Source organism: Rhodoferax lacus, assembly GCF_003415675.1.
GTDB lineage: Bacteria > Pseudomonadota > Gammaproteobacteria > Burkholderiales > Burkholderiaceae_C > Allorhodoferax > Allorhodoferax lacus.
The window spans coordinates 1-226,393 of the sequence record NZ_QFZK01000005.1 but is presented as its reverse complement, the minus strand read 5'-3'; the positions used below and the strand labels follow the sequence as shown (position 1 = coordinate 226,393).

The 226,393-nt window shown below is 61.7% G+C and carries 214 protein-coding genes, 2 tRNA genes, 2 other RNA genes and 2 riboswitches (1 of these 220 cut by a window edge); of the genes, 103 read left to right on the top strand and 115 right to left on the bottom strand.

From position 1 onward, the window contains the following. The 5 genes in view from DIC66_RS10970 to DIC66_RS10950 are tightly spaced (at most 17 nt apart) and all read left to right on the top strand, a layout consistent with a single transcriptional unit that may run on beyond the window. Positions 1-57, top strand: partial view of a DUF3619 family protein gene (locus tag DIC66_RS10970; RefSeq protein WP_117177046.1) — the end only. 384 nt of this gene lie to the left of the window's left edge; the window shows 57 of its 441 coding nt (coding positions 385-441); its start codon lies off the left edge, out of view; the stop codon is at positions 55-57. Beyond that, positions 20-757: a DUF3106 domain-containing protein gene (locus DIC66_RS10965; protein ID WP_147321287.1), complete on the top strand. Its 738-nt coding sequence runs from the start codon at positions 20-22 to the stop codon at positions 755-757. Before DIC66_RS10970 ends, DIC66_RS10965 begins: the two co-directional genes overlap by 38 nt. Further along, positions 757-1,236, top strand: a complete 480-nt coding sequence (locus tag DIC66_RS10960) for an RDD family protein (protein ID WP_117177042.1) — start codon at positions 757-759, stop codon at positions 1,234-1,236. Before DIC66_RS10965 ends, DIC66_RS10960 begins: the two co-directional genes overlap by 1 nt. 17 nt (positions 1,237-1,253) lie before the next feature. Further along, positions 1,254-1,652: a diacylglycerol kinase gene (locus tag DIC66_RS10955; RefSeq protein ID WP_117177040.1), complete on the top strand. Its 399-nt coding sequence runs from the start codon at positions 1,254-1,256 to the stop codon at positions 1,650-1,652. Beyond that, the gene (locus DIC66_RS10950; protein ID WP_117177038.1) at positions 1,649-2,236 is read left to right on the top strand and encodes an LOG family protein; all 588 of its coding nucleotides are present in this window, start codon (positions 1,649-1,651) and stop codon (positions 2,234-2,236) included. The genes DIC66_RS10955 and DIC66_RS10950 overlap by 4 nt, the downstream gene beginning before the upstream one ends. A 29-nt stretch (positions 2,237-2,265) precedes the next feature. Here DIC66_RS10950 and DIC66_RS10945 read toward each other — a convergent pair whose 3' ends face one another. Both DIC66_RS10945 and DIC66_RS10940 read right to left on the bottom strand, forming a co-directional pair. Next, positions 2,266-2,604, bottom strand: a complete 339-nt coding sequence (locus tag DIC66_RS10945) for a P-II family nitrogen regulator (RefSeq protein ID WP_117177036.1) — start codon at positions 2,602-2,604, stop codon at positions 2,266-2,268. Positions 2,605-2,620: 16 nt separating this feature from the next. Then, the gene (locus DIC66_RS10940) at positions 2,621-4,297 is read right to left on the bottom strand and encodes an NAD+ synthase (protein WP_117177034.1); all 1,677 of its coding nucleotides are present in this window, start codon (positions 4,295-4,297) and stop codon (positions 2,621-2,623) included. 62 nt (positions 4,298-4,359) lie between these two features. Here DIC66_RS10940 and DIC66_RS10935 point away from each other — a divergent pair, with 62 nt between their 5' ends. Further along, complete coding sequence (locus DIC66_RS10935; RefSeq protein ID WP_117177032.1) at positions 4,360-5,556, top strand: GNAT family N-acetyltransferase; 1,197 nt, start codon at positions 4,360-4,362, stop codon at positions 5,554-5,556. 72 nt (positions 5,557-5,628) lie between these two features. Here DIC66_RS10935 and ppa read toward each other — a convergent pair whose 3' ends face one another. Further along, positions 5,629-6,159 carry an inorganic diphosphatase gene (gene ppa, locus DIC66_RS10930; RefSeq protein ID WP_117177030.1) on the bottom strand — a complete coding sequence of 177 codons (531 nt, stop codon included), beginning with the start codon at positions 6,157-6,159 and terminating at the stop codon, positions 5,629-5,631. Between the two features lie 220 nt (positions 6,160-6,379). Between ppa and DIC66_RS10925 the strand changes: the two genes are divergently transcribed. From DIC66_RS10925 to moeA, 5 genes are all read left to right on the top strand, one after another. Further along, complete coding sequence (locus tag DIC66_RS10925; protein WP_117177028.1) at positions 6,380-8,443, top strand: sodium-translocating pyrophosphatase; 2,064 nt, start codon at positions 6,380-6,382, stop codon at positions 8,441-8,443. Between the two features lie 133 nt (positions 8,444-8,576). Further along, positions 8,577-9,218, top strand: coding sequence for a response regulator (locus DIC66_RS10920; protein ID WP_117177219.1), 642 nt, complete (start codon positions 8,577-8,579; stop codon positions 9,216-9,218). A 66-nt stretch (positions 9,219-9,284) separates the two neighbouring features. Next, complete coding sequence (gene moaA / locus DIC66_RS10915; RefSeq protein ID WP_117177026.1) at positions 9,285-10,448, top strand: GTP 3',8-cyclase MoaA; 1,164 nt, start codon at positions 9,285-9,287, stop codon at positions 10,446-10,448. A gap of 2 nt (positions 10,449-10,450) precedes the next feature. Then, positions 10,451-11,104, top strand: coding sequence for a molybdenum cofactor guanylyltransferase MobA (gene mobA / locus DIC66_RS10910; RefSeq protein WP_117177024.1), 654 nt, complete (start codon positions 10,451-10,453; stop codon positions 11,102-11,104). Then, complete coding sequence (gene moeA / locus DIC66_RS10905; protein ID WP_117177023.1) at positions 11,101-12,378, top strand: molybdopterin molybdotransferase MoeA; 1,278 nt, start codon at positions 11,101-11,103, stop codon at positions 12,376-12,378. Before mobA ends, moeA begins: the two co-directional genes overlap by 4 nt. Before the next feature lie 95 nt (positions 12,379-12,473). Here the strand turns inward: moeA and rnhA are convergent, their stop codons facing one another. After that, complete coding sequence (rnhA, locus tag DIC66_RS10900) at positions 12,474-12,932, bottom strand: ribonuclease HI (protein ID WP_117177021.1); 459 nt, start codon at positions 12,930-12,932, stop codon at positions 12,474-12,476. Then, the gene (locus tag DIC66_RS10895) at positions 12,929-13,720 is read right to left on the bottom strand and encodes a class I SAM-dependent methyltransferase (protein ID WP_199534709.1); all 792 of its coding nucleotides are present in this window, start codon (positions 13,718-13,720) and stop codon (positions 12,929-12,931) included. Before DIC66_RS10895 ends, rnhA begins: the two co-directional genes overlap by 4 nt. Here DIC66_RS10895 and gloB point away from each other — a divergent pair. Next, entirely contained in the window at positions 13,719-14,489 is a 771-nt protein-coding gene (gloB, locus tag DIC66_RS10890; protein WP_117177019.1) for a hydroxyacylglutathione hydrolase, read from the top strand. The genes DIC66_RS10895 and gloB overlap by 2 nt on opposite strands. Next, positions 14,486-16,042, top strand: a complete 1,557-nt coding sequence (locus DIC66_RS10885) for a transglycosylase SLT domain-containing protein (protein WP_117177017.1) — start codon at positions 14,486-14,488, stop codon at positions 16,040-16,042. The genes gloB and DIC66_RS10885 overlap by 4 nt, the downstream gene beginning before the upstream one ends. Positions 16,043-16,046: 4 nt before the next feature. Here DIC66_RS10885 and DIC66_RS10880 read toward each other — a convergent pair whose 3' ends face one another. From DIC66_RS10880 to dnaX, 4 genes are read right to left on the bottom strand one after another with little or no spacing between them, the layout of a single operon-like run. After that, positions 16,047-16,460, bottom strand: coding sequence for an MAPEG family protein (locus tag DIC66_RS10880; protein ID WP_117177015.1), 414 nt, complete (start codon positions 16,458-16,460; stop codon positions 16,047-16,049). 41 nt (positions 16,461-16,501) lie between these two features. Beyond that, a complete protein-coding gene (recR, locus tag DIC66_RS10875) occupies positions 16,502-17,092 on the bottom strand; it encodes a recombination mediator RecR (protein ID WP_117177013.1) in 591 nt (196 codons plus the stop codon). Between the two features lie 19 nt (positions 17,093-17,111). After that, a complete protein-coding gene (locus tag DIC66_RS10870; RefSeq protein ID WP_117177011.1) occupies positions 17,112-17,444 on the bottom strand; it encodes a YbaB/EbfC family nucleoid-associated protein in 333 nt (110 codons plus the stop codon). Positions 17,445-17,474: 30 nt separating this feature from the next. Beyond that, on the bottom strand, positions 17,475-19,502 hold the full coding sequence (dnaX, locus tag DIC66_RS10865; RefSeq protein ID WP_117177009.1) for a DNA polymerase III subunit gamma/tau: 2,028 nt from the start codon (positions 19,500-19,502) through the stop codon (positions 17,475-17,477). 75 nt (positions 19,503-19,577) lie between these two features. On the opposite strand from dnaX, the gene ffs reads away from it, so the two are divergent. From ffs to DIC66_RS10845, 4 genes are all read left to right on the top strand, one after another. Further along, positions 19,578-19,673, top strand: an RNA gene (gene ffs / locus DIC66_RS10860) — signal recognition particle sRNA small type. Positions 19,674-19,704: 31 nt separating this feature from the next. Beyond that, complete coding sequence (locus DIC66_RS10855; protein ID WP_117177007.1) at positions 19,705-19,935, top strand: hypothetical protein; 231 nt, start codon at positions 19,705-19,707, stop codon at positions 19,933-19,935. A gap of 77 nt (positions 19,936-20,012) precedes the next feature. After that, on the top strand, positions 20,013-20,840 hold the full coding sequence (locus tag DIC66_RS10850; RefSeq protein ID WP_117177005.1) for a phosphate/phosphite/phosphonate ABC transporter substrate-binding protein: 828 nt from the start codon (positions 20,013-20,015) through the stop codon (positions 20,838-20,840). Next, positions 20,837-22,753, top strand: coding sequence for an ATP-binding protein (locus DIC66_RS10845; protein WP_117177003.1), 1,917 nt, complete (start codon positions 20,837-20,839; stop codon positions 22,751-22,753). Before DIC66_RS10850 ends, DIC66_RS10845 begins: the two co-directional genes overlap by 4 nt. A 4-nt stretch (positions 22,754-22,757) precedes the next feature. On the opposite strand, the gene DIC66_RS10840 is transcribed toward DIC66_RS10845, so the two are convergent. After that, a complete protein-coding gene (locus DIC66_RS10840) occupies positions 22,758-24,011 on the bottom strand; it encodes a TIGR03862 family flavoprotein (RefSeq protein ID WP_117177001.1) in 1,254 nt (417 codons plus the stop codon). A 188-nt stretch (positions 24,012-24,199) separates the two neighbouring features. On the opposite strand from DIC66_RS10840, the gene trxA reads away from it, so the two are divergent. The 4 genes from trxA (at position 24,200) to DIC66_RS10815 (ending at position 28,272) form a co-directional block, all read left to right on the top strand. Further along, positions 24,200-24,532, top strand: a complete 333-nt coding sequence (gene trxA, locus DIC66_RS10835; protein ID WP_117176999.1) for a thioredoxin TrxA — start codon at positions 24,200-24,202, stop codon at positions 24,530-24,532. A 223-nt stretch (positions 24,533-24,755) separates the two neighbouring features. Further along, positions 24,756-26,018 carry a transcription termination factor Rho gene (gene rho / locus DIC66_RS10830; RefSeq protein WP_117176997.1) on the top strand — a complete coding sequence of 421 codons (1,263 nt, stop codon included), beginning with the start codon at positions 24,756-24,758 and terminating at the stop codon, positions 26,016-26,018. 187 nt (positions 26,019-26,205) lie between these two features. Beyond that, positions 26,206-26,463 carry a type B 50S ribosomal protein L31 gene (locus tag DIC66_RS10820; protein WP_117176995.1) on the top strand — a complete coding sequence of 86 codons (258 nt, stop codon included), beginning with the start codon at positions 26,206-26,208 and terminating at the stop codon, positions 26,461-26,463. Positions 26,464-26,556: 93 nt separating this feature from the next. After that, entirely contained in the window at positions 26,557-28,272 is a 1,716-nt protein-coding gene (locus DIC66_RS10815; protein WP_117176993.1) for a hypothetical protein, read from the top strand. Here DIC66_RS10815 and phoR read toward each other — a convergent pair. Genes phoR through pstS form a run of 7 tightly spaced genes read right to left on the bottom strand, consistent with a single transcriptional unit; the run spans position 28,247 to position 34,839 of the window. After that, positions 28,247-29,608, bottom strand: coding sequence for a phosphate regulon sensor histidine kinase PhoR (gene phoR / locus DIC66_RS10810; RefSeq protein ID WP_117176991.1), 1,362 nt, complete (start codon positions 29,606-29,608; stop codon positions 28,247-28,249). The two genes, DIC66_RS10815 and phoR, sit on opposite strands and share 26 nt — an antisense overlap. A gap of 16 nt (positions 29,609-29,624) precedes the next feature. Continuing rightward, complete coding sequence (gene phoB / locus DIC66_RS10805) at positions 29,625-30,350, bottom strand: phosphate regulon transcriptional regulator PhoB (RefSeq protein ID WP_117176990.1); 726 nt, start codon at positions 30,348-30,350, stop codon at positions 29,625-29,627. Then, positions 30,347-31,048 (bottom strand): phosphate signaling complex protein PhoU, encoded by a 702-nt coding sequence (phoU, locus tag DIC66_RS10800; RefSeq protein ID WP_117176988.1) that lies wholly within the window; start codon positions 31,046-31,048, stop codon positions 30,347-30,349. The genes phoB and phoU overlap by 4 nt, the downstream gene beginning before the upstream one ends. Before the next feature lie 25 nt (positions 31,049-31,073). Further along, positions 31,074-31,853 (bottom strand): phosphate ABC transporter ATP-binding protein PstB, encoded by a 780-nt coding sequence (gene pstB / locus DIC66_RS10795; RefSeq protein WP_117176986.1) that lies wholly within the window; start codon positions 31,851-31,853, stop codon positions 31,074-31,076. Between the two features lie 24 nt (positions 31,854-31,877). Then, on the bottom strand, positions 31,878-32,738 hold the full coding sequence (gene pstA / locus DIC66_RS10790; protein WP_117176984.1) for a phosphate ABC transporter permease PstA: 861 nt from the start codon (positions 32,736-32,738) through the stop codon (positions 31,878-31,880). Further along, positions 32,738-33,769 carry a phosphate ABC transporter permease subunit PstC gene (gene pstC, locus DIC66_RS10785; RefSeq protein WP_117176982.1) on the bottom strand — a complete coding sequence of 344 codons (1,032 nt, stop codon included), beginning with the start codon at positions 33,767-33,769 and terminating at the stop codon, positions 32,738-32,740. Before pstC ends, pstA begins: the two co-directional genes overlap by 1 nt. A 26-nt stretch (positions 33,770-33,795) precedes the next feature. Next, entirely contained in the window at positions 33,796-34,839 is a 1,044-nt protein-coding gene (pstS, locus tag DIC66_RS10780) for a phosphate ABC transporter substrate-binding protein PstS (RefSeq protein WP_117176980.1), read from the bottom strand. Between the two features lie 188 nt (positions 34,840-35,027). Between pstS and DIC66_RS10775 the strand changes: the two genes are divergently transcribed. Both DIC66_RS10775 and DIC66_RS10770 read left to right on the top strand, forming a co-directional pair. Next, the gene (locus DIC66_RS10775) at positions 35,028-35,537 is read left to right on the top strand and encodes a fasciclin domain-containing protein (protein WP_117176978.1); all 510 of its coding nucleotides are present in this window, start codon (positions 35,028-35,030) and stop codon (positions 35,535-35,537) included. A 99-nt stretch (positions 35,538-35,636) separates the two neighbouring features. Next, positions 35,637-37,145 (top strand): Ppx/GppA phosphatase family protein, encoded by a 1,509-nt coding sequence (locus DIC66_RS10770; RefSeq protein WP_117176976.1) that lies wholly within the window; start codon positions 35,637-35,639, stop codon positions 37,143-37,145. A 31-nt stretch (positions 37,146-37,176) separates the two neighbouring features. Here the strand turns inward: DIC66_RS10770 and DIC66_RS23100 are convergent, their stop codons facing one another. The 5 genes from DIC66_RS23100 to ppk1 form a co-directional block, all read right to left on the bottom strand. After that, a complete protein-coding gene (locus DIC66_RS23100; RefSeq protein ID WP_158558889.1) occupies positions 37,177-37,413 on the bottom strand; it encodes a hypothetical protein in 237 nt (78 codons plus the stop codon). A 117-nt stretch (positions 37,414-37,530) separates the two neighbouring features. Then, positions 37,531-38,163 (bottom strand): response regulator, encoded by a 633-nt coding sequence (locus DIC66_RS10765; protein ID WP_117176974.1) that lies wholly within the window; start codon positions 38,161-38,163, stop codon positions 37,531-37,533. Beyond that, positions 38,160-39,626, bottom strand: a complete 1,467-nt coding sequence (locus DIC66_RS10760; RefSeq protein ID WP_117176972.1) for a response regulator — start codon at positions 39,624-39,626, stop codon at positions 38,160-38,162. Before DIC66_RS10760 ends, DIC66_RS10765 begins: the two co-directional genes overlap by 4 nt. Positions 39,627-39,711: 85 nt before the next feature. After that, the gene (locus DIC66_RS10755; RefSeq protein WP_117176970.1) at positions 39,712-40,173 is read right to left on the bottom strand and encodes a SixA phosphatase family protein; all 462 of its coding nucleotides are present in this window, start codon (positions 40,171-40,173) and stop codon (positions 39,712-39,714) included. Between the two features lie 22 nt (positions 40,174-40,195). After that, complete coding sequence (gene ppk1, locus DIC66_RS10750; RefSeq protein ID WP_117176968.1) at positions 40,196-42,292, bottom strand: polyphosphate kinase 1; 2,097 nt, start codon at positions 42,290-42,292, stop codon at positions 40,196-40,198. Between the two features lie 177 nt (positions 42,293-42,469). Here ppk1 and DIC66_RS10745 point away from each other — a divergent pair, with 177 nt between their 5' ends. Next, positions 42,470-42,871 carry a hypothetical protein gene (locus DIC66_RS10745; protein ID WP_117176966.1) on the top strand — a complete coding sequence of 134 codons (402 nt, stop codon included), beginning with the start codon at positions 42,470-42,472 and terminating at the stop codon, positions 42,869-42,871. Between the two features lie 19 nt (positions 42,872-42,890). Here the strand turns inward: DIC66_RS10745 and DIC66_RS10740 are convergent, their stop codons facing one another. From DIC66_RS10740 to DIC66_RS10720, 5 genes are all read right to left on the bottom strand, one after another. After that, complete coding sequence (locus DIC66_RS10740; RefSeq protein WP_117176964.1) at positions 42,891-43,400, bottom strand: GNAT family N-acetyltransferase; 510 nt, start codon at positions 43,398-43,400, stop codon at positions 42,891-42,893. A 2-nt stretch (positions 43,401-43,402) separates the two neighbouring features. Beyond that, positions 43,403-44,734, bottom strand: coding sequence for a phosphoglucosamine mutase (gene glmM / locus DIC66_RS10735; protein ID WP_117176945.1), 1,332 nt, complete (start codon positions 44,732-44,734; stop codon positions 43,403-43,405). Positions 44,735-44,768: 34 nt separating this feature from the next. After that, on the bottom strand, positions 44,769-45,644 hold the full coding sequence (gene folP, locus DIC66_RS10730; protein WP_117176943.1) for a dihydropteroate synthase: 876 nt from the start codon (positions 45,642-45,644) through the stop codon (positions 44,769-44,771). Positions 45,645-45,746: 102 nt separating this feature from the next. Next, the gene (gene ftsH, locus DIC66_RS10725) at positions 45,747-47,663 is read right to left on the bottom strand and encodes an ATP-dependent zinc metalloprotease FtsH (RefSeq protein ID WP_117176941.1); all 1,917 of its coding nucleotides are present in this window, start codon (positions 47,661-47,663) and stop codon (positions 45,747-45,749) included. Between the two features lie 163 nt (positions 47,664-47,826). Next, entirely contained in the window at positions 47,827-48,480 is a 654-nt protein-coding gene (locus tag DIC66_RS10720) for an RlmE family RNA methyltransferase (protein ID WP_117176939.1), read from the bottom strand. Between the two features lie 31 nt (positions 48,481-48,511). Here DIC66_RS10720 and DIC66_RS10715 point away from each other — a divergent pair, with 31 nt between their 5' ends. Then, positions 48,512-48,997 (top strand): YhbY family RNA-binding protein, encoded by a 486-nt coding sequence (locus DIC66_RS10715; RefSeq protein WP_117176937.1) that lies wholly within the window; start codon positions 48,512-48,514, stop codon positions 48,995-48,997. Here the strand turns inward: DIC66_RS10715 and DIC66_RS10710 are convergent. The 21 genes from DIC66_RS10710 to rpsB form a co-directional block, all read right to left on the bottom strand. Beyond that, positions 48,994-49,446 carry a DUF4149 domain-containing protein gene (locus DIC66_RS10710; protein WP_117176935.1) on the bottom strand — a complete coding sequence of 151 codons (453 nt, stop codon included), beginning with the start codon at positions 49,444-49,446 and terminating at the stop codon, positions 48,994-48,996. The two genes, DIC66_RS10715 and DIC66_RS10710, sit on opposite strands and share 4 nt — an antisense overlap. After that, entirely contained in the window at positions 49,446-49,922 is a 477-nt protein-coding gene (gene greA / locus DIC66_RS10705; protein ID WP_117176933.1) for a transcription elongation factor GreA, read from the bottom strand. The genes DIC66_RS10710 and greA overlap by 1 nt, the downstream gene beginning before the upstream one ends. A 47-nt stretch (positions 49,923-49,969) precedes the next feature. Further along, entirely contained in the window at positions 49,970-53,224 is a 3,255-nt protein-coding gene (gene carB / locus DIC66_RS10700) for a carbamoyl-phosphate synthase large subunit (protein WP_117176931.1), read from the bottom strand. Between the two features lie 31 nt (positions 53,225-53,255). Beyond that, the gene (leuE, locus tag DIC66_RS10695) at positions 53,256-53,912 is read right to left on the bottom strand and encodes a leucine efflux protein LeuE (RefSeq protein WP_117176929.1); all 657 of its coding nucleotides are present in this window, start codon (positions 53,910-53,912) and stop codon (positions 53,256-53,258) included. Continuing rightward, positions 53,909-55,075: a glutamine-hydrolyzing carbamoyl-phosphate synthase small subunit gene (gene carA, locus DIC66_RS10690; RefSeq protein WP_117176927.1), complete on the bottom strand. Its 1,167-nt coding sequence runs from the start codon at positions 55,073-55,075 to the stop codon at positions 53,909-53,911. Before carA ends, leuE begins: the two co-directional genes overlap by 4 nt. 512 nt (positions 55,076-55,587) lie before the next feature. Next, entirely contained in the window at positions 55,588-56,364 is a 777-nt protein-coding gene (locus DIC66_RS10685; protein ID WP_117176925.1) for a TrmH family RNA methyltransferase, read from the bottom strand. 9 nt (positions 56,365-56,373) lie between these two features. Continuing rightward, a complete protein-coding gene (rnhB, locus tag DIC66_RS10680; RefSeq protein WP_117176923.1) occupies positions 56,374-57,006 on the bottom strand; it encodes a ribonuclease HII in 633 nt (210 codons plus the stop codon). After that, on the bottom strand, positions 56,978-58,162 hold the full coding sequence (gene lpxB / locus DIC66_RS10675) for a lipid-A-disaccharide synthase (protein ID WP_233505871.1): 1,185 nt from the start codon (positions 58,160-58,162) through the stop codon (positions 56,978-56,980). Before lpxB ends, rnhB begins: the two co-directional genes overlap by 29 nt. 7 nt (positions 58,163-58,169) lie before the next feature. Beyond that, entirely contained in the window at positions 58,170-58,964 is a 795-nt protein-coding gene (lpxA, locus tag DIC66_RS10670) for an acyl-ACP--UDP-N-acetylglucosamine O-acyltransferase (RefSeq protein WP_117176921.1), read from the bottom strand. Positions 58,965-58,974: 10 nt separating this feature from the next. Then, a complete protein-coding gene (gene fabZ, locus DIC66_RS10665) occupies positions 58,975-59,415 on the bottom strand; it encodes a 3-hydroxyacyl-ACP dehydratase FabZ (RefSeq protein WP_117176919.1) in 441 nt (146 codons plus the stop codon). After that, on the bottom strand, positions 59,412-60,386 hold the full coding sequence (gene lpxD, locus DIC66_RS10660) for a UDP-3-O-(3-hydroxymyristoyl)glucosamine N-acyltransferase (RefSeq protein WP_117176917.1): 975 nt from the start codon (positions 60,384-60,386) through the stop codon (positions 59,412-59,414). Before lpxD ends, fabZ begins: the two co-directional genes overlap by 4 nt. A gap of 25 nt (positions 60,387-60,411) precedes the next feature. Then, on the bottom strand, positions 60,412-60,921 hold the full coding sequence (locus DIC66_RS10655) for an OmpH/Skp family outer membrane protein (protein WP_117176915.1): 510 nt from the start codon (positions 60,919-60,921) through the stop codon (positions 60,412-60,414). Beyond that, entirely contained in the window at positions 60,921-63,242 is a 2,322-nt protein-coding gene (gene bamA / locus DIC66_RS10650; RefSeq protein ID WP_117176913.1) for an outer membrane protein assembly factor BamA, read from the bottom strand. Before bamA ends, DIC66_RS10655 begins: the two co-directional genes overlap by 1 nt. 42 nt (positions 63,243-63,284) lie before the next feature. Next, on the bottom strand, positions 63,285-64,655 hold the full coding sequence (rseP, locus tag DIC66_RS10645) for an RIP metalloprotease RseP (protein WP_117176911.1): 1,371 nt from the start codon (positions 64,653-64,655) through the stop codon (positions 63,285-63,287). A gap of 13 nt (positions 64,656-64,668) precedes the next feature. Next, positions 64,669-65,856, bottom strand: a complete 1,188-nt coding sequence (dxr, locus tag DIC66_RS10640; protein WP_117176909.1) for a 1-deoxy-D-xylulose-5-phosphate reductoisomerase — start codon at positions 65,854-65,856, stop codon at positions 64,669-64,671. Next, on the bottom strand, positions 65,853-66,707 hold the full coding sequence (locus DIC66_RS10635) for a phosphatidate cytidylyltransferase (protein ID WP_117176907.1): 855 nt from the start codon (positions 66,705-66,707) through the stop codon (positions 65,853-65,855). Before DIC66_RS10635 ends, dxr begins: the two co-directional genes overlap by 4 nt. A gap of 8 nt (positions 66,708-66,715) precedes the next feature. Then, positions 66,716-67,444 (bottom strand): polyprenyl diphosphate synthase, encoded by a 729-nt coding sequence (uppS, locus tag DIC66_RS10630; protein ID WP_117176905.1) that lies wholly within the window; start codon positions 67,442-67,444, stop codon positions 66,716-66,718. A gap of 29 nt (positions 67,445-67,473) precedes the next feature. Further along, positions 67,474-68,034: a ribosome recycling factor gene (gene frr, locus DIC66_RS10625; RefSeq protein ID WP_117176903.1), complete on the bottom strand. Its 561-nt coding sequence runs from the start codon at positions 68,032-68,034 to the stop codon at positions 67,474-67,476. Positions 68,035-68,088: 54 nt separating this feature from the next. Then, on the bottom strand, positions 68,089-68,811 hold the full coding sequence (pyrH, locus tag DIC66_RS10620) for a UMP kinase (RefSeq protein ID WP_117176901.1): 723 nt from the start codon (positions 68,809-68,811) through the stop codon (positions 68,089-68,091). Between the two features lie 48 nt (positions 68,812-68,859). Continuing rightward, a complete protein-coding gene (tsf, locus tag DIC66_RS10615; RefSeq protein ID WP_117176899.1) occupies positions 68,860-69,783 on the bottom strand; it encodes a translation elongation factor Ts in 924 nt (307 codons plus the stop codon). A gap of 86 nt (positions 69,784-69,869) precedes the next feature. After that, on the bottom strand, positions 69,870-70,622 hold the full coding sequence (rpsB, locus tag DIC66_RS10610) for a 30S ribosomal protein S2 (RefSeq protein WP_117176897.1): 753 nt from the start codon (positions 70,620-70,622) through the stop codon (positions 69,870-69,872). Between the two features lie 224 nt (positions 70,623-70,846). On the opposite strand from rpsB, the gene DIC66_RS10605 reads away from it, so the two are divergent. The 4 genes from DIC66_RS10605 to DIC66_RS10590 are packed head-to-tail and all read left to right on the top strand — an operon-like array spanning position 70,847 to position 75,336. Beyond that, positions 70,847-72,091 (top strand): FAD-dependent oxidoreductase, encoded by a 1,245-nt coding sequence (locus tag DIC66_RS10605; RefSeq protein ID WP_117176895.1) that lies wholly within the window; start codon positions 70,847-70,849, stop codon positions 72,089-72,091. A 60-nt stretch (positions 72,092-72,151) separates the two neighbouring features. Further along, entirely contained in the window at positions 72,152-72,994 is an 843-nt protein-coding gene (locus DIC66_RS10600) for an HDOD domain-containing protein (protein ID WP_117176893.1), read from the top strand. A 10-nt stretch (positions 72,995-73,004) separates the two neighbouring features. Beyond that, positions 73,005-73,892, top strand: coding sequence for an MBL fold metallo-hydrolase (locus DIC66_RS10595; protein ID WP_117176891.1), 888 nt, complete (start codon positions 73,005-73,007; stop codon positions 73,890-73,892). Beyond that, positions 73,876-75,336: an NAD(P)H-hydrate dehydratase gene (locus DIC66_RS10590; RefSeq protein WP_117176889.1), complete on the top strand. Its 1,461-nt coding sequence runs from the start codon at positions 73,876-73,878 to the stop codon at positions 75,334-75,336. Before DIC66_RS10595 ends, DIC66_RS10590 begins: the two co-directional genes overlap by 17 nt. 4 nt (positions 75,337-75,340) lie before the next feature. On the opposite strand, the gene rnr is transcribed toward DIC66_RS10590, so the two are convergent. Continuing rightward, positions 75,341-77,671, bottom strand: coding sequence for a ribonuclease R (rnr, locus tag DIC66_RS10585; protein ID WP_117176887.1), 2,331 nt, complete (start codon positions 77,669-77,671; stop codon positions 75,341-75,343). On the opposite strand from rnr, the gene DIC66_RS23235 reads away from it, so the two are divergent. The 3 genes from DIC66_RS23235 to mgtA all read left to right on the top strand — a co-directional run bounded on the left by DIC66_RS23235 (position 77,579) and on the right by mgtA (position 80,594). Further along, complete coding sequence (locus tag DIC66_RS23235; RefSeq protein ID WP_233505883.1) at positions 77,579-77,905, top strand: hypothetical protein; 327 nt, start codon at positions 77,579-77,581, stop codon at positions 77,903-77,905. The two genes, rnr and DIC66_RS23235, sit on opposite strands and share 93 nt — an antisense overlap. A gap of 11 nt (positions 77,906-77,916) precedes the next feature. Further along, a tRNA-Leu gene (locus DIC66_RS10580) sits at positions 77,917-78,003 on the top strand. A 65-nt stretch (positions 78,004-78,068) separates the two neighbouring features. Further along, positions 78,069-80,594: a magnesium-translocating P-type ATPase gene (gene mgtA, locus DIC66_RS10575; protein WP_117176885.1), complete on the top strand. Its 2,526-nt coding sequence runs from the start codon at positions 78,069-78,071 to the stop codon at positions 80,592-80,594. Between the two features lie 41 nt (positions 80,595-80,635). Here the strand turns inward: mgtA and DIC66_RS10570 are convergent, their stop codons facing one another. Genes DIC66_RS10570 through DIC66_RS10560 form a run of 3 tightly spaced genes read right to left on the bottom strand, consistent with a single transcriptional unit; the run spans position 80,636 to position 83,836 of the window. Next, positions 80,636-81,319: an ABC transporter ATP-binding protein gene (locus tag DIC66_RS10570; RefSeq protein WP_117177213.1), complete on the bottom strand. Its 684-nt coding sequence runs from the start codon at positions 81,317-81,319 to the stop codon at positions 80,636-80,638. Positions 81,320-81,329: 10 nt separating this feature from the next. Beyond that, entirely contained in the window at positions 81,330-82,571 is a 1,242-nt protein-coding gene (locus tag DIC66_RS10565) for an FtsX-like permease family protein (RefSeq protein WP_117176883.1), read from the bottom strand. A 32-nt stretch (positions 82,572-82,603) separates the two neighbouring features. Next, entirely contained in the window at positions 82,604-83,836 is a 1,233-nt protein-coding gene (locus DIC66_RS10560) for an efflux RND transporter periplasmic adaptor subunit (RefSeq protein ID WP_117176881.1), read from the bottom strand. 169 nt (positions 83,837-84,005) lie between these two features. On the opposite strand from DIC66_RS10560, the gene DIC66_RS10555 reads away from it, so the two are divergent. Further along, positions 84,006-85,490, top strand: coding sequence for an RNB domain-containing ribonuclease (locus tag DIC66_RS10555; protein WP_117176879.1), 1,485 nt, complete (start codon positions 84,006-84,008; stop codon positions 85,488-85,490). A 369-nt stretch (positions 85,491-85,859) separates the two neighbouring features. Here the strand turns inward: DIC66_RS10555 and rimO are convergent, their stop codons facing one another. Continuing rightward, positions 85,860-87,275, bottom strand: a complete 1,416-nt coding sequence (gene rimO, locus DIC66_RS10550; RefSeq protein WP_117176877.1) for a 30S ribosomal protein S12 methylthiotransferase RimO — start codon at positions 87,273-87,275, stop codon at positions 85,860-85,862. A gap of 43 nt (positions 87,276-87,318) precedes the next feature. Then, positions 87,319-87,768 carry a polyhydroxyalkanoate synthesis repressor PhaR gene (gene phaR / locus DIC66_RS10545; RefSeq protein WP_117176875.1) on the bottom strand — a complete coding sequence of 150 codons (450 nt, stop codon included), beginning with the start codon at positions 87,766-87,768 and terminating at the stop codon, positions 87,319-87,321. 113 nt (positions 87,769-87,881) lie between these two features. On the opposite strand from phaR, the gene DIC66_RS10540 reads away from it, so the two are divergent. Continuing rightward, on the top strand, positions 87,882-88,298 hold the full coding sequence (locus tag DIC66_RS10540) for a GFA family protein (RefSeq protein WP_117176873.1): 417 nt from the start codon (positions 87,882-87,884) through the stop codon (positions 88,296-88,298). Between the two features lie 16 nt (positions 88,299-88,314). Here the strand turns inward: DIC66_RS10540 and chrA are convergent, their stop codons facing one another. Then, entirely contained in the window at positions 88,315-89,679 is a 1,365-nt protein-coding gene (gene chrA, locus DIC66_RS10535; RefSeq protein WP_117176871.1) for a chromate efflux transporter, read from the bottom strand. A 115-nt stretch (positions 89,680-89,794) separates the two neighbouring features. Here chrA and DIC66_RS10530 point away from each other — a divergent pair, with 115 nt between their 5' ends. The 3 genes from DIC66_RS10530 to DIC66_RS10520 all read left to right on the top strand — a co-directional run bounded on the left by DIC66_RS10530 (position 89,795) and on the right by DIC66_RS10520 (position 94,563). Continuing rightward, positions 89,795-90,631: a shikimate dehydrogenase gene (locus DIC66_RS10530; protein ID WP_117176869.1), complete on the top strand. Its 837-nt coding sequence runs from the start codon at positions 89,795-89,797 to the stop codon at positions 90,629-90,631. Between the two features lie 165 nt (positions 90,632-90,796). Beyond that, on the top strand, positions 90,797-93,028 hold the full coding sequence (locus DIC66_RS10525; protein ID WP_117176867.1) for an NADP-dependent isocitrate dehydrogenase: 2,232 nt from the start codon (positions 90,797-90,799) through the stop codon (positions 93,026-93,028). A 194-nt stretch (positions 93,029-93,222) separates the two neighbouring features. Next, on the top strand, positions 93,223-94,563 hold the full coding sequence (locus DIC66_RS10520; RefSeq protein WP_117176865.1) for an anaerobic C4-dicarboxylate transporter: 1,341 nt from the start codon (positions 93,223-93,225) through the stop codon (positions 94,561-94,563). Here DIC66_RS10520 and DIC66_RS10515 read toward each other — a convergent pair. The 3 genes from DIC66_RS10515 to DIC66_RS10505 all read right to left on the bottom strand — a co-directional run bounded on the left by DIC66_RS10515 (position 94,530) and on the right by DIC66_RS10505 (position 98,469). Next, positions 94,530-96,626 (bottom strand): putative bifunctional diguanylate cyclase/phosphodiesterase, encoded by a 2,097-nt coding sequence (locus tag DIC66_RS10515; protein ID WP_117176863.1) that lies wholly within the window; start codon positions 96,624-96,626, stop codon positions 94,530-94,532. The two genes, DIC66_RS10520 and DIC66_RS10515, sit on opposite strands and share 34 nt — an antisense overlap. Positions 96,627-97,130: 504 nt before the next feature. Further along, positions 97,131-97,457, bottom strand: coding sequence for a YnfA family protein (locus DIC66_RS10510; RefSeq protein ID WP_117177211.1), 327 nt, complete (start codon positions 97,455-97,457; stop codon positions 97,131-97,133). A gap of 40 nt (positions 97,458-97,497) precedes the next feature. After that, positions 97,498-98,469 carry an MYG1 family protein gene (locus tag DIC66_RS10505; protein ID WP_117176861.1) on the bottom strand — a complete coding sequence of 324 codons (972 nt, stop codon included), beginning with the start codon at positions 98,467-98,469 and terminating at the stop codon, positions 97,498-97,500. A gap of 75 nt (positions 98,470-98,544) precedes the next feature. On the opposite strand from DIC66_RS10505, the gene DIC66_RS10500 reads away from it, so the two are divergent. Then, a complete protein-coding gene (locus DIC66_RS10500) occupies positions 98,545-99,684 on the top strand; it encodes an HD-GYP domain-containing protein (protein ID WP_117176859.1) in 1,140 nt (379 codons plus the stop codon). 29 nt (positions 99,685-99,713) lie between these two features. On the opposite strand, the gene DIC66_RS10495 is transcribed toward DIC66_RS10500, so the two are convergent. From DIC66_RS10495 to DIC66_RS10460, 9 genes are all read right to left on the bottom strand, one after another. Then, positions 99,714-100,706, bottom strand: coding sequence for a zinc-dependent alcohol dehydrogenase family protein (locus DIC66_RS10495; RefSeq protein ID WP_117176857.1), 993 nt, complete (start codon positions 100,704-100,706; stop codon positions 99,714-99,716). An 18-nt stretch (positions 100,707-100,724) separates the two neighbouring features. Beyond that, entirely contained in the window at positions 100,725-102,107 is a 1,383-nt protein-coding gene (locus DIC66_RS10490) for an NAD-dependent succinate-semialdehyde dehydrogenase (RefSeq protein WP_117176855.1), read from the bottom strand. A gap of 107 nt (positions 102,108-102,214) precedes the next feature. Next, positions 102,215-102,934 carry a VIT1/CCC1 transporter family protein gene (locus DIC66_RS10485; RefSeq protein WP_233505870.1) on the bottom strand — a complete coding sequence of 240 codons (720 nt, stop codon included), beginning with the start codon at positions 102,932-102,934 and terminating at the stop codon, positions 102,215-102,217. A gap of 7 nt (positions 102,935-102,941) precedes the next feature. Continuing rightward, entirely contained in the window at positions 102,942-103,622 is a 681-nt protein-coding gene (locus DIC66_RS10480; RefSeq protein ID WP_117176853.1) for a PRC-barrel domain-containing protein, read from the bottom strand. A gap of 105 nt (positions 103,623-103,727) precedes the next feature. After that, the gene (locus DIC66_RS10475) at positions 103,728-104,228 is read right to left on the bottom strand and encodes a TPM domain-containing protein (protein WP_117176851.1); all 501 of its coding nucleotides are present in this window, start codon (positions 104,226-104,228) and stop codon (positions 103,728-103,730) included. Positions 104,229-104,230: 2 nt separating this feature from the next. After that, positions 104,231-105,103 (bottom strand): TPM domain-containing protein, encoded by an 873-nt coding sequence (locus DIC66_RS10470; protein WP_420820489.1) that lies wholly within the window; start codon positions 105,101-105,103, stop codon positions 104,231-104,233. Continuing rightward, positions 105,100-105,732 carry a LemA family protein gene (locus DIC66_RS10465; RefSeq protein ID WP_117176849.1) on the bottom strand — a complete coding sequence of 211 codons (633 nt, stop codon included), beginning with the start codon at positions 105,730-105,732 and terminating at the stop codon, positions 105,100-105,102. Before DIC66_RS10465 ends, DIC66_RS10470 begins: the two co-directional genes overlap by 4 nt. Positions 105,733-105,857: 125 nt before the next feature. Then, the gene (locus DIC66_RS23095; RefSeq protein WP_158558888.1) at positions 105,858-106,025 is read right to left on the bottom strand and encodes a hypothetical protein; all 168 of its coding nucleotides are present in this window, start codon (positions 106,023-106,025) and stop codon (positions 105,858-105,860) included. Between the two features lie 231 nt (positions 106,026-106,256). Next, positions 106,257-106,333: transfer RNA gene (locus DIC66_RS10460), tRNA-Val, on the bottom strand. A gap of 127 nt (positions 106,334-106,460) precedes the next feature. Here DIC66_RS10460 and DIC66_RS10455 point away from each other — a divergent pair. The 6 genes from DIC66_RS10455 (at position 106,461) to DIC66_RS10430 (ending at position 116,263) form a co-directional block, all read left to right on the top strand. Further along, positions 106,461-107,219 carry a 3-hydroxyacyl-CoA dehydrogenase gene (locus DIC66_RS10455; RefSeq protein ID WP_117176847.1) on the top strand — a complete coding sequence of 253 codons (759 nt, stop codon included), beginning with the start codon at positions 106,461-106,463 and terminating at the stop codon, positions 107,217-107,219. Positions 107,220-107,296: 77 nt separating this feature from the next. Next, complete coding sequence (locus DIC66_RS10450; protein WP_117176845.1) at positions 107,297-108,988, top strand: electron transfer flavoprotein-ubiquinone oxidoreductase; 1,692 nt, start codon at positions 107,297-107,299, stop codon at positions 108,986-108,988. A gap of 102 nt (positions 108,989-109,090) precedes the next feature. Continuing rightward, positions 109,091-109,194, top strand: a riboswitch (glycine riboswitch). A gap of 20 nt (positions 109,195-109,214) precedes the next feature. Further along, positions 109,215-109,330: riboswitch (glycine riboswitch) on the top strand. A gap of 70 nt (positions 109,331-109,400) precedes the next feature. Next, a complete protein-coding gene (gene gcvT / locus DIC66_RS10445) occupies positions 109,401-110,549 on the top strand; it encodes a glycine cleavage system aminomethyltransferase GcvT (RefSeq protein ID WP_117177205.1) in 1,149 nt (382 codons plus the stop codon). 79 nt (positions 110,550-110,628) lie between these two features. Then, the gene (gene gcvH, locus DIC66_RS10440) at positions 110,629-111,003 is read left to right on the top strand and encodes a glycine cleavage system protein GcvH (RefSeq protein WP_117176843.1); all 375 of its coding nucleotides are present in this window, start codon (positions 110,629-110,631) and stop codon (positions 111,001-111,003) included. An 11-nt stretch (positions 111,004-111,014) separates the two neighbouring features. Next, positions 111,015-113,936 carry an aminomethyl-transferring glycine dehydrogenase gene (gene gcvP / locus DIC66_RS10435; protein ID WP_117177203.1) on the top strand — a complete coding sequence of 974 codons (2,922 nt, stop codon included), beginning with the start codon at positions 111,015-111,017 and terminating at the stop codon, positions 113,934-113,936. Further along, positions 113,933-116,263, top strand: coding sequence for a patatin-like phospholipase family protein (locus DIC66_RS10430; protein ID WP_117176841.1), 2,331 nt, complete (start codon positions 113,933-113,935; stop codon positions 116,261-116,263). The genes gcvP and DIC66_RS10430 overlap by 4 nt, the downstream gene beginning before the upstream one ends. Here the strand turns inward: DIC66_RS10430 and DIC66_RS10425 are convergent. The 7 genes from DIC66_RS10425 to DIC66_RS10395 form a co-directional block, all read right to left on the bottom strand. Further along, on the bottom strand, positions 116,250-117,185 hold the full coding sequence (locus tag DIC66_RS10425) for an AraC family transcriptional regulator (RefSeq protein ID WP_117176839.1): 936 nt from the start codon (positions 117,183-117,185) through the stop codon (positions 116,250-116,252). The two genes, DIC66_RS10430 and DIC66_RS10425, sit on opposite strands and share 14 nt — an antisense overlap. A 17-nt stretch (positions 117,186-117,202) precedes the next feature. Further along, positions 117,203-117,988 (bottom strand): L-iditol 2-dehydrogenase, encoded by a 786-nt coding sequence (locus DIC66_RS10420; RefSeq protein ID WP_117176837.1) that lies wholly within the window; start codon positions 117,986-117,988, stop codon positions 117,203-117,205. Beyond that, a complete protein-coding gene (dalD, locus tag DIC66_RS10415; protein ID WP_233505869.1) occupies positions 117,985-119,400 on the bottom strand; it encodes a D-arabinitol 4-dehydrogenase in 1,416 nt (471 codons plus the stop codon). The genes DIC66_RS10420 and dalD overlap by 4 nt, the downstream gene beginning before the upstream one ends. Before the next feature lie 32 nt (positions 119,401-119,432). Next, a complete protein-coding gene (locus DIC66_RS10410; protein ID WP_117176835.1) occupies positions 119,433-120,494 on the bottom strand; it encodes an ABC transporter ATP-binding protein in 1,062 nt (353 codons plus the stop codon). A gap of 22 nt (positions 120,495-120,516) precedes the next feature. Next, positions 120,517-121,350, bottom strand: a complete 834-nt coding sequence (locus DIC66_RS10405) for a carbohydrate ABC transporter permease (RefSeq protein ID WP_117176833.1) — start codon at positions 121,348-121,350, stop codon at positions 120,517-120,519. A gap of 4 nt (positions 121,351-121,354) precedes the next feature. Next, positions 121,355-122,215, bottom strand: coding sequence for a carbohydrate ABC transporter permease (locus DIC66_RS10400; protein ID WP_117176831.1), 861 nt, complete (start codon positions 122,213-122,215; stop codon positions 121,355-121,357). Between the two features lie 183 nt (positions 122,216-122,398). Beyond that, the gene (locus DIC66_RS10395; RefSeq protein ID WP_117176829.1) at positions 122,399-123,712 is read right to left on the bottom strand and encodes an ABC transporter substrate-binding protein; all 1,314 of its coding nucleotides are present in this window, start codon (positions 123,710-123,712) and stop codon (positions 122,399-122,401) included. Positions 123,713-123,979: 267 nt separating this feature from the next. Between DIC66_RS10395 and DIC66_RS10390 the strand changes: the two genes are divergently transcribed. Further along, positions 123,980-124,183: a hypothetical protein gene (locus DIC66_RS10390; protein ID WP_117176827.1), complete on the top strand. Its 204-nt coding sequence runs from the start codon at positions 123,980-123,982 to the stop codon at positions 124,181-124,183. Positions 124,184-124,247: 64 nt separating this feature from the next. Here DIC66_RS10390 and aroC read toward each other — a convergent pair whose 3' ends face one another. Beyond that, complete coding sequence (gene aroC / locus DIC66_RS10385; protein ID WP_117176825.1) at positions 124,248-125,342, bottom strand: chorismate synthase; 1,095 nt, start codon at positions 125,340-125,342, stop codon at positions 124,248-124,250. A gap of 45 nt (positions 125,343-125,387) precedes the next feature. Further along, on the bottom strand, positions 125,388-125,852 hold the full coding sequence (locus tag DIC66_RS10380) for a CBS domain-containing protein (protein ID WP_117176823.1): 465 nt from the start codon (positions 125,850-125,852) through the stop codon (positions 125,388-125,390). Between the two features lie 113 nt (positions 125,853-125,965). Here DIC66_RS10380 and DIC66_RS10375 point away from each other — a divergent pair, with 113 nt between their 5' ends. The 3 genes from DIC66_RS10375 (at position 125,966) to DIC66_RS22895 (ending at position 129,459) form a co-directional block, all read left to right on the top strand. Beyond that, a complete protein-coding gene (locus DIC66_RS10375) occupies positions 125,966-127,264 on the top strand; it encodes an O-acetylhomoserine aminocarboxypropyltransferase (RefSeq protein WP_117176821.1) in 1,299 nt (432 codons plus the stop codon). A gap of 1 nt (position 127,265) precedes the next feature. Continuing rightward, positions 127,266-128,075: an alpha/beta fold hydrolase gene (locus DIC66_RS10370; RefSeq protein ID WP_117176819.1), complete on the top strand. Its 810-nt coding sequence runs from the start codon at positions 127,266-127,268 to the stop codon at positions 128,073-128,075. A 424-nt stretch (positions 128,076-128,499) separates the two neighbouring features. Then, a complete protein-coding gene (locus DIC66_RS22895) occupies positions 128,500-129,459 on the top strand; it encodes a hypothetical protein (RefSeq protein ID WP_147321285.1) in 960 nt (319 codons plus the stop codon). Between the two features lie 323 nt (positions 129,460-129,782). On the opposite strand, the gene DIC66_RS10360 is transcribed toward DIC66_RS22895, so the two are convergent. Further along, on the bottom strand, positions 129,783-131,012 hold the full coding sequence (locus tag DIC66_RS10360) for a YihY family inner membrane protein (RefSeq protein WP_117176815.1): 1,230 nt from the start codon (positions 131,010-131,012) through the stop codon (positions 129,783-129,785). Between the two features lie 20 nt (positions 131,013-131,032). On the opposite strand from DIC66_RS10360, the gene DIC66_RS10355 reads away from it, so the two are divergent. The 5 genes from DIC66_RS10355 to DIC66_RS10335 are packed head-to-tail and all read left to right on the top strand — an operon-like array spanning position 131,033 to position 134,840. After that, positions 131,033-131,461, top strand: coding sequence for a DUF2069 domain-containing protein (locus DIC66_RS10355; RefSeq protein WP_117176813.1), 429 nt, complete (start codon positions 131,033-131,035; stop codon positions 131,459-131,461). A 20-nt stretch (positions 131,462-131,481) separates the two neighbouring features. Continuing rightward, positions 131,482-132,903: an FAD-binding oxidoreductase gene (locus DIC66_RS10350; RefSeq protein WP_117177199.1), complete on the top strand. Its 1,422-nt coding sequence runs from the start codon at positions 131,482-131,484 to the stop codon at positions 132,901-132,903. Next, entirely contained in the window at positions 132,900-133,745 is an 846-nt protein-coding gene (locus DIC66_RS10345) for a thymidylate synthase (protein WP_117176811.1), read from the top strand. Before DIC66_RS10350 ends, DIC66_RS10345 begins: the two co-directional genes overlap by 4 nt. Before the next feature lie 8 nt (positions 133,746-133,753). Then, entirely contained in the window at positions 133,754-134,257 is a 504-nt protein-coding gene (locus DIC66_RS10340) for a dihydrofolate reductase (RefSeq protein WP_117176809.1), read from the top strand. Beyond that, entirely contained in the window at positions 134,250-134,840 is a 591-nt protein-coding gene (locus DIC66_RS10335; RefSeq protein ID WP_117176807.1) for a DUF4337 domain-containing protein, read from the top strand. The genes DIC66_RS10340 and DIC66_RS10335 overlap by 8 nt, the downstream gene beginning before the upstream one ends. Positions 134,841-134,857: 17 nt before the next feature. On the opposite strand, the gene DIC66_RS10330 is transcribed toward DIC66_RS10335, so the two are convergent. Continuing rightward, positions 134,858-136,645, bottom strand: a complete 1,788-nt coding sequence (locus DIC66_RS10330; protein WP_117176805.1) for a bifunctional metallophosphatase/5'-nucleotidase — start codon at positions 136,643-136,645, stop codon at positions 134,858-134,860. 87 nt (positions 136,646-136,732) lie between these two features. On the opposite strand from DIC66_RS10330, the gene xth reads away from it, so the two are divergent. Continuing rightward, the gene (gene xth / locus DIC66_RS10325) at positions 136,733-137,521 is read left to right on the top strand and encodes an exodeoxyribonuclease III (protein WP_117176803.1); all 789 of its coding nucleotides are present in this window, start codon (positions 136,733-136,735) and stop codon (positions 137,519-137,521) included. Positions 137,522-137,550: 29 nt separating this feature from the next. Here xth and ntrC read toward each other — a convergent pair whose 3' ends face one another. The 8 genes from ntrC to DIC66_RS10285 form a co-directional block, all read right to left on the bottom strand. Beyond that, positions 137,551-139,071: a nitrogen regulation protein NR(I) gene (ntrC, locus tag DIC66_RS10320; RefSeq protein ID WP_117177197.1), complete on the bottom strand. Its 1,521-nt coding sequence runs from the start codon at positions 139,069-139,071 to the stop codon at positions 137,551-137,553. A 26-nt stretch (positions 139,072-139,097) separates the two neighbouring features. After that, positions 139,098-140,147 (bottom strand): nitrogen regulation protein NR(II), encoded by a 1,050-nt coding sequence (gene glnL / locus DIC66_RS10315; RefSeq protein ID WP_117176801.1) that lies wholly within the window; start codon positions 140,145-140,147, stop codon positions 139,098-139,100. A 56-nt stretch (positions 140,148-140,203) separates the two neighbouring features. Then, the gene (locus tag DIC66_RS10310) at positions 140,204-140,707 is read right to left on the bottom strand and encodes a hypothetical protein (protein ID WP_117177195.1); all 504 of its coding nucleotides are present in this window, start codon (positions 140,705-140,707) and stop codon (positions 140,204-140,206) included. Between the two features lie 189 nt (positions 140,708-140,896). Beyond that, a complete protein-coding gene (gene glnA / locus DIC66_RS10305; protein WP_117176799.1) occupies positions 140,897-142,312 on the bottom strand; it encodes a type I glutamate--ammonia ligase in 1,416 nt (471 codons plus the stop codon). 209 nt (positions 142,313-142,521) lie between these two features. Beyond that, entirely contained in the window at positions 142,522-143,331 is an 810-nt protein-coding gene (locus DIC66_RS10300) for a competence/damage-inducible protein A (RefSeq protein ID WP_117176797.1), read from the bottom strand. Next, positions 143,328-144,170, bottom strand: coding sequence for an EI24 domain-containing protein (locus DIC66_RS10295; RefSeq protein ID WP_117176795.1), 843 nt, complete (start codon positions 144,168-144,170; stop codon positions 143,328-143,330). Before DIC66_RS10295 ends, DIC66_RS10300 begins: the two co-directional genes overlap by 4 nt. Positions 144,171-144,204: 34 nt before the next feature. After that, positions 144,205-144,996: a polysaccharide deacetylase family protein gene (locus tag DIC66_RS10290; protein ID WP_117176793.1), complete on the bottom strand. Its 792-nt coding sequence runs from the start codon at positions 144,994-144,996 to the stop codon at positions 144,205-144,207. Next, entirely contained in the window at positions 144,993-145,742 is a 750-nt protein-coding gene (locus tag DIC66_RS10285; protein WP_117176791.1) for a 16S rRNA pseudouridine(516) synthase, read from the bottom strand. Before DIC66_RS10285 ends, DIC66_RS10290 begins: the two co-directional genes overlap by 4 nt. A 132-nt stretch (positions 145,743-145,874) precedes the next feature. Here DIC66_RS10285 and DIC66_RS10280 point away from each other — a divergent pair, with 132 nt between their 5' ends. The 3 genes from DIC66_RS10280 to DIC66_RS10270 all read left to right on the top strand — a co-directional run bounded on the left by DIC66_RS10280 (position 145,875) and on the right by DIC66_RS10270 (position 147,691). Continuing rightward, positions 145,875-146,582, top strand: a complete 708-nt coding sequence (locus DIC66_RS10280) for a DUF2726 domain-containing protein (protein WP_117176789.1) — start codon at positions 145,875-145,877, stop codon at positions 146,580-146,582. A gap of 104 nt (positions 146,583-146,686) precedes the next feature. Beyond that, positions 146,687-147,178 (top strand): low molecular weight protein-tyrosine-phosphatase, encoded by a 492-nt coding sequence (locus DIC66_RS10275; RefSeq protein ID WP_117176787.1) that lies wholly within the window; start codon positions 146,687-146,689, stop codon positions 147,176-147,178. Positions 147,179-147,376: 198 nt separating this feature from the next. Next, positions 147,377-147,691, top strand: coding sequence for a hypothetical protein (locus DIC66_RS10270; RefSeq protein ID WP_147321284.1), 315 nt, complete (start codon positions 147,377-147,379; stop codon positions 147,689-147,691). A gap of 91 nt (positions 147,692-147,782) precedes the next feature. Here DIC66_RS10270 and DIC66_RS10265 read toward each other — a convergent pair whose 3' ends face one another. The 7 genes from DIC66_RS10265 to ompA all read right to left on the bottom strand — a co-directional run bounded on the left by DIC66_RS10265 (position 147,783) and on the right by ompA (position 153,041). Continuing rightward, the gene (locus tag DIC66_RS10265; protein WP_117176784.1) at positions 147,783-148,517 is read right to left on the bottom strand and encodes a hypothetical protein; all 735 of its coding nucleotides are present in this window, start codon (positions 148,515-148,517) and stop codon (positions 147,783-147,785) included. A gap of 2 nt (positions 148,518-148,519) precedes the next feature. Continuing rightward, positions 148,520-149,821, bottom strand: coding sequence for a Y-family DNA polymerase (locus DIC66_RS10260; RefSeq protein ID WP_117176782.1), 1,302 nt, complete (start codon positions 149,819-149,821; stop codon positions 148,520-148,522). A 22-nt stretch (positions 149,822-149,843) separates the two neighbouring features. Beyond that, entirely contained in the window at positions 149,844-150,308 is a 465-nt protein-coding gene (locus tag DIC66_RS10255) for a LexA family protein (protein ID WP_117176780.1), read from the bottom strand. A gap of 225 nt (positions 150,309-150,533) precedes the next feature. Beyond that, positions 150,534-150,910, bottom strand: a transfer-messenger RNA (tmRNA) gene (gene ssrA, locus DIC66_RS10250). Positions 150,911-150,922: 12 nt separating this feature from the next. Beyond that, positions 150,923-151,588, bottom strand: a complete 666-nt coding sequence (locus tag DIC66_RS10245; protein WP_117177193.1) for an HAD-IA family hydrolase — start codon at positions 151,586-151,588, stop codon at positions 150,923-150,925. 8 nt (positions 151,589-151,596) lie between these two features. Next, positions 151,597-152,310: a bifunctional 2-polyprenyl-6-hydroxyphenol methylase/3-demethylubiquinol 3-O-methyltransferase UbiG gene (ubiG, locus tag DIC66_RS10240; protein WP_117176778.1), complete on the bottom strand. Its 714-nt coding sequence runs from the start codon at positions 152,308-152,310 to the stop codon at positions 151,597-151,599. Between the two features lie 74 nt (positions 152,311-152,384). Beyond that, the gene (ompA, locus tag DIC66_RS10235) at positions 152,385-153,041 is read right to left on the bottom strand and encodes an outer membrane protein OmpA (protein ID WP_117176776.1); all 657 of its coding nucleotides are present in this window, start codon (positions 153,039-153,041) and stop codon (positions 152,385-152,387) included. A 241-nt stretch (positions 153,042-153,282) separates the two neighbouring features. Between ompA and gyrA the strand changes: the two genes are divergently transcribed. The 14 genes from gyrA to nhaD all read left to right on the top strand — a co-directional run bounded on the left by gyrA (position 153,283) and on the right by nhaD (position 168,798). Next, the gene (gene gyrA, locus DIC66_RS10230) at positions 153,283-155,934 is read left to right on the top strand and encodes a DNA gyrase subunit A (protein WP_117176774.1); all 2,652 of its coding nucleotides are present in this window, start codon (positions 153,283-153,285) and stop codon (positions 155,932-155,934) included. A 16-nt stretch (positions 155,935-155,950) separates the two neighbouring features. Further along, positions 155,951-157,078 (top strand): 3-phosphoserine/phosphohydroxythreonine transaminase, encoded by a 1,128-nt coding sequence (gene serC / locus DIC66_RS10225; protein WP_117176772.1) that lies wholly within the window; start codon positions 155,951-155,953, stop codon positions 157,076-157,078. Between the two features lie 7 nt (positions 157,079-157,085). After that, positions 157,086-158,168 carry a prephenate dehydratase gene (pheA, locus tag DIC66_RS10220; protein WP_117176770.1) on the top strand — a complete coding sequence of 361 codons (1,083 nt, stop codon included), beginning with the start codon at positions 157,086-157,088 and terminating at the stop codon, positions 158,166-158,168. Positions 158,169-158,191: 23 nt separating this feature from the next. Further along, positions 158,192-159,067, top strand: coding sequence for a prephenate dehydrogenase (locus tag DIC66_RS10215; protein ID WP_117176768.1), 876 nt, complete (start codon positions 158,192-158,194; stop codon positions 159,065-159,067). Continuing rightward, positions 159,067-161,073 (top strand): bifunctional 3-phosphoshikimate 1-carboxyvinyltransferase/cytidylate kinase, encoded by a 2,007-nt coding sequence (locus tag DIC66_RS10210; protein ID WP_117176766.1) that lies wholly within the window; start codon positions 159,067-159,069, stop codon positions 161,071-161,073. Before DIC66_RS10215 ends, DIC66_RS10210 begins: the two co-directional genes overlap by 1 nt. Positions 161,074-161,193: 120 nt before the next feature. Continuing rightward, complete coding sequence (gene rpsA / locus DIC66_RS10205) at positions 161,194-162,873, top strand: 30S ribosomal protein S1 (RefSeq protein ID WP_117176764.1); 1,680 nt, start codon at positions 161,194-161,196, stop codon at positions 162,871-162,873. 89 nt (positions 162,874-162,962) lie between these two features. Beyond that, the gene (locus DIC66_RS10200; protein WP_117176762.1) at positions 162,963-163,286 is read left to right on the top strand and encodes an integration host factor subunit beta; all 324 of its coding nucleotides are present in this window, start codon (positions 162,963-162,965) and stop codon (positions 163,284-163,286) included. 73 nt (positions 163,287-163,359) lie between these two features. Further along, positions 163,360-163,680 (top strand): LapA family protein, encoded by a 321-nt coding sequence (locus tag DIC66_RS10195; protein ID WP_117176760.1) that lies wholly within the window; start codon positions 163,360-163,362, stop codon positions 163,678-163,680. Further along, the gene (gene lapB / locus DIC66_RS10190; protein WP_117176758.1) at positions 163,670-164,827 is read left to right on the top strand and encodes a lipopolysaccharide assembly protein LapB; all 1,158 of its coding nucleotides are present in this window, start codon (positions 163,670-163,672) and stop codon (positions 164,825-164,827) included. Before DIC66_RS10195 ends, lapB begins: the two co-directional genes overlap by 11 nt. Beyond that, positions 164,824-165,753, top strand: coding sequence for a D-glycero-beta-D-manno-heptose-7-phosphate kinase (gene rfaE1, locus DIC66_RS10185; protein WP_117176756.1), 930 nt, complete (start codon positions 164,824-164,826; stop codon positions 165,751-165,753). Before lapB ends, rfaE1 begins: the two co-directional genes overlap by 4 nt. After that, positions 165,750-166,766, top strand: a complete 1,017-nt coding sequence (rfaD, locus tag DIC66_RS10180) for an ADP-glyceromanno-heptose 6-epimerase (RefSeq protein ID WP_117176754.1) — start codon at positions 165,750-165,752, stop codon at positions 166,764-166,766. Before rfaE1 ends, rfaD begins: the two co-directional genes overlap by 4 nt. Before the next feature lie 7 nt (positions 166,767-166,773). Continuing rightward, a complete protein-coding gene (locus DIC66_RS10175; protein WP_117176752.1) occupies positions 166,774-167,064 on the top strand; it encodes a ComEA family DNA-binding protein in 291 nt (96 codons plus the stop codon). Beyond that, on the top strand, positions 167,064-167,459 hold the full coding sequence (crcB, locus tag DIC66_RS10170; protein ID WP_117176750.1) for a fluoride efflux transporter CrcB: 396 nt from the start codon (positions 167,064-167,066) through the stop codon (positions 167,457-167,459). The genes DIC66_RS10175 and crcB overlap by 1 nt, the downstream gene beginning before the upstream one ends. Before the next feature lie 55 nt (positions 167,460-167,514). After that, entirely contained in the window at positions 167,515-168,798 is a 1,284-nt protein-coding gene (nhaD, locus tag DIC66_RS10165) for a sodium:proton antiporter NhaD (protein ID WP_117176748.1), read from the top strand. A gap of 7 nt (positions 168,799-168,805) precedes the next feature. Here the strand turns inward: nhaD and dxs are convergent, their stop codons facing one another. From dxs to DIC66_RS10145, 4 genes are all read right to left on the bottom strand, one after another. Then, positions 168,806-170,692: a 1-deoxy-D-xylulose-5-phosphate synthase gene (dxs, locus tag DIC66_RS10160; RefSeq protein WP_117177191.1), complete on the bottom strand. Its 1,887-nt coding sequence runs from the start codon at positions 170,690-170,692 to the stop codon at positions 168,806-168,808. 49 nt (positions 170,693-170,741) lie between these two features. Beyond that, a complete protein-coding gene (locus DIC66_RS10155; RefSeq protein WP_233505868.1) occupies positions 170,742-171,695 on the bottom strand; it encodes a polyprenyl synthetase family protein in 954 nt (317 codons plus the stop codon). Then, positions 171,692-171,964 (bottom strand): exodeoxyribonuclease VII small subunit, encoded by a 273-nt coding sequence (gene xseB / locus DIC66_RS10150; protein WP_117176746.1) that lies wholly within the window; start codon positions 171,962-171,964, stop codon positions 171,692-171,694. The genes DIC66_RS10155 and xseB overlap by 4 nt, the downstream gene beginning before the upstream one ends. A 149-nt stretch (positions 171,965-172,113) precedes the next feature. Beyond that, entirely contained in the window at positions 172,114-172,590 is a 477-nt protein-coding gene (locus DIC66_RS10145; RefSeq protein ID WP_117176744.1) for a hypothetical protein, read from the bottom strand. Between the two features lie 245 nt (positions 172,591-172,835). Here DIC66_RS10145 and DIC66_RS10140 point away from each other — a divergent pair, with 245 nt between their 5' ends. From DIC66_RS10140 to DIC66_RS10125, 4 genes are read left to right on the top strand one after another with little or no spacing between them, the layout of a single operon-like run. Then, the gene (locus tag DIC66_RS10140; RefSeq protein WP_420820490.1) at positions 172,836-173,978 is read left to right on the top strand and encodes an aromatic ring-hydroxylating oxygenase subunit alpha; all 1,143 of its coding nucleotides are present in this window, start codon (positions 172,836-172,838) and stop codon (positions 173,976-173,978) included. Then, positions 173,978-174,865, top strand: coding sequence for a DMT family transporter (locus tag DIC66_RS10135; RefSeq protein ID WP_117176742.1), 888 nt, complete (start codon positions 173,978-173,980; stop codon positions 174,863-174,865). The genes DIC66_RS10140 and DIC66_RS10135 overlap by 1 nt, the downstream gene beginning before the upstream one ends. A gap of 14 nt (positions 174,866-174,879) precedes the next feature. Further along, positions 174,880-175,776 (top strand): sulfurtransferase, encoded by an 897-nt coding sequence (locus DIC66_RS10130; RefSeq protein ID WP_117176740.1) that lies wholly within the window; start codon positions 174,880-174,882, stop codon positions 175,774-175,776. A 37-nt stretch (positions 175,777-175,813) separates the two neighbouring features. Then, complete coding sequence (locus DIC66_RS10125; protein WP_117176738.1) at positions 175,814-176,503, top strand: nucleotide-binding protein; 690 nt, start codon at positions 175,814-175,816, stop codon at positions 176,501-176,503. A gap of 77 nt (positions 176,504-176,580) precedes the next feature. Here DIC66_RS10125 and lysA read toward each other — a convergent pair whose 3' ends face one another. Further along, the gene (gene lysA, locus DIC66_RS10120) at positions 176,581-177,831 is read right to left on the bottom strand and encodes a diaminopimelate decarboxylase (RefSeq protein WP_117177185.1); all 1,251 of its coding nucleotides are present in this window, start codon (positions 177,829-177,831) and stop codon (positions 176,581-176,583) included. Between the two features lie 81 nt (positions 177,832-177,912). Here lysA and DIC66_RS10115 point away from each other — a divergent pair, with 81 nt between their 5' ends. Further along, positions 177,913-178,872, top strand: a complete 960-nt coding sequence (locus DIC66_RS10115) for a LysR family transcriptional regulator (protein WP_117176736.1) — start codon at positions 177,913-177,915, stop codon at positions 178,870-178,872. A gap of 19 nt (positions 178,873-178,891) precedes the next feature. Here DIC66_RS10115 and DIC66_RS10110 read toward each other — a convergent pair whose 3' ends face one another. After that, positions 178,892-179,740: a ZIP family metal transporter gene (locus DIC66_RS10110; protein ID WP_117176734.1), complete on the bottom strand. Its 849-nt coding sequence runs from the start codon at positions 179,738-179,740 to the stop codon at positions 178,892-178,894. A 56-nt stretch (positions 179,741-179,796) separates the two neighbouring features. Beyond that, entirely contained in the window at positions 179,797-182,670 is a 2,874-nt protein-coding gene (gene polA, locus DIC66_RS10105; protein WP_117176732.1) for a DNA polymerase I, read from the bottom strand. A 42-nt stretch (positions 182,671-182,712) separates the two neighbouring features. Between polA and DIC66_RS10100 the strand changes: the two genes are divergently transcribed. Next, positions 182,713-183,741, top strand: a complete 1,029-nt coding sequence (locus DIC66_RS10100; RefSeq protein ID WP_117176730.1) for a homoserine kinase — start codon at positions 182,713-182,715, stop codon at positions 183,739-183,741. Continuing rightward, the gene (locus DIC66_RS10095; RefSeq protein ID WP_117176729.1) at positions 183,738-184,532 is read left to right on the top strand and encodes a BPSS1780 family membrane protein; all 795 of its coding nucleotides are present in this window, start codon (positions 183,738-183,740) and stop codon (positions 184,530-184,532) included. The genes DIC66_RS10100 and DIC66_RS10095 overlap by 4 nt, the downstream gene beginning before the upstream one ends. An 11-nt stretch (positions 184,533-184,543) precedes the next feature. Here the strand turns inward: DIC66_RS10095 and DIC66_RS10090 are convergent, their stop codons facing one another. Beyond that, positions 184,544-186,979, bottom strand: a complete 2,436-nt coding sequence (locus DIC66_RS10090; RefSeq protein ID WP_117176727.1) for a UvrD-helicase domain-containing protein — start codon at positions 186,977-186,979, stop codon at positions 184,544-184,546. Positions 186,980-187,752: 773 nt separating this feature from the next. On the opposite strand from DIC66_RS10090, the gene DIC66_RS10085 reads away from it, so the two are divergent. Together DIC66_RS10085 and DIC66_RS10080 are read left to right on the top strand one after the other, a co-directional pair. After that, positions 187,753-188,730, top strand: a complete 978-nt coding sequence (locus DIC66_RS10085) for a GMP reductase (protein ID WP_117176725.1) — start codon at positions 187,753-187,755, stop codon at positions 188,728-188,730. Between the two features lie 2 nt (positions 188,731-188,732). Further along, positions 188,733-189,611, top strand: a complete 879-nt coding sequence (locus DIC66_RS10080) for an NAD(P)-dependent oxidoreductase (protein WP_117176723.1) — start codon at positions 188,733-188,735, stop codon at positions 189,609-189,611. Positions 189,612-189,743: 132 nt separating this feature from the next. On the opposite strand, the gene DIC66_RS10075 is transcribed toward DIC66_RS10080, so the two are convergent. Beyond that, on the bottom strand, positions 189,744-191,741 hold the full coding sequence (locus DIC66_RS10075) for a DEAD/DEAH box helicase (protein ID WP_117176721.1): 1,998 nt from the start codon (positions 191,739-191,741) through the stop codon (positions 189,744-189,746). 223 nt (positions 191,742-191,964) lie between these two features. Continuing rightward, positions 191,965-192,531 (bottom strand): oligoribonuclease, encoded by a 567-nt coding sequence (gene orn / locus DIC66_RS10070; RefSeq protein WP_117177183.1) that lies wholly within the window; start codon positions 192,529-192,531, stop codon positions 191,965-191,967. A gap of 36 nt (positions 192,532-192,567) precedes the next feature. On the opposite strand from orn, the gene DIC66_RS10065 reads away from it, so the two are divergent. Genes DIC66_RS10065 through rsgA form a run of 3 tightly spaced genes read left to right on the top strand, consistent with a single transcriptional unit; the run spans position 192,568 to position 195,164 of the window. Continuing rightward, positions 192,568-193,860 carry a M48 family metallopeptidase gene (locus tag DIC66_RS10065; protein WP_117176720.1) on the top strand — a complete coding sequence of 431 codons (1,293 nt, stop codon included), beginning with the start codon at positions 192,568-192,570 and terminating at the stop codon, positions 193,858-193,860. A gap of 20 nt (positions 193,861-193,880) precedes the next feature. Continuing rightward, positions 193,881-194,222, top strand: a complete 342-nt coding sequence (locus DIC66_RS10060; protein WP_117176718.1) for a 4a-hydroxytetrahydrobiopterin dehydratase — start codon at positions 193,881-193,883, stop codon at positions 194,220-194,222. A gap of 15 nt (positions 194,223-194,237) precedes the next feature. After that, positions 194,238-195,164, top strand: coding sequence for a ribosome small subunit-dependent GTPase A (rsgA, locus tag DIC66_RS10055; RefSeq protein WP_117176717.1), 927 nt, complete (start codon positions 194,238-194,240; stop codon positions 195,162-195,164). A 35-nt stretch (positions 195,165-195,199) separates the two neighbouring features. Here the strand turns inward: rsgA and DIC66_RS10050 are convergent, their stop codons facing one another. The 6 genes from DIC66_RS10050 to rpsP all read right to left on the bottom strand — a co-directional run bounded on the left by DIC66_RS10050 (position 195,200) and on the right by rpsP (position 199,091). After that, a complete protein-coding gene (locus DIC66_RS10050) occupies positions 195,200-196,120 on the bottom strand; it encodes a CobD/CbiB family protein (RefSeq protein WP_117176715.1) in 921 nt (306 codons plus the stop codon). Positions 196,121-196,169: 49 nt separating this feature from the next. Next, positions 196,170-196,805, bottom strand: a complete 636-nt coding sequence (locus tag DIC66_RS10045) for a CoA pyrophosphatase (protein WP_233505867.1) — start codon at positions 196,803-196,805, stop codon at positions 196,170-196,172. A gap of 132 nt (positions 196,806-196,937) precedes the next feature. Next, positions 196,938-197,318: a 50S ribosomal protein L19 gene (gene rplS / locus DIC66_RS10040; protein WP_117177181.1), complete on the bottom strand. Its 381-nt coding sequence runs from the start codon at positions 197,316-197,318 to the stop codon at positions 196,938-196,940. Between the two features lie 115 nt (positions 197,319-197,433). Next, positions 197,434-198,180 carry a tRNA (guanosine(37)-N1)-methyltransferase TrmD gene (trmD, locus tag DIC66_RS10035; protein WP_117177179.1) on the bottom strand — a complete coding sequence of 249 codons (747 nt, stop codon included), beginning with the start codon at positions 198,178-198,180 and terminating at the stop codon, positions 197,434-197,436. A gap of 11 nt (positions 198,181-198,191) precedes the next feature. Continuing rightward, a complete protein-coding gene (gene rimM / locus DIC66_RS10030; RefSeq protein WP_117176711.1) occupies positions 198,192-198,758 on the bottom strand; it encodes a ribosome maturation factor RimM in 567 nt (188 codons plus the stop codon). Positions 198,759-198,827: 69 nt separating this feature from the next. Next, entirely contained in the window at positions 198,828-199,091 is a 264-nt protein-coding gene (rpsP, locus tag DIC66_RS10025; RefSeq protein WP_117176709.1) for a 30S ribosomal protein S16, read from the bottom strand. Between the two features lie 126 nt (positions 199,092-199,217). Here rpsP and DIC66_RS10020 point away from each other — a divergent pair, with 126 nt between their 5' ends. Both DIC66_RS10020 and DIC66_RS10015 read left to right on the top strand, forming a co-directional pair. Continuing rightward, the gene (locus DIC66_RS10020) at positions 199,218-199,751 is read left to right on the top strand and encodes a GNAT family N-acetyltransferase (protein WP_117176708.1); all 534 of its coding nucleotides are present in this window, start codon (positions 199,218-199,220) and stop codon (positions 199,749-199,751) included. Next, positions 199,748-200,221 (top strand): hypothetical protein, encoded by a 474-nt coding sequence (locus DIC66_RS10015; RefSeq protein WP_117176706.1) that lies wholly within the window; start codon positions 199,748-199,750, stop codon positions 200,219-200,221. The genes DIC66_RS10020 and DIC66_RS10015 overlap by 4 nt, the downstream gene beginning before the upstream one ends. Here DIC66_RS10015 and DIC66_RS10010 read toward each other — a convergent pair. The 5 genes from DIC66_RS10010 to DIC66_RS09990 form a co-directional block, all read right to left on the bottom strand. Continuing rightward, positions 200,202-201,212 carry an inorganic phosphate transporter gene (locus DIC66_RS10010; RefSeq protein ID WP_117176704.1) on the bottom strand — a complete coding sequence of 337 codons (1,011 nt, stop codon included), beginning with the start codon at positions 201,210-201,212 and terminating at the stop codon, positions 200,202-200,204. The genes DIC66_RS10015 and DIC66_RS10010 overlap by 20 nt on opposite strands. 21 nt (positions 201,213-201,233) lie before the next feature. Further along, positions 201,234-201,881, bottom strand: a complete 648-nt coding sequence (locus DIC66_RS10005; RefSeq protein WP_117176702.1) for a DUF47 domain-containing protein — start codon at positions 201,879-201,881, stop codon at positions 201,234-201,236. 140 nt (positions 201,882-202,021) lie between these two features. Beyond that, on the bottom strand, positions 202,022-204,619 hold the full coding sequence (acnB, locus tag DIC66_RS10000) for a bifunctional aconitate hydratase 2/2-methylisocitrate dehydratase (protein WP_117176700.1): 2,598 nt from the start codon (positions 204,617-204,619) through the stop codon (positions 202,022-202,024). A 33-nt stretch (positions 204,620-204,652) separates the two neighbouring features. Continuing rightward, positions 204,653-205,762 carry an HpcH/HpaI aldolase/citrate lyase family protein gene (locus DIC66_RS09995; RefSeq protein WP_117176698.1) on the bottom strand — a complete coding sequence of 370 codons (1,110 nt, stop codon included), beginning with the start codon at positions 205,760-205,762 and terminating at the stop codon, positions 204,653-204,655. 8 nt (positions 205,763-205,770) lie between these two features. Beyond that, a complete protein-coding gene (locus tag DIC66_RS09990; protein ID WP_117176696.1) occupies positions 205,771-206,757 on the bottom strand; it encodes a malate dehydrogenase in 987 nt (328 codons plus the stop codon). A 202-nt stretch (positions 206,758-206,959) separates the two neighbouring features. Between DIC66_RS09990 and DIC66_RS09985 the strand changes: the two genes are divergently transcribed. The 7 genes from DIC66_RS09985 (at position 206,960) to gltA (ending at position 212,886) form a co-directional block, all read left to right on the top strand. Further along, on the top strand, positions 206,960-207,772 hold the full coding sequence (locus tag DIC66_RS09985; RefSeq protein WP_117176694.1) for a GntR family transcriptional regulator: 813 nt from the start codon (positions 206,960-206,962) through the stop codon (positions 207,770-207,772). Between the two features lie 104 nt (positions 207,773-207,876). Then, a complete protein-coding gene (gene sdhC / locus DIC66_RS09980; RefSeq protein ID WP_117176693.1) occupies positions 207,877-208,320 on the top strand; it encodes a succinate dehydrogenase, cytochrome b556 subunit in 444 nt (147 codons plus the stop codon). A 31-nt stretch (positions 208,321-208,351) separates the two neighbouring features. Further along, positions 208,352-208,717, top strand: a complete 366-nt coding sequence (gene sdhD / locus DIC66_RS09975) for a succinate dehydrogenase, hydrophobic membrane anchor protein (protein ID WP_117176691.1) — start codon at positions 208,352-208,354, stop codon at positions 208,715-208,717. 42 nt (positions 208,718-208,759) lie between these two features. After that, the gene (gene sdhA, locus DIC66_RS09970; RefSeq protein WP_117176689.1) at positions 208,760-210,550 is read left to right on the top strand and encodes a succinate dehydrogenase flavoprotein subunit; all 1,791 of its coding nucleotides are present in this window, start codon (positions 208,760-208,762) and stop codon (positions 210,548-210,550) included. 15 nt (positions 210,551-210,565) lie between these two features. After that, positions 210,566-211,270 (top strand): succinate dehydrogenase iron-sulfur subunit, encoded by a 705-nt coding sequence (locus DIC66_RS09965; protein ID WP_117176688.1) that lies wholly within the window; start codon positions 210,566-210,568, stop codon positions 211,268-211,270. Between the two features lie 16 nt (positions 211,271-211,286). Beyond that, positions 211,287-211,565, top strand: coding sequence for an FAD assembly factor SdhE (locus tag DIC66_RS09960; RefSeq protein WP_117176686.1), 279 nt, complete (start codon positions 211,287-211,289; stop codon positions 211,563-211,565). Between the two features lie 10 nt (positions 211,566-211,575). Beyond that, complete coding sequence (gltA, locus tag DIC66_RS09955; protein WP_117176684.1) at positions 211,576-212,886, top strand: citrate synthase; 1,311 nt, start codon at positions 211,576-211,578, stop codon at positions 212,884-212,886. A gap of 162 nt (positions 212,887-213,048) precedes the next feature. Here gltA and DIC66_RS09950 read toward each other — a convergent pair whose 3' ends face one another. Then, on the bottom strand, positions 213,049-213,822 hold the full coding sequence (locus DIC66_RS09950; RefSeq protein ID WP_117176682.1) for a helix-turn-helix transcriptional regulator: 774 nt from the start codon (positions 213,820-213,822) through the stop codon (positions 213,049-213,051). 90 nt (positions 213,823-213,912) lie between these two features. Here DIC66_RS09950 and leuC point away from each other — a divergent pair, with 90 nt between their 5' ends. From leuC to accD, 11 genes are all read left to right on the top strand, one after another. Continuing rightward, positions 213,913-215,361 carry a 3-isopropylmalate dehydratase large subunit gene (leuC, locus tag DIC66_RS09945; protein ID WP_117176680.1) on the top strand — a complete coding sequence of 483 codons (1,449 nt, stop codon included), beginning with the start codon at positions 213,913-213,915 and terminating at the stop codon, positions 215,359-215,361. Positions 215,362-215,372: 11 nt separating this feature from the next. Beyond that, positions 215,373-215,501 (top strand): entericidin A/B family lipoprotein, encoded by a 129-nt coding sequence (locus DIC66_RS09940; protein WP_117176678.1) that lies wholly within the window; start codon positions 215,373-215,375, stop codon positions 215,499-215,501. Beyond that, on the top strand, positions 215,498-216,148 hold the full coding sequence (gene leuD / locus DIC66_RS09935) for a 3-isopropylmalate dehydratase small subunit (protein WP_117176676.1): 651 nt from the start codon (positions 215,498-215,500) through the stop codon (positions 216,146-216,148). Before DIC66_RS09940 ends, leuD begins: the two co-directional genes overlap by 4 nt. A gap of 13 nt (positions 216,149-216,161) precedes the next feature. Next, complete coding sequence (gene leuB, locus DIC66_RS09930) at positions 216,162-217,229, top strand: 3-isopropylmalate dehydrogenase (protein WP_117176674.1); 1,068 nt, start codon at positions 216,162-216,164, stop codon at positions 217,227-217,229. A gap of 226 nt (positions 217,230-217,455) precedes the next feature. Then, the gene (gene asd / locus DIC66_RS09925; protein WP_199534711.1) at positions 217,456-218,586 is read left to right on the top strand and encodes an aspartate-semialdehyde dehydrogenase; all 1,131 of its coding nucleotides are present in this window, start codon (positions 217,456-217,458) and stop codon (positions 218,584-218,586) included. Positions 218,587-218,877: 291 nt separating this feature from the next. Next, positions 218,878-221,415: a motility hub landmark protein FimV gene (locus DIC66_RS09920; protein ID WP_233505866.1), complete on the top strand. Its 2,538-nt coding sequence runs from the start codon at positions 218,878-218,880 to the stop codon at positions 221,413-221,415. Between the two features lie 47 nt (positions 221,416-221,462). Continuing rightward, positions 221,463-222,245: a tRNA pseudouridine(38-40) synthase TruA gene (gene truA, locus DIC66_RS09915; RefSeq protein ID WP_199534710.1), complete on the top strand. Its 783-nt coding sequence runs from the start codon at positions 221,463-221,465 to the stop codon at positions 222,243-222,245. Beyond that, positions 222,242-222,952 carry a phosphoribosylanthranilate isomerase gene (locus DIC66_RS09910; protein WP_117176668.1) on the top strand — a complete coding sequence of 237 codons (711 nt, stop codon included), beginning with the start codon at positions 222,242-222,244 and terminating at the stop codon, positions 222,950-222,952. The genes truA and DIC66_RS09910 overlap by 4 nt, the downstream gene beginning before the upstream one ends. After that, on the top strand, positions 222,953-224,341 hold the full coding sequence (trpB, locus tag DIC66_RS09905; RefSeq protein ID WP_117176666.1) for a tryptophan synthase subunit beta: 1,389 nt from the start codon (positions 222,953-222,955) through the stop codon (positions 224,339-224,341). It begins immediately after the preceding gene. Further along, entirely contained in the window at positions 224,338-225,171 is an 834-nt protein-coding gene (trpA, locus tag DIC66_RS09900; RefSeq protein ID WP_117176664.1) for a tryptophan synthase subunit alpha, read from the top strand. The genes trpB and trpA overlap by 4 nt, the downstream gene beginning before the upstream one ends. Before the next feature lie 58 nt (positions 225,172-225,229). Continuing rightward, complete coding sequence (accD, locus tag DIC66_RS09895) at positions 225,230-226,102, top strand: acetyl-CoA carboxylase, carboxyltransferase subunit beta (RefSeq protein ID WP_117176662.1); 873 nt, start codon at positions 225,230-225,232, stop codon at positions 226,100-226,102. The last annotated feature ends 291 nt before the right edge of the window (positions 226,103-226,393 follow it).

Genomic DNA, 226,393 nt, shown 5'->3' with positions numbered 1-226,393 from the left:
GCCTTTACAGACCCAGGGTTTGCGCAGTACCTTCGCATTAATCAAGTTCATCAGTAATTCCTCGTTCATGCACTCAAGGGCAAGTTTGAAAAAAGTTAACAGCCTTCGCACCAATGGCTTAAGCCTTTGCGTGTCGGGTTTTGTGGTGACAGCTATTGCCTGTGGCGCTAGTGCGCAGACGGCACAAGTCCCAGCAGTTCCCAGCGCACCCAAGACAATTCCTTCTGTCGCCCCCAGTGACACCTGGCTGTCGCTCACGACAAAGCAAAAGGCCTCCTTGGCGCCTTTGGAAAAGTCCTGGAACAGTTTGAGCGAAGGTCAGCGGCGCAAATGGCTAGCACTGTCAGAGTCTTACCCCAATTTGGCGCAGCCCGAGCAGGAAAAACTGCATAGCCGAATGGTTGAATGGGCAGCACTGTCTCCCAAGGACCGTGAAGCGGCTCGCCTGAACTTTGCGCAGTCCAAAAGCATTGCCAAGTCGGACCGTGCTGCGAACTGGGAGTCTTATCAGGCACTTAGCCCTGAGGAGCGTGAAAAGCTGGCTCAGGGTGGCAAGTCCAAACTTGTCGGTGCAGCCGTTGCCGTGAAGCCCGTCCCACCTGACAAATTGACTGCAGTTCCCGTCACGCGGCACACGCCTGAGCAGGAGCGCGCCGCTGCTGTGCTGCAGAGGCCCATCAACCGAAGCACACTTCTGCCGCAGTTGCCCGCCAGTGCGCCTGGCCCGTCGTCTGCTTCAACGCCACCCAAACCCTGATGGCTCCTGGACTCTGGCGCCGTATGGCTTGTTGGGCATACGAAGGCATTTTGCTGTTCGGTGTGGTGTTTATTTCCGGCTACCTCTTCGGTACGCTGAGCCAGACTCGCAATGCCTTGGACAATCGCAATGCTCTGCAGGCGTTTCTATTTGTCATCTTCGGCATTTACTTCGTCTGGTTTTGGGCCAAGGGCCAGACATTGGCAATGAAAACCTGGAATATCCGTTTGGTGGACCGGCAAGGAAAAGCCATCAGCCAAGCCCGCGCACTGGGACGCTATGTTTTGAGCTGGGTCTGGTTTATTCCTCCGTTGCTGGCGGTCACGCCCTTTGGACTCAATGGTGCAGAAGTCGTAGTCATTGTTGTCGGCTGGATTGCGGTTTGGGCCGTGCTCAGCCGGTTTCAGCCGCAGGGCCAGTTCTGGCATGACGTTTGGGCGGGAACGCGGCTGGTAAGCTCGCAGCCACTCAGCCGTTAAACCAGTACACCGCGTCCATGCCTTCACCCAACAGCGCCGAACCGGTCAATCCCCAAAAAGAACGCAAAGGCCTGAGTAGGGTCTGGCACGCTACCGGTTACTCAATCGCTGGTCTGCGGGCAGGCTGGAGTGAAACAGCGTTCAGACAGGAAGCCATTGCGGCGCTGGTGCTGCTGCCCTTGGCATTCTGGTTGGGGCGCAACTGGACTGAAATTGCATTGCTCACGGGAAGCGTCATTGCATTGATGGTGGTTGAACTGCTGAACACGGCCATAGAAACCGCCATTGACCGGATAGGACCGGAATGGAACCACCTCTCCAAGCGAGCCAAGGACATGGGCAGCGCCGCCGTTTTGCTGAGCCTGGTTTTTTGCTCTGGGGTTTGGCTTGCAGCGCTCTACCAACGACTGATATGAACACCCCAGCCTTTTCCATTTGCGTGTATTGCGGCTCCAAGCCGGGTACCAATCCCTTGTTTGCCGAGGCTGCAGTAGCCGTTGGGCAGTGGATTGCGGCCCATGGTGGGCAGCTGGTGTACGGCGGCGGCAGCGGCGGCCTGATGGGAATCGTTGCCGACGCCACGCTGGCAGCAGGTGGCCGGGTTGTGGGCATTATTCCCAAGGCTTTGGTGGAAAAAGAGTGGGCCCACCATGGATGCACCGAGTTGCACATTGTGGACAACATGCACGAGCGCAAGCGCATGATGGCCGAACGCGCAGACGCCTTTTTGGCGTTGCCAGGTGGCATAGGCACCCTGGAAGAACTCTTTGAAGTGTGGACCTGGCGCCAACTGGGCTACCACGACAAACCCATCGGACTGCTCAACACTGCCGGTTACTACGACGGCATGCTGGCTTTTTTAGCTCAGGCAGTTGCCAGCGAGTTTATGGGTGACTGGCAAATGGGCTTGGTGCGTTCCGGCGCTTCCCCTGCCATATTGCTCAGTGAACTGGTGCAGGCAGGGGGCCTGTCACAGGCACCCCAAATGGATCAGATTTAGGCAGGGCTTTCAAGGGCCCTAAAAGCCCCTCAGACTGCCGATTCGTCCTGCTCACCGGTACGGATACGCACCACGCGCTCCACGCTGGTGACAAAAATCTTGCCGTCACCAATCTTGCCGGTTCGCGCGGCTTTGACGATGGCATCCACGCAGCGGTCCACGTCTTCGGTCTTGACCACCACCTCGACCTTCACCTTGGGCAGAAAATCCACGACATATTCGGCACCGCGGTACAGCTCAGTGTGGCCTTTTTGACGGCCAAAGCCCTTGACCTCGGTAACCGTCAAACCGGTCACGCCACAATCGGCCAGTGCCTCGCGCACCTCTTCGAGTTTGAATGGCTTTACAACGGCGGTTATTTGTTTCATCACGAATCCCTATTAATCAGGCCCGAAAGCGGTTGGTTATAGGATAACGCCAATCCTTGCCAAAGCTGCGGTGGGTTACCCGAATGCCGACCGGAGACTGGCGGCGTTTGTACTCGTTGATCTTGATGAGCCGGGTGACTTTCTCAACGTCTTCCTTGGCGAAACCGGCCGCAATCAAGGAGTCAATGCTTTCATCGTTCTCCATGTAGCGCTCCAGAATGGCATCAAGCACCTCGTAGGGCGGCAGGCTGTCCTGGTCGGTCTGGTCCGGGCGCAGTTCGGCGCTGGGCGGACGGGTGATGATGCGCTCCGGTATGGGCTCCAGGCCTGTGCCATACGGGTCATGGGCGTTGCGCCAGCGCGCCAGCTTGAAGACTTGGGTCTTGGCCAGGTCCTTGATCACTGCAAAGCCCCCGGCCATATCACCATACAGGGTGCAATAGCCGGTGGCCATTTCTGATTTGTTGCCGGTGGTCAGCACAATGCTGCCGAACTTGTTGCTCAAGGCCATGAGCAAGGTGCCGCGGATGCGTGCCTGGATGTTTTCTTCGGTAGCGTCCGGAGGCAATCCGGCAAACTCGGAAGCAAGCGAAGCATTGAAGGCCTCGAACTCTGGCAGGATGGATATCTCGTCGTAACGCACACCCATGCGCCTGGCCATTTCGCGAGCATCGATCCAGCTGATGTCGGCCGTGTAGGGCGAGGGCATCATCACCGTGCGAACCTTGGTAGCGCCCAGGGCGTCCACCGCAACGGCCAGTACCAAGGCCGAGTCAATGCCGCCGGAGAGGCCCAGCAGAACGCCCGGAAAACCATTCTTGCCAACGTAGTCACGCACCCCCAGCACCAGCGCATCCCACAAGTCAGCCTCAGGGCTGCGAACCGGCTCCACCGGGCCCTGGAGCTGCAAGCCTGTGGGCGCGCGCTGCAACTCCAGAGCAAACAAGTCTTCCCGAAAGCTGGGCGCCCGCCCGGCCAGCGTGGCATCGGCATTCAGCGCAAAGGAATGGCCCTCAAACACCACTTCATCCTGTCCACCCACCAGGTGGGCATACACCAGCGGCAAGCCGGTGGACTGCACCCGCTGGGCCATGACGGCTTCGCGTTCATAGCCCTTGCCAATGTGGAAGGGGGACGCATTGATGACTGCCAGCAACTCGGCTCCCGACTCTTTGGCCAAACGGGCCGGCTCTTCAAACCAGGCGTCTTCGCAAATCAGCAAGCCCACGCGCACGCAGTCTGCGCCCTCGCCCGCCTCGAACACGCACACGCCTTCGCCCGGACTGAAATAGCGCCGTTCGTCAAATACCTGGTAATTGGGCAGCTCGCGCTTGGCATAGCGGGCCACCACCTGGCCCTCACGCAGGACGCTGGCCGCGTTATGCCGCAATTGGGTCGATACCGAACGGGTGCGGGAGTCGCCGCCCGTGGGGTGGCCGACCACCACGGCCATGCCTTTTAACCCGGCCAACTGCGAGGCCAGCCTTAACAGGGCATCATCACAGGCCTGAATGAAGGCGGGGCGCAAAAAAAGGTCTTCGGCCGCGTAGCCGCACAGGGACAATTCAGGTGTCAGCAGCAGGCGTGCGCCCTCTGCGTAGGCCTGGTTGGCAGCGTCCACAATTTTGCGGACATTGCCCTCCAGATCACCGACGAAAAAGTTGAGTTGCGCTACGCACAGTTTAAGAGTCATGAACCAGCCAAACCTTGTAAAAAGCCACACCCAAAGCGCAGCCGCAGTGCCCCGGAGGGCCCATGGTTGATTATGTCATTCGGGTCCATGCATCCCCTCTGGAAATCGACCAAGAAGCCTGGGATGGTTTGCTGCAAACACAGTCCCATGCCACGCCCTTCATGCGCCATGCTTACCTGAGCGCCTTGCATGCCAGTGGCAGCGCCTGCGCTGACACCGGTTGGGAACCCCGCTTTGTCACCTTGCATGATGATGCGGGACTGGCCAGTGCCGCCGTGCTCTATGTGAAAGACCATTCCATGGGTGAGTACGTGTTTGACTGGGCGTGGGCCAACGCCTACCAGCAGCACCGCGTGCCCTACTACCCCAAGGCCGTCGTAGCGGTTCCCTTTACGCCCGTGCCGGGCAGCCGCTTGCTGGCCAGAGACGCAACGGCGCGGCTGACCTTGGTCCAAGCGATGGTAGAGGCCAGCCGCCAATGGAATCTGTCTTCGCTGCACCTGCTGTTCGGCGCAGAAGAGGATGTCGCCGCCTGTGAGCAGGCCGGGCTGATGCTGCGCCACACTGTGCAGTTCCACTGGAACAACAGCGCCGAAGGTTATGCGGACTTTGACAGCTTCCTGGCCTCCCTGTCACAGGAAAAGCGCAAGAAGATCCGCCAGGAACGCCGCAAGGTCAGCGATGCCGGCGTCACCTTTCGCCATGCCGAAGGCGCGGCCATCTCTCAGCGGGACTGGGACTTTTTCTACAGCTGCTATGAGCGTACCTATCTGGAACATGGCAATGCGCCCTATCTGAGCCCGGACTTCTTCCAGCGCATGGCCCACACCATGCCGGAGAACTGGTTGCTGTTTGTGGCCGAACGCGATGGCCGCCCGATTGCCAGCAGCCTGATTGCCATTGGCAGCTACCCGGCCATGGGCGGCGAACCGGCGTCAGCGACAGGTCTGGAAAACGTGGCCTATGGCCGCTACTGGGGTGCGCTGGAACGGGTGGACTGCCTGCACTTTGAGGCCTGCTACTACCAGCCGCTGGAGTGGTGTATTGCCAAGGGCTACCAGCGCTTTGAGGGCGGTGCGCAGGGCGAACACAAAATGGCGCGCGCCCTGCTGCCGGTCAAAACCACCAGCGCGCACTGGATAGCGCATCCCGAGTTCAGCGATGCGATTGCGCGGTTTCTGGAGCGCGAAGACACGGGCACCGCCAACTACATGGATGACCTGAACGCCCGCACCCCGTTTCGCAAAGAACAGGCGTAAAAAAACCCGGCGGACTGTGCGTCCGTCGGGCTATTGGCAGGAACGGGCCGCTCAAGCGGCCGCAGCCGCCACTCAGGCCTTGTTGTAGGCCGCAATACCGTCCATGATTTCCTTGCGGGCAGCCTCTGGGCCTTCCCAGCCCAGGATCTTCACCCACTTGCCTTCTTCCAGATCCTTGTAGTGCTCAAAGAAGTGGGCAATGGTTTTCAGGCGCAGGGGCTGCAGGTCTTCCGGCTTTTCCCAGCGGCTGTACAGCGACAGAATCTTGTTGGTGGGAACTGCCAGCACCTTGCCGTCCATGCCCGCTTCGTCTTCCATCATCAGAATGCCGATAGCGCGGCAGGTCACCACCACGCCGGGTATCAGGGGCACGGGGGTAATCACCAGCACATCCACAGGGTCACCATCACCGGATAGTGTCTTGGGGACATAGCCGTAGTTGGTGGGGTAGTGCATGGCCGTGCTCATGAAGCGGTCCACAAAAATGGCGCCGGAAGCCTTGTCCACCTCGTACTTGACGGGGTCTGCGTTCATCGGGATTTCGATGACTACATTGAAGGCATCGGGGCAGTTTTTTCCGGGGGTAACGTTGTCGAGGGACATAGGTGGTCTCTTTGCTGATTGAAATCAAAAACTGTAAGGATTAACCCTGATTTTACTGACTCGGCCCTTGCGATCCGGGCAGTCTGCCAATTTTTAACGCTACAGTGATCGCGTTGGCCAATCTTCTCCAAGTGCGTGTTGAGCAGGAGCAACGAGGAAGCAACGCAGCGGGCCAGCCCATGCGTTGGCCCTTTTTTGCGAATCAACAAGGAGATTTCATATGACGGGCAACTCGGCGCTGATACTGGCGCTCGTATGTGGCTTTATTGCCGTGGTCTACGGCGTTTGGGCACGCAGCTGGATTCTTTCGCAGGATGCGGGCAATGCCCGGATGCAGGAAATTGCAGCTGCCATCCAGACGGGCGCTGCAGCCTACCTCTCCCGGCAGTACCGCACCATTGCCATGGTCGGCGTGGTGCTGGCCATCCTGATTGCGGTATTCCTGGACACCATGAGCTCGGTGGGCTTCGTGCTGGGCGCGGTGCTCTCGGGCGCCTGCGGCTTTATCGGCATGAACGTGTCGGTGCGGGCCAATGTGCGTACGGCACAGGCAGCCACCCGCGGCATTGGCCCGGCGCTGGACGTGGCCTTTCGCGGCGGCGCCATCACCGGCATGCTGGTGGTGGGTCTGGGACTGCTGGGCGTCACGGCCTTCTACTGGTTTTTGGTGCCTGACGGCATGGTGACTGCGGCCAAGCTCAATCCGCTGATCGGCTTTGCGTTTGGCTCATCGCTGATTTCCATCTTCGCCCGACTGGGCGGCGGCATCTTCACCAAGGGCGCGGACGTGGGTGCCGACCTGGTGGGCAAGGTCGAAGCCGGCATTCCGGAAGACGACCCGCGCAACCCGGCCGTGATTGCCGACAACGTGGGCGACAACGTGGGCGACTGCGCCGGTATGGCCGCTGACCTGTTTGAGACCTATGCGGTTACGCTGATTGCCACCATGGTGCTGGGCGCCCTGATGCTGGGCGCAGGCGGGCCCAATGCCGTGCTGTATCCGCTGAGTCTGGGCGCGGTGTCCATCGTCGCCTCCATCATCGGCTGCTTTTTCGTCAAGGCCTCGCCCGGCATGAAGAACGTGATGCCGGCCCTGTACAAAGGTCTGGCAGTGGCCGGTGGGCTGTCGCTGCTTGCGTTTTACTTTGTGACCCAAAGCATGTTTCCCACGGCCGTGACCGCCGCGGACGGGCGCGTCATCTCCGCCAGCGCCCTGTTTGGTGCCTGCGCGGTAGGCCTGATCCTGACCGGTGCGCTGGTCTGGATTACCGAGTACTACACCGGCACCCAGTACGCACCGGTGCGCCACATCGCCGAGGCTTCCACCACAGGGCACGGCACCAACATCATTGCCGGCCTGGGTGTTTCCATGCGCTCCACTGCCTGGCCGGTGCTGTTTGTATGTGCCGCCATCTACAGCGCCTTTGCGCTGGCTGGCTTGTATGGCATTGCCATTGCGGCTACCTCCATGCTGAGCATGGCCGGTATTGTGGTGGCGCTGGACGCCTACGGCCCCATCACCGACAACGCCGGCGGCATTGCCGAGATGGCCGAACTGCCCGCCAGCGTGCGCGACATCACCGACCCGCTGGACGCCGTGGGCAACACCACCAAGGCCGTGACCAAGGGCTATGCCATCGGCTCGGCCGGTCTTGCCGCCCTGGTGCTGTTTGCCGACTACACCCACAAGCTCGAAGGCCTGGGCAGCCACGTGAAGTTCGACCTGAGTGACCCCATGGTCATCATCGGCCTCTTTATCGGCGGCCTGATTCCCTACCTGTTCGGAGCCATGGCCATGGAGGCCGTTGGCCGCGCCGCCGGTGCGGTGGTGGTGGAGGTGCGGCGGCAGTTCCGCGACATCAAGGGCATCATGGATGGCTCGGGCAAGCCCGAGTACGACACGGCCGTGGACATGCTCACCAGTGCAGCCATCAAGGAAATGATGATCCCCAGCCTGCTGCCGGTGGTGGCGCCCATCCTGGTGGGTCTGGTGCTGGGCCCTGCCGCCTTGGGGGGACTGCTGATGGGCACCATCGTGACCGGCCTGTTTGTGGCCATCTCCATGTGTACCGGTGGCGGCGCCTGGGACAACGCCAAGAAGTACATTGAAGACGGCAACTTTGGTGGCAAGGGGTCGGAAACCCACAAGGCCGCCGTCACCGGCGACACCGTGGGCGACCCCTACAAGGACACCGCCGGCCCGGCCATCAACCCGCTGATCAAGATCATCAACATCGTGGCCCTGCTCATCGTGCCGCTGATGATGAAGATTCATGGCGGCTGATTAGCCCCAAGCCAAGCCCGCCCATGTGCGGGCTTTCTTTTTTGTGCGCTGGCAACCCTATTGGGCCAAAATCACCCAAATAGTCTAGGATCAGCCCCTGCGTAGCATCTATCGCAACAAAAAAGAGCCGTTGGTGAAAATACTTGTAGTTGATGACCATGCACTGGTTCGCGAAGGGCTGCGCCAAGTGCTCAAAGGTTTGGAAGAAAACCTGGAAGTGCTGCAGGCCGGGACCTGCGAGCAGGCGTTTGCCATCGCACAGACCCATGGCGACCTCGATCTGGTATTGCTGGACTACCACCTGCCAGACATGAATGGCCTGGCAGCGCTGGCTGTATTTGGTGAACACCATCCGGAGCTTCCCATTGTCCTGCTCTCCGGCTCCGCCAGTATCCACATCATGCGCCAGGTGCTGCAAGCCGGTGCGGCTGGTTTTGTCACCAAGTCCTGTGTCAGTGACGAGTTGCTGCGCGCCGTGCGCAGCGTGCTCGGGGGAGACATCTACCTTCCACAGGAGCTCAATGCCGCCAGTACCCTGGAAGCCTCAGGCTCCGCGGGCAAGCCCGTGCTGACACAGCGCCAGGAATTGGTGCTGCGCTGCCTGCTGGACGGACTGGCCAACCGCGAAATTGCCGAACAGTTGCATGTGTCCGAAGAGACCGTCAAAACCCACGTCACCGCCATCCTGCGTCACTTTGATGTGCAGAACCGTACCCAGGCCGTCGTCGCTGCGGCACGCATTGGCTACCGGCCCTTGAGTGCAAGCGGCAACTGAACAGATGCCCCTACACGTGGCAGGCCCGCCAGTGCGAAGCCGGGATGCAAGAGGGACAATAGGCCCATGTCTGAAAAACCGCCACAGCGTATCGTTCCCCTGCTAGACCTGCGCCCCGGCGCCCTGCCCATACCAGGGGAAAGCCCGCAACAGCCCGGGCTGCAAACACCCGCGGGATGGCTGGCCGATACCCGGGGCCGCACCTTGCGCGATTTGCGCATCAGCGTCACCGACCGCTGCAACTTCCGTTGCAGCTACTGCATGCCCAAGGATGTCTTCACCAAAGACTATCCCTACCTGCCGCATGCCTCACTCCTGACCTTTGAAGAAATCACCCGCATTGCAGGCCAGTTTGTGGCGCAGGGAGTGCAAAAGATCCGGCTCACTGGCGGCGAGCCCTTGCTGCGCAAGAACATCGAAATTCTGGTTGAACAACTGGCCGCACTGCGCACGCCTGAAGGCGCAGCCTTGGACCTGACGCTCACCACCAACGGTTCTTTGCTCACACGCAAAGCCGCAGCACTCAAAGCGGCGGGGCTGAAGCGCCTGACCGTCAGCCTGGACGGCCTGGATGACACGGTGTTTCGTGCCATGAATGATGTGGATTTCCCGGTGCAGGACGTGCTGGACGGCATTGCCGCGGCACAGCAGGCAGGCTTGGGCCCTATCAAGGTGAATATGGTGGTCAAACGCGGCACCAATGACCAGCAGATCCTGCCTATGGCGCGGCACTTCAGGGGCACGGGCATTGTGCTGCGCTTCATCGAATACATGGACGTGGGCGCCACCAATGGCTGGCGCATGGATGATGTGCTGCCCTCGGCGGATGTGGTCCGCCTGCTGCAACAAGAGCTGCCCCTGATTGCACTGGAAGCCAGCCAACCCGGCGAGACCGCTCAGCGCTGGGGCTATGCAGACGCCCAAGGTCAACACGACCCGGCGGCCGGAGAAATCGGTGTCATCAGCAGCGTCACGCAGGCCTTTTGCTCCGACTGCAACCGTGCGCGCCTGTCCACCGAAGGCCAGCTCTACCTGTGCCTGTTTGCCTCCCAAGGCTACAACCTTCGCGATCTGGTGCGTGGCCAGCAAACCGATGCCGAGCTGGCGTCCGCCATTGCGCGTATCTGGTCTGCGCGCACGGACCGTTACTCCGAATTGCGCAGTGCCGAGGGTGCCGCGCCGCCCGGAGACGGCAAGCGCAGGGTCGAGATGAGTTACATCGGAGGCTAGCCATGGGCCTTCCCCGGATTCCTGCAGCAAAAATCTGCGCCGTGGTTCTGGCCGGGGGCCGCGCCACCCGCATGGGCGGCCTGGACAAGGGCCTGCAAATCTTTCGCGGCCAGACCCTGGCGGCTATTGCCTTGGATCGCCTGCGCCAGCAAACCACAGGCGCACCCGGACTGATCGCCATCAATGCCAACCGCAACCTGGCAACCTACGCCAGCCTGGGCGTGCCGGTATGGAGTGACAGCGTGCCCGACTTCGTGGGCCCGCTGGCCGGCTTTCTGGTGGCCATGGAGCAGTGCCAGGGCTACTACGACTATGTGCTCAGCGTGCCTTGCGATTCCCCCCTGTTCCCGCTGGACCTGCTGGAGCGGCTGGCCCAGGCACTGTGCACAGAACAAGCCGACATCGCCATGGCCATGGCACCCGATGCACAGGAAGATGGCAGCCAGGTGCTGCGTCCACAACCGGTGTTTTGCCTGGTGCGCAGCAGCCTGCTGGGCAGCCTGCAAGGTTTTATTGCCAGCGACGGTCGCAAGATTGGCGCCTGGACCGCCAGCCACCGTCAAACCAAGGTGCCGTTCAATGCACCGGGCGACGACCCGCGCGCTTTTGCCAATGCCAACACGCTGGACGAGCTACACGATTTGGAGAAGACATGAGAACCTTGGAAGAAGTTGCCGCCAGCTTGCAAGGCTATGACCCGCAAGCCTTGCGCGCAGACACCGCGCTGCAGTTTTTGCGCTCGTTGGTCACACCTGTTACCGGCACGGAGACTGTGGCACTGAAGGCGGCCCTGGGCCGGGTGCTGGCTCTGGACGTGGTGTCCCCCATCAACGTGCCAGCGCACGACAACTCGGCCATGGACGGCTATGCCTTTCGCGGCGCACTGCTGCAGGCCGATGCGCCACTAAGCCTGGAAATCGCCGGCACGGCCTTTGCCGGAAAGGCCTGGAGTGGCAGCCTGGGCGACACCCAATGCCTGAAGATCATGACGGGCGCTGTGATGCCGGAGGGACTCGACACCGTAGTGCCGCAAGAACTGGTGCAGGCAAGCGCCACGCACATCACCATTCCCGCGGGCGCCTTGCGGCAGGGTGACAACCGCCGCTTCAAGGGCGAAGACCTGTGCCAGGGCAAACCCGCCCTGCTGGCGGGCTGCACCCTGGGCCCCGCGGCTCTGGGCCTGTTGGCCAGCCTGAACATTGCGCAAGTCACGGTGCGGCGCCCACTGCGGGTGGCCTTCTTTTCCACGGGCGACGAAATCCTCAGTCTGGGTGAAGCCCCGCGAGAAGGCGCGGTCTACGACAGCAACCGCTACACCCTGTTTGGCCTGCTCACCCGCATGGGCGTGCAGGTGCTGGACATGGGTGTGGTGCGCGACGATCCGGCCGCACTGGAAGCCGCCTTCACACAGGCGGCAGCACAGGCCGATGCCATCATCACCAGCGGCGGCGTCAGCGTGGGCGAAGCCGACCACACCAAGGCCGTGATGCAACACGTGGCCGGGGGCGCAAGCGGGGTGGCCTTCTGGCGGATTGCCATGCGACCGGGCCGCCCCATGGCCGTGGGCCGCATTGGCCAGGCCCTGCTGTTTGGCCTGCCCGGTAACCCCGTGGCGGTGATGGTGACCTTCTTGGCCTTTGTGCGCCCTGCGCTATTGCAGATGATGGGCAAGACTGAGCAGGAAACCCCTTTGCTCAAAGCCCACAGCCTGGAAGCCCTGCGCAAAAAGCCCGGGCGCACCGAATACCAGCGCGCCATCGTCCAGACCGGCAGCAATGGGCAACTGCAGGTGCGCACCACCGGGCAACAGGGCTCTGGCGTGCTGAGTTCGATGGCTGCGGCCAATGGACTGCTGGTGCTGCACCACGACCAAGGCAACGTGGCCGCGGGTGAAGAGGTCGACGTGCTGATGTTTGACGGCGTCATATAAGAGCCCCCACGTTCGCTCGCTGCGCGTAGCTCTCTGCCCCCTCAAGGGGCTAACCCGGCTAGGGGCGGCCCGGCGCCGGGTTGCCATCCAATAAGCTATGCCCGTCGTTGGGCCAGCGCCTTTTCCACCCCCAGGTTCGCCAAGCCGTCAGCGCGCTCGTTGCCTGGGTCACCCGCATGGCCCTTGACCCAGCGCCAGTCGATGGTGTGGCCCGCATTGGCCACAAGCGCGTCCAGGCGCTGCCACAGGTCCACGTTTTTCACCGGCTGCTTGGCGGCCGTCTTCCAGCCCTTGGCCTTCCAGCCAGCCAACCACTCGGTAATGCCCTTGAGCACATATTGGCTGTCCACATGCAGCACCACCTTGCAGGGCCGCTTGAGCGCACTCAGCGCCTCGATCACCGCCAGCATCTCCATGCGGTTGTTGGTGGTACCCAACTCGCCGCCGCACAGCTCTTTTTCAGAGCCATCCACTGAGCGCAGCAAAGCACCCCAGCCACCCGGGCCCGGGTTGCCCTTGCAGGCGCCGTCCGTATAAATCACCACTTCATTCAATCTGCATTCTCCCGATTCGAATATTCAGTCAGTCGGTTGGCCACGGACACGGAACTGCCCGCACGCACCGGCTTGGCCTTCCAGGCCGGCTCCAACAGGCGCATGCCCCGCACACGCTTCACCGCCACCAAAAAATACGCTGCGCCGAGTATGGGCCACCAGCGCGCGCCAGCCCGGTCCATCCAGGCAAAACGCCGCAACCATTTCTCGCTGCGCATGGCAGGCCGGTAGCAACCGAACTCGGCGCTCTCCACCTCGAAACTCAGCAAACGCAACCAGTCGCGCAAGCGCCAATGGCCCAGAAAATCGCCGCCTTCGGGCAGGAACAGCGTGCCCTGCCCCAGGTGCTGGTACAGGCGTCCGCGCCCCTGCTTGAAGCCCCACAGGCTGGTGGGGTTCATGCCGCAAATTACCACCCGGCCCTCGGGCACCAGCACACGCTCCACTTCGCGCAGGGTGGCATGCGGATCGGCACTGAACTCCAGGGTATGGGGCAGCACCAGGAGGTCCAGGCTGCTGGACGCAAAGGGCAAGGCGCAAAAATCAGTCACCAGCGCTGGCGCACGCGCATGGCCTTGCGGGCTGGGGCTCCATTGACTCAGGGCCAACCAGCGGTGCGGCATGCGGTTAGTATGCAGGGCATCCATTTGCGGCAAGCCAAGTTGCAACGCGTGGTATCCAAAAATATCGGCCACGGCCGCGTCCAGACGGGCGCGCTCCCAGGCCAGCAGGTACTGTCCCGGGGGTGTCTGCAGCCAATCAACCAAACCTATAATTGTTTCGCTCATGAAGTTAATTCCGCTGCCCGCTTTCACTGACAACTACATCTGGATGCTGCACGATGGCCACCAGGCGTTGGTTGTGGATCCCGGTGACGCCCAGCCCGTGCTCGATGCCCTGCAACGTGAGGGCCTGCAACTCGAATCCATTCTAGTCACCCATCACCACGCAGACCACACCGGTGGCGTGGCGGAACTGCAAAAGACCACCGGCGCGCAAGTATGTGGGCCGGCCACAGAAAACATTCCCGGACCACTGCAGGGCCTGAGCGGCGGAGATCGCTACTCATCACTCGGGCTGGTGTTCCAGGTGCTGGATGTGCCAGGACACACCGCAGGCCATATTGCCTTTTACTGTGACGCCGTGGATGGGGTGCCCTTGCTGTTTTGTGGCGACACGCTTTTCAGCGGTGGCTGTGGGCGCCTGTTTGAGGGAACCCCGGCGCAAATGCTGGCCTCGCTGGACAGCCTGGCCGCCCTGCCCGACAACACCCGCGTGTGCTGCACCCATGAGTACACCCTGAGCAACCTGAAGTTTGCAACGGCGGTGGAGCCCGACAACACCGATCTGCAACAGTACCGTGCGCAGTGTGAAGCCCTGCGTGCCAAAGGCCTGCCCACACTGCCTTCCAACATGGCACTGGAGCGCAAGATCAATCCTTTTCTGCGCAGCCGTATGCCCGCTGTGGTGGCCTCTGCCACGGCCCACGACGCCGCGCTGACCCGCAACAGTGGCGCCTTCGCATGCTTGCGCCAATGGAAGAACGACTACCGATGAATGCTTTGAAATGGCTAGGCCTTTGTGCGCTGGTATGGCTCACGGGTTGCGCGGCAACGGCCGAACACAAACCGGACCCGGTAATGACCGACAGCGCCCCTGTGGTGCTGGCGCCCAGCACCACACTCAACAGCGCGGCCAAGACACCCGCAACTTCCGCTCCAAATGCCCGTGCAGCTGCGGCGAATGCCAAACCTGCGGCTCCAGGCGACACCAAGCTGCAGGCCAATCTGGACGCCGACTTGCGTGCCAGTTCGCGCGCCGTGGCATCTTTGTCGCCACCCAGGGATTTGTGGGAGCGCATTCGCAATGGCTATGCCATGCCCGACCTGGACAACGACCTGGTGCATGACCGTGAACAGTGGTATGCCAATCGCCCGGACTACATCTTCCGCATGACCGAGCGCTCCAAAAAATACCTGTTCTACATCGTCGAAGAGCTCGAACTGCGCAACATGCCCACCGAACTGGCCCTGCTGCCCTTTGTCGAAAGCGCCTTCAATCCGCAAGCGGTTTCAGGCGCAAAGGCTGCTGGCATGTGGCAATTCATGCCAGCCACCGGACGCGACTTTGAGCTCAAGCAAAACGTATTTCGCGATGACCGCCGCGACGTGCTGGCCTCCACCCGCGCCGCGCTGGACTATCTGCAAAAGCTCTACAACATGTTTGGTGACTGGCATCTGGCGCTGGCCGCCTATAACTGGGGGGAGGGCAGCGTTGGCAGAGCGATTGGCAAGAACCAGCGCGCGGGCCTGAAAGCCGGCTACACCGACCTGAGCATGCCCATGGAAACGCGCCTGTATGTGCCCAAGCTGCAGGCCATCAAGAACATCGTGGCGCAACCCGGCGGCTTCAATTCGCGCCTGCCCGATATCGGCAACCACCCTTACTTTGATACCGTCACGATACGGCGCGACATCGACGTCGTGCTGGCAGCCAAGCTCGCCGAAGTGCCCATGGAAGATTTCAAGGCGCTGAACCCTTCAGTCAACAAGCCCGTCATCATGGCAGCCGGCACACCCCAGATCCTGCTGCCCTGGGACAATGCCAAGGTGTTTCAAGCCAACCTGGATGCCTATAGCGGCGGTCGCCTGGCCAGTTGGACGGTGTGGGTAGCCCCCAGCACCATGCGCGCGGCCGATGCCGCCAAACGGGTGGGCATGGGCGAGGCCGAGTTTCGCAGCATCAACAACATACCGCCACGCATGATGATCCGCCCGGGCTCCGCCCTGCTGGTGCCACGCAGCGCGCACAGCGGGCAGGACGTGACCAGCCATGTTGCCGATACCGGCCAGATGACGCTGTCGCCGGAAATCGTGCTCAGGAAAACCAGTGTGCGTGTCGGCAAGGGCGCCACGGTTGCCAACGTGGCTTTGAAGTACAAGGTCAGTGCCGCCAGCGTGGCGCAGTGGAACGGTGTGGCGGTTTCAGCCGCCTTCAAGAACAAGCAGACAGTAATCTTGTATTTGCCGCCAGGCAAAGCCAGCAAGGCTGCTCCCGCGCGCGCAGCAGCAGCACCCGCAGCCAAAAAGGCTGTCAAAAAACGAGGTTAGCGCGTCAGCGGTAGCCGAGAAACAAGATTGCGATGTTGGCCGCAAAGGCGGCGGCCCAGACAGCGGTGCGCACGCTGGGCATATTGGCCAGGTACATCATCACGTAGACCAGACGCAGCACGATGTACAGAAAGGCCAGGATATCGAGCCGCCCCTGGTGCGCACCCAACTGGTGGGCGATGATGACGGCACCCATGAAAAACGGCAGCGCTTCAAAGCAGTTGGCCTGAGCTGCGTTGGCACGGGCGCGCCACTCAGTCAGCCCAGCCAGCCAGGTGCGCGGGTTGGCGTTGTCAAAGCCGCCCAGTTGGCGTGGCGTGGTGAACATGCCCCACTTGGCAATGCCGGCACACACAATGGGCAGCAAGGCGGCCACAAAAACACACCAGTAGGCCAGCGAAAAATGTGCGTAAGGCATTGGCTCTCAACTTTCGAAAAACAGAAGAGCTGGAGACTGCGTCAGCGCCGGTCCACCAGCGCGTGGGCTATGGTGCCCAAGTCTACATATTCCAGCTCGCTGCCCACTGGCACACCGCGCGCAAGGCGCGTAGGTTTGATGCCCCGGACCTTGAGCGCCTCGCTGATGACATGGGCCGTGGCCTCGCCCTCGGCGGTGAAGTTGGTGGCCAGAATGACCTCCTGCACCTCACCGTCGCAGGCCCGGTCAAAAAGCTTCTTCAGACCCAGCTCGTGCGGGCCTATGCCATCGAGCGGACTGAGCTTGCCCATCAGTACAAAGTACAGCCCATGGTAGGCACCGGTGCGCTCCATGGCCGACTGGTCGGCCGGGGTTTCCACCACACACAGCTTGGTGTGGTCGCGCTTCTCGTCCATGCAGGTGGCACACACCGAGTGCTCGGTGAAGGTGTGGCAGAGCTCGCAGTGCTTCACCAGCGTACAGGCGTCCTGCAAGGCGCGGGCCAGGTACTGCGCGGCCGCACGGTCATGCTGCAGCAAATGAAACGCCATGCGCTGCGCCGACTTGATGCCAACGCCGGGCAGGCGCTTCAAGGCCTGTATCAGCGCATCCAGCGAGTTGGCGTCGGACATGGGCGGTGTGGCTGTCGCGTCAGAACGGGAACTTCATGCCGCCGGGCAGGCCCGGCATACCGGCGCTGATCTTGCCCATTTTTTCGGCCGAGGTTTCTTCGGCTTTGCGCACAGCGGCGTTGAAGGCGGCAGCCACCAGGTCTTCAAGCATGTCTTTGTCGTCGGCCAGCAGGCTGGGGTCGATCTGCACGCGTTTGACGTCGTGCTTGCAGCTCATGGTGACCTTGACCAGACCGGCGCCGGACTCACCGGTGACGTCGATATGGCCGAGCTCGTCCTGGGCCTTCTTCATGTTGTCCTGCATGGCCTGGGCTTGCTTCATCAGGCCGGCGAGTTGTCCTTTGTTGAACATGGTTTTCCTTCAATGGGTTAAAAAATACAATCAGACGGGCTTGATGCTGCCGGGCACGATTTTCGCGCCAAAGTCCCGCACCATAGCCTGCACAAACGGGTCATCCAGAATGATCTTTTCGGCTGCGCGCTGCTTCTCCTCAGACGCGGCCGCATTGCGCCGGGCGGGGCAGTCGGTGATGCGGCCAATCTCCACTGCCAGCTTGATGTCAAAGCCGGCGTTGCGCAGGGCCGCAGTCAGGCGCTCGCGCGATCCGGGCTGGTTGAGTGTCTCGCGCTCCACGCGCAGCAGCCACTGGTCGGTGTCGCGTGCCACCAGTTGCGACTGCAAAGCCAGCTCGCGCACCATGGCAGTAATGGCTTCGGCGGCCACCAGTTGCTGCACGGTGGCATGCCAGAAATCGCCCTCCTCGGTCGGAATCAGTACCGGTGCCGCGGGACTCAGCGCCAGGTCTGCACGCGACTCGCTTTGCTGGCGCACGGGCATGGCCATCACCCGGGTAACAGGCTGTGCAAGCCGAATCTCAGGTGCTGCCGGGATGTCTGCATCTTTGGCATCGGATGGCCTATCGGATGCAGGGTCTGCCGCAGGATCGCTGTCACGCACTGCCAGCATTTGCCCGGCCGGCATACCGTCCGCAGGCTCAACCGGAACGGCGGCGATGATGGGCTCGGGCGGCGCGATTGCCGGGGCCAGGGGACGGCGTGCGGGCGCAGGAACAGGCGCGACCGTACCCGGACCGCTGACCACTACACCGGGTTCTTCTGCAGGGGCATCTTCCCAGGGTTGCACCACGCGCGGCTTGATCGGGGCAGGTGGCTGCACGGACATCGTCTCGGCAGGTGCCACGGGTAGAGGGCGCACAACAACTGGCTCGGGCACCACACGGTGAGACACCAATGGCTGCGCAGGCGCTGCAGCCCTGGGTTCAGTCTGCGTTAGAGTTTTTTTTTCCGCTGGCGGCTTGAAGGCCAGCAGTCGCAGCAGCACCATGGTGAGCGCGGCGTACTCATCGGGCGCCAGTCCCAGGTCGGCGCGGCCGTGCAGGCAGATGCTGTAGAGCAACTGCGTCTCGTCTGCTGGCATGAGGTCGGCCAGGCGCGCCAGGTCGCCGGCCTCGGGGTCGGACTCATCGCCCGCCACCGGGCCTGCAGCCTGCAACACCGCCATGCGCTGCAGCACAGTGGACATTTCCTCGAGTGTGGAGGCAGCACTCAGGCCGTTCAGGCGCAGGGTCTCGGAGGTCTCCACCACCTGCCTGCCGTCACCGGTGGCCAGAGCCCCGATCAGGCGAAACACGTAGCTGCGGTCCACACTGCCCAGCATTTGCCGCACCGTGGCCTCCTGCAACTGGCCCGAGCCGAAGGCAATTGCCTGATCGGTCAGGCTGAGCGCATCGCGCATGGAGCCGCGTGCTGCGCGCGCCAGGAGGCGCAGGGCCTGCACTTCGGCGTTCACGTTTTCCAGTTGCAAGACCTGCACCAAGTGCTCGCGAATGGTCTCAGGCGCCATGGGTCGCAGATTGAACTGCAGGCAGCGCGAGAGCACGGTGACCGGCACCTTTTGCGGGTCGGTGGTGGCCAGCACAAACTTCAGGTATTCGGGCGGCTCTTCCAGGGTTTTCAACATGGCATTGAAGGCCGTGTTGGTGAGCATGTGCACCTCGTCGATCATGAAGACCTTGAAGCGTCCCTGCACCGGCTTGTAGACGGCCTGCTCCAGCAGGGCCTGCACTTCATCGACACCGCGGTTGGAGGCGGCGTCGAGCTCGGTGTAATCCACAAAGCGGCCACTGTCGATGTCGGTACATGCCTGGCACACGCCGCAGGGTGTAGCGGTAATACCGCCCTGCCCGTCCACACCCTGGCAGTTGAGCGACTTGGCCAGGATGCGTGACACCGTGGTCTTGCCCACACCGCGGGTGCCGGTGAACAGATAGGCATGGTGCAGGCGCTGGGTGGTGAGCGCGTTGCTCAGGGCCTGCACCACATGGTCCTGCCCCACCATTTCGGTGAAATTGCGGGGACGGTACTTGCGGGCGAGCACGAGATAGGACATGCCGCGATTCTACGGGCTAGGTCACTGTGCAAGCGCAGTCAACGGAAGGCCCGGGGCTCGACTACAATACAAGCTGACGGGCCTCCCCGCATGGCAAAGCGGCCAACCGGGTCAGGTGGGGAACCAAGCAGCCCTAACTGTGGAGTCAGTGCCGGGGTAAGGCTCGTCAACCCTATTCAATGTGTTTTGACAGTGAGACGTCGTGCTCTCCCAACGTACCTTACGCTGGCTCAAAGCCTACCTTCCCGGCAACAAGCCCCCCAGTCCTGAGCAGCGCGCCAGAGATCTGGTGGCTGCCATCGATGCAGGTGGCTTGCCACTCAACCCCGCACGTGTGAACGACATTGCCAGGCAGCTCGGGCTTGAGGTGTCTACCCGTGCGCCCATGCCAGAGACCATAGAGCGGATTCGCCAGGCCTTGCAGCGCAGCTAGATCAAGAAAATGCGGATTGGCACTGGCTTGGCGCCAGAGCAGCCGGATAATCGGGGTTCGAAAAATCAAGGGGCCCCATGCGAATTTCCACTCCGACCCGTAGAGCACTCCTTGGCCTGGCCCTGTCTGTCTGCAGCCTCACGGCGCTGGCCCAAACACCTGCGGTGTTTCGCCTCGGCATTGCGCCGCACACTAGCGCCCGTGTCATTCTGGAGATGTACCAACCACTGCGTGCGCACCTTGAAAAAGCCTTGGGTGTTCCGGTCGAAGTCGTCACGGCCCCTGACTTCACCGAGTTTGCCAGGCGCATGCTCCACCAGGAATACGACATTGCCGTCACCACCGGACACCAGGCGCGCCTGGCGCAAACCGATGCCGACTATGTGCCGCTGCTGACCTACAGCGCCGATTTCCGTGCTGTTGCACTGGTGGCAGGCAACAGCAAGTTCAAGACTGCCAAAGACCTGGTTGGCAAGCCGGTGCTAGGCTTGTCCCCCACTTCGCTGGTAACCCTTTGGGGCCAGCACTGGATGAAGCAAAACGGCAACCCCGACACTCTGCGCTACGTCAGTGCGTCCGACAGTGTGGCGCGCCTGGTGCTCTCGGGCGAGGCGGTAGCGGGATTTACCTCCTTGGCAAACTACCAGAGCCTGAGCCGGGAATTGCAGGCCCAGATGCGCTTTCTGGTGATCAGCGACCCCTTGGCCGGCCGGGTTTACATGCTCAACAAGCGCCAGGCCGCGCGCAGGGAGCAGATAGACGCCGCACTGCAGACCTTTGCGCTCAGCGCTGAGGGTAAGTCGTATTTCGAAAAATTCAAGCTGGAGGGCTACCGCAAGCTCAAACCCAAGGAACTCGAAGCGATGGAGCCCTACGCCCGGGAAGTGCGCACCTCACTGCAATGAAGTTGGTTAGCTTCAGCCTGCCCATGCGCTCTGTTCGCGCCCGCTTCCTGCTGGCTGCGGTGGTGGTTGAGGCCGTCATGCTGACGCTGCTGGTGAGCAACAGCTTGCGTTTGATGAACAGCTATCTGGTGGAACAAGTGGAGCAGCACGCCCGACAGATCACGCCGGTTCTGACGGCAGCCACCATTGCTCCCATGGCGCAACGCGACTATGCCACCGTGCAATCGGTGCTGGATGAAAGCCTGAGCCAGAAAGGCGTGAGCTATCTGGTGGTGGTGGATACCCAGAACAACCGCGTGGCCAGCAGCGGTTGGCCCAAAGACCAGCCCCTGCCAAAGCCAGACTCAGGCATTGACCTGTCCCTTGCTGCAGGCATCCCCGTGCACCATGTGCAAACACCCATCCTGATGTTTGGCCAGCGGCTGGGAACCATGTACATGGGTCTGGACCTGTCGCACATCCTGGCCGCACGCAAGGCTCTGTTGACCCAGGGTGCCCTGATTGCAGCAGGTGAGCTGGCCATGTCGGCTCTGTTGTTGATGGTCCTGGGCCTTTGGCTGACTCGCCATTTGGTGGATCTGACACGCGCCAGCCGGGAGGTGACCGCGGGCAACCTGAGCCCGGCGCCGGTCAACGAAGGCGATGACGAACTCGGCCAGCTGGGTGCAGCCTTCAACGCCATGTCCAGAACCATCAAACAACGGGTGCAGGACCTGGTGCAGGCAAAAGAGCAGGCAGAGCAGTCCAACCACGCCAAGAGTGATTTTCTGGCAACCATGAGCCACGAGATTCGCACGCCCATGAATGGCATCATGGGCATGACCGATCTGGTGCTGGACACCCGGCTCGATGCCGAGCAACGTGAACTGTTGATGGCGGTAAAGACCTCTGCCAACGCGCTGCTGGGCATCATCAACGAGATACTGGATTTCTCCAAAATCGAGGCCGGCAAGGTAGAGCTGGAAGCCATTGAGTTCGACCTGGAGCAGCTGCTCAGGCACTGCCTGGCGCCCCTGCGCGCACGCGCCGAAGGCAAGGGCCTGAAGATCGAGAGCATGGCATCGGGCACGCTGGACACCCATCTGGTGGGCGACCCAAACCGCTTGCGCCAGGTCTTGAACAACCTGATTGGCAACGCCATCAAGTTCACGTCCCGGGGTGGCATTACGGTGGGCTGGGAATGCAGGGCCGAGACTCCGCACAGCTTTCGCTTCTGGATCAGTGACACGGGCATAGGCATCCCTGAGGACAAGCAAGGCAGCGTCTTTGAAGCCTTCACGCAAGCCGACAACTCCACCACCCGGAACTACGGCGGCACCGGCTTGGGTCTGACCATTTCCTCCACGCTGGTGCATTTGATGGGCGGCAAGATTCAACTGGTCTCTGCCGTGGGCAAAGGCAGCACCTTTGAATTCACCTTGCCATTCAAACCTGGTAGGCCACTGAACACTTTGGTACTGGAGGCACCGGCGCAGGCCTCTGCGCTTGCTCCACACGGAACCGATGCATCGACCCAAGCGCATGGTTTGCACGTGCTTCTGGTGGAAGACCACCCTATCAACCAAAAGCTTGCACTCAGCCTGATCGAGCGTGCAGGTCACCGGGTAACCCTGGCGCACAACGGTGAGGAAGGCCTGCACCTCGCCATGCAGCATCCATTTGATTTGGTACTGATGGACATGCAGATGCCGGTGATGGATGGACTGGAGGCCACCCGTGCCATCCGCTCCCATGAGGCGGCGCACAAACTGGCGCGCCTTCAGATTGTGGCCATGACGGCCAATGCCATGCCCAGCGACCGCCAGGCCTGTGACGACGCGGGTATGGACGGCTTCCTGTCCAAACCATTCAAGGCGGAAGACTTGCGCGACCTTCTGCGACAGACGCAAGAGCGACTGGCAGTCGCTCAATGAGCCTCTAGGGCGCGTGCTCCAGCCAGTGGAGCAAGCCCTGCCCTGCTATGCGCCCGGTAGCCAGGCAAGCATGCAGCAAATAGCCCCCCGTGGGCGCTTCCCAATCCAGCATTTCGCCAGCACAGAACACACCGGGCAACTGCTCCAGCATCAAACCCTCGGTCAGCACCTCGAACAACACGCCGCCAGCGCTGCTGATGGCTTCGTCGATCGGGCGTGCCGCCTGTAGCGTGATGGGCAAAGCCTTGATGGCGCCTGCGAGTTGGGCCGGGTCATTGATGGCCGGCTTGTCGAGCAGTTCATGCAAGAGGGCAGCCTTGATGCCGTCCAGGTTCAGGCGGCTCTTGAGGTGGCTGGACAGCGAGCGCGAGCCACGGGGGTGGCTGACCTCTCGCAACACCTGTTCGGCCGTCATGTCGGGTAGCAGGTCCAAGGCAAAGCTGGCACTGCCGTTGCGAATGATCTCGTCACGCAAATGGGCCGAGGCGGCGTAGACCAGGCTGCCTTCCACGCCCGAGGCCGTTGCCACAAACTCACCTTTGCGACGCCACAGTTGCCCGTCTGGCAGGACCATGGAAATGGCGACAGATTTGAAGGGCTGCCCGGCAAAGCGGCTGCGGAAATACTCGCTCCAGCCGCCCTGGGCATCAAAACCGCAATTGGACGGCAGGAGCGGCGCGACGGCCACGCCCTTTTGCGCCAGCAGAGGTACCCAGGCGCCGTTGGAGCCCAGCCGTGCCCAACTGCCCCCCCCCAGTGCCAGCACCACCGCAGCGGCCTGGAATGCATGCGGCCCCTGCTCCGTTTCAAACTGCAGGCTGTTGTCTGCAGCCCACCCCGTCCAGCGATGGCGCATGTGAAACTGCACGCCCTGGCCCTGTGCCGGATGGCGCAGATGGTGCAACCAGGCGCGCAACAGCGGCGCGGCCTTCATGTCCTTGGGGAAGACGCGGCCCGAGGAGCCGACGAAGGTTTCAATGCCCAAGCTTTGCGCCCATTCGCGCAGGGTTGTGGCATCGAAATCCTTGAGCACGCGCTCAATCGCGCTGCGGCGCGCACCATAGCGCCCGGCAAAGGTGTCGGCGCCCTCGGAGTGGGTAAGGTTCAGGCCACCCTTGCCAGCCAGGAGGAACTTGCGGCCAATGGACGGCATGGCATCAAACACGTGCACGGCCAAGCCTGCATCCGTCAATATCTGGGCGGCCATCAGGCCAGCAGGACCGGCACCAACGACGGCAACAGGAAGGGAGTGTTTCATGGAGTATTCAATTCAATCAGCAAAGCAGCCATGGAGTGGAGCACATAATTCAGCGGCAATCTGTGCCAGCCATGACCACAACAATTTTTGCTATGCCGTCCATAGGGGAAGGGCTGGTCTTCGTGGGCTTGGTTTCTGTCACAATGCCGCAACTTCAGCGGTATCTGAAACTCCAAAAGGAAAGCATTATGGCCAGCGATCTCATCAAACACGTTACCGACGCCAGCTTTGAAGCTGACGTTTTGCAAGCCACCCAACCCACCTTGGTGGATTACTGGGCCGAGTGGTGCGGCCCCTGCAAGATGATTGCGCCCATTCTGGACGAGGTGTCCACCAGCTACGCAGGCAAGTTGCAGATCGCCAAGATGAATGTGGACGAGAACCGCGATATCCCCGCCAAGTTTGGCATCCGCGGCATTCCCACGTTGATGCTGTTCAAGGACGGCCAACTGGCCGCCACCAAAGTGGGCGCTATGAGCAAGGCCCAGCTGACCGCCTTCATCGACCAGCAACTGGCCTGATCGGCTGCATGTTGAAACCCGCGGCCGTGACACTGCAGCACGGCCGTTTTTTCCTGTCATAATCAAACCCGTTCACAGAATCCTTTGAAGGACAAGCATCCCACCCGGATGCTGAACACCGAGGCGCAGTCATCCATCTTGCCTCTCCCCTTATTCCCCCTGAATTTCGAATTTTTCCGGTTTTCCTCCGACCTTTCGGCAAACCTCCTACGGGACCCAATCCATGCATTTAAACGAACTCAAGGCACTGCACGTGTCCGAAGTCCTGAAGCAGGCTGAAGAGCTTGAGATCGAAAACACCGGCCGCATGCGCAAGCAAGAGCTGATGTTCGCCATCATCAAGAAGCGGGCCCGCACAGGTGAGCAGATCATTGCCGACGGCGTGCTGGAAATCCTGCCCGACGGCTTCGGCTTTCTGCGCAGCCCCGATACCAGCTATACGGCCAGCACCGACGACATCTACATCAGCCCCAGCCAGGTGCGCCGCTTCAATCTGCACACTGGTGACATGATTGAAGGCGAAGTGCGCACACCCAAGGATGGTGAGCGCTACTTTGCCCTGAACAAGCTCGACAAGGTCAACGGCGACCTGCCCGAGAGCAACAAACACAAGGTGATGTTCGAAAACTTGACGCCGCTGTTCCCCAAGTCGCAGATGCGCCTGGAGCAGGACATCAAGGGCGAAGAAAACATCACTGGCCGTGTGATCGACATCATCGCCCCCATCGGCAAAGGCCAGCGCGCCCTGATCGTGGCCCAGCCCAAGAGCGGCAAGACGGTGATGATGCAGCACATTGCGCACGCCATCTCGGCCAACTACCCCGACAGCTACCTGATGGTCTTGCTGATTGACGAGCGTCCGGAAGAAGTGACCGAGATGCAGCGCACGGTCAAGGGCGAGGTGATTGCGTCTACCTTTGATGAGCCCGCCGCGCGCCACGTGCACGTGGCCGAAATGGTGATCGAGCGCGCCAAGCGCTTGGTCGAGTTGAAGAAAGATGTGGTCATCCTGCTGGACTCGATTACCCGCCTGGCCCGCGCTTACAACAACGTGGTGCCCTCTTCCGGCAAGGTGCTCACCGGTGGTGTGGACTCCAACGCCCTGCAGCGGCCCAAGCGTTTCCTGGGTGCCGCGCGCAATGTGGAAGAAGGCGGCTCGCTGACCATCATCGCTACCGCCCTGGTGGACACCGGCAGCCGCATGGACGAAGTGATTTTTGAAGAGTTCAAGGGCACCGGCAACTCCGAAATCCACCTGGACCGCCGCCTATATGAAAAGCGCGTGTTCCCCTCCATCCAGCTCAACCGCAGCGGCACACGCCGCGAAGAGTTGCTGCTGCAACCCGAGATCCTGCAAAAGACCCGCATCCTGCGCCAGTTCCTGTACAACATGGACGAGGTGGAGGCGATGGAGATGGTGCTCAAGCAGATGCGCGCCACCAAGACCAACTCCGAGTTCTTCGACATGATGCGAAGAGGCGGCTAGAAATAGTGCCCCCACGCTCCCCCACTGCGTGTGGGTCGCTGCCGCAAAAGGGGGCCCTCGCGCCTTGGGGCGGCGCTCAAGGGGCTTCGGCCAAGTGGCGTGTGGGCAGTAGGTTATAATCTGAGGCTTTACGCGATAAGTACCCCGGAATAGGTCGGGGCGGCTGGCGCAACTGATGGAGAGAAATATGAAAGACGGCATTCACCCCAATTACCGCGAAGTTTGCTTCCAGGACATGTCCAACAACTTCAAGTTTGTGACACGTTCCTGCGCCAACACCAAGGAAATGATCAAGATGGAAGACGGACGCGAGCTGCCTTTGTACAAGCTGGATACAACCAGCGAGTCCCATCCTTTCTACACCGGCACACAGAAATCCGTGGACAACATGGGTGGCCGTGTTGAGAAGTTCCGCAACCGTTTCGGCAAGACCGCAGCGAAGTAATGCGGAGTCAGGTTTTGGCCTGAGCCCCTTGAAAAAAGCAGCCCGGATTTCCGCGCTGCTTTTTTTCTGTCACTCTCAAATAATGCACACCGCGTGAACCAACCCAACCCCGCCATCGTTGCCCAAGCAGCTGCCAGACGCCTGCCGCGGGGTGCACTGTTGCTACTCTGCTTGGCCTATGTGTTAACGGGTTTTATCGGGCGTGATGCCTGGAAGAGTGCAGACATAGCGGCCCTGGGTTTCATGGCAGAGTTGGCACAAGGATCGGCAGCATGGCTGCATCCCACTTTGACCGGTTTGACGCCTGACAACCCTTCGCTGTTGCCCTACTGGCTGGGTGCCTGGGCAATGCAATGGTGTCCACCCTGGATCGCACCTGATTTCTGGGTACGCCTGCCCTTTGCGCTGCTGCTGGCGCTGGGACTGGCTGCGACTTGGTATGGGTGCTATTACTTGGCCAGAAGCCCGCGGGCACAGCCAGTGACCTTTGCTTTTGGCGGCGAGGCCCTCCCAAAGGACTATGCCCGCGCCATGGCCGATGGTGCCCTGCTGGCCCTGATCGCCTGCCTGGGGTTGGCACAAATCGGGCATGAAACCACTCCGGAACTGGCGCAGCTCGGATTCTCTGCCCTGCTGTTTTTTGCGCTGGCCACCCTGCACTACCGTCCCCTTGCGTCCATGGCGTGCGCCTGCCTGGGACTACTGGGCCTGAGCCTGAGCGGTGCGCCAACAGTCGCCTTGCTGTACCTTGCCGGCGGCATGCTGATCCACCTCCTGGAGCGCAATAGCGATGCAGAAACCGAAGAGAAGGACCCACACAAGACCCTGACAGTTGCCTTGCTTTTGGGCAGCGCAATGGCGTGTGCCTGGCTGTGCGCGCGCCTGGACCTGTGGCGCTGGAAGGTAGAAATTCCCAAAGCCACTTGGTCCGAGTTGAACGGCATCATGCAGCTACTTGTCTGGTTTACCTGGCCTGCCTGGCCCTTGGCTCTATGGACAACATGGCGCTGGCGGCGTCAGTTGTTTAGTCAGCATATCAGCCGCCACCTGGCCTTGCCGGTGTGGTTCGTACTTGTGACCCTGGGCTCCATGCTGACCAGCAATTCCCCCGACCGCTCACTTTTGCTGGCATTGCCCGCCATGGCATCCTTGGCCGCATTTGCACTGCCAACGCTCAAGCGGCAAGTGGCCGCATTGATTGACTGGTTCACCCTGATCTTTTTTTCCGGCTGTGGCCTTACGATCTGGGTGGTTTGGATTGCCATGCAAACCGGCTACCCCAGCCAGCCCGCAGCCAATGTGGAACGCCTGGCACCTGGCTTTGTTCCGCTTTTTTCTACGCTGGCATTCGTGGTGGCCATCGTTGCTACGCTGGTCTGGGCGTGGCTGGTGCAATGGCGGGTGGGCCGCCACCGCGCCGCCATTTGGAAAAGTCTGGTGCTGCCCGCCGGTGGCGCCACGCTGTGCTGGATGCTGCTGATGACCCTGTGGTTGCCGCTGCTGAACTACACACAAAGCTACAACGCTCTGGTGGCCCATACGCTGGAACGCATGCAGCCTGCCGGTTGTGTGGAAACGCTGGGACTCAGCCCGGCAAAAGCAGCCGCATTCCAGATCTACGGCAAACTGGAGCTCAAACCCATGCAAGCACGGGCCACATGCCCTTGGCTCATTGCAGAACCGGGTGAAGACATGTCCGCTCCGAACCAGGTGGATGCCGCTCAATGGAGCTTGCTGGCCCACCTGCATCATCCAGCCGAAGGCAACGAAAGCGTACTGATCTTCAGGCGTCAATCAGCCTCTCTGTAGCGGTCGGCAAGGTGGTCTGCTGGTGCACGCGCTGGGGCGGAAAGCTGATGGAAAAGCACGAGCCCTTGCCCGGCGCACTCTCAATGGAAAGTTCGGCACCGTGGCGCTGCGAGACATGTTTCACAATCGCCAGGCCCAAGCCTGTCCCGCCCGTCTCGCGCGAGCGGCTGCGGTCCACGCGATAGAAGCGTTCGGTCAGCCGCGGAATGTGCTCGGGCGCAATACCCTGGCCCTGGTCTTTGACACTGAAGATGGCGCCACCATCGGGCGTGCTGGTCCAGCGAACCACGATCGCCTTGTCTGCTGGCGAATAGCGAATCGCATTGCCAATCAAATTGAACATGGCGCTGAGCAACTCGGAAGCCGAACCAGCGAGCTCCGCCACCCCATGCGTTTCGAAGGATAGTGTCTGGGTTCCACCCCACAGCAAGGCTGACAGGTCATGGGCGTCCTGTTCACATTGCGCCATCAGCGCAGCTACCGGATGCCACTCCTGTGATGGTGGCAATGGACTACCCTCCAGGCGTGACAAGGTCAGCAAGTCACTCACCAGGGTTTGCATGCGCTGGGCCTGTTGGGACATCAAGTCAAGGTAGCGATTACGATCTTCAGCCTTCAAAGGCAAGGACTGCAGAGTTTCCACAAACCCGGCCAACACAGTGAGCGGTGTGCGGATTTCATGCGACACATTGGCCACAAAGTCGCGTCGCATGGCCTCGGCCTGGTCCAGTGCCGTGATGTCATGCGACAGCAACAGGCTGCGTCCTTCGCCGTAGGGGTGCATGTGCACCGACAACCTGACCGGCTTGGAGCTGGAGCTGTTGCGCCCTGGCATCACAACGTCTCTGCGAAAGTCCCTGGTTGAGAAATACGCTGCAAAGCCTGGGTCACGAACAAGATTGCCCAAGTGTTGCAACATGTCACGACGCTCGTCCAGACCGAAATGACCAGCCGCCATCTGGTTGAACCATTCAATGCGGCCGTCCCGGTCGAGCAGCACGACGCCATTGGGTGAAGCCTGCAGTGCGGCCAGAAACTCTTGCAGTCGGTTGTCGCTTTCGGCCAGCACGCGGTCCCGGCTACGCACCAGCTTGCGGGCCCGGTCGAATACCTCACCCCAAAATCCGCTGCCCAGAGGAATCTGCGAGGTGTCTCCCGAGCGCAACCAACGCAGAAGCCGCCAACCACGCCATCCATCCAGCGCCAGCCATACGTAGCAACCGGCCAGGGCCGCCAGCAACGTGACTGTGTACTGGTCGTGACCTGTGTAGAAAAACCAAACAGCAAGCGCTGGCACTATCTGGCACAGCAGAAACAAGAAAATGCGCCAAAACATGGGCTAATGTAATGCCTTAACGGCTGGCTTTTTCCAAAGTTGCAAGTGGTACCTCAGGCTTGGCGGTCAATCGGTAGCCCGCGCCACGCACGGTCTCCACCATGGTGCCCGCGGCGCCCAAAGCTTCCCGCAAACGTTTGACGTGTACATCCACTGTGCGCTCTTCAATGTACACATGGTCACCCCAAACCTTGTCCAGCAACTGCGCGCGGCTGTGTACCCGCTCAGCACTGTTCATGAAGAACTGCAGCAGCTTGAACTCGGTGGGCCCAAGCTTGAGTGGCTGCTCCTCAAAGGTCACGCGGTAGGTCGCGGGGTCCAGCTTCAAGCCCGAAATATGAATGGCTTCGCCCACTTGCTCAGGTGCCTTGCGACGCAAAACTGCGCGAACCCGTGCCAGCAGTTCCCGGGTGGAAAATGGTTTGGCAATGTAGTCGTCCGCACCCGCATCCAGGCCGGCCACGCGGTCGGCTTCGTCGCCACGCGCAGTCAGCATGATGATGGGCACTTCCTTGGTACGCGGATGGGCGCGCCAGCGCTTGGCCAGTACCAACCCGCTCTCGCCCGGCAGCATCCAGTCCAGCAAAATCAGGTCAGGCACGGCGGCGTCAATTTCGCGTTGTGCACTGGCGCTATCTATGGCCCAGGTGGTGCGAAAGCCGTTGTGCCGCAGGTTTACCGCAATCAGTTCGGCAATGGACGGTTCGTCCTCCACCACCAGCACGGCAGGCATGTTTCTCATCGCACCACAGACTCGATTTTTTCCATGGTGGAATGGCGCACGTCTTCGCCCTTGACCACATAGATGATGAACTCGGCGATGTTCTTTGAATGGTCGCCGATGCGCTCAATCGCCTTGGCCAGAAACAGCAAGTCCAAGCTGGGGGAAATGGTGCGCGGGTCTTCCATCATGTAGGTCACCAGCTTGCGTACAAAGCCGTCAAACTCCTGGTCGATCAGGTCGTCCTCTTTGAGGATGGCTACGGCTGCGTTGACATCGAGACGGGCAAATGCATCCAGTGCCTTGTTGAGCAGGCCAGAGGCCAGGTCGGCGGCCACGCGCAGCTCCAGCGAAGGCAGAGAGCGCGGTGCGCCGCTCTGGATGATGGAGCGCACCATACGGGCAATCTTTTCAGCCTCGTCACCCACGCGCTCCAGGTTGGCGGTGGTCTTGGAGATGGCAATCAGCAGGCGCAGGTCGCGCGCCGTGGGCTGGCGCCGGGCGATGATGCTGGAGAGCGCATGGTCAATCTCGATTTCCATGGCATTGACGCGCGACTCGTTGGCAGACACCTGCTCGGTGGCCTCCAAGCTGAATTGCGCCAGCGAGTAGATGGCCTGGCGGATTTGGGATTCGACCAAACCGCCCATTTCCATGACCTGGCTGGAGACGGAGGTCAGTTCGCTGTCGAACTGGGTAGACAAGTGTTTATCTGGCATGGTGCTTCCTCGGTTCAGGCAATGATCAGCCGAATCGGCCGGTGATGTAGTCTTCAGTTTCCTTGCGGCTGGGTTTGAAGAACATTTGCTCGGTGGAGCCGAATTCCATCAAATCGCCCAGGTACATATACGCTGTGTAGTCGCTGCAGCGTGCGGCTTGCTGCATGTTGTGGGTCACGATGACCACCGTGTAGTCTTCCTTGAGTTCCACAATCAGCTCTTCCACCTTGGCCGTCGAGATCGGGTCGAGCGCCGAGCAGGGCTCATCGAGCAGCAACACCTCGGGTTTGATGGCAATGCCGCGCGCAATGCACAGGCGCTGCTGCTGGCCACCAGACAGGCTGCTGCCGCTTTGGTGCAGCTTGTCCTTGACCTCGCCCCACAGGGCCGACTTGCGCAGCGCCCACTCCACACGCTCTTCCATGTCGGTGGCGTTGAGCTTTTCGAACAGCTTCACACCAAAGGCGATGTTGTCGTAGATGGACATGGGAAACGGCGTGGGCTTCTGGAACACCATGCCGACCTTGGCGCGCAGCAGGGCCACGTCTTCCTTGCTGGTGAGCAGGTTCTCGCCATCGAGCAGGATCTGGCCTTCGGCGCGCTGCTCCGGGTAGAGCTCAAACATGCGGTTGAAGATGCGCAGCAGGGTGGACTTGCCGCAACCGGACGGGCCGATGAAGGCGGTGACCTTGTTCTCCGGGATTTCCATGTTGATGCCCTTGAGGGCATGGAACTTGCCGTAGAAAAAGTTCAGGTCCTTGACGGAAATCTTGGTTTTTTCGGGTGTAGTGGGCGTGACGGGCATGGGAGTGTCTCTTCTAAATGAGGGTCAGCTTTTAGCGCGGGTCAGCACCCGGGCCACGATGTTGAGGGCGAGCACCGCCATGGTGATCAGGAACACGCCGGCCCACGCCAGCTTCTGCCAGTTTTCATAGGGGCTCATGGCGAACTTGAAAATCGTCACCGGCAAGCTGGCCATGGGCTGGCCCAGGCTGGAGGTCCAGAACTGGTTGGAGAGCGCGGTAAACAGCAGCGGTGCGGTCTCACCCGAGATGCGTGCCACAGCCAGCAGAATGCCGGTGATCACGCCGGTGCGGGCGGCCTTGAGGGTGATGCTCAGAATCACCTTCCACTTGGGCGCACCCAGGGCGTAGGCCGCTTCGCGCAGGCCTGCGGGCACCAGCTGAAGCATGTTCTCGGTGGTGCGAATCACCACCGGAATCACGATCAGTGCCAGCGCCACCACACCGGCAATGGCCGAGAAGGAGCGCATGGGGCTGACCACCACCGCATAAACAAACAGGCCAATGACAATGGAGGGGGCCGAGAGCAGGATGTCGTTGACAAAGCGCGTGGTACTGGCCAGCCAGCCCTTGGGCTCGAACTCGGCCAGGTAAATACCGGCCATCACCCCCACCGGGGTGCCCACAAACGTGGCCAGCAGCACCATCAACAGCGAGCCGTAGATGGCATTGGCCAGGCCGCCGTCTTCGTTGGGGCCGGGGGTCATCTGGGTGAGAGTGGCCATGGTCAGCCCGTCGATACCCAGGATGATGGTTTCCCACAAAATCCAGGTCAGCCAGAACAGACCAAAAGTCATGGCCGCCAGCGCCAGGGTGGTGGCAAACACGTTCACACGTTTGCGGCTGGCAAACATGGCCGCACGCGCGGCTTGCACTTCAGGGCTCATCATGTCTTGGCTCCTTCGCCCTTGCGCAGCTGTGCCAGCAACAACTTGGACAGCGACAGAATCACAAAGGTAATAAAGAACAACACCAAGCCCAGGTACATCAGTGCGGCCTGGTGCAGGCCCTCACCGGCTTCGGCAAACTCATTGGCCAGGGCCGAGGTGATGCTGTTGGCAGCCTGGAACAGGCTGAGTGAATCGAGCTGGTTGAAGTTGCCAATCACAAAGGTCACCGCCATGGTCTCGCCAATGGCGCGGCCCAGGCCGAGCATGATGCCGCCAATGACACCGGTCTTGGTGAAAGGCAGCACAATTTTGGAAACCACTTCCCAGGTGGTGGCGCCCAGGCCGTAGGCGGACTCCTTGAGCATGGGCGGTGTGACTTCAAACACGTCGCGCATCACCGCCGAAATAAACGGAATGATCATGATGGCCAAGATGATGCCGGCCGACAAAATGCCGATACCCACAGGTGGGCCCGATACAAAGGCACCCAGATAGGGTACGCCGGTAAAGGCCGCCTGCAGGGGCTGCTGCACATACGTAGCCAACACCGGGCCAAACACCAAGAGGCCCCACATGCCATACACGATAGAGGGAATGGCCGCCAGCAATTCAATAGCCGTGCCCAGCGGGCGCTTGAGCCAAGAGGGCGACAGTTCGGTCAGAAAGAGCGCAATGCCGAAGCTTACCGGAACGGCAATCAGCAGCGCAATCACCGAGGTGGCCAGTGTGCCGTAAATCATCACCAGGCCGCCAAACTCTTCCTGCACCGGGTCCCAGGCGCTGTTAGTCAGAAAGCCCAGGCCGTACTTGGCAATGGCCGGCCATGCGCTGATGGTCAGCGAGGTCAGAATCGCCAGCAACAGGCCCAGCGTGAAAACCGCCGCACCCTTGGCCACATAGCCAAAAATACGGTCAGCCATAGGGCCGGAACGCGCCCTCTGGACGGGCGGAGGTGTGGTCATGGCGCGTGCCTTGTCGTTGACTGTGAGTGGGCCGGGGGATTCCCCATGCGCAAGAATGGATGACATGGGGAATCTCTTCTACTTCGTGCTAATTACTTGCTGGCAATGGTCTTGCCGGAGGTGTCCTTGATCTCGCCCCAGGACTTCTGGATCATGGCAATCACGGGTGCGGGCAGGGGCACGTAGTCCAGATCGGTCGCAGCCTTGCCACCGTTGGCGAAGGCCCAGTTGAAGAACTTCAGCACTTCGGTACCGTTGGCGGGCTTGTCCTGCTTGGCGTGCATCAGGATGAAAGTGGCGCCGCTGATGGGCCAGGCTTCCTTGCCCGTGGAGTTGGTGAGGATCTGGAAGAAGGACTTGTTCCAGTCGGCACCGGCGGCGGCTGCCTTGAAGGCGTCGTCTTCGGGCTTGACAAACACGCCGGCTGCGTTTTGCAGGATGGCGTAGTTCATCTTGTTTTGCTTGACGTAGGAATATTCCACATAGCCAATCGAGTTGGGCAGGCGGTTCACAAAGGCGGACACGCCTTCGTTACCCTTTCCACCGGCGCCCACCGGCCAGTTCACAGCCGTGCCCTCGCCCACTTTGGACTTCCACTCGGGATTCACCTTGCTCAGGTAGTTGGTGAAGATGAAGGTGGTGCCGGAGCCGTCCGCGCGGCGCACCGGCGCAATGGCCGTATCGGGCAATGCCAGCGTGGGGTTCAGGGCCTTGATGGCAGGATCATTCCACTTGGCAATCTTGCCCAGGAAAATGTCGCCCAAAACCTGACCGGTCAGCTTGAGTTGTCCGGGCTCAATGCCCTTGACGTTGATCACCGGCACCACGCCGCCAATGACGGTGGGGAACTGCACCTGGCCCTTGGACTTCAAAACTTCGTCCGTTTGGGGCATATCGGATGCACCAAAGTCGACGGTCTTCGAGTCGATTTGCTTGATACCGCCACCGGAGCCGATGGACTGGTAATTCACCCGAACGCCCGTGGCCTTGTTGTAGTCAGAAGCCCACTTGGCATAGATGGGCGCGGGAAAGCTGGCACCCGCACCGGTGATTTCCTGCGCGCTAACGCCAGCAGAAAAGCTGAAAGTGGCAGAGGCGGCAAGTGCCAGCAGCGAGTAAGTGAACGACGTTTTCATGAATAACCCTCGGGTTGGTGTTTACGGAACCCCTGAACTCTAAGAATATTTTGTGACACTCGTATGACATTCAATCCATTATCCATTCACCCGCTATTCGGCCAACTTGTCACAGGCGATTCGGAGAATTGTCACAACTCTGTCACACACCCTTTCTACGCTCAGGGCTTTCAACCGGAGTAATTTCGATGCAGATCCCAGCCCTGAACCCATCCCGTCGTACCCTTTTGTCCTGCGCCACGATCGGCTTTGCCGCCCTGATGACCGCTTGCGCCAGCGTGCCTGCACCCGTCAGCGTGGCAGATACGATCGCGAAGACACCGACCCTCAGCACCCTGAGCGGCTTGCTGGGGAGCAGCGGTCTGAACGAGACACTCAAAGGCACTGGCCCGTTCACAGTATTTGCACCCAGCAACGACGCCTTCAAGGCTGTGCCTGCCAAAACCATGGAAGACCTTGGAAAGCACCCGGAAAGACTCAAAGAAGTACTGACCTACCATGTGGTGGCGGGCAAAACCCTGGCGGCAGATGTGAAGAACTCCAAGGTCAAAAGCCTGAACGGCGCTGATCTGGAACTCTCCAGAGCAGGCGACTTCGTCACCGTCGAAAGTGCAGCCGTCACCACATCGGATGCAATCGCAACCAATGGCGTGGTGCACATCATCGACACAGTGTTGATCCCCCCTTCCAAGAAATAAGTTCCTGCAGGCGCCCCACGTTTGGACGGGGGGCGCTATGTGCTTTGGACGGGTGATATGCTCCCCTAGCGCACCAACCTAGTCTTAGAGCACCCCCTCATGCAATCTGGAAATCGCCTCGCCGCCGTGGATTTGGGCTCCAATAGTTTTCGCCTGGAAATCGGGCGGATAGACCATGGCGAATTTCGCCGTACTGAATATCTGAAGGAAACTGTTCGCCAAGGCGGCGGACTTGATGAAAATCGAAATTTGAACGTACAGGCCATGCAAGCGGGCTGGGACTGTCTGGCGCGCTTCGGGGAGCGTTTGGCGGGTTTTCAGCCCCATGAAGTGTGTGCAGTCGCCACCCAGACCTTGCGTGAAGCGCGCAACCGCGAGGAATTCCTGCAACGTGCCAACCAGATGCTGGGGTTCCCGATCAATGTCATTTCTGGCCGGGAGGAGGCGCGCCTGATATACCAGGGTGTGGCGCAGATGTTGCCAGCCAACGAGGAGCGCCGCCTGGTGATTGATATTGGCGGTCGTTCCACCGAGCTCATTTTGGGTCAGGGGCGCACTCCCAAGGTAATGGAGTCCTTTCGGGTAGGAAGCATTGGCTGGTCACAGCGTTTTTTTGCGGATGGACAGTTCACCCGCAAGGCATTTGAAATAGCGGAGGTAGCCGCCACTGCCGTACTGGATGAGGCATTTGATGCCTACAACCCCGACCAATGGGATCGGGCCTACGGTTCCGCCGGCACTGTCAGCGCCATCGGCGACGTGCTGGTGGCTGCCGGTTGGCCGGGCGGGCACATCACACAGGATGGTCTGGACTGGATACTGGACAAGCTCATTTCATCCCAGAGCGCCGATCGCTTGAAGCTGCTTGGCATGCGGGAAGACCGCAAGACCATTATTGGTGGCGGAGTCAGTGTGATGCGAGCTGTTTTCAAGCTGCTGGGCATCAGCAGCATGGAAATGGCTGCGGGTGGGCTTCGCCACGGACTGATTTGTGACCTGATGGGCGCCACCAGCCACATTGGTGATTTGCGTGTGCGCAGTGTGAACCGATTGGCATTGAAATTTGGTGTGGACACGCTACATGGGCAGCGCGTTGGAAAGGTGGCTAGCACATTGTTTGGTCAGCTCACCACCCGAAACCGGGATCTGGATGACATCAATAACGATCGCATGTTGCGCAAGCTGCATTGGGCGGCCGAATTGCACGAAATAGGCGCTCACATATCCCACAGCGATTACCACAAGCACGGCGCCTACATTTTGGACAATGCGGATGCCATGGGTTTTTCATTGTCGGAGATGCACCGATTGAGCCTGCTTGTGCTTGGGCACAGGGGTAAGCTGCGCAAACTGGATGCAGCCTTGAATGATGAAGACTTGGTTCAGCAATTGCTGTCTTTGCGGCTGGCTGTCATTTTGTGCCATGCCCGGCGTGATCCCGACCTGGGGGGGATGACCCTCAAGCGCATGGATACTGTGGGAAAGTCCATGCGTTTGACTTGTCGCAGCGATTGGGCAGAGGCCTTCCCGCAGTCGGCTCATCTATTGCGCGAGGAAGTACTGGCTTGGGAAAAAACAGCGTGGAAGCTGGAACTCAAGGGTTTCTGACTGGGAGTTTTCCCGCCGAGTCTGGACGACTTTAGCCTGCCGGCTCGATGTCAGGGTAGCCGCGGACCATCAGTTCCCACAGGCCCACACACATCCCTGCGTTTAATTCTGCTTCTGGAGCCTCGGGGCGATTCAAGTTTCTGCGCAAAGGCTTCTCGTCCTTCGGAGGGGACTTAACAGGAGCGCGCGACACCTCAATGGTGAAAAAATCAGCTGTTCGTGCGCGCAACGCATTAATGATCTGACTGCTTGGACGTTTAAGACTCATACCCCCATGATGTTGCTGCGCAGCACTAAATGGTATCGGGCGGAGCTGATTTGAAGATAGGGCATTCCCGATCTCAATCAGAAAATCCCTACATGCATTCACAACGGTTCCGGGACTTCAATCCATGAGTTGGTTGTCCATCGCATAGCGTGTCAATTCAGCAATACTGGACATTTGCATTTTTTCCAATAAACGCGCCTTGTGCGTACTGACAGTCTTGTTGCTGATGTTCAATTGATCCGCAATGTCATTGACGCCCAGGCCCTTTACCAAACATTTGAAAACGTCAAATTCACGCGCTGACAGCGCATTGTGGGGCAATCGGTCTCCACTGACCGTCGCCAGCAAGGCCATTCTTTGTGCAACCTCGCTGGAGATAAAGCGTCCACCGGAGGCCACCTTGCGGATGGCAGCCAGCAAGACTTCTGGCTCGCTGTCTTTGGTGACATAGCCATCTGCTCCCGCCTTCAAAGCGCGGGAAGCGACTTGCGCGGTGTCGTGCATGCTCAGGACCAGTATTGGCTGGCTGGGCCAATGGGCCTTGAGTCGACCAATCAAGTCCGGCCCACTTATGCTGGGCATGTTGAGGTCCAGCAACAAGACATCACAGCGGGTATGTCGCAACGCCTCCAGCACGCTGTCGCCATCTACCGCTTCGGCAACCACTTCCATTTCCGGAATGATTGCAAACATCTGCTTGAGGCCCGCACGCACTATTGCGTGGTCATCTGCGATTACGATCCTTATCATGGCGCGCACTCCTGCAATTGGGGATGCAGGGGCACTTTGACAGCAATGGTTGTGCCACGCCCTGGCCGACTCAGTATCATCAAATCGCCCCCCAAAGTCAGAGCCCGCTCACGCATACCCAGCAAACCAAAAGTTTTCCTGATCATCACCTCACCGGGATCAAAGCCGCACCCGTCATCCGAAATGCTCACATCAATCTCCTTGGGTGTAAAGTGGATGAGGATTTTGACTTCACTGGCTTTGGCATAGCGACTGATGTTGGTAAGCGACTCTTGCACAATGCGATAGATCAGCATTGCGCGCATCTCGTCTATGGGATCGGTCGATCCTTTGCACTCCAGAACACACCGTACTTCATTGTGCCGAAGGAACTCGTCACGCAGCCACTCAATCGCCGGCACCAAGCCCATGTTCAGGGCCTCCGGACGCAGCACTGTGGCAATGTTCCTCACACCCTTGATGGCTCGATCCACCAGCGCCTTCATCGCATCCACGCTGTCGATCAAGCCTGGGATGCGGGTTCCGAACTGCATCGGCATCAAGGACAAACTCATACGCAAAGCCGTCATGACCTGACCCAATTCGTCATGCACCTCACGTGCAATGTGCTTTCTTTCATTTTCACGAGCGGTCTCATTGATTGCGGCCAATTCACGCAAAGACTCCTGAGACTCGCTGAGCTTCCTGAGTGTCTCCTTTTTGTCTGTGGCATTGACCAGTACAACCGTATGCAACAGACCATGCAAGGTATCCAGCCGACTGAAAGTGGCCGAACCGGGAAAGGACGAACCGTCCTTGCGAACACAGACCAATTCCGGATTGAACTCAACCCCGGCCCCCCCAGGCTGGACTCTCGCCAGGGTACCTTCCGTACGCATAAACCGTACACTTTGCGGTAGCAGGTCCATGAGGTTGAGGCCGAGCAGCTCTTCGCGTCCGTAACCAAAGTGCTGTTCAGCCTGGGCATTGGTTTGAACAATATTCAGGTCCTCATCCGCGATCAGGAAAATGACTGGCGCATACTCGATAACGTCCCTGAACATTCCCTCCAGACTTCGGCGCTGGGCATCTGCAGCAATGTGAGCCTTTACCCTTGCCAGTAGTACGCTGGCACCTATAGGCTTGGTGACATAGTCCACTGCACCGAGTGAGAATGCTTTTTCTTCGTTCTCTATATCGGCTTTGGCTGTGAGGAAGATAACCGGTATGTCACGCGTCCTGGGATTTTCCTTGAGTAGGCTACAAACTTCATGCCCGTCCATGCCAGGCATCATCACATCCAGCAAGATCAGGTTGGGCGCTGGTTCGCTTTGAGCTATGAGCAATCCTTTCTTGCCACTGCTGGCGCTCTTGACTCGGTACCGCTCGCGCAACAGGGAATGGATGAGCGCCAGGATATCCGGGGAATCGTCAACTACCAGCACCAGTGGCCACTCGACTTGGCTTTGCGACAAGGGGATCATCGGCAAAGTTTATCCCTTTTTGCCTTTTTTACGCATTGGCCGTACCGGGCCTACGCCTTCACGGCAGCTGCCCTTACATGCCGGATTACAACAACTCAGGAGACTGCACGGTCACCAAAACGGTCTGCCCAACACCATCCCTTTCACGGTGGCGCAGCCACCATACCGCGCCTTTTTTCACCGCACATTCGCTAGCATTCAAGCCCAGCAATTTGGCAATGACTTGCCCTAGCGTCGGCTGATGGCCTACCACCAGTACACAACCCTTGGCATCGGGCCATTGCACCAACTCCAGCAATTGTTCTGGAGTTCCCAAAGGGGCAAGTGCCGGACTAAGTTTGACTTTGCGCCCCAAGGCATGCACGGTCTGCTCTGCCCGTATCGCCGTGCTGGATAAAACCTTGGCCCCGCTGGGCATTTGCCGATCCAGCCAGGCAGCCATTCGGGCCGCCTGCTTTTCACCCCGGGGAGTGAGATAGCGCGCCATGTCATCACCAACCAATTCCAGATCAACCGCTTCGGCGTGACGCCACAATATAAGATCCATCGGTACTTTCCTCTGACTGCTCTTACTGGCCCTGAATGTTGCGGCTGTAGCGTGCCATCAGCACACTTTGCGCCCCTCGCGCTTTTTTACGCGCAGGCGCTTTGACACGCGTATAGATACCATCCGCACCCAGATCCCAGGCATCAACCTGGTCATGCAAGTAGACCATCAGGCACTCTTCCTTGAGGCGCTCGCGCTGTGCTGAATCGGTCACCGGCCAAGCCAGTTCCACACGACGCACCATGTTGCGATTCATCCAATCCGCGCTGGACAGGTACATCTCTTCCTGCCCACCATCCTGAAAATAGAAAACGCGCGAGTGTTCCAGAAACCGCCCAATCACAGAGCGCACCCGGATGTTCTCGGTTTGTCCCGGCACTTGTGCTGGCAGCATGCAGGCGCCGCGCACAATCAGATCGATTTGCACACCTTGCATGCCCGCACGCATCAGGCCCTCAATAAGCGCCTCGTCGGTCAGCGCGTTCATCTTGATCACCATGCGGCAGGCATTGCCCTGCCCTGCAGACTTGCCCAGCGCATCCATCTTGGCTATCAGATTGCGTTGCAAGTAGAAAGGCGCCAGCCAGATCTTTTTCAGGGGCGGCAATTTGCTTTGGCTGGCAAGGTGAACAAACACATTTTCCATATCCGTAGTCAGTGCCACATCCGCTGTGAGCTGGCTGATGTCGGTATACAGCTTGGCGGTGCGCGGGTTGTAGTTGCCCGTCGACAGATGCCCATAGCGTTTGAGTGAGCGCCCTTCGCGCCGGGTGATCAGCATCATCTTGGCGTGGGTCTTCAAGCCCACGACACCGTAAAGCACCTGCGCGCCTATGGACTCCAGCATCTCCGCCCAGTTGATATTGGCCTCTTCATCAAAGCGTGCCTTGAGCTCCACGACCACGGTCACTTCCTTGCCACGGCGGACAGCTTCGCGCAGCAGGTCCATGAGTTCCGAGTCCGGGCCGGTACGGTAAATGGTCTGCTTGATCGCCAGGACATTGGGGTCCTGTACTGCTTCGCGCAAAAAGTCCAGCACCCCATCAAAGCTCTCAAAGGGCTGATGAATCAGGATATCGGCTGTTTTGAGTTGCTCGAAAATGGATTGCCCGGCATGAATTTGCCGAGGGTAGGAGCCCCGATAAGGCGGGAAGCACAGGTCCGCGCGGTCAGCCAAATCAATCAACTGTGTCAAGCGTACCAAATTGACCGGACCAGGCACTCTGTAGAGTGACTCTGGTGGCAGTTCGAACTGGCCCAGCAGCATATTGGCCAAATAGTCGGAGCAGCCTGCAGACACCTCCAAGCGCACGGCCTGACCATAGTGCCGGTGCACCAGTCCCTGGCGAAGGGCCGTACGCAGGTTTTTCACATCCTCCTCATCAACCGCCAGATCGGAGTGACGGGTAACACGGAATTGTGAGAACTGATCCACCGTGCGTCCGACAAACAAATCGGTCAAATGGGCCCGGATCACACTCGACAGCGAAACCAACAACACCTTGCCACCTGATTCCCGCGCAGGCATGCGAATCATGCGCGGCAAGACCCGTGGCACCTTGACGATGGCTATTTCATTGGAACGACCAAAAGCGTCCTTGCCGCCCAGACGGACAATGAAGTTGAGAGACTTGTTGGCAACTTGCGGAAAGGGATGCGATGGGTCCAGCCCCACAGGAATCAACAGCGGTTTGACCTCCCGGTTGAAGTACTGGCGCACCCATGCCCGCTGCGCAGTATTGCGCTCTCCATGGGAAATGATCTGGATGTGCTGCCTTTGCAACGCGGGCAGCAACTTGTCGTTGTACAGCGCGTACTGGCGTGCTACCAAAGCGTGCAGGGACGTTGCGAGATGCTGGAATGTATCGACGGTGTAGAGACCTTTGCTATCGCCTGCCTGAGCTGCAATCAGATGAGGCTCGGCCCGCACTTCGACAAATTCGTCCAGGTTGGATGACACGATGCACAGATAGCGCAGTCGTTCCAGCAAGGGTACGTCGCTGCGCTCTGCCCAATTCAGCACCCGTTCATTGAACGCCAGAATGCTGTGGTCGCGGTCCAGCAAAGCGGGTACGGCAACTTGGGGAGCACTTTTTACTGGAGACACAGATATCGGCATGAACCCACAACCCTCGCGATGGCAAAACAATGACTGATTGTTGACAGCCAGTAAGTCATTTGTGTGACGATCCGCAAGTCAACGTGCAGTGCACTGCACATCCGACAGGGAAATCCAGCCCATCCCCTACAATTTGGGTAAGGCCATCAACTCTCAGAGCCAAGGAATTCCAAAAATATGAAACCAATTTACCTCGCCAGTTTGATTTTGCTGGCTTTGATACTGGGCCTTGCACTGATAGGTATGGTGTTGATAGGTCTGAACAAGATTCACGCAAGAAACGCCACCCGATTCACCCAATTTTCCACTGTGCTGGTATTGGGTGCTTCTTTTGCAATGACCCAAACCAATTGGCCTGGAATACAACTTCGTCAACTCGATTTTTGGTCACTGATGGTCATTTTGGCCATTGTTGCCTACTCCATTATCTGGGCCGCCATTGCCTACCGTCTCAACAAAGTGACCGCCCGAGGCGATTTTGGAGAAAGTTATATGTTGTCCATGCTGCACAGCGACAGCCAGTCGCCCCCCATGGACGATTTCGCCCAAACCAAGCTGATAGAACGCAAAAAACGCTAGGCTATCGCGGCAACCGGGGTCAGTCCAGCCACTTCTGCATGAAGCTGGCCTGCCCTGCGGCAGGGTCAAGCTGGTACTGCGCAAAGCCGCTGCGCACATAGAGGCGCAGAGCCGGATTATTGGACAGCACTTCCAGAGTGATCTTGCAGGCGCCGTGTGCGCGGGCCACACGCTCCACCTCGACCAACAGGCGCTCGCCAATGCGGCGTCCACGCGAGGCTGCAGCCACCGTGAGGTCATGCACATTCACGAGCGGCTTGCAGGCAAAGGTGGAGAAACCCAGTATGCAGTTTGCCAGGCCCACAGGTGCATCATCTCCTTCGCCATCGAACGCCAACAGGCTAAAGGCGTACGGCAGCTTGGCCAATTCAGATACCACGTTGGCTTTGGCAAAGTCGGACAGTGCCTCACCGCCTCCCATGGGGTCACGGGCATAGGCATCCAGCAAACTTACCAAGGCTGTCGCGTGGCGCGGGTTGGCATAGTCGGCACGGCAAATGCGAATGCCATCTGAGATGGTGTTTGACATGCTCAGACTTTCAGTGTGTCGGCTATGCGCTGCGCAGACTGCAAGGCCTGCGCTGCATCACGCGCCTCCACCATCACCCGAACCAAAGGTTCGGTACCACTGGCACGGATCAGTACACGGCCGGTGTTGCCCAGTTCAGCCTCCACCGCGGCGGTGGCACTGTGCAGGGCTGCACTCGATTTCCAGTCCTGCCCGGGAGCCAGGCGCACATTGATCAGGGTTTGCGGAAAAAGTTCCACACCGGCCAGCAACTGCGCCATGGACTTGCCAGAGCGCACACAGGCCTGCAAAATTTGCAGTGCCGAGACCAGCCCATCACCCGTGGTGTGTTTGTCGAGCGCCAACAAATGGCCCGAGCCCTCTCCGCCCAGAATCCAGCCCTGCTTTTCCAATTCTTCGAGCACATAGCGGTCACCCACTTTGGCGCGCACAAACTGCACACCGCGGGCTTTGAGCGCCACTTCCACCGCCATATTGGTCATCAGGGTGCCCACCACGCCGGGCACTGCATCACCTCGGCCCAGGCGGTCATCGGCCATCAAGTACAGCAACTCGTCGCCATTGAACAGTCGCCCCTGCTTGTCTACCAGTTGCAAACGGTCAGCATCTCCATCGAGTGCAATGCCAAAGTCTGCCTGGTGCTGTTTCACCGCTGCCACCAAAGCCTGAGGATGGGTCGCACCCACGTCCTTGTTGATGTTCAGGCCATCGGGCGCACAGCCAATGGCAATTACCTCGGCGCCCAGTTCATGGAAGACCTTGGGTGCAATCTGGTAGGCGGCGCCGTGCGCGCCATCCACCACAATTTTCAAGCCCCTCAGAGTCAGGTCACTAGCGAAAGTGCTTTTGCAAAACTCGATGTAGCGTCCGGCCGCATCATCCAGCCGCCTCGACTTGCCCAGCTGCGCCGACTCTGCCCACACCGGCGCACGCTCCAGGGCGGCCTCCACTGCAATCTCCCAGGCATCAGGCAGCTTGCTTCCCTGCGCACTGAAAAATTTGATGCCGTTGTCGGCAAACGGATTGTGGCTGGCACTGATGACCACGCCCAGCGAGGCGCGCTGCGCCCGCGTCAGATAGGCCACGCCCGGTGTAGGCAAGGGGCCCAGCAGCACCACGTCCACACCAGCGGAGTTGAAGCCGCTCTCCAGCGCGCTTTCCAGCATGTAGCCAGAAATACGCGTGTCCTTGCCGATCAGCACCGTGGGACGTGTCTCTTTTTCCTTGAGCACCTGGCCCACTGCGTGCGCCAGGCGCAACACAAAGTCAGGGGTAATGGGGCTTTGCCCCACGGTGCCACGAATGCCATCCGTACCAAAATATTGACGTCCCATGCCGAGTCCTTTTCGCGTTTGTTGGAATTGTTGTTTACGTACCGGCCGCCTGCATGGCGGCCAAAACCTTGAGAGCCTGCACCGTCTCCGCCACATCGTGCACGCGCACTATAGCTGCACCGTTTTGCACTGCCAGCAAAGCCGCCACCACGCTGGGTACCATGCGCGCCTTCGCGTCCACGCTGGCCACCTGCGCTGGCGCGGTCTGCGTCACCGCTGCCAGGGAAGACTTGCGTGACCAACCTGCCAACACCGGGTAGCCCAGAGGCAGCAGTTCGGCCTGGCGCGCAAGCAAGGCAAAGTTTTGCTGCACCGTCTTGCCAAAGCCGATACCGGGGTCCAGGCAGATGCGTCGGGCATCCACGCCCTGCTCCCGCAGTTGCTGCCCCATCGCCTGCAAAAAGAACGTTACCTGTGGCACCACGTCACCTTCCATAGGGGCTGTCTGCATGGTCTGCGGCTCGCGGTGCATGTGCATCAAGCACACGCCACAGGTGGCATGACTCCGCACCACATCACTGCCGATCTGCCCACTGCTGTCGCCCTGCCAGCGCAAAGCCCAGATGTCGTTGATGATGTCTGCACCCAGTTCCAGGGCGGCCCGCATCACAGCCGGCTTGTAGGTGTCCACCGAGACCGGAACGCCCAAGGTCACCGCGTGGCGCAAGACGGGCAGCACGCGCGCCAGTTCTACTTCCTCGGGCACAGCGGGAGCACCGGGACGGGTGGATTCGCCGCCTATGTCCAGAATGTCCGCGCCGTCCTTGAGCAATTGCTCGCAATGGGCCATGGCCGACGGATGCGTGGCGAAGTGTCCACCGTCCGAGAACGAATCGGGCGTGACGTTGACGATGCCCATGACCTGGGGGCGGCTCAGGTCAATCAGAAAGCGGGAAGTTTGCCAATGCATGAACGAGTGGGTACGCAAAGTTACGTGGGCCAATAAAACAAACGGGGCTTGCGCCCCGTTGGATGACCTCGCCAAAAGGCAAGGTAGGTGTCCGGCAAGCGATCAGGCCACCGTGGGCGCCGGGTCAGCCGCTACGGCCGCCGCTCCACCGCCATCGCCCGTTCCGGAGCTCGGTGTGCGTGGCGTCCAGTCCTTGGGCGGACGGGGCTCCTTGCCAGCCATGATGTCGTCGAGTTGGTCGCTATCGATGGTTTCCCATTCCAGCAGGGCCTTCGCCATGGCGTGCATCTTGTCCTGGTTGTCTTCGATCAGCTTGCGCGCTTCGGCGTACTGCTGGTCGATGATGCGGCGTACCTCAGCGTCCACCTTTTGCATGGTCTGCTCGCTCATGGTAGTGGTCTTGGTAACCGAACGGCCCAGGAACACTTCGCCTTCGTTCTCGGCATAGACCATGGGGCCCAGTGCGTCGGTCATGCCGTAGCGGGTGACCATGTCACGGGCGATGTGGGTGGCGCGCTCGAAGTCGTTGCTGGCGCCGGTGGTCATCTGCTTCATGAACACTTCTTCGGCGATGCGGCCACCAAACAGCATGCTGATCTGGTTGAGCATGTATTCGCTGTCGTAGCTGTAGCGGTCTTGCGCGGGCAGGCTCATGGTCACGCCCAGGGCGCGGCCACGGGGAATGATGGTGACCTTGTGCACGGGGTCGCACTTGGGCAGCATCTTGCCAATCAGGGCGTGGCCGGACTCGTGGTAGGCCGTGTTGCGGCGCTCACCTTCGGGCATGACCATGCTCTTGCGCTCGGGGCCCATCAGGATCTTGTCCTTGGCGCGCTCAAAATCCTGCATTTCTACCAGACGTGCATTGCGGCGGGCGGCCATCAGGGCGGCTTCGTTGCACAGGTTGGCCAGATCAGCACCACTCATGCCGGGCGTGCCACGGGCGATCACGCCGGGGCTGACATCCTGGCCCAAGGGCACTTTGCGCATGTGCACGTTCAGGATTTGCTCCCGGCCGCGGATATCGGGCAGGGTGACATAGACCTGGCGGTCAAAACGGCCGGGGCGCAGAAGGGCGGCGTCCAGAATGTCGGGGCGGTTGGTGGCGGCCACAACGATCACGCCGACATTGGTCTCAAAGCCGTCCATCTCCACCAGCATCTGGTTGAGGGTCTGTTCGCGCTCGTCATTGCCACCACCCAGACCGGCACCACGCTGGCGACCGACCGCATCGATTTCGTCAATGAAGATGATACAGGGGGCGTTTTTCTTGGCGTTGTCAAACATGTCGCGCACACGCGATGCGCCCACGCCGACGAACATTTCCACAAAGTCAGAACCCGAGATGCTGAAGAACGGAACCTTGGCCTCACCGGCAATCGATTTAGCCAGCAGGGTCTTGCCGGTGCCCGGAGGGCCAACCAGCAGCAAACCGCGCGGAATGCGGCCACCGAGCTTCTGGAACTTGGCCGGGTCTTTGAGGAAGTCCACGACTTCCTTCACTTCTTCTTTAGCCTCGTCGCAGCCGGCCACATCCGCAAAGGTCACCGTGTTGGTGGCCTCGTCCAGCAGGCGCGCCTTGCTCTTGCCGAAGCTGAAGGCACCGCCCTTGCCGCCACCCTGCATCTGGCGCATGAAGTAAATCCAGACACCGATCAGGAGCAGCATGGGGCCCCAGCTGACCAGCAAGGTCATGAGCAGGGAGCCCTCTTCGCGGGCCTTTACGTCGAATTTGACGCCGTTGTTGATCAAGTCGCCCACCAGACCACGGTCCAGGTAAGTGGCCGTGGTTTTGACACGGCGGTCGTCGGTGGTGACAGCGACGATTTCGGTACCGCCCTGCCCTTCCTGAATGATGGCGCTCTTGATGCGCTTGCCACGCACTTCTTCAAGGAAGTCGGAGTAACCCATCATGCCCGAGCTGGCTGTGCCACGGGCATCAAACTGTTTGAAAACGGTGAACAGCACCAGTGCGATCACCAACCAAACTGCAATTTTCGAAAACCACTGATTATTCAAACGAGGCTCCAGACAGGACGCAAAAAAGTGTAGGCCAAAACCGATTGGGGCTACGGCTTGGACTACTTGGTCACCATTTTAGGCGTTTCAAGCTAATCGACACGGCCTTTTCATACTTTCGGCCACATTTAGCGCAGGGAATTGATCCAGGTTCAGCCCCGGACTACTTCAGCCCCATACCCACCAGAAAGGTTTCCGAGGAGCGGTCGCGCGAGGCCTTGGGCTTGAAGGGCTTGACCGTGGCGAAGGCATTCTTGAAGTGCTGCACCACGTCGTTGTAGCTGGCGCCATGGAAAACCTTGGCCACCAGCGCGCCCTGCGGCTTCATATGGTTTTGAGAAAACTCGATGGCCAGCTCCACCAGGTACTCCACCCGCGCCGCATCGGCCGACGAAATACCCGACAGGTTGGGGGCCATGTCCGAGACCACGATATCTGCCTGGCGTCCGGCCAGGGCGGCTTCCAGCTGGAGCAGCACATCAGCCTCGCGGAAATCCCCCTGGATGAAGGTCACCCCTTCAATCGGCTCCATGGGCAGCAGGTCCAGCGCGATGATGGTGCCATTGAGTGCACCCACCGCCGCGCCGTCTGGCGACATGCGCCGGCGCAGGTACTGGCTCCAGGCACCCGGCGTAGAGCCCAGGTCCACCACCAATTGGCCGGGCTTGATCAGGTGCAGGGTCTCGTCAATTTCCTTGAGCTTGTAAGCTGCACGCGCACGGTACCCCTCCCTGGCCGCCAATTTGACGTAGGGGTCGTTGATGTGATCATGCAACCAGGCCTTGTTGACCTTTTTGCTGCTGGTTTTAGTTTTCATAGTCTTTCCGTGCGCAGGAGATAATACCCACATGCCTCAAATTCAATTGACTCCCGCCCAGCGCAAGGTTCACCGCGCCGAGGCCCACCATCTTGATCCCGTCGTTCTGGTCGGCGGCGACGGCCTGACCGCCAACGTCATCAAGGAAATCGACCTGGCCCTGAACTCCCACGGCCTGATCAAGGTCCGTGTTTTTTCGGACGACCGCGTCGCCCGCGAAGCCATGTTCCAGCAGCTCAGCACCGATCTCAGCGCAGCACCCATCCAGCACATCGGCAAACTGCTGGTGCTGTGGCGCCCACAGCCCGAGAAGGCGGAAAAAGAACGCGTGGTCGATGAAGACCGCATGGCCGGCCCGCGCGACTTCAAGGTTCTGAAGTACAGCAAACGCGCCGGTCAGCGCCCCGAAGTCAAGACCCTGCGCGTGCTGGGCAACCAGCGGCTCACCGCCGGTGGCAATGTGCGCCGCGCCAAGCCCAAAAACCTGGTCAGCATCAAAAAACGCAGCCAGACTTAAAGCGGGGCGCTGGCTGGCTGTGCACTGGCGGCATTCGCCAGCTTGCCGAACACCAGCAGCGCACACGCCCACTGCCCAAAATACATGGCGGTTCCCACGCCGTGCCACAGGGCCAGGTTGTCACGCGCCACAATGCGTGGCGACACGCCAAACTCCACCAGCAGCGCCAACAAGGCACCGGCCAGCGCCAGTAGGGTGCAGGCAGGAATCACGCGTGCGCTGGGTGCGAGTTTTTCGGAGCGAAAGCACATCAGCAGCAGCAAAGCACACACCGCGGATACGCCGGTCTGGGCGGCGAACAGCTTGGCCGCCATGCCACCGGCCATCGCCGGATTAGGTAGATTCGCAAACAACATGGGCACCACAAAAAAGCCCAAGGTGGTAAGGCTCATGGCCCAAGCCGCAGCCAGCCACAAGGGCAGGCTTCGCCACACGCTGGAGTCGGCCATCAGATGTAGTGCACCGCCACGATTTCGTAGGACTTGAGGCCGCCGGGTGCCTGCACCACCGCGGTATCGCCCTCCTCCTTGCCAATCAGCGCGCGCGCAATCGGCGAGCTGATGTTGACCAGCCCGAGCTTCAGGTCGGCCTCGTCCTCACCCACGATCTGGTACTTCACGCGCTCGCCGCTGTCTTCTTCTTCGAGTTCCACCGTGGCGCCAAACACCACGCGCCCACCCGCGTCGAGCGATGCGGGGTCAATGATCTGGGCCACCGAGAGCTTGCCTTCGACTTCCTGGATACGGCCTTCCACAAAGCCCTGGCGGTCCTTGGCGGCTTCGTACTCGGCGTTTTCGCTCAGGTCGCCCTGGGCGCGCGCTTCGGAAATGGCGTTGATCACCCAGGGGCGCTCCACCGTCTTGAGCTTGTGCAACTCGGCCTTGAGGATCTCGGCGCCGCGTTTGGTAATGGGAATAGTGGCCATGCTTGTCTTTAAAAAGGAAGGGCGAATGATAGCGACTGAATGGCGGTTCAAGCTGCCAACTGGGCGTGCATTTCCTGCACCGAGATCACGCTCAGGTTGTCCAGGTACTTCATGCCCTCCACTGCCGCTTCGGCGCCGGCGATGGTGGTGTAGGTGGTGACGCGGGCCAGCAGGGCCGAGGTGCGGATGTGGCGCGAATCCACAATCGCATTGCGGCGCTCTTCCACAGTGTTGACCACCAGCACGATCTCGTTGTTCTTGATCATGTCCACAATGTGCGGACGGCCCTCAGTGACCTTGTTGACCACACCGCACTTCACGCCCGCGGCATTGATGGAGGCCGCCGTACCCTTGGTGGCCACCACCTCAAAGCCCAGGGCAACCAAGTTGCGTGCCACTTCCACGGCGCGCGGCTTGTCGCTCTGCTTGACCGAAATAAAAGCCCGACCCGAACGTGGCAGCTTGGCGCCCGCGCCGATCTGGGATTTCACAAAGGCTTCGCCAAAGGTCTTGCCCACACCCATGACTTCGCCGGTGGACTTCATTTCCGGGCCCAGGATGGTGTCCACGCCAGGGAACTTCACAAACGGGAACACGGCTTCCTTGACGCTGAAGTAAGGCGGCGTGACTTCCTTGCCGATGCCTTGAGAAGCCAGGGTCTGACCTGCCATGCAGCGCGCAGCCACCTTGGCCAGCTGAATGCCAGTGGCCTTGCTCACAAAGGGTACGGTGCGGCTGGCACGCGGGTTCACCTCCAGCACGAAGATGATGTCCTTGCCGTCCACATTCTGGATGGCGAACTGCACGTTCATCAGGCCCACCACGTTGAGCGCACCGGCCATGGCCGCCGACTGGCGCTTGATCTCGTTGACGGTTTCTGCCGACAGTGAGTACGGCGGCAGCGAGCAGGCGGAGTCGCCACTGTGCACACCGGCTTGTTCGATGTGTTCCATCACGCCGCCGATGAAGGTGGCGCCGGTCGCATCACGAATGCAATCCACATCGCACTCGATGGCGTCATTCAAAAAGCGGTCCAAGAGCACGGGCGAGTCATGGCTGACCTTGACGGCTTCGCGCATGTAGCGCTCCAGGTCGCGCTGCTCGTGCACGATTTCCATGGCGCGGCCACCCAGCACATAGCTTGGGCGCACCACCAGGGGGTAACCCAGGGCGGCAGCTTTTTCCAGGGCTTCAGGCTCGGTGCGGGCCGTGGCGTTGGGTGGCTGGCGCAGTTTGAGTTCGTGCAGCAGCTTCTGGAAGCGTTCACGGTCTTCAGCGGCATCAATCATGTCGGGCGAGGTGCCGATGATGGGCACGCCGTTGGCTTCCAGGTCGAGTGCGAGCTTCAAGGGCGTCTGGCCGCCGTACTGCACGATCACACCCAGGGGCTTTTCCTTGTCCACGATTTCCAGCACGTCTTCCAGGGTGAGCGGCTCGAAGTACAGGCGATCCGACGTGTCGTAGTCGGTGGACACGGTCTCGGGGTTGCAATTGACCATGATGGTCTCGTAACCGTCTTCGCGCATGGCCAATGCGGCGTGCACGCAGCAGTAGTCAAACTCGATGCCTTGGCCGATGCGGTTGGGGCCGCCACCCAGTACCATGATTTTCTTGGCATTGGTGGGTTGCGCTTCGCACTCGGAGCCTTCGGCCTCGTAAGTGGAGTACAGGTAGGCGGTGTTGCTGGCGAACTCGGCCGCGCAGGTGTCCACCCGCTTGTAGACCGGGCGCACGCCCAGGGCGCGGCGCTTTTCGCGCACCGCCTTGTCGGTGGTCTTGAACTGGCGCGCCAGGCGGCGGTCCGAGAAACCTTTTTGCTTCAGGCTGCGCAGGGTGCCTGCGTCGATCTTGTCCAGCGTGCTGCCGCTGGCGGGTTGGGGCAGGCGCTCGATTTCGAGTTCGATCTTGACGATCTGCTCGATCTGCACCAGAAACCAACGGTCGATCTTGGTCAGCGCGAAAACCTCTTCCACGCTCATGCCCTGGGCGAAGGCGTCGCCCACGTACCAAATGCGCTCGGGGCCGGGCTCACCCAGCTCTTTTTCCAGCACTTCGCGGTCCTGGGTTTTTTCGTTCATGCCGTCCACGCCCACTTCCAGTCCGCGCAAGGCTTTCTGGAACGACTCCTGAAAGGTACGGCCCATGGCCATGACCTCGCCCACGGATTTCATTTGCGTGGTCAGGCGGCTGTCGGCTGCGGGGAATTTCTCGAAGGCAAAACGCGGGATCTTGGTCACCACGTAGTCGATGCTGGGCTCGAAGCTGGCCGGGGTCAGGCCGCCGGTGATGTCGTTGCGCAACTCGTCCAAAGTAAAGCCCACGGCCAGCTTGGCCGCCACCTTGGCAATCGGGAAGCCGGTGGCCTTGGAGGCCAGCGCGCTGGAGCGCGACACGCGCGGGTTCATCTCAATTACCACCATGCGGCCGTCATCGGGGTTGATGGAAAACTGCACGTTGGAGCCGCCGGTGTCCACGCCGATTTCGCGCAGCACGGCCAGCGAGGCATTGCGCAGGATCTGGTATTCCTTGTCGGTCAGCGTTTGGGCCGGTGCCACGGTGATGGAGTCGCCGGTATGCACGCCCATGGGGTCCAGGTTTTCGATGGAGCAGACGATGATGCAGTTGTCCGCCTTGTCGCGCACCACTTCCATCTCGTACTCTTTCCAACCCAAGAGCGACTCTTCGATCAGCAGCTCGTTGGTGGGCGAGGCTTCCAGGCCACGCTTGCAAATCGTCTCGAACTCTTCCGGGTTGTAAGCGATGCCGCCGCCCGTGCCGCCCAGCGTGAAGCTGGGGCGAATGACGGTGGGGAAACCCACGGTGCGCTGCACGGCCCAGGCTTCGTCCATGCTGTGGGCGATGCCGGAGCGGGCCGAACCCAGACCGATCTTGGTCATGGCGTCCTTGAACTTCAGGCGGTCTTCGGCCTTGTCGATGGCTTCGGGCGAGGCACCGATCAGCTCGACCTTGTATTTTTCCAGCACGCCGTTGTGCCACAGGTCCAGCGCGCAGTTCAGTGCGGTCTGTCCACCCATGGTCGGCAGGATGGCGTCAGGGCGCTCCTTGGCGATGATCTTCTCCACCGTCTGCCAAGTGATGGGCTCGATGTAGGTGACGTCGGCCGTGGCCGGGTCGGTCATGATGGTGGCCGGGTTGCTGTTGATCAGGATGACCTTGTAGCCCTCCTCACGCAGCGCCTTGCAGGCCTGCACGCCGGAGTAGTCGAACTCACAGGCCTGGCCGATGATGATGGGGCCGGCGCCGATGATGAGAATGCTTTGGATATCAGTACGTTTTGGCATTTTTTTATCTAGTTTTATATCTAGGTTTTATCTAGTTCAGGCTGGCCGTGGCCAGCTTGGTTCCAAACCACAGGAACAGGCCGCCCACCGCGCTGGACAGGCCAGCAGTGAGTCGGCGTCGCACGCGAAAGGCATCGGCCAGGCGCGCGCCCAGGAAGATCAGGGCAGAGAGATACAGGGCACTGAACACCATGATGATGGCGCTCAGAATCAGGAAGGGAATGGCGGGCGTGTCGTAGCTCGGGTCAATGAACTGCACGAAGAAGGACAGCAGGAACAGAATCGCCTTGGGGTTCAACAGGCTGATGACCAGCGCACGCTTGAAGGGGTGCTGCAGGTTCACCGGGGCTTCGGCTACAGGAGCGCCGTCCACACCCTTGTTGCGCCATTTTTGAATCGCCGCCCAGATCAGGTTCACACCCACCCAGGCGAGGTACGCCGCACCCAGGTACTTCACCACCAAAAAAACTTCCGGGTTGGAGCGCAACAGACTGGCCGCCCCCAGGGCCGTGAGCAGCAACAGCACGGTGTCACCCACGAACACGCCAAAGGCACCCTGGTAACCGGCCCGCACACCGCGCGCCGTGGCAACCGACAGGACATACAGCGAGTTGGGGCCGGGCAACAGAATGATGCCCACAGCCCCTATCACGTAGGTCCACAGATCGGTGACCCCGTAAAAACTCATGCGCGCGCCTCCATCAGGCCCACGAAGCGGTCAAACAGGTAGCCGATATCCTGCGGGCCGGGTGAGGCTTCGGGGTGACCCTGAAAGCAGAACGCGGGCTTGTCGGTGCGCTCCAGGCCCTGCAGGGTGTTGTCAAACAGGCTGATGTGGGTGGGGCGAAGGGTGGCAGGCAGGCTCGTCTCATCCACCGCAAAACCGTGGTTCTGGCTGGTGATGGACACGCGACCGCTGTCCAGGTCTTTGACCGGGTGATTCGCACCGTGGTGACCGAACTTCATCTTGAAGGTCTTGGCACCCGAGGCCAGGGCCATGATCTGGTGGCCCAGGCAAATGCCGAAGGTGGGGATGCCGGACTCGATCAGTTCATTAGCCGCGGCAATCGCGTAGTCGCAGGGTTCCGGGTCGCCAGGGCCGTTGCTGAGAAAAATGCCGTCGGGCTTGTGCGCCAACGCCTCGGCTGCCGAGGTTTGCGCAGGCACCACGGTCACTTTGCAGCCGCGTTGAGCCAGCATGCGCAGGATGTTTTTCTTCACGCCAAAGTCGTAGGCAACGACGTGGAATTTGGAAGTGGTCTGCTCGCTGTAGCCCTTGACCAGATCCCATTCGGTCTGGGTCCAGCCGTAGGTGGTGTCACTGCTGACCACCTTGGCCAGGTCCAGGCCCGACATATTGGGTGCGCCCTTGGCAGCGGCCACGGCGCGCTCGATGGCAGCGCTGGTGACTTTTTCACCGGCGGCCAGCGCCAGGATGCAGCCGTTTTGTGCGCCTTGGGTGCGCAGCTGGCGGGTCAACTGACGCGTGTCGATGTTGGCAATGGCCACAGTGCCCTGGTCCACCAGATAGGCATCGAGTGTCTGGCTCAAGCGGAAGTTGGAGGCCACTTGGGGCAGGTCTTTGATGATGAGTCCTGCGGCCTGCACTTTGTCGGACTCGACGTCTTCGAGGTTGACGCCGTAGTTGCCGATGTGGGGATAGGTGAGCGTGACGATCTGCTGGCAATAGCTGGGGTCGGTCAGGATTTCCTGGTAGCCGGTCATGGAGGTGTTGAACACGACTTCACCGACGGTGGAGCCTGCAGCTCCAATGGAATTGCCAATATAGACCGTGCCGTCTGCGAGCGCCAAAATAGCGGGTGGGAAGGTTCCCTTGAGAGACAAAAGCACTGGTTACTCCGAATGGGTTACGGTTACGCCCAAACGCGCTCAAGAAGGGCTCTTGGCGGATGCTTTTGAGAGGGGAAGATTCAGAGTTGCGCTTGGGACAGCTGTTTTCTGGAAAGCCACCGATTATAGCGGAGGGTAGGTAGTAACCCGGCGGATGCTGACGGCAAATTTACTTGGAGTAGCACCACGCTCTCATTCATACGCATCGGCTGGGCCACTTACGCACTCCTGCGCTTTGGCTCGGCAGTGGGGGTGAGGCTGACGCCCTCATAGCGGGGTACCGCAAATCGGGCGTCAGCCTCACCCCCACTGCCGCGTTGCGATGGGCTTGGTGCACGAACTACAAACACCGGATGCCCAGACGATTGCCTTTGAAATCTATCGCTTACCAACCCTGCAGGAGCGGTAGCGGGGCTTGGGCCAATGACCGATTTGCGGTACTCCGGTATGAGGGCATTGGCCCAAGCCCCGCTGCCGCGCCGGGTCAAGCAGAGCGAACCAACCCCGAGAAACTATCCGCCTGAAGAGCGCAACGAACTGGCATGCAGACAGATGGCCGCAGCAGCAGCAACATTGAGAGACTCTTCACCCCCTGGCTGCCCGATGCGCACAAACACCGAAGCCCGCGCCATCAACTCGGCCCCCACGCCCTGCCCTTCATGACCCATGACCCAGGCACAGGGCTGGGGCAACTCCAAAGCCTGAATCAGCTCCCCCTGATGCGAACTGGTCACCACCAGCGGCAGGGTCAAAGCCTGCAAGTCCTCCAGAGACAAGCCCTCAACCAAACGCAACCCAAAATGCGCGCCCATACCGGCCCGCAGCACCTTGGGGCTCCACAGCGCGGCTGTACCCTTGAGAGCCAGCACCTGCCGAAAACCAAAGGCACCGGCGCTGCGCAAAATGGAACCTACATTGCCGGCATCCTGCACGCGGTCCAGGATTACCGTGGCAGCTTGCGGCGCAATGGTCGTATCGGTCGGCAGGTCCAAGACAAAGCCCATGCTGGCCGGGGACTCCAGGGCGCTGATGTCCTTGAACAGCGCGTCGCTCACCACGACCTTTTTGCCAGCCACATCGGCCAGTGGACCCCGCAACTGCGTCCACAGCGACTCGGCATACACCGCAACGGCCGGTTGCAAACCACGCTGCAAGGCAGCGCTGCACAGATGGTCGCCTTCGATCCAGAAACGCCCGGCACGGCGGTACGCCGTGTTGTCCTGGGCGAGCCGGCGGAGCTCTTTGAGCAAAGGGTTGTCGCGCGAGGTGACGAAGGTCGGTTCAGTCATGGCTCACACTCACACCAGCACCTGCGCAACCGGCGCAAAGGTCTTTCGGTGTTCGGGGCAGGCGCCGTGCGTGCGCAGTGCCGTCAGATGCTCTGCCGTACCGTAACCCTTGTGCCCGGCAAAGCCGTACTGCGGGTACTGCAAGTCGAGCTCCCGGCACCAGCGGTCACGTGTGACCTTGGCCAGGATAGAAGCAGCGGAGATGGCGGGCACCGTGGCGTCACCGCGCACGATGGCTTCGGCCAGCACGTCCAGCACGGGCAGACGGTTGCCATCCACCAGCACTTTGTGGGGTTTCAGACGCAAGCCTTCCACCGCGCGGCGCATGGCCAAGAGCGTGGCCTGCAGGATATTGAGCTGGTCGATTTCTTCCACGCTGGCCTGGGCCACCGAACAGCACAGGGCCTTGGCGCGGATCTCGTCATAGAGCTTTTCACGACGCAAAGCACTGAGCTTTTTGGAATCGTTTAGGCCCTTGATCGGGTTCTGGTCGTCCAGGATCACCGCAGCGGCTACCACGGGGCCTGCCAGCGGACCGCGGCCGGCTTCGTCCACACCGGCAATCAGGCCGGTGCTGTCCCAGACGAAGGCGACCTGATGAATTTTGGCGGGATCAACTTTGGAGGACTTTTTGGATGGCATCGGTGGCTATTGTCGCGGTGTCGCGCTGCAGACTGTGGTGCAGCGCGACAAATTGTGTCTGCAAGGCCTGCAAGCGCTGCGGGTCTTGGCTGGGGGCATCCAGCCAGGCCAGGGTGGCATCCGCCAACGCCTGCGGCGTGGCGGCGTCCTGCAGCAGCTCGGGCACCACAAACTCGGCGCACAGGATGTTGGGCAAGCCCACCCAGGGCTGCAGGCGCTTTCTGCGCATGATCTGCCACGACAGCCAGTTCTGGTGGTAGGCAATAACCATGGGGCGCTTGTAGAGGGCTGCTTCCAGGGTGGCGGTGCCGCTGGCAATCAGAGTGACGTCACAGGCTGCCAGGGCCGCATGCGACTGGCCGTCCAAAATGGTGACGCTGTCCTGCAAACCGCATTGCTGCACCAGGCTCTCGATCACGGCTCGAAAGCCCGGCACCACTGGCAGCACAAAGCGCGTGGTGGGCTGCGCCGCCCGGATCAGCGCAGCGGCCCGGATGAAGCGCTCCGCAAGATGGCTGATTTCCGAACGGCGGCTACCGGGCAAGATGGCCACCAGCGGCGCCGTGGCATCCAGCCCCAGTGCCAGCCGCGCCGCAGCCCTGTCAGGCTCCATCGGAATAACGTTGGCCAGCGGATGGCCGACATAGGTGGCGGCAATGCCGTGGCGTGCCAGCAGCTCTGGCTCAAAAGGAAAAATGCACAGCACATGGTCGGCACTGCGGCGGATTTTTTCCATGCGCTCGGGTCGCCAGGCCCAGACCGAGGGGCAGACAAAGTGCACGGTCTTGATGCCGGCCGCGCGCAGGTCTTCTTCAAGCTTGAAGTTGAAGTCCGGCGCGTCGGTACCTATGAAAATGTCTGGCCGCTCTTTGAGCAATCGCTTGCGCATCTGGTCTCGGATGCCAACGATCTCGCGGTAGCGGCGCAGCAGCTCCCAGTTGAAGCCATGCACCGCCAGCTTCTGGAAGGACCACCAGGCCTGAAAGCCCAGCCGCTCCATGTGAGGGCCACCAATGCCCATACTGGTGAGATCTGGCCAGCGGGCTTTCAGGCCACCCAATAGCAGTCCGGACAGCAAATCGCCGGACACCTCGCCTGCAACCATAGCGACCTTGGGCGCAGCGTCCGCAGGGGCCATGCCCGGCACAGCGCTCATGCGCGGCCTAGCGAACAATGCCGCGCTGCGGCGAGGTCTGCTCCAGAAAGCCCAACATCATCTCCACATCGGGCGCTGCTTCGGGCGTGTCATCCACCAGGGCGGCGATGCGGGTGCGGGCGTTGTCCAGCGTCAGGTCATCGCGGTACAGCGCCTTGTGCATGGCCTTGACAGCGGCAATGCGCTCGGGCGAAAAACCGCGACGGCGCAAACCTTCATAGTTCATGGAGCGCGCTGCTGCCGGCTGGCCCTGGCACATCACAAAGGGCGGCAGGTCGGCAAACAGCAAGGCGCACATGGCGGTCATGCTGTGGGCGCCAATGCGCACAAACTGGTGCACCACGGTAAAGCCACCCAGAATCACCCAGTCGCCCACATGCACATGGCCTGCGAGCTGCGAATTGTTGGCAAAAATGGTGTGGTTGCCGACCTGGCAGTCATGCGCCAGGTGCACATAGGCCATGATCCAGTTGTCATCGCCCACGCGGGTCACGCCCACATCACCGGGCGAGCCGATGTTGAAGGTGCAGAACTCGCGCACGGTGTTGCGGTCGCCGATGATGAGCTCGCATGGCTCACCCGCGTACTTCTTGTCCTGCGGTATGGCGCCCAGCGAGCTGAACTGAAAGATGCGGTTGTCGCGCCCAATCGTGGTGTGGCCTTCGATCACCACATGCGGGCCAATGGTGGTGCCGGCGCCTATGCGCACATGCGGGCCAATCACTGTGTACGGGCCTACCGTGACCGAACTGTCCAGCTCGGCCTTGGGGTCTACCACTGCTGTGGCGTGAATCGCGCTCATGGTGCCACCCTCAAGCCACGGAGCGCATAGCGCAGGTCAGCTCGGCCTCTACAGCCAACTCACCATCCACCGTGGCGCGGGCCTTGAATTTGAAAATGCCGGCCTTGGTGCGCAGCAGTTCGGCCTCCAGAATCAGCTGGTCACCCGGCTCCACCGGGCGTTTAAAGCGCGCACCGTCAATGCCGGCAAAGTAGTACACCATGTCTTCGCTGGGTGCGGTGCCCAGGGCGTCAAAGGCCAGCAGACCGGCGGCCTGGGCCAGGGCTTCCAGCATCAGCACGCCGGGCATGACCGGGCGGCTGGGGAAGTGGCCTTCAAAAAAGGGCTCGTTGATGGTGACGTTTTTCAGCGCCTTGATGCGCTTGCCTTTTTCCAGCTCGATCACCCGATCCACCAACAGGAAGGGGTAGCGGTGGGGCAGCTGTTTGAGAATTTTGTGGATGTCCATCATGGTTTATTTTCTTTCTCCAAAGTCTTGATGCGGTCACGCAAGGTGTGCAGCTGCTTGAGCGTGGCTGCGTTGCGCTCCCAGGAAGCGTTGTCGTCCAGTGGAAACACGCCGGTGTAGTGGCCGGGCTTGGCAATGGACTTGGTGACCACCGTGGCAGCCGAGATGTTCACGCCGTCTGCAATTTTCAAATGGCCCAGAACCACAGCGCCGCCACCAATCGTGCAATGTTCGCCAATAGTGGCACTGCCCGCCACGCCGACACAGCCCGCCATGGCTGTATTGCGACCCACGCGCACGTTGTGGCCGATCTGGATCAGGTTGTCGAGCTTGACGCCGTCCTCAATCACCGTGTCCTGCAAGGCGCCGCGGTCTATGCAGGTGTTGGCGCCAATTTCCACATCGTCGCCGATGCGCACGGCGCCGAGTTGTTCAATCTTTTCCCAGCGCTCGCCGTCCGGCGCAAAGCCAAAGCCGTCGGCGCCAATGACCACGCCCGCATGCAGAATGCAACGTGCGCCAATCACGCAGTCCTCGCCCACCGTCACGCGCGACTTGAGTACCGTGCCTGGGCCGATGCGGGCACCCTGCTCGACCACGCACAAGGGACCGACAAAGGCGGTCGCATCCACCTGTGCAGACGGGTCCACCACGGCACTCGGATGGATGCCGGGCACGCGGCTGCGGGTTTGCTGCTGGCGCCAAAGCTGGGTCAGACGGGCAAAGTAGAGGTAAGGGTTGTCGGCAACAATCAGTGCCACCCCTGTGGGCGCCATGTCCTGCAAGGCGGGCGCCACAATCACGCAGCCCGCGCCGGTCGCACGCAATTGCGCCTGGTAGCGGGGGTTGCTCAGGAAACTGATGTGCTGAGACTGGGCCGACTCCAGGGGGGCAAGACCCTGAATTTCAAGGGCCGGATTGCCGCGCAGCGTTCCACCCAGCGCTTCAACAATAAAAGCCAGCGAAAGTTGCATGGCCTAGCACGCGTAACCAGATCGATTACTTGGCACCGGCGTTCAGGATCTTGATGACCTTGTCGGTGATATCAATCTTCGGGTTGAAATAAACCGCCTCTTGCACAACCAGGTCGTATTTCTCGGATTCAGCCAACTGGCGAATGGCCTTGGTGGCTTTCTCGTACACCTGTTGCAGCTCTTCGTTGCGGCGGCCGTTCAGGTCTTCGTCGAACTCGCGCTTTTTGCGTTGGAAGTCGCGGTTTTGCTCCACGAATTCTTTTTGCTTGGCGGCGCGCTGACTCTCCGTCATGGTGGGTGCGTCGCGCTCGAACTTCTCACTGAAGGACTTCAGGGTGCTCTGCAAATCAGTGAGTTCCTTCTGTCGCTTGGAGAACTCTGTTTCCAGCTTGGCGGTTGCTGCCTTGGCCGGCGCCGACTCGCTGGTAATACGCTGCGAGTTGATAAAAGCAATGCGGGACTCCTGGGCATACGCACCAGAAACCAGAGCCATGCACAGCAGGCCAGAAGCCCAAATTGTCTTAAGTTTCGTCATTAGAAGGAGGTTCCAATCTGAAAGGCCAGGGACTGCATTTTATCGCCATCGAATTGGCGGATCGGCTTTGCAAAGGCCAGGCGAAGCGGGCCCACTGGAGAAATCCAGCTGACGCCCACACCCACCGAGGCGCGCATGTCATCCAACACCACAGGATCGTTGGGTCCGTAAATTCCGCCCACGTCCACGAAACCGAACCACCGGAGGGTACGGTCACTGCCACCGCCAGGAAACGGCGACAGCAATTCGGCATTCAAGGTGATTTTCTTGGGGCCACCAGGAGCAATGCCCGTGGTCAACCCACCGGCGGCTATCACAGCAGCTCTTTGTGTTGCAGTGGTAAGGCTGCCCTGCTCAAAGCCGCGTACCGAACCCAGGCCTCCCAATGCATAGTTTTTCAGCACGGGGTAGTTCAGGCCATCGGTACCCATGCCCAGATCGACCTGTGCATTCAAGGCCAAGGTCGTCTTTTTGGAAACCGGAAAAAACTGCTGCACCTGTGCCGTGCTGCGCACGTAGCGCAGGTCGCCCGCCACACTCCACTCGCCATTGAGGCGCAGGACACGTCCGGTACTGGGAACCAGTGCACTGTCGCGGGTATCGCGCGACCACCCCGCGGTCAGTGGCAAGGAATAGGTGACCAGGCCGAATTCATTGGCAAAGTCCTGGTACACCGTGGGCAGCAGGGTTCCGGGAATGATTTCCGTGCGGTCAAATCCACCGCCCAGGAACACCGTGTCCGATTCAGTAAACGGCACGCCAAAAACCATGCTCGCCCCGGTGGTCTGCACAGAGTAGCTGTCGATGTCGGTATAGGGTTTGCTGGTTCGCTGGGCCAGGTTAATGGTGCGCGAAACACCATCTTCGGTGAAATAGGGGTTGGTGGTATTGAATACCAGTGTGCGGTTGTATTTGCTGGTATTGACCTCTACGCCCAGCGAACTGCCAGAACCGAAGGCATTTTCCTGGCGAAAGCCAAACGTGAGCCCCAAGCCATCGGCGCTGGATACGCCAGCACCCAAACTGATGCTGCCCGTGGGCTTTTCCACTACGTTGACCGTCAAGTCCACCTGATCCTGGGTTCCGGGCACCTCCTGGGTGTCCATCGTCACTTCCTTGAAATAGCCCAGGCGGTCCACACGGTTACGTGACTGGCGAATTTTTTCTCCGTCGTACCAGGAGGCTTCCAACTGGCGGAATTCGCGGCGTATCACTTCATCGCGGGTGCGGTCATTGCCCGCCACATTGATACGGCGCACATAGGCGCGCCGGGACGGGTCGCCCACCAGGGTGATTTCCACCTGGTTGGTGGCACGGTCAATGTCCGTCTTGGCTTCGGCACGACCGAAGGCATAACCAAAGTTGCCGTAATAATCGCTGAACGCCTTGGTGGTCTGTGCAACCTGGTCTGAGTTATAGGCCTCGCCTGCCTTAATGGTGATCAGGGATTGGAACTCTTCTTCCTTCCCAAGGTAATTGCCTGCCAGCTTGATCCTGGATACAGCAAAGCGGTCGCCTTCGGTCACATTGACGGTGATGTTCATACCCTGCTTGTCAGGCGATATGGCCACCTGCGTGGAGTCGACCTTGAACTCCAGATAGCCCTGGGTCAGGTAGAACGACCGCAGCGTCTCGATATCCGCATTGAGCTTGGTGCGTGAATAGCGGTTGGACTTGGTATACCAGCTCAGCCAGCCTCCTGTGTCCTGGTCAAACAGGTCCAGAAGACGGGACTCCGTGAAGGCGCGCGCGCCGACGATGCGGATTTCCTTGATTTTTGCCACATCCCCTTCGGACACAGCAAAACTCAGGTTGACACGGTTGCGCTCGATGGGGGTGACCGTGGTGACGATCTCGGTGGTGTACATGCTCTTGCTGATGTACTGCCGTTTGAGCTCCTGCTCGGCGCGGTCCACCAGTGCCTTGTCATAGGGCCTGCCATCTGCCAGGCCAATGTCGCGCAAAGCCTTTTTCAGAATGTCCTTGTCAAACTCCTTGGAGCCGGAAAACTCTACGTCTGCAATGGTGGGGCGCTCTTCCACCACCACCACCAGCACACCGTCCTTGGCCTCGATGCGCACATCCTTGAACAGCCCCAAGGCAAACAGGGAGCGGATGGACGCCGCTGCCTTTTCGTCACTGTAGGTATCCCCCACACGAACCGGGATGGATGCGAACACCGTGCCGGCTTCCACACGCTGCAGACCTTCAACACGGATATCACGTACTGCAAAGGGCTCCAGCGCAATGGCGGCATGGGCTACCAGCCCGGCCACAACTGCGGCCACTGTACGCAGTACAAAAATGGATTTCAAACGCATGGGATAAAAATATTCTGGTTTGGAAAAAAAAGCAAAGCCGGGTCAGGACAGCAGGCGTGACAGGTCATTGAAAATCGCAATCGACATCATCACCAGCAACAAGGCAAATCCCAAGCGCTGCAATCCGGACAACCACGCCTCCGAGACGGCATGCCCGGTGACCCCCTCCCAGCCATAATACATCAGGTGCCCTCCATCGAGCACGGGCAGTGGCAGCAGGTTAAGTACCCCCAAACTGATGCTAATGAGCGCCAAAAACACCATGAACTGCTCCAAACCAATGGAAGCCGATCGGCCCGCATAGTCCGCAATGGTGATGGGACCACTCAGATTGCGAACCGAGGACTCACCGGTCACGATCTGCCCCATCATGCGCAGGGTCAGCCCGGACACTTCCCAGGTTTTTTGAGCCGCCTTCTGCATGCCCGCCCAGAAGCCATAGCGCACCTGGACCATGGAGGGCATGCCGCCGATCATGGCACCGACACGGCCTATGGTTTGTGCCGCTTCTTTCTCCTGACGGGGCGTGACAGCAATGTCCAACTGCTGCCCCTGGCGCTCTACCCGCCACACCTGCGCATGCGGCGCCTTGCTGGCGCCAGAGTTGCGAATGAGTTCCCGCAATTGCGCGCCATCGGCAATAGGCAAACCATTGACCTGCAGGACCAGGTCACCGGGCTGCAGGCCTGCGGCCAGCGCTGCACCGCCCGGCGACAAATCACCAATGTGGGCTGGTGAGTACGGTGTGACAAAGCCAATGCTGCGAAACAGCGACGCGTCGGCATGGGTCACATCCAGACTCTCGAAAGACAAGCGTGCGGAGTGCCGGGTGCCCTTTTGCTCTCCTGCTGCCAGGTACTCCACCCGCAGGCTCTTGGCGCCCAGTGCCGCACGGGTCAGCCACCAACGGAAATCCTCAAACGACACGACATCCTGCAGCGGCTCATCCTCAAAGCTGACTTGCACAATGCGCTCACCCCCTGCGAAGCCCGCCTTTTCAGCCACGGATCCAACGGGCGGTCTGGAGACCAGCGCCTCAGGCTCGGTGACTCCCATCCAGTTGACACAGGTATACAAAATCAGGGCCAGGACGAGATTGGCCAGCGGACCCGCGGCAACGATGGCCGCCCGGCTCTTGAGCGGCTTGCGGTTAAAGGCATAGGAAAGCTCGCTTGCGTCCACCGGTCCTTCACGCTCGTCGAGCATTTTCACAAAACCACCCAGTGGCAACAAGCCGACCTGGTACTGCGTGCCGGAACGCCTGGATGTCCATCCAAATACGCGCGGGCCAAAGCCGATGGAAAACTTCAACACCTTGACGCCGCAGGCGCGCGCCATGGAAAAGTGTCCCCACTCATGGACCGCGACCAGCAAGGCAATCGCGACCAGAAACGCAGCAAGTGTCAGCAGCATGGAATGCAGCCTGTCAGCCGAGCCCCTGGGCGATACCCAGCGCCACCGAGCGGGACTCCAGGTCCAGCGCAATCAGGGCGTCCAAAGAGTCTGGTCGCATGAAGCGGACACGGCCCAGGGTTTCCAGGTTGACGTGGTGAATCTGGTCAAAGCGGATCCGTCCGTTCAGGAAGGCATCCACGGCAATCTCGTTGGCAGCATTCAACACCGCCGGAGAACTGTCTGGCCCTTCAAGCACGCGCCAAGCCAGGGACAGGCCGGGATAGCGCAGCATATGGTCGTTGGAGCTGAAAGGCTCAAAAGTCAGGGCCGCCAGCCGCGTGAAATCCAATGCCGAGGCACCACTCTGAATACGCCGCGGCCAAGACAAGCCATAGGCGATGGGGCCACGCATGTCCGGCGTGCCCAGTTGGGCCACCACCGAGTTGTCAACAAACTGGACCATGGAGTGAATCACGCTTTGCGGGTGAATCACCACCTCGATCTGGCGCGGCTCCATGCCAAACAGAAATTTGGCTTCAATGACTTCCAGCGCCTTGTTCATCATGGTGGCCGAATCCACCGAAATCTTGCGCCCCATCACCCAGTTGGGGTGGGCACAGGCTTCTAGCGGCGTCACCGTGCCAAGCGTCCCTGGGGCGCGCGCCCGAAAAGGCCCACCCGAGGCAGTCAGTATGATTTTGTCGACCAGCGACTTCCAGGTGGAAGCGTCATCGGGCAGTGACTGGAATATGGCGGAGTGTTCGCTGTCAATGGGAAGCAAAGTGGCGCCACCCGCCTGCACCGCATCCATAAACAAATGGCCCCCCACCACCAGCGCTTCCTTGTTGGCCAGCAGCAGCCGCTTGCCGCTGCGCGCCGCAGCCATGCAGGGCGCCAAACCAGCAGCACCCACAATAGCCGCCATGACCGCATCTACCTGCGGATGAGCGGCAATGTCAGCAATGGCTTGCATGCCCCACAGCACTTCGACAGCCAAGCCTTCGGCTGTGCAGCGCTGCTTGAGGTCGCGTCCACTGGCGGCATCGGCCATGATGGCAAAGGCGGGCTTGTGCAAACAGCATTGGGCAAACAGGGCATCCACACTGGTGGAGGCCGTCAAGGCAAACACCTCGTAGTGGTCGGGGTGCAAGGACAGCACCTCCAGGGTGTTTACCCCGATGGAGCCGGTCGATCCCAAAATGGCAATGCGTTGTTTCATACCAGGCCCTCACTTACCAGCATCATGGCCAAGGGAAGAATGGGCAGCAGCGCGTCCACACGGTCGAGCACGCCGCCATGGCCGGGCAAGAGGTTGCTGCTGTCCTTGACGCCAGCGGCGCGCTTGAACAGCGACTCCACCAGGTCACCCACCACACTCATGGCCGTCAAAAAGGCAACACCAATCAACAGCACCGGCAGGCCCCTGGCCCACAGGTGGCTGTACACGCTGGCGGAATCGGGTGTGCCGTGGCCATCGGCATAAATCCAGCCCAAGGCCACCAGCAGAACGGTTGTCGCACCACCCACCACACCTTCCCAGGTCTTGCCGGGGCTGATGGAAGGTGCCAGCTTGTTGGCAAAGAACTTGCCGCCCAGCTTGCGACCTGCAAAATAGGCACCGATGTCAGCGCTCCACACCAGCACCAGCACCGAAAGCAAAAAGTTGATGCCGGCCAGCCTGGCCTGCATCACTGCCAGCCACGCGGCCCACAGCAGCACCAGTCCACCCAGCAAACGCAGCGCAGCAGGCAGTGCCAGCCAGGACGCCGCGCCGGCGCGCAAAACCCAGGCACTGGCAAGCACCCAGAAGCCGCCAACGACCAGCCACAACGGCCCCGTCCGCGCCATAGGTAGCCCCCAAAACCAGCTGCCGGCGCAGAGTGCAGCGCAAGCCACTCCGGTGCAAAGTGAAGCCGTGGAAGCAAAGCCATTGAGCCGCGCCCACTCCCAGGCTGCGCAGGCCAGTAGAACCAGCGTCACTACGCCAAAGGGCACAGGCGTTGAATAAAAGGTGGCCGGCAGCAGTATGGCCAGCAGCACCAGCGCCGTGATGATTCTTTGCTTTAGCATGTGCGCCCTCAGGCAGACAGCAGCTTGCCCGTGGGCAACTGCTCGGAAGTCATTCCGAAACGCCGTTCGCGACCGGAATAGGCGCGTATGGCGCTGTCCAGTGCGGCTTCATCAAAATCGGGCCACAGCACATTGCAGAAATACAGCTCGCTATAGGCCGCCTGCCAGAGCAGAAAATTGCTCAAGCGCATTTCCCCACCGGTGCGCACAATCAGATCGGGGTCGCCCACTGCAGCCGTGGAGAGTTCGCGTGCCAGACTTTCCTCGGTGATGGGCTTGCCTGCAGCAGCCAAGGCCTGCGCCGCATGCACCACGTCCCAACGGCCGCCGTAGTTGAAACAGACATTGAGAATCAAGGTGCGGTTGTCAGCGGTTTCGCGCTCGGCCTCCAGCAGGCTGTTGCGTACACGCTCGGACAAGCCCTCGCGGGCACCGATGAACTGTAGATGCACGCCTTCCTTCTTGAGCTGGTTGAGCTCGCGTGACAGGGCCACCACCAGGATTTCCATCAGGCCGGATACTTCATCCGCCGGACGCTTCCAGTTCTCCGAAGAGAAAGCAAAAACCGTCAGCACCTGCACGCCGCGCTGCACGCAGGAGCGCACCGTGCGCTTGAGCACGTCAACACCCTGCTTGTGGCCGGCGATACGGGGCAAAAACCGCTTGGATGCCCACCGCCCATTGCCATCCATCACGATGGCGATATGTCTGGGAACAGACTCCGGTGCAACAGCCATGGCGAGCTTGCGTTCAGTTGGACCCAGGCCTAAACGGCCATGATGTCCTGCTCTTTGGAAACCACCAGACGGTCCACTTCGGTGATGTGCTTGTCGGTGACCTTCTGGATGTCGGCTTCCGAACGCTTCTGGTCGTCTTCCGACGCCAGTTTGTCTTTCACCAGCTTCTTCACGCCTTCGTTGGCATCGCGACGGATGTTGCGAATGGCCACCTTGGCGCCCTCGCCTTCGTTGCGCACCACCTTGGTCAGCTCCTTGCGGCGCTCTTCCGTCATGGCGGGCATGGGCACCCGGATCAGGTCGCCCATGCTGGCCGGGTTCAAGCCCAAATCACTTTCGCGAATGGCTTTTTCAATCTTGGGGCCCATGCCCTTTTCCCAGGGCTGGATGCCAATGGTGCGCGAGTCAATCAGCGACAGATTGGCCACCTGGCTCAGCGGCATCATGGCGCCGTAGTAGTCCACATGCACTGTGTCCAGCAAAGCCGGATTGGCACGGCCCGTACGGACCTTGGTGAGATTGTTCTTGAAGGCGTCAATGGAGTGATCCATTTTTTCTTCAAGTGTTTTCATGATTTCTGCAATCGACATACTCTTCTCCTCCAGTCAACCCAATAGCAATGAAGCCAGCAAAAGCACCACGTCCTAGACATGAACCAGTGTGCCTTCGTCTTCACCCATAACCACGCGCTTCAGTGCACCGTGCTTGAAGATGGAAAACACCTTGATCGGCAGCTTCTGATCGCGGCACAGGGCAAAAGCGGTGGCATCCATGATGCCCAGGTTCTTGGACATGGCCTCGTCAAACGTCAGCGTGGTGTAGCGCACGGCATCCGGGTCTTTTTTCGGATCGGCACTGTACACCCCATCCACCTTCGTGGCCTTGAGCACAATTTGTGCGCCAATTTCGGCGCCGCGCAGGGCAGCTGCTGTGTCGGTCGTAAAGAACGGATTGCCGGTACCGGCCGCAAAAATGACGACCTTGCCCTCTTCGAGGTACTGCAAGGCCTTGGGGCGCACATAGGGCTCCACCACCTGCTCGATACCGATCGCCGACATCACGCGGGCCGTCAGACCGGCCTTGTTCATGGTGTCGCCCAGGGCCAGTGAATTCATCACAGTGGCCAGCATGCCCATGTAGTCAGCAGTGGCACGGTCCATACCGACCGAGCCACCCGCCACGCCACGGAAAATGTTGCCGCCACCAATCACCACCGCCACCTCTACACCCAGCCGGGTGACCTCGGCCACTTCGTCGACCATGCGCACGATGGTGCTGTGGTTGATACCGAACTGGTCGTCCCCCATGAGCGCCTCGCCTGACAACTTCAACAAGATGCGCTTGAAGGCGGGTTTAGCGTTCTGCATGGGTGAGGTCCTGACTTGATCTTGGTGTGGGTGGGGTTGTGACGTTGATCAAGCAGCTTGCTTGGCAGCAGCCACTTGTGCGGCCACTTCGGCTGCGAAGTCGTCGACCTTCTTCTCAATGCCTTCGCCAACCACGTACAGGGTGAAGCCCTTGACGATGGTGCCTGCGGCCTTGAGCATCTGCTCCACGGTTTGCTTGTCGTTCTTCACGAAGGCCTGGTTGAACAGGGAGACTTCCTTCAGGAACTTCTGCACACCGCCTTCGATGCGCTTGGTAACGATTTCTGCGGACTGCACAGGCTTGCCGGCAGCAGTGGCCACGGCGGCATCTTCTGCGGCCTTGGCAGCAGCAACCGAACGCTCGCGCTCGACCAGTTCAGCGGGCACTTCCGAGCTCGACAGCGACACCGGCTTCATGGCGGCGACGTGCATGGCAACGTCCTTGGCAGCCACGTCGTCACCTTCGAACTCGACCACCACGCCGATGCGCGTGCCGTGCAGGTAGGTGGCCAGCTTGGCGCCGGAGGCAAAACGCTTGAAGCGGCGGAAAGTCATGTTTTCGCCGATCTTGCCGATCAGGCCCTTGCGCACATCTTCCAGGGTGGGGCCAAAGCCATCCTGCTCATAGGCCAAAGCACCCAGAGCAGCCACATCTGCGGGATTGTTCTTCGCGATCAGGGCAGCAGCAGCATTGGCCAGGGCCAGGAAGCTGTCATTCTTGGTGACGAAGTCGGTTTCGCAGTTGACTTCGAGCAGCGCGCCCACATTGCCTTCCACACTGTTGACAACCACGCCTTCGGCGGTGACACGTGCGGCGGCCTTGCCAGCCTTGCTGCCGAGCTTGACGCGCAGCAGCTCTTCGGCCTTTTCCATATTGCCTTCGGCTTCGGTCAAAGCCTTCTTGCATTCCATCATTGGCGCGTCGGTTTTTCCACGCAGTTCAGCAACCATGCTTGCGGTAATCGTAGCCATCTGTATTTCTCCGTAATCAGTTCAATGTTCAATATCAGCTAAAAAAAAGGGGCACACAAGCCCCCTTTTTGAGGCGGGCAAAAGCTTTAAGCGGCTTCGCTGACCTCGACAAACTCGTCCGCGCCTTCGGCAGCGGCCACGGCCTTGACGACATCATCGGAGGCGCTGGCGCGGCCTTCGATCACGGCGTCAGCAATGCCACGGGCGTACAGGGTGACAGCCTTGGAGGAGTCATCGTTACCGGGAATCACGTAGTCGATACCTTCGGGCGAGTGGTTGGAGTCCACCACACCGATCAGGGGAATGCCCAGCTTCTTGGCTTCAGCGATGGCGATCTTGTGGTAGCCCACGTCGATCACGAAAATCGCGTCAGGCAGCGTGACCATGTCCTGGATGCCGCCAATGTCTTTTTCCAGCTTCTCGAGTTCGCGGGCGAACATCAGCTGTTCTTTCTTGCTCATGGCGTCCAGACCAGCTTCTTGCTGAACCTTCATGTCCTTCAAACGCTTGATGGAAGTCTTGACCGTCTTGAAGTTGGTCAGCATGCCGCCCAACCAACGCTGGTCAACGTAGTGCACGCCGGCGCGTTGCGCTTCAGCGGACACAATTTCGCGGGCCTGGCGCTTGGTGCCCACCATCAGGATGGTGCCGCGCTTGGCGGTGAGCTGGCGCACAAACTTGGCTGCTTCCTGGAACATCGGGAGCGACTTTTCCAGGTTGATGATGTGGATCTTGTTGCGGTGACCGAAGATGAACGGGGCCATCTTGGGGTTCCAGAAGCGGGTTTGGTGTCCAAAGTGAACGCCGGCTTCCAGCATTTCGCGCATAGTAACTGCCATAGATTTTCTCCAAAGGTTAGGTCTTAAATCCGGTCCGTCAATTGCGTTTTTGAGAGAATAGAATTCTTCAAAACACAACACCTTGTCAGAACCGGTTTGCGAGTTCGTCGTGTGTGGCATCAAGCGCACCACCTGCACAACCATTCGATTTTAGCATGGAAGAGTCTGCCGTCCCGGCACTCCCCAGGCCAAGGTTCTGACCCATCGGGAAAATTAGGGCTTTCATGAAAATTGCGGTAATCGGCGCCGGCGTCGTCGGCATTTGCACGGCGTACGAACTGGCTCTGGACGGTCATGCGGTCACTGTTTTCGAGCGCCATGCTGCCGTGGCAGAAGAAGCCAGCTTTGCCTGCGCGGGGCACCAGGCGCCCAGCCTGTCGCACCCCATGGCTTTTGCGCCATGGCCACAGGCCTCGCGCCTGCGCACCTGGCTGGCCCCGTCGGCCATCGCACTGGGGCGCAGCAGTTCGCTGTCCGATCTGCGCTGGCTCGCGGGCTGGAAGTCTGCACCCAAGGCTTATCTGGAGCGCTTTGCCGCTGCACAGGCCCTGCTAAGTTACAGCCAGCAACGCCAGCAGACACTTGCCACCCAGGCTGCCCTGGTGTTTGAACAGTCCCAGGGGCAGTTGCTGATTCTTCGTTCTGAGCGCGAACTGACAGCCAGCCAGGAGCGCCTGGCGGCCCTGAAGGCGCAGGGAATTGCTGCAAAGGTTCTGACGCCAGAAGAAGCGCGCAAGCTGGAGCCGGCCCTGGGCGAGGGTGTAACCCTGCACTCAGCCATTCATTTCCCCAACGACGCGCATGGCAATTGCCGCCAGTTTGCCCACGCGCTCAAGGAGCGGGCGCTGGAGCTGGGTGTGGTTTTTCATTTCGCAACCCCCGTGACAGCTCTGACTCAGTCTGCAGGCCTTCAGGTGCAGACCGAGCTACTGGGCGCCCAGTCCTTTGACCAGGTCGTGCTGTGTGCCGCAACGGGTGCGGCCACGCTCCTGGCATCCACACCGCGGCAGATACCGCTGACGCGTGTGTGGAGCTACTCCTTGAGCGCACAAATCCGCGAGCCCCTGAACGCGCCGCGCAGCACCGTGGTGGATGGCCACAGCCGGGTTTCCATCAGCCGCATAGGCGCACGCGTGCGGGTGTCCGGCGGTGCAGAACTGGGCGGCTCGCTGCAGTCCAGGCCTGAGGCCACGACCCGCTTGCTCTACCAGACCCTGCAAACCCACTTCCCCGGAGCTGCCGATTTCAGCCGCAGCATGCAGCTCTGGAAAGGCGCCAGTGTGTTCTCTCCCGATGCCCTGCCCTTGGTCGGCCAAAGCGCCCGTCCTGGCGTCTGGCTCAATCTGGCGCACGGTCACAACGGCTGGGGCATGGCCTGCGGCTCGGCCCGCATACTGGCCGACATGATGCAGGGCAAACAAGCGGACCTGGACACAGCGCTTGTGCAACCCGCACGTTTCAAATCCTGAATATCGTTAGGCGCTGCAGAGCCTAGCTGACACAATCCAAATAATCCTAGCGCACCATCCATGAGTCCCGAACTTTCCCAAAAACTGGCTTCCGCTGTCGATGGCATGCCAGCGTTCCCCCGCAGTGTGCAACGCATTCTGGAACTCACACGTGACGTCAACAGCACACCCAAGGATCTGGTCGACGTGATCGACAAGGACCCGGTGGTCACTGTCAAGATTCTCAAGGTCGTCAACTCGGCCTACTACAGCCTGCCCAAGCAAATCACCTCCATTGGCCACGCCGTGGTGTACCTGGGCTTCAACACCATCAAAAACCTGGCACTCAGTATTGCCGCCATCGGCATGTTGCCCAAGGACAACCCGTCCGGTTTCGATGTGCAGCAATACCTGCTGCACTCGCTGGCCACGGCCGGCCTGGCCAAGCAACTGGCCCACCGGGTGAATGATGCCGACCCCATGGACTGCTTTATTGGCGGCTTGTTACATGACTTCGGCAAGGTGGTTTTTGCACAGTTCATGCCGAATGAATTCAAGGCTGCCCTGCTGGAAAGCCAGAGCCGGGAGATGCCCCTGCACCTGGCCTTGCACAAGCACATAGGCGCCGACCATTTTGTGGTGGGGGCCATGCTGGTGCAAAAGTGGCGTTTTGCTCCCGCGCTGACGGAAACCATTGGCCACCAAAGCCTGGAGTCCCTGCATGACACCGACATGATTGCCTGTGTCTTTGGTGCCAACCAGATCAGCAAGAAGCTCAAGTTCGGCTTTGGTGGCAACCCCTGCATTGACGAATTTCCCCTGACGGTGCAAAAACGCCTGGGTGGTACGCTGGACGAGGTCATCGCCTCCATGGGCGACCTGACCGCCGTGTATGAAGAGGCGAAACTGTTCGCCAAACTGTGAGGCCCTGCCTATGAAAGTCAGATTTTGGGGTGTACGTGGATCCATTGCCTGCCCGGGCCCGAAGACGGTGCGCTATGGCGGCAACACCACCTGCATCGAGATTCGCACGGACAACAACGAGCTCATCATCCTGGATGCCGGCACCGGCATTTTCCCGCTCTCGCAAATGCTGCTGGCCGAGCTGCCTGTGACTGCCAACGTGCTGATCACCCACTCGCACTGGGACCACATCCAGGGCCTGCCGCTGTTCATTCCCAACTTCATTCCCGGCAACACCTTGCGCCTGCACGGCGGCTTTGATCCGGTCAGCGGCAAGGGCATCGAGCAGGTCATGCAGGTGCAACTGCAATACAGCTTCTTCCCGGTGCGCGAAGTGGAGATGAAGGCCAAGATCGAATACGTCACCCTGATGCCCAACGAGACCGTGCAGGTGGGCTCGGCCAGGGTCACGCCCTGCCTGCTCAACCACCCGGTGATCGACTTTGGTTACCGCGTGGAATGCGATGGCAAGTCGGTGTTTTTTACCGGCGACCACGAGCCGCCCTACAACATCTACGAACCCGGCGAGGAGGGTTACGACGACTACCAGATGTTTGTGGATGAGAAGGCGCAGTCGATTGTGGAGGCCATGCGGGGCGTGGATGTGCTGATCGCCGACAGCTCCTACACCGACGCCGAATACGCCAGCAAAAAAGGCTGGGGCCACGGCACCTACAGCAGCAGCATGGCCACGGCTAAGGCGGCAGGCGCCAAGCTGCTGTTCTGCACCCACCATGAACCCACGCGCAGCGACGACGCGCTGGAGACCGTGTTTGCCGCGGCCCTGGCAGCCAATGCCGAGCACACCGCCGGCATGGACATCCGTCTGGCGCGTGAAGGCGATGTCTACGAATTCTGAGCGCGTCCTGCCCGGCACGGGTTTGGGTGCGGCCGGTGCCCGCGCCTGGCCGCTGCGGGATTCAGCGCATACGCGCGCCCTGGAAGGAAGTCACCCGGCAGGCACTGGCAACAGGTCTCTCATGGAGTTCGCCGGCCTGGCCCTGGCCCGCCTCGCACTTGCCGTGGTGCCGCATGCCAGGACGATCTGGGTAGCCTGCGGCCCCGGCAACAACGGCGGCGACGGGCTGGAGGCAGCCGCCCACCTGCAGCAATGGGGCAAGCAGGTGGTGGTGAGCCTGGCGCATGACCCCGAAAAATCCTCCACTGACGCCCATGCGGCCTGGTTGAAGGCCCGGGCAGCAGGCGTCTCATTCAACGACCACCCGCCAGAGGCCTTTGACGCCTGCCTGGACGCCCTGTTCGGCATCGGCGCCCTGCGACCGCTGCAGGGTGCCTATGCCGACTGGGTGGCCTGCATGAATGCTGCCAGCACACCCACGATTGCGGTGGACCTGCCCAGCGGTCTGGATGCCGACACCGGTGCTGCAATGCCAATGCATGTGACGGCCCAGCACACGCTGAGCCTCTTGACCCTGAAGCCCGGCCTGTTTACCGGTGGCGGGCGGGATGCCTGTGGCGACATCTGGTTCAACGACTTGGGCGTGCAAGACAGCAGCCCGCCACAAGCCCTGCTGGCCGGGCCAGTGGCCATCACGCGGCGACTACATGCCAGCCACAAGGGCACGTTTGGCGATGTCTGCATCGTGGGCGGCGCGCCCGGCATGACGGGAGCGGCCTTGCTTGCGGCCCGCTCGGCCCTGCATGGGGGAGCCGGCCGTGTCTTTGTCTGCCCCTTGGGCGCGCCCGAACTAACGCTGGACCCGCAATGCCCTGAGCTGATGTTCCGCAGCTTCGACGACCTGGACTGGAGCGCCATGACACTGGTGGCGGGCTGCGGAGGGGGCCAGGCGATTGCCGAATCGTTGCCGCTAATTCTGGGCCACGCCAAACAACTGGTGCTGGATGCAGATGCCCTGAACCACATCGCCCACAGCCCGGTCCTGCAACAGCAACTGGCACAACGCCCTGCGGGCCACACCGTGATCACGCCCCACCCGCTGGAAGCCGCGCGCCTGCTGGCGACCACCGCGGCCGTGGTGCAGGCAGACCGACTGGGCGCCGCCCAGTCACTGGCAGAGCGTTTTCAATGCGTGGTGGTGCTCAAGGGTTCCGGCACCGTGATTGCAGCGCCCGGGGACATTCCGCGCATCAATCCCACCGGCAATGCCAAGCTGGCTACGGCCGGCACGGGCGATGTTCTGGCCGGGCTGGTGGGTGCGCACCTGGCTGCAGGGCGGCCGGCCATGCAGGCGGCCTGCGAAGCGGTGTACCGCCATGGCCAAGCAGCAGACCAGTGGCAGGGCACGGTGCTCAGCGCATCGCAACTCTGCCACCGGACTTGACCGGCTAACGCTTTTTGCGTGCGGCCTTTTTGGAGGCGACTGCTGGGCGCTCGGAAGACTTGGCCGAGGCCGACTTGCCAACACGCCCCGATTTGGCCGCGCTCCGCTTGCGTGAGTCGTCCTTGAAGGGAGCCGTGCGCCCGCCGCCATCAAGCTCGAAGCGATCCGCCAGAGGCGCACGTGCCTTGCCCTCGCGCGCCACCGGCTTGTCGGCGCCCGCAGGTGGACGGCTGGCCAGCCCCATGCCTTCGTTAACCAGGCGGAAGTCGATCTTGCGCCCGTCCAGGTCCACGCGGCTCACCTGGATGCGCACGCGCGTGCCAATGGCATAGCGTGTGCCGGTGCGCTCACCGCGCAACTCCTGGCGCGCCTCATCGAAGCGGAAGTACTCGCCCCCCAGCTCGGTGATGTGCACCAGGCCTTCGACGTACATGGCATCCAGCGTCACAAACAGGCCAAAGCTGGTGGCCGAGCTGACCACACCGCCGTATTCCTCGCCCAGGTGCTCGCGCATGTACTTGCACTTGAGCCAGGCTTCCACGTCGCGGCTGGCCTCGTCGGCACGGCGCTCGTTGGCGCTGCAATGCAGGCCCGCAGCCTGCCAGGCCAGGCCTTCGGCACTGGCCTTGCGTGGTTTCTCGGTGGGATCCTTGACCTTGGAGGCCAAACCTTTTTCCAGGCGGCGCGCCAGCTTGGCATGCGCCTCGCCGGGCGTAGGCAGCACTGGCAACTGGTAGCGCGTCTTCGCCAGAGTCGCCTTGATGACCCGGTGCACCAGCAAATCCGGGTAGCGCCGGATCGGGCTGGTGAAGTGGGTATAGGCGTCAAATGCCAAGCCGAAGTGGCCGCTGTTGGTGGGCGTGTAAATCGCCTGCTGCATGGAGCGCAGCAGCATGGAGTGGATCTGCTGCGCATCCGGCCGGTCCTTGGTTGCCAGCGCAATGGCCTGGAACTCGCCCGGCTTGGGGTCGTCGCTGATGCTCATGCCAAGGCCCGTGGCCTTGAGGTAGTTGCGCAGGATTTCCTTCTTCTCGGGCGTGGGGCCCTCGTGCACGCGGAACAGGCCGGGGTGCTTGCTCTGGGCAATGAAGTCGGCGCTGCACACATTGGCCGCCAGCATGGCCTCTTCAATCACGCGGTGCGCCACATTGCGGGTGCGCGGAATGATTTTTTCGATGCGGCCGTTGTCGTCGCAAACGATTTGCGTCTCGGTGGTCTCGAAGTCCACCGCGCCGCGCTTCTGGCGCGATTTGGTCAGCGCCTGGAACACGCCGTGCAGGTTCAGCAAGTCGTCCACACGGTCCCGGCGCTTGATGGCCTCTGGTCCACGCGTGTTGCCCAGAATGGCCGCCACCTCGGTGTAGGTAAAGCGCGCATGGCTCCACATCACTGCGGGATAGAACTGGTAGGCATCCACTTCACCGTCTTCGGTCACCAGCATGTCGCAGACCATGCACAGGCGCTCCACCTCGGGGTTCAGGGAACACAGGCCGTTGGACAATTTTTCCGGCAGCATGGGAATCACCCGGCGCGGGAAGTACACACTGGTGGCGCGGTCATAGGCGTCGATGTCGATGGCGCTGCCGTTCTCCACATAGTGGCTCACGTCGGCAATGGCCACCAACAGGCGCCAGCCCTTGGTGGCGCTGCGGCCGCGGCCCTTGGTGTGGGGCTCGCAGTACACGGCATCGTCAAAATCGCGCGCGTCTTCACCGTCGATGGTGACCAGGGGAATATCGGTCAGGTCCACGCGGTTGGCGTGGTCCTGCGGGCGCACGCTGTCAGGCAGTGTGCGCGCCAGCGCCACGCAAGCCTGCGAGAACTCATGCGGCACGCTGTACTTGCGCACGGCAATCTCGATCTCCATGCCAGGGTCATCCACCTCGCCCAGCACTTCCTTGATGCGCCCCACCGGCTGGCCAAACAGGGCCGGGGGCTCCACCAGTTCCACCACCACCACCTGGCCGGCCTTGGCCACGCTGGTGGCGCCCTTGGGGATCAGCACGTCCTGGCCATAGCGCTTGTCTTCGGGGGCGACCAGCCAGACACCGCTTTCCTGCAGCAGGCGGCCAATGATGGGCTGGGTGGAACGTTCCACAATCTCCACCACCCGGCCCTCGGGCCTGCCCTTGCGGTCACTGCGGACTATGCGTACCTTGACGCGGTCCTTGTGGAGCACGGCGCGCATTTCATTGGGGGGTAAATAGATGTCGGGAGCACCGTCGTCACGGGACACGAAACCGTGTCCGTCGCGGTGACCTTGAACAATACCTTCTACTTCGTCCAGCAGGCCGCTGGTCTGGCTGATATTTTTAATGAAATCTCTCGCTTTCATGAGCTGTCCGGGCCAGCCTCGCTGGCACAGAAACCAAACACTCCACACTGCATGCGACGGCTGGCAATCGACAGGCAGGTTTTCCTTGTGGCTATAAGTATGCGCCAGAAACGTGACACAGCGCATGGCGGGCTGCTCAGCAACCTGCGCGCTTGTGGTGTGAATCTGCCGCACGCAAGTAATTTACAAAAAGTGAAGTGGCAGCTCAAAAGCGCTCAATTTCGGGTGCTATAATTCGAGTCGATGCCCAGATGGCGAAATTGGTAGACGCACCAGCTTCAGGTGCTGGCGATGGCAACATCGTGGAAGTTCGAGTCTTCTTCTGGGCACCAAAATAGATGAGGCCTGTGACGAAAGTCACAGGCCTTTTTCTTTTTGTGTTCACACTGGCCGGACCATGAACGGTTTAACCAGCAAACAAGCCCAGGGCCTCTTGCAAGAGCACGGTCCCAACCGCTTGCAAAAATCCACGCAGACCGCCTTGGCGCTGCAGTTCCTGGCCTACTTCCGCAATCCCCTCGTCCTGATTCTGCTGGCTGCCAGCGCGCTGTCGGCACTGACGGGTGACCGCAGTGGCGCACTCATCATTGGTGTGATTGTGGTCATGAGCGTGACACTGGACTTTGTGCAAGCCCACCGGGCAGGTGCTGCTGCCGACAAGCTGGCCCTGCAGGTGGCCGTGATGGCCTCCGCCTTGCGTGATGGCGTGCCGATGGAGGTGCCCGTGTTTGACTTGGTGCCGGGTGACGTGGTGTTGCTGTCCGCTGGCAGTCTGGTACCCGCTGACTCCACCCTGCTGGAGGCGCACGACTTCTTCGTCAACCAGGCGCAGCTCACGGGCGAGCCCTTCCCCATCGAGAAGAAAGCAGCCACGGCCAAGCCCCAACCCAAGGCCCAGGACGCCACCTGGGATCTGGATGCCAGCGACCGCATCTTTCTGGGCAGCTCGGTGGTCAGCGGTTCGGCCACAGCGCTGATTGGCCGCACCGGCAGCGCCACGGCCATTGGCCAGATTGCAGTGGACCTGAACAGAACCGCTCCGCCCACCGCCTTTGAGCAGGGCACGCGCCAGTTCGGCATGCTCATCATGCGGCTCACCTTGCTGATGGTGCTGTTCACGCTCTTGGTGAACGTGGCCCTGCACCGGCCTCTGCTGGAATCGTTTTTGTTTGCGGTGGCACTGGCCGTGGGCCTGACACCCGAGCTGCTGCCCATGGTGGTGTCGGTCACGCTGACCAAGGGTGCGCTGCGCATGGCCGCACTCCAGGTGATCGTCAAGCGTCCGTCTGCCATTCAGGACATGGGCGCCATGGATGTGCTGTGCACCGACAAGACCGGCACCCTGACCGAAGCCCGCATCAAACTGGAGAAGCACACGGACGCGATGGGCCAGCCCAGTGAACGCGTGCTGCAACTGGCCTACCTGAACAGCTTTTTTGAGAGCGGCCTCAAGAGCCCGCTGGATGACGCCATCCTGCAGCACACCGAGCAGGACGTGACGGGCTGGACCAAGGTCGACGAAGTACCGTTTGACTTTGAGCGCAGGCGCGTGTCGGTGCTGCTGCAGTTGGCAGCGGGCCACGGGCAGACCCAGCCCCAAGTGCAACCCCAGCGCCAGCTGATCGTCAAAGGCGCGCCCGAAGACATCCTCAAACTCTGCACCCACTATGAGTCCACGGACGGCCGGGAACTGCCACTGGACAGCGCAGCCCGCGCACAGATCGACGCCGTGTTCAACCAACTGGGCGAAGAGGGCTTCCGGGTGTTGGGCGTGGCCTGGCGTGCCACCGCCGCCGACCTGCAGCACGCGGTGGTATCGGATGAGAGTGCCTTGGTGTTTGCGGGCTTTGCCGCCTTTCTGGATCCGCCCAAGGCCAGCGCGGGCCTGGCCCTGCAAGCCATGGCGGCCAGTGGGGTGGCGGTGAAGATCGTCACCGGAGACAACGAGCGTGTGACCCGCCATGTGTGCGAGCAACTCGGCGTGCCGATTGTGGGCCTGTTGACCGGCACCGAGATTGCGACCATGAACGACGATGCCCTGCGCGCCCGGGTGGAGTCCGTGAATTTGTTCTGCCGCGTCAACCCCTCGCAAAAAAACCGCATCATCCTGGCCCTGAAGGCGCGTGGCCACGTGGTGGGCTATCTGGGTGACGGCATCAACGATGCGCCCTCGCTGCACACCGCCGATGTGGGCATCTCCGTCAAGGACGCGGTGGACGTGGCGCAACAGGCCGCAGCCATGATCCTGCTGGAGCATGACCTGATGGTGCTGCACGCCGGCATCCTGGAAGGACGCCGCACCTTTGGCAATGTGATGAAGTACATCATGATGGCCACCAGCTCCAACTTCGGCAATATGTTCAGCATGGCTGCGGCCACTGTGTTCCTGCCGTTTTTGCCCATGCTGCCGCTGCAGATTCTGCTCAACAACCTGATGTACGACGTGTCGGAGATTGCGCTGCCGCTGGACGATGTGGACTCCGAGGACCTGGCCGCGCCGAAGCGCTGGAGCATGGCGTTCATCCGCAACTTCATGCTGACCATCGGACCCATCAGTTCGCTGTTTGACTTCCTGACGTTCTACCTGCTGATCCGCCTGATCGATGCCGACGAGGCCTTGTTCCACACCGGCTGGTTTGTCGAGTCGATTGCCACCCAGGTGCTGGTGATCTTTGTCATCCGCACGCGGCGCAACCCCTTGCGCAGCCACCCGAATCGCTGGCTGGTGCTGACGTCGCTTGGCGTGGTGGTGGCCGCCATGGCCCTGCCCTTCACGCCCTTGGCACCGCTGCTCGGCTTTGTGCCGCTGCCACCAGCCTACTTTGGCTTGCTCACGGTTTTGCTGGTGCTGTACCTGCTGATGGTGGAAGGTGCCAAGCAGTGGTTTTACCGCTGGCTGCTGCCGCGCAGCCAGACGCACTAACAGCACGGCGCACTGACAGCAAGGCTCACCGAATCACCTGGCTAAATAATCTTTCCATCCACCACCTGGATGGTCTTGTCACAGCGCCGCGCCAGCTCCGGGTTGTGGGTGACAAACAGCACGGTGGTGCCGTGTTCCTGGTTCACCTGGCGCAGCAGGGTGAACACCGCATCGGCACTCTTGGTGTCCAGATTGCCGGTGGGTTCATCGGCCAGCAGCACCGCCGGGTTCATGGCAAGGGCCCGGGCGATGGCCACGCGCTGCTGCTGCCCGCCGCTCATATTGCCCGCAAGGTTGTCCTTCCATGGCGTCAGACCCACGCTGTCAATCAGTTCGGTGGCGCGTGCACGCATCTGCGCGTTCGGGAAACCTGCTGCGCCCAGCATGGGAATCATCACGTTTTCCAGCGCGGTAAAGGCGGTGATCAAGTGGTGGTACTGGAACACAAAGCCTATGGTGTGGCCGCGCAGGCGGGTCAGCGCCGTATCCTCCAGCGTGGTGGTTTCCTCACCGGCAATCTGCAACTTTCCAGCAGACGGCCGGTCCAGCAGGCCCACGATATTGAGCAGCGTGCTCTTGCCCGAGCCCGAGGGCCCCATCACGGCGCAGAACTCGCCGCGGCGCAATGTGAGGTCGATGCCGTGCAGCACCTCGGTCTCGAACGGCGTGCCCGGGTTGAAGGCCTTGCGCACGCCTTGCAATTGAACCACCACATCGTCAGCCATCACAGGTTCTTCAGCCACGGATCGCCACCACCGGATCGAGTCGCGCGGCGCGCAGGGCGGGTGCAAACGCTGCCAGCAAGCCGGTCAGCGTGGCCAGCACCAGCGCCAGCGCAAACAGATTGGGATCAAACGCCAGGGGAAACAGCGGCGTGCCATCGGCATTGCGGGCAAACCGTTGCCACAGCACCAAGGCCAGGGCACCAATGCCGCACCCGGCCATGGCGCCGCCCAGCCCCAGCAAGCCACCCTGCAGCAGGAACAGCCGCAAGATCTGCCCGCGCGAAATGCCCATGGCCCGCAGAATGCCAATCTCGCGCGACTTCTGCACCACCACCACCACCAGCACGCTGGCAATGCCAAAGGCCACCGACAGTCCGACAAAGAAACGGATGGCCGTGTTGGCCGTGGTCTGCGCGCTGATGGCGGCGAAGAACTGCGCGCTGCTCTTGATCCAACTGTCGGCCTGCACGCCGGTATCCGTCGCAATGCGCTGGGCCAGGGTTTCTGCGGCGTAAATGTCGTTCACGGTGACCTCCACGCTGGTCACGCCGCCGGGCATGTCCAACAGGCTTTGGGCCATGCGCAAGGTGGTGAAGGTGCTGCGCTGATTGGCGCCCTTGTTGCCCAGGTCAAACACGCCGACGATGGACAGCACCGTGCTGGCGCCACTGGCCGAGGTCACGTGCAGCTTGTCCCCCACGTCCACGCCCAGGTCGCTGCTGAGCTCGGTGCCAATGAGGATGTCCGAGCCCGTCAGGCGCAGATTACCGCGCACGATCTTGTCGCTGAAATCGACGATGCGGAAATACGTCTCGGGTTCTATGCCCGACACCGTGACGGCCTTGGTGGCATTGCCCCGCACCACCAGCACCGGCCCACTGGCCAGCGGCGACACCACCTTGATGCCCGGCATGGCGCGCACCTGCGCCACCACGGCCTGCCACTGGTCCATGGATTTGGTGAGTTGCAGCGGCGGCTGCACAATCGCGCCCTCCACCTGACCGGGTGGTGCATCACGCCCCAGGCGCAGCGGCCGCGTCACCTGCTGCGGCTGCACCAGCTGGATGTGCGCCTGGGCCGACAGGATGCGGCGAATGAAGTTGCCCTGCAGCCCGGCCAGGAGCGCCGACATGAACACGATCACGCCCACGCCAATGGCCACACCGGCAATGATGAACAGGGTCTGCAAGCGGCCTTCGCGCAAAAAGCGGATGGCCACAATCCACTCGAAGGGCAACCAGGTGGTGAACATGTCTGTTCTTGCTTCTGAATTTGTGTCTTTGCCTAGGGCCTTGCACCAGGCGCGCCCAGTGCGCGGACCCTGTTGCCCGGCCGAACCGTGGTGGCACCCGTCAGCACCGCGTCGCCCTCCTGCAGGCCCTCTGTCACTTCCACCTGTCCGCCGCTGCGCAAGCCCAGGTGTACGTTCACTTTTTCAGCCCGCCCGTCTTGCACGCGCAGCACCCATGGGCTCGCACCATCGGCATCGCGCACGGCAGCCGCCGACAGCAGCAAGGCCTGCGGCCTGCGCGCCACCTCGATGTCCACCGACGCCGTCATGTCCTGGCGCAGCACCGCAGGCGGCTGCTCCACATCCAGCTTCACGTCCACCGCGCCGGTCTGCACATTCACACCCGGGTTGATGTAGACCAGCGTGGCTTGGAACTTCGTTTTCGGATACGCGTCGGCCGAGACCAGGGCCTGCTGGCCCAGGGCAATCAGGTGCAGGTTCTTCTCGTCAATGGCCACCACGATCTGCGTCCGGCCGTTGGGCGACAAGGTCATGAGCACCTTGCCTGCCTGCACCACATCGCCCACCTCCACATTGCGGGCGATCAGCACGCCGTCCAGCGGCGAGCGAATCGTCGCGTATTGGGTGCGCGCATGGGCTGCATCCAACGCAGCACGGGCGCCATCCACGGTGCTTGCGGCAACAGCGTAGTCACTGCCTGTCGCGGCCGTGGTGTCCAACTGCTTTTGGGCTGAACGCATTTGCGCGTCAGCCAGCTCTGTGGCCTTGCGGGCGTCATCGAGCGCCGCCTGGCCTATGAAGCCTTTTTGAAACAGCTCCTGGCTGCGCCGCCAGGCGGCGCTGGCATTGTCCAGGCTGGCCCGGGCCTGACGCAGCGCCTGCTCGGCCACGGGCGCCTGCACTTCCTTTAGCTGGCGCAACCTGGCCTGGGCCTGGGCCAGCGTCTGTTCGGCCTGGCGCTCGGTGGCCTTGAGTTCACTGGTGCCCAGCTCCACCAGCAGGGTGCCTGCCGTCACGCTTTGGCCCTCCTGCACAGGCACGCGGGCCACGGTGGCCGTAATCTGCGCACCCACATCCACGCGGTTGGGGCTTTGCACATGGCCACTGGCCACCACGGTCTGCACGAAGTCGCGGCGCAGCACGGTCTCGACCGCAACCTGTGGCCCCTGCCACCACCTGAAGACAAAAAATGCAGCGGCCGCCAGCGCGAGCGCAGCGGCCACGTATTGCCAGCGCAGTGTGGACAGCTTCGGAATGTGGGTCATGTGGGTACTTTGCTTTTTGCCTATGTTGTTGCAAAGCGATCACTTCGTCACTGACATGGAACAGGGAAAGGCTTCGGTAAGCAAATCTTTACCCTGCGCGGTGTTGCAGCACGCTCCCAATATGCCTCCATTCAGGCATGGGGCACATGGCAAAGATCAATAATGGACCATGTCTGCCTCCACCTTCAGAGCCCGCCCACCACACCACCGCAGCGACCTGGTTCGCATTGCCATTGCCTCCATGCGCGAGCGCCAGTTGCTCACCGCCTTCTCGGCCCAGGCGCTGCAGGAGTTGGCCTCAATTGCGGGCGCGGCAAGCGACAGCACCCCTGCCGTGCGCGACCTGCGCAGCCTGCTGTGGTGCTCCATCGACAACGACGACTCGCTGGACCTGGACCAGCTCACCGTGTGCGAAGCGCTGAAAGGCGGCCGCACGCGTCTGCTGGTGGCCATTGCCGATGTCGATGCCCTGGTCAAAAAAGGCAGCGCCCTGGACGACCATGCGCGCACCAACACCGCCACCATCTACACCTCGGCCTGCATCTTCCCCATGCTGCCCGAGAGGCTCTCCACCAACCTGACTTCTCTGGGCGCAGGTGTGGACCGCCTGGCCGTGGTGACCGACATGCTGTTTGCCAGCGACGGCCAGTTGCAGGAGGCCACGCTGTACCGCGCTACGGTGCACAACCAGGCCAAGCTGGCCTATGACGCGGTGTCGCTGTGGATCGACGGCTCGGGCCCCCTGCCGGTCGCCGCGCAGAGCGTGCCGGGCATGGACTTGCAGCTGCGCCAGCAGGACGCCCTGGCGCAGAAGATGCGCGTTCTGCGCCACGCCAAAGGCTCGCTGGAATTCGAAACGTTTGCGCCGCGCGCCCTGTTCGAAGGCGAGCAGGTGGTTGGCATCGCCCAGCAGGAGCAAAACCGCGCCCGCCAGCTGATTGAGGAATTCATGATTGCCGCCAACGGCTGTAACGCGCGCTACCTGGGTCAATCCGGTGCGGGCTCCCTGCGCCGCGTGGTGCGCTCTCCCGATCGCTGGCTGCGCATTGTGGCGGTGGCCAAGGAATACGGCGAGGACTTGCCCAACACCCCGGACTCCCGGGCCCTGGAAGCCTTTCTGGCCAAGCGCCACCAAGCCGACCCGCTGCGCTTTGCCGACCTGTCGCTGGTCATCATCAAGCTCATGGGTTCGGGCGAGTACGTGGTGGAGGCGCCGGGCGAAACAGGTATCGGCCACTTCGGCCTGGCCGTTCGCGACTACACGCACTCCACGGCGCCGAATCGGCGCTACCCCGACCTGATCACCTCGCGCATGCTCAAGGCCGCCCTGGCAGGCCAGACGCCGCCGTACTCGCTGGAGGAACTGGCCACGCTGGCGCAGCACTGCACGCGCCAGGAAGATGCAGCCCGCAAGGTGGAGCGGCGCATGCGCAAGTCGGATGCGGCGCTGGTGCTGGAGTCACGCACAGGCGAGGTGTTCAACGCCATCGTCACCGGTAATTCGCCGGACGGCGTGTGGGTGCGGCTGCTTAATCCGCCGGTGGAAGGCAAGCTGCTGGTCAGCACGGGCCCGGCCATTGGCGCCAAGTTGCGGGTGCGATTGGTGTCTACCAATGTGGAGCGCGGGTTTATTGATTTTGCTGTTGAGGCTTAGGGTTTGAAGTCACTTCGGGACTCTGGCCGCCATGGCAGCAAGAGTGAGGCTATTTCGCTCGCTGCGCGGCAAGGGGATACGCCGGACTCCTCATGGTGCGAGCACAAATCGTCGCCCGGCGTATCCCCTTGCCGCGCGACCCCCTGCAAACGCAACGCTTGAATACCAGTGCACAAGACCAGGAGCAGTGAAACGGTATTGGCATTTCCTTATGAACGCAACAACGCACCTGTAAGCAGGGGAGCCGGGGCGGGCGACGATTTGTGGTACTCCACCATGAGGAGCTCGCCCCGGCTCCCCTGCGCACCCACACGCAGGCGAATGTTCGTACGAAACAGTCAGAACGTGGCCACAACAGACCACCGAAGCCTAGAAAGGCTGCGCCACCAGGTCGTGCCCCTCGGTGCCCACAATGCGCGCCTTGGTGAATTCACCCACCTTCAGCGTCTTGCTGATTTTTTCAGGTGGCAGCAGGCGCACGATGCCGTCGATCTCCGGCGCGTCGGCATAGCTGCGGCCAGTGCCGCCCTTTTTGCCCATGCCGGGGGCTGAATCCACCAGCACCTGCATGGTGGCGCCAATGTGGCGGCGCAGGCGGGCGGCGGAGACACGCTCGGCCACCGCCATGAAGCGGGCGCGGCGTTCTTCACGCACCTCGGGTGGCAACATGCCGGGCAACTCGTTGGCCGCAGCACCGTCCACAGGGCTGTAGGCAAAGCAACCGGCGCGGTCGATTTGCGCCTCTTCCAGAAAGTCCAGCAGGTGCTGGAACTCCTCTTCCGTCTCACCAGGGAAGCCGGCAATAAAGGTGCTGCGCACCACCAGCTGCGGACAGATTTCGCGCCACTGCTGGATGCGCTCCAGGTTCTTCTCGCCGCTGGCCGGGCGCTTCATGCGGCGCAGCACATCGGGATGGCTGTGCTGCAAAGGCACGTCCAGGTAGGGCAGCACCAGGCCGCTGGCCATCAGCGGCAGGATGGCGTCCACGCTGGGGTAGGGGTACACGTAGTGCAGGCGTACCCAGGCGCCATAGGGGGCGGCCAGTTCGCCCAGCGACTGCACCAAATCCAGCATACGGGTCTTGACCGGTTTGCCGTCCCAGAAGCCCGTGCGGTACTTCACATCCACACCATAGGCCGAGGTGTCCTGGCTGATCACCAGCAGTTCCTTCACGCCGCCTTCAAACAGGGCGCGCGCTTCGGTCAGCACATCGCCAATGGGGCGGCTCACCAGGTCGCCGCGCATGCTAGGGATGATGCAGAAGGTGCAACGGTGGTTGCAGCCCTCGCTGATCTTCAGGTAGGCGTAGTGGCGCGGCGTGAGCTTGATGCCGGCCACGCCAAAGGTGTTGGGCACCAGGTCGGTAAACGGATCGTGCGGCTTGGGCAGGTGCAAATGAATAGCGTCCATCACTTCCTGCGTGGCATGCGGGCCGGTCACGGCCAGCACGCGGGGGTGAAGCTCGCGCACCATGTTGCCACCGTCCTTGCTGGTCTTGGCGCCCAGGCAGCCGGTAACGATGACGCGGCCGTTCTCGGCCAATGCTTCACCGATGGTGTCCAGGCTTTCCTGTACGGCCTCGTCAATAAAGCCGCAGGTGTTGACGATGACGATGTCAGCGCCCTGGAAAGTCTTGGAGGTCTGGTAACCCTCGGCGCTGAGCTGGGTGAGGATCAGCTCGGAATCGGTCAGGGCCTTGGGGCAGCCCAGGGACGCAAACCCGACTTTGGGGATTTTGTTGGCCGGGGCCAGGGTGGGGACAGTGGATGGGGTGGCTTCGCTCATGCCCCGATTGTCCCAGCATTTGCGGGGACACCTTTTCAAAGGGTCAGCGCTTGATGCCCAGACTGCCCAAAAACTGCTCGGTCTGCTTTTGCATCTGCTCCTGCATCTGCGTGAACATGTTGGTGCCGATCACGCCCTTGACTACGGGCGACTGCATGTCCATCAGGGCCTGCATGTTCTTTTCCAGGTAGCCACCCATAAAGCCCTGCAGGGTGTGGCCGTAGAAACGGATGATGTTGGAGAGCACCGGCGCGGTGAACATGGGCGAGCCGTGGGCTTCTTCTTCCAGGATGATCTGTAGCAGGATGCTGCGAGTGAGGTCATCGCCGGTCTTGGCGTCGCGCACCACAAAGGCCTCGCTGTCCATGACCAGTTGCTTGATCTCGGTGAGGGTGATGTAGCTGGAGGTGTCGGTATCGTAAAGCCTGCGGTTGGGGTACTTCTTGATGATCCGCTCGGTGGAGCCGGGTTCTTTATTGGCGGTTTTTGGCATGTTGTCTGGAGCGTTCTGTGTTGCAGACCAATGTACTGCACTGCAGCACATTCTAGGGAGCCGCTATTCATTTACACAACAGGATTACCCTAATGCACTGTTTGGAGAACTGAATGACAACCAACATTTTTGGCGGCTGTGCCTGCGGCGGCGTGCGCTATGCGGTGAGCGGGAAGCTGCGCGACATCATTGCCTGCCACTGCGAGCAGTGCCGCCGCACCAGCGGCCATTTTGTGGCGGCCACGGCCTGCCGGCGGGAGCACTTTACGCTGCTGCAGCAGAGCAGCCTGCAGTGGTACAGCGCGGTGCCGGGCTACCGGCGCGGCTTTTGCAATGTCTGTGGCGCCAGCCTGTTCTTCGAGGAAACAGGCGGGCCCCGCGTGTCGATTGCCGCTGGCAGCCTGGATGCGCCACAAGGCCTGCACATTGCCGCCCACATCTACACCGCGGAGGCGGGTGACTACTACGCCATCGAGCCCGGGGTGCCCTCCTCCAGCGGTGGTGCGCACAACGTGGCCTTGCCAGAGTGAGTCCCTTCCCGCGGGACTAGCGAAGTAGCTGCCAGGCCAGTCCCGCCAAACCCGCCCCCAGCACCACCCGGATCACGCCCACCTTGTAGCGAAACAGCGCCAGCGCGGCCACCGCGCCAATGGCCAGAGCCGCCCACTCGAAGCGCCCGGCCCATCCCGTGGGCCACAGCACATGCCAGGCAAAGAACACCGCCAGGTTGACGATGACACCCACCACGGCTGCTGTGATGCCGGTGAGCGGCGCGGTGAACCTCAGGTTGCCATGGGTGGACTCGATGAAGGGGCCGCCCAGAAAGATGAACACAAAGGACGGCAGGAAGGTGAAGAAGGTCACCACCGATGCCGCCACGGCCCCGGCCAGCAGGAGCGAGCCGCTGCCAAAAATGGCCTGCGTCCAGCCGCCCACAAAGCCCACAAAGGACACCACCATGATCAGCGGCCCCGGTGTGGTCTCACCCAGGGCCAGGCCGTCCACCATCTGCAAAGGGCTTAGCCAGTGAAAGTGTTCCACCGCTCCCTGGTACACATAGGGCAGCACGGCATAGGCGCCGCCAAAGGTCAGCAGCGCGGCCTTGGTAAAGAACCAGGCCATTTGCGACAGCGTGGCGTCCCAGCCGTACAAGGCCACCAGCACCCCCATAGCGGCCAGCCACAGCCCCACCCCGACCACCAGCACCCGGGCAAAGCGGGCCCAGGAAAACAGGGCGTGGGGTGGCGTGGGCGTGGCGTCATCGATCACGGCCGGGCCCGCGGCCTTCGTTCCGCCCGCATGCGCGCCGCCCACTGCAAACTGTGCCGGCCGATAGCGGCCACCCAGGTAGCCCAGCACACCCGCCACCAGCACGATCACCGGAAACGGCAAGTCCAGCGCAAAGATGGCCACAAAGGCCAGCACGGCAATGGCGCGCAGCCAATGGTTCTTCAGGGCCCGCGAACCAATGCGGTAGGCGGCGGCAGCCACAATGGCCGTGACCGCAGGCTTGATGCCATACAGCACTCCGGCCACCGCAGGCACCTGCCCGAAGGCCATGTACACCCAGGACAGTGCAATAAGGATACATAGCGAAGGCAGCACAAACAGCATGCCCGCCACGAGACCACCGCGCTTGCGGTGCATCAGCCAGCCGATGTAGGTGGCCAGTTGCTGGGCCTCCGGGCCGGGCAGCACCATGCAGTAGTTCAGGGCATGCAGAAAGCGCTGCTCCGAAATCCAGCGGCGCTTTTCTACCAGGTCCTCATGCATGATGGCAATTTGCCCGGCCGGTCCGCCAAAGCTGATGAAGCCCAGACGCAGCCAGTAGGCAAACGCCCGCCAGAAAGTGGGGGCCTCGGGTGTGATGGGTGCGACAGGTGCGTCAGAAGCTGTGGGGCTGGAGGTCATCGCAAGTGCGCAATCAAAAAGGTGCTGCCAAGTATGGCCGCAAAGGCCCGGTGCCAAACAGGCCGCGCTTGTTTGGATAATGGCGCCAGTTCAAAAAATACAAGGACACCCGCAAATGGCAAACCAATTCGTGATGGCAGGCGTGATGGGCTGGCCCGTGGCCCACTCCCGCTCGCCCACCATCCACAACCACTGGATCCGCCAGTACGGCCTTCAAGGCGCCTATGGCCTGTTCCCGGTGCAGCCCGACCGGCTGGAAGACGCCATCCGCGGCCTCAAAGCCCTGGGCCTGGCCGGCTGCAACGTCACCATCCCGCACAAGGTGGAGGCCATGAAGCTGATGGACGTGGTGGACCCGCTGGCCCGCCGCATGGGCGCGGTCAACACCATTGTGGTCACGCCCGAGGGCGCGCTGCACGGCTTCAACACCGACGGCTTTGGCTACCTGCAGAGCCTGCGGGATGCCAAGCCCGACTGGGCTGCCAACGCCGGCCCGGCCGCCGTGCTGGGCGCGGGGGGCGCAGCGCGCGCCGTGGTACTCAGCCTGCTGGACCAAGGCGCCACCGAAGTCCGCCTGATCAACCGCACCCGCAGCAAGGCGCAAGCCCTGGCCGACGAGTTTGGCGCGGCGGTTGCGGTCTACGACTGGAGCGAGCGCAGCGAAGCCCTGAGTGACGTGGCCCTGCTGGTCAACACCACCAACCAGGGCATGCACGGCCAGCCCGATCTGGACATCGCGCTGGACCGCCTGCCCACCACGGCGCTGGTGTCGGACGCCATCTACATCCCGCTGGAAACCCCGCTGCTGCAAGCCGCCCGCCTGCGCGGCAACCCCACCGTGAATGGCCTGGGCATGCTGCTCAACCAGGCACGCCCGGCCTTCCAGGCCTGGTTTGGCGTGCTGCCCGAGATCACGCCCGCGTTGCACCAGGCCATCCTGAAGACCTTTTGAGTGTGCAAAGTGCCGGATACCAGTCCGCCCTCTGATGCAGGACAGTTCCAGCCGCAGAAATGGGTTCTAGAATCCCCCGGCTGTAAGCCAGGGTGCAAGCGCCTCACGTAAGATCGAATGCTGCAATGCGAAATCCCGCTCAATGAACACAAGGAGTAAGCCACGATGAACGCCGACAAATCCACCATCATTTACACCCTGACGGACGAGGCGCCCCTGCTGGCGACCTGTGCGTTCTTGCCCATCGTGCAAAAATTTGCCGCCGCGGCCGACGTCAAGGTGGTGTCCAGCGATATCTCGGTGGCCTCGCGCGTGCTGGCGGCCTTCCCCGAATGCCTGACCGAGGCACAGCGTGTGCCCGACACCCTGTCCGAACTCGGCAAGCTCACCCTCAAACCCGAAGCAAACATCATCAAGTTGCCCAATATCAGCGCCTCGGTAGGCCAGCTGATTGCCTGCATCCGCGAACTCCAGGGCAAGGGCTACGCCCTGCCCGACTACCCCGAAGCACCCAAGACCGAAGAAGAAAAAGCCATCCGCGCGCGCTATGCCAAGTGCATTGGCTCTTCCGTCAACCCGGTGCTGCGAGAAGGCAACTCGGACCGCCGCGCGCCCAAGGCCGTGAAGGAATTTGCCCGCAAGAACCCGCACAGCATGGCCGAGTGGAGCCAGGCTTCGCGCTCGCACGTGTCGCACATGCACAGCGGCGACTTCTACCACGGTGAAAAGTCCATGACCCTGGACCGCGCCCGCGAAGTCAAGATGGAACTCATCACCAAAAGCGGCAAGACCATTGTCCTCAAGCCCAGCACTAAGCTGCTGGACCGCGAGGTGATTGACAGCATGTTCATGAGCAAAAAGGCCCTGGAAGCCTTCTATGAGCAGGAAATTGAAGACGCGCGCAAGACTGGCGTGATGTTCTCCCTGCACGTCAAGGCCACCATGATGAAGGTGTCGCACCCCATCGTGTTCGGCCACTGCGTCAAGATCTTCTACAAGGACGCATTTGCCAAGCACGGCGACCTGTTCAAGGAACTCGGCGTCAACGTCAACAACGGCATGGCCGATCTGTACGGCAAGATCGCCAGCCTGCCGCAAAGCAAGCAGGACGAAATCAAGCGCGACCTGCACGCCTGCCACGAGCACCGCCCCGAGCTGGCCATGGTCGACTCGGCCAAGGGCATTACCAACTTCCACTCGCCCAACGACATCATCGTGGACGCCTCCATGCCCGCCATGATCCGCAATGGCGGCAAGATGTGGGACGCCAATGGCCGCCTGAAGGACGTCAAGGCCGTGATGCCTGAATCCACCTTCGCCCGCATCTACCAGGAGATCATCAACTTCTGCAAATGGCATGGCGCCTTTGACCCCAAGACCATGGGCACCGTGCCCAATGTGGGCCTGATGGCCCAGCAGGCCGAAGAATACGGCTCGCACGACAAGACCTTCGAGATTGCCGAAGACGGCGTGGCCAACATCACCGATGTAGCCACTGGCGAAGTGCTCTTGAGCCAGAACGTGGAAGCCGGTGACATCTGGCGCATGTGCCAGTGCAAGGACGCCGCGATTCGCGACTGGGTCAAGCTGGCCGTAACACGCGCCCGCAACTCCGGCATGCCCGTGGTGTTCTGGCTGGACCAGTACCGCCCGCACGAAGCGCAGCTGATCACCAAGGTGAAGATGTACCTGCACGAGCACGACACCACCGGCCTGGACATCCAGATCATGAGCCAGGTGCGCGCCATGCGCTACACGCTGGAGCGCGTCATCCGCGGCCTGGACACCATCAGCGCCACCGGCAACATCCTGCGCGACTACCTGACCGACCTGTTCCCCATCATGGAACTGGGCACCAGCGCCAAGATGCTGTCCGTGGTACCCCTGATGTCGGGTGGCGGCATGTACGAAACCGGTGCCGGCGGCTCGGCTCCGAAGCACGTGCAACAGCTGGTGGAAGAAAACCACCTGCGCTGGGATTCCCTGGGCGAGTTCCTGGCCCTGGCAGTGAGCCTGGAAGACCTGGGTATCAAGACCGGCAACAGCAAGGCCAAAATTTTGGCCAAGACCCTGGACGCTGCCACTGGCAAGCTGCTGGACAACAACAAGGGCCCATCGCCCAAGACCGGCCAGCTCGACAACCGTGGCAGCCAGTACTACCTGTCCATGTACTGGGCCCAGGAACTCGCCGCGCAGACCGAAGACAAGGAGCTCGCAGCCCGCTTCAGCAAGCTGGCCCGGGCCCTGACCGACAACGAGCAGAAAATCACCGAAGAACTCAAGGCCGTGCAAGGCCATGCAGTGGACATCGGTGGCTACTACCTGCCCGACACCAAGAAGGTGGACGCCGTCATGCGACCCAGCGCCACCTTCAACGCGGCGCTGGAAACGGCCTGAGCGGTGTGAAGCTTTGATCCAGCCAAGCGGCTGGCTCAGCAAAAAGGGCATCGCAAGATGCCCTTTTTTTATGCCCACTGGCTGCAGTCCCTGGCAACTCGACAAAGCGTGACCCTGGTCAATAAACCGCATGGCTAAAGCCTAGGGTTTACCCGAATACAACCTACAGTCAAGGCTTCTTTCTGGAGTGCCCCATGGATGTCTTGCTGCAAGTTGCCATTATTTTGATCTGCCTGTTCTACGGCGCCCGCAAGGGCGGCGTAGCCTTGGGCCTGCTGGGCGGCATCGGCATTGTCGTGCTGACTTTTGCCTTCAATCTCGCACCCGGCAAGCCGCCGGTGGACGTGATGCTGACCATCATCGCCGTGGTGGCCGCCTCGGCCACACTGCAGGCCTCCGGCGGCCTGGAAGTGATTTTGCTGGGGGCTGAGAAGGTGCTGCGGCGCAATCCCAAATACGTCTCCATCCTGGCGCCCTTCACCACCTGCCTGCTGACCATTCTGTGCGGCACGGGCCACGTGGTCTACACCATGCTGCCCATCATTTACGACATTGCCATCAAGAACGACATCCGGCCCGAGCGCCCCATGGCCGCCTCCTCGATTGCCAGCCAGATGGGCATCCTGGCCAGCCCGGTGTCGGTGGCTGTGGTCTCACTGGTGGCCTTTCTGGCCAAGTTTCCGGTCAACGGCCAGGTGATTGATTTCATCCAGGTGCTGTCCATCACCATTCCCTCCACCCTGGCCGGCGTGCTGCTGATTGGCATCTTCAGCTGGTTCCGCGGCAAGGAACTCAAGGACGATGTGGATTTTCAAAAGCGCATTGCCGACCCGGAGCAACGCCAGGTGGTTTATGGCGACAGCGTGTCCCTGATCGGCAAGGTGCTCACGCGAGACCAGTGGACGGCCATGTGGATCTTCATCGGCTCGATTGCCGTGGTGGCCTTCCTGGGTGCCTTCCAGAACCTGCGCCCGCTCATTGGCGGCAAGCCCCTGTCCATGGTGCTGACCATCCAGATGTTCATGATGCTGGCCGGTGCCCTGATGATCATCTGCACCAAAACCGACCCCGGCAGCATCGGCAAGACCGAGGTCTTTCGCGCCGGCATGGTGGCGGTGGTGGCAGTGTTTGGCATTGCCTGGATGGCCGACACCGTGTTCGAGGCCAACCTGCCCCAGCTCAAGGCCACGCTGTCCGACATGGTCAAGACCCAGCCCTGGACCTATGCCCTGGCCCTGCTGCTGGTCTCCAAGCTGGTGAACTCGCAGGCTGCGGCCATCAGCGCCATGGTGCCTGTGGGCCTGGCCATTGGCGTGCCACCGGGCTACATCGTGGCGTTTGCCGCCGCGTCCTACGGCTACTACATCCTGCCCACCTACCCCAGCGACCTGGCGGCCATCCAGTTTGACCGCTCGGGCACCACCCACATCGGCAAATATGTGATCAACCACAGCTTCATACTGCCCGGCCTGATCGGGGTGAGCACCTCCTGCCTGATGGGCTACTTGCTGGCGGCCAGCGCCGGGCTGCTGTAGGCGGGGGCCAGCGCACACTGCAAAAAGTCAGCAGGCAGCAGGGGCCTGGCAAAGAAGTAGCCCTGGCCGAAGTCGCAGCCCGCGTCCAGCAGCAGGTCTCTTTGCAGCTGGGTCTCCACACCTTCGGCCACCACGCGCATGCCCAACTCGTGCGCCATGCGGATGATGGCTTTGCACAGCGTGAGGTTCTTGGAGCCCGCGTGCAGGTCCCGCGTGAAGGACTGGTCGATCTTGAGGTAGTCGATGTCATAGCGGTGCAGGTACGCCAGCGACGAGTAGCCCGTGCCAAAGTCATCCAGCGACACCTGCATGCCGCGTTCGCGCGTGGTTGCGAGCTGCGTCTGCACCCACTCGCTGGCGTCGAGCAGCAGGCCCTCGGTAATCTCCACCACGATGGCCTTGGCCGGTATGCAGCAGTACTCCAGGTAGTCGGCCCATTCACCCGTCATGCTCACCTTGCTCTGAAACTGCAGCGGCGACTTGTTCACCGCCACCTGCATCTCGGGGTGAATCTGGGTATGCCAGGCGCGCACCTGTTGTGCTGCGGTGCGAAACACCCATTCGCCAATTTCCACAATCAGGCCGGTGGACTCTGCCAGCGGAATGAATACGCCGGGCGGCACCAGGCCGTGTTCGGGGTGGTTCCAGCGTATCAGCGCCTCGGCCTTGCGTATGCTGCCGGTGCGCAATTCCACAATCGGCTGGTACACCAGATGGAACTGTTGTTTGGCCAGGGCCGCATGCAGGTCGGTGGCCATGCGCAGGCGCTGGTGCGCGCGCTCCTGCAATGAGTTGGTGAAGAAGCTGAAACCATTGCGGCCCTTGGCCTTGGACTCGTACATGGCCTGATCGGCCAGTTTGAGCAAGTCGTCAAAGCTTTCACCGTTTTGCGGATACAGCGCGATACCAATGCTGGCCGTGACAAACACCTGCTGGTCCTCCAGGTCAAAGGGCTCTTCGAAGCAGCCAACGATCTTGTGGGCAATGTCGCCTATGTCGGCCGCGGGCATCAGGTCGGTCAGGATGATGGCGAATTCATCTCCCCCCATGCGCGCCAAGGTATCGGTGGCCCGCAGGCAAGTTTCTATGCGCCGCGAGGTCAGCACCAGCAACTGGTCTCCCAGGGCATGGCCCAGGCTGTCGTTGACTTCCTTGAAATGGTCCAGGTCCAGTATCAGCATGCCCATGCCGTGCCCACTGCGCTTGTGGCTGTTGAGGGCCTGCTCCCAGCGGTCCCGCAACATGCGCCGGTTGGGCAGACCGGTGAGCGCATCAAAGTTGGCCTGGCGCCAGATCAGGGCTTCGGCCTTTTTGTGTTCGGTGATGTCGTGCGCAATGCCGTAGGTGCCGATGATGTTCCCCGCTGCATCACGCAAGGGCATCTTCATGGAAATATTCCAGGCCTCGCTGCCGTCACTCCATACCTCGTTGTGCAGCTGGTTGAAGACGGGCTTTCCGGTGCGCATGATCTCCAGCTCTTCGTCGCGGGTCTGGCTGGCGTGCTCGGCGGAGTAGTAGTCCGCATCGGACTTGCCCACCGCCAGCGCCGGCTGTTCCAGCCCGTAGCGTTTGGCCAGGCTGGTGTTGATGCGTATGAAGTGGCTGTCCCGGTCCTTGAAAAAAATCTGGTCCGGCACACTGTCCATCATGGAGTGCATCAGGTCCCGCTCATACTGCGCGGCCAGCGTGTCTGTGTACTGGTCCGTCACATCGCGCCACTGCGACACCACGCCCACGAACTCGCCCACCACGCTGTGCCGGTAGTTCATGCGCTCCAGCCAGCGACCATCCTTGAGTTTGAAATACCGGATTTTTTGGGAATCCCCTGCAGGCTGTATCAGGCGAAAAGCGATGGCATCACCCTGCGGATCGGCCAACAGGTTGATCTGGTGCTCCAGCCGTTCGCTCAGTGTCATGCCTTTGGCGCTCTGGTCTGAAAACCCCCACAGAGCCAGATACTGTGCATTGGCAAAAACCAGATCGTAGCCGTCGTCAATCAGGGCGATACCGTCCGGATGGGATTGCAGAATGGCTTGCGCCCAGGCCGAGGGCGTCACCGCCATAGGGGCCGCGCAACGAAGGTAGCTTGAAGCGTCATGTGTCTCCACCTGCGATGTGTCTCTGGGCAGAAAAACAGGTGCAGTCTAAAAAGCTGCACTTTTTGTAATTTGATTATCAACCGTTTACGCGGCACAAAAGTACGAACCAGTAGGCAAATGCTTTCGCTGCACAAGCCCGCGGGAGTGAAGCTTTTTTCACTCGCTGCGCGGTAAGGGGGTATGCCGGTCACCTCATGGCGGGGTACCGCAAATCGGCGCCCGGCACACCCCCCTTGCCGCGCAACCCCCGTGTGAACCAGCGATTCAAGACATTGCGCGCCGGTTGGATGGTCGGTATTCGGTCTTTTTTTTTCGTCAAGCACAGCCGCGCCCCAGTGAGCAGGAGGGGCAAGGGCGGGCGACGATTTGCGGTACTCCGCCATGAGGAGCCCGCCCTTGCCCCTCCTGCGCACCCGCATGCAGGAATGTGGCCTTGGATCGCCAAAATGCGTGCCCACCTCCGGGTTTTCAGGTCGGCTGAAGCGCAATCACCGCCATGCCCAGCAGCGCAATCGCCGCACCGGCCAGGTCCCAGCGCGTGAGGGCCACGCCGTCCACCAGACGCAGCCACAGCAAGGCCACGGCGATGTACATGCCGCCGTAGGCTGCATAGGTACGCCCGGCGGCACTCGGGTGCAGGGTCAGCAGCCACGCGAAGGTGGCCAGCGACAGGGCCGCGGGAAGCAGCAGAAGCGCGCTGCGTCCCTGCTTGAGCACCAGCCAGGGCAGGTAGCAACCCACAATTTCAGCCAGGGCCGTCACGGCAAACAGGGCTGCCAGTCGCAGCAGTTCCAGCGGGGCTTGCGTGTTCACCACGGAGAGGGTGTGCGCAGGATCAGGCTGCCTGCAGCGCCAGCTCGGCCAGGCGCAGGGCGCCCTCCAGGCTCCTGGCACCACCAATGAACAGGTTGCTGTGGCAGAACACGCTGTCGGCCACACCGGTCACGGCGGCCAGTTCCTGGTCGCGCAGGCCGGACCAGCTTTGGGGCAGGTCTTTGCGCGAGACAAAGGAGCCCGCCTCCACCGGCACGGTCTTCACCTGGAACTGGTCGCCATCCGAGTCCGGGTAGACCACGAACAGCACCTCGGGCATTTCATCCACCACCACGCGCGTCCAGGGCATGCCGCCCTCTTGCAGATGCAGCACCTGCCCGCCCAGCAGGCGTGGGGCATTGCGCACAATGTCTTGCGACTGGAGCTGCGAGATCTTCTTGATGATGGCCCGGTCCAGAAACTTTCGCACGATGGCGATGGCCTCGCAAAAGCGGTCCTGCTGCAGCTGGGCCTTGGCCTCGTTGTCCAGGCCCTTCTCTTCCATCCAGTTGGTGTTGAGCTGGGCCACCAAGGCCGACAGGCCGAAGATGCCGGGGGCCACATCGCCCTGACCGGTGTCAACAATGTCCAGGTACTGCACCAGCGAGTGGTCGATGGAGCGCACGGTCTCACCAATGGCCTCGGCACTGAGCACATAGCCGCTGCGGCGGGCCAGGTCGGCCACATAGGCCTCGCCCTGCGCGGCCCACACCAGGCCTGCGCTGGCATAGCCCACACCGGCCACTTCAGCCCCGTCCACCAGGCGCGCGGGGCGCGCACCGGCAAAGCCGCGCTGGTGGTGGTCAAAGCGCCCCCGGGCTGCATCCCACTGGCCGCCCACGTCCACTGCAAAGTCGGCCGCATCGATGCGTTCCTGCTTGCGTGTACGAACCAGGGTGTGCGATGGGAAGACCCCCATCAGAATGCCCACGCCAAAAACGTCGTCGGCGTGGAAGCTGCCACTGTGGGTGGCAATCGTTGTGTGTTCAGTCATACCGCGATTTTAGGCGGCGCCCTGCCCCAATGCGGTTTAAGATGGTTTGCAAGATACAGCTTTGCTCAGAGGTCTATGCCAATGGATTCCAACCCCTCCCTGCCCCAACTGGTGAAGCCAGCAGCTGCGACCGATGACCTCACACAGCGCCTCAAGGGCATTCATGGCCTGATACGCAGCCGCTACGACTTCGTGGACCGTGTGGCCGTGGCGCTCTATGACCCGACAACCGATCTGCTCAAGACCTTTGTCAGCAGCAACACCGACAACGTCCTGCTTAAGCATTACGAGGTCACGCTGGCCAGCGTTCCATCGCTCAGCGCCCTGGTGGCGGACCGGCAGAACCGCATCGTGGGCAATATTGCCGAGTCGTTTCAGGCGCGCACCAAGCACACCTCGTGGCTGACCCAACAGGGCTACCTGGGCAGCTACACCTGCCCGGTGTACCAGGGCAGCGAGCTGGCGGCTTTTCTGTTCTATGACTCCAAACGCGAGAACGTGTTCACGCCGGACGTGGCGAATTTTCTGGATGCGTTTTCCGACCTGATCTCGCAGCTGTTCCTGCTGCAGCGCCGCCTGGTGCACGGAATGGTGGGCACGATTCAGGTGGCAGTGGGCCTGGCCCGCATCCGTGACCTGGAGACCGGCCAGCACCTGGAGCGCATGGCCCACTATTCACGCCTGATGGGGCAGCTGATGGCCGAGAAGCACAGCCTGTCGGACGAGTTCATTGAATACCTGCACCTGTTCGCACCGCTACATGACATCGGAAAAATAGGCATACCGGACGCGGTGCTGCTCAAGCCCGGGCGGCTCAACGCAGAGGAATGGGAAGTCATGAAGCAGCACGTCAGCATAGGCGAGCAGATCATTGAGCGCATCAGCCATGACATGAACGTGCCCAGCGACCTGGCCACCCGCGTGATGGTCAACATCGTGTCCACCCACCATGAGCGTGGCGACGGCTCGGGCTACCCCCGGGGCCTGAAGATGGCCGAGATTCCACTGGAGGGGCGCATCGTGGCCGTGGCCGATGTGTATGACGCCCTCAGCAACCGCCGCCCCTACAAGGAGCCCTGGGCCGCGGCCGAGGTGCAGGCCGAGCTGCAGAGCGAAGTGGCCAAAGGCCGCCTGGATGCGGAGTGCGTCGCGGCCTTGCTGGACGCGCGCGAGGCACGCCTGCTGATCCATCAGCAGTTCGCCGACCGGCCTTAGGTCATCGTTCGCCGGCTTGTGCTGGCGTCTCAGGGCAACAGCACCGCCGCCCCTTCAAAGCGCCCGGCGCGCAAGTCGGCCAAGGCCAGGTTGGCATCCTGCAAGGCATAGGGTGTGGTGCGCGTGACAATGCCCATGCCGGGTGCCAGGCGCAAGAAATCCAGACCGTCCTGGCGCGTGAGGTTGGCCACCGACAGCAGCTGGCGCTCTTCCCACAACAGGCTGTAGGGCATGCGCGGTATGTCACTCATATGGATGCCGGCACACACCACCCGCCCCCCTTTGTGCACGGCCTTCAGCGCCAGTGGCACCAGCTCGCCCACGGGGGCAAAAATAATAGCCGCATCCAGCGGCTGGGGCGGTGTGGCTTCGCTGTCACCAGCCCACACGGCGCCCAGACTGCGGGCAAAGGCTTGCCCGGCTGCATCGCCCTTGCGGGTGAAGGCATAGACGCTGCGGCCCTGCCAGCGCAGCACCTGCGCCAGGATATGGGCCGCCGCGCCAAAACCGTACAGGCCTATGTGCTCGCCCGGCCCGGCCACACCCAGTGCACGCCAACCAATCAGCCCGGCACACAAGAGCGGCGCCAGCGACTCGTCACTGCCCACCTCCCCCAGGGGAAAAGCAAAGCGCGCATCGGCCAGCGTGGCGGTGGCAAAGCCGCCGTCCCGCGTGAAGCCGGTGAACAGCGGCGCATTGCACAGGTTCTCGTGCTGCATGCGGCAATAGGGACAGACGCCGCAGGTGTGGCCCAGCCAGGGAATGCCCACGCGCTGGCCCACTTCCAAACCTTTCATGCCCTGCACGCCCGGACCCAGGGCATCGATGCGGCCCACGATCTCATGGCCGGGAATGATGGGCAGGCGCCGGTGCGGCAACTCGCCGTCCACCACATGCAGGTCGGTGCGGCACACACCACAGGCTGTCACCTGCACCCGGATCTGACCCGGCCCCGGCAGGCGGTCGGGCAGCTCGGTCCATTGCAGGGGCGCGCCTGTTGCGCGCAGCACCATCGCGTGCATCACGGTCCTTTCAAGGATTTAAGACGGCGCTTGCAGATTGACTGTGCGCACCAGCTTCTTGTTGACGAACTCCTGTATGCCCATGTTGCCCAGCTCCCGGCCATAACCCGAGTACTTGATGCCACCAAAGGGCAGTTCGGCATCGGTCCAGTCCAGGTTGTTGATGAACACCATGCCGGTGTCGATCTGGCTGGCCACGCGCTGGCCGCGGGCCACATCGCTGGTCCAGACCGAGCCACCCAGGCCGAAGTCGGAGTCATTGGCCAGGGCAATGGCTTCGGCTTCGGTTTTGACGCGGTAGAAGGAAACCACCGGGCCAAAAAACTCGTCGCGGTACGCCGGGTTGCCGGGCTTGATGTCGGTGAGCATGGTGACTTCCATATACGAGCCGGGCCGCAGCAGGCGCTTGCCACCCATGAGCACGCGGGCACCGGAGTACACGGCCGCGTCCACCTGGGCCTGGAGTTGCAAAAGGGCCGCCTCGCTGGACAGCGGGCCGTGGGTGGTCTTTTCGTCCATGGGGTCACCCACTTCCAGGGCGGCCAGGGCACGTTCAAACTTCACCAGGAATTCATCGGCCACGGCATCGAGCACGATGAAGCGCTTGGCCGCACAGCAGGTCTGGCCGGCATTGAACATGCGGCCCCACACCGCCCAGGGAATGGTGGTGGCCATGTCGGCATCGTCGAGCACGATAAAGGCGTCACTGCCGCCGAGTTCCATGGAGGATTTTTTGAGGTTCTGCCCGGCCCGTGCGGCCACCACACGGCCGGCTTCCACGCTGCCGGTGAGGGCTACGCCGCGCACGCGTGCATCGTCAATCACGGTGTTGGACTGCGCGTGCGAGATCTGCAGATTGGTGTAGGCGCCTGTGGGCGCTCCGGCATCCAGCAGCAGCTTCTCGAAGGCCATGGCGCATTGGGGCACACAGCCCGCATGCTTGACCACCAGCACATTGCCAGCCATGAGCTGCGGGCCGGCCACGCGGGCCAGTTGGTAATACGGGAAGTTCCAAGGCTCCACACAGTACAGCACGCCCAGCGGACTGCTTTCCATGTGCGCCTGACCGGCCCTGGGGTGCAGCGCAACGGGCGCCAGAAACTCTTCGGCATGATCGGCGTAGTAGGCCAGGATGTCGGCACTGAAGCTCACCTCAAAGCGCGCTTCGTTGATGCGCTTGCCCATCTCCAATGTGGCCAGCTTGGCAAAGTGGTCCACGTTGGCACGCAGCAACTCGGCCGCCTTGTGGAGGATGACGGCGCGCTCGGCAAAGCCGGTGGTCTTCCAGGTCTTGAAGCAGGCATCGGCCGTGGCCAGCGAATGCTCCAGCTGCGCATCGCTGAGGGTCTTGAAGGTCTGAAGCACATCGCCGTTGGCAGGATTGACGCTTTGGTATTGCATGGGGGGAGCCTTTCAAATGGAAGACTTCGAGCATCGCGCTGCAAGAGTCACAAGTCTGTGCGACCCCGCACGGAAGAGCATGCCGACCTGCCTGGCGATGCGCATACTCAAACCACCACACCAAACAGCGAGCCCACGCTCGCTGTGACGGCAATGGCCGCTGCACCCCAGAAGGTCACGCGCAGCACGCTGGGCGCCACACTCACTCCGCTGGTGCGCGCCGTCACCACCCCCATCGTGGCCAGAAACAGCAGAGAAGTCACCGCAATACTGGCCTCCAGATAGTCCCGTGGTGACGCGATGGATACCAGCAGCGGCAAGGCTGCGCCCACAGCAAAGCTGGCAGCCGACACCACAGCGGCCTGCACCGGCTTGGCGGTGACGATGCTGGTTACGCCCAGCTCATCGCGCAGGTGTGCGCCCAGGGCGTCGTGCTGCATAAGCTGTTTGGCCACCAGGGCTGCCACGCGTTGCTGCACGCCGCGCGAGCGGTAGATGGATTCCAGTTCCTTGAGCTCGCCGGCGGGGTCGCTTTTGAGTTCCCGGCCTTCGCGCCTGGCATCCGCGTTTTCGGTATCGGCCTGCGAATGCACCGACACATATTCCCCTGCCGCCATGGACATGGCACCGGCCACCAGACCGGCCACACCGGTCATGACAATGCTGCTGGCATTGGCGTGCGCCACGGCCACGCCAACCATCAGGCTGGCAGTGGACACAATGCCGTCGTTGGCACCCAGCACGGCAGCGCGCAGCCAGCCGATGCGGTCCACACGGTGCTGCTCGGTTTGGGGTTGGGGGCGCCTGATATTGGACTTGTTACGCAAGACGCACTCAGGAAGCGCTGGACTTGAGCGAATCGCGCAGGCGTGCCGTGGCGGCTTTCACTGCAGCTTCAAACTCATGCCAGCGTTTCACACTGGCGGCTTTGAGTTCAGCGAGCTTGGACTCTGCAGCCTTGACCTGGTCCTTGAGTGCGGCGATCTGCTCGTTGAGCCGGGCCTTGGTCTCTGCCGTGGCGCTGGCAGCTTTTTTCTCCAGTTCGGCAATGGCGGCCTTGGCCTGTGCCACGTCCTTGTCGGCTGCGGCTATGAACTGCTCGCGCCTGGCGGTGTCGTTGGCATAGTCAAAAGCAGGCAGGGCCTTGAGCGTGGCTTTGGTGGCACCCGCAATCACCAGCCGACCGGTGCTGTCCTGCAACTGGGCGATGGGCACGGCCACATCGTGGCGACCAATACCGACAAAGCCACCGGCACCCACAATCACGTACGACACGCGCTTGTCGGGCGAGATGATCAGGTCATCCACCCGTCCGATGCGCACACCCTGCTCATTGAAGACGGTCTTGCCCATCAGGTTTTTCTTCACGCTCCAGCCCATGGCGATCTCGGTGTTCTCGACCACGCTGACCCCCAGCGTGGTGGTGGTTGAACCCGCCACCTGGGCGTAGGAAATGCCGGCAAAGGACAGCGAAAGTACCAGGGCGAGCCGGGCAAAGGGAATGGTTCTTTTCATGGTGAAACTCCTTGGGTGGTATGGGCCTGGCAGCGTTGCGCCCGACCTCACGCTCGGTTGTAAACATTCAACACACGCCTGTCCGTTCGCTAGCGAACGCGCCGACTAGTTAAGCAGCACAGGCGCATCCGGCAATTCATTGGCAGTGGCTCCCTGCTTTGGAAAATGCCCGGCCAGCGTGCTGCTGATGTCCTGTATACCGTTGAGCACCGCTGACTCGAAATAAGACTTCGAAAAGCTGCCCTCCATTTGCTGGCAGATGGCGCTCCAGGTCTGGGCACCGGCGCGGGCGTGGATGCCGCGGTCGGCCACGATCTCTACCGCATGGTCGGCCAGCAAAACGTAGATCAGCACACCATTGTTGTGCTCGGTGTCCCATACGCGCAGTTGGGCAAACACCTCCAGGGCGCGCCCGCGTGCGGTCTGGCCTTTGAAGAGTGGCAGGCCGTCCAGCGCGCCTTCCACGGCAAAGCAGATTTCGCCCGCATGCTGCTGCTCGCTGGCATGGATGGCCTGCTCAATGGCAGCCAGGGTGGATGCGGAAAAGGCGCGGTGCAGCCGCCCTTTGGTAAACAGCAAATGCCTGAGGATGCGGCGCAGGTCCATGGCTACCACCGCCCCGATGCGCCACCGCCGCCAAAGCCACCGCCACCGCCGCGAAAGCCCCCTCCTCCCAAGCCACCCAGGCCGCCACCGAAGCCACCACGTCCGCCGCCCAAAAGGCCGCCCGCCCCGCGCGTCATGCCGCCGCCAATCAGCGTAAAAAACAGGGCCGCAGCACCTGCCAGCAGCGCCATCACCAGGGTACCTATGAGAAACCAGGTCACCACCGAGACCACCAGCCCCGTGACTACCGCACCCACGGGCCGCCCCAGCACGCTGCGCAGAATGGAACCCACGCCCAGCACCAGAATCAGTAGCAGCGGTGCGTATTGCTGGAAGCCCTCGCTGCCGGAAGCCCTTGCATCCGCGGGCGCAGGCAGCGGCTCGCCATTGACTACACGGATGATCTGGTCTGTGCCCGCATCCAGGCCGCCATAAAAGTCGCCTTGGCTGAAGCGCGGCAGAAGGGTCTCGCTGATGATGCGTTTGCTGGTGATGTCGGACATGGCGCCTTCGAGCCCGTAGCCCACCTCGATGCGCACGGCGCGGTCATTTTTGGCCACCACCAGAATCAACCCGTCGTCCACTTTTTTGCGGCCCAGCTTCCACACCTCGGCCACGCGCAGCGCGTAGGGCTCTATGGCCTCGGGCTGTGTGGTGGGCACGACCAGCACGGCCAGTTGCGTGCCCTTGCTGGCCTCAAAGGCCGCCAACTTTTGCTCCAGCGCGCGTTGCTGCTCTGCGCTGAGCGTGCCGGTCTGGTCGGTGACATGGCCCGTGAGGGGCGGTACTGCCAGCTGCGCCAGCGCCACCACCGCAAGCACAAGCACACCCCACAGGCAATGCCGCGTCCATTGCAGCGCTGCGCCCAGGCTCACTTCGCAGCTCCGGACGCGGCCCCCAGCGCAGGCACCGGCGCAGTGCCAAAACCCACGCTGGGCGGGCGGGCAATGTCCTTCTCGTTTTCCACGCTGAAGTTGGCCTTCTCCTTGTAGCCAAAGACAAGCGCGGTGAGATTGGAGGGGAAAGAGCGCACCGTCACGTTGTACTGTTGCACCGCCTGGATATAGCGGTTGCGCGCCACGGTGATGCGGTTCTCGGTGCCTTCGAGCTGCGCCTGCAAATCGCGGAAGGCCTGGTTGGCCTTGAGTGTGGGGTAGTTTTCCGACACGGCCAGCAAGCGCGACAAGGCGCCAGTCAGCTGCCCCTGTGCATCCTGGAATTTCTGGAAGGCTGCAGTGTCGTTCACCAGTTCGGGCGTGGCCTGGATGGACGTGGCACGGGAGCGTGCCTCTATCACCTGGGTCAGGGTGGTCTGCTCGAAGCTGGCTTCGCCCTTGACCGTGGCCACCAAGTTGGGCACCAGATCGGCACGCCGCTGGTACTGGTTGAGTACCTCGGACCAACTGGCCTTGATCTGCTCGTCACTGCTCTGGAAGGTGTTGTAGCCACAGGCCGACAGGCCAAGTGACAACAAAACAAAAAAGAAAAAATGGAATAGGCGCATGGTGCTGGCTCCGAAAGGCACTTCGCAGTGCGTGCGAAGCGAACCTTAGAAGCCAAGCCCACCGTGGGCGTTGATATTGCGCAAGGCCAACAGTGGCCTTGAAATGCAAGCCCTGCAGGGCCGCCCTATTCGCCCAATTCGTCTCTCAGCTCATTCCAGGTGGACCAGGATTCGTCATCGTCGCGCTCAATGGCCTCGGGACAGGGAATGAGGCGTACGAAATTGCGCCGTTCAATCAGGTCTGCGTCCAGCAGCATGTCGATTTCGGCACGCTCGAGCAGCGGCCGTTTCACTCCCTTTGGATTTCCGCCTGAATGTTCGTTTGCCATAAGCCAAATAGTAGGGGACGCCGACCATCTGGTGCATTGATATTTGGATACCTGTACCCGCTTGTCGGATATGAGGTACAGACTGCGGAGCAAAATGCTCACTGATTCACACATATGAGCTGAGTTTGACAAGGGTTATCAAGTCAGCGGCACCAACAGAAAAGCCCTTTCTCAAAAGAGAAAGGGCTCCATGTTTGGTAGGCGCAATTGGACTCGAACCAACGACCCCCACCATGTCAAGGTGGTGCTCTAACCAGCTGAGCTATGCGCCTGGATCGTAGCCTTAGATTATAGCAGTAATGTTTCGATCAAAATCCGGCAAGTCACCAGAAGCACAGGCGCGATGCGCCATAATTTAACGTTTACGTAAACGTCAACTACTGGCTTAAGGAGTTTTTCATGGATATCGCAGGCAAGGTTTTTATCGTGACAGGCGGCGCATCGGGCTTGGGCGAAGGCACGGCACGTATGCTGACCGGTTTGGGCGGACGGGTTGTGATTGCCGATATGCAGGTGGAAAAAGGCGAGGCCATCGCCAAGGAAATTGGCGGCGCGTTTGTAAAGTGCGATGTGTCCAGCGAGGCTGATGGCCAGGCCGTGGTGGCCAAGGCTGTCTCCATGGGCAAGCTCATGGGTCTGGTGAATTGCGCGGGCATTGCCCCCGGTGAAAAAACCATTGGCAAGAACGGCGCACACACCCTGTCCACGTTTACCAAGTGCATCACCGTCAATCTGGTGGGCAGCTTCAATATGATCCGCCTGGCTGCCGAGGCCATGGCCAAGAACGAGCCCGAGTCCACTGGCGAGCGCGGTGTGCTGATTTCCACCGCATCGGTGGCAGCCTATGACGGCCAGATGGGCCAGGCCGCCTACAGCGCCTCCAAGGGCGGTGTGGTGGGCATGACGCTCCCGATAGCCCGCGACCTGGCGCGCAATGGCATTCGCAACATGACAATTGCACCCGGCATCTTCGGCACACCCATGATGTTTGGCATGCCCCAAGATGTGCAGGACTCGCTGGCAGCCGCCGTGCCCTTCCCTTCCCGCCTGGGCACACCACAGGACTACGCCAAGCTGGCACGCCATATTTTTGAGAACGACATGCTCAATGGCGAAGTGATCCGTCTTGATGGCGCCATCCGTCTGGCACCCCGCTAAGGTGCAGAAAGTCGCGCGCCCATTCCGCGAATAAAATCGCCAGCAACTTTCAACCCGTAATCAAGCGAGCCCTCTCCATGACCAATCAGGAAATCCTGGCCCAGTTCGGCCCACGTGAATCAATGGAATACGACGTGGTGGTCGTGGGTGGAGGGCCCGCAGGTTTGGCGGCAGCCATCCGCCTGAAGCAGCGTGCTGCCGAGAGCGGCAAGGACGTGTCGGTGGTGGTGCTGGAAAAGGGCTCCGAGCCGGGCGCACACATTCTGTCGGGCGCCATCATGGACCCAATCGCACTGGACGAACTGATTCCTGACTGGAAGGCGCTGGGCGCGCCCCTGAACCAACTGGTCACAGAAGACGCTGTGATCTTCCTGGGCGAGAAGTCGGCCTTCCGCACGCCCGATATGTTCCTGCCGGCCTGCGTGCAAAACCACGGCTGCTACATCATCAGCTTGGCGGAAGTCACACGCTGGCTGGCCACGCAGGCGGAAAGCCTGGGCGTGGAAATCTTCCCCGGCTTTACCGCAGCCGAAGTGCTCTACAACGATGACGGCTCCGTCAAAGGGGTGGCCACCGGCAATATGGGCGTGGGCAAGGACGGCGTGCCGGGCGACAACTTCCAGATCGGCATGGAGTTGCTGGGCAAATACACGGTGTTTGCCGAAGGCTCTCGCGGCCACCTGGGCAAACAGCTGATTGCCAAATACAAGCTCGATGACGGCACCGACCCGCAGACCTACGGCCTGGGCATCAAGGAGGTGTGGGAGATTGACCCCGAGCGCCACCAGCCCGGCTTTGCCCTGCACACGGCAGGCTGGCCCATGGACGACGCCACCTACGGCGGCGCCTTCATGTACCACATGGCGGACAACAAGATTGCCATGGGCTTTGTCACCGGCCTGAACTACAGCAACCCCTACCTGAGCCCGTTTGAGGAATTCCAGCGCTGGAAGACCCACCCCAACGTGCGCTACTACCTGGAAAACAGCAAGGGCGAAGTCACCGGCAAACGCCTGGCCTATGGCGCACGCGCCATCACGGCCGGTGGCCTGATGTCGCTGCCCAAGACCGTGTTCCCCGGTGGCGCCCTGGTGGGTTGCGATGCAGGCTTTTTGAACACCAGCCGCATCAAGGGCAGCCACGCCGCCATCAAGACCGGCATGCTGGCCGCAGACGCCGCTTTTGACGCGCTGCAGGCCGGACGCCAGCACGACGAGCTGAGCGCCTACCCCGAAGCCTTTGAGAAGAGCTGGCTGTTCACCGAGCTGAACAAGGCACGCAACTTCAAGACCTGGTTCAAGAAGGGCCTGACCGTGGCCTCGCTTATGAACGGCATTGAGCAGTTCGCCCTGCGCGGCCACTTCCCCTGGACCATCCGCCGCGACAAGCCCGACCATGCGTACCTGTTGCCCGCAGCCGAGTGCAAGCCCATCGTCTACCCCAAGCCCGATGGCAAGCTCACCTTCGACCGCAACTCCAGCATCTTCCTCTCCAACGTCAACCACGAGGAAAACCAGCCAGCCCACCTGACGCTCATAGATGCATCGGTGCCGGTGAGCATCAACCTGGCCAAGTACGCAGGCCCCGAGGCACGCTACTGCCCGGCCGGTGTGTACGAGTATGTGAAGACGGAAGAAGGCAAAGACCGCCTGCAGATCAACGCGCAAAACTGTGTGCACTGCAAGACCTGCGACATCAAGGACCCGACGCAAAACATTGTGTGGGTTACGCCCGAAGGCGGCGGTGGACCTAACTACGCGGATATGTAAGACGCGCATGCCCTGCAAAGCCCATCACCCGATGGGCTTTTTTTCGCCTGATGGCATCTGACGCAAACAAATCGGAAAAGGTCGCAATCAGCGCATGTAGAATCAACCAGGTCAGGAGAGAGCCTTTCTTTGAGGAGGCCGCCGAAGGCGCAGGGTTGCTGATCACAGCAGTCTGAACGCTCAGGCAAAAGGACTGACAAGCGTGTTGCGGTTCATACCCGCAGCATGACACCCCACTGGAGAGAGTCTGCATGCGTTGCAGGCCACCGAAGGAGCAAATCACTGCCAGCCCCGTGCTGACCAGTGGCCAATCTCTCAGGTAAAGAGGACAGCGGGGGCAAAGCATGGCGTGTTGTCGCAACACGCCGCGCGTAACCTGTTTGCCCCTTGTTTTTCTTGCTGGAGATTGCTCTTGTCCGACACCCCTGTTTCTGCCGCCCTGCTGACCACGCCCCTGAACGCCCTGCACATCGAACTCGGCGCGCGCATGGTGCCCTTTGCCGGCTACTCCATGCCGGTGCAGTACCCCGCAGGCCTGATGGCCGAGCACCACCACACCCGCACTGCCGCCGGCCTGTTTGACGTGTCCCACATGGGGCAGCTGCGCCTGGTGGGGCCGGAGGCTGCGGCAGCCTTCGAGAGCCTGATGCCGGTGGACGTGATCGACCTGGCCGTGGGCAAGCAGCGCTATGGTCTCTTGCTCAATGAGGCCGGCGGCATCATGGACGACCTGATGTTTGTGCGCCGTGCGGACGATATTTTTGTGGTGGTGAACGGCGCCTGCAAGGTAGCTGATATCGCCCACATTCAGGCCCGCATCGGCGCGCGCTGCCAGGTCATCCCCATGCCGGAGATGGCGCTGCTGGCGCTGCAAGGCCCACAGGCGGTGACAGCCCTTTCGCGCTTGGCGCCGGGTGTGGAGAAGCTGGTGTTCATGACCGGCGGACACTTTGTGGTGAACACCGGCACGCTCAGCATCCCTGTGTTCCTGACGCGCAGCGGCTATACCGGCGAAGACGGCTTCGAGATCTCGGTGCACCACGCGCAGGCAGACGCGCTGGCACGCGCCCTGTTGGCACAACCCGAGGTGAAACCCATAGGCCTGGGCGCACGCAACTCGTTGCGCTTGGAGGCCGGTTTGTGCCTGCATGGCAATGACATTGATGCCAGCACCAGCCCGGTGGAAGCCAACCTGCTCTGGGCCATCCAGAAGGTGCGGCGCGCCGGCGGCGCGCGCGCGGGCGGCTTCCCGGGCGCCGACAACATATTGGCTGCGATAGCCAGCCCCGCATCCCTCTCCCGTGTACGCGTGGGCCTGGTGGCGCTGGAGCGCATTCCCGTGCGCGAGCATGTGCGGCTAGAGGACCTGCAGGGCAACGCAATAGGCGAGGTCAGCAGCGGCCTGCTGGGCCCAACCGTCGACAGGCCGATTGCCATGGGCTATGTGGCACCCGCTTTTGCGGCCCTGGGCACGCGCGTGAACGCCATCGTGCGTGGCAAGCCGGTGCCCATGGAAGTGGCGCCCATGCCCTTCAACCCCACCCATTATTTCCGCGGCTGATGTGCTGGCTCAGGCCTGCAGATGCGCTGTAATTGAACACTCCCTTAACCTGAAATCAACCTCAAAAGGAACCTTCCCCATGACCATCAAATACACCCCTGACCACGAATGGCTGCAGCTCGAAGACAACGGCAACGCTGTGGTCGGCATCACCGTCCACGCGCAGGACGCGCTGGGCGATGTGGTGTTTGTGGACCTGCCCGAAGTGGGCAAGACATACGCCAAGGGCGATGTGGCCGGTGTGGTCGAGTCGGTCAAGGCGGCAGCCGATGTCTACATGCCGCTGGACGGCACCGTGACCGAGGTGAACGAAGAGCTGCGTGCCGACCCCTCCCTGGCCAACAGCGCTCCAGAGGGCAAGGGCTGGTTCTTCAAGATCACCGTGGCCGACCGTGCGCAGTTTGACGCGCTGATGGACGGCCCCGACTACACCACCTTTTCCGCCTCCGCCTGAGATTGATTGCCATGCCCGTGACCGCCCAGCCCCCCAGCCTTGCCGCGCTTGAAAACAGCAGCGAATTCATCGCCCGCCACATCGGCATCACCGCCGAAGACGAGCAGCACATGCTGGACGTGATTGGCAAGCCCTCACGGGCCGCTTTGATTGACAGCATCGTGCCCGCCAGCATTGCGCGCAGCACCCGCATGGACATTCCGGATGCGGTGACCGAGGCCGCGGCGCTGGATGAGCTGAAGGCCATGGCGGGCAAGAACCGGGTGCTCAAGAGCTTTATCGGCCAGGGCTATTACGGCACCCACACGCCGGGCGTGATTCTGCGCAACATCCTGGAGAACCCGGCTTGGTACACCGCGTACACGCCTTACCAGGCCGAAATCTCCCAGGGCCGCATGGAAGCGCTGGTGAACTTCCAGACCATGGTTTGCGAGCTCACTGCCATGCCAATGGCCAACGCCTCCATGCTGGACGAAGCCACCGCCGCGGCCGAGGCCATGACGCTGGCCAAGCGCTCGGTGCGCAGCAAGAGCCATGTGCTGGTGGTGGCCGGTGACTGCCACGCCCAAACCATCGAGGTGCTGCAAACGCGGGCTGCGCCACTCGGTCTGGAAATCAAAATTGCCAACTCGGCACAGGAGTGGGCCGCGGCACTGGCAGGCGACTACTTTGCCGTGCTGGCGCAATACCCGTCCACCAGCGGCCGCATTGATGACCTGCGCGCTGACGTGGCCACCGTGCACGCCAAACAGGCCGCCTTTATTGTGGCCGCCGACCTGCTGGCGCTCACGCTGCTGGTGCCCCCGGGCGAGTTTGATGCCGACATTGTGGTGGGCACCACCCAGCGCTTTGGCATGCCGCTGTGCAACGGCGGCCCGCACGCCGCCTACATGGCCTGCCGCGATGAATACAAGCGCTCCATGCCCGGCCGTCTGGTGGGCGTGAGTGTGGACGTACACGGCAACCCGGCCTACCGCCTGGCGCTGCAAACCCGCGAGCAGCACATTCGCCGCGAAAAAGCCACCTCCAATATCTGCACGGCGCAGGTTCTGCCGGCCGTGGTGGCCAGCATGTATGCCGTGTACCACGGCCCGCAAGGCCTCAAGCGCATTGCCCAGCGCGTGGCCCTGCTCACCGCCATCCTGGCCCGCGGCCTGCAAGGCCTGGGCTACACGCTGACCAGCAGCTCCGCCTTTGACACGCTGACCCTGCGCTGCGCCACCGCCGCCCAGGCTCAGACACTGCAGGCCAAGGCTGTTGCCAGCGGCATGAACCTGCGCCGGTCTTGGGAGCAGTACCTCAGCATCTCGCTGGACGAGACCAGCACCCGCGAGGACCTGGCGCAGCTCTGGAGCGTGTTTGCCCAGGCCGGCCAGACCCTGCCCACAGTGGACGCGCTGCAGACCGATGCGGCGCCGCTGATTCCGGCTGAACTGCAACGCAGCAGCGGCTTCCTGAGTCACCCGGTGTTCAACAGCCACCACTCCGAGACCGGCATGCTGCGCTACATCCGCATGCTCTCTGACAAGGACCTGGCACTGGACCGCAGCATGATCCCGCTGGGTAGTTGCACCATGAAGCTCAACGCCACCAGCGAGATGATTCCCATCACCTGGCCCGAGTTTGCCAACATCCACCCCTTCTGCCCGGCCGACCAGCGCCAGGGCTATGCTGAACTGGACGCGCAGCTGCGCGCCTGGCTGTGCGCGGCCACTGGCTATGCGGGCATCAGCCTGCAGCCCAATGCCGGCAGCCAGGGTGAATATGCAGGCCTCTTGGCCATACGCGGCTGGCATGCCTCACGCGGCGAGAGTCACCGCACCATCTGCCTGATCCCCAGCAGCGCGCACGGCACCAACCCGGCCTCGGCCACCATGGCGGGCATGCAGGTCATCGTCACCGCCTGTGACGCCAGTGGCAATGTGGATATGAACGACCTGCGCGCCAAGTGCGAGCAGCACAGCGCCAATCTGGCAGCGGTGATGATCACCTACCCCAGCACCCACGGCGTCTTTGAGACGCAGGTGAAAGAGCTCTGTGCCCTGGTGCACCAGCACGGTGGGCGCGTCTATGTGGACGGTGCCAACATGAACGCCCTGGTGGGTACGGCAGCCCCTGGCGAGTTTGGCGGCGATGTGAGCCACCTCAACCTGCACAAGACCTTCTGCATTCCCCACGGCGGTGGCGGACCCGGTGTCGGCCCGGTGTGCGTGGTGGCGGACCTGGTGCCCTTTCTGCCGGGCCATGTGGCCGGAGGCGTGCCCAGCCACGGTGTGGGTGCCGTCTCAGCAGCCCCCTTGGGCAATGCAGCCGTCTTGCCCATCAGCTGGATGTACATCCGCATGATGGGCTCTGACGGCCTGAAGCACGCCACCGAGGCGGCCATCCTGGCGGCCAACTACATCAGCGCGCGCCTATCAAGCGCCTACCCCACGCTGTACGCCAGCGCCAGCACCGACGGCCGGCCCGGCCATGTGGCGCACGAGTGCATTCTGGATCTGCGCCACTTCAAGGAGAGCTGCGGCGTGATGGCCGAGGACGTGGCCAAGCGGCTGATGGACTATGGCTTCCACGCGCCCACCCTGTCCTTCCCCGTGCCCAACACCCTGATGGTGGAGCCCACCGAGAGCGAGACCTTGGCCGAGCTGGACCGCTTCATCAATGCCATGCTGGCCATACGCGCCGAAATTGCACAGGTGGAGACCGGCGCCTGGCCGCAGGACAACAACCCGCTCAAGCACGCGCCGCACACCGCGGCCTGCGTGGTCGATGCCGCATGGGAGCGCCCCTATGCGCGCGAGCTGGGTGCTTTCCCCTTGCAGTCGCTCAAGGCGGTGAAGTACTGGCCCACGGTGGGCCGGGTGGACAATGTGTATGGTGACCGCAACCTGTTCTGCAGCTGCGTGCCGATTGCGCAATACTCCACGACGTGAACACCCAGAAACGAATCCGTCTTTCCCCTACCCTGCGCAGCCTCTGGCTGGCTGCGCTGCTGGCCACCAGCCTTGTAGCGCCCTGGGCCCAGGCCCAGACAGCGGATGCACCGTCGGCCACAATGGGCGCGGCCGAACGCAGCATGCCACGCGTCACCGTGGTCCTGGCCGGCGGTGGCGCCAAGGGCTTTGCCCACCTGGCGCTGCTGCGCCGGCTGGAACAAGACCACATCAAAATCGCCAAGATCATCGGCACCAGCATGGGCGCGGTGATTGGCGGCCTGTATGCCAGCGGCATGGACACCGGGCAGATCGAAAAAGTCATCGCCAGCCTGGACCCCGGGCGCGTCGCGCTGGACCAGTTGGACCGCACCGAACTGCCTCACCGCGGCCGCGAGTACCAGCAGCGCTATCCGGTGGACCTGGAGCTGGGCGTGAAGAACGGCGCACTCACCTTTGCGCGCGGCGTCAGTGACGGCCAGCGCTTTCTGGCGCTGATGCAAGAGCTCACGGCCAACGTGGCGCCCAACAGCAGCTTTGACCAACTGAAGATTCCCTTCCGCGCGGTGGCCACGCGCTACCGCGACGGCGAACTGGTCGCCTTTGACCACGGCAGCCTGGCGCTGGCGGTACGCGCCAGCATGGCCGCACCCGGCGTATTTGCGCCGGTGGAAATCGAGGGCGAGACCTATGTGGACGGCGGCCTGGTGGCCAATCTGCCAGTGGAAGTGGCACTGCGCGAGGGCGCGGACGTGATCGTGGCCTCTTACCTGGGCGACAGCGACAAAATTGGCGAGACCCTGGACGCCGGCAATGCACTGAGCGTGGCCAACCGCATGCTCGATATCCTGATGCGGCAAAACGAGCGCCGCAACATCGCCTTGCTGCGGGCCCAGGACATTCTGGTGCGCCCGCAGTTGCAGGACTTCGGCTTCGGCAGCTTTGACAAACCGGCGCAGATCATCCTGGCCGGTGAAGAGGCGGTGCAAGCGCAGGACAACAAACTCAGGCTCTTGGCCCAGGTGGCTGCTGTGACGACGGCAGACCCGAGTCAACCCATGCCCGACTTCGCCCAGCGCAGCATCACCATCCAGCAGTTGCGTGTGACTGGCAACAAGAACGTCACCTCCGCCTACATTGAACGCGAACTACAGTCCCTGCTGGGCACCCAATACCAGGCCCACGCCGTTGGCCAGAAGCTCGACGAGTTGTATGCCAGCGGCAATTTCGAACGCGTCAACTACCGGCTGACCCAGTTGCAGGGCAGCCAGTACGAACTGGTGGTGGATGTGAATGAGAAAACCTACGGCCCCAACTTTCTCAAGACCAGCCTGAGCTTTTACAGCGAGAGCAGTGGCACCAACCTGTTCTCTTTCGGGGTGGGCTACCGCAGGCCGTGGCTGACACCTTCGGGGCTGGAGTTGCAGGCCGATGTGCGCGCCGGATCCCAAAGCGAGCTGGCAGTCAGCCTGTTCCAGCCACTCGGTGAACGCTGGGGCCTGAACGGCTTTGCTTCCTACAACAGCAGTGAGTTGCCGCTCTACCGGCCCGACGTCTCCATTGCCCAAAAGCTGGCCACCAGCACTCTGCGCCGCCAGGAGCTGGGCCTGAACCTGTCGTATGACCTGAGCCAGAAGGCCACGGCCAAAATCGGCGTGGTGGCCAACAACACCCAGGTCACGATAGACACGGCCAAAACGTTGAGCTACCCCACGGACGGTGGCAGCCCGGCCGTCTACCAGCCACGGGATGCGCAGTGGGAGTTTGCCGGCATCAATATGCAATTCACCGCAGACCTGCTGGACTCCCCCTCTTTCCCGACGCGGGGCTACTACATCAACGTGGAGGCAGCCCAGGGCGTCACCAGCAACAACGACTACACCAGCTACCGCGCCAACGCCTTGTGGGCCACCCGTGTGGGGCCGCACGTGATCAATTTGGGGCTGGACCTGGGAGCCGACCATATCTTTGACTGCAATGGCTGCGCGCTGCCCACATCGCTGGCCCCTCTGTATCTGGGCGGCTTCCAATCCATGGGCGCCTACCAGATGGGCCAGCTCATTGGCGACAGGCTGGTGCATCTGCAGGGCACGTATATGTACCGCCTGACCGATGGCGGCATCCTGCACCAGCCCACCTATGTGGGCTTTGTGACCGAAGCCGGAGACGCCTGGCTGAGCTCCCGCGAGTCGAGCATCAAATACAGCAACACCGCCTTCATTGGCGTGGACAGCAAGATAGGCGACGTGTTCCTGGGCGTGGCTGCAGGCAGCGGCGGCAATCACAACATCTTTCTGCAGCTGGGGCGGCGCTTCAGCCTTTGGTGACCCCAAAGCGGTTGGCAACCTGCCTGCGAAACTCGCGCGGCGTCATGCCTTTGATGTCCAGAAAGCGGCGGTTGAAGTTGGCGATGTTGTTGAAGCCCACGTCATAGGCAATGCTGGTGATCTGCCGGTCGGATTCCATCAGGAACTGGCAGGCGCGGTTGATGCGCACATGGTTGACAAAGTCGGTAAAGGTGTTGCCAGTGGCACGGCGAAAGAAGCGCGAAAAACGGCTCTCGTTCATGCCCAGTTCCTCGGCCAGCGAGGCTGCCGACAGGGGCTCGCCCAGCTTGTCGGTGATGCGGCTCAGGATGGCGTTGATCTGGTCCAGCTGCGCGTCGTTGTCCACACTCTGGATCTGCGCATTCGACAGCAGCCGGTAGTCCTTGCACTGCGCCAGCACGCCCATGAATTCACAAAAAGCGCCAAAGCGCGCCAGCCCTTGCGTGGACTTGACCTGCTGCCAGTGCTGCAGCGCCTGCGGGCCCAGGTCAAAAAACTCGATGCCATGCTTGGCCCGCTCCAGCAGCGGCAGCACGGCGCGCATTTCCGGAATATGGCGGCTGGCTTCCTCCATGGGCGCGTGCGGAAACTGGATCACCAGATCGCGCTCCGGCACGCCCGCGTCTGGCAAGTCCATGCTGACCCAGTTGTGCGGCAGGCGCGGGCCGGTCAGCACCAGATGGCCGGGCTGGAACTGGCCAATCCAGTCACCCACAAAGGCCTTGCCGGAGCTGGCGGTGATCAGGTGCAGCTCATACTCGTCGTGGTAGTGCCAGCGCGCCAAGGGCGTTGGAAAACCATGCGACAGGCAGCGGATGATGCCCACCTCTTCGGGGCGCTCGTAGCCCAGCTCGGGCGAGCGGCTGTAGTCGTGCTCGAGTTCGGGCTTGGTCTGGCGCGGCTTGGTGGACAGGGCTGGCATGCGGGAGATATTACGCTTCAGGACATGACGCTGCCGCCATCCACATTCAGGGTTTGCGCCGTGATGTAGGAGGCCTCATCGCTGGCCAGGAAGATGGCTGCGCCGCAGATGTCAGTGGGGTCGCCCATGTACCCAAGCGGCACGGCCTCGCCCACGCGCTTTTTCTTCTCGCCGATGGGCAGGTTTTCGTATTTGGCAAACAGGGCGTCTACGTGCTTCCACATGGGCGTGGCGATCACGCCGGGGGCAATGCCGTTGACGCGTATCTTGTGCGGTGCCATGGCCAGCGCAGCGCTCTGCGTGTAGCTGATGATGGCGGCCTTGCTGGCGCAGTAATGCGACACCAGGGCCTCGCCACGGCGACCGGCCTGCGACGCCATATTCACCACCGCACCGCCCTGCACCTGTTGGGCCACCATGTGCGCCAGCACCTTTTGCATGATAAAGAAGGCGCCTTTGACATTGACGGCAAAAATCTTGTCGTACATGGCCTCGTCGCTTTCCAGCAGCGGCGCCATGTCGAAGATGGCGGCGTTGTTGTAGAGCGTGGTAATCGCGCCAAAGCGGCTGCTGGCTGCGGTGATCAGCGCGTCGATATCCGCAGAGCGGGTCACGTCGGTGGGCACATACAGCAGTGTGTCCGGGTGGCTGGCCATGAGGGCTGCCAGCTCAGGCCTGGGGCTTTTGCCGATGTCGGCCACGGTGCACTGGGCACCTTCATGCAAATAGGCCGTGGCCACTGCCAGGCCAATGCCGCCTGCGGCGCCGGTCAGCAGGGCGTGTTTTCCGGTCAGTCGGGTCATGCGTTTCTTCCTTGGATAAATTGTTGTACACGGGCAAAGGCCGCGCGCATGGCAGACAGCAGGCGCGGGTCATTGGCCAGGTTGCCCCACAGTGGCAGGTCGGCACAAAAGGCGGCTACCGGATCGGCGGATTCGCAGATGGCGTGCGCGACCGCCGGGTCCATGGCCTGGTCCTGGTAGGTGTAGCTGATCTGGCCCGCGTGCCAGCGCTGCAGGTAGGCCAGGAATAGCGCCGGCAACATGGCCACGCTGTCAATCGACTCGTTGCGGGCCAGGCGCTCGCGGAAGGTGGGCGCGATAAAGCCGGGGATCTTGGAGAAGCCGTCCATGGCCACGCGCTGGTTGGTATCCGCAATGGCGGGATTGCCAAAGCGGTCCAGCACCACATCACGGTAGGTGGGCAGGTTCAGGGGGCACGGGTGCTCGGGGGTGTCGAGCACCGGGATCACGTCATTGGTCACGTAATCAAAAGCGAACTGGCGGATCTGCGCATCCAGCGTGCCTTCGTGGATGTAGGTATAGCCCACCAGCGTGCCCGCCCAGGCGATGCAGCTGTGGGTGGCGTTGAGCAGGCGGATCTTGGCTTCTTCATAGGCCTGCACCGACTCCACCATTTCTACGCCCACGGTTTCCCAGGCCGGGCGCCCGGCAATGAAGTGGTCTTCAATCACCCACTGGATAAAGCTCTCACCCATGAGCGCAGCGGCGTCATCGATGCCGGTGGCTGCCAGCACGCGGGTGCGCACCTCGGCTGTGGGGCGGGGGGTGATGCGGTCCACCATGGCGTTGGGGCTGCTGGTGTGGGCCATTACCCAGGCCAGCAATTCGGCGTCGCCCAGCAGTTCCAGAAATTGCAACAGGCCACTGCGCGAGCGGTCACCGTTGTGGCGCAGGTTGTCGCAGTTCAGCAGCGTCACAGGCCCTGCATTGGCCTGCATGCGCGCCTTGAGGATGGCGGTGAGCGCGCCGTAAATCGTGCTGCCGGGCTTGCCGGATTTCAGCGCATCCAGGTCGGCCTGCAGGTCGGCAAAGTTCAGGTCCAGCTTGTCCTTGGCGTCGAGGTAGTAGCCCGCTTCGGTGACGGTAAACGAGATGATGCGCGTGTTGGCATCCGCCCCCAGACGTATCAGGCCCGAGAGCATGGGGTCATGGCGCACCACGGTCTGGATCGAGGTGATGCGGGTGTAGCTGCGCTCTCCCTGGGGTGTGACGGTCTCCAGCGTGTAGGCGCCTTGCTGGGCAATCAGCGCCTCGATGGTCTCGGCCATGTCAGGGCGGATGTTGCCCCCGGCCAGCGCCCAGCGGCGGTCACCGGTTTGCTGCAACTGGTGCAGGTAGACCGCCTGGTGGGCGCGGTGAAAAGAGCCCAGCCCCAGGTGGAGCATGAGCAAGGGTTTGGTGGTGTCTGGCATGGTGCGTGAAGCGTTGAATGCGTAATGCAGGGTTAGTGAACCAGCGTCTCGCGGGCTTTTCCGGTGCGGGTGATACGGCCCTTGGCGTCAAACAGATGGGCAGCATCCACATCGATGCGCAAGCCCACGGTGTTGCCTGCGTGCAGCTCGGTGCGCTCGTTCTGGCGGGATACCAGTTGCACACCGCTCGCGGTGGAGACATAGATCAGGGTCTCGGCACCCAGCGCTTCCACCAGATCCACCGTGGCGTCCATCAGGCCCTGGCCCGCGGCGCACAGCGTGACGTTTTCCGGGCGCAGGCCAATAAAGCCATCGGGCTCCACGGACAGGCCGGTGCTTTGCACCAGGGGCTGCAGATCTTTGGCAGCCACCATGTTCATTTGCGGCGTGCCGATGAACTGGGCCACAAACTGGTTGGCCGGGCGGTCATAGAGCTCCAGCGGCGTGCCTACCTGCTCGATCTTGCCGTCGCGCAGCACCACCACGCGGTCGGCCAGGGTCATGGCTTCGACCTGGTCGTGTGTCACGTAAATGGTGGTGGCGCCCAGGTCGCGGTGCAGCTTGGCGATCTCGATACGGGTCTGGCCGCGCAGGGCCGCGTCCAGGTTGCTCAGAGGCTCGTCAAACAGAAACACCTTGGGTGCGCGCACAATGGCGCGGCCAATGGCCACACGCTGGCGCTGGCCGCCGGAGAGCTCCTTGGGTGTGCGCTGCAGGTAGTCAGTCAGGTTCAGGATCTTGGCGGCGCGTCCCACTTTCTCCTGAATCACTGCCTGGTCCACCTTGGCGAGCTTCAGGGCAAAGCTCATGTTCTCGAACACGCTCATGTGCGGGTAGAGCGCGTAGCTCTGGAACACCATGGCCAGGTCGCGCTTGCTGCTGGGCTCATTGGTGATGTCGCGCCCGTCGAGCAGCAACTTGCCGCCGTCGTTTTCTTCCAGGCCGGCGATCAGGCGCAAGAGCGTGGACTTGCCGCAGCCCGAGGGGCCGACAAACACGACGAATTCGCCCTGGTTGATTTGCAGGTCAATGCCGCGGATCACGCGCACATTGCCAAACTCTTTTTCTATGCCTTGCAGTTCGAGGTATGCCATGGTGTGTCTCTTGAAATAGTTGTTACTTGACGGCGCCGAAGGTCAGGCCTTGGACCAATTGCTTCTGGCTGAACCAGCCAAACACCACGATGGGTGCAATCGCCATGAGCGACGCGGCCGACAGCTTGGACCAGAACAGGCCCTCGGGGCTGCTGTAGCTGGCAATCAGCGTGGCCAAGGTGCCGGCCTTGGCGGCACCCAGGTTGAGCGACCAAAAGGCTTCGTTCCAGCTCAGCACCAGGCACAGGAGGCCGGTGGAGGCCAGGCCACCCAGGGTGAGGGGCAGCAACACCATGCGGAATTCCTGCCACAGTGTGGCGCCATCCATGCGCGAGGCTTCCAGGATTTCGTGCGGAATTTCCTTCAGGTAGGAGTACAGCATCCACACCATGATGGGCAGGTTGGAGAGGGTGAACACAATCACCAGCGCGGTCAGGCTGTCGAGCAGGCCGGAGGTCTGCGCCATCACATACACCGGCACCAGCGCGCCCACGGCGGGCATCATCTTGGTGGAGAGCATCCACATCAAAATATCTTTGGTGTACTTGCCCTTGAAGAAGGCCATGGCGTAGGCGGCCGGAAACGCCAGCGCCAACCCCAGCACGGTGGAGAGCACGCTGGTGAGCAGCGAGTTCTTGGCAAACAGCAGGTAGTCGCTGCGTTCCTGCACGATGGAGAAGTTCTCCAGCGTGGGCGTGAACACCAAGAGCGGCGGCACGGCAATGGCCTGCAGCTCGGTTTTGAACGCGGTCAGGATCAGCCAGCCCAGCGGAAAGAACAGCAGCAGCGTGACAGCCCAGGCCGCAGCCGTGCGGATGATGAGCCGGGGTGGATATTTGGAGCGGGTGTGTGCCATGGTGTTATTTGTCCAGGTTCTTGCCGACCATGCGGATGAGAAAGGCGGCGGCGATATTGGCCAGCACCACGGCAAACAGCGCGCCCGCGGAGGCCACACCGGCATCGAAGTTGAGCAGCGCCTGCTTGAAGATCAGGAAGGCCATGTTGGTACTGGCATCACCCGGTCCGCCACCGGTGGTGGTGTAGATCTCGGCAAATACGCTGAGCAGGAAGATCATCTCGATCATCACCACCACGGCCACCGAGCGGCCCAGGTGCGGGATGTAGAGGTAGCGCAATTGCTGCAGGTAGGTGGCGCCATCCATGCGCGCGGCCTCCAACTGTTCGCGGTTCATGCTTTGCAGCGCGGTCATGAAAATCAGCGTGGCAAAGGGCAGCCATTGCCAGGCCACCATGATGATGACGGAGCCCAGCGGGAAGTCGGTCAGCCAGTCGATGGGGGTGAGGCCAAAGAAGATGGACACCTGCGCCAGCACCCCGTAAATCGGGTTCATCATCATGTGCTTCCACAGCAGGGCATTCACTGTGGGCATGACGAAGAAGGGCGAGATCAGCAGCAGGCGCACGATGGCGCGGCCAGGGAACGGGTCGTCAATCAACAGCGCAATGGCAGTGCCGAAGATCACCGTGATCAGGATCACGCTGCCCAGCAGCAACAGCGTGTTGAAGACCGCCACCGTAAAAGAGGGGTCTGTCAGAAAGTATTCGAAGTTTTCCAGCCCGATAAAGCCGGTTTCTTCGGGCTGCATCAGGTTGTAGCGGATGACCGAAAAATAAATCGTCATCACCAGCGGGACGATCATCCACAGGAGGAGTGACGCAACAGCAGGCGTCAGCAGGAGCCGCGGCAGGAGTTTCTTCATGGGATGTGTCTCGTAATTTTTCTTATGGACGAGTGAGCAAATGAAGGCACCCGTCAAAGGTGCCCAAGTGATGCCCAGTTGGCGTAGCGAGCGGCTCGAGGTGAGGTCCGAGGCGCACAGCCGTACTCCCGTACGGCGAGCACCCCGGGCCTCAGATCGGGCCGCGCAGTAGCCAAATGGGTATTACTTGTAGTAGCCGCCCTTTTTCATTTCGCGTTCGGCGGCTGTTTGCGAAGCCTTCAAGGCCGCATCAATCGTGGTCTTGCCGGCCAGAGCCGCACTCATCTGCTGACCCACTGCGATACCGATGGCCTGGAACTCGGGGATGGCCGCGAACTGCACGCCCACGTACGGCGACTTGGGCAGCGTGCTGTCGTTGGGGTTGGCCGAATCAATAGCGGCTTTTTCAGCAGCAGCAAACACGGCAGCCTTCTGGAACTCCGGATTGGCGTAGGTGGACTTGCGGGTGCCGGTGGGCACGTGGGCCCAGCCGTTGGTCTTGCCCACCAGGTTGATGTAGTCCTTGGAAGTCGCCCAGTTGATGAACTTCTGTGCCGCGTCCGCGTTCTTGGTGCCAGCCGGAATGGCCAGGGCCCAGGCCCACAGCCAGTTGGCGCCCTTCTGGGTCACAGCGTAAGGGCCTTGTGCAAACGCCACCTTGTCAGCCACCTTGGACTGCTTGGGGTCGGTGATGAACGAGGCTGCAATCGTGGCGTCAATCCACATGCCGCACTTGCCTTCGTTGTACAGGGCCAGGATTTCATTGAAGCTGTTGGCCGAAGAGCCGGGAGGGCCGTACTTGGTCAGCAGCTCCACGTACATGGTGACTGCGTCTTTCCAGGGCTTGGATTCCAGCTGGGGCTTCCACTTCATGTCAAACCACTGGGCGCCATAGCTGTTGGCCATGGTGGACAGAAAGGCCATGTTGTCACCCCAGCCCGGCTTGCCGCGCAGACAGATGCCGTACACGCCGTTCTTGGGGTCATGGATCTTGGCAGCGGCGTCACGCACCTGGTCCCAGGTGGGGCGGTCTGCGAACTTGATGCCGGCCTTGTCGGTCAGGTCTTTGCGGTACATCAGCATGGAGCTTTCGCCGTAGAAGGGGGCTGCGTACATTTTTCCGCCAACCGACAGACCGTCTTTCATGGCAGGCAGGATGTCATCTGCGTCGTAGCTGGCATCACCCTTCAATTCCTTGAGCCAGCCCTTTTTGCCCCAGATGGGGGTTTCGTACATGCCGATGGTCATGACGTCGAACTGTCCGCCCTTGGTGGCGATGTCGGTGGTGACGCGCTGGCGCAGTGCGCCTTCTTCCAGAGTGACCCACTTGAGCTTGATATCGGGGTTGGCGGCTTCAAAATTCTTGCCGAGCTTTTGCATCTCGATCATGTGGCCGTTGTTGACGGTGGCGATCACCAGTTCGGTAGCCGAGGCCGAGATGCCGCACAGGGATGCGACCAGGGTTGCAGCCATTGCAACGCGGGTTTTGAGTGTCATGTCTATGTCTCCAGAGTGTTGATATGAGGTGCTTCGTTCAATGCTTTTTTGCATCCAGCACTGACAGATGGAAGATACTGACTCGCTGATGCAGAAACGATACTTGCAAAGCGTGTTGCGGTACTAAATTGCACTGCATACTCAGTATTTACACCTACTGGCACCAAATTAGTATGGCTTACCCGCAATAAAGCATCTCTTTGGCTCCGGACGTGCGCCAGGGTTGAGAATGCGCTTGGCAGAAAAATTTATTTGGAGTAGCGGCAGATGAAGAATGATGACGACGAACCCCCGGTCTGGGTCACGGTGCTCAAGCTCGTGGTGATCGCGGTCGTCCTGATTGGTGGCACTGGCCTGGCGCTGTGGTACGTGGACCAGTGGCAGTCGCGCAGCCAGCCCCCACCTGGGTCAAGCAGTGATGTGTCTGGCTGGGGCATCGTGCATGACGATCCCTTGCGCCCCCATCGATAGAAGTGTGGCCCCCACGTTCGCTCGCTGCGCGTAGCTCGCGGCCCGGCGGAAAAACCTGCCTGACCTACCGGCTTGCCGGAATCGGCGGCAGGGTGTGAACCACATCGCCGCATTGGGCCCGGTGGCGCAGCACGTGGTCCATCACCACCAGCGCCAGCATGGCCTCGGCAATCGGGGTGGCGCGTATGCCCACGCAAGGATCGTGGCGGCCCTTGGTGACCACCTGGGTGGGGTTGCCCGCCGAATCAATGGAATCGCGCGGCGTGATGATGGAGCTGGTGGGCTTGATGGCAATGCTCACCTCCAGGTCCTGCCCGGTGCTGATGCCGCCCAATACGCCACCGGCGTTATTGCTGGCAAAGCCTGCAGGCGTGAGGGAGTCGCCATGGGTGGTGCCGCGCTGGGCCACGCTGGCAAAACCGGCGCCAATCTCCACACCCTTGACCGCGTTGATGCCCATCATGGCGTAGGCAATATCGGCGTCCATCTTGTCGAATAGCGGCTCGCCCAAGCCCACCGGTACGTTGGAGGCCGAGACGCGGATGCGCGCGCCGCAAGAGTCACCGGCTTTGCGCAGGGCGTCCATGTAGTCTTCGAGCGCAGCGACATCGGTCACGGGTGCGAAGAAGGGGTTGTGGGGCACATGGTCCCAGGACTCGAAGCCGATGGGCACATCGCCAACCTGCGTCATGCAGCCACGGAACTCGGTGCCAAATCTTTCCTTCAGCCACTTCTTGGCAACAGCCCCTGCGGCCACCATGGGTGCGGTCAGGCGTGCGCTGGAGCGTCCACCCCCACGTGGGTCGCGGATGCCGTATTTCTGGAAATAGGTGTAGTCGGCATGTCCCGGGCGGAAGGTCTCCAGGATGTTCCCGTAGTCCTTGCTGCGCTGGTCGGTGTTCTGGATCAGCAGCGCGATCGGCGTGCCGGTGGTCCGGCCCTGGTAGACGCCGCTGAGGATCTGCACCGCGTCGGGCTCGTTGCGCTGGGTGACGTGTCGACTGGTGCCGGGGCGGCGGCGGTCCAGGTCGGTCTGGATGTCGGCCTCGCTCAATTCCATGCCGGGCGGGCAGCCGTCAATCACGCAGCCAATGGCCGGGCCGTGGGATTCACCAAAGTTGGTGACTGCGAAAAGGTGTCCGAAGGTATTGCCGCTCATGCGGGGGATTATCCCCGAGGCGGCACGCCTTTTTGGTCGGAAGGTTTAAGGGGCCGCGGGGGCTACGGGCGCTTCGCCCTCGGGCCAGTCGCGGATGTAGGCCTTGAGCATCTGGTTTTCGAAGTTCTGGCTGTCCACCACCGCACGGGCCACGTCATAGAAGCTGATCACGCCCATGAGCATGTGGTCTTGCATTACCGGCATGTAGCGGGCATGGCGCTCCAGCATCATGCGGCGCACCTCGTCCATTTCAGTCTCCATGGTGCAGGTCAGGGGCGCGTCGTCCATGGAGGCGCGCACTGCCGTGCTGCCAATGCTGCCGCCGTTTTTCACCAGGGTCTGGATCACCTCGCGAAAAGTCAGCATGCCCACCAGTGCGCCATGCTCCATGACCACCAGGGAACCGATATCTTTTTCTGCCATCAGGTCGAGTGCGCGGGACAGGGCTTCATCCGGATGGGCGGTGAACAGGGTGCCGCCTTTGACGCGCAGGATATCGCTGACTTTCATGGTATTTCCTAGTGACACAGGATTGGGTTCTGGATCTTGAATATAGCCCACAATCTGCTGGTTTCCAGCCCTGTATACCCCACACTTTCAGAACACCTTCACAGGAGACGCCCATGGCAGGCTATGCCGACCCGGGATTTGACACGCTCGCCCTGCACGCCGGTGCCACACCGGACGCCACCGGCGCGCGCGCGGTGCCGATTCACCTGACCACGTCGTTTGTGTTCGAGTCCAGCGACCATGCGGCTTCCCTCTTCAACCTAGAGCGCGCGGGCCATGTGTATTCGCGCATCAGCAACCCCACCAATGCGGTGCTGGAGCAGCGCATCTCGGCGCTCGAAGGCGGCGTGGGCGCCATCTCGGTGGCCAGCGGCCAGGCCGCACTGCACCTGTGCATTGCCACGCTGATGGGCGCGGGCAGCCACATCGTGGCCTCCACCGCGCTGTATGGTGGCTCACACAATCTGCTGCACTACACCCTCAAGCGCTTTGGCATTGACACCACCTTCGTGAAGCCCGGCGACCTGGACGCTTGGCGCGCGGCCGTGCGGCCCAACACCAAACTGTTTTTTGGCGAGACCGTGGGCAACCCCGGACTGGATGTGCTCAACACGCCCGAAGTCAGTTCAATAGCCCACGCCGCCGGCGTGCCACTCCTGGTGGACTCGACGCTCACCACGCCCTGGTTGGTCCAGCCCTTCACCCAGGGCGCGGACCTGGTCTACCACTCGGCCACCAAGTTCCTGAGCGGCCACGGTACGGTGATTGGTGGCGTGGTGGTGGATGGTGGCAGTTTTGACTGGGACAAGTCCGGCAGGTTCCCGGAACTCTCCGAGCCCTACGCGGGCTTTCACAACATGGTGTTTACCGAGGAGGCTACGGTGGGCGCCTTTTTGCTGCGCGCACGGCGCGAGGGCCTGCGCGACTTTGGCGCCTGCTTGAGCCCGCACTCGGCCTGGCTGATCTTGCAGGGAATAGAAACGCTGTCGCTGCGCATGGAGCGCCACATGCGCAACACCACGCGGGTGGTGGAGTTTCTGGCAGCACACCCCCTGGTATCGCGCGTTGGCCACCCCATGCTGGAGAGTCACCCGGACCATGGGCTGGCACAAAAGCTACTGCCGCGCGGGGCGGGTTCGGTCTTCAGCTTCGATTTGCGCGGCACGCGGGCGCAGGGCCAGGCTTTTGTGGAAGCGCTCAAGGTATTCAGCCACCTGGCCAATGTGGGCGACTGCCGCAGCCTGGTGATCCACCCGGCCAGCACCACCCACTTCCGCATGGATGACGCGGCGCTGGCGCAGAGCGGCATTGGCCAGGGCACGATACGCCTGTCCATAGGCCTGGAAGAAGCCGACGATTTGCTCGATGACCTCAAGCGTGCGCTGCGCGTGGCCGAGAAGACAAAGGCCTGATATGTTTCTTCAAGTCAACAACGCAGCCATCTATTGCTACACCGGCGGCAAGCCCTTTGACGCCGCCAAGCCCACGGTGCTGCTGGTGCACGGCGTGCTGCACGACCACAGCGTCTGGATTCTGCAAAGCCGCTACCTGGCCCACCACGGCTGGAATGTGCTGGCCGTCGACATGCCGGGCCACTGCCGCAGTGGCGGTGCGCCCTGCACCTCGGTGGAAGAAGCTGCCGACTTTGTCTGGGCCCTGCTGGATGCAGCAGGCGTGCAGAAGGCCGCACTGGTGGGCCACAGCCTGGGCTCTTTGATCGTGCTCGAAGCCGCTGCCCGCGCGCCCATGCGGGTGAGCCAACTGGTGCTGGTGGGCACGGCATTTCCCATGGCGGTGGCCCCTGCCCTGCTGGAAGCCTCGCTCAACGCACCCGAGAAGGCGCTGCAGATGGTGAACGTGTTTTCACGCAGCACCCTGGCGCCACCGCCCTCGGCCCTGGGGCCGGGCACCTGGGTCTATGGCGCATCCCTGGCTCTGGGTCGCCGTGTGCTGGCCAGCAACACAGAGGTCAACCTGTTCCACACCGGCTTTGTGGCCTGCGACAGCTACCGCCATGGCGAAGCCGCCATGGAGCAAGTCAGCTGCCCCACCCTGTTTGTGCTGGGCGAGCAGGACCAGATGACGCCACCCAAGGCAGCCAGAGGCCTGATGGCCAAGGCACGCAACGCCCAAGTGGTGTTGCTGCCGGGCGGCCACCACCAGATGCTGGAGACGCCGGAGCCCATGCTCAAGGCGCTGACGGGGTTTTTGAAAACGGCATAAAAACATACTTGTTTCCAGTAGCGTGCAGTTTGGGCGCGCCTGGATACAACACTGTAATTTTCCCTGTTAATTTGAGTGAAGTGCAGAGGGATGATGTGCACCCAATTTCGGAAATCAAATATTGGATGCAGGACAAAGCCAATGAACCAAATTGGACTAGATAGTTGCAAATTGTCAATGATCTGGATAGGAACTTCACACACCATGAACGAGCTTCCGCCCGCGAAGGTAATCACGCGCTGCAGAAAAGTTCAGAAGAATATGGCGACGTAGTCAAGACGTTCGCCTAGCCACCGCATAAACATGGCACAGCACACGAAGGAAAGTGCCAATGGTGGCGTTGTAGTGAATTCCTTTTATGGCTTGGCACTGGGTATTCCGTGGCTCGCTTTATCAAAAATGCTCCCACAGGAAAGGGCTGCAAATGTCGCAGGGCATCTCATATCGGTTGGGAAAATATATCGGGGCCATGCCACAGTGGTTGAGGTATTTGTTTCTGACTGTACTCTTGATTGCACTGTACAGCGCGTTCGACTTCGGACTCCCACCAACTCGGCACACTCAATCAACACAACCCGTTCAGTTACCGAACTCCAACAAAAGACCACAGAGTGAAGATGGGGAGCTTGCTCGCCAAGAGTGTTCCAAATCAATAGTTGAAAGAAAAAAGAAATATGATTCCCTAATGAGAGAAGAGAAGTTTTGGGCGGCAGCTCGTGGTCTCAGCAATTGTGCAGAGGCACTTGGGACTCCTGAACTTGCGGCACTTGTGCGGAATGCCGAAATAAAGTCATATCTATTTGACATAAATAATGTAAACAGTTCACCTCGGGACCGCTCCAGAGCCATGGACATGCTTACGCGAGATTATCCAGATATTGGCGCCAAGTACGAACGACTGGCTAAAGAGCTTTTGGAGCAAGTGAATCGTCTGGATGAGGGCTTACAGTGGGAGTACATTCACACTGACGACCCAATGGGTAAGGGACTCATACACCAGGCAACCGTTGTTAGCACAAACACTGTTGATTTTGACTTCCCATATTCTGGACCGCAGTATGGTACGTTGACTCTGAGAACCCATCCACGGTACGGGAGGGACGTTGTCTTCCGCATTGAGAAGGGTCAATTTATATGTCGTCTTTACGAAGGGTGTAATGTTGTGGTTCGTTTCGACGATGATTCACCCACAACTTTTTCTGCGATTGGGTCTGCAGACCACAGCAGTAAAGTGCTTTTCATTCAGAATTACGACAAATTTTTAGGGAAGATGCTCAAAGCAAAGAGATTACGTATTTCGGTAAATGTTTTTCAAGAAGCCGCTCCAATGTTCGAGTTCGACGTCAAAGGCTTTGATCAAATTAAATACAAAAATTCCAGTTAAATTTCAAGTGAATCCTCTGGGCCTTCTTAGAAGAGAAAAACAAGACCAACGTGAGTGCATGAAGGCAGCGGTGACACAAGCCAATTCGGTTAAAGAGGTTTTTGAGCGCTTCGCATTTGTACTGAGTTGTGGCGCTCGGCGGTTGCGACATGAGTTGCTCATGTTATTACGCGGTAGCCTGCTCGCCGCTCCTGAGCCCACACCCGCGGTGCAAGGGGTATGCCAGGTGACGATTTGTGGTACTCCACCATGAGGAACCCGGCATGCCCCTTGTGCCGCAGTGAGCGAAGTGGGTCCAGCGGTAACCAATGACTACCCGTGCCTCAAATAACCTGGCGCAAAGTGCTGGACGACCAGCTACCGCCCTGCCACAGCTTCTCGTTGCCCGCGTTGCGTGGCAGCAGCAGCGTCTCCATCAGCGGTGCCAGGGTCACGGCTTCGGGGCGGGCCAGCAGCACAAAGCGGGCTTCGGCGCCAAACACATCGGCTTCGTTGAGCTGGCCAATCCAGTCCAGGCCGGTCAGCGCCTCCACCACGGTTTCCACGCGCTGCGCATCCACCGCCAGCGTGCTGCACAGCTCGGCCATGGTGCGGCCTTTACCCGGGAGGCTGGCGGCGAGGTCCAGCTCGCGCAAGACCTCCAGCGCCAGTTGGAATTGCCAGCCAATGCCGCTGCGCCTGCGCGGAATGCCGGCAATCAGGCTGGGCACATAGGCAGTGAGTGCTGCACCCAGCAGCACAATTACCCAGGCCATGTAAATCCAGACCAGCAGGATGGGCAAGGTGGCAAAGGCCCCATACACCGCCGAATAGGTGGGCACCTTGCTCAGGTACAAGGCCAGCAGCTTCTTGGCCACTTCCATCAGGGTGGAGACAAACAGGCCGCCCATCCAGGCATGACCCCAGCGCACAAAGGTGTTGGGCACGTAATGGAACATGGCGGCCATGCCACCGGCCACCAGCAGGTACTGCAACACATCCAGCAACAGGCTCACACCGCCCGGCATAGCACCCACCAGGCCCTTGGAGGCCGACAGCGCATACGAGGTCATGCTGAGCGACGCACCCAGCAACACGGGCCCCAGGGTGATGGCAGCCCAATAGATCAGCACGCGCTGGCCAAACGGACGCCGTGCGCGCACGCGCCAGATGCTGTTGAGCGTGCGGTCTATGGTGAAGATCAAGGCCAGCGCGCTGGCCACCAGAACGGCCAGGCCAGCCACACCGAGTTTGCTGGCCTTGCCCGCAAACTGGCCCAGATAGCCCAGCACCTGGCGCGCAATGTTGTCGGGCACCAGGCTTTCCACCAGCCACTTCTGCAGCACGTCCTGGAACTTGGCAAACATGGGGAAGGCGGTGAACACCGCCAGTGCCACCGTAAAGAAAGGCACCAAGGCGATGGTGGTGGTGAATGTCAGGCTGCTGGCGGTCAGGCCCAGTCGGTCTTCGCGAAAACGCTCGCGCAGGGTGTGGGCGGCGTCCAGCCAGCGCACGCTGGCAACGTCGGCCAGCCAAACCCGGAATCGGTCTATCGGTCTGTCAGTGAATTGCATCCCGCTATGATGCCACTGCCATGCACATAGCCTCCCCTGCCCCCTCCACCCCCCCCACCGCCACCGTCCAACTCAGCCGCGTGCTGGCCGTTGGCAGTCTCGTCGCACTGATTGTGCTGTGCCTGGCCTGGGAGCTCTGGCTCGCCCCCTTGCGTCCGGGCGGCTCGTGGCTGGCCCTCAAGGTGCTGCCCCTGTGCCTGCCGATGGCAGGGCTGCTGAAGAACCGCATGTACACCTACCGTTGGGTCAGCCTGGTGGTGTGGTTGTACTTTATTGAGGGCGTGGTGCGCGCCTGGGGTGACAAGGCGCCCGGCAACTACCTGGCCCTGGCCGAAGTGGTGCTGTGCCTGTGCCTGTTTGCGGCCTGCCTGCTGCATGTGCGCACACGCCAGCGCAACGCGCCGGCACCCGCTGTGGAAGCCCAGGCTGCGGCACCCACTGTCTCCTGAAATTCGTGAGCGCTACCACCGTGCAAGATAAAGAACCATTTTTGGAAACCCTGCGTGCCATCGTCGGCGCGCCCAACGTGCTCACCGAGGGTGACCTGAGCGCCTGGGAGCTCGACTGGCGCAAACGCGAACACGGCAAGGCCCTGGCCGTTGTGCGCCCTGCCTCTACCTCTGAGGTGGCGCGCGTGGTGCAGGCCTGTGCAGCTGCGGGCGTCAGCCTGGTGCCACAGGGTGGCAACACCGGCATGGTGGTGGGCTCCACGCCGGATGCCAGCGGCACGCAGGTGGTGCTGAGCCTGACCCGCATGAACCGCATCCGCACCATGGACGCCGCCAACCTGACCGTCACCGTGGAAGCTGGCTGTGTGCTGCAGAACCTGCAGGAAGCCTGCGAGAAAGAAGGCTTCTTGTTCCCCTTGAGCCTGGCTGCCGAGGGCAGCTGCACCATAGGCGGCAACCTGGCCACCAATGCCGGCGGCACGCAGGTGGTGCGCTACGGCAACACGCGCGAGCTGTGCCTGGGCCTGGAGGTGGTGACGGCTGCGGGTGAGGTCTGGAATGGCCTGTCGGGCCTGCGCAAGGACAACACCGGCTACGACCTGCGGCATCTGTTCATAGGCTCCGAGGGCACGCTGGGTGTGATCACCGCGGCCACCCTGAAGATGTACCCCTTGCCCAAATCCATGCTCACCGCCTTTGCCTCGGTGCCCTCGCTGGAGGCCGCGGTGGAACTGCTGGGTCTGGCGCAGCAGCAACTGCATGCGGGCCTGACGGGCTTTGAAGTGATGGGGCAATTTGCCCTGTCCCTGGTGCGCAAGCACTTCCCCCAGCAAAACGTACCCTTTGAGGGCGACGACGCGTTTTGCGTGGTGCTGGAAGTGTCGGACCACGCCTCCGAGGCCCATGCCCGCGGCCTGCTGGAAAACCTGCTGGAAGAAGCCCTGCAGGACGGCTGCGTGCTTGACGCCGTGGTGGCAGAAAACATTTCCCAGGCGCGCGCGCTCTGGCACATCCGCGAGAGCATTCCGCTGGCACAGGCGCAGGAAGGCCTGAACATCAAGCACGACATTTCGGTGGCCGTGTCCAACATTCCCGACTTCGTGCGCGAGACCGATGCGCAAATAGCCCAGGCGTTCCCCGGCGCGCGCATGGTCAACTACGGCCACCTGGGCGACGGCAATCTGCACTACAACGTGCAGGCCCCTGAGGGCTCGGATGCCGAAGCCTTTTTGCGCGACCAGGAAAAGCCCATCAACGCCATCGTCTATGCGCAAGTAGAACGCTTCCAGGGCTCCATTTCGGCCGAGCACGGCATCGGCACCTTGAAGCGCGAAAAGCTGGCACAGCACAAGTCCCCGGTGGCGCTGGGCTTGATGCGCGCCATCAAACTGGCGCTGGATCCGAACAACACCATGAACCCCTCTGCCCTTTTTCTGCCATGAACAGCCCCAGCCCTGCGCGCCCTGTGCGCTCCCAGTACGAAGATTTCATGCGCCACGTGTACACCACCGGCGTGAACAAGCCCGACCGTACCGGCACTGGCACACGCAGTGCCTTTGGCTACCAGATGCGCTTTGACCTGACCGAGGGCTTTCCGCTGGTGACCACCAAGAAGGTGCACCTGCGCTCCATCATCCAGGAACTGCTGTGGTTCCTCACCGGGTCGAGCAGCAACAACTGGCTCAAAGAACGCAATGTGAGCATCTGGGACGAATGGGCCAAGCCCGATGGCGACCTGGGCCCGGTGTATGGCGTGCAATGGCGCAGCTGGCCTACGCCGGACGGCGGCCATATCGACCAGATCAGCGAGCTGCTGCACACGCTCAAGACCAACCCCGATTCGCGCCGCATGATTGTGAGCGCCTGGAACGTGGCCGACCTGTCCAAGATGGCGCTGATGCCCTGCCACGCCTTCTTCCAGTTTTATGTGGCACCGGCCGAAGAGCCCGGCGGCAAAGGGCGCCTGAGCTGCCAGCTCTACCAGCGCAGCGCCGACATTTTTCTGGGCGTGCCTTTCAACATTGCCAGCTACGCACTGCTGACCCACATGCTGGCGCAGCAGTGCGACCTGGAGGTGGGCGACTTCATCTGGACCGGTGGCGACTGCCACATCTACAGCAACCACCACGCCCAGGTGGAAGAGCAGCTCAGCCGCGAGGCCTTTGCCTACCCCACGCTGCGCATCAAGCGCCAACCGCCTTCGCTGTTTGACTACCAGCTGGAAGACTTTGAGGTGCTGGACTACCAGTGCCACCCGGCCATCAAGGCGCCTGTCGCAGTCTGAGGCCAGCCATGCAGTTGCACCTGGTATTTGCCCGCAGCACCAGCGGCGTGATCGGCGTGGACGGCGGCCTGCCCTGGCATTTGCCCGAAGACCTGGCGCACTTTAAACGCACCACCCTGGGCTGCCCGGTGATCATGGGGCGCAAGACCTGGGACTCGCTTCCACCCAAATTCCGCCCCCTGCCGGGGCGCGCCAATGTGGTGGTGACCCGCCAAGCCGACTGGCAAAGCGCGGGTGCCCTGCGTGCCGACTCGCTGGAGCAGGCCATGGCGCTGTGTGGTGATGCGCCGCATGTGTGGGTGATAGGCGGCGCGCAGCTCTATGCGCTGGCCCTGCCGTTGGCCACCACTGCTGTTGTTACCGAGATTGATGTGGAAGTGCAAGGCGATGCGTTTGCCCCGGTCTTCGGCCCGGATTGGCAGGAAACAGCACGCGAAGAACACACCGCAGCCAGCGGGCTGCGCTACCGTTTTATTACCTTGACGCACAACAGGAGTTTGAAGAATGTCTGAGCATGGTTTTCACGTCCACGGCCCCCACGACCACGAGCTGGAGCACGCCATCCAGGGTGGCCACGGCGACCATGGCAACGGCGGCATGATCAACCAGATCGCCATGTTCACCGCCATCATCGCCACGGTGGGCGCCATTTTTTCCTACATGGGAGGCGCCACCCAAGCCAATGCCGGGCTGTACAAGAACAACGCCGCGCTCAAGAAGGCGGAGGCCTCCAACCAATGGAATTACTTCCAGGCCAAGAGCACCAAGCAGGCCCTGGCCGAGCTGGCGCGTGACCTCAGCCTGGACACCGCCAAGCCCGCCTACCAAGCCAAGATGGACCGCTACGAAAAGGAAAAAGGCGAGATCAAGGTGGTGGCCGAAAAGCTCGAAGGCGAAGCCACCGAGTGGGACCACCGGAGCGATGAGCAAATGCACCAGCACCACCGCTGGGCCCAGGCCACCACCGTGCTGCAGGTGGCGATTGCCCTGGCCGCCATTGCCCTGCTGACCAAAAAGAAGTGGCTGGAATACGCCATGTTTGGCGTGGGTGGTGTGGGCGTGGTGGTGGGGGCGCTGGCGTCCTTCCACATCTAGCAGCGACCCTCTGCGCTTCAGTTCAGGCGCTGAATGCGCCCCATCTGCGGCACAGGTAAAACGCCCTTGAGCCGGAAGTAGAGCTTGGCGGCCACCAGATCGGTTTCGCCTTCCTGCACATTGCGGCCCTGCTTGAAAACGCTCAGGGCGTCGCCGCCCGAGGCCATGAAGCTGTTCACCGTAACCCGGTAGCTCTGGTCCATGGCCATGGGCACACCGTTCAGCCGCATGGAGCCGGGCACCACGCGGTGGCCCGTGCCGGGCGCTGCGCCCTCGGGCACGCTGGCATCCCACACATAGCTGAAACCGTTGGAGACCGGCAGGATGCGCCCGCCGGGCGGCTGCGGCTTCTCCCACTGCTGCTCCAGCAGGCGCAGCAGTTGCGCGCCGGTCAGGTCCATGGTGACCAGGCTGTTGTTGAAGGGCAGCACGCTGAAGAGCTGGCCGAAGGTAACGGCCAGGCTGCTGCTCAGGTCGGTGCGCAGGCCACCCGGGTTGGTGAAGGCAATCTGTGCTGCCCGGTCGCCATAGCTTGGGTCGGACGAACCGGCCAGGTAGGCATCGGCAATCACCGCGCCCAGGGTGCTTTCGCCCGCGGCGTTGGTGCGCCGGTCCAGCGGCGCGGCCAGGCGGCCCACTTCCATGTCGGAGAGCGGTGCACTCAGGTCGCCATAGCGGCGCACGATGGCGTCCACCGCCGGGTCTGGCTGCAGGGCGGTGGCGCCTTGGGGCAGTGGCAGCGGGTTGCCGTTGGCATCTTTCACCACAGCGCCATTGAGCACCACCCGGTTGTTGGCATCCTTGGCCAGCACCCGGCGCGCGACGGGGTCTATCTGCAAATCAATCTGCGTCAACAGGCGCCCGTAAAAGCCGGTCTGTGTAAGCAGCTTGCCGTCCGGACGCACACACACATATTCCTGGTGCGTGTGGCCGCTGACCACCACATCCACCGCGCTGTCAAACTGGTCCGCCAAGGCCAGGATGGGCCCACTGAAATCCGGACAGGTCTTGTCCTGCACCGTGCGTGCGCTGGTCTGCCCGCCCTGGTGAATCAGCACCACGACTGCGGCCGCACCCTGGGCCTTGAGCTGGGGTGCCAGCCGGTTGACCGTGGCCACCTCGCTCAGGAACTGCAGCCCGGCCACTCCCGCCGGTGTGACTACCGAGGGCGTGGCGCGCAGGGTCAGGCCGATGAAGCCGATCTTCACGCCGCCCACGTCCCGCAGAGCGGTCGCGGGGAACAAGGTTTTGCCGGAAGCCGTGTCCAGCACATTGGCCGCCAGATACTGGAACCTGGCACCGGAGAAGGTGCCTGCGTTCATGCAGGTGTCCACCCCCACGGTGCCGCTGGAGCCATCCGCCGGGCGCGGGTAGCACCCCCCCATTTGCAGGCGCAGCAGCTCGGTGCGGCCCTTGTCGAATTCATGGTTACCCACGCTGGAGACATCCAGGCCAATCTGGTTGAGCACCTCAATGGTCGGCTCATCATGGAACAGCCCGGAGGCCAGCGGTGTGGCGCCCACCAGGTCGCCCGCGCCCACGACCAGGGTGCGACCCGGGTTCTGGCTTTTGAGTTGTTGCACCAGGCTGGATAGGTAGGCCGCACCACCGGCCGCTACACGCGTGCCGGCGGGGTTGGCCGCATCGGGCATGAGTACGCTGCCACTGGGGGGCTGGATGTTGCCGTGGAAGTCATTGATGGCGATCAGCGAGATGTGCACCGGCTCGGCCGCGTGGGCACACTGGGCAAAGGACGCCAGCAGCAGCGGCAACAAGGCAGTTCGGGAGAGGGAATGCAGCTTCATCGGGACCTCGGGCAAATGGGCACAATGCATGGACTATAGTGCCGCTGCATTGCAGACGCCCTGCCCCGAATATTGAATGACCCCGCCATGAAACTTGCCACCTGGAACATCAACTCTTTAACCGTACGCCTGCCGCAGGTACTGGACTGGCTGGCCGCCAACCCGGTGGATGTGCTGGTGCTGCAGGAGCTCAAGCTGACCGACGACAAGTTCCCCACCGACCAGTTTGCACAGGCCGGCTATCTGTCGCACAGCTTTGGCCAGAAGACCTACAACGGCGTGGCGCTCTTGAGCCGCACACCCGCCACCGATGTGGTGAAAAACATCCCCGGCTTTGATGACGACATGGCGCGCGTGATCACCGGCACGGTAAGCCAGGGCGAAGGAGACGGCGCACAGAGCATCCGCGTGGTGGGCGCCTATTTCCCCAACGGCCAGGAGCCCGGCAGCGACAAGTTTGAGTACAAGATGGAGTGGCTCAAGGGCCTGCGCAGCTGGCTGAAAGAAGAATTGGTCAAGCACCCGCGCCTGCTGCTCATGGGCGACTACAACATCACTTTTGATGACCTGGATGTGTGGGACCCGGAGGGCATGCGCGATGCCATCCATTGCACCGACGAGGAGCGCTACCAGCTCAACGCACTGATCGCCCTGGGCCTGACCGACAGCCACCGCCTGTTCCCGCAGCCCCCCAAAAGCTACAGCTGGTGGGACTACCGCGATGCCGGTTTCCGGCGCAACCGCGGCCTGCGCATTGACCACATCCTGGTGAGCCAGGCACTCAAAGCGCAGGTGAAGTCCTGCGTGATTGACAAGACCCCACGCAAGAATGAGCGCCCCAGCGACCACGCACCCGTGGTCGTTGAGTTAGGCTAGCCGTTCGCCCGGCCGCCCCGGGCAATTCCTTACTCCAGGTTCAGTTCCTGAATCTTGCGGGTGATGGTGTTGCGGCCAATACCCAGCTTGTGCGCGGCTTCAATGCGGCGGCCCTTGGTGGTGGCCAAGGCTGCCAGTATCAGGCGCGACTCAAAGCGCCGGGTCAGCACATCCCACACGTCCAGACGGCCACTGTTGAGCAGCGCAATGGCCTCACCCTCCAAGCCCTGCTCCCACTCCTGCAAGGCGTCCGCAGTGGCTGCCATGCTGTGCGCAGAAAACGCGTTCACGGGCGCCGCTGCCGGGGCTGCAGCTTCCAGGAAAGCCGGGGCAGCCTCCTGCACCACCGCTGCGGCCACAGCCTTGGGCACACCGGCGTCCAGCCGGGCCACGCCCACTTCGGGTGGCAGGTCCTTGGGTTCAATCAGCTGGGCCGGTGCCATCACGGTAAGCCAGTGGCACAGGTTTTCCAGCTGGCGCACATTGCCGGGGAAGGCAAAGCCCTCCAGCCAGGTCAGGGCCGCTTCCGAAATGCGCTTGGGCTCCACACCCAGCTGCTTGGCACTCACCTGCAGGAAGTGGCGCGTCAGCATGGACACGTCTTCCTTGCGCTCGCGCAGTGCGGGCAGGCGCAGGCGGATGACATTGAGGCGGTGGAACAAGTCCTCGCGGAACACGCCTTCCTTGACGCGGTTCTCCAGGTCCTGGTGGGTGGCGGCGATCACGCGCACATTGGTCTTGACGGCACTGTGGCCGCCCACGCGGTAGAAGTGGCCGTCCGACAGCACACGCAGCAGGCGTGTCTGCAACTCAAACGGCATGTCGCCGATTTCGTCCAGAAACAGCGTGCCGCCATCGGCCTGCTCGAAGCGGCCGCGGCGCATGGTCTGCGCGCCGGTGAAGGCGCCGCGCTCATGACCGAACAGCTCGCTCTCCAGCAGGTCCTTGGGGATGGCAGCCGTGTTGATCGCCACAAACGGGCCGTTGGCACGCGGTGAATGCTTATGCAGGGCACGCGCCACCAGTTCCTTGCCCGAGCCGGACTCGCCGGTAATGAGCACCGTGACATTGCTTTGCGAGAGGCGCCCGATCGCGCGGAACACGTCCTGCATGGCGGGGGCCTGGCCCAGCATTTCGGGCGTCTCGGTCATGCGCTCTTCACTGACCTCTTCGCGCTGGCTTTCTTCCACGGCGCGGCGTATCAGTTCCACCGCCTTGGGCAAATCAAAGGGCTTGGGCAGGTATTCAAAGGCACCGCCCTGGAAGGCGCTGACTGCGCTGTCCAGGTCGGAAAACGCCGTCATGATGATCACCGGCAGGCCGGGGTACTTGACCTTCACTTTTTCCAGCAGCTCCAGACCCGTGCCACCCGGCATGCGGATATCGCTCACCAGGATTTGCGGGCCTTCGTCGTCTGCGGCAGTACTGAGGGCTGCCAATACATCGCGTGAATTGGAAAAGCTGCGTGTGGGCAGATGCTCGCGCAGCAATGCTTTCTCCAGGACGAAGCGTATGGACTGGTCATCGTCAACGATCCAAATCGGCTTCATGGTCTTCTCATTCCTCGTGTCTGGCATTACGGTAACGGAATCAGAATTTTGAAATCCGTACGGCCGGGCACGCTATCGACCTCGATCATTCCCTGGTGTTGCTGGACAAAGGTTTGCGCCAATGTGAGCCCGAGGCCAGAACCACCATCCCTTCCCGACACCAGCGGATAGAAAATGCGGTCCTTGATCGAATCTGGCACGCCAGGTCCGTTGTCAATGACATGCAATTCCAATGCCAACCGGTAGCGCTGTTTGCCAAATGTGATCTGGCGCATCACGCGGGACTTGAAAGTAAGCTCCGCATCGCCCTCGGCTATGCGTTCGCTCAGGGCTTGCGCGGCGTTGTGCGCAATGTTGAGCACGGTCTGTATGAGCTGCTCGCGGTCACCGCGGAACTCGGGGATGGAGGTGTCGTAGTCACGCACGACGCGAAGGCCCTTGGGGAACTCGGCCACGATGAGCGAGCGCACACGCTCGCAGACCTCGTGGATGTTGACGTCCCCCACCATGTGCGGCCGGCGGTGGGGTGCCAGCAGGCGGTCCACCAGGCTTTGCAGGCGGTCGGCCTCGTGGATGATGACCTGGGTGTATTCGGTCAGCTCCGGCGAATCCATCTCGAGCTCCAGCAACTGCGCCGCACCACGAATGCCGCCCAGCGGGTTCTTGATTTCGTGGGCCAGGTTGCGGATGAGTTCCTTGTTGCTTTGTGCCTGCTCCAGGATGCGCTCCTCGCGGTCCTGGCGGGTCTGCTGCTCCAGGGGCACCAGCTCGACAATGATGCTGTCGGCCAGATCCACACGGGTGATGATGACGTGCACCGGCAACGCGTCAAAACCCACGCGCTTGAGCCAGGCGTCATAGCGCATGGCGCCAAACTCGTTTTCAATGGCGCCTTCCAGCGCGTTTTGCAGTTGGCTGGGCTCTGTAAAGGCCTCGGCAAAAGCGGTGCCGACAATGGAGCGGCGCGAAATGCCCAACACATCCTCAAGGGCTGCATTGGAGAACAGCACCAGGCCGTTGCGGTCTACTACGGTGACCAGCGTGGCCAGCAAATCAAAGGGCTGGAAATTGGACAAGGCAAGTTCCTTGTTGAGCCCGCTACGGGCCTTTGTGTGTAGCTTGTTCAAGCCGCTTATTTTCCGGAAGTGGCAGAGGAGGAACCGCCTGCAGCACCTGCGGGCGCAAGCCGGGACAATTCGCGCTTGATGCCGGCGATGTCACTGTCATTGCGCGCTATCGAGGCCTTGAGTGCAGCCACGCGGTCCAGGTACTTCTGGTTGTTGCGGGCTTCCGCACCCTGGCGCTCTGGCTCACCGTTGTTGTATTCCTTGAGCAACTCGGCCTGCTTGGCCTCTGCCCGCTGCAGCTCGGATTCCAGAATCATGCGGGCGTCAGAGTCCTTGGCGCGCTGATCTGCCGAGTCGGTACGCTGGCCCGGGGTTGAGCTCTTGGAAGGCTGCGGCTTGGTGGCCTGGATCACGGTGACATTGCCACCCGAGATCAGCTTGCAGGTTTTGGCCTGGGCTTCCGTTACGGTGTTGGTGTATTCGTTGCCACAGCGGTAAATGCGCTCGTCAGCGGCTTGCGCCACACCCAAGCTGGAAGTGAATAAAAGCAGTAAAAAAACGAATTTCATTTTCAGTCCACCCATGGCGAAGGCCGGGTCAGGCCAGAAGTATGCGCCAAAATTTTTGACCTGCCGAATAACCATAAAAGCACATCACACCCCTGTAGTGGCACCTGCCAGGCCACAATGAAAAAGGACTGCACAAGCAGTCCTTTTTGCTGACACCGACCAGAGGGCCGGTGCGCTTTCAGCCCCTGATTACAGGGAGTAGTACATGTCGTATTCGACCGGGTGCACGGCCATACGGAAACGGGTGACTTCCTGCATCTTCAGTTCGATGTAGGCATCGATCATGGAGTCAGTGAACACGCCGCCCTTGGTCAGGAACGCGCGGTCCTTGTCCAGGTGCTCGAGGGCCTGGTCCAGGCTGTGGCACACGGTTGGGACTTTTGCATCTTCCTCGGGAGGCAGATGGTACAGATCCTTGGTGGCTGCTTCGCCGGGATGGATCTTGTTTTCCACGCCGTCCAGACCCGCCATCAGCAAGGCCGCAAAGCCCAGGTAGGGGTTCATCAGAGGATCGGGGAAGCGGGCTTCCACGCGACGACCCTTGGGGTTGGCCACAAACGGAATGCGAATAGAAGCCGAGCGGTTCTTGGCAGAGTAAGCCAGCTTGACCGGTGCTTCAAAGTGGGGAACCAGGCGCTTGTAGCTGTTGGTGCCAGGGTTGGTGATGGCGTTCAGGGCACGGGCGTGCTTGATGATGCCGCCGATGTAGTACAGCGCGTAGTCAGACAGGCCTGCATAGCCGTCACCGGCGAACAGGTTCTTGCCGTCTTTCCAGACCGACTGGTGCACGTGCATGCCGGAACCGTTGTCGCCGTGGTAGGGCTTGGGCATGAAGGTGGCGGTCTTGCCGTAGGCATTGGCCACGTTGTGGATCACGTACTTTTGCAGCATGGTCCAGTCAGCGCGTTCCACCAGGGTGGAGAAGCGTGTGCCGATTTCGTTCTGGCCAGCGCCCGCCACTTCGTGGTGGAACACTTCGACCGGGATGCCCACGGATTCGAGAATCAGGGACATTTCAGCGCGCATGTCCTGCGTGCTGTCCACTGGGGGCACGGGGAAGTAGCCGCCCTTGACGGTGGGACGGTGGCCGCGGTTGCCGCCTTCGAGCTTGGAGCCGGTGTTCCAGGGGGCTTCGTACTCGTCGATTTCGTAGAAGGTGTTGTTGGGTTCGGTGCTCCAGCGCACGCCGTCAAAAATGAAGAACTCTGGCTCGGGGCCGAAGAAGGCGGTGTCGCCATTGCCGGAGGCCTTGAGGTAGGCTTCAGCGCGCTTGGCAATGGAGCGGGGATCGCGGTCATAGGCCTTGCCGTCGGCAGGCTCCACCACATCACAGGTCATGATGATGGTGGTTTCTTCAAAGAAGGGGTCGATGTTGGCGGTTGCGGGATCGGGCATCAACAACATGTCGGATGCTTCAATGCCCTTCCATCCTGCGATGGAGGAGCCGTCAAACGCGTGGCCGGAGGTGAACTTGTCTTCGTCAAAGTGGGAAACAGGCACGGTGGTGTGCTGCTGTTTGCCACGGGTATCGGTGAAGCGGAAGTCAACAAACTTGACTTCGTTCTCTTTCACCATATTCATCACGTCAGCGACGGTCTTGGCCATCAAATACTCCTGTTGCACGGTTGTAAAAAGGTTTGCCGGTTTCTCAATGCAGCTTTTGTGCCAGAAGCATCCGGCAAACCCATTTGAGAAAGCGCCCTATTTTGCCCTGAGATTTGGCCGATTCCTCGCTGCACGGGTCATATGTTGGATCGGCAGCAGGCTTGTGCACCAAAAACGCCACGGCAGGTTGGCGCCTTCTTGGTGCGCTGTTATTTACGCACCATTTCGGGGCCAAGCGGGATTTTCAGGTCTTTGAGTGACTGCACCAGATCGGCATAGGCCACCTCCACCACCCCAGGTGCGCCTTTGACGCCCAGGTCAATATGGCGGCCATATTGCGGGTGGTCCACACTGGGCAGGCTGAAGACCTTGACGGCGTGCGTGCGCTCCAGGCGCTCCATCAGGGGCGTAAGAGCCGCCTCCATGGCGCCGAACACAATGATGGAGTTCTCCTGCCAGGCGTCCTGGCGGAAATGCGCCGCGTAGAAGGTCTCCAGAACCCATTCCACCATGGGCCAGGCCATCACAGGGAAGCCGGGTACGAAATGGACAGCACCCTCGCCTGCACCATCGCAGGTAAAGCCGGGAATCTTGTTGTAGGGGTTGGGGATGATGCGCGAGCGCTCCGGAAACACGCCCATGTTCAGGCGGTGCATATTGTCGTCACGCTCGGGCTCGTAAGGCTGCCCTTTTTCGCGGGCGATGTCCTGCATGCGCTCGCGGATCAGGTCTTTGGCCTGCGGATGCAGGACCAGCGGTTGTTGCAGGGCATCCGCCGCGCATTGGCGGGTGTGGTCGTCCGGGGTGGCACCAATGCCGCCAAAGGAGAAAACCACGTCGCCGGAGGCAAAGGCACGCCGCAGGGTGGCGGTGATGCGCTCGGGCGAATCGCCCACGTAGTCGGCATAGGCCAGTTGCAGGCCGCGCGCGCCAAACAGTTCAATCGTTTTGGCCAGGTGCTTGTCTTCACGGCGGCCGGAGAGGATCTCGTCTCCAATGATGATGATGCCGAAATTCATGTCTCGTCTTTCAGGGGGATGGCAGGCGCCTCAGGCAGCACTGCGGATTGCACGCGCAGTGCCTGCAAGGCAGCCAGGCAGTAGTGGCTGAACCAGAGCGATGCGAAAGCGAATACCAAGGTGTAAATCCAGATGGCCAGCGGCACCAGGATCACGAATGCCGGTGCAAACCCGGCACCCAGGGCCCAGACCACGCTGGGCGATGCACCCAGGTAGCCAGAGATCACGCCCATGAGCAGCAACCAGCCACTGTGGCGCTTGAACAGCAGCACACGCTCCTCTTTGCTGGCGTGGTGAGCCAGTGCGTCAAAGGCCAAGACGCGGTAGGTCAACCACCCCCAGATCAGGGGCGGAATCAACAAGACCAGGGGAGGAACCAGCCAGAGCGGCACCGACACCAGCAAGGCAATGCAAGCCAGCAAAGTGGACATCAGCGACCACAGCAGGCTGGTACCGAAGCTCGCCCCCTGCTTTGCCTGCATGCCTGCAAAGCGCTTGTCGGCCACCAGATTCACAATGGCGGGGGTCATCAACAGGGCCACGACCAACAGCGACAGCACCACGATCAGTGGCGTGATGGCAAACACCAGCAACAGCGGCGCCAATACCGCCTTGAGCTTGCCCGCGCCTACGCTGTCCAGCCACTGCCAGACCATGTTGATGTAGGTGAACGACTCCATCCAGCTGCGCACCTGGTCCAGCGCGGCGTCCCAAAACAAGTAGCCCAGACCCAGCGCCAGCGCCACCATCAGCACCAGAGGCAGAAAGGAAAGTGCGATGACGCGGGGCCGCACACAGTAAAGGGCAGCACGCCAAAACGAGTCCAAAAACAGATTCATGCTTGGAGCATACCGCGCGCGGCGAATGGAAAGCTCAACCGCCGTGGCTGCTGATCCAGTCCTGGAATGCGGGGTGCTGGCGCAACGTGGCAAAGCACAGGCCGCGCTCCTTCAGCCCCACCAACAGGGGCTCCAAGTTGGCTACTGCCCAGGGTTCGGTGGACGGCGCGGCATTCAAGTCCAGAAACAAAATATCGCCCTTGCGAATGCCCGCCAGGGCCGCCTTCAAGGGTGAGCCCTTGCCCAACTGGCCAGCGCGGGGCAAGTCCACATGGGCATAGCCGCAGGCATTGGCCGAGGCCAGGAGCTTGGGCGAGGTGCTGCCACCCGGCGCGTGGAACAGAGGCAGCGTCTTCTTGCCTGTGAAGTCTTCCGTGCGGCGCGCGGCATGCTCAATCTGCTCGCAGTATTTGGCGGGGTCATAGGTGAACTCGCGGCCTGCCAGTGAGCCGGTGGTGGGCTTGATGCGAAATCTGGTTTTGTAGCCCGGAAGGTCGCCACGCCAATAGACGTGGTCATAGGTCTGCGAGGCAAACTCGTGGCCCTGCTGCCCCACCAGCTTCCACCAACCACCCCACAGATTGCCCAGGCTGCCCTCACCATTTTGGGTGCGCTGGTTGGACACCCAGTAGGTCACCCGCACCTGCTGGCGTCGCAGCACTTCTGCAACGCGTGGCGCATAGTCCATGCTGCCGGGGTCAATCGTCAGGTACACCGGGTTGGCGCAGGAAGGCCCAGTTGCCGCATCTGCTGCCCATGCAGCAGGCAGCGCCGCACAACATGCCAACAGGCCACCTATCTGGCGTGCCACCTTGAAAAAATTCATGCTTTGCCTGCAATGCTTGCCAGGTCCTGTTCCGATAGCCAGCGCCACTGTCCCGGCGCCAGATCGGCCGGCAACACAAGCCCGCCAATTTGCGAACGGTGCAGCCCCTCCACCCGGTTGCTTACCGCTGCCAGCATGCGCTTGACCTGGTGGTACTTGCCTTCTGTCAGGGTGAGGCGCAGGTCAAATTCACCCACGGCCTCGCAGGCTGCTGCGCGCACGGGCTTGGGGTCATCGTCCAGCACCACGCCTTCCAGCAGGCGGCTGACCTGGCGCGCATCCAGCGGGTGCTTGACGCGCACTTCATAAACCTTGGGCACATGGTGGCGCGGGGAGCTCATGCGGTGGATGAACTTGCCGTCATCGGTCAGCAAGAGCATGCCGGTGGTGTCCTGGTCCAGCCGCCCCACCGCTTGCACCCCTTGCACCGCCGCCTTCTGTGGCCGTGTGCGCAAAGGTGAAGGCAGCAAGGTGTAGATGCTGGGGTAGGTGGAGGGCTTTTGCGAGCACTCTGTCGCCGTGGGTTTGTTCAGGACGATGTAGGCCCGCTCTGCGTAGGGCCAGTCCACCCCTTGCACACGGAAGCGGAGGTTTGGGGTCGCAAAGTCGGCGCTGGCGTCCAGGCAAGCGCTGGCCACTTCCGGGTCAGCCGGACCGTAGACCTGCACATAGCCCTGCTGTATCAGTCCGGCACAAACGCGCCGTGTACCAAAGCCCTGAGAGTAAAGAATTTCCTGCAATTGCATGGGCCTAGTATCGCAGCGCGAACCTGCAACGCCAATGCCGGGCCATACTATCGCCCTGACAGGGAAGCAGCACAGTAAACTGCAACCCACAATGAATCTTGCAAACCCGGACCGAGCCGACAGGGAGAAACGATGATTGCAGCCATTTTTGCTGCCTGCCTGGTAGGTCTGGCGGGCATAGCGCTCTACCTGTGGCAGCAGCGCAGCAAGGAAAAAGAACGCCCCCAGATGCCCAAGGAATGGCCCCTGTTGCCACGCCTGCTGATCAACAGCAAAGAGCGCAGGATCTGGGTCTGGCTGGCCAAGGTGATGTATGACCAGCAGATCATGATCAAGCTCCCGGTCACCCGCTTCACCATACCTGCCCAGCGGGAAGAGGCCGAGCACTGGTACAACATGCTCAACCGGGTGTACTGCACCTTCACCATCTGCGGGCTGGACGGCCGCGTGATCGGCTGTGTGGACGTGCCGGGAGCCGCCGGACTCTCCATGAGCAACCAGACACTCAAGTACGGCCTGTTGTCCCAATGCGGCATTCCGTACTGGGTGGTAGAGCCCGACAACCTCCCCCACATGAGCCAGATCCGCACGGCCTTTCTGGGCGACGGTGCACTTCGCGCCAACGAACAGGACCGCATGGACTCGCGCCTGAAGGGTGTGGCCGACGATTTGCACGCCGCCGTGTCACGCCAAAGAACGAACAAGAGCACAACGGCACACGAACACCACGGATTTGAGCCCACCTCGCCGCCACCCGAAGGGCCCTTGACGGAAGGATGGGAGCAGAACTCGTTCATGGCGCCACTGGACAGCCGGGGAGCTGAGTTGCGGCAAGACTAGGCGCGCGTGGGCGCCAGCATGAGCGCTTGCAGATACAACTTTTCGTGCACAAACGAAAGCAATTTCAGCCCGACTGCCAGACAGCCAGCTTTCCCACCCATCCTATGAGCCACCCGTATTCCGTTTTGTTTGTCTGCATGGGCAACATCTGCAGAAGCCCGACTGCCGCCGGCGTGTTCCGCCACAAGGTGCAAGCCCTGGGCTTGCAGGACCACGTGACCGTGGATTCTGCCGGTACCCACAACTACCACCCCAACAGCCCGCCCGATGCGCGCTCGCAGGAGCACGCAGCCCGGCGCGGCTACGACCTGTCGCCCTTGCGCGCCCGGCAAATCCGGGACGCCGACTTTGAAGCGTTCGACCTGATTCTGGCAATGGACTGGGACAACCTGGCCCTGCTGCAGGACATCTGCCCGCCCGAGCACCAGAAGAAGCTGCGCCGGTTGACCGAGTTCTGCCTGACCTCAGACAGCCCGGTGGTGCCCGACCCGTATTACGACGGAGCCCCAGCCTTTGAACACGTGCTGGATCTGGTGGAGGATGCGTGTGAGGGGTTGGTGCGGCATGTCAGAAAGACCAGGCCTGTTGGCACTTGATTTGCCAAAGAAAAAGGCCGCCAGGTGGTGAAACCTGGCGGCCAATATCTGAGGGTATGGTGCTGGCGTCAACTGAAAGATGGCTTGGAAACCCCAGAATGAACCCGGACTTGGCAAAGGTGGGGGCGACCTTCGGTGTCATAAAGTTCTATGGTGGCGATGCAGACCGCCCTCTTTGGTCGACTACTGGGAGATAGTATGAAAACAACGCTTGCCATGCTGATTGCGATGCTGCTCCCCCTGACCGCATTTGCTGATGGAACCTCTGGCCTTGATCGTCCGGAAGTCGTTCGCTTTGTCCACAATGCCGATCTGTGTGATCACATCGCCGGTGAATGGGACCCAGACATGACAAAAAAGGAAAAGCGGACCATCGAAAAGAAAGTCGATAAGTACTGCGGCATGGCACAGAAGCAGCGCACCAAGCTTCTGAAAAAGTACAAGTCCGATGCAGCGGTGTTGAACTTACTCAACAAATACGATTCAGTGAAGGATTACTCTCTGTCGCCTTAGAAGGCGGCGGTTACGGTCACCACGAATGGCGGGAATTCATACCGGATACGCACACATCGAAGGTCATCTGGCACCCTAAGCCAAGCTTCAGTCAATCGTGCAGGCTTTGCCTGCCATCCTCTGGATCGGTTCCCACCGGCGTTGCTTTGGCCAACGCCATCCATACCCAAAACGGCAGCTGATTGAACTGGCGCTTGGGCGCCATCCTTATCACTTCAACACCCTCACCCACCACCTGCATGACGCCGCATTCACCCGGCACCTCATCAGCCTCGGCAATCGGCCTGTCCTTGCCATCCCGCCCCAGCACATACCAGCACTGCCCGCCCAGCTGCAGGTAGGCAGCGCGCTTCTCCGGGCGCTTCAGGTCACGCAGCAAGTCGGCCCGGCTGACCTTGATCTCGTGGACCACAGGCTCCAGGTAAGCCTGCACCGAAGAGTTGCGGATGGAGAACACATCGGGCATGCAGTATTTCCAATGGCCCACTTCGTCATCCGTCACGCTCACTTTGGCGCGCAGGCTGAGGTTGGACCACACCAGCCGCCCTTCGCGCTGCATGGATTGGGCAATGCGCTGCACCAGGCCGTTATGGGCACCCAGGGCCTTGCGGTTGCTCTGGGCCGCGCCCGCCAGGTACTGGATGCCGCTGTCGGTCACGCACACCCGCTCGTGGCCGCTGGGGTCTGTCACCCGCGCCAGCAGCCCGGTGGCCAGCAGCTCAATTTCCACAATGTCCAGGCAAGGCCAGCCAGCCGAGCGGTAGATTTCGCGCAGGCGCCTAGCGTGGACCTTCTTCAGGGTGATGCCTTGCAATGGGTTGTCCATGCTCAAGCCCTCGCTATCGGAATATCGGCCCAGCTGGTGGTGTAGCCCGGCGTTCTGCGCTCCTGCCGCATGGTCCACTGCTTGTGGTTCCCCTGCAGCCCCGCGCTGGCCAGGTGCACCTTGCCCTTGCCAAAGCGCTGGTTGAGCGTGTCCATGGCCAGCATCAGGCGGCTGCGGTCTTCCATGCGGTCATCCTCCAGATCCAGCTCGCCTTGCTGCAGGCGGTTGGACTGCAGGTCCAGCAACATTACGCCCGCCTTGGCGTAGCGAAAGCCCTCCACAAAAATGCTGCCCAAGCCCCGCAAGGCCGACTGCACCAGCACGGCTGTGTCGGCACTGGGCCTGCGCAGCGGCACGGTGACCGAGCGGCTGTATTGCCGGTCATCTTTGCGGAAGGGGCTGGTGCGGATGTAGACCAGCACCTGGTTGGCCAGACCGTGTTGCCTGCGCAACTTCTCTGCTGCCCGCGAGGCGAACTCGGTCACCGCCTCGCTCAGTGGCTCCAGTGTGGTGATAGCGCGGCCAAAAGAGCGGGTGCAGGCGATTTCTTTCTTGGCCTGGGGCATGTGCTCCAGCTCGATGCAGGGCGTGCCCTGCAGCTCCAGCACCGTGCGCTCCAACACCACCGAGAACTGGCGCCGCACCGTTGCAAGGTCCATTCGCTGCAGGTCCAGCACGGTGTGGATGCCACCGGCCACCAGGCGCTTGCCGATCTGGCGGCCTACGCCCCAGACTTCACCCACCGGGGTGGCTGCAAAGACGGCCTCCTGCTCTGCGGCCTGTAGCGCTTCCAGGTTGCACACCTGGGCCAGTGCCTCGGGGTAGCTGCCCGGCTTGCGCTCGGCGGTCTTGGCGATGTGGTTGGCCAGCTTGGCCAGGGTCTTGGTCCGGCCCATGCCAATGCCGCAAGGGATGCCCGTGCCCTGCAGGATGCGCGAACGGATGGTGTGGGCGCGCTCCACCAGGTCGCCACGCACACCGGCCAGGTCGATGAAGGACTCGTCGATGGAGTAAATCTCCTGGCGGGGCCCCAGGGCCGCTGCCAGACGCATCATGCGGTCGGACATATCGCCATAGAAGCCGAAGTTGGCTGATAGCGCCACAAGGCCCGCAGAAGCCTCCAGGTGCTTGATCTGGAACCAGGGTGCACCCATGGCAATGCCCAGGGCCTTGGCCTCGTTGGAGCGGGCTATGGCGCAGCCGTCGTTGTTGCTCAGCACCACCACCGGCACACCGTTGAGCGCGGGTTGGAACACGCGCTCGCAGCTCACATAAAAGTTGTTGCCATCCACCAGGGCGTACATGGCTCTCTCCGGTCCACGTTAACTAGGCTTTGAACATGCGCACAGTGTTGGTCACCACGCCCCAGATTTCCAGGGTCTGGCCATCCTTCAGCACGATGTCGGGCACCTCCGGGTTACCCGCCTGCAGCTTGGTGCCGTCCGGCTTTTTGTAGAGCTTCTTCACCAGAAAGTCCCGGTCCAGGCAGGCGATGACAATCTGGCCATGGCGTGGGCGCTTGCGCTTGCGGATCAGCACCAGGTCGCCATCAAAAATGCCGAACTGCACCATGGAGTCGCCACTGACCCACATGAAGTACGCATCCTCTTCGTCCGCCCCGATCAGCTTGGACAGGTCCAGCCGCACCATGCCCAGATCTTCGGCGGGTGACGGAAAACCGGCCTGTACCTTGTTGCAAATCAGCGTGACCAGCATGGGCGCCTGAAGGGCGGGTATGGGTACCATGGGCTCAAACCCAACCGGTAGCGCCGTCTTGCAAATACTGTTCATGCGTACAGTATAAACAGGCGCTTGGATGAACGCTTGCACGTGCCTTCTTAATCGACCCAACTCAGACAGCCCGGTGGTGCCCGACCCGTATTACGACGGAGCGCCAGCCTTTGAACACGTGCTGGACCTGGTGGAGGATGCCTGTGAGGGGGTTGGTGCGGCACGTGATTTGCCAAAAAAAAAGGCCGCCAGGTGGTGAAACCTGGCGGCCAATATCTGAGGGTATGGTGGAGCTGGCGGGATTTGAACCCGCGTCCGCAAACCTTCTTCGAGCAGTTCTACATGTGTAGCCGTCTGATTTGGATCTCGCTTTTCACATCGCGCAGTGGCACGCTATGCAAATCGCCAGTAACCTATTTTCTCGACCCACCCTAAGTCACCCAAGGCAGGTCCAGCCGAATGAAATTACCCCACAGCCTGGATGGATTGCTCCACCCTTGCCCAGCCTATCGGCTTGCTGTTGTGAGGCTCACGTGCAATTAAGCAGCGAGTGCGAAACGTTCGTCGTTTGCAGTTAGTTTGTTTGAATCTGTTTTACGAGCGCACTCAGCTCGACATGCCCTGCTGCGCGTCCGAATCCACGTCGAAACCAGTGCAGCCCCTCAGTGCCTATTTTAGGCCCGTATCAGCAATTGCAAGAGTGCGTCTGGAGATTTAATCCGGGCGTGTGCACCCCAGGTGGCCGTATCGGCCTTGTCGCCCAGGTAGCCGTAGTCCGCAGCAACCGTGCCCATGCCCGCGGCCAGGCCCGCAACGATGTCGCGTTCGTCGTCACCTACGTAAATGCACCGGGCAGGCTCCAGGCCCAAGCGGCGCGCAGCCTCCAGCAGTGGCGCAGGGTGGGGTTTGGCGTGCGGCGTGGTGTCTCCGCTGATGACCGTGCCGGCGGTATCAAACAGCGGCATTCCACGGGTCAGTGGCTCTGCAAAACGGGCCGACTTGTTGGTTACCACACCCCATTGCAGTCCGGCCAGGCCAATGTTGTGGATCATTTCCGCAACACCGTCAAAGGCGTAGGTGCGCTGGGTCATGCACTGCTCGTAGTTGCTGAAGAACTCTTCCCGCATCGCGTCAAAGAGTGGGTCTTCGGGCGTCATGCCAAAAGCCACCGCCAGCATGCCACGGGCGCCCGACCCTGCCAGGGGCCTGTAGGTGTCCAGCGGCAGGGATGCCATGCCACGGCTGACCCGCATCTGGTCTACCGCTGCCCCGAGGTCAGGGGCGCTGTCTATGAGCGTGCCGTCCAGGTCAAACAGTATGGCGTCAATGTTGGCAAACACGGTCATGTTCAGGCCAGCGGGCGTTGGGTGGCCAGCAGGTAATTTACGCTGGTGTCGCTGTTGAGCCAGTAGCGGCGCGTCAAGGGGTTGTAGCCCATGCCCTTGGTCTGGCGCAGGTCCAGTCCGGCAGCACGGCAGAAGCCGGAAAGCTCGCTGGGCTTGACCATCTTGGCGTACTCGTGGGTGCCGCGCGGCAGCATGTTCAGCAGGTATTCGGCTCCCACGATGGCAAACAGGAAAGACTTGGGGTTGCGGTTCAGCGTGGAGAAAAACACCCACCCACCCGGTTTGACCAGGGTGGCGCAGGCCTGCACGATGGACGATGGATCAGGCACATGCTCCAGCATCTCCATGCAGGTCACCACGTCAAAGCTGCCCGGCGCTTCCTTGGCGAGCGCTTCTGCACTGATCTCGCGGTAGCGGACATTGGGTGTCTCTGCTTCCATTGCATGCAATTGGGCCACTTTGAGTGCCTTGGTGGACAGGTCCACACCCAAGGCGTGGGCGCCTTTGCGTGCCAATGAGTCGGTCAGGATGCCGCCCCCACAGCCGATGTCCAGGGTTTGCAGGCCATCTACCGGGCAAATGCTGTTGATCCAGTCAAGGCGCAGTGGGTTGATCTGATGCAGAGGCCTGAACTCGCTCTCGGTGTCCCACCAGCGGTGGGCGAGGTCCGAAAATTTGGCCAGTTCGGCTGGGTCGGCGTTGACGTGTGTATTCATAACTTCATTATCTCCACGGACGGCATAAAAAAAGCCCGCCAAGGCGGGCTTTTTGGCTAACCGGAAATTCCGGTTTACTTGGCGCGGGTACCAACCACTTCGATCTCAACGCGGCGGTTCTTGGAACGGCCTTCGGCGGTCTTGTTGTCAGCAGCGGGAGACTTTTCGCCCTTGCCTTCGGTGTAAACACGGTTCTTTTCGATGCCCTTGGACACCAGGTAAGCCTTGACAGCTTCGGAACGTGCAACCGACAGTTTCTGGTTGTATTCGTCTTTGCCAACGGAGTCAGTGTGACCCACGGCAATGATAACTTCCAGGCTGATGTCCTTGACCTTGCCAACCAGGTCGTCAAGCTTGGCTTTGCCTTCGGGCTTCAAGACAGCCTTGTCGAAGTCAAAGAATGCATCAGCAGCGTATGTGACCTTGGCAGGTGCAGCAACAACCACTGGAGCAGGCGCAGGTGCAGGTGCGGGAGCGGCAACAGGTGCGGGTGCTGCCATGGGAGCAGGAGCTGCTACGGGTGCAGGAGCCTCAACCTTAGGAGCAATAGCCCCATCGCAGCCAGGGGCTGCAGTTGCCGGGGTCCAGCTGGCATCGCGCCAGCATTCACCGCCGGCGTTTTTCCAGACGTCGCCAGCGGCACTTTTCCAGTTGTGGATTTCTTGAGCGCCAGCCACAGAAGCGAGTGCTGCGGTTGCGATGACGATTGCTACTTTATTGATTAATTTCATGACTTTCCTTTGTGCGGAGCAAACTGCAGCGGCGCTGCGATTAAATAGACAACGCCTCAATAGATATTCTCTATTTCAGGCGTTAGGGTTTATTGTGCCACATCCATAACGCGTTTTGCATGTCCGCCGCCGACGCGGCACTGTAATTTAATTACAGCAAACAACGCACCTGACTGCCATAAATGCAGCTTGGGCTGCCCCGTACAATACAAGGTTGTCCCTGACATAGCCACGAGCCTCCATGACCCAGTTCGCCAAAGAAACCTTGCCCATCAGCCTAGAAGAGGAAATGCGGCGCAGTTACCTCGATTACGCCATGAGCGTGATTGTGGGGCGCGCACTGCCCGATGCGCGGGACGGCCTCAAGCCCGTGCACCGGCGCGTGCTGTTCGCTATGCACGAACTCAACAACGACTGGAACCGGGCTTACAAGAAGTCTGCCCGTATCGTGGGTGACGTGATTGGTAAGTACCACCCGCACGGCGACCAGTCGGTGTATGACACCATTGTCCGCATGGCGCAGGACTTCTCCATGCGCCACATGCTGGTGGATGGCCAGGGCAACTTCGGCTCGGTGGACGGCGACAACGCGGCGGCCATGCGTTACACCGAAATCCGGCTGGCCAAGATCGCCCACGAGCTGCTGGCCGATCTGGACAAGGAAACCGTGGATTTCGGGCCCAACTACGACGGCTCCGAAAAAGAGCCGCTGGTACTGCCCACCCGCATTCCCAATCTGCTGGTCAATGGCTCCGGGGGTATTGCGGTGGGCATGGCCACCAACATCCCGCCGCACAACCTCAACGAAGTGGTGGATGCCTGCCTGCATTTGTTGCGCAACCCGGAAGCCACGATTGATGACCTGATGGACATCATCCCGGCGCCCGATTTCCCCACGGCCGGCATTATTTACGGCATCAACGGCGTCAAGGAAGGCTACCGCACGGGCCGCGGACGCGTGGTGATGCGCGCCAAGTGCCACTTCGAGGACATCGACAAGGGCCAGCGCCAGTCCATCATCGTGGACGAGCTGCCCTACCAGGTCAACAAGAAGACGCTGCAAGAGCGCATGGCCGAACTGGTGCACGAAAAGAAAATCGAGGGCATCAGCCACATCCAGGACGAGTCTGACAAGTCCGGCATGCGCCTGGTGATCGAGCTCAAGCGCGGCGAAGTGCCAGAAGTGGTGCTCAACAACCTGTACAAGCAGACGCAACTGCAGGACACCTTCGGCATCAACATGGTGGCCCTGGTGAACGGCCAGCCCAAGCTGTGCAACCTGAAGGACCTGATCGAGGTCTTCCTGAACCACCGGCGCGAAGTGGTGACACGCCGCACCGTGTTCAACCTGCGCAAGGCGCGCGAGCGCGGCCACGTGCTTGAAGGCCTGGCCGTGGCCCTGGCCAATATCGACGACTTTATTCGCATCATCCGCGAGTCACCCACGCCACCGGTGGCCAAGATCGAGCTGATGAACCGCCCCTGGGACAGCAGCCTGGTGCGCGAGATGCTCACCCGCACCCGCGCCGATGGCGGCGTGATCAACGCCGATGACTACCGCCCCGATGGGCTGGAAAAAGAATACGGCATGGGCGCCGACGGCCTGTACCGCCTGTCCGACACCCAAGCGCAAGAGATTTTGCAGATGCGCCTGCAGCGCCTGACCGGTCTGGAGCAGGACAAGATCGTTGCCGAATACAAAGAGGTGATGGCCGAAATTGAAGACCTGCTGGACATCCTGGCCAAGCCTGAGCGCGTGTCCACCATCATTGGTGACGAGCTGGGCCACGTCAAACACGAGTTCGGCCAGACCAAGCTCGGCGCACGCCGCAGCCTGGTGGAACACAGCTCGTTTGACCTGTCCACCGAAGACCTGATCACCCCCACCGACATGGTGGTGACCATGAGCCACAGCGGCTACATCAAGAGCCAGCCCCTGGGCGAATACCGGGCGCAAAAGCGCGGCGGGCGCGGCAAGCAGGCCACGGCCACCAAGGAAGACGATTGGGTCGACCAGCTGTTTGTGGCCAACACCCATGACTACATCCTGTGCTTCTCCAACCGCGGGCGGCTGTACTGGCTCAAGGTCTGGGAAGTGCCCCAGGGTTCGCGCGGCTCGCGCGGCCGCCCCATCGTCAATATGTTCCCTCTGCAGGAAGGTGAAAAGATCACCGTCGTGCTGCCGCTGACCGGCGAGAAGCGCAGCTTCCCGGCCGACCAGTATGTGTTCATGGGCACCAGCATGGGCACCGTGAAGAAGACGGCGCTGGACGAATTCTCCAACCCGCGCAAGGCCGGCATCATTGCCGTGGACCTGGACGACGGCGACTTCCTGATTGGTGCAGCCCTCACCGATGGCAAGCACGATGTGATGCTGTTCTCGGACGGCGGGAAGGCTGTGCGCTTTGACGAGAACGACGTGCGCCCTATGGGCCGCAACGCCCGCGGCGTGCGCGGCATGATGCTGGATGAGTCGCAAAGCGTGATCGCCATGCTGGTGGCCGAGGACGAGCAACAAAGCGTGCTCACCGCCACTGAAAACGGCTACGGCAAGCGCACCAGCATCACCGAATACACCCGCCACGGCCGTGGCACCAAGGGCATGATTGCCATCCAGCAGTCCGAGCGCAACGGCAAGGTCGTAGCGGCCACCCTGGTGCATGTGGACGACGAAATCATGCTGATCACCGACAAAGGCGTGCTGGTGCGCACCCGCGTATCGGAAATCCGCGAACTCGGCCGCGCTACTCAGGGCGTGACGCTGATCGGCCTGGACGATGGCTCCAAACTCAGCGGTCTGCAACGCATTGTGGAGAACGATGCCCAAGCCGCCGATGGTGCAGAACCTGAAGAGGGTACGGGCGAAGGACAGCCAGGGGACGATGCCGCTTGATGCAGAACAACCTGTAATGAAGCGCCCCTACAACTTCTCCGCCGGACCGGCGGCCATGCCGCAGGAAGTACTGACCCAGGCCGCCGATGAAATGCTGGACTGGCCCGATGCCAGCGGCAAGCGCTGCGGCATGGGCGTGATGGAAATGAGCCACCGGGGACATGAATTTCTGTCCATTTATGCACAGGCTGAGGCCGATTTGCGCGAGCTGTTGGCGGTGCCTGCCAACTTCCAGATCCTGTTCATGCAGGGTGGGGGTTTGGCCGAAAACGCGATTGTTCCGCTGAACCTGAGCGCGCTGAAAAAAGACGCCTCCGGCCGCGGCCGGGCTGACTTTGTGGTGACCGGTAGCTGGAGCGAAAAGTCGCAGCAGGAAGCCGCCAAATACTGTGGCAACCACCTGGCGGCCAGCGGCAAGCCAGAAGGCTTCACCCGCATCCCGGATGCCGGCACCTGGAAGCTCAGTGCAGATGCCAGCTACGTGCACATCTGCAGCAACGAAACCATCAACGGCGTGGAGTTCCATACCCTGCCCGACCTGAAGGCCCTGGGCTCCAAGGCAGAACTGGTGGTGGATTTTTCGTCGCATGTGGCCTCGCGCGGCGTGGACTGGAGCCGTGTGGGCCTGGCCTTTGGTGGTGCGCAGAAGAACCTGGGGCCAGCCGGCTTGACACTGGTGGTGGTGCGTGAGGACTTGCTGGGCCACGCCCTGGCGATCTGCCCCAGTGCCTTCAACTACAAGACCGTGGCCGACAACCAGTCCATGTACAACACCCCCCCCACCTACGCCATCTACGTGGCCGGGCTGGTGTTCCAGTGGCTCAAGCGCCAGGGCGGCATCGCCGCCATGGAGCGCGCCAACATCGCCAAGGCCGAGCTGCTGTACCAGACCATCGACGGCTCTGGCCTGTATTTCAACAAGGTTCACACCGACTGCCGCTCCCGCATGAACGTGCCCTTCTTCCTGCAAGACGAGTCGCTCAATGACGCCTTCCTGGCGGGCGCCAAAGAGGCCGGTCTGCTGCAGCTCAAGGGCCACAAATCGGTAGGCGGCATGCGCGCCAGCATTTACAACGCCATTCCGCTGGAAGGTGTGCAGGCGCTGTGCGCCTACATGCAAGCGTTTGAGCGGTCTCACGGATAAAGCACCCATGGCCAAGACACTTTCCGAATTGCGTGTCCTGATTGACTCGGTCGACCAGGAACTCCTCACCGCCCTGAACCGCCGTGCAGCGCTGGCCAACGAGGTGGGCGAACTCAAGCGCCATGATGGCTCGCCGGTGTTCCGCCCAGAGCGCGAGGCGCAGGTGATTCACGGCCTGCAAAGCGCCAACCAGGGGCCACTGAAGGACTCCAGCCTGGCACTGATCTGGCGTGAAATCATGTCGGCCTGCCGGGCGCTGGAAGCGCCGCAACGCGTGGCCTACCTGGGCCCCAAGGGCACCTACAGCGAAGAGGCGGCATTGCGCTTTTTTGGCTCCAGCATCCAGCATGTGCCCTGCACCAACTTTGACGAAGTGTTTCACGCAGCCACTTCCGGTGCGGCGGAATTCGGCGTCATCCCAGTGGAGAACAGCACGGAGGGCGTGGTCACCCGCTCGCTCGATCTGCTGCTGAACTCGCCGCTGCACATTGTTGGCGAAATCAGCCTGCTGGTACGCCACCACCTGCTGCGCACCCAGGCCTCGCTGGAAGGCATCGAAGTGGTCCTGGCCCACCCCCAGGCCCTGGCGCAATGCCAGCACTGGCTCACCACCCACCTGCCCCATGCCGAGCGCCGCGCCGTATCCAGCAATGCCGAAGGCGCACGCCTGGCCGCTGGCAACCCGGCCTGGGCGGGTATTGCGAGCGAGCGCGCAGGTGCCGAATTTGGCCTGCACATTGCGGCACAGGCCATCCAGGACGAGGCCTTCAACCGCACGCGCTTTGTCATGGTCTGCCTGCCTGCTGTCATGCCCGCGCCAGAGGCTTCGGGCAAGGACTGCACCAGCCTGGTGGTGTCTGTGCCCAACCGGCCGGGCGCCGTGCACGACATGCTGGTGCCACTCAAGCAGCACGGTGTTTCCATGACGCGCTTTGAGTCGCGCCCGGCGCGCTCGGGCCAGTGGGAATACTTCTTCTACATCGACCTGCAGGGCCACCCGTCCGAGCCCCATGTGGCTGCTGCACTGCAGGACTTGCGCGGCATTTGTGCCTTCTACAAGGTCCTGGGTACCTACCCTCTGGCCGATTAACCGTTCTTTGCACAGGAAGCACCATGTTTGAACAACTGGGACTCATAGGATGCGGCCTGATGGGCGGCTCCTTCGCTCTGGCGCTCAAACAGGCCGGGCTGGTCAAGCGCGTGGTGGGCTATAGCAAATCGCCCAGCACTACCGAGCGCGCCCGCCAGATGGGCATCATCGACATCGAAGCGCCGTCGGCCCTGCTGGCTGTGTCCGGCGCTGACATCGTGCTGATTGCCGTACCCGTGTCAGCGACTGAGGCCACTTTCAAAACCATCAAGCACCTGGTCACACCTGACATGCTGATCATGGACGTGGGCTCCACCAAGCGCGATGTGATCGACGCCGCACGCCGTGCCCTGCGCGAACACGTGGGCCTGTTTGTGCCAGCCCACCCGATTGCGGGCAAAGAAGTTTCCGGCATTGAAAATGCCGATGCCGATTTGTATGCCGGCAAGCAGGTCATCCTTACACCCATTGAACGCACCTTGGCGCCGCAATTGCAAAAGGCGCACGAGCTGTGGACACGCCTGGGCTGCAAGGTGCTGACATTGACACCGGAGCAGCACGATGCGTCGTACGCCGCCGTCAGCCATTTGCCGCACCTGATTGCCTTTGCACTGATGAACGCCATAGCGGGCCAGCCCGACGGCAAAAATTACCTGTCACTGGCAGGGCCGGGCTTCAGGGATTTCACGCGCATCGCCGCCAGTGAGCCCAAGGTATGGCGTGACATCCTCTTGTCCAACCGCGAAGAACTGCTGGCCCAAAGCAAGATTTTCCAGCGCAACCTGCAGGCCCTGGAGGTCATGATTTCCAGCGGCAATGCGCAGGCACTTGAAGGCCTGATCGAGCAAGCCAGCATGACGCGCGCCCACTGGAGCATGAACTCCAAGAACAAACCCTGATGTTTTCTACCGAATTCCTAGACCTGCCCCCCTTGGACGCGGCAGCTGGCAGCGTCACCCTGCCGGGCTCCAAGAGTATTTCCAACCGCGTGCTGCTGATGGCCGCTCTGTGCGAAGGTGTCACCACCATCCACGACCTGCTGGACAGCGACGACACCCGCGTCATGCTGTTGGCCCTCAAAACCCTGGGCTGCACCATTGTGCAAACCGGCGCGACTGTTCAGATCACGGGCCTGGGTGGCAAGCTGACTGCGCAACAAGCCAAGCTGTTTTTGGGCAACGCCGGCACCGCCATGCGCCCCCTGACCGCGGCCCTGGCCGTGCTGGGCGGCGACTTTGAGCTCGGCGGCATTCCCCGCATGCACGAGCGCCCCATCGGCGACCTGGTGGACGCACTGCGCCAGCTCGGCTGCCAGATTGACTACCTGGGCAACGACGGTTTCCCGCCGCTGCGCATTGGCACGCCAAAGCTCAGCCTGGACAAACCCATCCCGGTGCGCGGCGATGTGTCCAGCCAATTTTTGACCGCACTTTTGATGGCTTTGCCTTTGGTCGCCCAAAAGGACATCGTCATCGAAGTGGTGGGCGAGCTGATCTCCCGCCCTTACATTGAAATCACCCTGAACCTGCTGGCGCACTTTGGCGTGGACGTGCAGCGTGACGGCTGGCAGCGCTTCACCATTCCAGCAGGCAGCAAACTGCACTCACCCGGCGACCTGCATGTGGAGGCGGATGCATCGAGCGCGAGCTACTTCATCGCGCTGGGCGCGATTGCCGCCAGCGTGGGCGGGCAGTGCGGCATACGGGTCAATGGCGTGGGCGCGGACTCCATACAGGGCGACATCCGCTTCATGGATGCCGCCCGCCTGATGGGCGCCCAGATCGAGAGTGGCCCCAACTGGCTGCATATCAAACGCGGCGCATGGCCCCTGAAGGCCATTACGCTGGATTGCAACCACATACCCGACGCCGCCATGACACTGGCCGTGATGGCCTTGTACGCCGAGGGCACCACCACCCTGAACAACATTGCCAGCTGGCGCGTCAAGGAAACCGACCGCATTGCCGCCATGGCCATCGAGTTGCGCAAGCTCGGCGCCACGGTGGTGGAAGGCGCTGACTTCATCCAGGTCACGCCGCCTGCGGCTGCCGATCAATGGAAAGCCGGCACCATCCACACCTATGACGACCACCGGGTGGCCATGTGCTTCTCGCTGGCGGCCTTCAACCCCGCCGGTCTGCCGGTGCGCATCGAAGACCCCAAGTGCGTGGCCAAGACCTTTCCGGACTATTTCGAGACGCTGTTCTCGGTCGCCCACGCCCCAACCGATGCCATTCCTGTGCTGTGCATGGACGGGCCCACCGCCTCGGGCAAGGGCACTTTGGCGGCCGTGCTGGCAGAACAACTGGGGTACCACTTCCTGGACTCAGGCTCGCTCTACCGCATCACCGGGCTGGCCGCCACACGTGCCGGAATCAGCCTGGATGTCGCCAACCAACAGCGCATTGCCGACCTGCTGCGCGGACTGCCCATCCGCTTTGAGGGCAGCCACATCCTGCTGGATGGCGAGGATGTCAGTGACGCCATACGCACCGAGGAAGCCGGCATGAACGCCTCGCGCGTGTCGGCCTTCCCCATGGTGCGAGAGGCCCTGGTGGACTTCCAGCGCAGCTTTCGCAAGCTGCCAGGCCTGGTGGCTGACGGCCGTGACATGGGCACCATCATTTTCCCGAAAGCGCCGCTCAAGGTGTTCCTCACGGCCAGCGCCGCCTGCCGTGCCGAGCGCCGCTATAAGCAGTTGATTTCAAAGGGAATTCCCGCTACACTCGACAGTCTTCGCGCAGACCTTGAGGCGCGTGATGCACGGGATACCTCCCGCAGCGTCGCGCCCTTGAAGCCCGCAGTCGATGCCAAGCTCCTGGACAACTCCGATTTGACGGTGCAAGCCTCCGTAGAAATCGTTTTGGACTGGTGGCAAGGCAAACAGCCTTTCAGGTCCGCCTGAGAAGCTAACCAGCAAGGCCTCACGGCTTTGCAATTTTGGCCCCCAGCGCTCCTCTCGCGCGACAGCGCACCGGCACTGGGGTTCGATAACTTAACCCCGTAGCTTTTTGCTACAAAACACATGTCAGAATCTTTCGCAGCCCTATTTGAAGAATCCCTGCAACGCTCGGAAATGCGCACCGGTGAAGTCATCACCGCTGAAGTCGTCCGCATCGAGCACAGCTTTGTTGTGGTCAACGCTGGCCTCAAGTCCGAAGCCTACGTGCCAATCGAAGAATTCAAGAGCGACAAGGGCGAGCTCGAAGTCCAAGTGGGAGACTTCGTGTCCGTGGCTATCGACTCCGTGGAAAACGGTTACGGCGACACCATCCTGTCGCGTGACAAGGCCAAGCGTCTGGCTTCCTGGATGAGCCTGGAAAAGGCCCTGGAATCCGGCGAATTCGTCACCGGCACCACCTCCGGCAAGGTCAAGGGCGGCCTGACCGTTCTGGTCAATGGCATCCGCGCCTTCCTGCCTGGCTCGTTGGTCGACACACGTCCTACCAAGGATCTGTCTCCGTACGAAAACAAGACCATGGAATTCAAGGTCATCAAGCTCGACCGCAAGCGCAACAACGTGGTGCTGAGCCGCCGTGCCGTGGTCGAAGCCTCCATGGGCGAAGAGCGCGCCAAGCTGATGCACACCCTCAAAGAAGGTTCTGTGGTGCAAGGCGTGGTCAAGAACATCACCGAATACGGTGCGTTTGTGGACCTGGGCGGTATCGACGGCCTGCTGCACATCACCGACATGGCATGGCGCCGTGTCCGTCACCCCTCTGAAGTGGTGCAAGCCGGTCAGGAAATCACTGCCAAGATTCTCAAGTTTGACACCGAAAAGAACCGTGTCTCTCTGGGTCTGAAGCAAATGGGTGATGACCCTTGGATGGGCGTGAACCGCCGCTACCCCCAAGGCACCCGCATGTTCGGCAAGATCACCAACATCGCCGACTACGGCGCATTTGTGGAACTGGAACCCGGCATCGAAGGCCTGGTTCACGTGTCCGAAATGGACTGGACCAACAAGAACGTTGCTCCCTCGAAGATCGTTGCCCTGGGCGACGAAGTCGAAGTCATGGTTCTGGAAATCGACGAAGACAAGCGCCGTATCTCTCTGGGCATGAAGCAGTGCAAGGCCAACCCTTGGCAAGAATTTGCCCAGAATACCAAGCGCGGCGACCGCGTGAAGGGCCCCATCAAGTCCATCACCGACTTCGGCGTGTTTGTGGGCCTGGCTGCCGGTATCGACGGCCTGGTGCACCTGTCTGACCTGTCCTGGAACGAGTCCGGCGAAGTGGCCGTGCGCGAGTACAAGAAGGGCCAGGAAGTTGAAGCCCTGGTGCTGGCCGTGGACGTGGACCGCGAACGCATCTCCCTGGGTATCAAGCAGCTCGACTCCGATCCGTTCACCACCTTTGTGTCGATCAACGACAAGGGCCAGATCGTGACCGGCAAGGTCAAGACCGTGGATGCCAAGGGCGCTGAAATCGACCTGGGTGAAGACATCATCGGTTACCTGCGCGCCTCGGAAATCAGCCGCGACCGCGTGGAAGATGCCCGCAACGTGCTCAAGGAAGGCGACGAAGTGACCGCTGTGGTGGTGAATGTGGATCGCAAGACCCGCAACATCCAGCTGTCCATCAAAGCCAAGGACATGGCTGACCAAAACGAAGCCATGCAGTCCCTGAGCCAGCAATCGGCCCGTGAAAACGCTGGTACCACCAGCCTGGGCGCCCTGCTGCGCGCAAAACTGGACAACAACTAATCTTTAGTTGCTGAACTGAAAGAACGACCGGCTGCACCTGTGCGCCGGTCGTTTTTTTGTCTACAAGACCCTACCCGAATTTCCCGCCAATGACCCGCTCCGACCTCGTTGAAGAACTGGCCAACCGCTTTGCCCAGCTGACGCACCGCGATGCCGAATTTGCCGTGAAGGCGATTCTGGATGCGATGAACGACGCCCTGGTGCGCGGACACCGGATCGAGATCCGTGGCTTTGGCAGCTTCTCGATCAACCGCCGCCCTCCCCGCATCGGACGCAATCCGCGCAGCGGCGAAAGCGTGGCCATACCCGAAAAGCGCGTGCCCCACTTCAAGCCCGGCAAAGCATTGCGCGAAGCTGTGGACGAGCGCACCGCCGCCATGGACCTGACGGTGGCTGTGAAGGCCAAAGGCTAGTTCCGCAGCAGCGCCGCCCCAAGGCGGGCGATGTCCCAGGCTTGTAGAATCGGGTTCAGCCCCGAGGAGACGCATGAACGCATTCGCATGGCTCTTTAAGTGGTTACTTAAAGCGGCCATTTTTTTTACCCTGTTCGCTTTCGCCCTGAATAACCAGAGCGACGTGACGGTGCGCTTTTTCTTTGGCCAGCAATGGACCGCCCCCATGGTGCTGGTGGTGCTGGGTGCTTTTGCAGCCGGTCTGTTGGTCGGTGTGTTGGGCATGGTGCCGCGCTGGTTGCGCCTGCACCGCAACAAGCCGCCCACCGCTACGCCCAAGCCAGAAACGCCCCCAGCCGGGCCGGCGGTATCGGCAGGCAGTGACTACAGCGACTCGACCATCCATGGAATTTGATTTCAGCCTGCTCCTGCTGGCACTGCCGCTGGTGTTTGTGCTGGGTTGGCTGGCCTCGCGCATGGACTTGCGGCAGCTGCGCATGGAAAACCGCCAGGCACCCAAGGCCTATTTCAAGGGCCTGAACTTTTTGCTCAACGAGCAACAGGACCAGGCCATTGATGCCTTCATCGAAGCGGTGCAGAACGACCCTGACACCTCGGAACTGCACTTTGCCCTGGGCAATCTGTTTCGCCGCCGTGGCGAATACGAGCGTGCCGTGCGGGTACACCAGCACCTGCTCTCGCGCGGTGACCTGGTGGCTGACGACCGCCACCGCGCGCAGCACGCATTGGCTCTGGACTACCTGAAAGCCGGTCTGCTGGACCGTGCCGAAGAAGCCCTGCTCAAGCTCGAAGGCACACGCTTCGAGGCGCAGGCGCGCCTGGCGTTGCTGGCCAACTACGAACGTTCGCGCGACTGGGAACACGCCGCTGGTGTGGCCAAGAAACTTGAAGCCGCCGGCCAAGGCAGTTTTGCCGGCCGCCTGGCGCACTACCTGTGTGAGCAGGCTGCGGCACTGGTTGTGGCCCACAAGCTGGAAGAGGCTTCGGCACTCTTGCAGCAAGCCATTGCCACTGCGCCGCACACTCCCCGCCCGCGCATGGACATGGCAGCCCTGCAGCGCCAACAGGGCCTGCAACAGCAAGCCTGCGCCACCCTGGCCGAGGCCATGCAGCAGGCCCCCGCGGCCACCCCCCTGATCGCCCCGCTGCTGGCAGCCGCTGCCATTGCCGCGCAGTCCATCGCACCGGCCCTGGCACTGCTCAAAACCCGCTACGAAGATGGCAGCTCCATCGATGTGCTGGATGCCATCGTCACCCTGGAAGCCGCCAATGGCGACTCGGCGCTGACGGCGCGCCAGTGGTATGCCCGCCATCTGGAGAAAGAGCCCTCGCTGGTGGCCGCTGCCAAATGGATTGCCGGAGAAAAGCTGGAACATGAACAGTTCCACCCACAGGTGCAACGCGCCCTGGACCACGCCGTCAAGCCGCTCACGCGCTACCGCTGCGCGGCCTGCGGCTTTGAGGCCAAGCGGCACTTCTGGCAATGCCCCGGCTGCCAGGCCTGGGACAGCTACCCTGCCCTACGTGTAGAAGAGTTATGACCATTACAAAAGAACAGATTTCCAAAGCCCGCGTACTGGTCGTGGGCGACGTGATGCTGGACCGCTACTGGTACGGCGCCGTGGACCGCATCAGCCCCGAAGCGCCCGTGCCCGTGGTGCGCGTGACGCGCGAAGAAGAGCGCGCCGGCGGCGCCGCCAATGTGGCGTACAACGTGGTCAGCCTGGGCGCCCAGGGCAGCCTGTTGACGGTGGTGGGCGACGACGAGGCCAGCCACCACCTGGAGGACCTGGTGGCCAAGACCGGCATAGAAACCCACTTTGGCCGCGACGCGGACCTCAAGACCACGGTCAAGCTGCGCGTCATCGGGCGCCAGCAGCAACTCATACGCCTGGACTTCGAAAACACGCCCAAGAACGAAGTGCTGGCCGGGCAAACGGCCACCTTCGAGGCCATTCTGCCGGCCCACAACGCCGTGCTGTTCTCCGACTATGGCAAGGGTGGCCTGGCCCACGTGATCGACATGATTGCGCAGGCACGCGCCCTGAACAAGCCCATCCTGATTGACCCCAAGGGCAGCGACTACACCCGCTACCGCAACGCCACCGTCATCACGCCCAACCGGGCCGAAATGCAACAGGTCATTGGCCAGTGGAGCGATGAGGCCGACCTGCGTACCAAGGCGCACAATCTGCGCGAACACCTGAACCTGGACGCCGTGCTCCTGACCCGCAGCGAAGAGGGCATGACGCTGTTTGACGCCGATGGAGAACTGCACGTCAGCGCCCAGGCCCGCGAGGTGTTTGATGTCACCGGTGCCGGTGACACCGTGATTGCCACCATGGCCACGATGGTGGGTGCGGGCCTGAGCCTGCGCGAAGCCATGCCGCTGGCCAACCGGGCGGGCGGTATTGTGGTGGGCAAGTTTGGAACCGCCACTGTGTCTTATGAGGAGCTTTTTGCATGACCCGCGTTGTAGTAACAGGCGCTGCCGGTTTTATTGGCAGCAACATCATCAAGGGCCTGAATGCCCGCGGCATTGACGACGTCATTGCCGTGGACGACATGACGCAGGGCGACAAGTTCCGCAACCTGGCCGACCTGAAAATCTCCGACTACGTCGATGCCGACGATTTCTACAGCGCCTTTGCCGGCGGCCACTTCGGCCAGGTGGAGGCCGTCTTCCATGAGGGCGCCTGCAGCGACACCATGGAGAGCGACGGCAAGTTCATGATGGGCAACAACTACACCCTGTCGTGGAACCTGTTCCAGGCCTGCCAGAAGCGCGGTGCCCGCCTGCTCTATGCCTCGTCCGCCGCCACCTACGGCGGCTCCGACACCTTCCGTGAAGACCCTGCCTTTGAGCTTCCGCTCAATGTGTATGGCTACTCCAAGCTGCTGTTTGACCAGCGCATGCGCCGCGAATGCGGAGCCCAGTTCGAGCGCACCAAGGCCGGACGCACCCAGCAGGTGGTGGGCTTTCGCTACTTCAACGTCTACGGCCCGCGCGAGCAGCACAAGGGCCGCATGGCCAGCGTGGCCTTTCACCAGTTCCACCAGTTCAAGGCCGAAGGAAAAGTGAAACTGTTTGGCGAATACGGTGGCTATGTGCCCGGCGGCCAATTGCGTGACTTTGTGTTTATCGACGATGTGGTGGCAGTGAACCTGTGGTTCTTTGACAACCCCGCCCAGTGCGGCATCTTCAACTTGGGTTCTGGCCGGGCCCAGCCCTTCAACGATGTGGCCAGCTCGGTGGTCAACACCTTGCGTGCCGCCCAGGGCGAAAGCGCGTTGTCACTCGACGCCATGGTGCAACAGGGCCTGCTGGAATACATCGGCTTCCCGGATGCCTTGCGCGGCAAGTACCAGTGCTTCACCCAGGCCGATTTGTCGGCGCTGCGTGCAACCGGATGCAACCACAGCTTTGTGGACGTGCAGACCGGCGTGGGCAAGTATGTGGAATGGCTGTCCAAGGCCTGAAGCCGCCATGCGCACGCCAAGCCTTGCCATCCTGCTGTGCCTGCTGTCGTTTTCGGCATTGGCACTCGAGGTCAACACGGCCAATGAGGCCGAGCTCGACAGCGTGCGTGGCCTGGGTCCTGCGGCCACGGCACGCATCCTGGACGCGCGTGCACTGGGGCTTTTCAAGGATTGGGCCGACCTGATGCAACGGGTCAAAGGCATCAAGCCCCGCACCGCCACCAAACTGTCCGATGCCGGCCTGACCGTCAACCAGCAACCCTATGTCGTGCCTGAGGCGGGCGCCAAGGTGCCGTAATGGTTGCGGTTCTGGCCATCTGTATAGGCGCCTGTGTGGGCGCCTTGGCGCGCTGGCAGCTGGGGCTGTGGCTCAACCCCACCTTGACGGTAGCTGGCACCGTGCTGCCCATGGGCACGCTGGCGGCCAACCTGATTGGCGGCTACCTGGTGGGCGTGTGCGTGGCCGTGTTCCATGCCGTCCCTGATCTGGACCCGGTCTGGCGCCTGGCGCTGGTCACCGGCTTTCTGGGTGCGCTCACCACCTTCTCCAGTTTCTCGGCCGAGGTGGTCAGCATGCTCATGCAGCAGCGCTACGCACTCGCGCTGATGACCACGTCGGTACACCTGTTTGGCTCTTTGCTGCTGACCATCGCAGGCATGAAGTCCGCTACGGTTTTTCTGCCCGTCCACTGATGCGCACTACTTCACCACACCCTTGTGCGCCCGCGTCCGGTGCGCATTGCCGCCCATGACCACCTGGCTTTCCCTTGTGTTTGTTCTGGCGTATGCCGCGATTGCCCTTGAACATCCACTCAGGATCAACAAATCGGCCTCTGCCCTGATCGGTGCCGGACTGCTGTGGACGGTCTATGGCGTCAACCTGGACAACCCGGCTGTGCTGAACCAGCAATTGGGTGAATCGCTGATGGGCACAGCACAAATCGTTTTCTTCCTGATGGGCGCCATGACGATTGTGGAAGTGATAGACGCCCACAACGGCTTTGAAGTCATCACCTCACGCATACGGACTACCCAACTTTCAGCGCTGATGTGGATGGTGGGGCTGGTGACTTTCTTCCTGAGTGCCGTGCTGGACAACCTGACTACCACCATCGTCATGGTGTCACTGATGAAGCGCCTGCTGTTTGTGCGGGAAGACCGGCTGTTCTTTGCCGGCATCATCGTGATTGCGGCCAATGCGGGGGGTGCCTGGACACCCATTGGCGATGTCACCACCACCATGTTGTGGATAGGTGGTCAGGTGACCGCGGGTGCGATCATGCAAAACGTCTTTCTTCCCTCGATGGTCAACCTGCTGGTGCCCCTGTTGGTGACCAGCCGCCTGCTGGGAGTGCGCCCAGTGGTGGCGCCACCGCAGCGTGATGCCGCGCTGGGCGAGGAGACCAGCGCCCTTGAGCGCAACCTCATGTTCTGCCTGGGCATGGCCATTCTGGTGCTGGTACCGGTGTTCAAGACCTGGACCGGACTGCCTCCCTTCATGGGTATTTTGTTCGGCTTGGGGCTGCTGTGGCTGGTGGGTGACCTGGTACACCGCCAGGAGGAAGAGTTGCGCAAGCAACGCCTGACCCTGGCACGTGCGCTCACCCGCATTGATATGAGTTCAGTGGTGTTCTTTATCGGCATTCTGCTGGCCGTGGCCGTGTTGGAACACAGCCATATCCTGTCAACCATCGCCCAATGGCTGGACCACCATGTGGGCCGACAAGACCTCATTGTGCTCATCATCGGACTGGTCAGTGCCGTGGTGGACAACGTGCCTTTGGTTGCAGCGTCCATGGGCATGTACAGCCTGCAGCAGTATCCTCCCGACAGCTTTTTGTGGGAGTTTATTGCCTACTGCGCGGGCACCGGGGGATCGATTCTGGTCATCGGCTCAGCTGCTGGAGTGACAGCCATGGGCCTGGAGAAAATAGATTTCCTCTGGTATCTGCGCAAGATCAGCGGACTGGCCTTGCTGGGCTATGCGGCCGGTGCCTTGGCCTACATGGCCCAGTACCACCTGCTGCACTGAGCCCGCCTCAGGCCGCCTGCACGTCTGCCTGCAAGAGACTGACAAAACGCTGGCGGATGGAGGCCTCAATGCCTGCCGCATCCAGGCCCTGCAGGGCCAGCAACTTGACCGGGTCGCCGTGCTCGATGAACACGTCCGGCAGGCCCAGTTGCAACACCGGCAACTGCAGGTCGGCGGCCTGCAAGGCCTCCAACACCGCACTGCCGGCACCGCCCATCAAGGCGCCCTCTTCCACGGTCACCAGTGCTTGGTGATCCCGGGCAACGGCGGTGAGCAGTTCCACGTCCAGCGGCTTGACCCAGCGCATGTTCACCACGGTGGCACCCAGGGCCTCGGCCGCCTTGAGCGCCGGGTACAGCATGGTGCCAAAGGCCAGAATGGCAATCGCCTTGCCCTGTTTGCGGATTTCTCCCTTGCCCAGGGGCAAGCCGTCCAGCGATGCGCTGGTGGCCACACCGGCTCCCGCACCACGCGGGTAGCGCACGGCCACCGGATGGTTCTGGGCAAAGGCCGTGCTGAGCAGCTGGCGGCATTCGTTCTCATCGGCCGGGCAGGCCAGGCTCATGTTGGGAATGCAGCGCAAATAGGGAATGTCATAGGCGCCCGCATGGGTGGCACCGTCGGCCCCGACGAGCCCTGCGCGGTCCAGCGCAAACACCACCGGCAGGTTCTGGATGGCGACATCGTGAATCAGCTGGTCGTAGGCGCGCTGCAGAAAGGTGGAGTAAATCGCCACGACCGGCTTGAGGCCCTCAGTGGCCAGACCGGCAGCAAAAGTCACCGCATGCTGCTCGGCAATCCCCACATCAAAGTAGCGCTCGGGAAAGCTCCGCTCAAACTCCACCATGCCCGAGCCCTCGCGCATGGCCGGGGTAATGCCCACCAGGCGCGTATCGGCCGCTGCCATATCGCACAGCCAGTTGCCAAACACCTGGGTGAAGGTGGTGGCACCGGCGATTTGCGGCTTTTGCAGGCCGATGGCCGGATCAAACTTGCCCGGGCCGTGGTAAGCCACCGGGTCGGCCTCGGCCAGTTGGTAGCCCTGGCCTTTTTTGGTGACCACATGCAGGAACTGCGGGCCCTTGAGGTGGCGGATGTTTTCCAGCGTGGGGATCAACGAGTCCAGGTCATGGCCGTCGATGGGGCCTATGTAGTTGAAGCCGAATTTCTCGAACAGCGTGGCGGGTACCACCATGCCCTTGGCCGTCTCCTCGATGCGCTTGGCCAGCTCGAACAACGGGGGCGCGCCCTTCAGCACGGTCTTGCCCACGTTCTTGGCAGCGGCATAGAACTGGCCGCTGAGCAGCTGGGCCAGGTAGCGGTTGAGCGCGCCCACGGGTGGGCTGATGCTCATGTCGTTGTCGTTGAGGATGACCAGCAGATCGCAGTCCGCCACTCCGGCGTTGTTCAGCGCCTCAAAGGCCATGCCGGCGGTCAGCGCACCGTCACCAATGATGGCAATGGCACGCCGCTCCTCACCCTTGATCTTGGAGGCCAGGGCCATGCCCAGCGCGGCCGATATCGAAGTACTGGAGTGGGCCGTGCCAAAGGTATCAAACTCGCTTTCCGTGCGCTGCGGGAAGCCGCTCAGGCCACCGAGTTGTCGCAGGCTGGCCATGCGCTCGCGCCGGCCAGTCAGGATCTTGTGTGGATAGGTCTGGTGGCCCACATCCCACACCAGCCGGTCATCCGGCGTGTTGAACACGTAATGCAGCGCCACCGTCAGTTCCACCGTACCCAGGTTGGAGCTCAGGTGGCCGCCGGTGCGGGCCACGCTGTGCAGCAAGTAGTCCCGCAATTCGGTCGCCAAGGTGTGCAACTGCGGCCGCGAGAGTTTGCGCAGGTCTTCCGGACTGTGAATGGTTTCCAGCAGGGGGTGAGGTGTGTTCGGCATGTAAGTGGTGAGGTTGCGCGGGCGTTCAGGGGACATGGTGAGCATGCGCCTAGTGGGCGCGGTTGACCACCATGTCGGCCAGCGCGGCCAAAGCCCGGGTATTGGCCAGGCCACTGCGCTGCAGGGCCTGGTGTGCCTGGGCCAGAAGATCTTGTGCGTAAGCCTGGCTGGGTGCCAGACCCATCAGGGATACATAGGTGGGCTTGTCGTTGTCGGCGTCCTTGCCGGCAGTCTTGCCCAGGGTGCTGGAATCGGCAATCACATCCAGGATGTCATCCACCACCTGGAAGGCCAGACCCATGGCTGCGCCATAGTCCTGCAGTGCGGCGAGTGCCCGTGCATCGGGCGTGCCGCAGGAGGCGCCCATCATGACGCTGCCCTGCAGCAGGGCACCGGTCTTGAGCTGGTGCATCTCGCGCAGCTCGGCCTCGGTCAGCGTGTGGCCGACGCTGGCCAGGTCAATGGCCTGGCCACCGGCCATACCAGCACTGCCTGCGGCGCGCGCCAGCAGGCTGCACAGGCGGGCCTGCAGCAGGGGCTGGACGGCATCGCCTTCGGGCGTCAAGAGTTCAAAGGCAAGTGCCTGCAAGGCATCCCCCGCGAGCAGGGCGCTGGCCTCGCCAAAGCGCACATGCACGGTGGGCTTGCCACGGCGCAGCACATCGTTGTCCATGCAGGGCATGTCATCGTGCACCAGGGAATAGGCATGTATCAGCTCCACCGCACAGGCCGCACGCAGGGCCGCTTCGGCACACAGGCTGCTGTCAGGCGCCACGGCCTCATGGGCGGCCAGCACCAGCAAGGGCCGCAGGCGCTTGCCGCCGTCCAGCACGGCGTAACGCATGGCTTCCACCAGCGCAGCAGGTGCTGCATGTACGCAACCGGGGCTGACGTCCGCAGTAACCCAGCGCTCCAAAGCACGTTCTACTTGCTCCAGGCGTTTGCTTGACCACGAATCGAGTTGGAAGACCAGCATGTCGTTTGCACCATCAGCCGCCATCATTGCGCCTTCCAGGTTTTCTGCGTGCCATCGTCCAGCACCTTGATCTGGTCTTCGACGGCTTGCAGCCGGTCGCGACAAAACTGCAGCAGGGCAGCACCACGCTGGTAGCCACTGAGCAATTGGTCCAGGGGCATTTCACCCGACTCCAGACGGCGCACCAATGCTTCGAGTTCCTGCGTGGCCTCTTCATAGCTGTGCGGCAGTGCGGCGCCGTCTGGCGCATCCGCAACTGCGGACGGGGTCTGGGAGGGGGCGCTGGCCTTGGGCATGTTTCTTCAGGGATTGGTGGATCGGCAAAGCCGCAGACTGCGATTTTAGGCGCTTGGCACTGCCAGACCCGCAAACAAAAAAACCCGGCCCACAGGGGGCCGGGTTTTTCTATGCCTTGCGGCCGGAACGCACTCGCGTTAGCAACGAATTAACGTGCCTTCTTGGTGGCCTTGGTGGCAGATGCCACAGCAGCCACGCCTTTTTCCAGAGCCGTGTCCAGGGTGGATTCGGCAGTGGAAGCAGCGGCCTTCAGGTTCTTGGCCACATTGGCAAAGGCTTCAGGAGCGGGATGGGCCTTTTCGATGGCGTCCACGCTGGTGTGGAACTGGCCCACGCTGAGCGAAGTGGCGGCCTTGAGGTTCTTGGCGAACAGGGCCATGCCGGCTTCGGCCGAGGCCTTCATCACTTCAAACGCGGCTTGCGGGTCCTTGGCGCCCTTGATGGAGGCCACGGTGTCGGTGATCACGGCCTGTGCTTCCTTGGCCTGGACTTGGGCCAGATCGGCCCAGGCCTTCAGGTTTTCCTGCACGGGCTTGATGGCTTCCTGCATGGCAGCAGGGTTCATTTTCGGAGCGGCTTCCGACATGGTTTTGGCGATGGCTTCAAAGGGAGTGTTCTTGAACATGGTGGATCCTTGGGTTAAAAATTTGTTGCAGTGCAGCAATTATTGATCAGGATGCCCAGCCGTGCCTGTTTGCTGCGTGTTTTAGTTGTGCACGCCTATTTCCGGGCCCAGGCGATTCAGCGATTACAATCAACGCCCAGGCAGCTCTCGAGGTAACTGCCCTTCAAGCCCCTGTCCACAGGGGTTTTTTGTTTCCTTAAAAGGACCGAGTTGTGCAAACCCTGTACAAAAAAATCTCTCCCGTACTGTCTCCCAAGCCAGCCGAAGCTGCCAACAGCAGCTCGCAGCTACCCGTCTCAAGCTACTTTGACACGGCGCTTTATGCGCGGGAGATGCAGCACATCTTCCAGAACGGTCCGCGCTATGTGGGCCACGCCCTGAGCGTCCCCAACCATGGCGACTACCATGCGCTGCCTCAGGAGGGCGAGGGCCGCGCCCTGGTGCGCAATGCCAGCGGCATTGAACTGGTCTCCAATGTCTGCAGGCACCGCCAGGCGGTCATGCTCAAGGGCCGGGGCTCGCTCACCCAAGGGCCTGCTGCGGGCGGCGGCAACATCGTCTGCCCCCTGCACCGCTGGACCTACAGCGGCGTGAACAGCGGCTCGGTACCCGCAGGCACCCTGCTGGGCGCCCCGCACTTTGACCACGACCCCTGCCTGAACCTCAACAACTACAAGCTGCAGGAATGGAACGGCCTGCTGTTCGAGCAAAACGGTGTCGATGTGGCCGCGCAGCTCGCCAACATGGGTCCGCGTGCCGAGCTGAACTTTGATGGCTATGTGCTGGACCGCGTGGAGCTGCACGAGTGCAACTACAACTGGAAGACTTTTATCGAGGTCTACCTGGAGGACTACCACGTGGGCCCCTTCCACCCGGGCCTGGGACAGTTTGTGAGCTGTGACGACCTGCGCTGGGAGTTCAAGGACAACTACTCGGTGCAGACCGTGGGCATTGCCAACCAGCTGGCACGCTCCGGCAGCCCGGTGTACGAGCGCTGGCAAAAGGCCTTGCTGGCCTACCGCAACAATGCACAGCCCCAGTTCGGCGCCATCTGGCTGACCTACTACCCGCACATCATGGTCGAGTGGTATCCGCATGTGCTGACGGTGTCCACCTTGCACCCCATGGGCCCAAACAAGACCATGAACATGGTGGAGTTCTTCTACCCCGAAGAGATTGCTGCCTTCGAGCGCGAGTTCGTCGAAGCCCAGCAGGCCGCCTACATGGAGACCTGCATCGAGGACGACGAAATCGGCGAACGCATGGACGCAGGCCGCGCCGCCTTGCTGGCGCGTGGCGACAACGAAGTCGGGCCCTACCAAAGCCCCATGGAAGACGGCATGCAGCACTTTCACCACTGGTACCGCACGCAGATGGGCAACATCTAGTGCAGGCGCTGTGGATGGTGGTGGCCTCGTTCTTCTTCGCCTTGATGGCGGTGGGGATCAAGTTTGCATCGCACAGCTTTGGCACCTTCGAGCTGGTGTTCTACCGCGGCCTGGTCAGCATCGTTTTCATGGGCATTGTGGTGCGGGCGCGCGGCGCATCCTTGCGCACACCGGTGCCGATGATGCACCTGACACGCAGCGGCGTGGGTGTGGTCTCGCTGGGCTCGTGGTTTTACGCCATTGCCCATTTGCCCCTGGCCACCGCCATGACGCTGAACTACATGAGCGGCGTCTGGGTGGCGGCCTTTATCGTGGGCGGCGCCCTGCTTTACGGCCAGTCTGAAAAGCAGGGTCCGCTGCTGGGCACCGTGCTGCTGGGCTTTGCCGGTGTGGTGCTGACGCTGCGCCCCACCATAGACCACGACCAGTTGTTTGCCGGCGTGGTGGGCCTGCTTTCGGGCATGGGTGCGGCGTTGGCCTATATGCAGGTCACGGCATTGGGCCGGGTGGGCGAGCCCGAAGAGCGCACCGTGTTTTACTTTTCGGTGGGCACCGCACTGGTGGGCATCATCGGCATGCTGGTGACCGACATGACGCCATGGGCCCAGGTGCGCTGGCAGGATGCGGCCTGGGTGGTGCCGATAGGTGTGCTGGCCTCTCTGGGCCAGCTGTGCATGACACGCGCCTACAGCCAGGGTGCCACGCTGGTGGTGGCCAGCATGCAATACGCCGGCATTGTGTTTGCCTCCATCTTCAGCCTGACCCTGTTTGGCGACCACATTGCACCCATGGGCTGGTTGGGCATCGCTATCATCGTAACCAGCGGCGTGCTGGCAACCGCCTTGCGCTCGCGCGCCCTGCCCAACACGCCAGCCGAAGAACACTGAACGGAACCTGTGCAATGACCCAAGACCTTGCCACCCCCAGCACACCCTACACCACCCTGATAACGGCTGCGCAATTGCAGACCCTGCTGGCCAGCAAAACGCCCTGCATGGTGTTTGATTGCAGCTGCGACCTGATGCAGCCCGAGACCGGCCCGGCCCAGTACCAGGAGGCACACATCCCCGGCGCGGTCTACGCCCACCTGGACAACAACCTCAGCGCCAAGGGCGATCGCAGCATCACCGGTGCCGCCTCGGGTGGACGCCACCCGCTGCCCGCGCGCGAAGTCTTCGCAGCATGGCTGGGCCGCATCGGCTTTGCCAACGGCATGCAAGCCGTGGTGTATGACCGCCAAGGCGCCAACTACTGTGGCCGCCTGTGGTGGATGCTCAAGTGGCTGGGTCACGCCAACGTGGCGGTGCTGGACGGCAGCTGGCAGGCCTGGCAAGCCGCCGGTGGCGCCAGCGCCAGCGGTGTGGAGCCCACAGCCGCGGCCTGCAGCTTCCAGATCAGCGAGCCTCTGGTAACGCTGGTGGATGTGGCAACCGTTCTTGCCCATCTGGGCCAACCAGGCCAGCAGATCGTGGATGCCCGGGGCGCACCGCGCTTCCGTGGCGAGGTCGAACCCATAGACCCGGTGGCCGGTCACATCCCCGGTGCCTTGAACCGTCCGTTCAACCAGAACCTGGGGGCCGATGGCCACTTCAAGGACGCCGCCACCTTGCGTGCCGAGTTCACCGCCCTGCTGGGCCAGCGCGACCCGGCCACGGTGGTGCACCACTGCGGCAGTGGCGTAAGCGCCGTGCCCAACATCCTGGCCATGGAGATTGCAGGCCTTGGCCGCACCGCCCTGTTTGCCGGCAGCTGGAGCGAGTGGTGCAGCGACTCCAGCCGTCCGGTGGCGCAGGGCTGAATCCACACCCATCCAACGCCCTTCGAGAAAGCACACCATGAAAAAATTGCTAAGCCTTGTTCTGGCGACCTCGGCACTTCTCTGCCAGACGGCCTTCGCCGCTGACGCGCAGGCGCCATCCAACGGTCTGCTCACCGGCGAGGTACTGGAGAGCCAGGACGCTGTGGGCTACACCTATCTGCGGCTCAAAACCAAAACCGGAGAGACCTGGGCCGCGGTGAACCAGACGGCGGTAAAAAAAGGCGCGGTAGTCACGCTGGAAAATACCATGGTGATGAACAACTTTGAGAGCAAGGCGCTGCACAAGACCTTCCCCTCGATTGTTTTTGGCAGCATCCAGGGCGACGCGAAAGCCGCCAGCAGCCCGCAGGGTGACATAGCCGGCATCAAGCCCGACCTTTCAGTGGTCAGCGTATCCAAAGCCACCGGCGCCAATGCCCACACCGTGGCCGAAGTAGTAGGCGGCGCCAAGACCCTGAAGGACAAGCCCGTGCAGGTGCATGGGAAGGTGGTGAAGTTCAACGCCGGCATCATGGGCAAGAACTGGATCCATCTGCGCGATGGAACCGGCCGCGAAGCCGATGGCAGCAACGATGTTCTGGTCACCACCACGGACAGCACCCAGGTGGGTGCCGTCATCACCGTGAGCGGGACCGTGCACACCGACAAGGATTTTGGCGCGGGCTATGCCTACAAGGTGCTGATCGAAGACGCCAAGTTGAAGTAGCCCGTTGGATGTAGCCGGGGCTGGAAGGCCCCGTCCGGCTTGCACGGGCCCGTGCAATGCAGGCGACCTTGCGCTGCTTACACCGCCTCCAGCGCCAGCAGCTCGGCCACCGTCTGGCGGCGGCGGATTAACCTGGCAGTGCCCTGGTCCACCAGCACCTCGGCAATCAGCGGGCGGGTGTTGTAGTTGGAGGACATGGAAGCACCATAGGCACCGGTGTCATGCACCACCAGCAGGTCGCCCACCTGCGCAGCCTGGAGTTCGCGCTGCAGCACCACACCGCCCTCGCCCTGGGTAAATACATCGCCCGATTCGCACAGCGGCCCGGCCACCACCGAGCTCTGCAGGTCCCCGCTTGGCAGCGAACCATCAGCGTGGATGATTTCCATGCCGTGGTGGCTGCCGTACATGGCCGGGCGCATCAGGTCGCTGAAGCCCGCATCCACCAGCACAAAGTGCTGTGCGCCCTGGAACTTGCTGGCCCGCACCTCGCTCACCAGCACACCGGATTCGGCCACCAGGTAGCGGCCCGGCTCGATCTCCAGCTGCACCGCGTGGCCCAGGAGCGCAGCGATGGTCTGGCGCGCCGCATCCCAGAGTGAAAAATAATGCGCCGTGTCGATCACCGGTTCACCGGCCTGGTAGGGTACGGACAGGCCACCACCGGCCGAGATGGCTTGCAGGTCCAGCCCCTGGGTCTGCACGGTTTTGACCAGCTCCACCATGGCGCCGCAGACTTCCTGCAGGTGGCTGTAGTCCACGCCCGAGCCGATGTGCATGTGCAGGCCTTGCAACTGCAGGCCGCTGGCTTTGATCTGCGCGCAGGCAGCCACCAGGTCGCCATGCCAGATACCGTGCTTGCTGTGCTCGCCGCCGGTGTTGGTCTTGTTGCTGTGGCCGTGGCCAAAGCCGGGGTTGATGCGCAGCCACACCGGGTGGCCGGGGCTGGCTTCTGCCAACTGGCCCAGCATGTCGATGGAGCCGCAGTTTGCCGGAATGCCCAGCTCGGCCACGCGCGCCAGAGTGGCGTGGTCCATCAGGTCGGCGGTGAAGACGATCTCGGCGTGGCCCTCGTGCACACCAGGCACAAAGCCTGCGGCCAGGGCGCGTTCGATTTCACCCAGCGACACCGCGTCCACCACCACGCCCTGTTCGCGCAACAAGCGCAGCAGGTGGGTGTTGGAGTTGGCCTTCTGGGCAAAGCGCAGCACATCGAAAGACTGCAGGGCAGCCACGCGCTGGCGGATGGTGGCTGCGTCATAGACCCACAAGGGGGTGCCGTGCTGGCGGGCCAGATCGGCCAGGAGGGTGGGGGCAAAAGGGTTCATGGCGCCATCATGCCCAGAAGCAGCCATGGCATCAATGCCATTTTTATCTTCAATCCATTCACTTTGGATATAGTCCAGCATATGCCCACATCCCTTCGCGCCACGCCGCGGGTACCCTCCGACCACCCGCCCGCCCTCACCCACCGCCAGCTCGGCCTGTTCCGCAGCGTCATGCTGCACGGCAACCTGAGCCGCGCGGCCGAGGCCAGCCACTCCAGCCAGCCCACGCTCAGCCGCGAGCTCGCGCGCCTGGAACAGCTGCTGGGCTTTGACCTGTTTGACCGGGTGCGCGGACGCCTGCGCCCTACTGCCCGGGCACTGGCGCTGATGCAGGAAGTGGAGCGCTCCTTCATAGGCCTGGAGCAGATTGGTCTGCGCGCACGCGAGCTGCGCACCCTCACCAGCGCACGCCTGCGTCTGGCCTGCCTGCCCGCACTGGCACAGTCCCTGGTGCCGCATGCCCTGCTGGCCCTGGCCAAAAGTACGCCCGAAGCCCTGGTCAGCGTGCACCCTCTGGAGTCGCCCTGGCTGGAGCAGGCCCTGGGCGAGCAGCGTTTTGACCTGGGGCTGAGCGAGGCCACCGAAGCCCCTGCGGGCCTGCGCTGGCAGGCCCTGTTTCAGGCCAACGAGGTGGCGGTGCTGCCAAGCACCCACGGCCTGTGCCGCAAGAGGGTGCTGCAGGCGCAGGATTTTGAGGGCGAACACTTCATCAGCCTGGCCGTGAACGACCCCTACCGCCAGGCCATAGACCGCTGGTTTGCCGAACACGGTGTTAGTCGCCTGCAGTGCCTGGAAACTGAAAGTGCGGCTGCCATCTGCGCCATGGTGCGCCAGGGGCTGGGGGTGGCGATTGTGAACCCACTCACCGCCCTGGAGTGCCGGGGCAATGGCCTGGAGGTGCGACCGCTGGCGGTGGACATTGCGTTCCGGATCAGCCTGTTGCTGCCAGACAGCGCAGCCCCCAATCCGGTTCGCGATGCGCTGGAACAGGCCCTGGTGCAGGCCAGCCGCATGCTGGAGAAGCGCCTGCAAAGGCAGTGAACCCGCCGCCCCGCAACCCTCAGTGCGCGTGCTCGCCCAGGCTGCTCATCGCTGCCACCAGCACAATGCCGGCGGCCAGCCAGGCGATCTGTGCCGCGGTCTCGCGGGCGGAAAGGCGCTTTTGCAGTTGCGGAATCAGGTCGGCCAGCGCCACATAAACAAAGCTGCTGGAGGCCACCACCAAAAAGTAGGGCAGCCAACTGTGCAACTGGTCTACCAGCCAGTAACCCAGCACGCCGCCCAAGGCGGTGACCGCACCGGCCAGCGAGACCTTGATCAGGGCCGCGCGCTTGTTGGAAGTGCCCGCGCGCAACACCATCAGATCGCCCATGTGGTGGGGCACTTCATGCGCCAGCACGGCGAGTGCCGCAATAGCGCCCAGACGCAGGTCAGCCACAAAGGCGGAGGCAATCAGCACGCCGTCACCAAAGCAATGCACGCTGTCGCCCGCCAGCACGGCCCAGCTGCCTCCCTTGGGAGCACTGCCATGGTCATGGCCCTGCACGTGCCCGTGGTGAGCGTGCGCACCATGGTCGTGTTCGCCATGCGCCGCATGCGCACCGGACCCGACCTCCACCCGCTCCGGGTGGTGGTGCTCATGCCCGTGGTGCCAGAGCTCGGCTTTGTCCAGCAAAAAGAAAAACACCAGGCCCACCAGCAGGGTCAGGAACAGGTCATGCGGCTCAATGCCGCTCTCAAAGGCCTCAGGCAACAGGTGCATGAAGGCGGTGGACAGCAGGGCACCGGCAGCCATGCTCAGCATGTGCTGGGTGAAGCGGCCCAGTGCGCCAAAGCTCAGCAATGCAGCCAGCCAGACGCTGCCTACGCCAGCAACCAGTGTGCCCAGCAAAATGGAAATCAGAATCACGCCACGTCCTTCGGTTTCAAGCCATCAAAAAAATAGGTTACGTCACAGCAGAACGCCTAGTGTGCCTTGTCCCAGTTGGGGCCCACGCCCATTTCGGCCAGCAAGGGCACCTTGAGCTCGGCCACCCCGGCCATCAGGCGCGGGATCTCGATTTTGAGCCAGTCCACCTCGGCCTCGGGCACTTCAAACACCAGTTCATCATGCACCTGCATGATCATGCGCGTGCCCCGTTGCTCAGCGTCCAGCACCTGCTGCACGGCCACCATGCTGAGCTTGATAAGGTCAGCGGCCGTGCCCTGCATGGGCGCGTTGATGGCAGCACGCTCGGCACCCGCGCGGCGCTGGCCGTTGGGTGAGCCAATCTCCGGCAGGTACAGGCGCCGCCCAAACACGGTCTGCACATAACCCTTGGCCTTGGCCTCTTCGCGCGTGCGGTCCATGTAGTCCTTCACGCCGGGGTAGCGCTCGAAGTAGCGCTGGATATAGTTCTTGGCCGCCGTGTTGTCGATGCCCAGATTGCGCGCCAACCCGTAGGCGCTCATGCCGTAGATCAGCCCGAAGTTGATGACCTTGGCATAGCGGCGCTGCTCGCTGGTGACCTGCTCCACGGCCACGCCAAACACCTCGGCGGCGGTGGCGCGGTGCACATCCAGGCCCTCGGTAAAGGCGCGCAGGAGTGCGGCGTCCCCACTGATGTGGGCCATGATGCGCAGCTCGATCTGGCTGTAATCGGCGCTGGCAATCACATTGCCAGCACCCGCCACAAAGGCCTCGCGCACGCGACGCCCCTCGGGCGTGCGGATGGGGATGTTCTGCAGATTGGGGTCGTTGCTGGACAGGCGTCCGGTCACGGCCACAGCCTGCGCGTAGTGGGTGTGCACACGGCCCGTGCGCGGCAGGGCCAGTTGGGCCAGCTTGTCGGTGTAGGTGCCCTTGAGCTTGGCCAGACCCCGGTGCTCCAGAATTTTGGCTGGCAAAGGGAAATCTTCGGCCAGCTTTTCCAGCACTTCTTCGTCGGTGCTGGGTGCGCCGGTGGCCGTCTTCTTCACCACCGGCAGGCCCAGCTTGGTGAAAAAGATCTCGCCAATTTGTTTGGGGCTGCTGAGGTTGAAGGGCTGGCCTGCCAGCTCGTGCGCCTCGGTCTCCAGCTGCAGAATGCGCTGGCCCAGCGCATGGCTTTGCGCGGCCAGCGTGGGCGCGTCGATCAGCACGCCGTTGCGCTCGATGCGGTAGAGGGCCTCGCTGCTGCGGATCTCCAGCGCATAAATGAATTCCAGGCCGCTGTCCTGCTGCAGCAGCGGCCACAGGGTCTGGTGCACCTCCAGCGTCTGCTCGGCGTCCTCGCAGGCGTATTCGGCCACTTTGGCAATGTCCACCTGGTTGATGGTGAGCTGGTTTACGCCCTTGCCGCACAGGTCCTCAAAGCTGATGCCGCTGCGCCCCAAGTGGCGCTCGGCCAGGCTGGACAGGCCATGGGGCTTGTGCACTTCGAGCACATAGCTTTGCAGCATGGTGTCGTGCGCATAGCCCTGTACTTCGATGCCGTGGTTGGCAAACACGTGGCGGTCGTACTTGATGTGCTGGCCCAACTTCTTGGCCGCCGGGTCTTCCAGCCAGGGCTTGAGTTTGGCCAGCACCTCTTCGCGCGGCAGTTGGTCGATGGCTCCGGGGTAGTTGTGGGCCAGCGGGATGTAGGCGGCCGCACCGGAGGCCACGCTGAAGCTGATGCCCACGATCTCGGCGCGCATCTCGTCCAGGGAATTGGTCTCGGTGTCCAGCGCGGTGAGTTCGGCCGCCGTGATTTTTGCGAGCCACTGGTCCAGGGCCTCCCAGCTCAGGATGGTTTCATAGCCTGCCGGGGGCACACGCGGCTCATGGGTGGCAGCGGCTTCCGGCGCGCTGTCGAACAGGCCCGGGTTCTCGGCATCAAACAGGCCGGGGTTGGGCTTGGTTGCAGAGCCCGCTTTGGCAGCCTGGGCCGCACCACCAGCACCACCATTGCCACCACCACCACCTGCACCTGCTGCCCCATTGGATGCCCCCGCCGCCAGCGACTTGGCCAGGCCCTTGAAGCCAAAGCGCTCGCAATAGGCCAACAGCGCCTCGGAGTTCTGCACAGCGGGAATCAAGGTATCGAGCAGCGGCAGCGAAGGGATGCGGTCGCCCAGTTCGCAATCGGTCTTGATGGTCAGCAGCGAGCGCCCGGTGGGCAGCCAGCCCAGTGCGTTGCGCAGGTTCTCGCCCACCACGCCCTTGATCTGGTGGGCGTTGTCCACCACGGCCTGCAGCGAGCCGTATTCCTGCAACCACTTCACGGCGGTCTTGGGGCCCACCTTGGGCACGCCGGGCACGTTGTCCACCGTGTCGCCTACCAGGGTCTGGTAATCCAGCATCAGGCGCGCGGGCACGCCGAACTCGGCCTCCACCCCGGCCAGGTCACGGCGCTTGCCGTTCATGGTGTCGATGATGGTGATGTGCTCGTCCACCAACTGCGCCAGGTCCTTGTCGCCACTGCTCACAATCACTTCGATGCCCTGCCGGGCGGCAGTCACGGCCAGGGTGCCGATCACGTCGTCGGCTTCCACACCCGGCACGTCCAGCACGCTCCAGCCCAGGAGGCGCACCACCTCGTGGATGGGCTCGATCTGGCTGCGCAGCTCATCGGGCATAGGGTCGCGGTGGGCCTTGTACTGCGGATAGATGGCGTCACGGAAGGTCGGGCCCTTGGCGTCAAACACGCAGGCCACGAAGTCGGTGGGATATTCCTTGCGCAGCGACTGCATCATGTTGATCATGATGCGGATGGCGCCGGTCTTTTGCTCGCGGCCATCGGGCAGGGTGATCTTCATGTCACCGCCCCCTGCAAAGAAGGCGCGGTACAAATAGCTGGAGCCGTCCACCAGCAGCAGGGTTTTCTTGGGTTCACTCATGGGTGCATTTTGCCTGCGTCGGCCCGGCCCTACAATTCAGGCATGGCGGTATACACAGAGGTCTCCTTCGCTGAGGCCGACACCTTTTTGCAGTCTCTCGATTTGGGCACACTCCAGCACCTGGAGGGCTGCTCCGGGGGCATTGAAAACACCAATTACTTCGTCACCACCGACCAGGCGCCCTATGTGCTGACCCTGTTCGAGCGGCTCACAGCGGAGCAACTCCCTTTTTACCTGCGGCTGATGAAGCACTTGGCCGTGCATGGCATTGCCGTGCCCGACCCGGCGGCCAACCGCGATGGCGATGTGCTGCACAGCCTGTGCGGCAAACCCGCTGCCGTGGTGAACCGCCTCAAGGGCAAGAGCGAACTCGCACCCACCGCCGCCCACTGCACCGCCCTGGGCGAGGTGCTGGCGCGCATGCACCTGGCCGGACGCAGCTTTGAGATGCAGCAGCCCAACTTGAGGGCCCTGCCCTGGTGGAACGAGACCGTGCCGGTGGTGCTGCCTTTTGTGGACGCACCCCAGGCCGACCTGCTCAAGAGCGAGCTGGCCTACCAGAACCATGTGGCCACCCTCTCGGCCTATGGCGCACTGCCGCGCGGCCCCATCCATGCCGACCTGTTCCGCGACAACGCCATGTTTGCCCAGGACCTGCCAGAGGGCCAGGCCCCGCAGCTCACCGGCATCTTTGATTTTTATTTTGCCGGTGTGGACGCCTGGCTGTTTGACATCGCTGTCTGCCTGAACGACTGGTGTGTGGATTTGCCCACCGGCCAGGCTGATGCCGAACGCAGCCGCGCCCTGCTGCAGGCCTATGAGGCCGTGCGCCCCCTGACCGCGCAGGAACGCGCACTGCTGCCCGCCCTGGCGCGCGCCGCCGCCCTGCGCTTCTGGCTCTCGCGCCTGTGGGACCTGCACCTGCCGCGCGAGGCCGCCATGCTCAAGCCCCACGACCCTACCCACTTTGAGCGCGTGCTGCGGGCGCGCATTGCCGCCCCCCTGACCATGGCCGCGCTGTTCAATACCTCGCCATCCACTGTACAACCTACCGAGACTCTGTCTGCATGAAACTCAACATCGTTCCGGCCCGCACCGGGGTGCAATGGTTCAAGCTGGGGGTTCGCACTTTCATCAAGCAGCCGCTGGCACTAAGCGGCCTGTTCTTCATGTTCATGGCGGTGATGTCGGTGCTGACCCTGATCCCGCTGATTGGCAATGTGCTGGCCCTGGCCCTGCTGCCGGCCGCCACCCTGGGCCTGATGGCCGCGACTGAGGAAACGACCAAGGGCAAGTTCCCCATGCCCACGGTGCTGCTGAGCGCCTTCAAGGCCGGGCGCCAACAGATGCGCGCCATGCTGGTTCTGGGCCTGATCTATGCCGCGGGCTTTTTGCTGGTGCTGGCCATCTCCGCCACGGTGGACGGCGGCAAGTTCGCCCGCCTCTACCTGATTGGCGGCAGCCTGACGCCCGAGACCCTGATGGAGCCGGATTTTGAGAGCGCGGTGCTGCTGGCCATGGGCCTTTACATGCCGCTCTCCCTGCTGTTCTGGCACGCACCGGCCTTGGTGCACTGGCATGGCGTGCCGCCGGTCAAGAGCCTGTTCTTCAGTATGGTGGCCTGCCTGCGCAATTTCTGGGCCTTTACCGTCTACAGCCTGGTCTGGCTAGGGGCCTTCATTGCCATGGGCATGGTGGTGGCCGTGATTGCCGCGCTGATGGGCAGCCCCGAGGCGGTGTCGGGCATCATGTTCCCGGTGGCCATGGTGATGGCGGCCATGTTCTTCACCTCGATTTACTTCACCTTCCGCGACTGCTTTGACGCCGGCACCGCCGATGCACCCGGCATCGAGGTAACTTAAGCCTGCTCCTTTCAGGGCACCGGAGTGAGCTTGGCCACGCTGAGCGCCAGCCACTTGGTGCCATGGCGCGGGAAGTTGATTTGTGCGCGGGCATCGTCCCCCGTGCCCTCCAGGGTGAGCACCGTGCCCTCGCCAAACTTGGCGTGAAACACCTTTTGCTTGACGACCAAGCCGTTGACCGATTCGTCGCGGCGCACCACTTCCTTTTCCACGCGCACCGTGCCCCCCGCAGGGTAGCGCGTCGACTCAAAGCCCGAGCTGCCCTGGTTGCCATAGCCTCCTGAATAGCCACTGGCATTGCCACCTTGCCAGCCGCGCCCGGCGCCGCCAAAGGCCGCAGGTGCCGGCAACTTGGGGGTGAGCCATTTCAGCGCCTCTTCCGGCAGTTCGTCAAAAAAACGGCTCTTGAGGTTGAAGCGTGTCTGCCCATGCAGCATGCGGGTTTGCGAATGGCTCATGTACAGGCGCTGGCGGGCGCGGGTGATGGCCACGTACATCAGGCGGCGCTCTTCTTCCAGTCCGTCGCGGTCGCTCATGGAGTTCTCATGCGGGAACAGACCCTCTTCCACGCCGGTGATGAACACGCAGTCAAACTCCAGGCCCTTGGCCGAGTGCACCGTCATGAGCTGGATGGCGTCCTGCCCGGCCTGCGCCATGTTGTCGCCCGCCTCCAGCGCCGCGTGGGTCAAAAAGGCCACCAGGGGTGACAGGGTTTCGCCGGTGTCACCAAAGGTCAGGTCGGTGGGCTCGATGCCGTACTGCTCTATCGCCTCGCCACTCAGGCCCTGGCTGGCCGGGCTTTGCGTCAGGCCAGCGCTTTGGGTCATGCCTGCGGCATCGCGGCCAAAGCCCTCCTGCATCACAAAGCTCTCGGCGGCACTCACCAGTTCCTCCAGATTCTCGACCCGGTCCGCACCCTCTCGCTCGGCGCGGTAGTGCGCCAAAAGGCCACTGTCTTCCAGCATACGGGAGATGATGTCGCGCAGGTTCAGACCGCTGGTCTGCTCGCGCAGCACATCGATCTTGGCCACAAAGCCGGCAATGGCCGCACCGGCACGACCTGTGAGCGCGCTGACCGCGTCATGCAGCGAGCAGCCCGTGGCTTTGGCCAGGTCCTGCAACTGCTCCAGGCTGCGCGCGCCAATGCCGCGCGCCGGAAAGTTCACCACCCGCATGAAGCTGGTGTCGTCGTTGGGGTTCTCCAAGAGGCGCAAGTACGCCAGCGCGTGCTTGATCTCGGCCCGCTCGAAAAAGCGCAGGCCACCGTAGACCCGGTAGGGCATGGCGGCATTGAAGAGCGCCGTCTCTATCACCCGGCTTTGGGCGTTGGAGCGGTACAGCACTGCAATCTCCTTGCGGTCTATGCCCTCGCGGTGCAGCTGCTTCATTTCGTCCACCATCCACTGCGCCTCGGCATAGTCGCTGGGGGACTCGTACACGCGCACCGGTTCACCGGGGCCCTGGTCGGTGCGCAGGTTCTTGCCCAGGCGGTTGCCGTTGTGGCTGATCAGGGCATTGGCCGAGTCCAGGATGTTGCTGTAGCTGCGGTAGTTCTGCTCCAGCTTGATCTGGTGCTGCACATGGAACTCGCGCACAAAGTCGGCCATATTGCCCACGCGCGCGCCGCGAAAGGCGTAGATGCTCTGGTCATCATCGCCCACGGCCAGCACCGCGCCACCGGGCATGTCGGGCGAGGCGTTCGCACCCTGCCCGGCCAGCATCTTGATCCAGGCGTATTGCAGGCGGTTGGTGTCCTGGAACTCGTCAATCAGGATGTGGCGAAAGCGCCGCTGGTAGTGCGCGCGTATGGGGTCGTTGTCGCGCAGCAATTCATACGAGCGCAGCATGAGCTCGCCAAAGTCCACCACGCCTTCGCGTTGGCACTGCTCCTCGTACATCTGGTAGATCTCGACCTTGCGCCGCGTCTCGTCGTCACGCGCTTCCACATTGGCGGGGCGCTGGCCGTCTTCCTTGCAGCCGGAGATGAACCACTGCAACTGCTTGGGCGGAAAGCGTTCGTCGTCAATGGCGTGCTGCTTGCACAGGCGCTTGATGGCGGAGAGCTGGTCTTGCGTGTCCAGAATCTGGAAGCTTTGCGGCAGGTTGGCCATTTTGAAGTGCGAGCGCAGGAAGCGGTTGCACAGGCCATGGAAGGTGCCAATCCACATGCCGTGCACGTTGACCGGCAACATGCTGGAGAGCCGCGTCATCATTTCCTTGGCGGCCTTGTTGGTAAAGGTCACCGCCAATATCCCGCCAGGTGTGACCAGTCCGTTTTGCAGTAGCCAGGCGATGCGCGTGGTCAGCACACGGGTTTTGCCTGAGCCCGCGCCCGCCAGGATCAAGGCGTGTTCGGCCGGCAAGGTGACGGCGGCGCGCTGCTCCGGGTTCAGGGTGCTGAGCAGCGGGGATTGTGCTGCGTGGTCGGGCGTGGAGAAAAGGGACATGGGGTGATTGTAGGAAGCTGGTGGCGGTGTTTCGTACCGGCTTCGCCATGCCTGCAATGTGGGCGGCAGAGGGATTTGCTTTTGGGGCCGTCCTTGGGCCCGCAGTGTGGGCGGCAGATGGGTTTAATTTGGGGGCCTTCGTTGGGCCTGCAGTGTGGGTGGCAGAGGGGCCGGGTACCGGGGCGGCCTCATACTGCGGGTACGCACAAATCGGCCGCCCCGGTACCCGGCCCCTCTGCGTGTTGCGGGCTGGTTCGCCTGCGCAAATACCGTGAGCACCACATAAGTCACACAACCACCCAAAGCGCTGCGCCGTCGTGCGCCAGCCATCACCGGCAGCCCTGTCGTGTCACCGGTAGGCAGATACCCTGCTCGGTAGCGGTCGCCGGTAGCACACGCATAGCACTTGCTCATGCCTGCGTGGGTCTTGGACTCCCCTTGGCGAGCGCAGCAGCGCCACTTTCCGCCGTGAGTGGGTATGCCGGGGGCCGATTTGTGCGTACCCGCAGTATGAGGCGCCCGGCATACCCACTCACGGCGAGACAAACCCCAACGAGCGGCGAAGCAAAAAAGCAAAAAGCAGCGTGAACCAAAACCAAACTACCAAAACACGAATACCACCCAGACACATAGCCTTATGACAAAGCCCAAAAGCAGCGCGTAAAATCAATCACCGGGCCCAAGCAATTGGGAGCCGGTATTTTTTTGCCTGCTCCATTCCAAGCGCCCTTCAATGATGACTGATTGAAACCTTTGAACTGGAGCTTGGGACCATGGAAATTTTTGACTACGACAACATCCTTCTCTTGCCACGCAAATGCCGCGTGGAAAGCCGCTCTGAATGTGACGCCGGGGTAGAACTGGGAGGCCGCACATTCCGCCTGCCGGTGGTGCCCGCCAACATGAAGACTGTGGTGGATGAAACCATCTGCATCTGGCTGGCGCAAAACGGCTATTTTTATGTGATGCACCGCTTTGACCTGGACAACGTGCAGTTCACCGCAGACATGCATGCCAAGGGTCTGTACGCCTCCATCTCGCTGGGCGTGAAAAAACCCGACTACGACACCGTGGACCAGCTGCTGGCCAAGGGATTGATTCCGGAGTACATCACCATCGACATTGCCCACGGCCATGCCGACAGTGTGAAGAACATGATCGAGTACCTCAAGGCCAAGATGCCCGCCAGCTTCATCATTGCTGGCAACGTTGGCACGCCCGAGGCCGTGATCGATCTGGAAAACTGGGGGGCCGATGCCACCAAGGTGGGCATTGGCCCGGGCAAAGTCTGCATCACCAAACTCAAGACCGGCTTTGGCACCGGCGGCTGGCAGCTCAGCGCGCTCAAGTGGTGTGCGCGCGTGGCCACCAAGCCCATCATTGCCGACGGCGGCATACGCGACCATGGCGACATTGCCAAGAGCGTGCGCTTTGGCGCCTCCATGGTGATGATCGGTTCGCTGTTTGCCGGACACGAAGAGTCGCCGGGCCAGACCGTGGAAGTGGATGGCCGCCTGTACAAGGAGTACTACGGCTCGGCCAGCGACTTCAACAAGGGCGAGTACAAGCATGTGGAAGGCAAGCGCATCCTGGAGCCCATCAAGGGAAAACTGGCCGACACGCTGATCGAAATGGAGCAGGACGTGCAGAGCTCCATCAGCTACTCCGGCGGCAAAAAGCTGATGGACATCCGCAAGGTGAACTACGTCACCCTGGGCGGCACCAATGCGGCCGAACATCTGTTGATGTAGCCATGCCAAACATGCGTATAGCCGTCCTGGGAATCGGGCTCATGGGTTTTCCCATGGCGCGCCGCCTGTGCGAAGCGGGCCACACCGTCCACGCCTGGAACCGCAGCACGGACAAGGCCGAACGCCTGCTGCCCTTTGGCGCCAGCGTGCATGCCACTCCCGCGGAGGCCGTGAAAGATGCCGACTGTGTCATCACCATGCTGGACCACGGCGCGGTGGTGGCGCAGGTGCTGTTTGGCCAGGGCACCGCTGCGGCCATGCGGCCGGGTGCCCTGCTGATCGATATGTCATCCATCAAACCGGCCGAGGCGCGCGACCATGCCCAGCGCCTGCAAGCCCTGGGCCTGCGCTGCCTGGACGCGCCGGTGTCGGGCGGCACCATCGGTGCCGAGCAGGGCACGCTGGCCATCATGGCCGGGGGTGCGTTCACAGACTTTGACGAGGCCACCCCGGTGCTGGCCGTGCTGGGCCGCCCCACCCTGGTGGGCCCGGCAGGCTCCGGCCAGTTGGCCAAGCTGGCGAACCAGATGATTGTGGGCATCACCATAGGCGCGGTGGCCGAGGCTTTGCTGCTGTGCGAAAAAGGTGGGGCCGACATGGCGCAGGTAAAGGCTGCCATCACCGGCGGCTTTGCCGACAGCCGCATCCTGCAGGTGCACGGCCAGCGCATGGTAGCGCGCGACTTTGCGCCGCGCGGGCGCATGAATGTGCAACTCAAGGACATGCGCAATGCGCTGAGCACCGCCGCCGAGATCGGCTTTGAGGCACCCATCACAGCGGCGCTGGAGCAGTTGTATGCCGAGGGCGTGGCCCATGGCGATGCGGAGCTGGACCAGTCGGCCCTGTTTGTGGAACTGGCGCGACGCAACCAGATGGTCTGATTTATCGATTTGTCTGTTGCCGACCGCGACTATCCAAAAACGGTGTGGCAGAAGCCCAAACTTTTTTCCCCATAAAACAAAAAGCCCCGCAGTTTCCGGCGGGGCTTTTTGCATTCAACCGATCAACAAGGATCAGTCAGGGCGGCTTGCGCGCTTCTTGGCATCGCGGGGCACAAACACCTTGCCGCCGTTACCGGGCTTGGCAAAGGCAGGCTTGCCGCGCGGCGCACCGAAATCACCACGGGGTGCGCCAAAGTCCTTGCGGGGACCGAAGTCGCCACGCGGGGCATCACCACGGGGAGCGAAGTCACCGCGAGGTGCGTTGAAATCACCACGGGGAGGACGGCTGTCACCACGGGGAGCGAAATCGCCGCGGGGTGCATCACCACGGGGAGCAAAGTCGCCACGGGGAGGACGCGAGTCACCACGCGGGGCGAAATCGCCACGGGGAGCGAAGTCACCGCGCGGAGCGAAATCACCACGGGGAGGACGGCTGTCACCACGGGGGGCGAAATCGGCACGCGGGGCAAAGTCACCACGGGGAGCAGGAGCGCCCTGTTGGGCGAAGCGGTCGTTGAAACCGCCCTTGCGCTCGTAGCTGAAGCCTTCACGCGGGCTGGAGAACTTGCGGTCCCGTCCGCCACCACCGCCACCGCCATTGCCTTCAAAGCGGCCACGGCCACCGAAGCTGCTGGCAGGGCGGGCATCGGGCTGGCGCTGCTGCGGCTCCAGGCCGGGCACCACTTCAGCCTTGATGGGCTGACGGGTGTAGGCTTCAATGTCGAAAATCTTGCGGCGGTCGCGCATTTCGGCGAAGGTGATGGCCAGGCCATCGCGTCCGGCGCGGCCGGTACGGCCAATGCGGTGGGTGTAGTCCTCGGCCTTCATGGGCAGGCCAAAGTTGAACACGTGGCTGATGGTGGGCACGTCAATGCCGCGGGCGGCCACGTCGGTAGCCACCAAGATTTGCACCTGGCCTTGGCGCAAGGCCATCAGGCGGCGGTTGCGCAGACCCTGGCTCAGGGCACCGTGCAGGGCCACGGCCGAGAAGCCTTCTTGTTGCAGGTCGTTGGCCAGGCCGTCGCACTCGATCTGGGTGCTGGCAAACACGATGGCCTGGTTGATGCTGGTGTCACGCAGCCAGTGGTCCAGCAGCTTGCGCTTGTGGTGGGCGTTGTCGGCCCAGAACAGCACCTGCTTGATGTTGACGTGCTTTTCCTGCGGGTTGTCGATGGTCACGCGCTGAGGTTCGCGCATGACGCGGGCAGCGAGTTGCTGGATGCGCGGCGCAAAGGTGGCGCTGAACATCATGGTCTGCTTGCGGTCGATGGTGAGCTGGTTGATTTCAGCCAGGTCGTCCGAGAAGCCCAGGTCCAGCATGCGGTCGGCTTCGTCCACCACCAGGAATTGCACCTGGTCGAGCTTGATTTGCTGCGAGCGTTGCAGGTCCAGCAGACGGCCGGGGGTGGCCACCACCAGGTCGGCGTTTTGCAGCTTGGCGATTTGCAGCTGGTAAGGCATGCCGCCCACGATGTTGGCCACGCGCAGGCCGCGGCAATGTTGCACCAGGTCGATGGCGTCATGGGCCACCTGCTGGGCCAGCTCACGGGTCGGGCAGACGATCAGGGCGCCGGGGGTGGCGGCCTTGAAGTTGCGCTGGCTGGTCGGGTCCTTGCGCTTGGGGCGCTTGGGTGCGGGCTGGCCGGCGGCCAGTGCGGCAGCGGTGGCGGCTTCGAACTCTTCGCGCTCGGCAGTCTCGGCAGCAGCTTGCTGGGCCAGCAGGGTGTGCAGCACGGGCAAGAGGAAGGCGGCGGTCTTGCCGCTACCGGTCTGGCTGGAGACCATCAGGTCGATGTAGCCAGCCTTCTGGCCTTCCACGGTGGAGGGCAGAGCCAGGGGAATGGTTTTCATCTGCACGGTGGTGGGCTGGGTGTAGCCCAGGTCCTTTACCGCCATCACCAGTTCACGGGCCAGGCCCAGTTCCACAAAGCCGTTGGGGGCTTCAGGCACATCGGCAACTGCTTCAGCAATCACTTCCACAGGGGAAGCAGACTCCAAAGCGGTATCCAAGGGGGCAGAAAAATTTTCGGCAGGCGCGAATTCGCCTGTCACTTCAAAAGCGTCAGTCATGGTTTTCTCACACGCGAGCGCCGCAGGTTGTGCGGCTGCTCCGTTAATGGTTAAAAAACATCAACCATCAAACGGAACCTGCTCAGACCCGTAGCGGGTCTCTTAGCTTGGGACCCCATGTATTGGGGGTCCGGTGAATGAAGGGAGATGTGCAAACTGGCTACCGTGTGTAGCGCAGCCTGCGATTATGGCACGGATTCGGGTTTCTACCTAATGAGCTTGCCTAAAGCTTCAGGAAGTGGGTGCGGTAGTGCAGCATTTCGTCGATGGATTCGTGCACATCGGCCAGGGCCGTGTGGCGCTGCTGCTTTTTGAAGGACGCATACACCTCGGGCTTCCAGCGCTTGGCCAGCTCCTTCAAGGTGCTGACATCCAGATTGCGGTAGTGGAAGAACGCTTCCAGCTTGGGCATGTACTTCACCAGAAAGCGCCGGTCTTGCCCTATGGAGTTGCCGCACATGGGCGAGCCGTTGGCCGGGACATACTGGCTCAGGAAGGTGATCAACTCAGCCTGTGCCTGCTCTTCGCTGATGGTGGAAGCCTTCACCTTGTCGATCAGGCCGCTCTTGCCATGCGTGCCCTTGTTCCAGGCATCCATGCCATTCAGCAAGGCATCGCTTTGGTGAATGGCAAAAACCGGCCCTTCCATACGAATCGCCAAATCAGGGCTGGTAACAATGACAGCGATCTCGATGATGCGTTCGCGCTCGGGATCCAAGCCGGTCATCTCGCAGTCTAGCCAGACCAGGTTCTTGTCGGATTTGCCTAAAGGGGTGTTCGGTTCAGCCATGCCGCCATTGTCGCCCATGGCCTAAACTCGGTCACCATGAACGATGATTCTTTATTCGGCCAGCTTTCCTTTCTGATGTCGATGGCCTTTGCTGCCGCCCTGGTGCTGGGCTTGCTGCTGAAATTCTGGCTGGCCACACGCCAGATGCGCCACGTGGCCGCACACCGTGCAGAAGTACCTGCCGCCTTTGCCAGCCAGATCAGCCTTTGCGCCCACCAGAAGGCGGCCGACTACACCCTGGTGCTGGCCCGCTTTGGCATGCTGGAACTGGCCTGGGGCGCAGCCGTGCTGCTGGCCTGGACGCTGCTGGGCGGCCTGTCCTGGCTGAACCAGACCTTGCTGCAATGGCTGCAGCCTGGCCTGGGTCAACAGGTGGCGCTGCTGGCCAGCTTCACCGCCATAGGCGCGGTGATCGACTTTCCCTTCACCCTGTACAAAACCTTTGTCATCGAACAGCGCTTTGGCTTCAACAAGACCACGCCCAAACTGTGGCTGCAGGATCTGCTGAAATCGCTGGTGCTGGGCGCCTTGCTGGGCCTGCCGCTGATCACACTGGTGCTGTGGATGATGGGTACCACCGGCGCCCTCTGGTGGCTGTGGACCTGGTGCGTGTGGATGGGTTTCAACCTGCTGATGCTGCTGCTCTACCCCACCCTGATTGCACCCTGGTTCAACCAGTTCAAACCGCTGGACAACCCGGAACTCAAAGACCGCGTGACCAGCCTGATGGCGCGCTGCGGCTTTACCTCCAAAGGCTTTTTTGTAATGGATGGCAGCAAACGCAGCGCCCATGCCAATGCCTACTTCACCGGCTTTGGCGCCTCCAAACGCGTGGTGTTTTACGACACGCTGCTGGAGCAGCTCACACCCGGTGAGGTGGATGCGGTGCTGGCCCATGAGCTGGGGCACTTCAAGCACCGCCACATTTTGAAGCGCATCGTTTCCATGTTTGCCTTGAGCCTCTTGGGCTTTGCGCTGCTGGGCTGGCTGAGCGGCCAGGCCTGGTTCTACATTGGCCTGGGTGTGATCCCCAATCTGCGTGGCGCCAACGATGCGCTGGCCCTGCTGCTGTTCATGATGGTGCTGCCCTTGTTCAGCACCTTCATCAGCCCGCTCTTCGCGCAACTGTCGCGCAAGCACGAGTTCGAGGCCGATGCCTATGCCGTGGCCCAGACAAGCGGTGCGGACCTGCGCTCGGCCCTGCTCAAGCTCTACAAGGACAATGCCTCCACCCTCACACCCGACCCGGTGTATGTGAAGTTTTACTACTCGCACCCGCCCGCCAGCGAGCGCCTGGGGCGCATGCTGGGCAGCGCTGCACCCGCCTGATTTTTTTGACTGCGAAGCCCATGTCCACACCCCCTCCCACTACACCACCCAAGCCACTGCGGCAGGTTCTGAGCGCCACCCAGGTGATTGCCGCCCTGTCCAAGCTGGACGGCTGGAAGCTGCATGGTGACGGTGCCGACGTCGCTATTGAGAAGACTTTTGCCTTCAAGAACTATCTGCGCACCATGTCCTTTGTGAACGCGGTGGCCTATATCGCCGAGCAGCAGGACCACCACCCCGAGTTGCTGGTGCACTATGGCAACTGCAGCGTGCGCTTCAACACCCACGATGTGCAGGGCATTACCCAGACCGACTTTGCCTGTGCCGCGCTGGTGGATGCGCTGCAGCCCCCAACGACCTGAAGAGACTTTAAACACTTGGCAAATCCCACTTTGGAACCCGGCCTGGTTGTGGCCGGACATGGCCGCCACGTGCTGGTGGAAACTCCCGACGGGCAGCGTTTGATCTGCCACCCGCGCGGCAAAAAGAGCCAGACCGTGGTGGGCGACCGGGTGCTCTGGCAGGCTACTGAGGACGAAGGCACCATCGAAAAAGTGCTGCCGCGTAGCAACCTGTTTTACCGCCAGGATGAGATCCGCACCAAGTCGTTTGCCGCCAACCTGGACCAGGTGCTGGTGCTGATTGCCGCCGAGCCCGAGTTCTCGGAGAGCCAACTCTCTCGCGCCCTTATTGCCGCCGAGGCGGAAAAAATCAAGCCCATCATCGCCCTGAATAAAAGCGATTTGACCGAGCCCTTTGGCCGCGCATGGGAGCGCATGGGCGTGTACCGGGACATGGGTTACAGCGTGGTCCCGCTGGCCCTCAAGCCCAAGCTGGAAGGCATTGCGGCCACGGAACTCGCGGCACTCATGCCGCTGCTGGCAGGCAAGACCACGCTGGTACTCGGGCCGTCGGGCTCAGGAAAAAGCACCTTTATCAACCGCCTCCTGCCCGGCGCACAGGTGCTGACCCAGGAGATTTCGACCGCGCTAAACTCCGGCAAACACACCACTACCAGCACCAGCCTGTACTGGGTGGACGCGGCCAAAACGACGGCGGTTATCGACTCGCCGGGCTTTCAGGAGTTTGGCCTGAACCACATAGAGCCTATGCACCTGGCCAGCCTGATGCCCGACATCAAAGCCCAGGCCGGAGACTGCAAGTTCTACAACTGCACGCACCTGCATGAGCCGGGCTGTGGGGTGTTGCGCGCAATCCAGGCTGAAGGGGTACGCACCATTAGCGCCAACCGCTTCAAGATCTATGGCGATCTGTTTGCAGAGCTATCGCAAAAGAGATATTGAAGGCAACCCCACGGTTACCCGTTGCGTGGGGCAAGCTAACCCAGCAAACGGGCCAGTGACAGCAGCACCAGAATCACCATCCACATCACCACGGTGCGCCACACCAAGCCGACAAAAGCGCGCAAGTGCACGGCCTGCGGTGTGGGGCCTTCGCCACCCTGCTCCGGCTCTCCGAGCTGCACGTTGATGGCGCCGGCAGTTGCCGCCAGCACCACGCCATCGTTGTCACCGGGATAGCGGGCGGCGTACTGGCGCCAGCTGTCCACGGCTTCTTCAAAGCTGCCCACAAATGCAAAACCCAAGGCTGTGAGGCGCACGGGTACCCAATCAGTCAAAAACCAGGCGCGGGTCGCAATGACCTGCAGGGCATTGCTGACACCGGTGCTGGTGGGCAGCAAAGGCCGGTTGACATAGCGGCCCACATACTCGGCAATGCGGTAGAACACCGCGCCTGCGGGACCCAGCCCCAAGGCCGCCAGCACCGAATACCAGGCCAGCACACCAAACACATGGCGGTGCGCAGACAGTGCCGAATACTCGATCACATGGCGCACGATTTCGCTGCGCGGCAGCTCGCTGGCATCCATGCGCATCCACTCGGCCAGCTTCTGGCGCGCCAGGGCTTCATCACCGGCGTACAGGGCGTCGCGAATCAGGGTGAAGTGGTGGCTGAACTGGCGAAAGCCCAGCGTGACATACAGCACGGCAATGTTCCATACCACCGCCGCCACCCAGCCCAGGGACCAAACCAGCAGCCAGTGCACACCACAGGCCAGCACGGAGGGAACAATCACCGCCAGCGACCAGGTCAGCCAGCCGTGGTGGGTCTTGCCCGCATCGAAGTTGCGGATGATCCAGCGCACCCAGCCGCGGTTGGTGTTGTGCACGGGATTGAGCTGACCCAAGGGCCTGGCCTGCTCCAGCAGCAGGGCGAAAAGAATCGAGATAAAACTCATGGAATCATCATACCCAGTACAGCATGGCCATTCGGGTCGCAGTCACTGCTCAGTCCAGCAAAAAGCGGTAAAAATTGCGCAACATGCCTGCTGTGGCGCCCCAGATGAAGCGCTCGGTAGAGCCATCTTGGTAGGGCATGGACAGCCAGTTGCGCTGCCCACCAGCAAAGTCCACCACATGGTGGCGGTGGTGGGCAGGGTCCATCAAAAAGTCCAGCGGCACTTCGAACACTTCGTCCACTTCATCGGCATTGGCCTGCAACTGGAATCCGGGCCGCACCAGGGCCACAACCGGGGTCACGATGAAGGCGCTGCCGGTGGTGTAGACGGGCAAGCTGCCCATCACCTGCACAAATCCCGGCTGCAGGCCCACCTCTTCCTCTGCCTCGCGCAGGGCCGTGGCCACGGCATCCTGGTCCTCGGGGTCGGCCTTGCCGCCGGGAAAGGCAATCTGGCCGGAGTGGCTGGACATGTGCGTGGGCCGTAGCGTCAGCAGCACAGTCAGACGCTCCCGTTGCACCAGCGGAATCAGCACCGAGGCATGGGCCGGTGGGCGGTCCATGAATTTGGCTTCCTGGCGCAGTTCGGGCTCCCAGGCGTGCTGGCGGGCAAAGCGCGCCGCAATGGCCTGCGGCGTCAGGCTTGCCGCACTGACCTTGGGCAAGTGCCGGTCAACGGCCTGCACGGGCACGGCTTTTGGATCAAACGATGGAGGGAGAGCCAAGGCGGTTCACGGAAAAAGGTGAAGGACAGCGACGTAAAAAAAACCGCCGCAGTGCAAGACTGGGGCGGTTTTTTCAAGAACGGCGTCGCAGATTTATGCGGCCACAGCTGCCGTCTTCTTGGCTGGCAGCTTTTCCTTGATACGTGCCGACTTGCCGCTGCGGTCACGCAGGTAGTACAGCTTGGCGCGGCGAACATCACCGCGGCGCTTGACTTCGATGCTGGCAATCAGCGGGCTGTAGGTCTGGAACGTACGCTCCACGCCTTCGCCGCTGGAGATCTTGCGCACGATGAAGCCGCTGTTGAGGCCACGGTTGCGCTTGGCAATCACCACGCCTTCGTAGGCCTGAACGCGCTTGCGGGTACCTTCCACCACGTTGACGTTCACGATAACCGTGTCGCCGGGGGCAAAAGAGGGAATGGTTTTTCCGAGGCGGGCGATTTCTTCCTGCTCGAGTATCTGGATGAGGTTCATGGTTTTCCTTGTGATCTTGGGCGCACCGCCATCGGGATTGATGGCAATCATGGTCCCGCAAGGGGAACATGCCTGGTCGGCCAGAGGATCGGTTAGCCTGCCATTATAGCCTGCTTCAAACCAGGCTGGCCAGGTAGGTCTCGTCTTGCTTGTTCAGGAGGCCTTTGGCACGCGCACGCTCCAGCAGGTCAGGCCGGTTGCGCGCGGTAAGCGCCAGACTTTGCTCGCGCCGCCAGCGCTCAATGTTCACATGGTGACCCGACAGCAAAACCTCGGGCACGACCTGGCCTTGCCAGTCCTCGGGGCGGGTGTAATGCGGGCAATCCAGCAAGCCGTCCAGCGCCGGGTTGAAGCTGTCTTGGTGGTGGCTCTCGGGGTCACTCAACACACCGGGCTGCAAACGGGCCACGGCATCAAGCAAAGCCATGGCGGCTATCTCTCCGCCCGACAGCACAAAGTCGCCCAGGCTGATCTGCAGGTCCACATGGGTATCAATAAAGCGCTGATCCAGCCCTTCGTAGCGACCGCACAGCAGCACCGCCCCCGGGCCTTGGGCAAATTCGCTGACCAGCGCATGGTCCATCACACGGCCAATGGGCGAGAACAGCACCACCGGACCCTGCTCGGTGCGCTGCGACTTTATGTGGGCAAGGGACTGCGCCAGCGGCTCGGCCATCATGACCATGCCGGGACCGCCGCCAAAGGGACGGTCGTCGATGCGGCGGTAGGTACCTGCTGCAAAGTCGCGCGGGTTGGTGAGTTGCACATCGACCTGCGCACTCTCATAGGCGCGGCGTGTGATGCCAGACGTCAGAAAGGGCGCGAACAGTTCGGGGAAAATCGTGAGGACATCAAAGCGCATGGGCTTCTTGGTCAATAGTCCTTGAGCCAGTCCACCAGGATGCGGCGCGCCTTCAGGTCCACATCATCCACGTAGGCCGAGACAAAAGGAATCATGCGTTCCTGCAGCTTGCCATCTTCTTCGCTGTACTCAATCACCAGCACCGTCTGGGCACCAGTAGACAGCAGTTCCTTGACGACACCCAGGGCTTCGTCCTGGCGGTTGACCACATCCAAGCCAATCAGGTCGACCCAGTAGTACTCGTCCTTGGCGGCTGTGGGAAAGCTGGCACGTGAGACAAAAATGCGGGAGCCACGCAGGGCTTCGGCCGCGGTGCGGTCCAGCACGTCCTGGGCCGTGGCCACGACGGACGACGAGTGCTCCTTGGCTTCCTTGACGAGCAGGCGCGCACAACCATCAAAGGTCTTTTGACCCCGTTCGGTGGGCAGCAAGTACCAGCTTTTGGAGGAAAAAAGCGCCTCGGGATTGGCGCTGTGGGGCAGGACCTTGAACCAGCCCTTCACGCCCCAAGCGTCTGCAATCCTGCCAACCTCGATGGCATCCGCTGGCATTTCAGCAGCTTCGAGTCCGGCAATCATGGGGAGCATCAGGCCAAAGGGAAGAACGAACCAGGCAAGGCGCCTGGCTCGACCTTTCCCGCTGCAAATTTAGGCAGCAGCGACGGCTGCTTTTTTGGCAGCCTGGGCAATCAGGCGTTCCACTGTGGGAGACGCCTGGGCACCCACACCGCGCCAGTAGGTCAGGCGGTCTTGGGCAATGCGGATGCTTTCTTCAGAAGCAGTGGCGATCGGGTTGTAAAAACCGATGCGCTCGATGAAACGGCCGTCACGACGGGTGCGCTTGTCAGCCACAACAATGTTGAAGAACGGGCGAGCTTTTGCACCGCCGCGAGAAAGTCGAATGACGACCATGGTTTATCCTTTGGGTGACCGCAAGAAAGTTCGCGGCCATGAAATCATTCAAAGTTTGAGACACGCAACTGGCCACCCGGCCAGTGACACTTTGAATAGCTCTCCATTATATCTTTTTCTGCATACATGACCACCATCAGACCCGCGGCCGATGCCGACATCGCCGCCATCACCGCCATTTACAGCCACCACGTGCTGCACGGCACCGGCACCTTTGAGACCACACCCCCCGATGAAACAGACATGGCGGCACGCCGCGCCGACGTGTTGTCCAAGGGACTACCCTACCTCGTGCTGGAAGATGCCAGTGGCGTCATCGGCTTTGCCTACTGCAACTGGTTCAAGCCGCGCCCCGCCTACCGCTTCTCGGCCGAGGACTCGATTTACCTGACGCCCGGCGCTGCGGGCCGGGGCCTGGGGCGGCTGATGCTGACCGAGCTGATGGCGCAGGCCGAGCGCTGCGGTGTACGCAAACTGATTGCCGTAATTGGCGACTCTGCCAACCTGGGCTCGGTGGGTGTGCACCGCAGCTGCGGGTTTGCGCAGGTGGGCGTGTTGCACAGCTGCGGCTGGAAATTTGAGCGCTGGCTGGATGTGGTGCTGATGGAGTGCCCACTGGGCCTGGGCGACTCGGCGGCACCGGCACAATCGGCGCGATGAAAAACAAAACCGCAGCCACATGGCTCACCCTGGTCACCGGCCCCTTGGGCCTGCACCGGCTTTACCTGTTCCGGCGCTTTGACGTGCTGTCCTGCCTGCAATTGATTCCCACCTTGCTGGGGCTTTACGGCGTGCTGCGCGCGCGCGAATTCGGCGTGGATGACCAACTCAGCTGGCTGCTGGCGCCCTGCCTGGGCCTGAGCGTTGCAGCATCCTCTCTTACCGCCATCGTCTACGGCTTGATGGATGCAGAAAAATGGAACAATCGCTTCAACCCCGGGGCGGCAACTGACGACGCAGCGGGCGCCTCTGGCTGGCTCACCGTGGGCGCCGTGGTCATTGCCCTGCTGATGGGCGCCACAGTGCTGTTGTCGAGCATTTCCGTGGGCTTCCAGCGCTACTTTGAATACCAGGCAGAACAGCCCTCCGCCGTGGCAATGACCGCATACTTCAAAAAATCTGCAGGCTGATCCAGTAGGCAATCGCCGCGACGAAGGCGCTGGCCGGAATGGTCAGCACCCAGGCCCAAACGATATTGCCCGCCACGCCCCAGCGCACGGCACTGGCGCGCTGGGTGGAGCCCACGCCCACAATAGCGCCGGTGATGGTATGGGTGGTGGACACCGGTACGCCCAGTGCCGTGGCCAGGAACAGCGTGATGGCGCCACCGGTTTCAGCGCAAAAGCCACCCACCGGCTTGAGCTTGGTGATCTTCTGGCCCATGGTCTTGACGATGCGCCACCCCCCGAACATGGTGCCCAAGCCAATGGCCAGGTAGCAGCACACAATGGTCCAGGTGGGTGGTGCGGCATCACTGGCAGACACATAGCCCGTGGCAATCAGCAGCATCCAGATGATGCCAATGGTCTTTTGCGCGTCGTTACCGCCATGCCCCAGGCTGTAGGCTCCAGCGGAGACCAGTTGCAGGCGGCGGAACCACTTGTCCACCTTGGACGGACGCACACGCCTGAAGGTCCAGGCCACTGCCACCATCATGAGTGAACCCAGCAGGAAGCCCAGCACGGGCGAGACAAAGATGAAGGCCACGGTCTTCAGGATGCCGGCCGAAATCAGCGCATCCACGCCGGACTTGGCAATCACGGCACCCACGATGCCACCGATGAGCGCATGCGAGGAGCTGCTGGGAATGCCGTAGTACCAGGTAATGACATTCCAGCTGATGGCGCCCAGCAGCGCGCCAAACACCACATGGGTGTCCACGACGCCGGGCTGCACGATGCCCTTGCCCACGGTGGCGGCTACGCTCAGGTGGAAGATGAAGATGGCCACAAAATTGAAGAAGGCCGCAAACAGAATGGCCTGGCCCGGCTTCAACACCCCGGTGGAGACCACGGTGGCAATCGAGTTGGCCGCATCATGAAAACCATTCATGAAGTCGAACACAAAGGCCAGTGCGACCAGCAGTGCGACAACCCACAGGGCGGTTTGTACTTGTTCCATGTCCTGAGATCCGCCTGCGAATCAGGAGTTTTCGAGGATGATGCCCTCGATCACATTGGCCACGTCCTCGCACTTGTCGGTAATGGTTTCCAGCAGCTCGTAAATGGCCTTGAGCTTGATCACCTCGCGCACATCGGGCTCTTCGCGAAACAGCTTGCTCATGGCCGTGCGCATCACGCGGTCGGCGTCCGATTCCAGGCGGTCGATCTCCTCGCAGGTCTTGAGCGCCGCCTCGGCCGTGGCCTGGTCGGCAATATGGCCGAGCAGCTTGACGACATCGCGCAGGCGCTCACAGCACTTCACACTCAGATCAGTCAGACGCACGATTTCCTCGGTCATGTGGCGCACGTCGTACAGCGCCATGGTTTCGGCCGAGTCCTGGATCAGGTCGGCCACGTCATCCATGGTATTGATCAGCGAGTGGATTTGTTCCCGGTCAATTGGCGTGATGAAGGTGACGTGCAAGGCCTTGTTGCATTCATGGGTGACACGGTCTGCGGCACGCTCGGCGTTGTCGACTTCCTGGTTGTACTTGGCGCGCAGATCCAGATCGCCGTAGTTGGCCACCAGGCTGGAAAAGGCGTGGGCCGCCTCTACGATGCGGTCAGCATGCTGGTTGAACATCTCAAAAAAATTGCCCTCGCGGGGCAAAAGCTTGCTGAACAGCATGACTGACTCCTAATGGTTAAACATGTCACGTACGTGACGAATACATGACAACTTGAAGTTTAACCGCGCCCTGCCCCCCTGGCCCGCAAAAAGCCCCGCAACGTTGCCGTTGCGGGGCTTTTTGCAGAGCGGTAAGTCGCTTACGCGGCCACGCCATCCTTCACCGTGGCAGCCGATTCGGTGTAGTCACTGATCTTGTCAAAGTTCAGGTACTGGTACACCTTGTCGCTGGCAGCAGTGAGTACACCCATGTCGGCCAGGTACTCTTCCTTGGTGGGGATGCGGCCCAGCTTGGAGCAGATGGCGGCCAGTTCGGCTGAGCCCAAATACACAAAGCTGTTCTTGCCCAGACGGTTGGGGAAGTTGCGGGTGGAGGTGGAGAACACGGTGGCGCCCTCCTTCACCTGCGCCTGGTTGCCCATGCACAGGCTGCAGCCCGGCATTTCCATGCGGGCACCGGCGGCACCCAGCACACCGTAGTGGCCTTCGTCGCTGAGCTGCTTGGCATCCATCTTGGTGGGCGGTGCCACCCACAGCTTGACTGGAATATCGCGCTTGCCTTCCATGAGCTTGGAGGCTGCACGGAAGTGACCGATATTGGTCATGCAGGAACCGATAAACACTTCGTCAATCTTGGCACCGGCAACATCCGACAGCGTCTTCACATCGTCCGGATCGTTGGGGCAGGCCACGATGGGCTCGTGGATGTCGGCCAGATCAATTTCGATGACGGCAGCGTAGTCGGCATCGGCATCGCCTTTGAGCAGTTGCGGATTCTTCAACCAGGCTTCCTGCGCGGCAATGCGACGGGCCAGGGTGCGGGCATCGGCGTAACCATTGGCAATCATCCACTTCATCATGGTGATGTTGCTGTTGATGTACTCAATGATGGGCTCTTTGTTCAGGTGCACGGTGCAACCTGCAGCAGAACGCTCGGCCGAGGCGTCGGACAGCTCAAACGCCTGCTCGACCTTGAGCTCGGGCAGGCCTTCGATTTCCAGGATGCGGCCGGAAAAGATATTTTGCTTGCCCTTCTTCTCCACGGTCAGCAGGCCGGCCTTGATGGCGTACAGGGGGATGGCATTCACCAGGTCACGCAGGGTGACGCCGTTTTGCATCTTGCCCTTGAAGCGCACCAGCACGCTCTCGGGCATGTCCAGCGGCATCACGCCGGTGGCCGCGGCAAACGCCACCAGGCCGGAGCCGGCGGGGAAGCTGATGCCGATGGGGAAACGGGTGTGGCTGTCGCCGCCGGTGCCCACGGTATCGGGCAGCAGCAGGCGGTTGAGCCAGCTGTGGATCACACCGTCACCCGGGCGCAGGGAAACGCCGCCGCGGGTGCTGATGAAGTCGGGCAACTCGTGGTGCATCTTCACGTCCACGGGCTTGGGATAGGCAGCGGTGTGGCAGAAGGACTGCATCACCAAGTCGGCGCTAAAGCCCAGGCAAGCCAGGTCTTTGAGTTCGTCGCGGGTCATGGGGCCGGTGGTGTCTTGCGAGCCGACCGAAGTCATCTTGGGTTCGCAGTAGGTGCCGGGGCGCACGCCCTGGCCTTCGGGCAGGCCGCAGGCGCGTCCCACCATTTTTTGCGCCAGAGTGAAACCCTTCTTGGTGTCCACCGGGTTTTGCGGCAAGCGGAACAGCGTGGATGTGGGCAGGCCCAGCGCTTCACGCGCCTTGGCAGTCAGGCCGCGGCCAATGATCAGGGGAATGCGGCCACCGGCGCGCACTTCGTCAAACAGCACTTCGCTCTTGACCTGGAAGGAGGCGATCTCTTTGCCGTCCTTGAAGGCCTTGCCTTCAAAGGGACGCAGTTCCACCACATCGCCCATGTTCATCTGGCTCACATCCAGTTCGATCGGCAGCGCGCCGGCATCTTCCATGGTGTTGTAGAAAATCGGGGCAATCTTGGTGCCAAGGCAGACGCCACCAAAGCGCTTGTTGGGCACAAAGGGGATGTCTTCGCCGGTGAACCACAGCACCGAGTTGGTGGCTGACTTGCGGCTCGAACCCGTGCCAACCACGTCGCCCACATAGGCCACCAGGTTGCCACGGGCACGCAGGTCTTCAATGAATTTCACCGGGCCGCGCTTGCCGTCGTCTTCGGGGGTGATGCCGTCGCGCTTGTTTTTGAGCATGGCCAGGGCGTGCAGCGGGATGTCCGGACGGCTCCAGGCGTCGGGTGCGGGCGACAGGTCGTCGGTATTGGTCTCACCGGTCACCTTGAGGATGGACACGGTGATGGACTTTGGCACTTCGGGGCGGCTGGTGAACCACTCGGCGTCGGCCCAGCTTTGCAGCACAGCCTTGGCAAAGGCATTGCCCTTGTCGGCTTTTTCTTTGACGTCATGGAACTGGTCAAACATCAGCAGGGTTTTTTTCAGGCCTTCGGCAGCCTCGGCAGCCACGGCAGCGTCGTCCAGCAGATCAACCATGGGGCTGATGTTGTAACCACCCAGCATGGTGCCCAGCAATTGGGTGGCGCGGGCGCGGCTGATCAGAGCGCATGTCTCGGTGCCGTGGGCCACGGCGGCCAGGTAGCTAGCCTTGACCTTGGCGGCGTCATCCACGCCTGCCGGCACGCGGTGGGTGATCAGGTCTACCAGGGTGGCTTCTTCACCGGCGGGGGGAGCCTTCAGCAGCTCAATCAGTTCACCCGTTTGCTTGGCCGACAGCGGCAGCGGGGGAATACCCAGGGCGGCACGCTCGGCCACATGTTCGCGGTAAGACTTCAACATAGATCACTCCTTCTTTGGTAACTGAAACGGTTTCTAAAGCAGCTCTGCTGCCACGGGGACAGCAGGCGAAAACTCAGGGGCAAAATAACCACGCACCTCTTTGGGCAGGGTACTCCCGGTCTGGTGCGCGCGCTCCAGGACCTGCCAGAAATACCTGTAGCTGGCACGGTCATGCAATTTGCCTGCCAGCGAGATAGGTGCCCAAGACTGGGCCTGGGCCGCCAGGACGATGGTGCTGGCCAGTTCCACCTCGGCTTCGCTGGGCGAAAAGGCCTTGAGGATGGGACGGATCTGGTCCGGATGGATGCTCCACATGCGGGTATAGCCCAGCGCATGGGCGGCGGTACGGGCGGCCTGCTCCAGTGCCTGCGTGTCGCGGAACTCCGTCACCACACAATGCGATGGCACTTTGCCGTAAGCATGGCAGGCCGACGCAATTTCCAGCTTGGCGCGCAGCACCAGCGGGTGGCTGAACTGGTCGAGTGTGTGGTTGTCACCTTGGGCACGCACGCCCATGGCCGACGAGGGAATAGCGCCACCGTGGGCAGACACAAAATCCATCAGGCCAAAGCTGATGGACTCAACGCGCGGATGGCGCGCAATAGCAAAGGCCTGGTGTACCGCGGCTGGCGATTCAATCAGCACATGCAGCGGAATGAGAGATAGCCGTTTTCCGGCAGCGGCAGCATCGATGGCGGCAATGGCAGCCTCGACATCGGCCACGGTATCGACCTTGGGCACCATGACGTAGGCCAGCGCGGCAGCAGCCGTGCCCACCACGATGTCTGCATCCGAATGGAAAAAGGCATGCTCCACTGGATGCAGGCGCGCGCCTACACGAACGGGAACCTTGTGGGGATTTACCTTGGCTTCTGCCAAGCCGGTGTTGGCCAAGCCCGCCACTCGGTGGGCCTGGTCTACTTCGGCGCCAGCGGGGGCGCCGTCTTCGCAGTCCAGTGTCACGTCAAAGACGCAGGCACCGAACTCTTCTGCCATGTCAGCCTGCAGTTGCAGGCTCTTCTTCATTCGCGCTTCCACGCCGCTGTAGTGGTCGCACACCGGCAAAAAACCGGTGGCGCCCTGTGCTCCCAGCAGCACGGCACGCGGATGAAGAGGGGGCTGATGCAGCCCGACATCGCGCATGGCAGTGCTTACAGCAGGTGCTTGACGCCGTCTTGCTCGCCGGTCAGTTCGGCCAGGGTCTTGTCGATGCAGGTCTGGCTGAAGGCGTCGATGGGCAGGCCTTCGACGATTTTGTATTCGCCGCCTTCGCAGGTGACGGGGAAGCCGAACATGACGTCCTTGGGGATGCCGTACTCGCCATTCGAAGGAATGCCCATGGTGACCCACTTGCCATTGGTGCCCAGGGCCCAGTCGCGCATGTGGTCGATGGCTGCATTGGCAGCCGAAGCGGCAGAAGACAGGCCACGCGCTTCAATGATGGCGGCGCCACGCTTGCCCACGGTGGGAAGGAACACATTGGCGTTCCACTCCTGGTCATTGATCATGGAGGCAACGCTCTCACCATTGATGGTGGCGAAACGGTAATCAGCATACATGGTGGGCGAGTGGTTGCCCCACACAGTGAGCTTTTCGATGGCAGCGACGGGCTTGCCGGTCTTGGCAGCGATCTGGCTGGCAGCGCGGTTGTGGTCCAGGCGCAGCATGGCAGTGAAGTTCTTGCGGGGCAGATCTGGTGCGCTCTTCATGGCAATGTAGGCGTTGGTGTTGGCGGGGTTGCCCACCACCAGCACGCGCACGTCACGGCTGGCCACGGCATTGAGTGCCTTGCCTTGTGCAGTAAAGATGGCGCCGTTGACGGCCAGCAGCTCGGCGCGTTCCATGCCAGGACCGCGGGGGCGTGAACCCACCAACAGAGCGTAGTCGGCATCCTTGAAAGCGGTCAGCGGGTCGCTGTGTGCGGTCATTTCCACCAGCAGGGGGAAGGCGCAATCGTCGAGTTCCATCATCACGCCCTTGAGCGCCTTCTGGGGACCTTCAACCGGGACTTCGAGCAATTGCAGAATGACGGGCTGGTCTTTGCCCAGCATTTCGCCCGATGCGATACGGAACAGAAGGGCATATCCGATTTGACCGGCGGCTCCGGTGACGGCGACGCGAACGGGCTTTTTGCTCATGGTGATTGACTCCAGGAAGGTTATAAAAACAGCGACTGCCAGGAACCCAAGCAACACGGCTTTGGCCCTGCAGAATGCCAGCGAGTTTACCCTCGAAATTGCGCCAGAGTCAACTTGTCTTATGTCTTATATAAGATATGATTGACGAAATATTCCAGACTGACTCGAAGCTGACTTTGCACACCGTTTTGCAGGCTATTTGATGAACACCGAACCCCCTTCCATCAGCGAAAGCAGCGCGCCTGTCGCTGCAGAGTTGGCCGGCCAGGCTGCTGCCTCCTCGAACGCAACGCCAGCTTTCAGTCCGCTCTACCAGCAGATCAAGGTACTGATACTGCAAAGCCTGCAGTCGGGCGAGTGGAAGCCCAGCGCCGCCATCCCTAGCGAGATGGATCTGGCTGTGCGGTTCAAAGTGAGCCAGGGCACGGTGCGCAAGGCCATTGATGAACTGGCGTCCGAGAACCTGCTGGTGCGCCGCCAGGGCAAGGGCACGTTTGTGGCCACCCACGCAGAGCACCAGGTGCAGTACCGCTTCCTGCGCCTGTTCCCCGATAGCGGCGACCTGCAAGGTGAAGGCCCGGCGCAACGGCAAATCATTGACTGCAAACGCGTGCGCGCTTCGGCGGACATTGCACGGGCCTTGGCCATTCGCCAGGGCGAAGCCGTACTGCAGGTGCGCCGGGTTTTGTCCTTTGCGTCGGTGCCCACCATCCTCGAAGACCTGTGGTTGCCGGGCGCACCCTTCAAGGGCCTGACAGCGGACCGCTTGCGCGCCTACCAAGGCCCGATGTACGCCCTGTTCGAGACCGAGTTTGGCGTGCGCATGGTGCGAGCCGAAGAAAAAATCCGTGCCGTGCTGCCCGATGTGGAGCAATGTGCACTGCTTCACACAAGCGCAAAAACGCCTCTGCTCAGCGTCGAGCGCATTGCATTCACCTACAACGACACACCGATGGAATTGCGCCGGGGCCTCTACCTGACCGACACGCACTACTATCGCAACGTGCTCAATTGAATGCCCGCATGCAAGTCCATTGTCAGATTGATGCGGTGCAATAGAATTTTGCTTCTCCGCGTCATAATTACATCGCAGTTACATCCCAGAAAAGAAAGCAATCCATGACCGACCTTGCCTCAACCGCGCGCCCCAAGCGGCCAGAGTTTCGCAACATCAATGCACTCTCTGACCTTCCCACTTACCGCCTTCCGCCCGCCGGTATTGTTTCCATCCTGCACCGCATCAGTGGCGCCATCCTGTTTATCCTGATGCCCTTCATCATCTGGATGTTTGACACCTCCATTTCCTCCGAGTATTCATTTGCCCGCTTCACGCAGGTATTCAATGCAGGCCTGGGCTTCGTGCCCGGTTGGTTCTTCAAGCTGGTGGCCCTGGCCATCCTGTGGGCCTATCTGCACCACTTCATTGCCGGCATGCGCCACCTGTACATGGACGCGCGCCATGCGGTGAGCAAAGAGTTTGGTCACTCCTCCGCACTCGTCACCCTTGGCTTGGGCACCCTGCTCACCGTGGTGCTGGGCGCCAAGCTCTTCGGCCTGTATTGAACACCCTCACCGAATAACAAGGAACAAGCAAATGGCAGTTAATTACGGATCCAAACGCCTCGCAGTGGGCGCGCATTACGGTTTGCGCGACTGGCTGGCGCAACGCGTCACCGCCTGTTTGATGGCACTCTTCACCATCATCCTGCTGGCCCAGGTGATCTTCTCCAAAGGCCCCATCGGCTACGACAAGTGGGCTGGCATCTTCCACGGACAGTGCATGAAGTTCCTGACCTTTGTGGTCATCATCGCCCTGCTCTACCACGCCTGGGTAGGCATTCGCGATATCTGGATGGACTACGTGAAGCCCGTCTCGGTGCGCCTGCCGCTGCACGTTTTCTCCCTCGTCTGGCTCGTCGGTTGTGCCGGCTGGGCTGTCCAGGTTCTGTGGCGCGTCTGATCCGCACACCGACCACCGACCCACATACATAGGCACATATCCATGGCTACCCAAGTTACCAAACGCAAATTTGACGTCGTTATCGTCGGAGCCGGCGGCTCCGGCATGCGCGCTTCGCTCCAGCTGGCACGTGCCGGCCTGAACGTGGCCGTACTCTCCAAAGTTTTTCCCACCCGCTCGCACACGGTGGCTGCCCAAGGCGGCATCGGTGCCAGCCTGGGCAACATGAACGAAGACAACTGGCACTACCACTTCTACGACACCGTCAAGGGTGGCGACTGGCTGAGCGACCAGGATGCGGTGGAGTTCATGTGCCGCGAAGCGCCCAAGGTCGTCTACGACCTGGAGCACATGGGCATGCCCTTTGACCGCAACCCGGACGGCACGATTTACCAGCGCCCCTTTGGCGGCCACACCGCCAACTACGGTGAAAAGGCCGTGGAGCGCGCCTGCGCCGCAGCCGACCGCACCGGCCACGCCATGCTGCACACCCTGTACCAGCAAAACGTGGCAGCCAAGACTAGCTTCTTCGTGGAGTGGATGGCCCTGGACCTGATCCGCGATGCCGAAGGCGATGTGGTTGGTGTCACGGCGATGGAGATGGAAACCGGCGATGTGCACATCCTGCAGGCCAAGACCACGCTCCTGGCCACCGGAGGTGCCGGCCGCATATTTGCCGCTTCCACCAATGCCTTCATCAACACCGGTGACGGCCTGGGCATGGCCGCACGCGCTGGCCTGCCGCTGCAGGACATGGAGTTCTGGCAGTTCCACCCCACCGGCGTGCATGGCGCCGGCGTGTTGCTGACCGAAGGCTGCCGTGGCGAAGGCGCCATTTTGCTCAACAGCAATGGCGAACGCTTCATGGAGCGCTATGCGCCCACCCTGAAAGACCTGGCACCGCGCGACTTCGTGTCCCGCTGCATGGACCAGGAGATCAAGGAAGGGCGCGGCTGCGGTCCCAACAAGGACCACGTGCTCCTGAAGCTCGACCACCTGGGTGCAGAGACCATCATGAAACGCCTGCCCTCGGTGTTCGAGATCGGCCACAACTTTGCCAACGTGGACATCACCCGCGAACCGATTCCCGTGGTGCCCACCATCCACTACCAGATGGGTGGCATCCCCACCAACATCAACGGGCAAGTGGTCACGAAGAAGGACGATGTCACCAACACGGTGGTCAACGGCCTGTATGCCGTGGGCGAATGCTCCTGCGTGTCGGTGCACGGCGCCAACCGCCTGGGTACCAACTCGTTGCTGGACCTGCTGGTGTTTGGCCGCGCCGCGGGCAACCACATTGTCGAGTTCAACAACAAGAACAAGGAACACAAAGACCTGCCCAAGGACGCGGCCGACCTGTCCCTGGCGCGCCTGGCACGCCTGGACAGTTCCACCAGCGGCGAATACGCACAGGACGTGGCCAACGACATCCGCGCCTCCATGCAACTGCATGCCGGTGTGTTCCGCACCCAAAAGAGCATGGATGAAGGCGTGGTCAAGATTGCCGAACTGCGCGAACGTGTGAAGAGCATCGGCCTCAAAGACAAGTCCAAGGTCTTCAACACCGCGCGCATCGAGGCACTGGAAGTGGACAACCTGATCGAGGCCGCGCAGGCCACCATCGTGTCGGCCGCTGCCCGCCATGAAAGCCGCGGCGCCCACACCGTGGACGATTACGCCGACTCGGCCGAGTTCCCCAATGGCCGCAATGACAAAGAGTGGCACAAGCACACCCTGTGGCACAGCGCCGACAACAGCCTGTCCTACAAGTCAGTCCAGATGAAACCTTTGACCGTGGACTCCGTGCCACTCAAGGTCCGTACTTTCTAAAGCGAGATCAAGAACATGACCCTACGCACTTTCTCCATCTACCGCTACGATCCGGACAAGGATGCCAAGCCCTACATGCAGGACATCCAGGTCGAGCTCGACGGCAACGAGCGCATGTTGCTCGACGCCCTGATGAAACTCAAGGCAATAGACCCCACCATTTCCTTTCGCCGCTCCTGCCGCGAAGGGGTGTGTGGCTCGGATGCCATGAACATCAACGGCAAGAACGGTCTGGCCTGCCTGACCAATATGCTCACGCTGCCCGGCAAGATCGTCCTGAAGCCGCTGCCTGGCCTGCCCGTGATCCGCGACCTGATCGTGGACATGACGCAGTTCTTCAAGCAGTACAACTCGATCAAGCCCTACCTGATCAACGACACCGTACCGCCCGAAAAAGAACGCCTGCAAAGCCCGGAAGAGCGTGAAGAGCTCAATGGACTGTACGAGTGCATTCTGTGCGCCAGCTGCTCCACCTCCTGCCCCAGCTTCTGGTGGAACCCGGACAAGTTCGTCGGCCCCGCTGGTCTTTTGCAGGCCTACCGCTTCCTGGCCGACAGCCGCGACCAGGCTACGGCCGAGCGCCTGGACAACCTGGAAGACCCGTACCGTCTGTTCCGCTGCCACACCATCATGAATTGTGTTGACGTTTGCCCCAAGGGTTTGAACCCCACCAAGGCCATCGGCAAGATCAAGGAAATGATGGTTATGCGCTCGGTGTAAGCCTGCAGAAAATTCTGTGACCGAAGATCTGATTGATGAGCGGGCCCTAAGCAAGCTGCGCTGGCGCTGCCGCAGAGGCCTGCTGGAGAACGACCTGTTCATCGAGCGCTTCTTCGGCCGGTTCAGCCATACCTTGACCGTGCGACAGGCCGATGCCCTGGGCGCCTTGATGGATTTGAGCGACAACGATTTGCTGGATGTGCAGCTGGCACGGAAATCGCTCACCCAAGTTGACGCGCAACTTGACACTGAAGATGTGCGTGAAGTTTTAAAAATGTTGAGAGAACCTCTCTGAAAGGCGAAAGATGAAACTAGCTGACAACAAAGCCACCATGTCATTCAGCAACGGTGCGCCCAGTGTTGACCTGCCGGTCTACCAAGGCTCAATTGGTCCGGACGTGATCGACATCCGCAAGCTGTATGCACAGACCGGCATGTTCACCTATGACCCGGGTTTCCTGTCGACAGCGGCCACCCAGTCGGCCATCACCTACATCGACGGCGACAAGGGCGAGCTGCTGTACCGCGGCTACCCCATCGAGCAGCTGGCCGTGAACTGTGACTTCATGGAAACCTGCCACCTGCTGCTGTACGGCAACCTGCCCAACGCAGCTGGCAAGGCCGACTTCACCAAGCGCGTGACCAACCACACCATGGTCAACGAGCAGATGCAGTTTTTCCTGCGCGGTTTCCGCCGCGATGCCCACCCCATGGCCATCATGACCGGCCTGGTGGGAGCGCTTTCGGCCTTCTACCATGACAGCACAGACATCAACAATCCGGAGCACCGCGAAATCTCGGCCATCCGCCTGATTGCCAAGATGCCCACTCTGGTGGCCATGGCCTACAAGTACAGCGCAGGCCAGCCCTACATGTACCCCAAGAACAACCTGAGCTACGCCGGCAACTTCATGCACATGATGTTCGCCACGCCCTGCGAGGAGTATGTGGTCAACCCCGTGATCGAACGTGCCCTGGACCGCATCTTCATCCTGCACGCAGACCACGAGCAAAACGCCTCCACCTCCACCGTGCGCCTGTGCGGCTCGTCCGGCACCAACCCGTTTGCAGCCATTGCAGCCGGTGTGGCCTGCCTCTGGGGCCCCGCCCACGGCGGCGCCAACGAAGCCTGCCTGAACATGCTGGAAGACATCCAGAAAATGGGTGGCGTGGCCAAGGTCGGCGAGTTCATGAACCAGGTCAAGGACAAGAACTCCGGCGTCAAGCTGATGGGCTTTGGCCACCGCGTGTACAAGAACTACGACCCGCGTGCCAAGCTCATGCAGGAAACCTGCAAGGAAGTGCTGCTGTCCCTGGGCCTGGAAAACGACCCGCTGTTCAAGCTGGCCATGGCCTTGGAAAAGATCGCCCTGGAAGACGACTACTTCGTGCAGCGCAAGCTCTACCCGAATGTGGACTTCTACTCCGGCATCGTGCAGCGCGCCATCGGCATCCCCGTGGGCCTGTTCACTGCGGTGTTTGCCCTGGCACGCACCGTGGGCTGGATTGCCCAGCTCAACGAAATGATTGGCGACCCCGAGTACAAAATCGGCCGCCCACGCCAGCTGTTCACCGGCTCGGTGCGCCGCGACGTACTGCCGATTGCACAGCGCTAAGACATAGAAACAAGGTCCGGCCCGCACAGAGCCGGCTTTGACAAGACCCGCCGCACGGCAACGTCGGCGGGTTTTTTTTTAACCCGGCGCTGGGCCGCCGCGAGCCGGGTTAGCCCCCTTGGGGGGCAGCAACCCACACGCAGTGGGGGAGCGTGGGGGCACTTACCTCAGCGGTACCAGACACACCAGCTTGCACTCGGTGTTGGAGGCGACCAATAGAGTGGTCTGCTGGTAACGCGCTATCTGCCCGTCACTCTGCTGGAAACTGCGCTCACCGCCCTCCCGGTGCAGCACCGTTTGCGCGCCCCATAGCCGGGTAAACAATGCACTGCTGCTAGAGAGCTCATCAATCAGCGCCTGCATGGCCGCATCGCGCGGCCGGCGGCTGAAATCGGCCCGGAACTCGGCCACCAGGCGCTGCGCGCGCTCCGGCCAGTCGGCAATCAACTCCCTGGCATCCGGGGACAAAAATACAAAGCGCAGCAGGTTGCGGTCGCGCCCGGCATCCAGCCAGCCGGTGAACAACTGCGCGGCCGCCGCGTTCCAGGCCCGGGCGGTCCACAGATGGTCCAGCAAATAGGCGGGCACCTGCAGCAACGACGGCAGGGCCAGCACGTGCTCGGGCAGTTCCATACGACGCTCAGTGGGCTCCACCGGGTCGCGCCGCCCGGCCAGGTCGAACAGCGAGGCGCGTTCGGCCGGGTTCAGCAGCAAGGCATCGGCCAGGCGCGCCAGTGCAGTGGGCGACGCCGACACATCGCGCCCCTGCTCCAGCCAGGTGATCCAGGTCACGCCTACGCCGGTGGCTTCGGCCAGTTCTTCGCGGCGCCAGCCCGGCGTGCGCCTGCGCCCGGCTGCCGTGGGTGGCAGGGGCAATCGCTCGCGGTGGGCACGGATGAAGGCACCCAGCAGGGCACGTGGATCGGCTTCGGTCATGGTGGAATTTATACCAGGATAAATTAGCTTCTTGTACCAGTTTAAAAACCAGTGCACGATAGCACTTTTGCACGCAATCAAAGGACCACCATGAGTCGCACGCTGTACGACAAGCTCTGGGACGAGCATGTCATCCACACCGAAGAAGATGGCACCTCCATCCTCTACATAGACCGCCATCTGGTGCATGAAGTCACCAGCCCGCAGGCTTTTGAGGGACTGCGCGAAGCCGGTCGCAAAGTCTGGCGTGTGAGCTCCATCGTGGCCACGGCCGACCACAACACCCCCACCACCGGTTGGGAGTTGGGCTACGACGGCATCACCGACCCGACCAGCAAGGAACAAGTCACCACGCTGGACCACAACATCAGCGAGTTCGGCTCGGCGGCCTACTTCCCCTTCCTCTCCAAGCGCCAGGGCATCGTCCACGTGATTGGCCCGGAAAACGGCGCCACCCTGCCCGGAATGACCGTGGTGTGCGGTGACTCCCACACCTCCACCCACGGCGCCTTTGGCGCGCTGGCGCATGGCATTGGCACCAGCGAGGTCGAGCACGTCATGGCCACGCAAACCCTCTTGGCCAAGAAGGCCCGGAACCTGCTGGTCAAGGTGGAAGGCACTATCCCCCGCGGCTGCACCGCCAAGGACATCGTGCTGGCCATCATCGGCAAAATTGGCACCGCAGGAGGCACCGGCTACACCATTGAGTTTGGTGGCTCCGCCATCCGTGCCCTGAGCATGGAAGGCCGCATGACGGTCTGCAACATGGCCATTGAAGCCGGTGCCCGCGCCGGTCTGGTGGCGGTGGACCAGAAGACCATCGATTACGTCAAGGGCCGCCCGCTCTCCCCCGGCGCCAATGCCGCAACCCCGGAAGCCGCCGCCGTGGAATGGGACCAGGCCGTGGCCTACTGGAAGACCCTGCACAGCGATGCCGACGCCCACTTTGACAGCGTAGTGGAACTCGACGCCAGCGCGATCGTGCCCCAAGTGACCTGGGGCACCTCGCCCGAAATGGTGCTGGGCATTGACGACCGCGTGCCCGACCCCGACAAGGAAAAAGACGCCAACAAGCGCGGTGCCATTGAGCGCGCCTTGACCTACATGGGCCTGGAGCCCGGCAAGGCGCTCAACGATATTTTTGTCGACAAGGTGTTCATCGGCTCCTGCACCAACAGCCGCATTGAAGACATGCGCGAAGCCGCTGCCGTGGTGAAAAGCCTGGGCCAGAAAGTAGCCAAGAACATCAAGCTGGCGCTGGTGGTTCCGGGCTCCGGCCTGGTGAAGGACCAGGCCGAGCGCGAAGGCCTGCACGAGATCTTCAAGGCCGCTGGCTTTGAGTGGCGTGAACCTGGCTGCTCCATGTGCCTGGCCATGAACGCCGACCGGCTGGAGCCGGGCGAGCGCTGCGCCTCCACCAGCAACCGCAACTTCGAAGGCCGTCAGGGCGCCGGTGGACGCACCCATCTGGTCAGCCCGGCCATGGCAGCGGCCGCCGCCATCCACGGCCACTTTGTCGACATCCGCAAATTCAGCTGAAGGGACACACCATGAAGCAACTCCTCACATTCGCCGTGGTAGCGGGCCTGCTGCTCCTGGCTGGATGCAACACCGTCAAGGGCATGGGCCAGGACATCAAAAAGGCCGGTGAATCCATCGAAGGCGCAGTCAAGAAATGAAAAACTTCACCGTACACCAAGGACTCGTGGCCCCCATGGACCGCGAAAACGTGGACACCGATGCCATCATCCCCAAGCAGTTCCTGAAGTCCATCCGCAAGACCGGCTTTGGCCAGAACCTGTTTGACGAATGGCGCTACCTCGATGCCGGCTTCCCCGGCCAGGACCCCGCCAGCCGCAAGCCCAATCCGGACTTTGTGCTGAACCAGCCCCGCTACGCGGGCGCCTCGGTGCTGCTGGCGCGCAAGAACTTTGGCTGCGGCTCTTCGCGCGAACACGCGCCCTGGGCGCTGGACCAGTTTGGTTTTCGGGCCATCATTGCGCCCAGCTACGCCGACATTTTCTTCAACAACAGTTTTAAAAATGGCCTGCTGCCCATCGTGTTGCCCGAAGCCCAAGTCGACCAGCTGTTCAGCGAGGCGCTGGCTTTCCCTGGCTACACGCTCACCATTGACCTGGAACGCCAGGTGGTGGTCAAGCCGCAGGGCGAAGAACTGCCGTTTGAGGTGCAGGGCTTTCGCAAGTACTGCCTGCTCAACGGCTTTGACGACATCGGCCTGACCCTGCGCCATGCCGACAAGATCCAACAATTCGAAGCCGCGCGCCTGGCCACCAAACCCTGGCTTGCTCGCTCCATGACCTCCTGAACCGAAAGACATTATGAAAATCGCAATATTGCCGGGTGACGGCATTGGTACCGAAATCGTGGCCGAAGCCGTCAAGGTTTTAAAAGTCCTGGACCTGCCGCTGGAGATGGAAACCGCGCTCGTCGGAGGTTGCGCTTTTGAAGCCCACGGCCATCCGCTGCCCGAATCCACGCTCAAGCTGGCCATGGCTTCCGATGCGGTGCTGTTCGGCGCCGTGGGCGACTGGAAGTACGACAAGCTGGACCGCCCCCTGCGCCCGGAGCAGGCCATTCTGGGTCTGCGCAAAAACATGGGCCTGTTTGCCAACTTCCGCCCCGCCATTTGCTACGAGCAGTTGGTGAATGCGTCCAGCCTCAAGCCCGAGCTGATTGCCGGCCTGGATATCCTCATCATCCGCGAGCTCACCGGTGACATCTACTTTGGCCAACCGCGCGGTCGCCGCATTGCCACCGACGGCCACTTCCCCGGTGCGGAAGAAGCCTTTGACACCATGCGCTACAGCCGCCCCGAGATCGAGCGCATTGCCCACGTGGCCTTCCAGGCGGCACAGAAACGCAGCAAGCGCGTCACCAGCGTGGACAAGAACAACGTGCTGGAAACCTCGCAGCTATGGAAAGATGTGATGGTCGAGATCGGCAAACAGTACCCCGATGTGGAACTCGACCACATGCTGGTGGACAACGCAGCCATGCAGCTGGTCAAGGCTCCCAAGAAGTTTGACGTGCTGGTCACGGGCAATATGTTTGGCGACATCCTCAGCGATGAGGCCTCCATGCTGACCGGCTCGATTGGCATGCTGCCCTCGGCCAGCCTGAACAGCCGTGGCCAGGGCCTGTATGAGCCCAGCCACGGCAGCGCCCCTGACATCGCCGGCAAAGGCATTGCCAACCCCCTGGCCACCATCCTCAGTGCCGCCATGATGCTGCGCTTCAGCCTGAACCAGGAAGCCGCTGCCCTGCGCATTGAAGCCGCTGTCAAGAAGGTGCTGGAGCAAGGTCTGCGCACCGCCGACATCTACAGCGAAGGTACGCAAAAAGTGTCCACGCTGGAAATGGGCAACGCCGTCGTCCGGGCGCTGTAAGCCTTGCCCTTACAATACCCGCCATGCAACACAGCCACAACCCAAGCTCCGACCGGATGTTCTCCGTCTGTGCCGAGGTGTGCGCGCACGTTGCAGCGGCGGGGTCCATTGTGACCAAGACAATTACCGGCTGACACAGCCCGGTTCGTCGCGCCCCTACCGGCCAGACGAGCCGGGCAGATGAAATTATCTATTTCGTAAATCTGAAAGGGCTTTAGTCATGAAAATCGGAAATCTGGTCGGCCTGGTGGGCTGGCGTGGCATGGTGGGTTCGGTCCTGATCGACCGTATGCAGGCCGAGGGCGACTTCGACCTCATCGAGCCCCTGTTTTTCTCCACCTCCAACGCGGGCGGCAAAGCACCGGCACTCGCCAAGAACGAGACCACGCTGCAGGATGCCTTTGATATCGCAGCCCTCAAGCGCTGCGACATCATCATCAGCGCCCAGGGCGGTGACTACACCTCCGAGGTTTTCCCCAAGCTGCGCGCAGCAGGCTGGAACGGCCACTGGATTGATGCGGCCTCCACCCTGCGCATGGAAAAGGAAGCCGTGATCATCCTGGACCCGGTCAACATGCCGGTGATCCAGAAAGCCCTGGCCAGCGGCGGCAAGAACTGGGTGGGCGGCAACTGCACCGTGAGCTGCATGCTCATGGGCGTGGGCGCGCTGTACAAGGCCGGTCTGGTCGAGTGGATGTCCACCCAGACCTACCAGGCAGCCAGCGGCGGCGGTGCCCAGCACATGCGCGAGTTGCTCACGCAGTACGGCACGCTGAATGCCGAAGTGAAGTCCATGCTGGACGACCCCAAGAGCGCCATCCTGGAAATCGACCGCAAGGTCATCGCCAAGCAGCGCAGCCTGACTGCCTCTGAGACAGCCAACTTCGGCGTGCCCTTGGGCGGCTCGCTGATCCCCTGGATCGACAAGGATCTCGGCAATGGCATGTCCAAGGAAGAATGGAAAGGCATGGCCGAGACCAACAAGATCCTGGGCCAGGGCCCGGACTTCGGCTCTATCGAAACACCCGTGGACGGCTTCTGCGTGCGCGTGGGTGCCATGCGCTGCCACAGCCAGGCCCTGACCTTCAAATTGCGCAAGGACGTACCCGTGGCAGATATCGAAGCCATGATTGCCGCTGACAACCAGTGGGTCAAGGTGGTGCCCAACACCCGTGAAGCGACGATCAAGGACCTGACCCCCGTGGCCGTGACCGGCACCATGACCATCCCCGTGGGCCGCATCCGCAAAATGGCCATGGGCCCGGAGTATGTGGGCGCCTTTACCATCGGCGACCAGTTGCTGTGGGGTGCGGCCGAGCCGCTGCGCCGCATGCTGCGCATCCTGTTGCAGGCCTGAACGATGAAGTAAGCAGCGACTGGGTACCTGATAGTTCCCAGTCGTTGCCCCAAGACAACAACCCTTGCCAACCGGGTACCATTCAATCGGAAGCTTACAAACTTAAGCTCTTCCTTAGCTTGTCAGCCTAAGACATTGATGTTATGGTACTTTTTACGTTTTTAGATTCAGGATCCAGAGCCCGGATACAGCCAAATGCTGGAGCTCGCCTGAACACCGGAGGCTAAGAAATTGATCGAAAAGTCACATCGTTGGCACAGGACCGCCATTGCAGCTGCTGCCGTAGCGCTATTGAGCCTGCACGCAAGCGAGGTTTTTGCGTTGTCTCTGGGCCGCATTACTGTTCTGTCAGCGTTGGGAGAGCCGCTCAAGGCTGAAATCGAAGTCCCCAACATCAGCGCGGAAGAGGCTGCCTCCCTCAAGGCCAATGTGGCTTCGCCTGCTGCCTTTACAGCGGCTGGTCTGGAGTACAACCCTGCGATGTCGGGCTTGCAGGCCACGTTGGCGCGCAGATCCGACGGGCGTGCGTACATTCGCCTCAGCAGTGACCGCGCCATCAATGAGCCCTTTGTGGACATGATTCTGGAAGCCAGTTGGTCTTCTGGTCGCATCGTGCGTGACTACACCATGCTGTTTGACCCAGCGTCACTCAAGCAAGTTGCCGTTGCTCCTACGCTGCCGCAAACCAACACTGCAGCGCCCGTATCGGTGCCTGCCAAAGTTGCAGCAGCACCTGTTGCCGCACAGGCCACCGAGTCCGCACCGGTTGCCAGCAAGCCAGCACCCGTAGCCGTTGCTGCCAAAGCGCCTCCTGCTGCCGCGACTGGCACACAGCAGGTCAAAGTAGTGGCAGGCGACTCGGCCAGCAAGCTGGCCCTGCGAAACAAAACCAGCGACGTGTCCCTTGACCAGATGCTGGTGGCCCTGTTGCGCGCCAATCCGGACGCCTTTGCAAAGGGCAACCTGAACCGCCTGCGCGCCGGTGCTCTGGTGGACTTGCCCACTTCTGAGCAAGCCAAATCGGTACCCGCTGCAGAAGCGGCACAGACGGTGCTGGCACAAAGCAAGGACTTCAACGAATTCCGCCGCAGCCTTGCCGACAACGCGCCGAAAACTGCGGTCGAGGCCACCAACCGCAAGGCGGCCGGCAGTGTGGACGCCAAGGTAGAAGATAAAAAGGCGGCGAGCAACGCAGCCGACAAACTGACCCTGTCCAAGGGCGCATTGCAAGCCAAAACCGACGAAGCAAAGATTGCCAAGGAGCGTGCTGAAAAGGATGCCGCGACACGTGCAGCCGAGTTGGCCAAAAATATCGCCGACCTGAATAAACTGAGCGCAGCAAGTGCAGCCAGCGCGCCCAAGGCGGCACCTGCTGTAGCGGCGGCGGCCTCTCAACCAGCGCCTGCTGTCGTAGCGCCAAAAGTTGAAGTAGCACAAGCCCCGGCCACAGTTCCCGTGGCATCAGCGCCAGTGGCCGCACCTGCGCCACCTGCATCGGCTGCCTCAGCGCCAGCAAAGCCCACGCTACCGGTGGCAGCACCGGTTGCAGAGTCCAGCTTGGTAGATGACCTGATGGAAGACCCGACACTGCCCCTGGCCGGTGGTGGCTTGCTGGCACTGTTGGGCGGATTTGCCCTCTACCGGCGCCAACAGAACAAGAAACGCGCGTCGCACGTGGACAGTTCCTTCCTGGAGAGCCGCCTGCAGCCGGACTCCTTCTTTGGTGCAAGCGGCGGGCAGCGTGTGGATACTGCACAAGACGCTTCCAACGGAAACTCGTCCCTGTCATACACCAGCAGCCAGCTCGGCGCTGCAGACGATGTGGACCCGGTTGCCGAGGCCGATGTTTATCTTGCCTATGGCCGTGACGTACAAGCCGAGGAGATACTGAAAGAAGCGGTGCGCCACAATCCGGAGCGACTGGCTATCCACAGCAAATTGCTCGATGTGTATGCCAAGCGCCGTGACGCCGCCAACTTCATGGCCAGCGCCAACACTGCCTTCCAGCTGGTGGGTGCAGACAGCCCTGAATGGAGCCGCATCTGTGAGCTGGGCCTGACGATCGACCCACAAAACCCTCTGTACCAGCCTGGTGGCGCGACTTTGAGTGCCTTTGGCAGCCTGGAGCCGACAACCGACTCGGCGGCGCTGGGCGGTGACAGCACGGTGCTGAACTCGGCACTGCCAGAGATGCAGGAAGCCGGCTCGGATCTTGACCTTGACCTGGACTTCTCCGCAGAGGAAGCCGCCGCATCAGCAGCTGCCCCACTGACGGACTATGCAGCGCAGGAAACAGTGAAGATGGCAGAGCAAGACATGCCCATCTCCAATACGCTGGACTTTGACATTTCAGGCCCTGGAGATTTGGAGCCCACGGCGAGTGTGGCGCCTGCTGCAGCAGACGAACTGTCCACGCAATTTGATTTCCCTCAGGCTCTGCCCGACCTGTCTTTTGCAGAAGATGGCTTGAGCCTGAATCCTCCCGGCGACCCGGACCCCATTGCCATGGCAGTTGCAGCCGCAAGCACGATGGAGGCCAAAGAAGAAGCCCCGGCCAACATCGACGAAGGCATGCTGGAATTTGACTTGGGTTCCCTCTCTTTGGACTTGGGCCCCAGCACAACCAGCCCTGCTGAGCCCGCAGAAGCGGAAGCGGAAGACAGTTCGTCCTATGGCGACAACTCGCTGGAAACCAAGCTGGCACTGGCGGAAGAGTTTGTGTCTATCGGCGACCAGGATGGTGCCCGCGCCCTGATTGAAGAGGTGGTGGCCGAGGCTACCGGTGACCTGCGCGAAAAAGCCCAACGCGCACTGTCCAAACTGAGCTAGGGCTTGAGGCAGGCCGGTTTGGATTGGTTAGCAGCGAGCGTCCCATGGTGAGGGTGGTATTGGGCGTTAGCTACAACGGCCAGGCCTACCAGGGCTGGCAAAGCCAGCTCTCGGGCCTGACGGTGCAGGACAAGTTGGAGAAGGCGCTGGGCAAGTTCACCGCCCAGCGTGTCTCCACCCTGTGTGCCGGCCGCACCGATGCCGGCGTGCATGCCCTGATGCAGGTAGTTCACTTTGACAGTGACCGCGAGCGCGACACCCACGCCTGGGTGCGCGGCACCAACGCAAACCTGCCACGCGACATTGCCGTGCAATGGGCGGTGCTCACATCAAAGGATTTCCACTGCCGCGCCTCGGCTACTTCGCGCCGCTACGCCTATGTGCTGCTGGAGTCACCGGTGCGTCCCAGCGTGGACGCCGGCCGCGTGGGCTGGAGCTTTCGGCCGCTGGACCTGAGCGCCATGCGCCAGGCTGCAGGCATCCTCTTGGGCGAACACGACTTCACCTCCTTCAGGGCTTCAGCCTGCCAGGCGCTGAGCCCGGTAAAGAACATGCTGGCCATAGATATCCACCAGCGCGGCGCCTACTGGCGCATCGAGTTCGAGGCCAACGCCTTTTTGCACCACATGATCCGCAACATCATGGGCTGCCTGGTGCAGATCGGCCAGGGCAAGCGCCCACCCGAGTGGATGGCCGAGGTGCTGGCCGCGCGCGACCGCGATGCCGCAGCACCCACCTTCTCGCCCGACGGCCTGTACTTCCTGGGACCACGCTACGACCCCCAATGGGGAATGCCCGAGCGCACGCCTGCGTATGATGGCCTTCCATGACCCTCCAAATCCGTACCCGCATCAAAATCTGCGGCATCACCCGCGAACAGGATCTGGACGCGGCTGTAGCTGCCGGAGCAGACGCCGTCGGTTTTGTGCTCTACCCCAAGAGCCCACGCTATGTGACGCCTGAGCGCGCCGCCGAGCTGGCGCGCCGCCTGCCACCCTTTGTCACACCGGTACTGCTGTTCGTCAACGCCAGCCTGGCCGAAGTGCAGGCAGCAGCCCGCCTGATCCCTGGCGCCACCCTGCAATTCCATGGCGACGAAAGCCCCGACGACAGCCGCCTGGCTGCTGCGGCTGCGAACTGCCCTTACCTGCGCGCGGCACGTATTCCCCTGGGCGACGGTGCGGCACACTTTGACCTCGTAAAATACGCCAACGACTTTTCAAACGCCAAAGCCATTCTGTTGGACGCCCATGTGGACGGATACGGTGGAGGCGGCAAGGTATTCAATTGGTCACTTCTTCCTCCAAGCGTCAACGCTCAGCTCGTCTTGAGTGGTGGACTCGACTCAGCAAACGTGGGCGATGGCATCGCCACGCTGCGGCCGCGCTGTCTTAGCCTGGCTGTGGACATCAGCTCGGGCGTCGAAGCCACCGACGCAGCGGGCTTGGCCCTCAAGGGCATCAAAGACCCGATCAAGATCAACCAGTTTGTCGCCGCCGTGCGCGCCGCCGACCAACGCCTTGCAGGAATTGTTTAAATGTACGAATACGCACAACCCGACCTCAGCGGTCACTTTGGCAAATACGGCGGCAGCTTTGTCTCCGAGACGCTCACCCACGCCATCAATGAGCTCAAAGACGCCTACGCCAAGTACCAGCACGACCCGGCCTTTATCGCCGAGTTCCAGTCCGAGCTGGCGCACTTTGTGGGCCGCCCCTCCCCCGTCTACCACGCCGCCCGCATGAGCCGTGAAATGGGCGGCGCGCAGATCTTTCTGAAGCGCGAAGACCTGAACCACACCGGCGCCCACAAGATCAACAACACCATAGGCCAGGCCATGCTGGCCAAGCGCATGGGCAAGCCGCGCGTGATTGCCGAAACCGGTGCCGGCCAGCACGGTGTGGCCACGGCCACCATCTGTGCACGCTACGGCCTGGAGTGTGTGGTCTATATGGGCAGCGAAGACGTAAAGCGCCAAAGCCCCAACGTCTACCGCATGAAGCTGCTGGGCGCCACCGTGGTGCCGGTGGAGTCGGGCAGCAAGACCCTCAAAGATGCCCTGAACGAAGCCATGCGCGACTGGGTCGCCAATGTGGACAACACCTTCTACATCATTGGCACCGTGGCCGGACCACACCCCTACCCCATGATGGTGCGCGACTTCCAGAGCGTGATTGGCAATGAATGCCTGGTGCAGATGCCCGAAATGCTGGCAGCCGCTGGTTGCAAGAACGCCCAGCCCGATGTGGTCGTGGCCTGCGTGGGCGGTGGCTCGAACGCCATGGGCATCTTCTACCCCTACATCAAGCAAGAAGGCACACGCCTGATTGGTGTGGAAGCTGCTGGAGAAGGCATGGACAGCGGCAAGCACTCGGCCAGCATCCAGCGCGGCAGCCCGGGCGTGCTGCATGGCAACCGCACCTATGTGCTGCAGGACGACAATGGCCAGGTCACAGAGACGCACAGCATCAGCGCCGGCCTGGACTACCCCGGCGTGGGCCCGGAGCACGCCTTCCTGAGCGACATAGGCCGCGCCGAATACGTAGGCATTACCGACACCGAGGCGCTGGACGCCTTCCACTACCTGTGCCGCACCGAGGGCATCATTCCTGCGCTGGAATCCAGCCATGCCGTGGCCTACGCCATGAAGCTGGCCAAGACCATGCGAGCGGACCAGAGCATTCTGGTCAACCTGTCGGGCCGTGGCGACAAGGACATTGGCACCGTGGCCGACCTGAGCAATGGCGACTTCTTCTGCCGCCCGAGTTGCAAGGGGCAGTCCGTCAAAGGCGGTGTAATGCTCGAACAACCGGTGACCCTGGTGAAGAACGGAGTGATGAGCGACGCCGGGCCGCCCCAAGGCGCGAAGGCCCCCTCGGGGGGCAGCGCAGCACACGCAGTGGCAAGCGTGGGGGCACGTCCATGAGCCGCATTACCGCAACCCTGGCGGCTCTGAAAGCCCAAGGCCGCAAGGCCCTGATCCCCTTTGTCACCGCAGGCTACCCCTATGCCGACGTCACGCCCGAGCTGATGCACGGCATGGTGGCCGGTGGCGCCGACGTGATTGAGCTGGGCGTGCCCTTCTCCGACCCCAGCGCCGACGGCCCGGTGATCCAGAAGGCGGGCGACAAGGCCCTGGCTTTTGGCATTGGCCTGCCCCAAATCCTGGCCATGGTGGCCGAATTCCGCAAGACCAACAGCACCACCCCGGTGGTGCTGATGGGCTACGCCAACCCGGTGGAGCGCTATGACCAGAAACATGCCGCGGGCTTTCCCCAGGGCACGCCTGGTGGCCCCTTTGTACGCGATGCGGCAGCAGCCGGTGTGGACGGTGTTCTCATCGTGGACTACCCTCCCGAAGAGTGCGAAGCCTTTGCCGCCGACCTGCGCGCACACCAGATGGACCTGATCTTCTTGCTGGCACCCACCAGCACCGATGCGCGCATGGCGCAGGTGGCGCGCGTGGCCAGCGGCTATGTGTACTACGTGTCGCTCAAGGGCGTGACGGGTTCGGGCGCGCTCGATACCGACGCAGTGGAGGCCATGTTGCCGCGCATACGCCAGCACATCAGCGTGCCGGTGGGCGTGGGCTTTGGCATCCGTGATGCCGCCACTGCCCGCACCATCTCGCGCGTGGCCGATGCCGTTGTGATTGGCAGCCGCATCATCCAGCTGCTGGAAAACCAGCCGCGCGACCAGGTGGCCGCTACCGCCCAAAACTTCCTGGCGGAAATCCGCCAGGCCATGGACGCATAATTGCCCCACACCCGCACTTACCCGCACGACCCCGCTGGAACCTGTACCGGAGAACCCCATGAGCTGGCTAGAAAAATTACTTCCCCCCAAGATTCAACACACCGACCCGACCGAGCGCCGCTCGGTGCCCGAAGGCCTGTGGATCAAATGCCCCAGCTGTGAAGCGGTTCTGTACAAGACCGACCTGGAGCAAAACCAGAACGTCTGCCCCGGTTGCAGCCACCACCACCGCATTGGCGCACGTGCGCGCCTGAATGTGTTTCTGGACAACGAAGGCCGCTTCGAGATCGGGCAGGAAGTACTGCCCGTGGACGCCCTCAAGTTCAAGGACAGCCGCAAGTACACCGAGCGCCTGAAGGAAGCCCTGGAGAACACTGGCGAGACCGATGCCCTGGTGGTGATGGGCGGCGCGGTGCAGGGCATCAGCGTAGTGGCGGCCTGCTTTGAATTTGAATTCATGGGCGGCAGCATGGGCTCGGTGGTGGGCGAGCGCTTTGTGCGCGGCGTGGAAACTGCCATCGAACAGAAGGTGCCGTTCATCTGCTTTACCGCCACCGGTGGCGCGCGCATGCAAGAAGGCCTCTTGAGCCTGATGCAAATGGCCAAGACCAACGCTGCGCTGACCCGCCTGGCCAAGAAGGGCCTGCCCTATATCAGCGTGCTGACCGACCCGACCATGGGTGGCGTGAGCGCCGGCTTTGCCTTCCTGGGTGATGTGGTGATTGCCGAGCCCAAGGCCCTGATCGGCTTTGCCGGCCCGCGCGTGATTGAGTCGACCGTGCGCGTGACCCTGCCCGAAGGTTTTCAGCGCGCCGAGTTCCTGCAGACCAAGGGCGCCATCGACTTCATCAGCGACCGCCGTGAACTGCGCAAGACCATTGCCAACACCTTGGCGATGCTGCAGCGCCAGCCCGCTGACGCTGTGGACTAGGAGCCCCCACGCTCCCCCACTGCGTGTGGGTCGCTGCCCCCTCAGGGGGCTAACCCGGCTTGGGGCGTATATGGACGCCCCCGTTTGTGCAAGCTTTCAGAATCTGACGGCGTACAGGAGAAGATTGCAGTCGTATATCCGGGCTTTGTGCACTTGCGTGTGCTGCCCCTGATGGAATCCGCTGGTTGGCTCCTCTATCGGCTCCGGCGCTCTTTGTGAGCTTCGCCCCAAACGGGTTTTGCCAACCCCGGTCTGACCTGTTTTGCCATCAATGCTCTGATTGCCTGCGCA

Coding starts and splice junctions, on each gene's coding strand:
- DIC66_RS10960 (WP_117177042.1), top strand. CDS start 757: ATGGCTCCTGGACTCTGGCGCCGTATGGCTTGTTGGGCATACGAAGGC.
- DIC66_RS10955 (WP_117177040.1), top strand. CDS start 1,254: ATGCCTTCACCCAACAGCGCCGAACCGGTCAATCCCCAAAAAGAACGC.
- DIC66_RS10950 (WP_117177038.1), top strand. CDS start 1,649: ATGAACACCCCAGCCTTTTCCATTTGCGTGTATTGCGGCTCCAAGCCG.
- DIC66_RS10945 (WP_117177036.1), bottom strand. CDS start 2,604: ATGAAACAAATAACCGCCGTTGTAAAGCCATTCAAACTCGAAGAGGTG.
- DIC66_RS10940 (WP_117177034.1), bottom strand. CDS start 4,297: ATGACTCTTAAACTGTGCGTAGCGCAACTCAACTTTTTCGTCGGTGAT.
- DIC66_RS10935 (WP_117177032.1), top strand. CDS start 4,360: ATGGTTGATTATGTCATTCGGGTCCATGCATCCCCTCTGGAAATCGAC.
- ppa (WP_117177030.1), bottom strand. CDS start 6,159: ATGTCCCTCGACAACGTTACCCCCGGAAAAAACTGCCCCGATGCCTTC.
- DIC66_RS10925 (WP_117177028.1), top strand. CDS start 6,380: ATGACGGGCAACTCGGCGCTGATACTGGCGCTCGTATGTGGCTTTATT.
- moaA (WP_117177026.1), top strand. CDS start 9,285: ATGTCTGAAAAACCGCCACAGCGTATCGTTCCCCTGCTAGACCTGCGC.
- mobA (WP_117177024.1), top strand. CDS start 10,451: ATGGGCCTTCCCCGGATTCCTGCAGCAAAAATCTGCGCCGTGGTTCTG.
- moeA (WP_117177023.1), top strand. CDS start 11,101: ATGAGAACCTTGGAAGAAGTTGCCGCCAGCTTGCAAGGCTATGACCCG.
- gloB (WP_117177019.1), top strand. CDS start 13,719: ATGAAGTTAATTCCGCTGCCCGCTTTCACTGACAACTACATCTGGATG.
- DIC66_RS10895 (WP_199534709.1), bottom strand. CDS start 13,720: ATGAGCGAAACAATTATAGGTTTGGTTGATTGGCTGCAGACACCCCCG.
- DIC66_RS10885 (WP_117177017.1), top strand. CDS start 14,486: ATGAATGCTTTGAAATGGCTAGGCCTTTGTGCGCTGGTATGGCTCACG.
- DIC66_RS10880 (WP_117177015.1), bottom strand. CDS start 16,460: ATGCCTTACGCACATTTTTCGCTGGCCTACTGGTGTGTTTTTGTGGCC.
- recR (WP_117177013.1), bottom strand. CDS start 17,092: ATGTCCGACGCCAACTCGCTGGATGCGCTGATACAGGCCTTGAAGCGC.
- DIC66_RS10870 (WP_117177011.1), bottom strand. CDS start 17,444: ATGTTCAACAAAGGACAACTCGCCGGCCTGATGAAGCAAGCCCAGGCC.
- dnaX (WP_117177009.1), bottom strand. CDS start 19,502: ATGTCCTATCTCGTGCTCGCCCGCAAGTACCGTCCCCGCAATTTCACC.
- DIC66_RS10850 (WP_117177005.1), top strand. CDS start 20,013: ATGCGAATTTCCACTCCGACCCGTAGAGCACTCCTTGGCCTGGCCCTG.
- DIC66_RS10845 (WP_117177003.1), top strand. CDS start 20,837: ATGAAGTTGGTTAGCTTCAGCCTGCCCATGCGCTCTGTTCGCGCCCGC.
- DIC66_RS10840 (WP_117177001.1), bottom strand. CDS start 24,011: ATGAAACACTCCCTTCCTGTTGCCGTCGTTGGTGCCGGTCCTGCTGGC.
- trxA (WP_117176999.1), top strand. CDS start 24,200: ATGGCCAGCGATCTCATCAAACACGTTACCGACGCCAGCTTTGAAGCT.
- rho (WP_117176997.1), top strand. CDS start 24,756: ATGCATTTAAACGAACTCAAGGCACTGCACGTGTCCGAAGTCCTGAAG.
- DIC66_RS10820 (WP_117176995.1), top strand. CDS start 26,206: ATGAAAGACGGCATTCACCCCAATTACCGCGAAGTTTGCTTCCAGGAC.
- phoR (WP_117176991.1), bottom strand. CDS start 29,608: ATGTTTTGGCGCATTTTCTTGTTTCTGCTGTGCCAGATAGTGCCAGCG.
- phoB (WP_117176990.1), bottom strand. CDS start 30,350: ATGAGAAACATGCCTGCCGTGCTGGTGGTGGAGGACGAACCGTCCATT.
- phoU (WP_117176988.1), bottom strand. CDS start 31,048: ATGCCAGATAAACACTTGTCTACCCAGTTCGACAGCGAACTGACCTCC.
- pstB (WP_117176986.1), bottom strand. CDS start 31,853: ATGCCCGTCACGCCCACTACACCCGAAAAAACCAAGATTTCCGTCAAG.
- pstA (WP_117176984.1), bottom strand. CDS start 32,738: ATGAGCCCTGAAGTGCAAGCCGCGCGTGCGGCCATGTTTGCCAGCCGC.
- pstC (WP_117176982.1), bottom strand. CDS start 33,769: ATGTCATCCATTCTTGCGCATGGGGAATCCCCCGGCCCACTCACAGTC.
- pstS (WP_117176980.1), bottom strand. CDS start 34,839: ATGAAAACGTCGTTCACTTACTCGCTGCTGGCACTTGCCGCCTCTGCC.
- DIC66_RS10775 (WP_117176978.1), top strand. CDS start 35,028: ATGCAGATCCCAGCCCTGAACCCATCCCGTCGTACCCTTTTGTCCTGC.
- DIC66_RS10770 (WP_117176976.1), top strand. CDS start 35,637: ATGCAATCTGGAAATCGCCTCGCCGCCGTGGATTTGGGCTCCAATAGT.
- DIC66_RS23100 (WP_158558889.1), bottom strand. CDS start 37,413: ATGAGTCTTAAACGTCCAAGCAGTCAGATCATTAATGCGTTGCGCGCA.
- DIC66_RS10765 (WP_117176974.1), bottom strand. CDS start 38,163: ATGATAAGGATCGTAATCGCAGATGACCACGCAATAGTGCGTGCGGGC.
- DIC66_RS10760 (WP_117176972.1), bottom strand. CDS start 39,626: ATGATCCCCTTGTCGCAAAGCCAAGTCGAGTGGCCACTGGTGCTGGTA.
- DIC66_RS10755 (WP_117176970.1), bottom strand. CDS start 40,173: ATGGATCTTATATTGTGGCGTCACGCCGAAGCGGTTGATCTGGAATTG.
- ppk1 (WP_117176968.1), bottom strand. CDS start 42,292: ATGCCGATATCTGTGTCTCCAGTAAAAAGTGCTCCCCAAGTTGCCGTA.
- DIC66_RS10745 (WP_117176966.1), top strand. CDS start 42,470: ATGAAACCAATTTACCTCGCCAGTTTGATTTTGCTGGCTTTGATACTG.
- DIC66_RS10740 (WP_117176964.1), bottom strand. CDS start 43,400: ATGTCAAACACCATCTCAGATGGCATTCGCATTTGCCGTGCCGACTAT.
- glmM (WP_117176945.1), bottom strand. CDS start 44,734: ATGGGACGTCAATATTTTGGTACGGATGGCATTCGTGGCACCGTGGGG.
- folP (WP_117176943.1), bottom strand. CDS start 45,644: ATGCATTGGCAAACTTCCCGCTTTCTGATTGACCTGAGCCGCCCCCAG.
- DIC66_RS10720 (WP_117176939.1), bottom strand. CDS start 48,480: ATGAAAACTAAAACCAGCAGCAAAAAGGTCAACAAGGCCTGGTTGCAT.
- DIC66_RS10715 (WP_117176937.1), top strand. CDS start 48,512: ATGCCTCAAATTCAATTGACTCCCGCCCAGCGCAAGGTTCACCGCGCC.
- DIC66_RS10710 (WP_117176935.1), bottom strand. CDS start 49,446: ATGGCCGACTCCAGCGTGTGGCGAAGCCTGCCCTTGTGGCTGGCTGCG.
- greA (WP_117176933.1), bottom strand. CDS start 49,922: ATGGCCACTATTCCCATTACCAAACGCGGCGCCGAGATCCTCAAGGCC.
- carB (WP_117176931.1), bottom strand. CDS start 53,224: ATGCCAAAACGTACTGATATCCAAAGCATTCTCATCATCGGCGCCGGC.
- leuE (WP_117176929.1), bottom strand. CDS start 53,912: ATGAGTTTTTACGGGGTCACCGATCTGTGGACCTACGTGATAGGGGCT.
- DIC66_RS10685 (WP_117176925.1), bottom strand. CDS start 56,364: ATGACTGAACCGACCTTCGTCACCTCGCGCGACAACCCTTTGCTCAAA.
- rnhB (WP_117176923.1), bottom strand. CDS start 57,006: ATGCCATCCAAAAAGTCCTCCAAAGTTGATCCCGCCAAAATTCATCAG.
- lpxB (WP_233505871.1), bottom strand. CDS start 58,162: ATGAGCGCTGTGCCGGGCATGGCCCCTGCGGACGCTGCGCCCAAGGTC.
- lpxA (WP_117176921.1), bottom strand. CDS start 58,964: ATGAGCGCGATTCACGCCACAGCAGTGGTAGACCCCAAGGCCGAGCTG.
- fabZ (WP_117176919.1), bottom strand. CDS start 59,415: ATGATGGACATCCACAAAATTCTCAAACAGCTGCCCCACCGCTACCCC.
- lpxD (WP_117176917.1), bottom strand. CDS start 60,386: ATGCAACTTTCGCTGGCTTTTATTGTTGAAGCGCTGGGTGGAACGCTG.
- DIC66_RS10655 (WP_117176915.1), bottom strand. CDS start 60,921: ATGACGAAACTTAAGACAATTTGGGCTTCTGGCCTGCTGTGCATGGCT.
- bamA (WP_117176913.1), bottom strand. CDS start 63,242: ATGCGTTTGAAATCCATTTTTGTACTGCGTACAGTGGCCGCAGTTGTG.
- rseP (WP_117176911.1), bottom strand. CDS start 64,655: ATGCTGCTGACACTTGCTGCGTTTCTGGTCGCGATTGCCTTGCTGGTC.
- dxr (WP_117176909.1), bottom strand. CDS start 65,856: ATGAAACAACGCATTGCCATTTTGGGATCGACCGGCTCCATCGGGGTA.
- DIC66_RS10635 (WP_117176907.1), bottom strand. CDS start 66,707: ATGCTAAAGCAAAGAATCATCACGGCGCTGGTGCTGCTGGCCATACTG.
- uppS (WP_117176905.1), bottom strand. CDS start 67,444: ATGGCTGTTGCACCGGAGTCTGTTCCCAGACATATCGCCATCGTGATG.
- frr (WP_117176903.1), bottom strand. CDS start 68,034: ATGTCGATTGCAGAAATCATGAAAACACTTGAAGAAAAAATGGATCAC.
- pyrH (WP_117176901.1), bottom strand. CDS start 68,811: ATGCAGAACGCTAAACCCGCCTTCAAGCGCATCTTGTTGAAGTTGTCA.
- tsf (WP_117176899.1), bottom strand. CDS start 69,783: ATGGCTACGATTACCGCAAGCATGGTTGCTGAACTGCGTGGAAAAACC.
- rpsB (WP_117176897.1), bottom strand. CDS start 70,622: ATGGCAGTTACTATGCGCGAAATGCTGGAAGCCGGCGTTCACTTTGGA.
- DIC66_RS10605 (WP_117176895.1), top strand. CDS start 70,847: ATGAAAATTGCGGTAATCGGCGCCGGCGTCGTCGGCATTTGCACGGCG.
- DIC66_RS10600 (WP_117176893.1), top strand. CDS start 72,152: ATGAGTCCCGAACTTTCCCAAAAACTGGCTTCCGCTGTCGATGGCATG.
- DIC66_RS10595 (WP_117176891.1), top strand. CDS start 73,005: ATGAAAGTCAGATTTTGGGGTGTACGTGGATCCATTGCCTGCCCGGGC.
- DIC66_RS10590 (WP_117176889.1), top strand. CDS start 73,876: ATGTCTACGAATTCTGAGCGCGTCCTGCCCGGCACGGGTTTGGGTGCG.
- rnr (WP_117176887.1), bottom strand. CDS start 77,671: ATGAAAGCGAGAGATTTCATTAAAAATATCAGCCAGACCAGCGGCCTG.
- mgtA (WP_117176885.1), top strand. CDS start 78,069: ATGAACGGTTTAACCAGCAAACAAGCCCAGGGCCTCTTGCAAGAGCAC.
- DIC66_RS10570 (WP_117177213.1), bottom strand. CDS start 81,319: ATGGCTGACGATGTGGTGGTTCAATTGCAAGGCGTGCGCAAGGCCTTC.
- DIC66_RS10565 (WP_117176883.1), bottom strand. CDS start 82,571: ATGTTCACCACCTGGTTGCCCTTCGAGTGGATTGTGGCCATCCGCTTT.
- DIC66_RS10560 (WP_117176881.1), bottom strand. CDS start 83,836: ATGACCCACATTCCGAAGCTGTCCACACTGCGCTGGCAATACGTGGCC.
- DIC66_RS10555 (WP_117176879.1), top strand. CDS start 84,006: ATGTCTGCCTCCACCTTCAGAGCCCGCCCACCACACCACCGCAGCGAC.
- rimO (WP_117176877.1), bottom strand. CDS start 87,275: ATGAGCGAAGCCACCCCATCCACTGTCCCCACCCTGGCCCCGGCCAAC.
- phaR (WP_117176875.1), bottom strand. CDS start 87,768: ATGCCAAAAACCGCCAATAAAGAACCCGGCTCCACCGAGCGGATCATC.
- DIC66_RS10540 (WP_117176873.1), top strand. CDS start 87,882: ATGACAACCAACATTTTTGGCGGCTGTGCCTGCGGCGGCGTGCGCTAT.
- chrA (WP_117176871.1), bottom strand. CDS start 89,679: ATGACCTCCAGCCCCACAGCTTCTGACGCACCTGTCGCACCCATCACA.
- DIC66_RS10530 (WP_117176869.1), top strand. CDS start 89,795: ATGGCAAACCAATTCGTGATGGCAGGCGTGATGGGCTGGCCCGTGGCC.
- DIC66_RS10525 (WP_117176867.1), top strand. CDS start 90,797: ATGAACGCCGACAAATCCACCATCATTTACACCCTGACGGACGAGGCG.
- DIC66_RS10520 (WP_117176865.1), top strand. CDS start 93,223: ATGGATGTCTTGCTGCAAGTTGCCATTATTTTGATCTGCCTGTTCTAC.
- DIC66_RS10515 (WP_117176863.1), bottom strand. CDS start 96,626: ATGGCGGTGACGCCCTCGGCCTGGGCGCAAGCCATTCTGCAATCCCAT.
- DIC66_RS10505 (WP_117176861.1), bottom strand. CDS start 98,469: ATGACTGAACACACAACGATTGCCACCCACAGTGGCAGCTTCCACGCC.
- DIC66_RS10500 (WP_117176859.1), top strand. CDS start 98,545: ATGCCAATGGATTCCAACCCCTCCCTGCCCCAACTGGTGAAGCCAGCA.
- DIC66_RS10495 (WP_117176857.1), bottom strand. CDS start 100,706: ATGCACGCGATGGTGCTGCGCGCAACAGGCGCGCCCCTGCAATGGACC.
- DIC66_RS10490 (WP_117176855.1), bottom strand. CDS start 102,107: ATGCAATACCAAAGCGTCAATCCTGCCAACGGCGATGTGCTTCAGACC.
- DIC66_RS10480 (WP_117176853.1), bottom strand. CDS start 103,622: ATGAAAAGAACCATTCCCTTTGCCCGGCTCGCCCTGGTACTTTCGCTG.
- DIC66_RS10475 (WP_117176851.1), bottom strand. CDS start 104,228: ATGGACCTGCGCCGCATCCTCAGGCATTTGCTGTTTACCAAAGGGCGG.
- DIC66_RS10465 (WP_117176849.1), bottom strand. CDS start 105,732: ATGCGCCTATTCCATTTTTTCTTTTTTGTTTTGTTGTCACTTGGCCTG.
- DIC66_RS10455 (WP_117176847.1), top strand. CDS start 106,461: ATGGATATCGCAGGCAAGGTTTTTATCGTGACAGGCGGCGCATCGGGC.
- DIC66_RS10450 (WP_117176845.1), top strand. CDS start 107,297: ATGACCAATCAGGAAATCCTGGCCCAGTTCGGCCCACGTGAATCAATG.
- gcvH (WP_117176843.1), top strand. CDS start 110,629: ATGACCATCAAATACACCCCTGACCACGAATGGCTGCAGCTCGAAGAC.
- gcvP (WP_117177203.1), top strand. CDS start 111,015: ATGCCCGTGACCGCCCAGCCCCCCAGCCTTGCCGCGCTTGAAAACAGC.
- DIC66_RS10425 (WP_117176839.1), bottom strand. CDS start 117,185: ATGCCAGCCCTGTCCACCAAGCCGCGCCAGACCAAGCCCGAACTCGAG.
- DIC66_RS10420 (WP_117176837.1), bottom strand. CDS start 117,988: ATGACCCGACTGACCGGAAAACACGCCCTGCTGACCGGCGCCGCAGGC.
- dalD (WP_233505869.1), bottom strand. CDS start 119,400: ATGCCAGACACCACCAAACCCTTGCTCATGCTCCACCTGGGGCTGGGC.
- DIC66_RS10410 (WP_117176835.1), bottom strand. CDS start 120,494: ATGGCATACCTCGAACTGCAAGGCATAGAAAAAGAGTTTGGCAATGTG.
- DIC66_RS10405 (WP_117176833.1), bottom strand. CDS start 121,350: ATGGCACACACCCGCTCCAAATATCCACCCCGGCTCATCATCCGCACG.
- DIC66_RS10400 (WP_117176831.1), bottom strand. CDS start 122,215: ATGAAGAAACTCCTGCCGCGGCTCCTGCTGACGCCTGCTGTTGCGTCA.
- DIC66_RS10395 (WP_117176829.1), bottom strand. CDS start 123,712: ATGACACTCAAAACCCGCGTTGCAATGGCTGCAACCCTGGTCGCATCC.
- DIC66_RS10390 (WP_117176827.1), top strand. CDS start 123,980: ATGAAGAATGATGACGACGAACCCCCGGTCTGGGTCACGGTGCTCAAG.
- aroC (WP_117176825.1), bottom strand. CDS start 125,342: ATGAGCGGCAATACCTTCGGACACCTTTTCGCAGTCACCAACTTTGGT.
- DIC66_RS10380 (WP_117176823.1), bottom strand. CDS start 125,852: ATGAAAGTCAGCGATATCCTGCGCGTCAAAGGCGGCACCCTGTTCACC.
- DIC66_RS10375 (WP_117176821.1), top strand. CDS start 125,966: ATGGCAGGCTATGCCGACCCGGGATTTGACACGCTCGCCCTGCACGCC.
- DIC66_RS10370 (WP_117176819.1), top strand. CDS start 127,266: ATGTTTCTTCAAGTCAACAACGCAGCCATCTATTGCTACACCGGCGGC.
- DIC66_RS22895 (WP_147321285.1), top strand. CDS start 128,500: ATGTCGCAGGGCATCTCATATCGGTTGGGAAAATATATCGGGGCCATG.
- DIC66_RS10360 (WP_117176815.1), bottom strand. CDS start 131,012: ATGCAATTCACTGACAGACCGATAGACCGATTCCGGGTTTGGCTGGCC.
- DIC66_RS10355 (WP_117176813.1), top strand. CDS start 131,033: ATGCACATAGCCTCCCCTGCCCCCTCCACCCCCCCCACCGCCACCGTC.
- DIC66_RS10345 (WP_117176811.1), top strand. CDS start 132,900: ATGAACAGCCCCAGCCCTGCGCGCCCTGTGCGCTCCCAGTACGAAGAT.
- DIC66_RS10340 (WP_117176809.1), top strand. CDS start 133,754: ATGCAGTTGCACCTGGTATTTGCCCGCAGCACCAGCGGCGTGATCGGC.
- DIC66_RS10335 (WP_117176807.1), top strand. CDS start 134,250: ATGTCTGAGCATGGTTTTCACGTCCACGGCCCCCACGACCACGAGCTG.
- DIC66_RS10330 (WP_117176805.1), bottom strand. CDS start 136,645: ATGAAGCTGCATTCCCTCTCCCGAACTGCCTTGTTGCCGCTGCTGCTG.
- xth (WP_117176803.1), top strand. CDS start 136,733: ATGAAACTTGCCACCTGGAACATCAACTCTTTAACCGTACGCCTGCCG.
- ntrC (WP_117177197.1), bottom strand. CDS start 139,071: ATGAAGCCGATTTGGATCGTTGACGATGACCAGTCCATACGCTTCGTC.
- DIC66_RS10310 (WP_117177195.1), bottom strand. CDS start 140,707: ATGAAATTCGTTTTTTTACTGCTTTTATTCACTTCCAGCTTGGGTGTG.
- glnA (WP_117176799.1), bottom strand. CDS start 142,312: ATGGCCAAGACCGTCGCTGACGTGATGAATATGGTGAAAGAGAACGAA.
- DIC66_RS10300 (WP_117176797.1), bottom strand. CDS start 143,331: ATGAATTTCGGCATCATCATCATTGGAGACGAGATCCTCTCCGGCCGC.
- DIC66_RS10295 (WP_117176795.1), bottom strand. CDS start 144,170: ATGAATCTGTTTTTGGACTCGTTTTGGCGTGCTGCCCTTTACTGTGTG.
- DIC66_RS10290 (WP_117176793.1), bottom strand. CDS start 144,996: ATGAATTTTTTCAAGGTGGCACGCCAGATAGGTGGCCTGTTGGCATGT.
- DIC66_RS10285 (WP_117176791.1), bottom strand. CDS start 145,742: ATGCAATTGCAGGAAATTCTTTACTCTCAGGGCTTTGGTACACGGCGC.
- DIC66_RS10280 (WP_117176789.1), top strand. CDS start 145,875: ATGATTGCAGCCATTTTTGCTGCCTGCCTGGTAGGTCTGGCGGGCATA.
- DIC66_RS10275 (WP_117176787.1), top strand. CDS start 146,687: ATGAGCCACCCGTATTCCGTTTTGTTTGTCTGCATGGGCAACATCTGC.
- DIC66_RS10270 (WP_147321284.1), top strand. CDS start 147,377: ATGAAAACAACGCTTGCCATGCTGATTGCGATGCTGCTCCCCCTGACC.
- DIC66_RS10265 (WP_117176784.1), bottom strand. CDS start 148,517: ATGGACAACCCATTGCAAGGCATCACCCTGAAGAAGGTCCACGCTAGG.
- DIC66_RS10260 (WP_117176782.1), bottom strand. CDS start 149,821: ATGTACGCCCTGGTGGATGGCAACAACTTTTATGTGAGCTGCGAGCGC.
- DIC66_RS10255 (WP_117176780.1), bottom strand. CDS start 150,308: ATGAACAGTATTTGCAAGACGGCGCTACCGGTTGGGTTTGAGCCCATG.
- ubiG (WP_117176778.1), bottom strand. CDS start 152,310: ATGAATACACACGTCAACGCCGACCCAGCCGAACTGGCCAAATTTTCG.
- ompA (WP_117176776.1), bottom strand. CDS start 153,041: ATGAAATTAATCAATAAAGTAGCAATCGTCATCGCAACCGCAGCACTC.
- gyrA (WP_117176774.1), top strand. CDS start 153,283: ATGACCCAGTTCGCCAAAGAAACCTTGCCCATCAGCCTAGAAGAGGAA.
- serC (WP_117176772.1), top strand. CDS start 155,951: ATGAAGCGCCCCTACAACTTCTCCGCCGGACCGGCGGCCATGCCGCAG.
- pheA (WP_117176770.1), top strand. CDS start 157,086: ATGGCCAAGACACTTTCCGAATTGCGTGTCCTGATTGACTCGGTCGAC.
- DIC66_RS10215 (WP_117176768.1), top strand. CDS start 158,192: ATGTTTGAACAACTGGGACTCATAGGATGCGGCCTGATGGGCGGCTCC.
- DIC66_RS10210 (WP_117176766.1), top strand. CDS start 159,067: ATGTTTTCTACCGAATTCCTAGACCTGCCCCCCTTGGACGCGGCAGCT.
- rpsA (WP_117176764.1), top strand. CDS start 161,194: ATGTCAGAATCTTTCGCAGCCCTATTTGAAGAATCCCTGCAACGCTCG.
- DIC66_RS10200 (WP_117176762.1), top strand. CDS start 162,963: ATGACCCGCTCCGACCTCGTTGAAGAACTGGCCAACCGCTTTGCCCAG.
- DIC66_RS10195 (WP_117176760.1), top strand. CDS start 163,360: ATGAACGCATTCGCATGGCTCTTTAAGTGGTTACTTAAAGCGGCCATT.
- lapB (WP_117176758.1), top strand. CDS start 163,670: ATGGAATTTGATTTCAGCCTGCTCCTGCTGGCACTGCCGCTGGTGTTT.
- rfaE1 (WP_117176756.1), top strand. CDS start 164,824: ATGACCATTACAAAAGAACAGATTTCCAAAGCCCGCGTACTGGTCGTG.
- rfaD (WP_117176754.1), top strand. CDS start 165,750: ATGACCCGCGTTGTAGTAACAGGCGCTGCCGGTTTTATTGGCAGCAAC.
- DIC66_RS10175 (WP_117176752.1), top strand. CDS start 166,774: ATGCGCACGCCAAGCCTTGCCATCCTGCTGTGCCTGCTGTCGTTTTCG.
- crcB (WP_117176750.1), top strand. CDS start 167,064: ATGGTTGCGGTTCTGGCCATCTGTATAGGCGCCTGTGTGGGCGCCTTG.
- nhaD (WP_117176748.1), top strand. CDS start 167,515: ATGACCACCTGGCTTTCCCTTGTGTTTGTTCTGGCGTATGCCGCGATT.
- dxs (WP_117177191.1), bottom strand. CDS start 170,692: ATGCCGAACACACCTCACCCCCTGCTGGAAACCATTCACAGTCCGGAA.
- DIC66_RS10155 (WP_233505868.1), bottom strand. CDS start 171,695: ATGATGGCGGCTGATGGTGCAAACGACATGCTGGTCTTCCAACTCGAT.
- xseB (WP_117176746.1), bottom strand. CDS start 171,964: ATGCCCAAGGCCAGCGCCCCCTCCCAGACCCCGTCCGCAGTTGCGGAT.
- DIC66_RS10145 (WP_117176744.1), bottom strand. CDS start 172,590: ATGTTCAAGAACACTCCCTTTGAAGCCATCGCCAAAACCATGTCGGAA.
- DIC66_RS10130 (WP_117176740.1), top strand. CDS start 174,880: ATGACCCAAGACCTTGCCACCCCCAGCACACCCTACACCACCCTGATA.
- DIC66_RS10125 (WP_117176738.1), top strand. CDS start 175,814: ATGAAAAAATTGCTAAGCCTTGTTCTGGCGACCTCGGCACTTCTCTGC.
- lysA (WP_117177185.1), bottom strand. CDS start 177,831: ATGAACCCTTTTGCCCCCACCCTCCTGGCCGATCTGGCCCGCCAGCAC.
- DIC66_RS10115 (WP_117176736.1), top strand. CDS start 177,913: ATGCCCACATCCCTTCGCGCCACGCCGCGGGTACCCTCCGACCACCCG.
- polA (WP_117176732.1), bottom strand. CDS start 182,670: ATGAGTGAACCCAAGAAAACCCTGCTGCTGGTGGACGGCTCCAGCTAT.
- DIC66_RS10100 (WP_117176730.1), top strand. CDS start 182,713: ATGGCGGTATACACAGAGGTCTCCTTCGCTGAGGCCGACACCTTTTTG.
- DIC66_RS10095 (WP_117176729.1), top strand. CDS start 183,738: ATGAAACTCAACATCGTTCCGGCCCGCACCGGGGTGCAATGGTTCAAG.
- DIC66_RS10090 (WP_117176727.1), bottom strand. CDS start 186,979: ATGTCCCTTTTCTCCACGCCCGACCACGCAGCACAATCCCCGCTGCTC.
- DIC66_RS10085 (WP_117176725.1), top strand. CDS start 187,753: ATGGAAATTTTTGACTACGACAACATCCTTCTCTTGCCACGCAAATGC.
- DIC66_RS10080 (WP_117176723.1), top strand. CDS start 188,733: ATGCCAAACATGCGTATAGCCGTCCTGGGAATCGGGCTCATGGGTTTT.
- DIC66_RS10075 (WP_117176721.1), bottom strand. CDS start 191,741: ATGACTGACGCTTTTGAAGTGACAGGCGAATTCGCGCCTGCCGAAAAT.
- orn (WP_117177183.1), bottom strand. CDS start 192,531: ATGGCTGAACCGAACACCCCTTTAGGCAAATCCGACAAGAACCTGGTC.
- DIC66_RS10065 (WP_117176720.1), top strand. CDS start 192,568: ATGAACGATGATTCTTTATTCGGCCAGCTTTCCTTTCTGATGTCGATG.
- DIC66_RS10060 (WP_117176718.1), top strand. CDS start 193,881: ATGTCCACACCCCCTCCCACTACACCACCCAAGCCACTGCGGCAGGTT.
- DIC66_RS10050 (WP_117176715.1), bottom strand. CDS start 196,120: ATGAGTTTTATCTCGATTCTTTTCGCCCTGCTGCTGGAGCAGGCCAGG.
- rplS (WP_117177181.1), bottom strand. CDS start 197,318: ATGAACCTCATCCAGATACTCGAGCAGGAAGAAATCGCCCGCCTCGGA.
- trmD (WP_117177179.1), bottom strand. CDS start 198,180: ATGCGCTTTGATGTCCTCACGATTTTCCCCGAACTGTTCGCGCCCTTT.
- rimM (WP_117176711.1), bottom strand. CDS start 198,758: ATGATTGCCGGACTCGAAGCTGCTGAAATGCCAGCGGATGCCATCGAG.
- rpsP (WP_117176709.1), bottom strand. CDS start 199,091: ATGGTCGTCATTCGACTTTCTCGCGGCGGTGCAAAAGCTCGCCCGTTC.
- DIC66_RS10020 (WP_117176708.1), top strand. CDS start 199,218: ATGACCACCATCAGACCCGCGGCCGATGCCGACATCGCCGCCATCACC.
- DIC66_RS10015 (WP_117176706.1), top strand. CDS start 199,748: ATGAAAAACAAAACCGCAGCCACATGGCTCACCCTGGTCACCGGCCCC.
- DIC66_RS10010 (WP_117176704.1), bottom strand. CDS start 201,212: ATGGAACAAGTACAAACCGCCCTGTGGGTTGTCGCACTGCTGGTCGCA.
- DIC66_RS10005 (WP_117176702.1), bottom strand. CDS start 201,881: ATGCTGTTCAGCAAGCTTTTGCCCCGCGAGGGCAATTTTTTTGAGATG.
- acnB (WP_117176700.1), bottom strand. CDS start 204,619: ATGTTGAAGTCTTACCGCGAACATGTGGCCGAGCGTGCCGCCCTGGGT.
- DIC66_RS09995 (WP_117176698.1), bottom strand. CDS start 205,762: ATGCGCGATGTCGGGCTGCATCAGCCCCCTCTTCATCCGCGTGCCGTG.
- DIC66_RS09990 (WP_117176696.1), bottom strand. CDS start 206,757: ATGAGCAAAAAGCCCGTTCGCGTCGCCGTCACCGGAGCCGCCGGTCAA.
- DIC66_RS09985 (WP_117176694.1), top strand. CDS start 206,960: ATGAACACCGAACCCCCTTCCATCAGCGAAAGCAGCGCGCCTGTCGCT.
- sdhC (WP_117176693.1), top strand. CDS start 207,877: ATGACCGACCTTGCCTCAACCGCGCGCCCCAAGCGGCCAGAGTTTCGC.
- sdhD (WP_117176691.1), top strand. CDS start 208,352: ATGGCAGTTAATTACGGATCCAAACGCCTCGCAGTGGGCGCGCATTAC.
- sdhA (WP_117176689.1), top strand. CDS start 208,760: ATGGCTACCCAAGTTACCAAACGCAAATTTGACGTCGTTATCGTCGGA.
- DIC66_RS09965 (WP_117176688.1), top strand. CDS start 210,566: ATGACCCTACGCACTTTCTCCATCTACCGCTACGATCCGGACAAGGAT.
- gltA (WP_117176684.1), top strand. CDS start 211,576: ATGAAACTAGCTGACAACAAAGCCACCATGTCATTCAGCAACGGTGCG.
- DIC66_RS09950 (WP_117176682.1), bottom strand. CDS start 213,822: ATGACCGAAGCCGATCCACGTGCCCTGCTGGGTGCCTTCATCCGTGCC.
- leuC (WP_117176680.1), top strand. CDS start 213,913: ATGAGTCGCACGCTGTACGACAAGCTCTGGGACGAGCATGTCATCCAC.
- DIC66_RS09940 (WP_117176678.1), top strand. CDS start 215,373: ATGAAGCAACTCCTCACATTCGCCGTGGTAGCGGGCCTGCTGCTCCTG.
- leuD (WP_117176676.1), top strand. CDS start 215,498: ATGAAAAACTTCACCGTACACCAAGGACTCGTGGCCCCCATGGACCGC.
- leuB (WP_117176674.1), top strand. CDS start 216,162: ATGAAAATCGCAATATTGCCGGGTGACGGCATTGGTACCGAAATCGTG.
- DIC66_RS09910 (WP_117176668.1), top strand. CDS start 222,242: ATGACCCTCCAAATCCGTACCCGCATCAAAATCTGCGGCATCACCCGC.
- trpB (WP_117176666.1), top strand. CDS start 222,953: ATGTACGAATACGCACAACCCGACCTCAGCGGTCACTTTGGCAAATAC.
- trpA (WP_117176664.1), top strand. CDS start 224,338: ATGAGCCGCATTACCGCAACCCTGGCGGCTCTGAAAGCCCAAGGCCGC.
- accD (WP_117176662.1), top strand. CDS start 225,230: ATGAGCTGGCTAGAAAAATTACTTCCCCCCAAGATTCAACACACCGAC.